Below are 189,348 nucleotides of genomic sequence, written 5' to 3'. Positions count from 1 at the left end.
GCCCCACGCCGCCCATGGCGGAAAGCCGCCCGCCGTGGTCTACTTCAACCAGATCGAAACCGACCAGCAGGCGCAGAGAGTAGCTTAAATCATCCCGGAAACTGTCCAAGGGATCGGGAGTAGCTCAAAGCGCGCGAGAACGGAATAAGGACAGAACGTGAAAGTAGAAAACGCATTATAAAACACTTCCCCACTAGCACACGATATTGCGGCGTGATAAATGGGCCAAGGCCTTGCTATGTATTAAAAAAGCAGGCAGATGCGGGTGTGGCGAAACTGGTAGACGCACCAGATTTAGGTTCTGGCGCCTTTGGCGTGGGGGTTCGAGTCCCTTCACCCGCACCATATTGAAATTATTGATCATTCTCAGATTTCCCCTCTATCTGGTCCCGCGACCCCGGTGAAGTTTCGCAATTTGTTTCGCACTTTCACGATTTGTCGCTGTTCGTTCCCGCTTCTGCTGCGCGGCGTTGTTGCAGAACTCTGGCCGCGAAGAATTCACATCACGAATCCAGTCGGTTAGACGGGCGGCATGAGCAAGCCCGAGCCCGCCCGCTACCGCACAACGAACTGGTCCGCCTATCGAGCCATTGATGCGCCATTGGTCCGAGCACAATGGCGAGGGCCGCCCTGCGCAATCGGGGGTCGTTGCTGATCTGGCTGGATATGGAGATGGCCTGGCACCCGCCGCATGAAGGCTGCCCTGGGCGCCCGCCGGTCTTCTCAGACGCGGCGATCCAGTTTTGCTTGTCGATTAAGGTGTTGTTTAAGTTGCCGCTGCGGCAGAGTGAGCCAGTGAGGCGCCATTGGTCCGAGCCCACTGGCGAACGGGATGGTGGCGAGCCTGCTACGCTTGGCGGGGCTCGACTGGCCTGTTCCGGACTACTCCACGCTGTGTCGCAGGCAAAAGACCCTGACGGTTCAGATCCCGTATCGCCGAGCCGGCGGACCGCTGAACCTGCTGGTGGACATCGAGCCGGTGAAGCGCCACCGGTTCGAGCGAACCGGCGAGGGGGCATCAAGTTCCTTGGCGACGGGGAATGGCAGGCCCGGAAGCATGGTGTTCAGGGACGGCGCCAATGGCGCAAGGTCCATCTGGCCATGGACACCGCCACATCCGACATCCGCGCGGTCGAGTTCACGCCCAGTCGAGAAGGCGATAGCCCTGTCCTGCCGGACCTCCTTGGCCAGATCCCGGACGACGAAGCCATCGGCACCGTTACCACAGACGGGGCCTACGATACCCGCCGCTGCCACGGCGCCATCATCGCACGGGGTGGCACGGCCATCATCCCGATCCGCAAGAATGGCAGACCGTGAAAGGAGGACTGCCCGGCTGCTCGGGCCCGCAACGAAACCTTGCGCGCAACGCGTCACTACGGCCGGGCGCTCTGGAAACGGTGGACGGGAGACCACGTCCGCAGCCGCGCCGAGGCCAAGATGCGCTGCCTAAAGTCCTTCGGTGAGCGCATCGCCGCGAGAGCCCCCGATCGCCAGACCGCCGAAATCCAGATCCGCATCCTTCGCAGGCTCTCTCGGACCGGTGGCGTTCGCCTGCTCAGTCATGAACCGCTTCAACGCCCTCGGAACCGCCGAGATCGTCCGCGTCGCATGACGTCAGCGTCAGTGGGGTATGGGGCAGTCACGCCTCAGGCGCGAGTTCTGCAACAACGCCGAGCAGATCCTTCAGCGCGGTGTTGTCGAGCATCGCTTCGGCAAGCAGACGCTTCAGCTTGCCGTTGTTCGCCCGCTCTCTCGGACCAGTGGCGTTCACGGGCTCACTCTTCGAGGGCCTTCAGACGCTTTGCCTCCGACGGCTCCATGCCGCCGAACTTCGCCTTCCAGGCATAGAACGTGGCGCTACTGATCCCGTGCCTGCGGCAGACCTCTGCAGTCGTTGCCCCGTCGACATACATGTCGACCCTGCTCTCGCAGGATCGCGATGATCTGCTCTTCGGTGAACTTCGATCTCTTCATGTCCGGTCCTCTCATTGGGACGGACCCTAGCATCAGATGGACGAGCTATCGGGGGTCACAGCACTTCCATCCAAGGATGTGTCCATCGCTGCGCCAGAGCCATGGGCCAGACGGATCGTGGTTCTCCCCGTTTCGTCTCCGTTCAGCAGGAAATCCATCGTGCCGTCAGCGAAATCAGGCTGCGGCGCCTGTGCGCTCGGCCTCTTCGACGGCCAGTGCGGCCATCTTCAGGGCTGCCTCACGGCTGCTGGCAACCGCGATGAACCGTCCGTTGTGACAGAACTTTGCACCTTTGACGCCGCTGGCTTCTTCCAAGGCCGCATCGGTCAGGCCAGCCCATGCGGCGGGCAGATCGGCACGTTGCTCAAAGCTGTCACCGCTGATGCGAATACCGCCGATGGACCAGTCAGTGTCACGGGGGGTCACCACGAACAGCAGGTGGTCCGCGCCAGTCGCCTCAATGGCCGAGCGGAAGGGCATGCCCATGGGCAATTCCAGAATGCGCGCGCTGCCCGCATCCTGGATCGCCTTGGTGACAATCGCTTCGGCACGCCGCTTGGCGGCTTTCTTGGTGATCGACGCCTCGACAAACGCCCGCGCGATCGGCAGCGCCGCCGCGAAGGCTTCATCGTCCGCGTCAGAGCTACGATTGTCGAAGACGGGCTTCAGGCTTTCCAACAGGACCGAGAGGGTCAAAGGCGTCAGCGGACCTGCGACCGAAGGGTTCATCGCGCCGTTGTCCATCAGGTCGATGGGCAGGACAAAGCTCTGCTCAAAGCTGGCGTGGATGTCTTCCAGATCGGCCTCGGGGATCTCCAAAGCGCGGAGGTAATCAAGGCCGTAATGCTTCCAGATCAGACCGAGGGAACTGTAGGGCTGTTCGTCCTCACGCACGGGATTGGGGCGCTGGTGGTGGTCAAAGATGCCCGCCTCGGCGTCGTAATCGCGCCCCACATCATAGATGATCTTGCCCTCACCGGGGGTGATCCACGCGGCGTCACGGGTGCGCACCACCTCGGCCTGCGGGAACAGGCGGGTCAGGATGACCGAGGAGAGAAGTTCGTCCGCGTGAAACCCGCCGTTGTGGGTCACGAGGTGGGTAATGATCATGATGAGCACTCTGGCAGGTCTGGAAAGACAACGGGCGACCGGTTGGGTCGCCCTGAGGAAGTCGGCTTCGGGAGGATTTCTGCGGCGCGGCGACGAGCACCAACATGTTGCGCGCCGCATTCACCAAGATCCAAGTCCGGGGCCCCGCGAAATCCTTGCTCCGATTTCGAGACAACCTTGCCCCGATCTACACCCTCAGTGGGTCCAGTTCGCGCGGCGATCGGACGCGAAATTCTCGCCATAGCCGCGGGCGCGGATGTTGGCGGTGCGCTTGTGCGGTTCGGTCACGGCATAGTCGATGCCGTTCTCCTTGGCATAGGCCTCGGCAGCCTCGCGCGTCTCGAACTTCAGGCGCACCTGCGACTGCGTGTCGTCGGAGCTCGTCCAGCCCATCAGCGGGTCGATCTCCCGCGCATCGGCGGGCTCGAAATCGAGGTACCAGACCTTGGTCTTGGCCTGACCGGATTGCATGGCATTGCGGGCCGGCTGATAGATACGCGCGCGCATGGTCTTCCCCTTCTCGGAACTCGCCTTTTTCTAGTCGATCCACGCGAAAGCGCAAGCCTTGACCGCCATCGCGCCCAGCGGCGTGACACAGACAGCCGCACTGCCGGCCGGGTCGCGGGAACGAAGCGTCAAAGGGACTGCCCGGCCGGCAGGCAGACGCGCCCGCGCGAACAATCTGCGAACCTGCGCCGGGAAAAGCAACAGATTTCCGCTCCAGCCATCTGATTTCATTTCTAAAATTGTCATCTCTGAGGCCCTGCCACCTGCCCTGCACCAGCAAGGCCTTGAAAGAGAACGAAAAGAGATCAAGTATGACGGGATTGCCGCGCCCGCGCGAGGAGCCTGCCCATGCCGCACAACAATACCAACCAGCCCAGCGAACGCTTCGACGTGCTGACCCGCCCGAAGCTGGAGGGCGGGCGGCGCTTCGTCATGCACAGCGAATTCGCGCCAGCCGGCGACCAGCCGACCGCCATCGCCGAGCTTTCGGCGGGTGTCGAGGCAGGGGACCATGACCAGGTTCTGCTGGGCGCCACCGGCACCGGCAAGACCTTCACCATGGCGAAGGTGATCGAACAGACGCAGCGCCCGGCGATCATCCTTGCGCCGAACAAGACGCTCGCCGCGCAATTGTATGGCGAATTCAAGGGGTTCTTCCCCGAGAACTCGGTCGAGTATTTCGTGTCCTACTACGATTACTACCAGCCCGAGGCCTATGTCGCGCGCACCGACACCTATATCGAGAAGGAATCGATGATCAACGAGCAGATCGACCGGATGCGCCACGCGGCGACCCGGGCGCTGCTCGAACGCGACGACGTGATCATCGTCGCCTCGGTCAGCTGCATCTACGGCATCGGCTCGGTCGAAACCTATTCGGCGATGACCCAGGACATGGCGGTGGGGCAGCTCTATGATCAGCGCAAGTTCCTGGCAGAGCTGATCGCGCAGCAATACAAGCGCCTCGACGCCGCCTTCCAGCGCGGCGCCTTCCGGGTCAAGGGCGACACCATCGACCTGTGGCCGGCGCACCTCGAAGATCGCGCCTGGCGCTTCAGCTTCTTCGGGGAAGAGCTTGAGGGCATTACGGAATTCGACCCCCTGACCGGGCAGAAGACGGATAGTTTCAAGCAGATCCGGATCTATGCCAACAGCCACTACGTGACGCCGCGCCCGACGCTGCAACAGGCAACGAAGCAGATCCGGGTGGAGCTTGCGCAGCGGCTGAAGCAGTTCCAGGACGAGGGAAAACTCCTCGAGGCACAGCGGCTCGAACAGCGCACGAATTTCGATCTCGAGATGCTCGAGGCGACGGGGATGTGCGCCGGCATCGAGAACTATTCGCGCTATCTGACCGGCCGCGGCCCGGGCGAGCCGCCGCCGACGCTGTTCGAGTTCATCCCCGACAACGCGCTGGTCTTCGCCGACGAATCCCACGTCACCGTGCCGCAGATCGGCGGCATGTACCGAGGCGACTACCGGCGCAAGTTCACCCTGGCCGAGCACGGCTTCCGCCTGCCGTCGTGCATGGACAACCGCCCGCTGAAGTTCGAGGAGTGGGACGCGATGCGGCCGCAGTCGGTCTTCGTCTCGGCCACCCCGGCGAAATGGGAGATGGAACAGGCCGGCGGCGTCTTCGCCGAGCAGGTGATCCGCCCCACGGGCCTTCTCGACCCCGAGATCGAGATCCGCCCGGTCGAGACCCAGGTCGACGACCTGCTCGACGAGATCCGCATCGTCGCGGCGAAGGGGCTGCGGGTGCTGTGCACCACGCTGACCAAGCGCATGGCCGAGGATCTGACCGAATACCTGCACGAACAGGGGATCCGGGTGCGCTACATGCACTCCGACATCGACACGATCGAGCGCATCGAGATCCTGCGCGACCTGCGGCTTGGCGCCTTCGACGTGCTGATCGGCATTAACCTGCTGCGCGAGGGGCTCGACATCCCGGAATGCGGGCTCGTCGCGATCCTCGACGCCGACAAGGAAGGCTTCCTGCGCTCGGAGACCTCGCTGATCCAGACCATCGGCCGCGCCGCGCGCAACGCCGACGGCCGGGTCATCATGTATGCCGACAAGATCACCGGCTCGATGGAACGCGCCATCGGCGAGACCAACCGGCGGCGGGCGAAGCAGACGGCCTATAACCTCGAACACGGGATCACGCCGCAGACGGTGAAGAAAAACGTCGAGGACGTGCTCGCCGGCCTCTATCAGGGCGACACCGACATGGCGCGGGTCACGGCGAAGATCGACGCCCCGAAGGTCGGCGCGAATCTCGAGGCGCATCTGGCCGATCTGCGGTCGCGGATGCGCAAGGCGGCCGAGAACCTCGAATTCGAGGAGGCGGCGCGGCTGCGCGACGAGGTGAAGCGGCTCGAGGCGGTGGAACTGACCATCGCCGACGATCCGCTGGCGCGCCAGGAGGCGGTCGACGAGGCCGTCGAGGCGGCGGTGAAGGTGCGCGGCCGCTCGACCGCCGGGCGGCCGGGCCAGCGCGGTGGGGTCAAGCGGCCGAAGAAGCGCTGAGGGGATCAGCTGCGCGCGAAGAGCACGTCGAGCAGCGCCTCGACCTCGTCATGGGCGGGGCCGCGGCGCACCGCCTCGACCACGCCAAGCCCCTGCCCCAGCGTCTCGGCATAGACCACGCGATGCGCCAGCACCGGCGCGATCAGCTCGCCCTCCAGCTGCTCGGCAGCGGTGCGCACCTCGGCATCCAGACGCGTGCCGCGCTTCACCCGGTTCAGCACCAGCTTCGGCAGCTTGCCCTCGCGCCGGGCCAGGTCGAGCACGCCCTCGGTCGCCCACAAATCGACAAGGCTCGCCGAGATCGGCACCAGCACCATGTCCGCCTCGCGCAGCGCCGGGCGCAGATCGCTGTCAACCTTCGGCGGGGTGTCGATGATCACCACGTCGACCAGCTTCTTCAGCTTCTCGACCTCGTAGCTCACCCCCCAGGCAGAGGAGGTGGAAAACTCGAGCCCGGCCTCGCCCAGCGTCTCGCGCCGGGTCATGAACCAGCGGCCGAGCGAACCCTGCGGGTCAGTGTCGAGCAGCGCGACGCTTGCGCCCCGCTTCAGCAGCGCCACCGCGAGGTTCACCGCGAGCGTGGTCTTGCCGGCGCCCCCCTTCTGTTGCGCGACCGTGATTACCGTGCCTGCCATTCTTCCCCCCGCCTCGCATCCGTGACTTGCCGCACCGCAGCACAAACCCGGACGTCGCGCAAGGCAGGCGGCACCGGTGGCGCGGAGAATACGGGGTTTTCGCTCGGCGCGGTGTCAGAAAACGGCGCCGACCTCGTACATCACCGGCTCGAAGCTGCGGCACAGCGTGGCGATGTGGCGGTTGCGCGTGATCATCTCGGGGGTGCGCAGCATCGCCTGATAGTCGCCGCGCTTTTCCCATTTCGAGTAATTCGCGATCCGCGTCTGCGCGTCGTTCATGTGCAGCCCTGCCCCAAGAAAACCGGGCTGATGGCGGATGCAGTTCTCATAGGCATCCTCGAGCGCAGCCATCAGCTCGGCCGCGGTGGCGGGGGTCATCTCGAACGTGCAGATCACCGTCTGCCCGTCAAAATCCGTCGTGATTTCGGTCATGTGTCGGTCCTCCCTCGGCCATCCTGCCACGGCTGCGACAAAAAATCACGCACGCTGCCGTGCCGGATGACGACGTGACGGCAGGCGGCACCGGAAGATGACAGTCGCGCAACAGATTTGTTGCAACGCGCCCGGAATCGGGCAAGTCTTGCCCCGCTGGTCAAAACTTGACGGCCCGAAGGCGCACGTGTCGCGTGACTGTCACAGAAGGCGCCTAGGTGCATGCTGCAGCCCATCCCGGGCCCAGGCTTCCGACAACGGGGAGAAACCGAATGACGATGAAACCGATGCACTGGCTTGCCGGCGCCGCCGCGCTGCTCGCCACCACCGCGCTCGTCCACGCCGAAGACATGACCGCGCTCGAGGCGGCGGCGAAGGCCGAAGGCATGCTGACCACGATCGCGCTGCCGCATGACTGGTGCGGCTATGGCGCGGTGATCGACGGCTTCAAGGCCAAGTATCCCGACATCAAGGTGAACGAGCTGAACCCCGACGCGGGCTCGGCCGACGAGCTCGAGGCGATCCGCGCCAACAAGGGCAACACCGGCCCGCAGGCCCCCGACGTGATCGACGTCGGTCTGAGCTTCGGCCCGCAGGCCAAGGAAGAAGGGCTGCTCCAGCCCTACAAGGTCTCGGGCTGGGACGAGATCCCGGACAACATCAAGGACGCCGACGGCTACTGGTATGGCGACTATTACGGCGTGATGTCGTTCATGGTGAACAAGGACCTCGTCGACACCGTCCCGACCGACTGGGCCGATCTCGCGAAGCCCGAATATGCCGGCCAGGTGGCGCTGGCAGGTGACCCGCGCGCCTCGAACCAGGCGATTCTCGCAGTGCTCGCCTCGGGCCTGTCCGAGGGCGGCAAGGCCGGCAAGGACGCCGGCGAGAAGGGCCTCGGCTTCTTCAAAAAGCTGAACGACGCGAAGAACTTCGTTCCGGTGATCGGCAAGGCCGGCACCCTCGCGCAGGGCGCGACGCCGATCGTGGTGACCTGGGACTACAACGCGCTGGCCGCGCGTGACACGCTGGCCGGCAACCCGCCGGTCGAAGTCGTGGTGCCGGCTTCGGGCGTGCTCGCCGGTGTCTACGTGCAGGCGATCTCGGCCCATGCGCCGCATCCGAACGCGGCGAAGCTGTGGATGGAATACATCTACTCGGACGAGGGCCAGAACCTCTGGCTGAAGGGCTATTGCCACCCGGCGCGCTTCAACGCGATGGCCGCCGCCGGCAAGGTTCCGCAGGAACTGATCGACGCCCTGCCGCCGGCCGAAGCCTATGCCAAGGCCTATTTCCCCTCGCTCGACGAGCAGGCCGCGAACAAGGAAGCGGTCGTCGCCGGCTGGGACAAGGTCGTCGGCGCGAACGTCCAGTAAACCGGGGCCTCTCGCCCCTCGTGCCGCCCCCGTTATCGGGGGCGGCCTTTGCCTTTCCGAACGGACGGACCCGTGAGCGACACCCCTCCCCCCGTGCGCCGGCGCCTGCCGCTGACCTGGCTCGGCCTGCTGCCTTTCGTGCTGTTCGTCGCGCTGTTCCTGATCGCGCCGACGATGAAGATCGTGCTGGGCGCCTTCCAGCGCGCCGACGGCAGCTTCACCTTCGAGAACATCGCCGGGCTGTTCACCGACTCGATCCTCTCGAGCTACTGGATCTCGATCAAGATCTCGGTCGCCTCGGCGGCGCTTGGCTGTCTGGTGGGCTTCCTGATGGCGGCGGCGATGGTGCTCGGCGGTCTGCCGCGGGCGATCCGCTCGCCGCTGCTGACCTTCTCGGGCGTCGCCTCGAACTTCGCCGGCGTGCCGCTCGCCTTCGCCTTCCTCGCCACGCTCGGGCCGCTGGGCCTGGTGACGCTGGCGCTGAAGACGCATCTGGGCATCAACCTTCGGGTCTATGGCTTCAACATCCTCAGCTTCTGGGGCCTGACCATCACCTATCTGTTCTTCCAGATTCCGCTGATGATCCTGATCATCACCCCCGCGCTTGACGGGCTCAAGCGCGAGTGGCGCGAGGCGGCGCAATGCCTCGGCGCCTCGGGCGCGCAATACTGGCGCATGGTGGCGCTGCCGATCCTCTTCCCCTCGATCCTCGGCACCTTCGCGCTTCTCTTCGCCAATGCCTTCGGCGCGGTGGCGACGGCGATCGCGCTGACCGGCTCGAGCCTGAACATCGTGCCGATCATGCTGTTTGCGCAGATCCGCGGCGACGTGCTCGGCAACCCGCATCTGGGCTATGCCATGGCCTTCGGCATGATCCTGATCACCGGCGTGGCGAACGTGCTCTATATCGTGCTGCGCATGCGTTCCGAGAGGTGGCTGAAATGAAACGTGCTGCCGCCTGGGCGATCCTGCTTCTCGGGATGGCCTATTTCATCCTGCCGCTTCTCGGCATGGTCGAATTCTCGCTGTCGATGAAGCGCGGGGTCTACAGCCTCGAGGCCTATCGCGTCGTGCTCGCCGATCCGCGCTTCCGCGAGACCTTCACCTTCTCGGTGGTGATGGCACTGCTGACCATCGTCGTCGGCATGGCGATCGTCGTGCCCACCGCCTTCTGGGTGCGGCTGAAGATGCCGGGGCTGCGGCCCTATGTCGAGTTCGTCACCCTGCTGCCGCTCGTCATTCCGGCGATCGTCATCGTCTTCGGCTATATCCGGCTTTACAACACCTCGAGCGCGCTGCCGCTGACCGGCACGATCTTCGGCACCAACCTGCTGCTGGTCTTCGGCTATGTCACCCTGTCGCTGCCCTACATGTATCGCGCCGTCGATACCGGGCTGCGCACCATCGACGTCGCCACCCTGACCGAGGCGGCGCAGTCGCTCGGCGCGGGCTGGGCCACGATCCTGGCCCGGGTGATCCTGCCCAACGTGCTCGTCTCCGTCCTCTCGGGCGCCTTCGTGACCTTCGCCATCGTGATGGGCGAGTTCACCATGGCCGCCCTGCTCAACCGGCCGGCCTTCGGCCCCTATCTGCAGCTGATGGGCGCCAACCGCGCCTACGAGCCCTTCGCGCTGGCGACCATCGCCTTCGTCATCACCTGGGCCTGCATGGGGCTGATCCAGCTCGTCACCCGATTCTCGAAACACGACAAGGCTGCGCGATGACCTTCCTCTCCCTCTCTCACCTCGAAAAGAGCTTCGGGCCGACGCGCGTGGTGAAGGACTTCAACCTCTCCGTCGAACAGGGCGAGTTCATCTCGCTGCTGGGCCCCTCGGGCTGCGGCAAGACCACGGTGCTGCGCATGGTCGCAGGCTTCGAGACGCCGACCTCGGGCGCGATCGCGATCGACGGCGCCGACATGGTGCGGCTGCGCCCGAACGCGCGCAACATCGGCATGGTGTTCCAGGCCTATGCGCTGTTTCCGAACCTGACCGTGGCGCAGAACGTGGGCTTCGGCCTGAAGGTGAAGGGCACGCCGGCGAAGGAAATCGCCGGGCGGGTCGAGGAGATGCTCGACCTGATCGGCCTGCCCGATCTGGGCGGGCGCTATCCGTTCCAGCTCTCGGGCGGGCAACAGCAGCGCGTGGCGCTTGCCCGCGCGCTGGCGCCGCGGCCGCGGGTGCTCTTGCTCGACGAGCCGCTCTCGGCGCTGGATGCGAAGATCCGGGTGTCGCTGCGCAACGAGATCCGCGCGATCCAGCGCCGGCTCGGCATCACCACGATCTTCGTGACGCACGATCAGGAAGAGGCGCTGTCGATGTCGGACCGGATCGTCGTCATGCATCAGGGCGTGGCCGATCAGGTCGGCACGCCGTTCGAGATCTACAACACCCCCGCCACCCGCTTCGTCGCGGGCTTCGTCGGCACGCTGAACACGATCGAGGCCGAGGTGAAGGATGGCGCGACCGGGCGCGTGGCGCTGGCCGGCACCGAGGTGGTGCTGCACCGCCCGATGACCGGGGATCGCGTCACGCTGGGGCTGCGCCCCGAGGCGGTGCGCCTGGGTCAGGGGTCGTGCGAGCTGGGTCTGTCGGGCAAGATCACCGAGGTCGATTTCCTCGGCTCGGTGATCCGTCTGCGTGCCGATCTCGGCGGCCAGAGCCTGGCCTTCGACACGTTCAACGCCGCCCATTCGGTGCCGCCGCGGGTCGGCGAAACCGTGGTTCTGGGGCTGAATGCCGCGGATCTGATGGTGATCGGCGCCTGAAGGCGGCGTCAGAAGAGAGGGGGCGCTGCCCCCCTCGGCCCTTCGGGCCTCACCCCCCGGGATATTTGGGGCAATTGGAAGCCAGGAGCCGGCGACACCGGACAGGCAGGCCTGTCTTGGCGGACACACTTCGCGATGTATGGGGGAGAGAGGCGCGAGGCGGGCCACCGGGGGGGCCAAGTCTTTGCGCGAAGGGTCCCCGGCTGTCGTCGGGGAACCGGATTTCACTGGATCGCCGGGCCCCTATGCGGGGCCCGAAGCCGGGGATCAGGCCAGAGCCAGATCGCGCGCCGACTGACGGCCGTCACGGCCGGTCTCGATCTCGAAGGTCACCTTCTGGCCATCGGCCAGGTGCGGGATGCCGGCGCGTTCAACGGCCGAGATGTGCACGAAGATGTCCTTGTCGCCGCTTTCCGGCTGGATGAAGCCGAAACCCTTGGTGGCGTTGAACCATTTCACGGTGCCCTTGGCCATCGTGAGATCTCCTTTAATGTTTGCTGCCCACGGAATTGCGACAGCCCGGCTTGGTCAGATCGAAAAGCAGACTGAAGCCGATGAAGGAGACAGGTGCGGTCGGAACAACGTAGCGATGAAGAACATAAGGCATGATTTTCATGTTGCAAGGGATTTCTTCGCAACTTCCGCGATGCCGCCGCAGATTTCCGGCCTGCCGCCAAAACAGGCAGGGCTCCTGTCATTCGCGCAAAGCGCCGCCCCGCGAGATTGTAACGGACGGTCAAAATCCATCCGCCGTTGACAGCCGCGCGGGCCCGGGCCGAGCCTTGCCCGCAACACAAGAAAAACCAGACCACGACAGGGGATGTGAATGACCGGCAGGCCCATGAGGCGGCAGAGGCGCTGATGCCCGCCGCGCTGATATTCTATGTGCATCTGATCGATGGGCTGACCCGCAGGCTCGGCCGGGTCGCGATGTACATGCTCTATGCGATGATGGCGATCCTTCTGTGGTCGTCCTTCACCAAGATCCTGCACATCCCGGCGATCTGGACGCTCGAGATGGCACAGTTCACCCTCGTCGCCTATTACATGCTGGGCGCGCCTTGGGCACTGCAGACCGATGCCAATGTGCGCATGGACCTGCTCTATTCCCGCTTCTCGACGAAGGGACAGGCGGTCTGGGACGTGTTCACCGTCTTCTGCCTGATGTTCTATCTGGGCGTGATGCTCTGGGGCGCCCTCGACTCGACCGTCTATTCCTTCGAGGTCGGCGAGCGCAACCCGACCGCCTGGCGCCCGGTGCTCTGGCCGATCAAGGTCATCATCAGCCTGTCCTTCGCGCTGATGCTGCTGCAGGCGGTGTCGATCCTGATCCGCGACGTGGCCACCCTGCGCGGGGAGAAGATCTGATGGATCACAACACCATCGCGATCCTGATGTTCTCGACGATGCTCCTGATGATGATCACCGGGCAAAGGGTGTTCGGCGCGATCGGCTTCGTCGCCGTCATCGCGGCGCTGGCGCTGTGGGGGCCGGGCGGCACCGACATGGGCTTTTCCGCGGTGATGAAGCTGATGAAATGGACGCCGCTGCTGACGCTGCCGATGTTCGTCTTCATGGGCTATGTGATGAGCGAGAGCCGGCTTGCCGAAGACCTCTACCGGATGTTCCACGTCTGGTTCGGCCCCCTGCCCGGCGGGCTTGCGATCGGGACGATCCTGCTGATGGTGATGATCTCGGTGATGAACGGGCTGTCGGTCGCGGGCATGGCGATCGGCGCCACCATCGCCCTGCCCGAGCTCGTGCGGCGCGGCTATGATCGGCTGATGATCTCGGGGGTGATTCAGGCGGGCTCGAGCCTCGGCATCCTGATCCCGCCCTCGGTGGTGCTGGTGCTGTTCTCGCTGATCGCACGGCAGCCGGTGTCGAACCTGTGGCTCGCGGGCGCGGTGCCCGGGATGCTAATGGCGGCGCTGTTCGTCCTTTACATTGTTATCCGCTGCAAGCTGAACCCCGCCCTCGCCCCGCCGATGCCGGCCGAGGAGCGTGCGCGCGTCTCCTGGCCCGAGCGGTTCCGGCTGTTGCGCGCGGGGCTCTTGCCGGTCTTCATCTTCGTCGCGATGATGGTGCCGTTCCTCAATGGCTGGGCAAGCCTGACCGAGGCTTCGGTGATCGGCGCGCTCGCCTCGGTGGCCGCCGCACTGGTCAAGGGCCGCTTCACCCGGGCGGTGTTCGAGACCGCGACGCGGCAGACGCTGATGATCACCGTGATGTTCATGATGATCATCACCGCGGCGCTCTCTTTCGGGGCGGTCTTCGACGGGCTGGGCGCGGGCCGCGCGATCAACAACTTCTTCCTGAACAGCCTCGGCCTTGCGCCCTGGCAGGTGCTGGTGCTGATGCAGGCGAGCTTTCTGGTGATGGGGATGTTCCTCGACGACACCGCGATGCTGGTGATCGTGGCGCCGGTCTATGTGAGCCTTGCGAAAAGTCTGGGCTTCGATCTGGTCTGGTATGGCGTGCTCTACACCATCACCTGCCAGATCGCCTATCTGACGCCGCCCTTCGGCTACAACCTGTTCCTGATGAAGGCGATGGCGCCGCCCGAGTTCACCTTGCCGGTGATCTATCGCTCGGTCTTTCCCTTCGTCCTGGTGATGGTGGCCACGCTGGTGCTGGTGATGGTCTTCCCCGACCTCGCCCTGTGGCTGCCGCGCGAGGTGCTGGGCCGCTGAGCCCTTCAATCCCAACGACAATCGCAACGACCCCGGAACGGGGCTTTCGACCAACAAGGAGAGACAGATGACGACGACCAGACGGAAATTCCTGACGACCGGCGCCGCGGGCGCGGCGGCGGCGGGGCTGGCCGCGCCCGCGGTGGCGCAGACGACGCCGATCAAGTGGCGGCTGCAGACCTATGCCGGCCCGGCGCTGGCCGAGGAGGTGGTGAAGCCCGCGATCGAGGCCTTCAACACCATCGCCAATGGCCAGATGGAGATCGAGCTTTACACCTCGGACCAGCTGGTGCCGACCGCCGAGCTGTTCCGCGCGATGCAGAACGGCACGATCGACGCGGTGCAGTCCGACGACGATTCGATGGCCTCGCCCACCGAGGTCACCGTCTTCGGCGGCTATTTCCCCTTCGCGCTGCGCTATTCGCTCGACGTGCCGGCGCTGTTCAACTCTTGGGGGCTGAAGGAGATCTGGGAAGAGGAATATGCCAAGGTCGGCATCAAGCACATCTCGGCCGGCTCGTGGGATCCGTGCAACTTCAACATGAAGGAGCCGATCAACAGCCTCGCAGACCTGAACGGCAAGCGCGTCTTCACCTTCCCGACCGCGGGCCGGTTCCTCGCGCAGTTCGGCGTGGTGCCGGTCACCCTGCCCTGGGAGGATGTCGAGGTCGCGCTGCAAACGGGCGAGCTCGACGGCCTCGCCTGGTCGGGCATCACCGAGGATTACACCTCGGGCTGGTCGAAGGTTGCGCCCTATTTCCTGACGAACAATATCTCGGGCGCCTGGATCGGCCATTTCTTCGCCAACATGGACCGCTGGAACGAGGTGCCCGACCACCTCAAGCAGCTGATGCAGACCTGTTTCGACCAATCGCATTACCATCGGCAATGGTGGTACTGGGCCGGCGAGGCGAAGCTGCGCGTCGAGGGGGCGGACATGAAGCTGACCTCGATCCCGGCCGAGGATTACGCCAAGATGGAAGCGGCCGCGCACACGTTCTGGGACGAGATCGCCGCCGAAAGCCCGCTGAAGGCAAAGGTCGTCGAGATCATCAAGAAATACAACGAGACCATGGTCAAGGCCGGCCAGCCCTACCGCTACGGCTGAGCCCCGGGGACGGGTCCGCAGGCGGGCCCGTCCCGACGGCGCCGGGCGGCGGCGACAGCCGCCCCCTCCCCTCGTTGCCCGCCCGGTTTCCCGCCCGGCCCCTGCCGACAGAGTACGGCAGGCGGAAGCCGCGCCCCGGCGCACCGGCGCCGATAGCGAAAACGTGACAGTCGGATGACGTCGTATCCGCCCCCCTGCCGCGTTATGACCGCGTCGCCACGATGCGGAGCCCATGATGCCGCCAGACCACTTCCCCGGTTTCGATAACCGCCTGACGTTCGGGACCGGGCACAGCCATTACGCCCTCGAGATCGGCGGCAAGCGGATCCTCTATGCCTATATCCGCAAGAATGGCTGCAGCGCCTTCAAGACCGCGATGGGACTTGCTTCCGATGTCTCGATCGGGGCGGCGCGTCGGCTGCGCGCCGGCCCCTTCGGCCGCTATGACGCGCGAATCTTCGTCTGGCGCGACCCCGAGGAGCGGCTGGTCAGCCTCTATCGTAACAAGATCCTCGACCGCAAAAACGCCGAGGACCTGATCCGCCGTTACCGCGAGGTGATGCAGGAGGAGCCCTCGAGCTTCGAGCGCTTCGCGCTGTTCGCGACAACCGGCGCCGACCCGCACCTGATCGCGCAGCGCCACCATCTGCGGCCGATCCGCTACACCCACGCGATCGAGCTCGGCGCGCTGCACGCCACGATGTGCAGCCTTGTCGGGCCCGAGGCCGCCGCACCGTTCCGGGTGCCGGTCAACCCCTCGCGCAAGGCGCCGGTCGAGGTCACCCCCTATGCCCGCGCCCTCCTCCACCGCATCTACGCCTGCGATTTCCAGATGATCGAGACGATCCTCGCGCAGCAAAGCCGGCTGTCCGCACCCCGGGGCTGATACCGACAGAGAATCGCCCGATTTCCCGCGTCCGATCATCGCCTTGCCGCAAGGTGATGCAGCCGCGCCAGAGACGGCAGGGTTTTGCCACCGGCCGAGGCTTTCCTCTCGCCCCCGTAAGAAAAGCCGGTATAACTGGCGCAAAGACGGCGGAGGGAAGCGTGACGGTCTCGAGCATTCAGCGCAAACGCAGACGCAGGGCAAAGGTTGCGGGGGCACTTGGCGCCTTCTCCGTTGCGGCCGGCATTGCCGCTCCGGCGGGCCACGCCGAACCGCTGATCGGGCAGAGCCGCAACACCTTCGGCATGCCCGGCCTGATCGACATGCCCTCGGCCGAGGTGCGCCCCGATGGCGAGCTTGGCCTGTCGCTGATGGGGCTGACCGACGGCACCATGCGCAACACGCTGACCTTCCAGATCGCGCCGCGCCTGACCGGCGCCTTCCGCTATTCGAAGGTGCCCGGGCTGATGCCGAAAGACGACGGCACGGGCCGCTATGAAGCACTCTACGACCGCTCCTTCGACCTGCGTTTCCAGTTCCTCGACGAAGGCAAGTGGGGCTGGACTCCGGCGATGGCGATCGGGTTGCAGGACTTCATCGGCACTGGCGTCTATTCCTCGGAATACATCGTTGCGACGAAAAGCTTCGGGCCGAAGCTGCGGGTCAGCGGCGGCCTCGGCTGGGGCCGGCTCGGCTCCTTCGGCTCGATCGGCTCGACCGGCACCCGCCCCGGGTATGACGTCACCAGCACCGGCGGCAAGTTCAACTCGGGCTCCTGGTTCAAGGGCGATTTCGCGCCGTTCTTCGGCATCTCCTATGCCGCGACCGACCGGCTGACGCTGAAGGCCGAATATTCCTCGGACGCCTATGCCAAGGAAGCCCAGCTCGACGGGTTCGAGCGCAACAGCTCGATCAACTTCGCCGCCGACTATCAGGTGAGCGAGTTCTTCGGCGTGCAGCTCTACTACATGTACGGCGAGAAGGTCGGCTTCCAGTTCGTGCGCAACATCGACCCGCACGAACCGCCCTTCCCTTCGGGTATCGAAAAGGCGCCGCTGCCGGTGCGGCCGCGCCCTGCCCCCGCCGCCGATCCCGAGGGCTGGTCGGGCTCCTGGGCCGCCGACCCCGAGGTGCATCCGGGCATCCAGAAGGCCCTTGCGGCAAGCCTTGCCAAGGATGGGCAGATCCTCGAATCGATGTCGCTCAGCGCAACCCGGGCCGAGCTGCGGGTGCGCAACGAGACCTATGGCGCCGAACCGCAGGCGATCGGCCATGTCGCGCGGATGGCGACGCGCGCCCTGCCGCCCTCGGTCGAGACGATCGTGGTGACGCCGGTGCAGAAGGGCATGGCGCTGTCCTCGGTCACCTTCCGCCGCTCGGATCTCGAGCGGATGGAGAACACCAATTCCTATGACATGCTGCCGCAGGTCGCGATCACCGCGGCGCCGCAGGACGCGCCGGGGCTCGTGCGCAGCGATGCCGTCTATCCGCGGTTCCAGTGGGCGCTGACGCCCTATGCCGAGGCCTCGATCTTCGACCCCGACAACCCGTTCCGCCTCGACGTCGGCGCCGAGCTTTCGGCGCGCTATGAGATGGCGCCGGGGCTCGTGCTGTCGGGCACGGTGCGGCAGAAGGTCGTGGGCAACCTCGACGACAGCACGCGGGTGTCGAACTCGGTGGTGCAGCACGTGCGCTCCGATCTCGCCGAATACCAGAAGAACGGCGATCTCGCGATCCAGCGCCTGACGCTGGCGAAATACGGCCATCTGAGCGAGAACCTCTATACGCGCGTCAGTGCCGGCTATCTCGAGCGGATGTATGCGGGCGTCTCGGGCGAAGTGCTCTGGGCGCCGGTCGACAGCCGCCTCGCCCTCGGGATCGAGGCGAACTGGGCCAAGCAGCGCGACTTCGACCAGCATTTCGGCCTGCAGGACTATTCCACCGTTACCGGCCATGTCTCGGCCTATTACGACATCGGCAAGGGCTATACCGCCGAGCTCGACGTCGGTCGCTACCTGGCCAAGGACTGGGGCGCGACGATCGCCATCGACCGCGAATTCGAGAACGGCTGGAGCGTGGGCGCCTTCGCGACCTTCACCGACATGTCCTCGGATGATTTCGGCGAAGGCTCGTTTGACAAGGGCATCCGCCTGACGATCCCGGTCGCCTGGACCACCGGCCGGCCCTCGGTCAACAAGCTGAAGACCACGATCCGCCCGCTGATGCGCGACGGCGGCGCTCGGCTCGACATCGACGGCCGGCTTTACGAGACCGTGCGCACGGCACATACCGGCGACCTTTACGACAGCTGGGGGAGATTCTGGCGATGACGGGCCTTCGGAGCCGGGCGCTCGCCCTGGCCGCAGTGATCGGTCTGGGCGGGCTCGCCGCCTGCGGGTCGGACACCAACCAGACCGAGAACAGCCGCATGGCCGGCGAGTCGATCAAGCAGATCTTCTCCACCTTCAAGCGCGACAAGACCGCGGCGCCCCCCGTCGATGCCGAGGCGATGGCGCGCTCGTCACTCGAGCTGAACAAGGGCCCGCTGATCCTTCTGTCGCAGGAGACGCCGAAGAACGTCTCGATCCTCGGGATGATCGGCGAAAACGGCACGATGCGCACCTATGCCACACCGACGATGCAGGCGGTGATCCTGCGCGGCGGGATGCTGGCCGGCACGCGCGGGCTCGGCTTCGACATGATGTCGGCCGAGGTCGAGCAGACCGGACGGCTGATCCGCGCCCGCACCCCGGGCACCGGCAAGAAGGTGATCCGCTATCTCGACGGGCTCGGACTCGAACGGCCGATCCCGCTTGACTGCACGGTCAGCGTCGGCGCCGACACGAGCTATCCCTTCGCCGGGCAGACCTGGTCGGGCCGGCAGGTGGTCGAGCATTGCGAGGGGCTGGGGATGACGATGGATGACACCTTCATCGTTTCGGCCGCGGGCCAGATCGTCGCCTCGCGGCAGTGGATCTCGCCGCAGCTCGGCTATATCACGATCCAGACCGTGCGGCCCTGAGCGCTGCACCATTCCCCGAAACGACAAGGGCGCGCCCATGGCGCGCCTTTTGCATGTGGGGCCCTGCCCCCGTCGCGCCGCACCTCTTGCGGGGCGCAAAAATGAACAGGGCCGGAAAGCGATGCTTTCCGGCCCCTTTCGAGATCCCGAAGGATCGTCGAAATTAGTTCGACGACGCGGCGACCGCGATGCCGACGAGCAGCAGCGCCGGGATCAGGATGCCGGCGTTCGACGACGACGACTGTTTCACGACGACCGGTTCGGCCTCGACGACCGGAGCGGTATAGCCGCCGGCGAAAGCGGTCGAAGCCGACAGGCCGAGGGCCAGGGCGATGGTAGCGAGCTTTTTCATAGTAATCTCCGTCATTACTTTTGACAGCCGCCTTGTTTGGCAGCATCGGGGCGAGATTTGCACAGGCAGTGTGACTTGCAAAGAGAGAATTTCGCTCGGGGATGCGCAGTGGGGCCGAACTGTTGCACTTTGGCACGAGTTTCCCCTGCCGTAGTCCTCTGCACCAGGCACACTCGCGTGATCCCCCGGATCTCCTGCGGAAATCCGCGTGATTCCGGGTGTTTGTCCGCCCCCCGGACGCAAGCGATACGACTCAGCTGCGGCGGCGGGCAAGCAGCGAAACGGCGAAGAGCACCGCCGCCGCGGCGACGATCGATGGCCCGGCCGGCGCGTCCCAGCGCAGCGAGGCGGCAAGTCCGGCCAAAACCGAGAGGCTGCCGACTGCCGTCGCGCCGAATGCCATCACCTCGGGCCCGCGCGCGAGCTGCCGCGCCGCGGCCGCAGGCAGGATCAGCAGCGCCGAAATCAGCAATGCGCCGACGATCTTGATCGCCACCGCGACGGTCAGAGCGAGGGCCAGCGTCAGCACCAGCTGTTCGGCGCGCGGGTTCAACCCCGAGGCCTGGGCCAGCTCCTCGTTCACCGTCGCGGTCAGCAACCCCTGCCAGCGCCAGGCAAGCAGCAGCGCGACGAGCGCCGAGCCCGCCCAGATGATGCCGACATCGGCCCGGCTCACCGCGAGGATGTCGCCGAAGAGATAGGCGCTCAGATCGACGCGCAGCCCCGAAATGAAGGAGGCGGCGACAAGGCCGAAGGCAAGCGCGGCATGGGCCAGCACACCGAGCAGCGTGTCCAGCGCATGGCCGCGCCCCGACAGGATCGCCACCGTCACCGCCATGGCGAGCGCCACCGCGAGCGTGCCGACATAGATCGACAGGCCGAAGCCGAAGCTGAGCGCGACGCCGAGGATCGCGGCATGGGCCGTCGCGTCGCCGAAATAGGCCATGCGCCGCCACACCACGAAAGAGCCGAGCGGCCCGGTGGCAAAGGTCAGGCCGATGCCGGCAAGCCCGGCGCGCATCAGGAAATCGTCAAGCATGATCGTGCTCATGGCTGTGGGGATGGGCGCAATGCGGCGCGCTCGGATCGTGGCCGTGGCCCTCGTCCGCCTCGTGGTCGTGATCGTGGACGTGGCGATAGAGCGCGAAGGCTCCGCCGGTGCCGAGCCCGAACAGCGCGCGATATTCCGGCGCCTCGGAGACCACGCGCGGGGTGCCGGCGCAGCAGACATGGCCATTGAGGCAGATGACGCGGTCCGAGGCCGACATCACCACATGCAGATCGTGGCTGACCATCAGCACGGCGCTGCCGGTCTCGCCGCGCACCTCCTCGATCAGCTTGTAGAAGGCCGCGGTGCCGGGCTGGTCGAGGCCCTGCGTCGGCTCGTCAAGGATCAGGATGTCGGGGCGCGCCAGCAGCGCGCGCGCCAGCAGCACACGCTGGAACTGCCCGCCCGACAGCCGCGCGATCTGCCGCCCGCCAAGCCCCGGCACGCCGGTGCGCAGCAGTGCCGCCTCGGCCGAGGCGTCGTCGACCCGCCGCGGCAGCGACAGGAAGCGGCGCACCGTCATCGGCAGGCTCGGGTCGATGTGCAGCTTCTGCGGCACATAGCCGATCACCAGATCCTCGCGCCGGGTGACTGTGCCACTTGCCATCGGCTCGAGCCCGATCAGCGCACGGATGAGCGTCGACTTGCCCGAGCCGTTCGGCCCGACCACGGTGACGATCTCGCCGGGCGCGATGGTGAAATCGACTTGCGACAGCACCTCGGCGTCGCCATGGCGGACGCTGAGCCCCGAGGCGGTGATGAGCGGGATCATGGCGTTTCCTTCGCGGCGCAGACGGGGCACAGGCCGAGCGCCTCGATATTCGCGCGCTCGATGGTGAAGCCAAGCGCCGCCGCGGCCTCGTCGAGGGCCGCGCGCACCGGCGCACCGGGCGCCTCGGCGACGCTGTCGCATTCGCGGCAGATCAGGAACACCGGCGCATGTGCCTCGCCCGGGTGCATGCAGGCGGCAAAGGCGTTGAGCCGCCGCACCCGGTGTGCGAGCCCGTTCTCGACCAGGAACTCGAGCGCGCGATAGGCGACGGGCGGCTGGTTGCCGAAGCCCTCGGCCGCGAGCCGGTCGAGCATCTCATAGGCGCCCATGGCGCGGTGCGACTCGAGCAAGATCTCGAGCGTGCGGCGCCGCACCGGGGTCAGCCGCGCCCCGCGCCGCGCCGCCTCGGCCTCGGCGCGGGCGAGCGTCTCGCCCATGCAAGCGCTGTGATCATGCGTCGCAAATGCTGCGGCGGTCTCGGACTCCGGCTCGGAAGACATGTTACCTTATCACATTTCTCTTGACGCGTTACGATATAACATAAATAACCGAGGCCCCGATCACAAGAGATGAAGAGGTCCCCATGCGCTCTCCCCTGTTGCTTGCCGCCCTGCTGGGGGGCACCGCCCTGCCCGGCCTTGCCCTGGCCGAGGTGCCGAAGGTAGTGACCGACCTGCCCGCGGTGCAGTCGCTTGCGCTGCAGGTGATGGGCGATCTGGGCCCGGTCGACGTGCTGCTCGAACAGGGCGCGAATGCGCACAGCTACCAGATGAAGCCGTCGCAGGCGCGCGCGCTTGAACGAGCGGATCTGGTGCTCTGGGTCGGGGCCGAGATGACCCCCTGGCTCGACCGCGCCATCACCTCGGTCGCGCCCGATGCCCATGTGCTGTCGCTGCTCCATGCCGAGGGCACGCACCGGCAGGACTTCGCCGCGGCCCACGACCACGAAGACGCGCATGGCGCGGACGAACATGCGGCGGATGCGCATAACCACGCCGCTGAGGGCGCGGATACGCATGGCGACGAGGATGAGGACGGCCACGTCCACGCCGGGCTCGACCCCCACGCCTGGCTCGACCCGGCGAATGCCGAGCTCTGGCTTGGCCTGATCGCGGACGAGTTCAGCCGCCTCGACCCCGAGCATGCCGCGACCTATGCCGCCAACGCCGAGGCCGCGAAGGCGAAGATCGCCGCGCTCGACGCGACTCTGACGGCAGAGCTCGCCCCGGTGAAGGATCGTCCCTTCGTCGTCTTTCACGCCGCCTATGGCTATTTCGCCGATCATTACGGGCTGAAGGTCGCGGGCGCGATCGCACTGGGCGATGCGACCGATCCCGGCGCCGCGCATCTGGCCGAGCTGCGCGCCGAGCTGACCGCCGACGGCGTCGTCTGCGCCTTCCCCGAGGCCCAGCACGACACCCGTCCGGCCGAGCGGCTGATCGAGGGCACGGGCGTCCGGCTCGGCGGCGCGCTCGACCCCTCGGGCAGCACGCTGACCTATGGCGCGGACCTCTACGAGCGGCTGATGCAGGGGCTGGCCGGCACGATCTCGGGCTGCCTCGCATCCTGACCCGCGACAGGACGACCGGGCGCAGGGCAGAGGGCGACAAGCCGGCAAAGCCCTGCTAGAACCGGGGGCGAAGGAGACCGCGAATGCCTGCCACCCCGCCCCCGGATCTTGCCCGCCTCTTTGCCGAAGCGGCGCCCCGCTTTGGCCTCAGCCGCCCCGCCGGCGCCTGCTTCGCCGCGATCTGGCGCGCCGCACAGGCGCCCTCGGCCGAGGATCTGGTGACGATCCTCGGTCTGTCGCGTTCCAATGTCTCGGTGGCGCTGAAGGAGCTGCGCGAGCGCGGCCTGATCCAGACGGCGCGCAGCTTCGGCTCGCGCAAGGATTACTTCGTCGCCGATCCGGACCCATGGGCGCTGCTGCGGGCGCTGCTGATCGAGCGCCAGCGCCGCGACCTTGCCCCGCTCGCCGAACGCCTGGCCTCGCTGGCAGAAGGCGCCGACGACCCGCGGCTCGCGCCGCTCGCGCAGATGGTGCAGACGGCGGACGACTGGTTCGCGCGCCTGACCCGCCACGACGCGGCAGAGCTTGCCCAGCTGATGCAGGCGGGCGAGCTGCCGAAGAAGAAGAAAAAGAAGAACCGCGACTGAGCGCCCGGAAGGCGCGGTGCGGTGACGGGCGGGGGTGCCCCCGCCCGGGACCTGTCAGCCCTGCATCTCGACGCCGAGGTGCCGCGCGACGGTGAAGATGTCCTTGTCGCCACGTCCCGAGAGATTGACCACGATGATGTGGTCCTTCGGCAGCGTCGGCGCGATCTTCTTCACATGGGCAAGCGCATGGCTCGGCTCCAGCGCCGGGATGATGCCTTCGGTCCGGCACAGCATCTGGAAGGCGTCGAGCGCCTCCATGTCGGTCACCGAGACATAGTCCGCGCGGCCGATGTCATGCAGCCAGGCGTGCTCCGGCCCGATCCCCGGATAGTCGAGCCCGGCCGAGATCGAATGCCCCTCGAGGATCTGCCCGTCCTCGTCCTGCAGCAGATAGGTGCGGTTGCCGTGCAGCACGCCCGGACGCCCGCCGGTGAGCGAGGCGCAATGCTCCATCCGGTCGTCGACGCCATGGCCGCCGGCCTCGACGCCGATGATCCGCACCGACTTGTCGTCGAGGAAAGGATAGAACAGCCCCATCGCGTTCGAGCCACCGCCGATCGCCGCGATCACCGTGTCGGGCAGACGGCCCTCGCCTTCGAGCTCCTCGAGCTGCCAGCGGGTTTCCTTGCCGATGATCGACTGGAAATCGCGCACCATCGCCGGATAGGGATGCGGGCCCGCCACCGTGCCGATGCAATAGAAGGTGTCGCGCACGTTGGTCACCCAATCGCGCAGCGCGTCGTTCATCGCATCCTTCAGCGTGCCGCGGCCCGAGGTCACCGGGTGCACCTCGGCGCCCAGAAGCCGCATGCGGAACACGTTCGGCGCCTGCCGCTCGACATCGGTCGCGCCCATGTAGACGACGCATTTCAGCCCGAACTTGGCACAGACCGTCGCGGTCGCCACGCCATGCTGGCCGGCGCCGGTCTCGGCGATGATCCGGGTCTTGCCCATCCGCCGCGCCAGCAGGATCTGGCCAAGCACGTTGTTGATCTTGTGCGCGCCGGTGTGGTTCAGCTCCTCGCGCTTGAGATAGATCTTCGCGCCGCCCAGCTCCTCGGTCAGGCGTTCGGCGAAATAGAGCGGCGAGGGCCGGCCGACGTAGTATTTCCACAGATAGTCCATCTCGGCCCAGAATTCCGGGTCGGTCTTGGCGTGTTCGTATTGCGCCTCGAGCTCCAGGATCAGCGGCATCAGCGTCTCGGACACGAAGCGCCCGCCATGGATGCCGAAGCGCCCGTTCTCGTCGGGGCCGGTCATGAAGCTGTTGGGAAGGTCCTCGGCCATCGTCTCACCTCGCGCGTTCAGTCGAGCTTGCGTTTATAGCCAAAGTGGCTGCGGGTAAAGCCAAGCCGCTCGTAGAAGGCGTGGGCCCGGCTGCGCGAGACATGGGTGGTCAATTGCATCACCACGGCCCCCGCAGCCCGGGCGCGCGCCTCGGCATCGGCCATCAGCGCGGCGCCGATCCCTTGCCCGCGCAGCCCGGCCGCGACCCGCACCGCCTCGATCTGCGCGCGCCGGGGCGCGGCAAGCGAAAGCCCGGTGAGGATCGAGAGCTGATAGGTGGCAACCACCTGCCCGGCGTCATCCGTGCCGACGATCAGCCGGGTGACGCCCTGCGCGGCCATCTCGCGCCAGAGCGCCAAGGCCCGTTCGGGCGTCATCGGCTTCGGATCGGCATCGCGACGATCGTCGGAGAGCAGCGCCAGAACCGACGCGAGGTCGGCCTCGCCCGCCTCGCGCCAGCAGATCATCCCTGCGCGGCCGCGACGAAGGCGTGGATCAGCGCCGCGTCCTTCTCGCCCGGCAGGCTCTCGACGCCCGAGCTGACATCGACCTGCGTCGCGCCGGTCAGGCGCACCGCCTCGGCGACGTTCTCGGGGGTCAGGCCACCGGCCAGCATCCACGGCCGTTTCCAGCTGCGCCCGGCGATCAGCTGCCAGTCGAAGGGCAGCCCGTTGCCGCCCGGCAGCGCCGCGCCCGCAGGCGCCTTGGCATCGACGAGGATCTGGTCCGCCACCGCCTCGTAGGCCTCGAGATGCGGCAGGTCCTCGGCGGTCGAGACCCCCACCGCCTTCATCACCGGCAGCCCGGCGCGCGCGCGCACCTCGGCCACCCGCTCGGGGCTCTCATGGCCATGCAGCTGCACCAGATCGAGCGGCACCAGCGCCAGAACCTCGTCAAGGAAGGCATCGCTCGGGTCGACGAACAGCCCGACCTTGGCGACGCCGAAGGGGACCTCGAGCGCAAGGTCGCGCGCCACCTCGGCCGAGACGTTGCGCGGCGATTTCGGGAAGAAGACGAAGCCCACATAGGCCGCGCCCGCCGCCACGGCGTCGGCGACATGGGAGGGCCGGCTGAGCCCGCAGATCTTCACCCGCGTGCCGCCCGGACGGCCCCGATTGACTGCGATCGTCACCATCTCAGCGCGCGGTCTTGTCGAGCAGCGCCAGAACCTCGTCCTTCGGCGCCTCGTGGGTGGTCTTCAGCCGCTCCACCTCGCCCTCGAGCCAGGCGGCGTGGCGTGCCGTCTTCGCCGCGCCCGAACGGATGCGATGCTCGCGCATCCATTCCCAGACGAAGCCCAGCAGCAGCCCGATCAGCAGGCTGGCGAAGATCACCAGGAACAGCGGCAGCTGCACCGCCCAGGAGAAGCCGAGGAACTCCCCGGTCTCGGGCGCCAGCAGCCGCAGCGTCACCGGGGCGCGATTGGCAAGCGCGATGGCCACCAGCAGCACGGCGAGAACGCCGAGCAGCAGGAAGCGCAGGTATTTCATCATCTCAGTCCGCCTCTCCGTTCAGCCGGTCGCGCAGCAGCTTGCCGGTCTTGAAGAAGGGCACATGCTTTTCCTCGACATCGACGGCATCGCCGGTGCGCGGGTTGCGGCCGGTGCGCGCGTCGCGCTTCTTCACCGAGAAGGCGCCGAAGCCGCGCAGCTCGACCCGGTCACCGCGCGCCATGGCCTCGATGATTTCTTCGAAGATCGTGTTGACGATCTTCTCGACGTCGCGCTGGAAGAGATGCGGATTTTCCTCTGAGATCTTCGCGATCAGCTCTGACCGGATCATGCGTGCGTTCCCCCAAGGGTGTCCGGGTGGCAGCCCCGGTACTGGATTCTTCCCGGACTATACGGAGAATTTTTTCCAGCACAAACAGCAAAGGCTTGGAAAGGCGTGGGATTCGGCGCAGTGCGGCGAGGTGCCGCCGTCCCTGCCCGATGCAATGGCGAATGCAGGCGCAGAAAACCGGGGGGGAAACCGGAGGAAAGGCGGTGGCGGCCGGAACCGGAGCGAATCGCCCGGGGGAAGGGGCACGAGCCGCAAGCGCGCCCGTCCGGCACCGCCGGGGACCGCCCCCTCCCCCGCCATCGCTTTCCACAGACCGGATCGGCCCGGGGACCGCACCCGTTCCGAAAGCCGCATGCCGCGTGTGTCTCGCAACGGGTGGCCGGGCACGCTGACCGCGGATGCCCGCACGGAGACCGGCCGCGTCAGCGCCCCGTCCCGGGGGCCGTGGGGCGTGCCTCCGCTTCCAGCCCGGCCAGCCAGACCTTGAGCCCCGCCCCCACCGGCCCGCGCAGCTCGGGCGGCAAAGCCGCCAGCAGCCGGTGCTGGTTGGCGACGTGATCGGTGACGACACGGTCAATCAGCGCCAGCCCCCGCGGCGTAAGCTGCACGATCGAACCGCGCCCGTCGGCCGGGTTCGGCCGCCGCTCGATCAGCCCCTCGGCCTCGAGCCGGTCGATCCGGTTCGTCATCGTCCCCGAGGCGACCATCGTCCAGTCCATCAGCTCCGAGGGGCTGAGCGCATGTGGCGCCCCGGCGCGGCGCAGCGTCGCCAGCACGTCAAAGCTCGCCGCAGTCAGACCATGGGCGCGGAACACCGCGGTCAGCTCCTCGGACAGAAGATCGGTCAGCCGCTTCAGCCGGCCAAACAGCCCCATCGGCCCGGTGTCCAGATCCGGCCGTTCGCGGGCCCATTGCGCAAGGATGTCATCGACGCGGTCCATGCGGCGGATCTAGACAAAAACTATCTTGACGTCAAGATAAATCCCCCGATATGTCTCGACGTCGAGATAAATGAGGGTGCCATGTCCCGAACCACCGACCTGCTGCTGGCCGCCACCGCCCCGATGATCTGGGGCACGACCTATATTGTCACCTCGCAGATGCTGCCGCCGGGCTATCCGCTGACCGCCGCGGCGCTGCGCGCGCTGCCGGCGGGGCTGCTGCTGATGGCGCTCACCCGGCAACTGCCGCCGCCCGCGCTCTGGGGCCGGCTGCTGTGGCTCGGGGCGCTCAATTTCGCGTTCTTCTGGGCGGCGCTCTTCGTCTCGGCCTACCGGCTGCCCGGTGGCGTGGCGGCGACGCTCGGCGCGGTACAGCCGCTGATCGTGCTTGGCCTTGCGCGGCTTCTCCTCGGCACCCGGCTGACGCCGCAACGGGTGCTTGCGGCGCTTGCCGGCATCGGCGGCGTGGCGCTGCTGGTGCTCGGACCGCAGGCGCGGCTCGACGCGGTGGGCGTCGCCGCGGCGCTGATCGGGGCGGTATCAATGGCGGCGGGGGTGGTGCTGACCCGGAAGTGGCGGCCCGAGGTTCCGGCACTGACCTTCACTGCCTGGCAACTGACCGCGGGCGGGCTGCTGCTGGTGCCCTTTGCCGTTGCGGCCGAGCCTCCCTTGCCGCCGCTGAGCGCGGTGAACGTCGCGGGCTTCCTCTGGCTCGGGCTGATCGGCGCGGCGCTGACCTATTTCCTGTGGTTTCGCGGCATCGAGCGGCTCGGCCCGGAACGCGTCACCGGGCTTGGCTTTCTCAGCCCGCTGACCGCGGTCGGGCTGGGCTGGGCGGTGCTCGGGCAGAGCCTGACGCCGATGCAGCTCCTCGGCGCGGCGATTGTGCTTGCCGCGACCTGGTTCAGCAGCCGCCCCGAGCGCCGCGCCTAGGCGCTGCGCCCGGCCCCGGCCGCCGGCTCCCAAACCGCCGCAAGGTCCGGGTAGCGCGCCGAGAGCGGACCGACGAGCAGGAGGTCGAAGCCCAGCCGCGCAGCCCCTGCCCCGTCGGTCGCCGGCGTGTCGCCGATCGCGAGAACCCGCCGCCGCCCCACCGGCAGCCGCGCGAGGGCGTGGTGGTAGAGCCCCGGCTCGGGCTTACCGATCACGGTGTAATCGAGCCCGGGCAGGACGCTTCGGATCGCGGCAAGCAGGCTGCCGGTTTCGGGCACCGGATCCCCGTCGGGGCCCGGATGGCTTTCGTCCGGATTGGCAACGAGCAGCCGCGCTCCGCGCCGCAGCATGCCGACACAGCACCGCAGATCGCCATAGGAAAACCGCTCGTCCCGGGTCAGCAGCACATGGCTCGGCGTCTGCCGGTCGAGCTGCAACCCGAGCGCGAGCGCGTGGCGTTGCAGCGCCGGGCTGCCGTAAAGACACAGCCGCACCTCGCGCTCGCGCGCCAGGGCCTCGAGCGCCGCGGTGCCTGCCAGCACGATCCGCCCAGCCGGCACTGCAAGCCCCATGGCCGCGAGCCGCGCCGACAGGGTCGCGGGGGTATCGGTCGAGTTGTTGCTCAGCACGATCAGCCGCGCCCCCGCCCGGGCGAGCAGCGCCGCGGCGCCGGGCAGCACCCGCGGGCCCGACACCAGACAGCCGTCGAGATCGCACAGGATCGCGTCGTAATCCTCGAGCCGCATCAGAACCGCCCCAGGTCCTGCGGCGTGGCGACGGCGGCGGCCTCGGGGCTTTCGAGATCGAAGACCGGCCCGTCATAGGCGAAGGAACAGTCATGGATCAGCACCTGCCCCCCGGCCACGCTGACCCAGGCCAGATCGGGCGCCTCGGTCGCACCAAGGATCCGGCCGGGCCGGTCGAAGGCGTGATGCACCTGATGCATCAGCGCGCGCTGGACATGGAACGGAATGCCGTGCCAGAGCCCGGCGATCGGGCGATGCACATGGCCCATGAACAGATAATCGGGCCGGCGCCCGGCGCGGTCGAAGGCGGCAAGCTCCGCCTCGGCATCGCGCAGCCGGATCGCATCCATCGGCGGAATCGCCAGATCCATCGGCGGATGATGCTGGAACAGCAGCACCGGCCGGTCCGCAGGCGCCGCGCGCAGCGCCTGCTCGAGGAACTCCAGCCGCGCGGCGCAAAGCCGGCCGTGATGGCCCTCCTCCTCCTCGCACAGGGTGTCGAGGGTGATCAGGCTCGCCTGCGCGAAGACATGAAGCCCCTGCACGAAGCCGCTCGCATCGCGCGGCGCGGCGGGAAAGACCGCACGGAACGGGACGCGGGCGTCGTGATTGCCGAGCATCAGGATCACCGGCACCGGCAGCGCCGCCAGCTCGGCGCGCAGGCTCGCATAGGCGGCCTCCTCGGCGCGGTCGGTCAGATCGCCGGCGATCACCAGGAAATCGACCTGCGGCAGGGAGGTCAGGAACGCGAGGGCGCGACGCAGCACCACGCGCGGATCAAAGCCGTAAAGGCGCTGGCCGGCGGGCACGAAATGCAGATCGGTCAGCACGGCGAAACGGAGGGGAGCGGTCATGCGGAAATCCTTTGCGAAAGGGCGCGGCGGCAGGCCCGCCGCGCCACGGGGCTCAGTACGGCAGGGGGCTCAATGCGGCAGCAGGCCGTTGACCTCCTCGACCATGTCGTCGCGCAGCGCTTCCATGTCCGTGGCATCGCCGGTCAGGATCGCCTCGAGACTGTCCTCGATGAGCTGCGTCACCGCGAGCCCGTTATCGCCCGGATAGGCGAACCATTCCGACAGCAGCGGCAGCTGGTTCGCCGCGGTCAGCTTGTTCGGGTTCTGCGCATAGAAACTGTCCATCAGCAGCGCGTTCGCGGCCTTGTTCGGCGGGATGTAGCCGGTGGTCAGCGCGACCGCCGCCGCCCCCTCGCCCGAGGTGGTGAACTTGATGAATTCCCAGGCGGCCTTGCGCACCTCGGGATCGTCGGAGGCAGAGGTCAGCATCGCCGCGTTGCCGCCCGCGGGCAACGCCTGCGGCGCCCCGCCGATCCCCGGATAGGGGCCGGTGACGAAATCCCAGCTGCCGGTCTTCGAGCGGTCGACGAAGCCCACATAGGCGGTCGAGCTGAAGAACATGCCAAGCTCGCCCGACGCGAACTGCTTCGAAGCATCGGCGCCCGAGAGGTTCTTCATCCCACAGTCGCGGAAGATCGCCTGCGCCGTCTCGAGCGCCTTCAGCCCCTCGGGATTGTCCATGTTGAGCCTGCCGTCCTTGATCATCGGCACACCCTGGCTCCACATCGCCGCCTGCAACAGCCAGTTGCCCGAGATGTTCCAGTGCCAGAACAGCGCATCCTGCCGGCCCGTCGCCCGGATCGCCCGGCAGGCCTCGATCACCTGATCCCAGCTTTGCGGCACGGTCTTGATCCCGGCCGCGCGCAGGATGTCCATGTTGTAAAAGCCGATCGGGGTCGAGACCGAGAACGGCAGGCCATAGACCTTCCCCCCGAAGGTCGAGAGGTCGAGCATCGCCTGGTGATAGCCCGCCGCGTCAAAGCCGGTCTCGGCCGCGATATAGGGATCGAGCGGCTTCGCGATGCCGCGCTCGACCAGGATCGCCTGCCGGTTCAGCGCCTGGAAGGAGACGTCCGGCAGGGTGTTCGCCACCGCCTCGCGCAGAATGGTGTTCGTCGCATCCTCGTAGTCCTCATAGGTAGCGCGGAACGTCACCTCGATGTCGGGATGCGCCGTGGCGAAGGCCTGCATGATCCGCTCGAAGGTCGGATCGAAGACCGAGGAATAGGCATAGGCCACCTCGATCTGGACGGCGCCGGCGCCCTGGGCGGCAAGCGTCGCCGCGAGGGCAAGCGGAAGCAGGTGTTTCATGGCGGGGAGGTCCTTTGCGGAAGGGAGGAAGGGTCATTTCATCCCGCTGAGCGCGATGCCGTCGATGAAGCGGCGCTGCGCCAGCAGGAAGGCCACGACGAGGGGGGTGACGATGACCGTCGCGGTGGCCATCATCGGGCCGTAGAAATCGCCGTCGAGGTCGCCCTTGAACTCGCGCAGGCCGAGCGGCGGGGTGAACAGGCTGCGGTCGCCGGTGAGGACGATGCGCGGCCAGAAATAGTCGTTCCAATGCGCCACACCGAGAAGATCGCGAAGGCCAGGAGCGCCGGGATCGCGACCGGCAGCAGCACCCGCCAGATGATCGCGAACTCGCCCATCCCGTCCATCCGCGCGGCGTCGATCAGCTCGTCGGGCACGGTCAGGAAGAACTGCCGCATCAGGAAGATGCCGAAGGCCGAGACGGTCCAGGGCAGGATCAGCGCGGCATAGCTGTTGGTCAGCCCGAGTTTCGCCAGCAGCACGTAAAGCGGCAGCGCAATCGCATGCACCGGGATCAGCAGGCAGAAGAGCACAAGACCGAAGGCGGCCTCGCGGCCCCAGAAGCGCAGCTTCGCCAGCGCATAGGCCGCCGGCACCGCGATCAGCGTCTGCAAGGCGAAGATCGAGGCGGTGACGATCACCCCGTTGAGCAGATAGCGCCCCAGCGGCGCCTTGGCGAAGGCCTGACGATAATTGTCGATCACCGGGCGGGTCAGGCACGTCTCCGTGCTGCCACCAAGGTTCAGGCAGCTCGCATCGGCAATCGGCGCCTGCGCGCCGAAAAGGCCGCCGGTGCCCGCGGCGATCTCGGCCGGGGATTTGAACGAGGTGGAGACCATCACGTAGAACGGCAGCAGCACGATCACCGCGCCGAGAATCAGCACCAGATGCGCCAGCATCTGGCGGGCGGAAAAGCGGTGGGTCATCGGTCCTGCACCTTGCGTTCGACGAAGCGGCGCTGTGCCGCGCTAATCAGCATCACGAAGCCGAGGAAGACCACGGTGATCGCCGCACCAAGGCCGACGAGGTTCTGCGCGATGCCCTTCTCGTAGATCGCGTAGATCATCACATAGGTCGACTTCGCCGGGCCGCCGTGGGTCAGGGCCTCGACCGTGTCGAAGACCTGAAACGCGCGGATCGTGGTGACGGTGACGACGAAGACGGTGGTCGGCGCCAGCAGCGGCCAGGTGATCAGCCGGAAGCGCTCCGTTGCGCGCCTCACGCCATCGATCTCGGCCGCGGCGTAGAGATCGCGCGGCACCGCGGTCAGCCCGGCGAGGTAAAGCACCATGTTGAAGCCGAAGCTCTGCCAGATGCCGATGAAGGCGAGCGTCGCAAGCGCGTGGTCGCGGTCGCCAAGCCAGAGCGGAAAGCCCCCGGCACAGCCGCGCGCAAACCACGGCCAGAGCTCGAGCGCCGTGCCGCAGCCCAGCGCCAGCGTGCGGTTGACGAGGCCGAGCGTCGGGTGCAGCGCGAATTCCCACACGATCGCCATCGCCAGCAGCGAGGCCATCACCGGCAGGAAATAGACCGTCTTGTAGAAAGTCTGGCCGATCTTCAGCGCGCGGATCAGCAGCGCCGCGCCCAGCCCAAGAAAGACCGAGGCCGGCACCACCAGCACGACATAAAGGACCGTCACGCCGATCATCTTGCGATAGCTCGGGCGGGTCAGAATCTCGGCGTAATTGCCCAGGCCGATCCAGTGCAGATCGGGGCGGCCGAGGGTGTAATCGGTGAAGGAAAGTGTCGCCGCCACCGCCACCGGCAGGATCAGGAGCGCGAGCATCAGCACCAGCGCCGGCGCGAACATCAAAAGGCCGGCGCGGGCCTGGGTGCGCTCGGGCCGGAGTGCGGCACGCGGGGCGGCGAGCGGAAGCGGGGGCGCGTCAGACATCGGCCACAGCCTCCGCCAGACGCGCCACCGGGGCCGCCTTGCCCGCCACGTCGAAGCCGGTGATCCGCGCCGGATCGGCGCGCAACCGCAGCAGGCTGCCCGGCGCCACCGATGGGCGCGCGGCCGGCGTGAGGCGGACGACGACCGGCCGGGCGACGCCCGCCACCTCGAGCTGCACGAAGAGATCGGCGCCGAGGTTCTCGACCAGCCGCACCCGCCCGGCGATCAGCCCGTCCCCGTCGCAGGGGCTCAGTGCCTCGGGCCGGATGCCGAGATGCTCGACCGGCCGGGCAAGGGCACGCAGCCCTGTCGGACGCCCCTCGATGCCGATCCCCCCGTCCGCGCCGGTCTCTGCGGGCAGGATGTTGATCGCCGGCGAGCCGATGAACTGCGCCACGCGCAGCTCGGCGGGGTGGTCGTAGAGCTCGGCGGGCGCCCCCACCTGCAGGATCTCGCCCTCCATCATCACCGCGATCCGGTCCGACATCGTCATCGCCTCGGCCTGATCGTGGGTGACATAGACGAAGGTGGCACCGAGCCGGCGGTTGAGCTGGGCGATCTCGGCGCGCATGTGCACCCGCATCTTCGCGTCGAGGTTCGACAGCGGCTCGTCGAGCAGGAAGGCCGCGGGCTCGCGCACCAGCGCCCGGCCGAGCGCGACGCGCTGGCGCTGCCCGCCGGACAGCTGACCAGGTTTGCGCGCCAGCAGATGGCGGATCTCGAGTATCTCGGCGGTCTCGTGCACGGTCTGCGCGATCGCCGCGCGCCGCGCCCGCGCCCCGGGCAGGAAGCGGCCGACGAGCGGCAGACGCTGCGCCACCGAGAGCCGGCGCATGGTCAGTGGCACGGCGATGTTCCCGGCCACCGTCAGATGCGGGTAAAGCGCATAGCTCTGGAACACCATGGCAAGGTCCCGGTCGGCAGCGCGGCGCCCGTCGACGCAGGCGCCGCCGATGCACACGCGACCGCTCGTCTGCGTCTCGAGCCCGGCGAGGATGCGCAGCAGCGTGGACTTGCCGCACCCCGAAGGCCCGACCAGCGACAGGAACTCGCCGTCGGCGATCTGCAGGCTCACCCCTTTCAGCACCTCGCTGCCGCCGAAGGTCTTGCGGATTTCATCCAGGTCTACGGTCGCCATCGGGGTCTCCTGCGCTCTTTTCCGGGGCGTCATAGGCAGCTTCTGCGACAGTCATGTTACGGTTACAGGCAATGCCTATGAGGGCCGCATGAACTCGTTGTCGCCCAAGGACCTGCTGCCCGCCCTGACGCTGTCACGCCTGCGCGCGCTGAACGCGGTGATGGAGACCGGCAGCTTCTCTGCCGCCGCCCGCCGGCTGGCGGTGTCGCAGGCCACGATCAGCCAGCAGGTGCGGGATCTCGAGCGCGCGCTCGGCCTCGACCTGTTCCGCCGCGTGGCGAATGACATGATGCCGACGCCGCTGTGCCAGCAGATCTACACGCTCTCGCGCGAAATCGAGGCAGCGGGCCAGCGGATCGCCGATCTGCTCGCCCAGCACCGCACGCTCGAACAGGGAGAGCTGCGGATCGGGCTGGGCAATGCGATGCCCGGCATGGCGCGGATCAGGGCGTTCCAGAAGCTCTGCCCCGGGGTGGGCGTGAAGATCGAGATGGGCAGCTGGGGCAAGATCTACGAGGCGGTGATCGAGGGGCGCGTCGATGTCGCCGTGCTGCCCGACGTGCCCGACGAGCCGCGGTTCCGCCGCCGGCAGGTGCAAAGCCAGTCAGTGGTGGCGATCGCCCATCCCGGCCATCCCCTCGCCGGCAGGAGCGAGATCAGCTGCGCGGAACTCGTCTCGGAACGGCTGATCTTCCGCACGCCCGGCTCCTCGACGCAACGCGCCGTCGACGAGGCCTTCCGTACCGCCCGCCTGTCGCCCCATGCGACGATCGTGCTCGATACCCGCGACGGCGTTCTCGACGCGGTTGCCAATGCCCTCGGCATCGGCTTCATGTGGAGCCATGGCACCAGCCGCCGCGACGGCTTCGTGCCGATCCCCTGTCGCGAGATGCGCCGCGAACGCGCCGATTACGTGTTCGCCCTGCGCTCGGCCCGCGGACCGCTGCACGAGGTGTTCTTCGGGCTGGCGGCCCCGGGCGGCTGACCCGCGCCCGTCCCTTCAGGGCAGCGCCGCCCCCGCCGCAAAGCGGGCGCGCAGCCCCGCGGCCCCGCCCTCGTCCGCCAGCCAGCGCAGCACCGCACAGCCCGCCTCGGCGTAAAGCCCAGGGTCACGCGCGGCAAGCGGGGCCCAGTCGAAAGGGGTCTCGGGCAGATCGGCGCGTGGGGTGCGGCGGCAACGTACAGCCCCCTGCCCCGGTCCGAGGTAGCGCCGGTCGTCCGAGATCACCACCGACAGCCCCTCGTCGAACCAGGTCGGCAACCGCCCGCCAAGCTGCCCCCGAAGACCAAGCTGGGCATGGGTCTCGGCATGGGCAAGCTCGTGGGTGAGAACCGTGGCCGACAGCCCGCGCGGCGCAAGCCGCACCACCGAGACGGGCCCGAGCGAATAGGTCACCGCCGCCGCCCCCCGCCCGCCAAGGCGGCGGTCGCAGGCGGCGCTTTCACAGGCGATCAGCCGCAGATGGGCGCGCGGCGCGCCGTAGAAGGCGGCGATGCGGGCGCGCGCAGCGCGGACCTCGGCCGCAAGCGCCACACGGGCATGGGCCGGCATCGAAGCCTCGACCCAGAGCCCGGCGCCCGCGGGGTCGAGCCCAAAGCACCGCGGACAGGCCGCCCCGCGCAATGCCGGCAGAAACGCCAGCAGCGCCGCAAGGCCGAGCCCCGCGCCAAGCGCGAGGGCCAGAAGGGAAATGCGCATCGCCCGCCACATCGGGGCAGGATGGCCGGGCGCGCGCCGGCCCGCAAGCCTCAGTCGCGGCGGCGGATGATCTGCCGCAGCATGCCGTGCAGGATCTGCACATCGGCCCGCGTCAGCCCGAAGCGCGACCACATGTTGCGCAGGTTGCGCTTCATCATCGGGCCCTTGTCGGCCGGGAAGAAGAACCCCGCCTGCTCGAGCACCTCCTCGTAATGATCGCCCAGCTTCTCGACATCGAGGGCGCTTGCCACCTCGGTGCCGGCAAGCCCCGGGGCGACCGGCGCGGCCGAGCTTTCCTGCCGCGACAGCTCATAGGCCATCAGCAGCACCGCCTGCGCGAGGTTGAGCGAGAAGAACACCGGGTTCACCGGCACGGTGATGATCGCATTCGCCCGCGCGATGTCGTCATTCTCGAGCCCGGTGCGCTCGGGCCCGAAGAGCACCGCGATCTTCTGCCCCGCCGCCATCCGCGCCCGCGCCTCGGCCATCGCCGCCTCGGGGGTGTAGATCGGCTTCGTCAGCTCGCGCCCGCGCGCGGTGGTGGCGAAGACGAAATCGCAATCCGCGATCGCCGCCCCGGTGTCGTCGAAGACGCCGGCATGGTCGAGCACCTTCGTCGCCGCACCCGAGGCAGTGGCCACGGCCTTCGGGTTCGGCCAGCCGTCGCGCGGCGCGACCATCCGAAGCGAGGCGAAGGAGAAGTTCAGCATCGCGCGCGCCGCCGCGCCGATGTTCTCGCCCATCTGCGGGCGCACCAGCACGAAAACGGGGTTGCGGATCAGGCTGTCGTCGGGATCGGTCATCGGGGGTCCTTTCGGGGGGCCTTTTCGCGCGCCGTCCTAGCCCCGCAGGCCCCGCGCCGCAACCCCTCTGGCCTCGGCCCCTGCGCTGCGCTAGAAGGCGCGAAACGCGATTTTCAGGAGGCGTCATGGCCGAGGACCGCCCGCAGATCTACCTGCTCACCCCGCCGAGCTTCGATCTCGACATCTTCCCGCAGACGCTGTCGCGGGTGCTCGCTGCGCAGGAGGTGGCCTGCATCCGCCTCGCACTCGCCAGCCGCGACGAAGATGCGGTGATGCGCGCCGCCGATGCCGTGCGGCTTGTGGCGCACGAACATGACGTGGCACTGGTGATCGAGGATCACATCCAGCTGGTCGAGCGGCAGGGCCTTGACGGCGTGCACCTGAGCGACGGCGCGCGTTCGGTCCGCGCCGCGCGCAAGGCGCTTGGCCCCGACGCGATCGTCGGCAGCTTCTGCGGTGCGTCGAAACATGACGGCATGGGCGCGGGCGAGGCCGGCGCCGATTACGTCGTCTTCGGCCCCGTGGGCGAGACCGGGCTGGGCCACGGCACGCGGGCCGAGCGCGACCTCTTCGCCTGGTGGAGCGAGATGATCGAGGTGCCGGTGGTGGCCGAGGGCGCGCTGACCGAGGAGCTGGTGCGCGATCTGGCCCCGGTGACCGATTTCTTCGGCATCGGCGAGGAGATCTGGAGCAGCGACGATCCGGTCGCGGCGCTGGCCCGGCTTGTCGCGGCGATGGGCTGAGCCATGCGCGAGAGCGAGGCGGGCGAGTTCTGGCTGGGCAATTCCGACGGGCCGATGGGCGATGTCGGGGCCTTCATGGCAAGCGAGCTGCGCGCCGACCGCGGCGATCTGGCCGGCCATATCCGCCAGCTTGACGGCGCGCGCAATCTGATCGCGATCGCCGGCGCGCCCGGGGCCGGCAAGTCGCGGCTTGCGACCGAGATCGCGGCCGAGCTGAACGCGCGCGCGCCGGGATCGGCCGCAGTGGTGGCGATGGACGGCTTTCACCTGCCAAACGAAGGGCTGGCCGCGCGCGGGCTTTTGCCCCGCAAGGGCGCGCCCGAGACCTTCGACGTCGCGGCGCTTGCAACGACACTTGCGGCGTTGAAATCGGGCGGCGAAGTCGCCGTGCCGGGCTTCGACCGCGCGGCGGATACGGTGGTGCCGGCGGCCGAGACCGTGCCGGCAGCCGCGCGTTTCGTGCTCGTCGAGGGCAATTACCTGCTGCTGACCCGCCCGGACTGGCGCGAGCTTTACCCGCTCTTCGATCTGACGATCCGGCTCTCGGTGCCCGAGGCCGAGCTGCGACGCCGGCTGCTTCTGCGCTGGCAGGCCCTGCCCGAGGCCGAGGCGCGCCGCCGCGTCGAGGAGAACGACCTGCCGAACGGGCGGATCCTGCGGCAGGAGAACCGGGCCGCCGATCTGGTTGTGGCAGGCTGAGGGGGCGCTGCCCCCTCTTCGGCTGCGCCGAATTCACCCCCGAGGTATTTCGGCCAAGGAGAAAGCCGGGGCCGCGCTGCGCGGGGCCTTGCCGATCGGCGCGATGTCACGCAGCGTCGTGATTGGTGTGGCAGGCTTCGTCCTGATAGGATGCGCCATCCCCCGGAGACGACCATGACCCGCCATACCCTCGCCCATTCCTTTGCCGAACATTTCGCCGATGGCGTGATGCATGTTCTAGGCGTGATCGCCGCCGTCGCCGGGGTGAGCGCGCTGATCGTCTGGGCGGCGCTGACCGCCGAGCCCGGGCGGATCTGGCCGCTTGTCGTCTATGCGGTGGGGTTGCTCGCCTCGTTCGGCTTCTCGGCGGGCTACAACATGACGCTGCATGCGAAGACCCGCGCCGTGCTGCGCCGCTTCGACCATGCCGCGATCTACCTGCTGATCGCCGGCACCTACACGCCGATGGCGCTGATCGGGCTGGGCGGGCAGGCCGGGCTGTGGCTGACCGCGGCGATCTGGGCGCTGGCGGCCCTCGGCATGGTGATGAAGCTCGGGTTCTTCCACCGCTTCGAGCGGGCGGGATTCGTGCTCTACCTCGCCATGGGCTGGCTCGGCATCGTCGCGATCTGGCCGCTTCTTCAGGCGCTGCCGCTCGCCGTCCTGATCCTGCTGGGCGCGGGCGGCCTGATCTACACGCTCGGCACGATCTTCTATCAGCTCGACCGCATCCCGTTTTCGCGCGCGATCTGGCATGGCCATGTGCTCGCGGCCGCGGCGGTGCATTACGCCGCGGTGCTGCTGGTGGCCGCGCACTGACTCAGAGCGGCTCGATGTCGCCCTCGGCACGCAGGGCGTGGAACTCGGCCACGAAGGCCGACAGACGCCCCGCCGCGATCGCGTCGCGCAGGCCCTGCATCAGCTCCTGATAATAGTGCAGGTTGTGCCAGGTCAGCAGCATGCCCGAGATCATCTCGCCGGCGCGGAAGACGTGGTGCAGATAGGCGCGGGAATAATTGCGGCAGGCCGGGCAGCTGCAGTGCTCGTCGAGCGGCCGCGGGTCGTCCATGTGCCGCGCGTTCTTGATGTTCACCTGACCGCGCCGGGTCCAGGCCTGGCCGGTGCGCCCCGAGCGCGAGGGCAGCACGCAATCCATCATGTCGATGCCGCGCTCGACCGCGCCGACGATGTCGTCGGGCTTGCCCACGCCCATCAGATAGCGCGGCCGGTCCTCGGGCAGGAAGCCCGGCGCATAGTCGAGAACGCCGAACATCGCCTCTTGCCCCTCGCCCACGGCAAGGCCGCCGACGGCATAGCCGTCAAAGCCGATTTCCGTGAGTTTCTCGGCACTTTCGGCGCGAAGTTCAGGCGTCACGCCACCTTGCATGATGCCGAAAAGCGCATGCCCCGGCCGGTCGCCGAAGGCGTCGCGCGACCGCTCGGCCCAGCGCATGCTCAGCCGCATGCTCTCGGCCACGCGGGTCTCGTCGGCGGGCAGCGCCGGGCATTCGTCGAAGGCCATCACGATGTCCGAGCCCAGAAGCCGCTGGATCTCCATCGAGCGCTCGGGGCTGAGGAAATGCTTCGAGCCGTCGACATGGCTGGCGAAGGTCACCCCCTCCTCGGTCAGCTTGCGCAGGCCCGAGAGGCTCATCACCTGAAAGCCGCCCGAGTCGGTCAGGATCGGCTTCGGCCAGTTCATGAACCTGTGCAGCCCGCCGAGCCGGTCGATGCGCTCGGCCGTCGGTCGCAGCATCAGGTGATAGGTGTTGCCCAGCAAGATGTCGGCGCCGGTCGCGGCGACGCTTTCGGGCATCATCGCCTTCACCGTACCCGCGGTGCCGACCGGCATGAAGGCCGGGGTGCGGATCTCGCCGCGCGGGGTATGGATCACGCCGGTGCGGGCCTTGCCGTCGGTGGCGTGGAGGGTGAAGCTGAATTTCTCGGTCATCCGGGCGCTCCTTTGCCGGCGGGGTGTAGCGCGAAAGCGCCGCCTTGGAAAGGTGGGCGGCGCGCGGCAAACCCCTTGCCTGACGCAGGGGCAGCGTGCCAGTCTGGCCTTGGGGAGTGAGGCAGATGGCGCGAGACGAGGAGGATCGGCGCACCAGGTTCGATACCGGCGAGCTCGGCGCGGTGGCGCATCTCTACCGCGGCGAGGTCTACCGCTCGACGATCTGGCGCACACGGCTCGACACCACGACGAACTGGTCGGTGGTGACCCTCGGCATTGCGCTGTCGATCTCCTTCGCCTCGCCCGCCGCCTCGCCGCTGCCGCTGATCCTCGTCGGCATCCTGATCGTCTTCTTCCTGATGCTCGAGGCGCGGCGCTATCGCTATTTCAACGTCTGGCGGGCGCGCTGTCGCTGGATGGAGCGGCATTTCTTCGCGCCGCTGCTGACCGATGGCGAGCAGCATCTGGAGACCGGCTGGCAGACCGTTCTGGCCGAGGATTACCGCTTTCCGCGCTATCACGTGCCGATGCGGGTGGCGGTCGGACGGCGGATCCGGCGCAATTACATCTGGATCCTGCTGATCCAGAGCGCCGCCTATGCCGGCAAGCTGATGGTCCACCCCGGGCCGCTGACCTCGGCGCGCGAGCTTTACGAGCGCGCGGCGATCGGTCCGGTCGACGGGCGGATCGTGATCGTCATGGGCTGTCTTTACGTGCTGAGCTGGGCGCTGGCGGCGGTGGCGAGCGCCTGGGACGACCGCCGCCGCGCCGCGGGGCGTGCGGGCGAGAGCGGCATGGGCTAGCTAGCGCTCGGCCTTCTTCTCCCAGCGGCCCGATTCCTCGCTCCAGTATTGTGCGGTGACACTGGCGGCGGTGAGCGCCTTCCACTGCTCGCGCGCCCGCGCCACGGCGCGCTCGTCGCGCCCGTCGAACAGGATCCAGACCCGCTGCACTGATCCGACCTCGGCCGGGGTGACCTCGGCGCCGTCGATCGCCATGATCGCGTCGCGCCCCGCCGGGGCGGGGCTCACCGTCAGCAGCACCGGCTGCAACGCGTCATGCGGCCCGCCCGCCAGCCCGTGCGGAAGGAAACTTTCGTCACCGCCAAGCCAGAGCCGCTGGTCGAGCCAGTCCATCCGTTCGGGATCGGTGCCGCGCAGCTCGACCGTCCAGCCCTGCGCAAGGGCGCGCGGCAACAGGCTTTCCACCACCTCTTCCACCGGCGATTGCGTGACATGGTAGAAGAGCGCGGGCACCTTACGCCTCGAACCGGTCGCGGATCAGCCGGTCGAGCGCCATCACGCCCCAGCCGGTCGGGCCCTTCGGCGCCAGCACCGTCTCCTTCGGCGGCAGAGCGACGCCCGCGATGTCGATGTGGCACCAGGGCGTGCCCTCGGCGATGAACTTCTTCAGGAAGGCCGCCGCGGTGATCGCGCCGCCATGTCGGCCGCCGGTGTTCTTGATGTCGGCAAGGCGCGAGGTGATGAGCGCGTCATAGGCCGGTGCCAGAGGCATCCGCCAGGCGCCCTCGCCCTCGGCCGCCGCCGCCTTCAGCAGATCGTCCGCCAGCCGGTCGTCGTTCGAGAAGACGCCGGCATTCTCGTGGCCGAGCGCGACGATGATCGCGCCCGTGAGCGTCGCAAGGTCGATCACCGCCGAGGGACGGAATTCCTGCTGGGCGTGCCACAGCACATCGGCCAGCACCATCCGCCCCTCGGCATCGGTGTTGATCACCTCGATCGTGTCGCCCTTCATCGATTTCACGATGTCGCCCGGACGCTGTGCGCGACCGTCGGGCATGTTCTCGACCAGGCCCACAAGCCCCACGACATTCACCGGGGCGTTGCGCAGGGCGAGCGTGCGCATCACGCCGGCGACGACCGCCGCTCCGCCCATGTCCATCGTCATCTCCTCCATGCCCGCGCCGGGCTTGAGCGAGATGCCACCGCTGTCGAAGCACACGCCCTTGCCGACAAGGGCGAGCGGCGGCACCTCGAGCGCCTCGCCGTTCTCGTCCTCGGCGGGCTGCAGGCCCGTCCAGCGCATCACCACCACCTTCGAGGGGCTGTCCGAGCCCTGCCCCACGGCCAGCAGCGCCCGCATGCCAAGCGCGGCAAGCTCGTCCTCCTCGAGGATCTGCACGTCGAGGCCGAGCTCCTGCATCGCGGCGAGGCGCGCCGCGAAATCGTCGGTGGTCAGGATATTGGCGGGCTCGTTCACCAGATCGCGGGTGAAGAAGATACCCTCGGCCAGCGCCGCATGCGGTGCCGCCTCGGCCGCCACCGCCTCGGGCTTCGCCACCATCATCTCGACCGCGCCGAAGGGCTTGCGCTCCTCGCTGCGGTAATCGAAGCGATAGGCGCGCAGCGCAAGGCCGAAGGCGATCTCGGCCGCGCGCGGGTGGTTCTCGGCCAGCACCAGCAGATCGGCGCCGCCAAGGGCGCGCCCGATCGCCGCGCCGGCCTTGCGCGCGGTGGCGACCGGCGCGCGGCGGGCAAGCTTCACCAGCTGCAGCGCCTCGCAGGCAAGACCCGAGGGCCAGGCGAGCTCCATCGACTCGCCCGCCTTCAGCTTGTCCCAGGCCTCGGAGGCGAGCGCCCGGCCAAGCGCACCGCGGGTCAGCCGCTCGATCCGCCGCGCGGCGGGCGAGCGCCCCGCCTCGGGCGCGACGACAAGCGCGATGCGCCCCTCCCGCGCGGCCAGCGCGTCGAGATCAGATTCGCTGAAACGGATGGCGACGGGATGGGTCATGGCGGCTCTCTCGAAAGGGTGATCGGCGCAAAGCCTAGCGGCCTCGGCGGAAAATGAAAAGCCGCGGGAGGCGGGGCTTTCGCGCGGCCCGCCGACGGGATAGACAGAGCGAAACTGCCGGGGGTGCGCGTGACGAGACTGGACCGATATCTGCTGTCCCAGCTGATGGCGCTGTTCGGATTCTTCGCGCTGATCCTGGTCTCGGTCTATTGGGTGAACCGGGCCGTGCTGCTGTTCGACAAGCTGATCTCGGACGGCCAGACCGCCTGGGTGGTGCTGGAGTTCACCGCGCTGACCCTGCCGAACGTCATCCGCCTGGTGCTGCCGGTCGCGGCCTTCGCGGCGACGATCTACGCGGTCAACCGGCTCAGCGCCGACAGCGAATTCGTGGTGATGCAGGCCACCGGCGCCTCGCCCTGGCGGCTCTCCCGCCCGGTCGCGGTGTTCGGGCTGATCGTCGCGGCTCTGATGATGGTGCTGGTGCATGTTCTGGTGCCGGTCTCGCGCAGCCAGCTGGCCGCGCGTCAGGCGCAGATCAATGAGAACGTCACCGCCCGCTTCCTGACCGAGGGCAGCTTCCAGCACCCGGTCGACGGGGTGACGATCTACATCCGGCAGATCTCCGACCTCGGCGAGCTGCTCGACCCCTATCTGGTCGACGCCCGCTCGAAGACGCAGCGCACCACCTATACCGCCGACAAGGCGCTGATCGTGCGCTCGGACAGCGGTCCGAAGCTGATCATGTTCGACGGCATGGCGCAGACCCTGCGGCTGAGCGACCACAGCCTCGCCGTCACCCGCTTCTCGGATTTCACCTATGACATCGGCGCGCTGATCGGGGCGCCGGTGAAAGGGGTGACGAGCTGGGACGAGGTGCCGAGCTGGCAGCTGATCGCGCCCTCGGCCGATCTTCTGGCCGAGACCGGCGGCACCGCCGCCGAGGCCTGGCAGATCCTGAACGACCGGATGGCACAGCCGCTGCTGGCGCCGGCGGCGGCGGTGCTCGGTTTTGCCGCGCTGATGCTCGGCGGGTTCTCGCGCTTTGGCATGTGGCGGCAGATCGCGCTCGCCATCGTCGGGCTGATCGTGCTGCAGTTCCTGACCAATGCCGTCGACAGCACGATGCGCGGCCGGCCCGAGCTCTGGGCGCTCGCCTATCTGCCCGCGGGCATCGGCGCGGTGGCCTCGGCGGCGGTCCTGTGGTGGGCCGGACGCCCGCGCAAGCTCTGTCCGCGGCGGGAGACCCAGGCATGACGCTCTCGCTCTACATCGCGCGCCGCTTCCTGCGCGCCTTCGTGATGGTCGCGGCGACCTTCTGGGGCATCCTCTTCCTGATCGAGATGGTCGAGAAGATCCGCTCCTTCAGCGCCGCCAAGGTCGGCCTTGCACAGGCGGCGCTGCTGGCCGGGCTGTCGGTGCCGGCCTCGCTCTACACCATCCTGCCGCTGGTGATGATCCTCGCCGCGGTGACGCTGTTCCTGGGCCTCGCGCGCTCGTCCGAGCTGGTGGTGATCCGCGCCTCGGGCCGTTCGGCGCTGCGCATGCTGGCCGCGCCGGTGGTGGTGGCGCTGCTGCTGGGCGTGCTGATCGTCGCCGTGGGCAACCCGATCGTCTCGGCCACCTCGAAACGCTACGAGGAGCTCGCCGGCCGCTATCGCGCGACCGGGGTGCAGGCGGTGTCGATCGGCCAGGAGGGCGTGTGGATGCGCCAGGGCATGGGCGGCGACAGCGCCGGCGAACAGGCGGTGATCCGCGCTGCACGCGCCAATCTCGATGCGACGCGGCTTTATGACGTGACCTTCCTGATCGTCGACCCCGAGCGCGGCCCGGTGCGCCGGATCGACGCCGAAGAGGCGGTGCTGACCCGCGGCGCATGGGCGCTGACGAAGGTCAAGGACTGGCCGCTCGGCAGTTCGACCAACCCCGAGCGCGACGCGACCCGCGCCGACACGCTCAGCCTGCCCTCGGACCTGACCGCCGAGCGCATCCGCGACAGCTTCGGCACCCCCTCGACGGTGCCGATCTGGCAGCTGCCGGGCTTCATCCGCGGCCTCGAGAACGCCGGCTTCTCGGCGCGCCGCCATCTGGTGTGGTTCGAGATGGAACTTGCCCAGCCGCTGGTGATGGCGGCGATGGTGCTGATCGCGGCGGGGTTCACCATGCGCCACAGCCGGCTCGGCCGCACCGGGGTGATGGTGCTCCTTGCGCTTGCCGCAGGGCTTGGCGTGTTCTTCCTGCGCAATGTGGCGCAGGTTTTGGGAGATAACGGGCAGATCCCGGTGGCGCTGGCCGCCTGGGCGCCGCCGGCAATCGCGCTGATGCTGGCGCTGGCGCTGATCTTGCAGGAGGAAGACGGCTGATGAGGAACGGGCTGATTGCCGCGCTGCTCGCGAGTGCCGCGCTGACCCTGCCACCCGCGGCATGGGCCGAGCCCCCCGCGGGCAGCGCCGATGCGCCCGCCGGCGCGCCGGGCGGCTATGCCGTGGCCGACGCCGATCAGGCGGCGACCCTGCTTGCCGACCGCATCGTCACCACGGCCGACAACCGGCTGCTGGCCGAGGGCGCAGTCGAGATCTACTGGAAGCAGAACCGGCTGACCGCGCACCGCGTCACCTATGACCAGAACACCGAGACCCTGACGATCGAGGGGCCGATCCGGCTGGTCGAGCCCGGGCAGACCGGCTCGGTGATCGTCGCCGATCAGGCCGAGCTGTCGCGCGATCTGCAGAACGGCGTGATGGTCGGCGCGCGGATGGTGATGGCACGCGAGCTGCAGCTCGCCGCGAACCGGATCGACCGCAAGGATGGCCGCATCACCACCCTGACCGAGGTCGTCGCCTCCTCCTGCCGGATCTGCGCCTCGGACCCGACCCCGCTGTGGGAGATCCGGGCGCGCAAGATCACCCATGACAATGAAACCAAGCAGCTGCATTTCGAGGGCGCCCAGTTTCGCGTGATGGGCGTGCCGCTCGTCTGGCTGCCAAATCTGCGCATGCCCGACCCGACGGTGACGCGGATGTCGGGTCTGCTGCGGCCAAGCTTCCGCACCACCTCGAGCCTCGGCGCGGGGCTGAAGCTGCCCTATTTCATTGCCCTCGGACCAAGTGCCGACCTCACCGTCACGCCCTACCTGTCGAGCTCCTACACCCGCACGCTCGGGCTGCGCTACCGTCAGGCCTTCGACAACGGCACGATCAACGCCGAGGGCGCGCTCAGCAGTGACAGCATCCGCAAGGGCGAGAACCGCGGCTATCTCTTTGCCGACGGCACCTTCAAGCTGCCCTCGGATTACACCCTCGGGCTGCAGCTGAAAGTGGTGAGCGACCCGTCCTATCTGCTGAACTACGGCATCACCGAGGACGACCGGCTGTGGTCTGGTGTCACCCTCGAGAAGGTGCACCGCAACGAGATGATCTGGCTGCGCGCCGGCAACACCCATTCGATCCGTTCGGGGGAAAGCAACTCGACCGAGCCGATGCTCTCGGGCGATTTCAGCTGGACGCGGGTGATCCGCCCCGCGGTGATCGGCGGCGAGGCGACGATCGACTGGTCGGTGCATGCGCATCGCCGTGCCTCGGACATGACGGTCGACGGCATCGAGGACAGCGACACCGTCTCGGACGGACGCGACACGCTGCGCACCTCCTTCGTCGCCGGCTGGCGCCGGCAATGGCTGCTCTCGGGGGGGGTGCTCGCCGCAATGCAGACCGAGCTTGCGGGCGACGCGGTGATGGTGCGGCAGGACGAGAACTGGGCCGACCACACGTTGCGCGCCCTGCCCACGGTAGGCGTCGAGCTGCGCTGGCCCTGGGTTGCCACCTCGGGCCGCGCCTCGCAGGTGATCGAGCCCATCGCGCAGCTGGTGTGGAGCCCCGACAACCTGAAACAAGTGGCCAACGAAGACAGTCTGCTGACCGAATTCGACGAGGGCAACCTGTTCTCCTTCTCGCGCTACCCGGGCGGAGATGCACGCGAAGAGGGGCTGCGCGCCAACCTCGGGCTGAGCTGGACCCGGCACGACGCCTCGGGCTGGTCGCTTGGCGTGACCGCAGGGCGCGTGGTGCGGCTGACCGACACCGATCAGTTCCCCACCGGCTCGGGTCTGTCGGGGCGGCGGTCGGACTGGCTCATCGCCGCGCACCTGACCACCGCCGAGGGGCTGACGCTGTCGAACCGGGCGCTGTTCGACAACGACTTCGGCTTTTCCCGCGACGAGCTGCGGCTCGCCTTCGCGGGCGACAAGTACCAGATCGCGGCAGGCTATCTGTGGATGGACGCAAGCGAGACCGAGGGCCGGCTCACCGACACCTCCGAGCTTCTGCTCGAGACCGGCTGGACCTGGGCCGAGGGCTGGCGCTCCACCCTCTCGACGCGCTACGACTTCACCGCCGAGCGGGCCGCCCGCGCCACGGTCGGGCTGGAATATGCCAACGAGTGCATGAGCGTCGATCTTTCCCTCTCGCGTCGCTTCACGTCCTCCTCTACTGTGAAGCCGGAAACCGACTTCGGTCTCTCGGTACAGCTGGCAGGCTTCGGCGCGACCTCGACGGGCCGCAAGACCACCGGCGGCAGCGCGACGCGCGTGTGCCGCTACTGAGCGCGCGAAGACACGCCCCGGCGGGGAGCGACGGGGCAGGAACGGAACGGATGACGGACGAAAGACGGATGAGGATGAGGATGCGACTGACCCCGCTTCTGGGCATGGCGCTCGCGCTCGGGCTGACGGTGACCGACGTGGCCGCGCAGGCAGCCACCACGAACAGCCCCTTCGCGCCGGTGATCCTCGTGAACGGGCTCGGCATCACCGGCTATGAGATCGAGCAGCGGATGCGCTTCATGCAGCTGCTGCGCCAGCCGGGCGACCTGCACAAAGCCGCCGAAAAATCGCTGATCGAGGACCGGCTGCGGGTCTGGGCCGCAAAGCAGGCCGGCATCGTGCTCGACAAGGACGCCGTCGGCAAGGGCATGACCGAGTTTGCCGGCCGTGCCAACCTGACCTCCGAACAGTTCGTCGCCGAGCTGGCGAAAACCGGTGTCGACGAGCCGACCTTCCGCGACTTCGTCACCGCCGGCCTGGTCTGGCGCGAGCTGGTGAAGCAGCGCTTCGGGCCGCGGGTGCGGATCTCGGACAGCGACATCGACCGCGCCATGCTGATGGAATCGGAACGTGGCGGCGGCACCCGGGTGCTGATCTCGGAAATCATCCTGCCGGCCCCGCCCGGTCAGGAGGCCGCAGCCCATGCCGAGGCCGAGAAGATCTCGCAATTGCGCAGCGAAGCCGCCTTCGCCGAGGCGGCGCGGCAGATGTCGGCCGCCTCGACCCGCGATAACGGCGGGCGCCTCGACTGGATGCCGCTGGACAATCTGCCGCCGGCCCTGCGCCCGGTGCTGCTTGGTCTCGCGCCGGGTCAGGCCTCGGCCCCGATCGAGCTGAACGGCGCCGTCGCGATCTTCATGATGCGCAGCATCGACGAGCACGGCCCGGCCGGCACCCGCGCGCAGACGCTTGGCTATGCGACGCTTGCGCTCGGCCCGGCGGGCTCCGAACAGGCGGCGCAACTGGCGCAGAAGGCGGCCGCCGCCAAGCGCTGCGACGACCTCTACACGGTGGTGAAGGGGCTCCCCGTGTCTCCCGTCAGCCGTCCCGACCCGGCCCCGCAGGGGGCGCTGCCGAAGGACATCGCGCTGGCGCTCGCCGGGCTCGATATCGGCGAGACCACGGTGCTGACCCGTGGCGCGGGGCAGGAGCTGGTGATGCTGTGCTCGCGCGAGGCGGCGGTGGACGACACCAAGGGCGAAACCGCGCCGAACCGCGATGCGGTGCGTGCGCGGCTGCAAAACGAGCGGATGGGCAGCTATTCCGACAGCTACCTCGCCGACCTGACCGCCAATGCGGTGATCGTGCGGCCATGAGCATGGCGCGGGAAGACGCGGCGCACCGGCCGGTGATCGTCAGCTGCGGCGACCCGTCGGGCATCGGCCCCGAGATCGCCGCGAAGGCCTGGGAAATCCTCGGCGCGGCGCTGCCCTTCGTCTGGATCGGCGATCCGTCGCATCTGCCGCGCGGCACGAAGATCCGCGAGATCTCCACGCCCGCCGAGGCGATGCTGCATGCGGGCTCGGCGCTGCCGGTGCTGCCGCATGCCTTCCCGGCCGCGGCGCTGCCCGGTCAGCCCGATCCGGAGAATGCCGCCGCGGTGATCGCGGTGATCGCCCGCGCCGTGGAAATCGTGCGCGCGGGCGAGGGCAGCGCGCTGACCACCGCGCCGATCCACAAGAAGGCGCTGCATGACGGCGCGAATTTCGCCTTCCCGGGGCATACCGAATACCTCGCCCATCTGGCGGGGGGCGCGCGGGTGGTGATGATGCTCGCCGCCGAAAGCGCCACGCCGCCGCTGCGCGTGGTGCCGACGACGATCCATATCGCGCTGAGCGCGGTGCCCAAGGCCTTCACCCCCGAGCTGCTGCGCGAGACCGTGCGGATCACCGCCGAGGGGCTGCGCCGCGATTTCGCGATCGAGAACCCGCGCCTGGCCGTCGCCGGTCTGAACCCGCATGCGGGCGAAGGCGGTGCGATGGGGCACGAGGAGCTCGACTGGATGAACGACACCCTCGCCGGGCTGCGCGCCGAGGGCTTTGCCGTCGCCGGTCCGCTGCCCGCCGACACGATGTTCCACGCCGGGGCACGGGCGAAATATGACGCGGCGATCTGCGCCTATCACGATCAGGCACTGATCCCGATCAAGACGCTCGATTTCGACGGCGGGGTGAACGTGACGCTCGGCCTGCCCTTCGTGCGCACCTCGCCCGATCATGGCACCGCCTATGACATCGCGGGGCAAGGTCGCGCCAATCCGGCCAGCCTGATCTCGGCGCTGAAGATGGCGGCGAAGATGGGGGCCGCGCGGGCGCGCTGAGCGTGCTTGCCGTCGCCGCCCGGGGACAGTATGCCCGGGCGCGACGCGGCCGGGGGCCGTGAGACCGGGGGCCAGCCCCCGGACCCCCGAGGTATTTGCGGCAAGATGAAGGAACGGATCATGGCAGCGATCGACGGGCTCCCCCCTCTGCGCGAGGTGATCCGCGACCATGAGCTGGTGGCGAAGAAAAGCCTTGGCCAGAACTTCCTGCTGGATTTGAACCTGACCGCCAAGATCGCGCGCGCGGCGGGCGATCTGAGTGGTTGCGACGTGCTCGAGGTCGGGCCCGGGCCGGGCGGGCTGACCCGCGGGCTCCTTGCCGAGGGTGCGCGCCGGGTACTCGCCGTCGAGAAGGACAGCCGTTGCCTGCCGGCGCTGGCCGAGATCGCCGCACATTACCCCGGCCGGCTGGAGGTCATCAACGGCGACGCGCTGGAGATCGACGTGCGCGCCCATCTGACGCCGCCGATCCGGATCGCCGCGAACCTGCCCTACAACGTCGGCACCGAGCTGCTGATCCGCTGGCTGACGCCGCCCGACTGGCCGCCGTTCTGGGACAGCCTGACGCTGATGTTCCAGAAGGAAGTGGCCGAGCGGATCGTGGCGAAGCCCGGCTCCAACCATTATGGGCGGCTCGCGCTTTTGGCACAATGGCGCTGCGAGGCGAAGATCGTGATGGTGCTGCCGCCCGAGGCCTTCACCCCGGCGCCGAAGGTGCATTCGGCGGTGGTGCATCTGCGCGCCCTGCCCGAGCCGCGGTTCCCGGCCGATCCGAAGGTTTTGGAACGCGTCGTCGCCGTCGCCTTCAACCAGCGCCGCAAGATGCTGCGCGCCGCGCTGAAGGGCGTGCATCCGAATATCGAGGCGCTGCTCGAGGAGGCCGGCATCGCCCCCACCGAGCGGGCCGAGCGCGTCTCGCTCGAGGCGTTCTGCACCCTCGCCCGCCTCGTCGCCCGCGGCTGAGCACAAAAAGGCAAAGGCCCCGCAACGGATTGCAGGGCCTTTCGGAAGTTCTGGAAATCGGGAAGACGCGCCCGGGCCTAGTCGCCCGTGGGCGCCGCCGGGGCCTCGGCCGGGGCGGCATCGCCTTGTCCCTCGGCCTTGTCGCTTTTCTTGCCGCGCGCCGACGGCGACCGGCTGCGCGAGGATGCGGACGAGCGGCTGCGCGACGACTTCTTCGGCGCGGGTTCCGCGCCCGCTTCGGCGGTTTCCGCGACCGGCAGGGCCGGTGCGGCCGGCGCCGGGGCGGCTTCGGCCTGCATCTCGGGCGTCACGACGAGGCCCGGGCCGTCATCCTCGGTCGCAAAGGCCTCGGGCATCGCCGCGCCTTCCTCGGACCGCGGCTCGCGCTCGGGGCGTTCCGCCCGCTCGCGGTTGCCGCTCTGGCCTCCGGGCTGACCATTGTTCTGGCCACCATTGCCGCCCTGCTGCGGGAAGGAGCGTTGCCGCTCCTCCTGCTCGCGCGCCATTTCGCGCTGCGCCTCGCCGAGCATGCGGGTGTAATGCTCGGCGTGCTGCAAGAAGTTCTGCTCGGCAACACGGTCATTGCCAAGCTGCGCATCCCGCGCCAGCGCGAGATACTTTTCGATGATCTGCTGCGGCGTGCCGCGCACCTTGCCCTCGGGGCCGGAGCTGTCGAACACCCGATTGATGATGTTGCCGATCGAGCGCTGACGGTTCGACTTGTTGCGCGAACGGGATTTGGAAGATCTCATGGGCCTTCGTCTGTTGAGCCCCTCGGGGGCGCTGAAGTCCGGGCCGCGATCGGATTGCAGGATCGGGCCCGCCAGGGGTGCGGCCGGTCTGCCCGGGCGATGCCCGTGAACCGTCTGACCCGCAGTGGAGAGCTGAGCCGTGCAGGGGATCGAATTTCCATCCCGCACGGGAATGACTAAGCACTTCATGCGCGCCCGTGCAAGCCGGAAATTGCGGAACGGCGCCGTTTCGCGCAGGAAAAGCGCCGAAACCGACCTCAGGCGCAGCCGCAGCCGCCCTCTTGCGCCGGCTTGCGGCCGATCACCACGCGGTCACGGCCATCGAGGTCACGGCGGATCTCGATCCGTTCGAAGCCCTGCGCGGCGAGCAGCTCCGAGACCGCGGCGCCCTGCGTCGGGCCGATCTCGAACAGCACCCGCCCGCCCGGCAGCAACCGCGCCCCGGCGCCACGCGCCAGCGCGCGATAGGCGTCAAGCCCGTCGCCGCCCGGGGTCAGCGCGCCGTGGGGTTCCCAGTCGCGCACCTCGGGGGCAAGGCCCGCCATCTCCGCCTCGGCGATATAGGGCGGGTTCGAGACGATCAGGTCGAAGACACCATCCACCTGCGCAAACCAGTCCGAGGGGATCAGGCGCAGACGGGAGGTCAACCCGAGCGCCGCGGCATTCTCGCCCGCAACCGCAAGTGCTGCCTCGGAAAGATCGGTGCCGGTGCCGGTGGCGAAGGGCATGTCCGCCAGCAGGCTGAGCAGAATGCAGCCGGTGCCGGTGCCAAGGTCGATCACCCGCGCGAAGGGCTCCTCGAGCGCCGCGGCGACCAGCAGCTCGGTCTCGGGGCGCGGGTCGAGCGTGTCGCGGGTGACGCGGAATTCGTGCCGCCAGAACCGGCGCCGGCCGGTGATCTGTGCGACCGGCTGATGCGCCGCGCGCGCGGCAAGCGCCGCATCGAAGGCCGCCTGCTGATCGGCAGTGATCTCGTCGCCCAAGGCCATCGTCAGCCGCTCGGGCGCGACGCCAAGCGCATGCGCCATCAGCCGGCGCGCATCGCCCGCCGCGCCGTCGATCCCGGCGGCATTGAGCGCCCGGGTGCCAAGCACGAGGGACTCCTGCGCCCTCATCCCTCCATCTCCGCCAGCCGCGCCGCCTGATCGTCGGCAATCAGCGCGTCGATCACCGTGTCGAGATCGCCGTTCAGGATCTGCGTCAGGGAATAGAGCGTCAGGTTGATGCGGTGATCGGTCATCCGCCCCTGCGGGAAGTTGTAGGTGCGGATACGCTCCGACCGGTCGCCCGAGCCGACCTGCGCGCGCCGGTCGGCCGAACGTTCAGAGGCCAGCCGCTCGCGCTCCATCTCGTAAAGCCGCGCGCGCAGCACCGCCATCGCATTGGCGCGGTTCTGGTGCTGTGACTTCTCCGACGACGTGACGACGATGCCGGTGGGCAGGTGGGTGATGCGCACCGCCGAGTCGGTGGTGTTCACATGCTGCCCGCCCGCGCCCGAGCTGCGCATCGTGTCGATGCGGATGTCGCCCGCCGGAATGTCGATGTCGACCTCCTCGGCCTCGGGCAGCACGGCGACGGTCGCGGCCGAGGTGTGGATGCGCCCGCCCGCCTCGGTCTCGGGCACGCGCTGCACCCGGTGCACGCCACTTTCGTATTTCATCCGGGCAAAGACCCCCTCGCCCTCGATCCGCGCCGTGGCTTCCTTGACCCCGCCAAGCTCGGAGGGGGTCAGCTCCATCAGCTCAAAGCGCCAGCCCTTCGTCTCGGCATAGCGCTGATACATGCGCAGAAGGTCGCCCGCGAACAGCGCCGCCTCGTCGCCACCGGTGCCCGGGCGGATCTCGAGGATCGCCGGGCGGGCATCGGCCGCGTCCTTCGGCAGCAGCGCCAGACGCAGTGCCTGCTCCATCTCGGGGATGCGGGCGCGCAGCCGCGGCAGCTCCTCCTCGGCCAGCGCCTTCATCTCGGGGTCGGCAAGCCAGCCTTCGGCCTCGGTCACGTCCTCGAGCGCCTGGCGATAGGCGGCGATTTCCTCGACCACCGGGCGCAGCTCGGAATATTCGCGCGACAGCGCAGCGATCTCGGCAGGCGCGGTGGCGACGTTCAGCTTCGCCCCGACAAAGTCGAAGCGCTGCGTGATCTGGGCAAGTTTCTCGAGCGGGACCATGCCGCGGATGTGACGTTTTCATCTCTCCGGGTCAAGCCCCGCGCTCTTTACCTTTGCCGGGCATTCCCTATATAAACGCTCGACTTTCGCAGATGCGGGTTTGCCATGACCATCGAAGACCAGACGCCCCTCGAGGGCACGCCGCTGATCAAGCCCTCGACCACCGACCATCCGCTGTTCGACGCCGTGGTGGAGGCCTGCCGCACGGTCTTCGACCCTGAAATCCCTGTGAATATCTACGATCTGGGCCTCGTCTACACGATCGAGATCAACGACGCGAACGAGGTCGAGATCGTGATGACCCTGACCGCGCCGGGCTGCCCAGTGGCGGGCGAGATGCCCGAATGGGTGCAGAACGCGGTCGAGTCGGTGCCGGGCGTGCAGGCGGTGAATGTCGAGATGACCTTCCAGCCGCAATGGGGCATGGACATGATGTCGGACGAGGCACGGCTCGAACTCGGCTTCATGTGAGCCGGGGCAGAAATCGGGGCAGAAATTCCGCGCCTCCCCCTTGTCGGCCGCGCCGCGCGCGCCAAAATTGAACTCATTCGTTCACTCTGGCGCGCAGGTCGCGCCGCACAAGGGACAGTCTTTCCGATGACCGACACACTGTTTTCGCCGGGCCAGCTTGGCCAGATCGAGATCGCCAATCGCCTGGTGATGGCGCCGCTCACCCGCAACCGTGCGCCGGATCTGGTGCCGACCGAGCTCACCGTCGAGTATTACCGCCAGCGCGCCAGCGCCGGGCTGATCGTCTCCGAGGGCACGCAGATCTCGCCGATGGGTCAGGGCTATGCCTGGACGCCGGGCATCTATTCCCCCGAACAGGTCGACGGCTGGCGCAAGGTCACCGATGCGGTGCATGCCGCGGGCGGCAAGATCGTCGCGCAGCTGTGGCATGTCGGCCGGATCTCGCATCCCTCGCTGCTGAACGGCGCCCTGCCCGTCGCGCCCTCGGCGCTCTCGGCCCATTCCAAGACCTTCGACGGCACCGGCTTCGTCGAGACGGTGACGCCGCGCGCCCTCGAGGCCGACGAGATCCCCGCGATCTTCGCCGAATACGCCCATGCCGCGCGCTGCGCCGACGAGGCGGGCTTTGACGGGGTCGAGATCCACGCCGCGAACGGCTATCTGATCGACCAGTTCCTGCGCGACACCTCGAACCATCGCACCGACGACTGGGGCGGGCCGATCGCGAACCGTGTGCGCTTCCTCGCGGGCGTGCTCGAGGCGGTGGTGGGCGTGCTCGGCGCCGGCCGCACCGGCATCCGGCTCTCGCCCTGGTCGAATGCGAACAATGTCGGCCTCGACAGCGACACGCCGGCGCTCTTCGCCGCGGTGGCCGAGGTGCTGAACGCCCATCCGCTCGCCTTCGTCCATGTCGTCGAGGGCCAGACCGGCGGGCCGCGCGATTACCCCGAGGCCGAGCTGGCCGCCTTCCGCGCTGCCCTGACCGCCCCCTATATCGCGAACAACGGCTATACGCGGGCAACGGCACTCGCCGCCGTCGCCTCGGGCACGGCCTATGCCGTGGCCTTCGGCCGGCCCTTCATCGCCAACCCCGACCTGCCCGCCCGGCTGGCTGCCGACGCACCGCTGAACCCGCTGCGCCCGGCCCTGCTCTATGGCGGCGGCGCGGAGGGCTACACCGACTATCCCGCCCTCGGCTGATCCACCGCCGCGGGGCGGGTTGTCCGCCCGCCCCGCGCGCCCTATCTTGGGCCCATCACAGGAGCCGTCCCGATGTTCGCCATTCCCGGAAAACCGCCCGTCACCCTCACCCCTGCCGCCGCCGCGCAGATCGCCCGGCTGATGGAGCGTGAACAGGCCGCAGGCTTTCGCATCGGGGTGAAGAAGGGCGGCTGCGCCGGCATGGAATACACCATGGAGATCGCGCAGGAGGCCGGCCCGATGGACATCGTGGTCGAGGACGGCTCTGCCCGCGTGCTGATCGCGCCGATGGCGCAGATGTTCATGATCGGCACCGAGATCGACTACGAGACCGGCCTGCTGGAATCGGGCTTCAAGTTCCGCAACCCGAATGTGGTCGAGACCTGCGGCTGCGGCGAGTCGATCAAGTTCCGCGAGGCGGACGCCGACTGACGTTCCGACTGTTGGCGTTATCATCCGCGGGCGCGGCGCTTTGCGCCTTCCCCAGTCCCGGCCCCTGCCCTAATCTGGCGCAAACATGGAGGGGCGGATGCGCAGAAAACTCGCGGCAGGCAACTGGAAGATGAACGGCGTCACGGCGAGCCTCGCCGAGGTCGAGGCGCTGATCGCGGCCCATCCGACGCCGCGCTCCGAGGTGCTGCTGTGCCCGCCCGCGACGCTGGTCGGGCAGATGGCGGCACTCGCTGTGGGCCGCATCGCGGTCGGCGGGCAGGATTGCCACATGAAGGCCGCGGGCGCGCATACCGGCGACATCGCCGCCGCGATGCTGAAGGACGCGGGCGCGAGCCATGTCATCCTCGGCCATTCCGAGCGCCGCGCCGATCACGCCGAGACGAATGCGATGGTGCGCGCCAAGGCCGCAACCGCGCGCGAGGCGGATCTGGTCGCGGTGATCTGCGTCGGCGAGACCGAGGCCGAACGCGACGCGGGATCGACGCTCGAGGTGATCGGCCGGCAGCTTTACGATTCGACCCCCGACGGCGCCACCGGCGCGAATACGGTGATCGCCTACGAGCCGGTCTGGGCAATCGGCACCGGCCGCACCCCGACACTCGAACAGATCGCCGAGGTGCATGATTTCATGCGCTCGGAGCTTTCCGGCCGCTTCGGCGCCGCCGAGGCCGGCAAGATCCGCCTGCTCTACGGCGGCTCGGTCAAGCCCTCGAACGCGAAGGAGATCTTCGCGACCTCGAACGTCGATGGCGCGCTCGTTGGCGGGGCCAGCCTGAAGGCCGCGGATTTCGGCGCGATCCTCGCCGCCCTCGACGAGGCCTGAAAAGGAAGGGGGCGCTGCCCCCTCTTGGCTGCGCCAATTCACCCCCGAGGTATTTCAGGCAAGGAGAAAGCGCGAAGGGGCGTCCTCCTCCGGTTGCGGCCACTCTCTCGGGGGCAAGCCCGCGCCCCTGTCGCGCTCACAGCGGCAGCAACGTCGTCGACTTGATCTCTTCCATGCTCAGCAGCGCGGTGACATTGTAGATCTTCACCTCGGAGATCAGCGCCTGATAGAAGGCGTCATAGGCGCGCGCGTTCTGCACCCGCACCTTCAGGATGTAATCGATGTCGCCCGCCAGCCGGTGCGCCTCGAGCACCTCGGGGCGCTCGCGCAGGGTGCGCAGGAATTTCTGCTGCCACTCCGCCTCGTGCTCCGAGGTGCGGATCAGCACGAAGAAGCAGGCCTCGAGGCCGAGCGCCTCGGGGTCGAGGATCACCGTCTGCCGGCCGATCACGCCCTGCTCCTTCATCCGCCGAATCCGGTTCCACACCGGCGTCTTCGAGGAGCCGACCTTGCGCGCGATCTCGTCGAGCGACTGGCTTGCGTCCTCCTGCAGCTGGGAGAGGATTTTCCGATCCATCTCGTCGATCCGGACAGCCATTCCGCTTTTCTCCTTCGGTCGGGAAATTGATGCCCCGCGGCGCAGGATGCGGAACAGGTGTCCTTATCTGCGCGGGTGACTGGCAGGATACCGGGAAAATTTCCTATATTCCAGACAGGAAAACACGTCCCCGGAGGCCGCCATGAGCCGCAAGTTCACCCCGAAAGTCGTCACCGCCAATGATCTGCGCATGGGCGACGTGGTCTACATGACCGCGGCAGGCAGCTGGACGCGCGACCATGCCGAGGCCGAGCTGATCGAGGACGAGGCGCATGGCGAGCTGCGGCTGCTGGCGGCGCTCGGCCAGCCCGGTGTCGTCGTCGGCCCCTATCTGGCCGAGGCCCGCGCCGGGGCGAACGGCCCCGAACCCGTCCATTTCCGCGAGGTGTTCCGCACCCGCGGCCCCTCGAACTATCCGCACGGCAAGCAGGAGGCGGCCCATGTATAAGTATTCCGACTTCGACGAAGCCTTCGTGCGCGAACGCGCCGCGCAGTTCCGCGGCCAGGTCGAGCGACGCCTTTCGGGTGCGCTGACCGAGGACGAGTTCCGTCCGCTGCGGCTGATGAACGGGCTCTACCTGCAGCTGCATGCCTACATGCTGCGCGTCGCCATTCCCTATGGCACGCTGCGCGCCGACCAGATGCGCCAGCTCGCCCATATCGCCGAGACCTGGGACAAAGGCTATGGCCATTTCACCACGCGCCAGAACATCCAGTTCAACTGGCCGAAGCTGACCGACGTGCCCGACATCATCGACGCGCTCGCCGATGTGCAGATGCACGCGATCCAGACCTCGGGCAACACCATCCGCAACGTCACGACCGACGCCTTCGCCGGTGCCGCCGCCGACGAGATCGCCGATCCGCGCCCGGTGGCCGAGCTGATCCGGCAATGGTCGACCGACCATGCCGAATTCCAGTTCCTGCCGCGCAAGTTCAAGATCGCGATCACCGGCTCGGCCGATGACCGCGCGGTGATCCGGGCCCATGACGTCGGGCTGCAGATCGTCGAGAAGGATGGCGAGACGGGCTTTCGCGTCTTCGTCGGTGGCGGTCTCGGCCGCACGCCGATGGTGGGCCAGGAGCTGCGCGCTTTCCTGCCGAAGGCTGACCTGCTGCCCTATCTCGAGGCAATCGTCTCGACCTACAACCTGATGGGCCGGCGCGACAACAAGTACAAGGCGCGGATCAAGATCACCGTCTTCGAGAACGGCATCGACGCCTTCCGCGCCGCGACCGAAGAGGAATTCGCCCGGATCCGGCCGAGCTTCGAAGGCGTCGATCAGGCGATGCTGCGCGAGATCGAGGCGCAGTTCGCCCTGCCCGACTTCGAGGCAGCGCCCGTCGAGTTCTACGAGCGTGCGCTCGAGGTCGACCCCCTGTTCCGGTCCTGGGCGAGCCAGAACCTGACCGCGCATCGCCGCGCCGATCATGCGATCGTCACCGTCTCGCTGAAGGCGCATGGCGAGACCCCCGGCGACGCCTCGGCCGAGCAGATGCGGGTTCTGGCCGAGATCGCCGAGCGCTATGGCTATGGCGAGCTGCGCATCAGCCACGAGCAGAACGTCGTGCTGCCGCATCTGCGCAAGGCCGACCTGCCGGCGGTCCATGCGCAGCTGCTGCGCGCCGGGCTCGCCACGGCGAATGTCGGGCTGCTGTCCGACATCATCGCCTGCCCCGGCATGGATTACTGCGCGCTGGCCACCGCCCGCTCGATCCCGGTCGCGCAGGAGCTCGCCACGCATTTCCGCAAGATCGGCCTCGAAGAGGAAATCGGTGCGCTGAAGATCAAGATCTCGGGCTGCATCAACGCCTGCGGCCATCACCACGTCGGCCATATCGGCATTCTCGGCCTCGACCGCGCCGGGGTGGAGAACTACCAGATCACCCTCGGCGGCGACGCCGGCCCCGCGACCACGATCGGCGAGCGGGCAGGCCCCGGCTTTGCCTATGACGAGGTCGTTCCGGCGATCGAGCGGATCCTGCGCGCCTATCTGGCGCTGCGGGCCGACCGCGCCGAAAGCTTCATCGAGGCGTTCCGCCGCCTCGGCCCCGCGCCGTTCAAGGAGGCGCTTTATGGCGAGGCACGAGATGCTGCCTGACATCGCGACACGGGTCGCCGCCCTCAATGACCGCTATCGCCACCACGCGGCGGTCGCGGTCATGGAGAAGGCGCTGAAGGACCCCGACACCGGGGAGGTGGCACTGGTCAGCTCCTTCGGAGCGGAATCGGTGGTGCTTCTGCACATGGTCTCGCTGATCGCCCCGGGCACGCCGGTGATCTTCGTCGACACGCTGATGCTGTTTCGCGAGACGCTCGACTATCAGCGCGAGGTCTCGCGCCAGCTTGGCCTGACCGACGTGCGCACGATCACCGCCGCGCAGGCGATGCTCGATCTCGAGGACCCGGACAACACGCTGCACCAGTTCAACACCGACGCCTGCTGCGCGCTGCGCAAGACGGTGCCTCTTGAAAAGGCACTGTCGGGGTTCGATGCCTGGATTACCGGCCGCAAGCGCTTTCAGGCCGCGACCCGGGCGACGATCGATTTCTTCGAGGTCGAGACCCCCACGCGGATGAAGATCAACCCGCTTGCGCATTGGGGCCGCGAGGATCTCGAGGAATACATGGTGCAGAACCGGCTGCCGCGGCACCCGCTGGTGGCACAGGGCTATCCCTCGATCGGCTGCGCGCCCTGCACCTCGAAGGTCGCCCCGGGCGAGGATCCGCGGGCGGGCCGCTGGCGCGGTTCGCAAAAGACGGAATGCGGCATCCATTTCATCGGCGGCAAGGCCGTGCGCGTCAAGAATGGCATGCAAGAGCCCGACAACAAGGAGAAAGTTGCATGAGCGTGATCGTGCGCGACGACGGCTTCCATGCCGATGACTTCACCGGCGAGGCAGTCGAGATCGCCCCCGACACCCCGTCCGAGGAGCTGATCCAGCGTGCCTCGGGCGCGGCGCTCGTGCGTATCGCCTTCCCGTCCTTTGCCGACGGGCGCGGCTTCACGCTGGCGCGGCGGCTGCGGGCGGCGGGCTATACCGGGCGGCTGCGCGCGGCGGGCCACGTGATCGCCGACCAATATGCGATGGCGCGCCGCTCGGGCTTTGACGAGGTGGAAATCTCCGAGACGCTGGCCGAACGTCAGGGCGCGGAACAATGGCTTGCCCGGGCCGACTGGCGCGCGCATGATTACCGCGCCCGGCTGCAGCGCTGACCCGCGCGGGTTGACAGATCGCCGCAGCCCGGCAATTTGCCTTAGATCAAGGCCGGCCGCAGAGGATTGAGATATCTGCGGTTCATGTTTTTCGCGCCCCGGGTCCTCCTCCCCGGGCCCAACCGAACGAGATGCCAGACGTGACCCAGACTGCGACGATTCCGCCCGTGAAGCACCTGCCCGACGCCCAGACCGTGACCGACGTGAAGCACTGGACCGACCGGCTGTTCTCCTTCCGCGTGACGCGGCCGCAGTCGCTGCGCTTCCGCTCGGGCGAATTCGTGATGATCGGGCTGATGGGCGACAACGGCAAACCGCTGCTGCGCGCCTATTCGATCGCCTCGCCGGCCTGGGACGAGGAGCTTGAATTCTACTCGATCAAGGTGCCGGACGGCCCGCTGACCTCGAAGCTGCAGCACATCGGGGTGGGCGACGAGATTATCTTGCGCCCGAAGCCCGTCGGCACGCTGGTGATCGACGCGCTGCTTCCGGGCAAGCGGGTGTGGTTCCTCGCCACCGGCACCGGCATCGCGCCCTTCGCCTCGCTGATGCGCGAGCCCGAGACCTACGAGAAGTTCGAGGAAGTGGTGATGATGCACACCTGCCGCACCGTCGCCGAACTCGAATATGGCAAGGAGCTGGTCGAAAGCCTGAAGGACGACCCGCTGATCGGCGAGCTCGTCGGCGACAAGCTGAAATACTATCCCACCGCCACCCGCGAAGAGTTCCACCACCGCGGCCGCATCACCGACAACCTGATGAGCGGCAAGGTCTTCGAGGATCTCGGCATCGCGCCGATGGATGCCGAGCATGACCGCGCCATGGTCTGCGGCAGCCTTGCCTTCAACAAGGACGTGATGGCGGTGCTCGAACATTACGGGCTGCGCGAGGGCGCGAATTCCGAGCCGCGCGAATATGTCGTCGAGAAAGCCTTCGTCGGCGACGGCATCTGAGCACGGCCCGGCGGTCCGCGACAGGCCGCGGGTGCGTCCCCCCGCGGCCTGTCCGATTCCGGCTTGTGGCTTCCGCCAATGAAAAACGCCGCCCCTCGGGGCGGCGTTTCGGTTTTGCGGGCTGCGTCGCGGCCTCAGAGGCCAAGCGCGACCTTCACCTGGGCGACGGTCGCCGCAACGAGGGCGGGGTTCGTCTTCGCCGCCTCGACCGCAGCCTTAAGCGTGGTCTTGGTTTCGGCCGAGAGCGACGAGGCGTCGATCATCGCGCCGACCTTGGCGGCATCGAAGCCCTCGACGGTCAGCGCCGAGGCATCGGCACCGGCACCGGCCGCGGCGGCATTGGTCGCGGCGTTTGCCGCATCGCTTACCGCCTGCGCGGCAGCCGAGCTGGCCGCCGCGGCCGACTGCGCCGCCTGGGTGGCGGCATCGCCGGCCGCGCCGGTCACGTCCGAAGCCGCATTCTTGGCGGCATCGGCAGCAGCGCTGGCGGCTTCGGTGGCGGCGGTGGCGGCGTCAGACGCCGCCCCGGCAGCCTGGGTGGCGGCATCGGTGGCCACGTCCTTCGCAGCGTCGACCGCAGCACCCGCAGCCTCGGTCGCGGCCGTTGCGGCATCGCCGGCGGCCTTCGTCGCCTCGGCCGCTGCCTGCGCCGCGGTCTGCGCGGCATCCTGAGCGGCGGTGGCGCTGTCGGAAGCGCCCGACTCGACCGCCCCGGTCACGGCCTGAGCCGCATCCTTGGCGTCGTTCACCGCCTCGGTCGCAGCCTTCTGCCCTTCGGGCGAACGGGTAAAATACCACGCCCCTGCGGCAATCGCGGCGACGACCACGACAAGGCCAAGAACCTTCTTCATGTTTCTCTCCCTTCGGTTCGGAAACGAATTCGACGCCTGCTATATGGACACCCACGACGGCGAGGCAAAGGCTTAAGGGCGCTCTCCTTTCCCCTTACCGGGCCGATCGGGCGGAAAACCGCTGATTCCGGTTGAAAGCCGCGGCCGTGGGTCCTATTTTGCGCGCCATTCGACTTGGCCGCAGAAGGATCACAGCCATAGCCCGCAGACCGCACAATGCCCCGCCGCAAAGAGACACCGGCCCCCGGATCAACGATCGGATCCGAGCGCCCGAGATCCGCCTGATCGGGGCGGACGGCGAGAACGTGGGCGTCGTCACCCCGGCGCGCGCGATGATGATGGCCGAAGAGGCCGGGCTTGATCTGGTCGAGATCTCGCCGACGGCGGTGCCGCCGGTGTGCAAGATCATGGACTACGGCAAGTTCAAGTACGAACAGCAGAAGCGCGAGGCCGAAGCCCGCAAGAAGCAGAAGATCATCGAAATCAAGGAAGTGAAGTTCCGCCCCGGGACCGACACCCATGACTACGAGGTCAAGATGCGTTCGGTAATGCGCTTCCTCGAGGATGGCGACAAGGTGAAGGTCACCCTGCGCTTCCGCGGCCGCGAGATGGCGCACCAGGGCCTTGGCCTCGAGCTGCTGAACCGCGTCGCCGCCGATGTCGGCGAGGCCGGCAAGATCGAGAGCATGCCGAAGCTCGAAGGCCGGCAGATGGTGATGATGATCGGCCCGAAGTGATCCCCCGCGCCCCGGCGCAGGCATCGCGAGCCCTCCCCCCGCGGGAGGGCTTTTTCGTTGAGACCCGCCCGCGGCCAGACTCGCCCTTTCGTGAGGCGGCGTGATTTGCCCCTGCCGGCACGAAATGGGACCATTCGGCAATCAGAATATGAGGACAGGAACAGACATGGCACGGATTATTCTCAGCCGCCGCGCGGCGCTCGCTGCGGGGGCCGCATCGCTTTTCACCCCGGCGCTGGCACGCGCCGGCACGCAGGATATCCCGATGGCCGATCAGCCGGCGATCGTCGCTCCGCAGATGCGCGCGAATATCTCATCCTTCCGCGAGATCGACTGGCGCGACCATTTCGACCGGCTTGACCGGGTGACGCTGATCGCCGACACGGTGTCGAAGGCGCTGCACTACTGGGCCGTCGATGGCGCCGATTACCGGCTATACCCGACCTCGGTGCCGAAAAGCCCCGAGCTGACGAAGACCGGCTATACCGAGATCGTGCGCAAGAAGATCGGGCCGAGCTGGACGCCCACCGCCTCGATGATCGCCGCGGACCCGTCGCTGCATGCGATGCCGCCCGGGCCGGACAATCCGCTCGGCACCCATGCGATGTATCTGAGCTGGCCCGCCTACATCATCCACGGCACCCACGACACCCGCAAGATCGGGCGCAAGAGCTCGTCGGGCTGCATCGGGCTGTTCAACGAGCAGATCGAGGAACTCTACGGCCTGTGCCCGATCGGCACGCAGGTGAAGCTGATCTGACATCCCCTTGGCATCGGCCAAAAAATAAAGCGCTGCGGGAGGGAGGCCCGCAGCGCATTGTTGAACCAGACGAGGGAGAACGTCCTTGGTTCTGTCAGGTTCCGCCGGCTTGCGCCGTGTTTCAGGGAGATCAGGAACCTGATGCCCCTGTTCTACGCGGCAGTGCGGCGGGCAACGTTGATCCAGATCAAGATCGCCGGGGCGCGGGCTGCGACATTTTGACGGCCCACACAGGGATTAGAGCTTTGCGAGCCCCTGCCGGATCGCCCGGTTGTCGCCGCGCTTCAGCACCCATTCGCCCAGCCGCCGCGCCAGCCGCTTGTGCCCCTTCGCCACCGCCCGCTCGAACAACTCGCGCTGATAGCGCGCGAAATCCTTGCGCGCGCGCAGCCGGCGATAGAACGTGGCCTCGGTCAGGGTGCCGTCAAGCGCTCCCAGGATGATCGGGCTCAGGATCCCCATCTGGCTGAGCGAGGAGCCGAGCCGGTGGCCCAGAAGCGGGGCGCGCAGCTTCATCACATTCGCGCCCTGAAACCGCGCGGCATGCTGCGCGTCGAGCGGTTCATAGGGGTCGTAGAGCAGCGCGATGCGCCGCGCGGCCCCGCTCACCTGTGCCGCATCGCCGTATTTGCCGCTGAAATCCGCGCCCCAGACCGTCTTGTAGCGCGTTTCCCAGGGCACAACGGTCTTGTCGACCGTCGATTGCGGCGAGATCGCCACCACATCCGCCCCCGGGCAGGCTCCCGAGAAGGCGCAAGCCGCATAGCCGCCCATCGAGGCGCCGTAGAACACCACCCGGTCGAACTGCGCGAAGAAGCCCTCGGCCGCCAGCCGGTCGAACTCGGTCGCGACCCAGGGGGTGCGATACCAGGTCCAGCCGCCCGCCATCACGCCCAGCATCGACCAGCCCTGCTTCTCGATGAAGGCAAAGCCCCAGGGTCGACGGTCGTCGCGCTTGTTCATCGCGATGTCGAGATTGTCGAAGGTGACGACCAGCACCTTCTTCGAGCGCGGGATATAAAGGAAGCTGTGGCCCTCGTTCTCGCGATAGAACCCGTCGGGGCCCGCAAGCCCCTGCGCGATCGCGGCCCAGCCGTCATCGGCCACGGGCGCCGGCGCGTTCGGCGTGAACACCACCCGCCGCACCGACTTGCCGTCGCGGGGTGACAGCTCGGCCACGATCTCGGTCTCGCCGAAGTCCTTGAGGAACGGGAAGCTGCCGGTGCCGTGGCGGATGTCGAGAACCATCCGGCTGTCGGCATGGAGCGCCGTCTCGAGCACCTCGTTCAGATGCTTGATCTTGTGCCGGTCGCCCCAGCCCGCAAGGTTCAGCAGCAGATCGACGGCGCGCAGCTCGGCGCTGGCCGTGACCACGCGCACCCGGCCCGGGTCCACCCCCGCCGCCTCAAGCGCGGCAAGATAGGGCGCAACCCAGTCCGAGCGCAGCCCGCTCCAGCTGCCATTCGCGCCCATGTCGATCAAGGTGATGTCGCAATCCCAGCGGTCATGCGCCGCGATCACCTGCGCCAGCGCCCCGCCGCCGAGATCGGCGACCGAGGCCACCTGCGTCAGCCCGGTCGCCGCAAACAGCCCGTCCTGTGCCCCGCCCATCGCTCAGTCATCCGCGTCGGTGTCGGCCTCGGGCTTGCCATGGCGGCGCAGCGGCGCGGCGGCCGGGTCGATGCCATGCTTCTTGACGAGCTGCCCGATCAGGCTGCGCGGCTTCGGCACGCCGTCGAACTTGTCCAGGAGCCGCGCCCGCATCCGCCGGCCATAGAAATGGATCGAATAGGTATCGTCCTTGATGTGGCTTTGCCAGTCATAGCCCGGCCGCAGCATCAACGCGCGCTCGCTGTACTCGAAAGGGTACAGCCCCCAGATCGGCATCGCATAACGTGACTCGCCGGTCTTCTTCAGGAAATGGGTCAGCGCATGCGGTCCCCACACGCCCCAGGGCTGCTCGCCCGCATGCACTGGCGTGCCCGCGGCCTTCTTCTCTTCCAGCTCGCGGCGGTAGGCCTCGCCATACCATTCCGGGATCGCATATTCGTCGGTGGTGAATTCGAGCAGCTGGCCAAGCGCCTCGCTGTCGCGCGGCAGGCCAAGCACGCCGCCGTTGATGCCGTCGGCGCTTTCCCAGGAATAGAAATGGCCGTTCGGCGTCTCGAAGGGCTTCACGCAATAGGCGTCGGTATCGGCCCAGATCGTGCGGTCGTTCTGCGCCAGCAAGTGATAGCGGAACAGGTCCGAATGCAGCGCCGGGCTGTTGGTGCGGCCGTGGCGCAGGAAGTTCTCCTGCGACAGCACCTCGTTCGCATCGGCCATCTCGATGCCCTCGGGGGCGTTGTCGATCGGCTCGTAGGAGTAAAGCTTCACGTGCTGGCCGGCATCGACGAAGGATTTCAGACAAAGCTGTTCGAGATAGCTCAGCGACCCTCCGATCCAGAGCGCCGCAACCTGGTAATCTTTTGACATGAATACACTGCCCTTTTGTCTTTTTCCGGCCTTGCCTGCCGGCATAATCGCCAAATCCCCCCGGATTGCCAACGTTAATTCGTTCCGGGGCTGGGTGCGGTTTGCGGGCCCCGGGGGCTGTGCTAGGAAGGGCCAAAGGCAAGAGGTGTGCAGATGAGTGAGGCAGGGGTGATCCGCCGGCAGCTTGGGATCATGGCGCTCGGGGGCCTGACGGTGCTCGATGCGGTGGTCTGGCCCGATCAGCGCGACGGCGCGCCGGTGCGCACCCTGCATCTGTTCCTCGCCACGCCGTCGCATGCCGGGCAGGTGCCGCCCGAGCAGCCCGAGGGCTGCGTCGAGGTGCTCGAACGGCGCGAGATCTCGGGGGGCGTGATGGTGGTGGCGCGCGCCCCGGCCGAAGGGCCGCTGCGCATCGCGCTGAGCCCCGAAGCGCCGCGCCCGGGCCCCGAGGCCGCGGCCCCCGCCGCGCCGGTGATCGTGCACGAGATCGCCGCCGCGGCACCCGATACCCGGCTGTTTGCCGGCCGCGACAGCCTCTTCGGCCAACGCCTCGAGGAAAGCGCCGAGACCGTGGTCGACTGGCTGAGCTGGCATCACGACTATCACGGCGCGACCGGCGCGGTGATCGTGAACCGCGCGCCGCCCGACAGTGCGGCGGGCAGCGCCGAGGACTTCGCTACGGCCCTGCGCCGCGGCCTGAAGGCGCGCGAACTCGAGATGGCAGTGGCGATCGTCGAAAGCGCGATCCCGCTCGGCAAGCCCGATCTCGGCCCGGAAAGCCACCCGTTCCTCGCCCCCGACGCGCCCGGCAAGGACCGCATGGAGGTGCCTGCGGCCGACCCCTGGCGTTCCCCGCTCGGTCAGGCGCTGATCTACGAGATCGCCAAATGGCGCTTCCTTGCCGAGGCGCGGGCGATGCTGACGCTTGACGTCACCGACCTGCTCGCGCCGCGGGCGGCGGGTGCGCCTTCGGCCTTCGACGCCTGCACCACCGCGCGCTCGGGCGTGGTGTTGCTGGTCGGGCGGCGGATCTATCCGTGGCGGGTGCGGCAGGGCGCGCCCACGCGCTTTGCCGACCACATCTGCCGCCAGTTCGATGCCCGCCGCGGCATTGCCCGCTGGGGTGTCGCGCCCGCGCGTGCCGGGCTCGATGCCACCTGGCGCGCGATCCGCGTGGCCTATGCGAAACCCGACCCGAACACCACCTTCCCGTTCTGGCGCGCCATGGGGCTGCGCGTGCCGGGCCGGGCGGCCTCCGAGCTTGCACCCAAGACCTCGCTGATCGAGGACGCGCAGCTGCTGGAGCTTGCCACCCAGGTCTGGGGCCACAAGCCGATCCGGCCGCCGGTGTCGAAGCCGAAAACCGCGCCGAAACGCGCGGTCGAGGGCGGGCGCACCTGCATCGTCACCACGATGAAGAACGAGGGCCCCTTCATCATGGAATGGATCGCCTATCACCGGGCGATCGGGGTCGACGACTTCCTGATCTACACCAACGACTGTAGCGACGGCACCGACGAGATGCTCGACCTGCTCGAGCGCAAGGGGATCTGCGCGCATCGCGACAACCCGTTCCGCACGATGGCTCTGAAACCCCAGCACGCCGCGCTGCAGGCCGCCGAAAGCGAGCCGATGATGCAGAACGCCGGCTGGGCGATCTGCATGGATGTCGACGAGTTCATCGACATCAAGATCGGCGACGGCACGCTGCGCGCGCTCTACACCGCCATGGGCGAGGCGAACATGATCTCGCTGACCTGGCGGCTGTTTGGCAATTGCGACGTGCATGGCTACGAAGACCGCTTCCTGCTCGACCAGTTCACAACCTGCGCCCCCGAGGTGGTGCGCAAGCCGCATCAGGCCTGGGGTTTCAAGACCCTGTTCCGCACCATCGACATCTACAAGAAGCTGGGCGTGCACCGGCCGAAGGGGCTGATCCCCGACCTCTGGGACCAGGTGAAATGGCTCAACGGCTCGGGCCGCCCGATGCCGAAGGAGATGTTCCGCAACGGCTGGCGTTCGACTACCGAGACCTATGGTTACGACTGGGTGCAGCTGAACCATTACGCCGTGCGCTCGGCCGAAAGCTTCCTTGTGAAGCGCGACCGCGGCCGGGTGAACCACGTCGACCGCGACCAGGGGCTCAGCTACTGGTTCCGGATGAACCACAACGCCGTCGAGGACCGCTCGATCCAGCGGATGATCCCGGCGCTTCAGGCGGAATGGGACCGGCTGATGGCCGACCCCGAGATCCGCGCGGCGCATGACTATTCCGTCGGCAAGCACCGCGAGAAGATCGCCGAGCTGCGCGCCACCGAGAATTACGAGAAATTCTATGGCGAGCTGTGCTCGCCGCGCTTCGAGAAATATTCCCGCATCCTGCATGTCTTCGGCTCGAGCGTGTTCAACGCCGGCCCCGGCGTGATCCCGCCCGACCTGCACGAGAAGGACCTGCCGCCCGATTTCCTCTTCACCGTCGAGCATGTGGGGGAGGCCGAGCATTGAGCGCGCGCGCCCTGCCCGACCGGACCTGCGGCGCCCTCAGCAGGGGGCGGCGATGACAGCGTCGTCCCCGTGCGTCGCCGTGGTCACAACGATGAAGAACGAGGGCGCCTTCCTGCTCGAATGGCTCGCCCATTACCGGGTGCTGGGCGCGACGTCCTTCTATGTCGCCCATAACGACTGCGAGGATGGTCAGCCCGAAATGCTCGCCCGTCTGGCCGAGATGGGCCTTGTGCGGGCACATGCGACGCGGGCGACCGAACATGGCGGCATCCAGCGCGCGGCGCTGCGGCAGGCGCGCTGGTATGAGGAGGTGACACAGGCCGAGTGGATCTGGGTTTGCGATGCCGACGAGTTTCTGGTGGTGAAGACGGGCGATGGCAGTTTCGCCGCGCTGATCGAGGCGACGCCCGGCGTCGACGTGATCGGGGTGAACTGGCTGCAGTTTGGCTCGGCCGGGATCACCACCTATGACCCCGCCCCCGTCACCCGGCAATTCACCCGCTGCGAGGCGCCGCCGCGCATGGCCTATGTGAAATCGCTGTTCCGCCGGTTGCCCGAGATGGCGCGGATCGGCGTGCACATGCCGCACCCGCGCGAGGGGGTCGAGCTCACCCGTGCCATCGCCGGCGGCGCGCCCTGGCGCAAGGGCCGCGGCGGGCTGATCCTGCGGGCCGATTATCGCGTCGCGCAGGTCAATCACTATGCGCTGCGGGCGCGCGACAGCTTTCTGGTGAAGCGCGACCGCGGCAGGGTGAACCACGCGGGCGAGGACATGGGCGCCGACTACTGGGCGCGGTTCGAGCGCAACGAGGCCGAGGACCACGCGATTGCCCGCTATGACGCGGCGGTCACTGTGGAACTGGCCGCGCTGCGGGCGGACCCCGAGCTTGCGCGGCTCGAGACCGCCGCGCGCGACTGGCACCGTGCCCGCATCGCCGCGCTGCACGCCCGCCCCGACTGGGCGCAATTCTCGGCGCATCTTGCCGCGGGGGCGATGTGATGCGGGCGCTGGCGATCCTGACGGTGAAGAACGAAGGCGCCTTCCTGCTGGAATGGCTGGCCCATCACCGCGCCATCGGTTTCACCGATTTCCTCGTCTTCTCGAACGATTGCAGCGACGGCACCGATGCGATGCTCGACCGGCTGGCGGCGATGGGGCTTGTGACCCATGTGCCGAACCCAGGGCCCTGGCCCGAGGGGCCGCAATGGGCGGCACTGAAGACCGCCGACCGGCACCCGCTCAAGGCCGCGGCCGATTGGGTGCTGTTCCTCGACATCGACGAATTCGTCAACATCCATGCGGGCGACGGCACCGTTGCGGCGCTGCTGACCGCCCTGCCCGAGGCAACGGCGATCCCGCTGACCTGGCGGCTCTTCGGCAACGCGGGCGTGGTCGATTACACCGACGCGCCGGTCACCGCGCAATTCACCCACGCCGCCCCCGATGCGATGGTCTGGCCCTGGCGCGCTCTGCTGTTCAAGACGCTCTTCCGCAATGACGGCAGCTATCGCAAGCTCGGCGTGCACCGCCCGCGCAGCCCCGATCCAGCGCGGATGGCGGCGCAGCGCTGGTTCGACGGTTCGGGCGTCGAACTGCCGCCGCTCTACCACCGCTCGCGTCTGTTCTCGCCGCCGGGCGAGCCGCACTACGGCCTTGTGCAGCTCAACCACTACGCCCTCGGCGCGATGGAAAGCTATGTGCTGAAATGCGACCGCGGCCGGGCGAATCGCGAGGCCTCGACCTTCGACATGAGCTATTGGGTCGAGCGCAATTTCTCGTCCGAGGAAGACACCAGCATTTCCCGCCACGCCCCGGCACTGGCGGCAGAGATGGCTGAATTGATGGCCGATGCCGCGCTGGCGCGCCTGCATGCCGCCGCGGTCGCCTGGCGGCGCAGGCGGATTGCCGAGCTGCTGCTCGAGGAGCCGTTCCGCGCGCTTTTTGGCCGGCTGCTGCTGACGCCGCCCTCGCGCCCGCTGCCTCCGGCCTTTGCCGCGCGGATGATGGCGCTTGCCCTCCGGGCCCAGAAGGCGCGCGGAGAAACAGTCTGACCGGATTCGGATCATTTCCGCGAAATGGCGGACAGTTCATTGAAATTCCTTAATTTCTCTGATTTTCGCCTGAATTCGGCAATGCTAGGTTAATATTTCGAAGCGCACCTTTCCGAGGACAACGGAGGAGGTCATGGACAGCATTCTGGAACCCCGAAAACCGATGCGGGAAATGAGCGACAGCGAATGGAAGCGGCAGATCGCGGAACTGGGCGAGGAAGAGGGCTATTACGAGCCGCTCGGCCCGGCCCATGGTGCGCTTTTCGCCGATCGCGGGCCGGTGCTGCTGGTCAGTTTCGAGAGCCGTGGCGCGATCCGCAGCCGCGGCGAGGGGCAGATGCCGCTTGGCTATGCCGTGGCCGAGACCGCCGATCATTCGAGCCTCACGCTGATCTCGGACCGCGACACCTGGTTTCGCGACCCGGCGGTCTATGCCTTCTTCGACCGGCTGGTCGATGACGGTTTCTTCGAGGATTTCGACCGCGTCGTCTTCTACGGTGTCGGGCCCTGCGGTTATGCCGCCGCGGCCTTCTCGGTGGTCGCCCCCGGCGCCACGGTGATCGCGATCCAGCCGCAGGCCACGCTCGAGCCGCGGCTGACCGGCTGGGACGACCGGTTCACCGAGATGCGGCGGCTGTGCTTCACCGATCGTTACGGCTTTGCCCCCGACATGCTCGAGGGCGTAGGCCGGGCCTATGTGCTGTTCGATCCGGCGGTGACGCTCGACGCGATGCATGCGGCGCTGATGGCGCGGCCCTGGGTCGAGCTGCTCGCCTGCTTCGGCGCCGGCTCGACGGTCGAGCGCATGCTGACCGATCTCGACGTGCTGGAAACGATGCTGACCCAGGCCTGTGCCGGCAGCTTCGACGCGATGTCATTCTGGCGGCTCTACCGCACACGGCGCACCTCGGGGCGCTACTTGCGCCACCGGCTTGCCCATCTCGAGGGCGCCGGGCGGACCTATCTGGCGGCAATGCTGTGCCGCAACGCGCTGCGGCGAATGAACGCGCCACGTTTCCGCGCGCGTCTCGGCCCGCTTGAGGAGACGCTTGCTGCAAAGGGCACGCCCCTGCCCGGACCGCTGCCCCTGCCCCGCGAGATCTGAGCCCGCGACGCGGGAGATCGGGCGGGCGTGGCCTCAGGCGTTCGAGCCGCGGCCCGCGGGCTCTTCGGGGGCATCGGCGTCGTGGTCATGCGAACCGTGCACATGCACCGAGGCGCGCCGCGCCACGCTGCCATGCGCGACCTGGCCGAGGATCGTCTGCTCCGGCGCGAAAAGCGGCGCGGGGGTGAACGGCTCGGAGGTCATCCGCAATTCGAGGCCGAGCGCGTGCAGCGCCTGCCCCAGTGCCTCGTCCGCCTGCACCAGCAGCCGGTCGCTGTCGATCTGGCACGGCGCACGGAACTGGCCCACGCAGAGCGCAGCAAGCACCAGATCGCCCCGCACCTCGGTCAGCGTCTGCATCGTCGATGTCTCAGGCATCCGGTCCCCTCCTGCGTCGCCCGGCGCGTCCGGCCGGCCCCGGCGACTATCCGCCGCGCGGCGCCGATGCGCAAGGGGGCCTGGGGAGAACGACCGAAGCTGCGGCAAGATGCGCGCCCCGGCCAGGCGCCCGCCCGAGGTCAGTAGCAGAACCGGTCACTCAGCACATGCGAGGCAAGCCCCGACCGGGTCAGCCCCCGGCGCCGAAGCTCGTCATCGCCCAGTGCGGCAAGCGCGTCGATCTCGGCCAGACGCGCCTGTCGTTCGGTGTGGGAGGCAAGCGCCGCCGCAAGCGACGCCAGCAGGGGGTGGGCCTTGGACGCGCGGACGCCGCGCGGACTTGCCGTGAAGACGTATGCCATTGGAAACCTCCTGATCTCGGGTCAGTCTGTTCCTCCCATGACATCAAGGATACGTCAGAATCGCTGCCATAACTATTGCGCAGCGCGCATGGCTGGATGGCAAGCCATGCGCAGGCCCGCCGGGCCCGGTCTCAGCAGGAAAATGCCCGCGCGCTGACCAGATAGACCGCCGCGCCGGGCTCGACCCGGTCGAAGACGACGGTGTTCGCGCCGCTTTCGCGGGCGCTGTCGAGCACCTTGTTGCGGGCGTATTTGATCCCCTGATCGCCCAGCACCGGGCCATAGACCCCGGGCTTCATGGTGATCGTCGAAACGAACCGGCAGCTTCCCACCTCGCTTGCCTCGGCGGTGCGCACGCCCGTGACGCCGCGGAAACCGGGATCGTTGCAGGCGGCCAGCACCAGCAGGGCACCGGCAAGGGCGGAAAGGGTCTTCATTACTGCGCTCCTCGTTGGCCTGAAGGCGGCGCCATGCTGCACCGGCGCGCGCGCCGCGGCAATCCCCCTCCCGGCCCCCGCCGCGTCACATCGGCGCGAAGCTGCCACTGGATTCGGACCCGCACCCGGTGTAGTCGGAAAGCCATGACCCAGATCACGCTCCCCCGCCCCGACGACTGGCACCTGCACCTGCGCGACGGCGCGATGCTGGAGGCCGTTCTGCCCGAGAGCGCGCGCCATTTCGCCCGCGCGATCATCATGCCGAACCTGGTGCCGCCGGTGGTGACCGGCGCGCAGGCCGCGGCCTATCGCGAGCGCATCCTTGCGGCCCTGCCCGCGGGCATGCGCTTCACCCCGCTGATGACGCTCTACCTGACCGAAGAGACCGACCCCGCCGATGTCGCCGCCGCCGCGGCCGCGGGCATCGTCACCGCAGTCAAGCTCTATCCGGCCGGGGCGACCACCAACTCGGCCTCGGGCGTGCGCGACTTCGACAAGGTGCGCGGCGTGCTCGAAAAGATGGCCGAGATCGGCCTGCCGCTGTGCGTGCATGGCGAGGTCACCGACCCGGCCGTCGACATCTTCGACCGCGAGGCGGTGTTCATCGACCGCGTGCTCGACCCGGTGCGCCGCGCCACCCCGGGGCTGCGCGTGGTGATGGAGCACATCACCACGAAGGATGGTGTGGACTATGTGCGCAGCCAGAGCGACGACCTCGGCGCGACGATCACCACGCATCACCTGATCATCAACCGCAACCACATCCTGGTGGGCGGGATCAAGCCGCATTACTATTGCCTGCCGGTCGCCAAGCGCGAGAGCCATCGCCTCGCCCTGGTCGAAGCCGCGACCTCGGGCGAGGCGCGCTTCTTCCTCGGCACCGATTCCGCGCCGCACGCCGACCCGGCCAAGGAAAGCCCCTGCGGCTGCGCCGGCTGCTTCACCGCGACAAACACGATGCCGCTGCTCGCGCATGTCTTCGAGGCCGAGGGCCGGCTTGCCAACCTCGAGGCCTTCGCCGCGCGCAACGGCCCGGCCTTCTACCGGCTGCCGGTGAACGACGAGATGCTGACGCTGGAAAAGACCGACACCGCGGCGCAATGGCCCGCGAAGATCTTCGGCGGCGCCGGCCCCGTCACCGTCTTCGACCCGGGTTTCCCGGTCTACTGGCATGTGAAACCCTGACCTTTCCCTGGAACCGTCCCCCAAGGAGCGCCGGCGGCGCCCGACGGGGGGCAGCCCCGGATGCCCCTTCAGAAGGATTAGCGACATGATCCCCTCCTCCTACCCGACCCAAGACGAAATCGCCCGCCTCACCGCGCGGATGCTGCTCGAGATCAAGGCCGTGCATTTCAATGCCGAGGAGCCCTTCACCCTCGCCTCCGGCCTGCCCAGCCCGACCTATATCGACTGCCGCAAGCTGATCTCCTTCCCGCGCATCCGCTCGACGCTGATGGACTTCCTGTCGGTCACCGTGCTGCGCAACGCGGGCTTCGAGGCCTTCGACAACATCGCCGGCGGCGAGACCGCGGGCATCCCCTTCGCCGCGATGGTGGCCGAGCGGCTCGCGCTGCCGATGACCTATGTGCGCAAGAAGCCCAAGGGCTATGGCCGCAACGCCCGCATCGAGGGCGCGATGAGCGAGGGCCAGCGCGTCCTTCTGGTCGAGGATCTGACCACCGACGGCGGCTCGAAGCTGAGCTTCGTCGATGCGATCCGCGACACCGGCGCGACCTGCGCCCACACCGCGGTGATCTTCTACTACGGCATCTTCCCCGAGACGGTCGGCAAGCTCGCCGATCACGGCGTGGCGCTGCACTACCTGTGCACCTGGTGGGATGTGCTGGCCGAGGCCCGCGCCCAGGGCGCCTTCGATGCGAAGACCCTCGACGAGGTCGAGGCCTTTCTGAAGGCGCCGCGCGCCTGGCAGGACGCCCGCCAGAAGGGCTGAGGCGAAAAACCTGTGGACAGTTTCGGGGGCAGGCTGTGGACAGTCTGCCCCCGACTCGCTTCCCCCTCGCGCGATTCCACCATCCGTGGTAGGCTGCGCAGCAAGATCCACAACAAACGCCGCAAGTGGCCGTTCCCGCGGCCGGTTATCCACAGAGATTTCCAGATGGCGCGGCCCGCCCCCGATCGGCTATGCGACGGGCTCCGGGCCATGAGGCAGAGATGAACGAGACCACCGCGATCCGCAACGACACCGCCGCCCCCGCCGAGGTGCCGGAAGAGGCGCTGCCGCACAACATCGAGGCCGAGCAGCAGCTGCTCGGCGCGATCCTGACCAACAACGACATCTTCGACCGCATCGCCTCGGTGGTGAAGCCCGAGCATTTCTTCGAGCCGGTGCACCGCACGATCTACGAGACCGCGATCGCGCGGATCCAGAAGAACGCGCTCGCCTCGCCGGTGACGATCAAGGCCTATCTCGAGGACGATCAGGGGTTGCAGGCGCTTGGCGGTGCGACCTATCTCGCCCGGCTCGCGGGCGCGGCGATCTCCTCCTATGCCGCGCGCGATTATGCGCAGATGATCCATGACCTCGCGCTGCGCCGCGAGCTGATCCGCCTTGGCAAGGATCTCAGCGCCTCGGCCTCGAAGGTCGACATCGGCATCGAGCCCGACGAGCTGATCGTGAAGACCGAAGGCGCGCTCTACAAGCTGGCCGAGACCGGCACCGCAGAGAAGGGCTTCGTCAGCTTCCTCAAGGCGGTGACCGAGGCCGTGCAATCGGCGAACGCCGCCTATCAGCGCGACGGCGGCCTCGCCGGCGTCTCGACCGGGCTGACCGATCTCGACAAGAAGCTCGGCGGGCTGCACCCCTCCGACCTTCTGATCCTCGCCGGCCGTCCCTCGATGGGCAAGACCTCGCTCGCCACCAACATCGCCTTCAACATCGCCAAGGCCTACAAGCGCGGCCAGCGCCACGACGGCACCGAGGGCGCGGTCGAGGGCGGCGTGGTGGGCTTCTTCTCGCTCGAAATGTCGGCCGAGCAGCTTGCCGCGCGCGTGCTCTCGGAAGCCTCGGAAGTGCCCTCGGAACAGATCCGCCGCGGCGACATGACCGAGGGCGAGTTCCGCCGCTTCGTCGAGGCGGCGAAGGCACTCGAGACCTGCCCGCTCTACATCGACGACACGCCTGCCCTGCCGATCAGCCAGGTCGCGGCGCGCTGCCGGCGACTGAAGCGCACGCACGGGCTCGACGTGGTCTTCGTCGACTACCTGCAACTGCTGCGCGGCACCGGCCGCACCGACAACCGCGTGCAGGAAATCGGCGAGATCTCGATGGGCCTGAAGGCGATCGCGAAGGAGCTGAACATCCCGGTGGTCGCGCTGTCGCAGCTCAGCCGAACCGTCGAAAGCCGCGAGGACAAGCGCCCGCAGCTGAGCGACCTTCGCGAATCCGGCTCGATCGAACAGGACGCCGACGTGGTGATGTTCGTCTATCGCGACGAATATTACCACGAACGCATGAAGCCGCCGGAAGACGACCCGAAATTCGCCGAATGGCTGCAGAAGGCCGAGCGCGTGCACGGCAAGGCCGAAGTCATTCTCGGCAAGCAGCGCCATGGTCCGATCGGCACCGTCGAGGTCGCCTTCGAGAGCCGGTTCACCCGGTTCTCGGACCTTGCGCGGCAATGGCAGGGCGAGGGCGGCGAGGGCTACTGAGCCCCGCCCCGGAAAGCGATCCGTGGGCGTCGAGCGCGAAAAGAGGGGGGCAGCGCCCCCCTGCCGCGCTCAGCCGCAGCAGCCCCCCGCCCCGGAACAGCTTGCCGCGCTCGCCTCGGCCAGCGCCGCCGGATCGCCGGTCACCGGGAAGCCGCGCGCGATCCAGCGCTCGAGCCCCGGCTCCATCACCGCAACGGCCTCGAATCCCTGAAACATCAGGAAATAGGCGGCCTTGCGCGCCTGCGTGCCGCTGTCGTCGACCAGGATCAGCGCCCGGTCGCGCGGGATCTCGGTCCAGCGATCTTCGACCTCGGCAAAGGGGATGGCGCGCAGATCACAGCCGCCGAAGCCGAGTTTCGCCACCGCCTCGGGCACGCGCAGGTCAATCAGCAGCGCGCCCTCGCCGAGCATCCTGTGGCTCGTGGTCGGACAGGCCACGCGCACCTCGGGCAGATCCTTCACCATGGTGTCGCTCATCATCCCCTCCTCAGGCCAGCCAGCCCAGAACCTCGTCCGGCGCGGGCACCGAGCCCTTGTGGACCACCTTCTCGCCCACCACCACGGCGGGGGTGGACATCACCCCATAGCCCGCGATGCGGCGCAGATCCTCGATCTTGACGACCGAGACCTCGCGCCCCGCCTCGCGCGCCACGCGCTCGATCAGCTCGACGGTCGCGCGGCATTTCGCGCAGCCGGTGCCAAGAACCTTGATCTCCATCGAAAACCCCTTTTCAGAACAGAAGGTTGAACAGGAACCCCACAGCCAGGATGCCGCTGCCGACGACGCCGATGAAGACGGCGATCAGCCGCAGCGTCAGGACCTGACGCAGGATGATCATCTCGGGCAGGCTCAGCGCGATCACGCTCATCATGAAGGCAAGCACCGTGCCGAGCGCCGCGCCCTTGCCCAGAAGCGCCTCGACGATCGGGATCACGCCGGCCGCATTGGTGTACATCGGGATGCCCAGCACCACCGCCGCCGGCACGCTCCACCAAGCATCGGCGCCCATGATCCGCACCATCAGATCCTCGGGCACATAGCCGTGGATCAGCGCGCCCATCGCGATGCCGAGCAGGATCCAGAGCCAGACCCGCCCCATGATCTCGCGCAGGGCCTCAACGCCGAGGCGATAGCGCTCGACCATGCTCAGCGGCGCGCCGCCCGCCTCCTCGGGGGCGGAGGCGCCGGTCGCGATGTCGCGCACCCAGTCCTGCAGCCAGCCCTCGAGATGCAGCCGTCCGATCACCCAGCCGGCGAGGATCGCGACGGCGAGGCCGAAGCTGAAATAGGTCAGCGCCACCACCGGCCCGACCAGGCCGAACAGCATCACCAGCGCCACCTCGTTCACCATCGGCGCGGCGATCAGGAAGGAGAAGGTCACGCCGAGCGGCACCCCGGCCGAGACGAGCCCGATGAAGAGCGGCACCGCCGAGCAGGAGCAGAACGGCGTCACCACGCCCAGAAGCGCGGCCAGCACATTGCCCACCCCCTCGCGCCGCCCGGCCAGAAGCGCGCGCGTGCGCTCGGGGCTGAAGAAGCTGCGCACCACTCCCATCGCGAAGACGATGAGCGCGAGCAGCATCAGCACCTTCGGCACGTCGTAGAAGAAGAAGGCAAGCGCCTCGCCGGTGTGGCTGTGCCGTTCGACCGGGATCAGTGCGGTCAGCGCCTCGGAAATCGCCGGCAGCCGGCCGTAAAGCCAGAACCAGGCGGCCACCGCCGCGAGCACCGCCAGATGCGGCCAGGGCGCGGGATGCGACGGGCGGGGGGCTTCGACTTCGGCGCTCATGCGGCGCTCCTTTCTGCGGCCTCGGCCGCCAGAACCGCGTCAAGGAGGACGCGGATCTCGGCCGGCATCTCCGGGTTCAGCCGGTAGCGCACCCATTGCGCATCGCGCCGATCGGTGACGAGGCCCGCCTGTTTCAGGGTCTGCATGTGCCGCGACATCCGGCTTTGCGTGGCATCGAGCCGCGCCATCAGCTCGCACACGCAATGTTCGCCCCCGTCCGCCAGCAGCCGGATCGCGGCAAGGCGGGTGGGTTCGGCAAGGGCGGTGAGAATGGTCAGTGGCATTTCCGGACTCGCGCATATGCGTTATGGCGCATTTATGCGCCCGCGCCGGGCACCGGGCAAGCGTGGCGCAGGGGGTGCGACGGAATGCAGCAGCGCGGCTGTCGCTTGTCCGTCATCGAAACGTCACTTGGCACGCCCAATTGATTCCATTATTCAAGAAATATGGAACAGATTGACGCCCCCCTCGCCTTCACCGCGCTTGGCCACCCCGGCCGGCTCGCCGTCTTCCGCCTGCTGATGCGCCGCGTGCCCCAGGCGACGCGGCCCGGAGAGATCGCCCGCCTCACCGGGGTGAAGCCCAACACCCTCTCGCACCACCTCGCCGATCTCGAGGCGGCGGGGCTGATCCGCTCGGAACGGCAGGGCCGCGCGATCCTCTATTCGGTCGCGCTCGAGAACCTGACCGCACTGGTGGGCTATCTCGTCGCCGATTGCGGCCGTGGCCGGCCCGAGCTGTCGGCCGCGCTGATCGCGCAGGGCGCGCGCCCCGTGCCGCGCAGCCGGCCGCTGAACGTGCTCTTCATCTGCTCGGGCAACTCGGCGCGCTCGATCTTTGCCGAGGCGATCCTGCGCGATCTTGGCGGCGACCGCTTCCGCGCCTTCTCGGCCGGCACCCGGCCCGGATCGGCGCTGAACCCGATCGCGGTCGATCTGCTGCGCCGCAACGGGCTGCCCGTCGAGGGCCTGCGCGCCAAGCATATCGCCGAGTTCGAGCTGCCCGGCGCGCCGCGGATGGATTTCGTCTTCACCGTCTGCGATGCGGCGGCGTCGGAGGAATGCGCCCCCTGGCCCGGCGCGCCGCTCACCGCGCATTGGGGCGTTGCCGACCCGGTGCAGGCCGAGGGTACCGAGGCCGAGCGCGGCCTTGCCTTCGCCCGCGCCTTCAGCGAGCTGCACCGCCGCATCGCCGCCTTCGCCGCCCTGCCCTTCGATACGCTCGACCGCCTCGCGCTGCAGCAACAGCTCGACCGGATCGGCCTTGATGACCTCTGACGGAGCCCTCCGATGACCCGCACCTCCCCGCGCATCGCGCTGAACGGCCTTGGCCGGATCGGCAAGCTTGTCCTGCGCCGCCTGATCGAGACCGGCGCGGCCGAGGGCCTTGTCCTGCTGAACGAGCCCTTGGGCAGCGCCGAGCAGCACGCGCTTTTGCTGGAATTCGACAGCGTGCATGGCCGCTGGCCGGCGCAGATCACTCAGGATGCCGACAGCCTGACGGTGAACGGCCAGCACCTGCGTCTGACCGCGGAGCGCCGGTTTCAGGACCTGCCGCTCGCCGAGATGGGCATCGACATCGTGCTCGACTGTTCGGGCGCCTTCCGCAAGGCCGCCGATTTCGCGCCCTGCTGGGACGCCGGCGTGCGCAAGGTCGTGGTCTCGGCCCCGGTGAAGGGCGGCGACGCGCTGAACCTTGTCTATGGCGTGAACCACGCGGCCTATGAGCCCGCGCGCCACCGCATCGTCACCGCGGCAAGCTGCACCACCAATTGCCTCGCCCCGGTGGTGAAGGTGATCCACGAGGGGCTGGGCATCCGCCATGGCGCGATCACCACGCTGCATGACGTGACCAACACCCAGACCATCGTCGACCGCCCGGCGAAGGACATGCGCCGCGCCCGCTCGGCGCTGACCAACCTGATCCCGACGACCACCGGCTCGGCCAGCGCCATCGGCCTGATCTTCCCGGATCTCGCCGGCCGGCTCGATGGCCACGCGGTGCGGGTGCCCCTGCTCAATGCCTCGCTCACCGATTGCGTCTTCGAGGTCGAGCGGCCGACCACCGTGGCCGAGGTGAACGCGCTTCTCGCCGCCGCGGCCGCGGGGCCGCTTGCCGGTATCCTCGGCTTCGAGACGCGGCCGCTCGTCTCCTCGGATTACGTCAACGACCCGCGCTCGTCGATCGTCGATGCCGGGGCGACGATGGTCACCGGCGGCACGCAGGTGAAGGTCTTCGCCTGGTATGACAACGAATGGGGCTATGCCTGCCGGCTGGCCGATGTGCTGGGCCTTGTCGCGGGGGCGCTGTGATGGACCGCCCCTTGCGCGCCTATGCGGCGGTGACCGCGGCCTATTGGGCCTTCATGCTGTCGGACGGCGCGCTGCGGATGCTGGTGCTGCTGCATTTCAACGCGCTCGGCTTCTCGCCGGTGGCGCTGGCGTGGCTGTTCCTGCTCTACGAGATCGCGGGGATCGTCACCAACCTTGCCGCGGGCTGGATCGCGGCGCGCTTCGGGCTGGCCTCGACCCTCTATGGCGGGCTGGCGCTGCAGATCGCGGCCCTCGTCGCGCTCGCCAATCTCGATCCCGGCTGGAGCCTCACCGCCTCGGTCGTCTTCGTGATGGCGGTGCAGGGCGTGAGCGGCGTCGCCAAGGATCTGGCGAAGATGTCGGCGAAATCGGCGGTGAAGCTGCTCGCCCCCAAGGGCGAGGGCGCGCTCTTCCGCTGGGTCGCGGCGCTCACCGGCTCGAAGAACGCGGTGAAGGGCGTGGGCTTCTTCCTCGGCGCGGCGCTGCTGGCGCTGGCGGGGTTCGGCGCCGCGGTCTGGGGGATGGCGGCGGTGCTGACACTGATCCTGATCGCCGTCGCGGCCTTCCTGCCGCCCGGTCTGCCCGCAGGCAAGAAGGGCACGAAATTCGCCGCCGTCTGGTCGCGCGATCCGCGGGTGAACCGGCTGTCGCTGGCGCGCATGTTCCTCTTCGGCGCGCGCGACGTCTGGTTCGTCGTCGGCATCCCGGTCTATTTCGACGCCGTGCTGTCCGATGGCACGCCCGCGGGCAACCGCGCCGCCTTCTTCCTGATCGGCGGCTTCATGGCGGCCTGGATCATCGGCTATGGCCTGGTGCAGGCGCTGGCGCCGAAGATCCTGCGCGGCGCCGCAGCCGACGGCCCGCGCGCCGCCGCCCGCTGGACCGGCGCGCTGGTGCCGATCCCCTTTGCGCTCGCGGCGGCCGCCCTTGCCGCGGGCAGCCCCGCGCCCTGGCTCACCGTGGTGCTGGTCGCCGGGCTGCTTCTCTTCGGTGTCGTCTTCGCGCTCAACTCCTCGCTCCATTCCTGGCTGATCCTCGCCTTCGCAGGCGCGGGCCGGGTGACGATGGACGTGGGCTTTTACTACAGCGCGAATGCCGCGGGCCGGCTGCTGGGCACGCTGCTCTCTGGGCTCAGCTATCAGGCGGGCGGGCTGCCGCTGTGCCTTGCCACCGCCGGGCTGATGGCGCTGGCGAGCGCCCTTGCGATGCGCCCGCTTGCGCGGATCGACGCCGCCTGAGCGGCCCCGCCGGCCACAGTTCCGTCATCGCGCGGGATGCGGGTGCGATTGCCCTTGACCTTCGCGGCCCATGGTTCAAGAAAACCCCCATGGCTACCGCATCCCTTCGCATCGACCTCGATGCCATCCTTTCGAACTGGCGCGCGATGGACGCGCTCACGGGCACGACGACCGAGACGGGCGCCGTGGTCAAGGCAGACAGCTACGGCCTCGGCGCCGCGCGCATCGCGCGGATGCTGGCGCGGGCGGGATGCCGCAAGTTCTTCGTCGCCTGCACCGAGGAAGGCGCCGCCGTGCGTCAGGCTCTGGGCGAAGGCCCCGAGATCTTCATCTTCTCCGGCCACATGGCGGGCGACACCGAGATGATCGGTGACCTCGGCCTGACGCCGATGCTGAATTCGCTCGATCAGGTGACCCGGCATTTCGAGTCGCTGCCCGGCGCCCCCTTCGGCATCCAGCTTGACACCGGGATGAACCGGCTCGGCTTCGAGCCCGCCGAATGGCAGGCCGTCGCGCCGATCGTGCTCGGCTCGCATCCGAAGCTGATCATGAGCCACCTCGCCTGCTCGGACGAACCCGCGCACGAGATGAACCGCTATCAGCTCGACACCTTCCGCAAGATGACCAACGGCATGAACGTGCCGCGTTCGCTCTCGGCCACCGGTGGCATCCTCCTTGGCCGCGACTATCACTTCGACGTCACCCGCCCGGGCATCGCGCTGTACGGCGGCATGCCCTTCGAGGCGGCGCAGCGCGTCGTCACCCTGTCGCTGCCGGTGATCCAGGTGCGCGACGTGCAGGCCGGCGAGACCGTGGGCTATTCGAACACCTGGACCGCCGAGGAAGACGCGCGCATCGCCACCGTCTCGGGCGGCTATGCCGACGGGCTGATGCGCACGCTCAGCTCGAAGGCGACGCTGTGGCATGGCAACGTGCCCTGCCCGCTCGTCGGCCGGATCTCGATGGACCTGATCACCGTCGACATCAGCCATCTGGGCGAAGTGCCGAAGTCGCTCGACATCCTCGGGCCGCACCAGACCGTCGACGACCTCGCCGACGTCGCCGGCACCATCGGCTACGAGATTCTGACCTCGCTCGGCAACCGCTATACCCGCCATTACGTCGGGGGCTCGGTGTGATCGAGCGCGGACTTGCCTCGCTTGGCCGTGTCGTGCTCGACGGGCTTGCCGGCGCGGGCCGGGTGGCGCTTTACGCGCTGACCGTGGTCTCGCACCTGCTGCGCCCGCCGTTCTATGGCCGCGAATTCCTGCATGCGCTGATGCAGATCGGCTGGCTCTCGCTGCCGGTCGTGGGCATGACCGCACTCTTCACCGGCGCGGCGCTGGCACTGCAGATCTATGCCGGCGGCGCGCGCTTCTCGGCCGAATCCGTCGTGCCCTCGATCACCGCGATCGGCATGGTACGTGAGCTCGGCCCGGTGCTCGGTGGGCTGATGGTGGCGGCCCGCGTCGCCTCCTCGATCGCCGCCGAGATCGGCACGATGAAGGTGACCGAGCAGATCGACGCCCTCGTCACCCTGTCGACCGACCCGCTGAAATACCTGGCCGCACCGCGCGTGCTGGCCGCGACGCTGAGCGTGCCGCTGCTGGTGGGCATCGGCGACGTGATCGGCATCATGGGCGGCTGGATGGTCGGCACCGGCCGGCTCGGCTTCAACTCGGCCACCTACATCAAGAACACCTGGGAATACCTCGAGTTCTGGGACGTCGGCTCGGGCCTTGTGAAGGGCGCGGCCTTCGGCTTCATCGTGGCGCTGATGGGCTGCTTTTACGGCATGAACTCGGGCCGCGGCGCGCAGGGCGTGGGCGCCGCCACGAAATCTGCCGTGGTCGCCGCCTCGATCCTGATCCTCGCCGCCAACTACACGCTGACCGAGGTTTTCTTCTCCGCATGATCGAGATCGAGGGCCTGCGAAAATCCTTTGGCAGCAAGCAGGTGCTGCGCGATGTGAACCTGACCGTGAAGCGCGGCGAAAGCCTTGTGGTGATCGGCGGCTCGGGCACCGGCAAGTCGGTGCTGCTGAAATGCATCCTCGGCCTCGTCCCCCCCGACGCAGGCAAGATCCGGCTCGACGGCCAGCCGGTGACCGAGGCCACGCGCGAGGATTTCCTCGCCCGCTTCGGCATGCTGTTCCAGGGCGCGGCGCTGTTCGACAGCCTCTCGGTCTGGCAGAACGTCGCCTTCCGGCTGCTGCGCGGCCCGGCGAAACGCCCCAAGGCCGAGGCGCGGGCGATCGCCATCGACAAGCTCAAGCGCGTCGGCCTCGGCCCGGAAGTGGCCGACCTCTACCCCGCCGAGCTCTCGGGCGGCATGCAGAAACGCGTGGGCCTCGCCCGCGCCATCGCCGCCGACCCGCAGGTGATCTTCTTCGACGAGCCGACGACCGGGCTCGACCCGATCATGGCCGGCGTGATCAACGACCTGATCCGCTCGATCGTCAGCGAAATGGGCGCCACCGCGATCACCATCACCCATGACATGTCCTCGGTTCGCGCCATCGCCGATAGTGTCGCGATGCTGCACGAAGGGGTTCTGCGCTGGCAGGGCAGCGTCCAGGAAATGGACGATACACCAGACCCTTACGTCCAGCAGTTCATCCACGGCCGGGCCGAGGGCCCGATCACCGCGCTGCGCTGATGCAGCGCGGCCCGCGCGCCCCCGCCCGGCTTGCCCGGCTCGCGAACCTGTTGCTGCTGATCCTCTTCCCCGTCGCCTGGAGCGCGCCGCTTCTGCGCGCCGGGCTGCTGCCCGTCTTCGGGCTTGACGAGATTTCGGTCGTCTCGGGACTTGCCACGCTCGCCAGGAGCGATCCGTTGCTGGCGGCACTCGTCGCCCTCTTTGCCATTGTCGCACCGCTCGCCAAGCTCGCGGGCCGCGCCGCGGTCGATGCCGGCCTTGCGCCGCAGCGCTGGCTCGGGCCGCTGCACGCGCTCGGCCGGCTGGCGATGGCCGACATCTTCCTGATCGCGCTCTATATCGTGGTGGCGAAGGGCGTGGGCGTCGGCCGGATCGAGACCGGCTGGGGGCTTTACCTGCTCACCGGCTGCGTCCTCGCCTCGCTCGCGCTCTCCCATGTTCCGCCGCACCGCGGCTAAGCGTGCGGAGGGGGGCGCCGCCCCCCGGCTTCGCCTCCCCCGGGATATTTGAAGCAATTGGAAGCCAGGGGCCCCTGCTTTTTCCTTGCCTGAAAGACCTCGGGGGTGAGCGGCCCCGGCCGCGAGGGGGCCGCGCCCCCTTCCCCGGCTTGCCGCCGGCGCGCCCCTCTGGCACAAGGGGGGCATGGCCAAGGCATCCCCCCAGTTCACCTGCACCGCCTGCGGCGCCGTCCACAAGAAATGGGCCGGCCGCTGCGAGGCCTGCGGCGCGTGGAACACCATCGCCGAGGAGGCGCCGCTGTCGGCGGGCCCCGCCTCGCGCACGCTGGGCGGCACGAAGGGACGACGGATCGCGCTGAGCACGCTGGCGACCGAAGAGGCGCCGCCGCCGCGCACGCTGAGCGGCATGGCGGAATTCGACCGGGTGCTGGGCGGTGGCCTCGTGCCCGCCTCGGCGATCCTCGTGGGCGGCGATCCGGGCATCGGGAAATCGACGCTGCTTCTGCAAGCGGTCTCGGCCTTTGCCCGCAAGGGGCTGAAATGCCTCTACATCTCGGGCGAAGAGGCGGCGGCGCAGGTGCGGATGCGGGCGCAGCGGCTGGGGCTGGCCGACGCCCCGGTGGACCTTGGCGCCGAGACCAACCTGCGCGACATCCTGACCACGCTCGAGGCCGAGCGTCCCGACCTGGTCATCATCGACTCGATCCAGACGATGTGGGCCGACACGGTCGAGGCGGCGCCCGGCTCGGTCAGTCAGGTGCGTTCGGCCGCGCATGAGCTGGTGACCTTCGCCAAGACCCGCGGCGTCTCGGTGATCCTCGTCGGCCATGTCACCAAGGAAGGCCAGATCGCCGGCCCGCGCGTGGTCGAGCACATGGTCGACACGGTCCTTTATTTCGAGGGCGAGCGCGGGCACCAGTTCCGCATCCTGCGCGCGGTGAAGAACCGCTTCGGCCCGGCCTCGGAGATCGGCGTCTTCGAGATGACCGGCGGCGGCCTCGCCGAGGTCGCGAACCCCTCGGCGCTGTTTCTGAGCGAGCGCGGCCAGCCGGCGCCCGGTTCGGCGGTCTTTGCCGGCATCGAGGGCACGCGCCCGGTGCTGACCGAGATCCAGGCGCTCGTCGCCCCCTCGTCGCTCGCCAGCCCGCGGCGCACGGTGGTGGGCCTCGATTCAGGGCGCGTCTCGACCATCCTTGCGGTGCTCGAAAGCCGCTGCGGCATTCCCTTCACCGGGCTCGACGTGTTCCTGAACGTCGCCGGCGGGATGAAGGTGAGCGAACCCGCCGCGGACCTCGCGCTGGCTGCCGCGCTGCTGAGCGCGCGCGAAGATGTGGCATTGCCGCCAGACCTGGTGATTTTCGGCGAAATCTCTCTTTCGGCAGCGCTGCGCCCCGTGGGTCAGGTGGAAAACAGGTTGAAAGAGGCGGAGAAACTTGGTTTCACACAGGCAATCCTGCCGCAGGGGACCAAGGTCGAGGGCGGCGCGGGGATGCGGGTGCGCAAGCTGCCCGACCTCGTGACATTCGTCGGGGACATGTTCGGCGCCGGCTGAGGCGCTGCAGGCAAATGTGGGGACCATGGAAGGTTTTACCATCGTTGACGCCATCGTGGCGGTCGTCATCATCCTGTCGGCGATCCTCGCCTACAGCCGGGGCTTCGTGCGCGAGGGGCTGGCGATCGTCGGCTGGATCGCCGCCGCGGTCGTGGCCTATATGTTCGCCGATGCGGCGCGGCCGCTGATCGCGCAGCTGCCGGTGATCAACAAGTTCCTCGGCGACAGCTGTGAACTCGCGACGATCGGCGGCTTTGCCGCGGTCTTCGCGCTCGCCCTCGTTGTCTTCTCGATCATCACTCCGCTTTTCGCCTCGGTGGTGCAGCGTTCGGCGATCGGCGGGCTCGACCAGGCGCTCGGCTTCCTCTTCGGCGTCCTGCGCGGCGTGGTGCTGGTGGCCGTGGCCTTCGTCGTCTACGACCGCGTCGTCGCCGAGGAGGCGATCCCGGTCGTCGACGCCTCGCGCTCGGCCAAGGTCTTTGCCCAGCTCAGCGGCAATCTCGACGAGACCATGCCCTCGGATGCGCCGGGCTGGATCGTGGCGCGCTACGAGCAGCTGGTGTCGAAATGCCCCGCGCCCACGGCCGCGCCGGCCGCGACGGAGACCGCTCCCGCCGCAACGGCGAACTGAAACGTCGCAAACGTGACGCGCTGATGACGGATTTCGCAGCGGGAGGGCTTAACACCCCTCCCGTTTCGCATTACATGTCGCCGCGCAAGCCCCCATCGCAAGCCGGACTCGGAGACCCCCCATGACCCAACCGGAACCGCATTTCCTGTCGCACCCGTTTGACGACGACAAGCTGAAGGAGGAATGCGGCATCTTCGGCGTGATCGGCGTGACCGATGCGGCGAACTTCGTCGCCCTTGGTCTGCACGCGCTGCAGCACCGTGGCCAGGAGGCGGGCGGCATCGTCGCCCATGACCCCGAGAAGGGCTTCAACTCGGCGCATCGCTTCGGCTATGTGCGCGACAACTTCACCAAGGCCTCGCTGATGGAGACCCTGCCCGGTCCCCTCGCCATCGGCCATGTGCGCTATTCGACCGCCGGCAAGAAGGCCGCGGTGATCCGCGACATCCAGCCCTTCTTCGGCGAGTTCTCGATGGGCGGCGCGGCGATCGCGCATAACGGCAACCTGACCAATGCCGAGGCCCTGCGCCGCGAGCTGATCGAGCACGGCGCGATCTTCCAGTCGGGCTCGGATTCGGAATGCATCATCCACCTGATGGCGCGCTCGTTCCAGAAGACCCATGCCGACCGCATCGCCGATGCGCTGCGCCGCTGCGAGGGTGCCTTCTCGGTCGTCGCGATGACCCGCACCAAACTGATCGGCGTGCGCGATCCGCTCGGCGTGCGGCCGCTGGTGCTCGGCCGGATCGGCGACAACGGCTATGTGCTGTCGTCCGAGACCTGCGGCCTCGACATCATCGGCGCGCATTTCGTGCGCGAGATCGAGCCGGGCGAGATGGTGGTGATCCAGGACGGCAAGATCGAGAGCGCGCGCCCGTTCCATCAGGCGACGCCGCGCTTTTGCATCTTCGAGCATGTCTATTTCTCGCGCCCCGACAGCATCATCGGCGGCCGCTCGGTCTATGAGACCCGGCGCCAGATCGGGGTGGAGCTTGCCCGTGAGGCGCCGGTCGAGGCCGATCTCGTCTGCCCGGTGCCGGATTCGGGCACGCCCGCGGCGATCGGCTTCAGCCAGGAATCGGGCATCCCCTTCGCCCTGGGCATCACCCGCAACCAGTACATGGGCCGGACCTTCATCGAGCCGACCGAGCAGATCCGCAACATGGGCGTGCGGCTGAAGCTGAACGTCAACAAGTCGCTGGTGAAGGGCAAGCGGGTGATCCTCGTCGACGACTCGGTCGTGCGCGGCACCACCTCGCGCAAGATCAAGGAGATGATCCTCGATGCGGGCGCGGCCGAGGTGCATTTCCGCATCGCCTCGCCGCCGACCGCCTGGCCGTGCTTCTATGGCGTCGACACGCCGGACCGCAACAAGCTGCTCGCCGCGAAGATGACCGAGGACGAGATGCGCGACTGGATCGGCGTCGACAGCCTGAAGTTCATCTCGCTCGACGGGCTGTATCGGGCGGCGGGCGAGGCCAATGGCCGCAACAACGCCTGCCCGCAGTATTGCGACGCCTGCTTCTCGGGTGAGTATCCGGTGGTGCCCTCTGACCAGATCGAGAAGGGCTTCGAGATGAAGACGCAGGAGGCGGCCGAGTAAGGCCGCCCGCCGGCGCGACGCCGCCAAGGAAGGGGGCGTTGCCCCTCGGCCTTCGGGGGCCCACCCCCGGGATGCTTGACGCGATTGGAAGATGAGACGCGGAAGACCGGGGGGCCCGGTCTTCATCGGGCCGGATCGGCGGGAAACGGTGGTCAGTCCTGCGGCAGCGCCGTGCAGCCGTCAAGCAGATCGGTTTCCGACCCGTCGGCCGCGCGCCAGCTCAGCGTGGCCTCCTCGCCCTTCGTGCGCCAGAAATAGCCCGCCCGGCCCTCCGGCGCCTCGGCATAGAAGGCCCCCGAGCCCGAGGGCACGTTGGAAAGCACGACCATCCGCCCTTCGAGCGTCAGGATCGCAAGCGCCGGCATGCCGCCGTTCACATAGACCGCCTCGATCCGCGCGCCGCGGTCGCAGCCATAGTGCATCGGCAGGGCCTCCAGCTCCTGCGCGGCTGCCGGGGCGGCGAGCAGGAGAGCGGCTGCGGCAAGGCGCATCAGGCGTTCTCCTCGATCGCGTCGGCCATCGCCTCGGCCCGCGCCGCAATCTCGGCGAGAGTGTCGAAAACCTCGTGCGGGACCACCGGCACCTCGACCTCGACCGGATGCGCCCGGGCGTCGGCGAGCGCGGCCTCGAGTGCGGCGATCTGGCCCTGCGCGGCCTCGAGCTCGGCCTGCAGCCGGCGCAGACGGTCGCCGGTGCCGGCTGCCTTGTCGGCCACCATCAGCCCCGCCATCAGCAGCATCCGCGTCTCGGGCATCCGCCCGATCTGACCGAGCAGCACTGCCGCCTCGGCATCAAGAAGCGCCGATGCGGCCTGCAGGAAATGTTCCTCGCCCTGGGCGCAGGCGACGGCGAAGTCGCGCTCACCAATGGTGATCTTCAGCTCAGGCATCTTCGCCCTCCCCCGGTTGCGTCTCCTCGGCCGATGTGGCGAAGATCGGTGCGAGCGTGCCGAGGATCTCGGCCAGTTCCGCCGCCTCCCCGGCCCGTGCGGCGCGCAGCGCCTCGAGCTCGGCCTGCATCGCGCGGTTGATCAGATGCGGTGCAGGGTCGTTGCCGGCCTCGATCAGCGCCTGGTTCGCCTCGGCCAGATCGAGGTTCGCGCGCTTGAGCCGGTTCACCTCGGATTGTGCGGTCTCGAGCGCCTTCGTCGCCGTGGCGAGGCGCTTCTCCATCGCCGAGAGCGTGGTTTCCTGCTTTTCACGGATCGCCCGCACACGCTCGGAGAGCTGGGCATTCGCCTCCCGCTCGCTGTCGAGCGCCTCATGCAGGCGGGCAAGCTCTGCCGGGTCGGCGCCGGCCGGCGCCGGGGCTTCCGCGACGGGCTCGGCAACCGGCAGCGCGGCGGGCGCCTCGGTCCCGACATCGGGCTCGGGTTCGGGCACCGGCGGCTCTGCCACCGGCCGCGCCAGCAGGGCCTCGACCCCGCGCCCGATCCGGTCGAGCGCGAAGGAGATCCGGCGTTCGTATTCGGCGATCTCGGTCATCTGTTCCCCTGGGCAGCAACTGGGCGGCAACGACGCGGCACAGCGAATCGCCGCCTGCGCCGCCGCGCGGCCCAGTCTATCCTCTGGACAGGGGCCAGCCCACCCTTTTGCATCAAGCACTTGGGGCTTGCGCTTGAACTTGCCCCGATCCCTGCTATCAGGGGCGCAAGTTAACGCCAACATCGCATCGAAAGGAGAGGCTCTTGGACATCGCCACGCTCCGTGCCACTCACCCCGACCACTGGAAACTTGCGACCGCGATCCGCGCTCTCGCCATGGATGCGGTTCAGGCCGCCAATTCCGGCCACCCCGGCGCGCCGATGGGCCTTGCCGATGTCGCGACGGTGCTTTACAGCAACCACCTGAAGTTCGACGCCAAGGCGCCGGGCTGGGCAGACCGCGACCGCTTCGTGCTCTCGGCCGGGCATGCCTCGATGCTGCTCTATTCGCTGCTCTACCTCACCGGCTATGAACAGGCGACGCTCGATCAGGTGAAGTCGTTCCGGCAGTGGGGCTCGCGCATGGCGGGTCACCCGGAATACGGCCATCTCGAGGGCGTCGAGACCACCACCGGCCCGCTCGGCCAGGGGATCTCGACAGCGGTCGGCATGGCGATCGCCGAGAAGTCGATGGCCGCGCGCTTCGGCAAGAAGGTCGTCGATCACAAGATCTGGGTGATCGCCGGCGACGGCTGCCTGATGGAAGGCATCAGCCAGGAAGCGATCGGCCTTGCCGGCAAGCAGGAACTCGACAACCTGATCGTCCTTTGGGACAACAACAACATCACCATCGACGGCCGCGTGACGGTGTCGGACATCACCGACCAGCACAAGCGCTTCGAGGCCTCGGGCTGGCAGGTGCTTGCCTGCGACGGCCATGACCCGGCCGACATCGACCGCGCGCTGACCGAGGCGAAGAAGGCCAAGCGTCCGGTGCTCGTCGACTGCAAGACGATCATCGGCTTCGGTGCGCCGACCAAGTCGGACAGCTATTCGGTGCATGGCTCGCCGCTGGGCGACAAGGAACTGGCCGCGACCAAGGAGATCTACGGCTGGCCCTATGGCCCGTTCGAGATCCCGGCCGAGATCAAGGCCGAATGGGAAGCGATCGGTGCGAAGGGCGCCACCGCCCGCGCCGAGTGGGAAGAGCGTCTGAATGCGCTCTCGCCCGCGAAGAAGGCCGAGTTCGAGCGGCAGATGAGCCGCGGCGTGTCGAAGAAGCTCGCCTCGGCGATCCGCGCCTTCAAGAAGGCGCAGTCGGAAGCCGCGCCCAAGGTCGCGACCCGCAAGGCCTCGGAAATGGTGCTCGCCGCGGTGAACCCGGTCATTCCGGAAACCATCGGCGGCTCGGCCGACCTCACCGGCTCGAACCTGACGCTGACCCCGGGGCTCGGCGACTTCATGCCCGACAACCGCAAGGGCCGCTACATCCGCTACGGCATCCGCGAACACGGCATGGCGGCGGCGATGAACGGGCTCTACCTGCATGGCGGCGTGCGCCCCTATGGCGGCACCTTCTTCTGCTTCACCGACTATGCCCGCGGCGCGATGCGCCTGTCGGCGCTGATGGGCGTTCCGGCGGTCTATGTGATGACCCATGACAGTATCGGCCTGGGCGAAGACGGCCCGACCCACCAGCCGGTCGAGCATCTGGCGATCTGCCGCGCCACGCCGAACACCTGGACCTTCCGCCCCGCCGACGTGATCGAGACGGCCGAGGCCTGGGAACTGGCGCTCAGCTCGGAAAAGACCCCCTCGGTGCTGGCGCTGAGCCGGCAGAACCTGCCCACCCTGCGCACCAAGCACTCGGGCGCGAACCTGACCGCGAAGGGTGCCTATGTGCTCGAGGAAGCGGCGGGCAAGCGTCAGGCCGTCATCATGGCGACCGGCTCGGAAGTCGAGATCGCGCTGAAGGCCCGCGAGATCCTGCAGGCGCAGGCGATCGGCACCCGCGTCGTGTCGATGCCCTGCATGGAGCTCTTCGCGGCGCAGGACGAGGCCTACCGCCGCAAGATCCTGCCGCCGGGCGCGGTGCGTGTGGCCGTCGAGGCCGCGGTGCGTCAGCCCTGGGACCGCTGGCTCCTGGGCGAGCGCGGTTCGGAAAAGAAGGCGGGCTTCGTCGGCATGACCGGCTTTGGCGCCTCGGCCCCGGCCGATCGGCTTTATCAGGAATTCGGCATCACCGCCGAGGCGGTGGCCGAAAAGGTGAAAAGCCTGCTTTGAGCCCGACCCAGATCCAGACTGAACCGGGGGGGCCGCAAGCGGCCCCCTCTGCCGTTGACCAGGCGGCAGCGGCCCGGCGGCGCGCGGCCGGGCTGGGCGTGCTGTTCCTGCTTGGCTCGCTCGCGACCTTCACGCTGATGGACGCGGTGGCGAAGTATCTCGTCACCCGCTACCATCCGGCGCAGGTGATCTGGGCGCGCTTCGCGATCAATCTCGCACTGGTGGCACTGGTCTATCGCGGCGCGTTCCTTCCGCGCCTGCGCACCCGCCAGCCGCTCGCGCAGGCGGCGCGCGGGGTGATGCAGGTGATTACCATCGTGCTCTTCTTCGTCGCCATCCGTCACATCGGTCTGGCCGAGGCGGATGCGCTCTTCGACATCAACCCGATCCTCATCACGCTCGGCGCGGCGCTGTTCCTGGGCGAGCGGATCGGGCCGCGCCGCATCGCCGGCATCGTCATCGCCTTCCTCGGCGCGCTGGTGATCCTGCGCCCGGGCGTCGGCGCCTTCGAGCCCGCGGCCGCCCTCGCCTTCGCCTCGGCCTTCAGCTATGCCGCGGGCAACCTGCTCACCCGCGTCGTGCGCACCGACCCGCTCGCCACCTCGCTGATCTGGTCGGCGCTGGTCGGCACAGTGCTCAGCTCGATCGCCCTGCCCTTCGTCTGGAAGGAAGTGGCGATGGCCGATTTCCCGATCTTCCTGGCGCTTGGCGTTCTGGGCAGCGCCGGTCAGGCACTCGTCGTGCGTGCCTTCAGCCTGAGCGAGGCCTCGACACTTGCTCCCTTCGGCTATTTCAGCCTGATCTTCGCGAGCCTGTGGGGCTTTGTCTTCTTCGGTCAGCTGCCCGACGCCTGGACGGTGGCCGGTGCGCTTGTGATCGTCGGGGCGGGTCTCTATGTCTGGTATCGCGAACGCAAGTCCGCAGAGTGAGCGATGACCGAGATCCCGCATCCCAGCCTGTCCGACCGCCTGTCCGACACGGTATTCCGTGGCCTGATGGCGCTTGCGCGCAGCCTCCCCTACGAGCGGCGGGTGCCGATGATGGGCTGGGCGGTGACGCATCTGGTGGCGCCGGTCGCGGGCTGGCGCCGGCGGATCCGCGCGAATCTTGCCCTGACCTGCCCCGAGCTGCCGACGGCCGAGGTCGAGCGGCTGGTGCGTGCGGTGCCCGACAATGTCGGCCGCTCGCTCGCCGAGATCTATTCCGGCGAGGAATTCCTCGCCCGGGTGCGCAACCTGCCGCTTGAAGGTCCGGGGGCCGCCGCGCTGCAGGCCGCCCATGACGAGGGCCGGCCGGTGATCGTCGCAGCCGGGCATTTCGGCAATTACGACGCCTGGCGCGGCGCGCTGGCCGGGCGCGGCTACCGCATCGGCGCGATCTACCGGCCGATGGGCAACGCGCTGTTCAACCGCCATTACCTGCGTGCGATCTCGGCCATCGCGACGCCGCTCTTCGCCCGCGACCACGATCTGAAGGCGATGCTGCGCTTCCTGCGCTCGGGCGGCATGGTGGCCTTCGGCTTTGACCAGTTCTTCCGCCAGGGCGCACATCTGACCTTCTTCGGACGTCCGGCGCAAACCCCCACTTCGGCGGCCGAGCTGGCGCTGAAGCTGAAGGCCGACCTGATCCCGATCTATGCGATCCGCCAGCCCGACGGGCTGAGCTTCCGCATCCTGGTCGAGGCGCCGGTGCCGCACAGCGATGCCGAGACGATGACCCAGGCGCTGAACGACGCGCTGGAGCGGCAGATCCGGGCCCATATGGAGCAATGGCTCTGGGTGCACCGGCGCTGGAAGGACCGCCGGCCGAAAACGCCGCAGGCCTGAGCCGACGGCCTGACGCGGCGCGTCCCGAGACGGGCCGGCGATACGGGATCAGTTCAGCCGGGCGGCGGCGAGGATCGGCCCCGGCAGCGGCGCCGACTTGCCGGGCGTCGCGCTTTGCACGATCACCACCGCCGGTTCGTCGCCGTCGATCTTCGCGGTGAGCCGGGTCGGCGTGCGGCCGTCCCAATCGGCCACGGCATGCCAGGCGGTGACGACATTGGCGTAATCGAGCACCATCCCCGCGTTCTCGCCGCGCAGGATTTCGACCCGCGCCTGCGGCGCGAAGCGCACGATCTGCACCACCGCATTCTGGGTCAGCGGCGGATCGGCGCGCAGCTCGATCTGATAATTGCCCTTCGTGCCCGAGACACTGAGCGCCACGGCATCGGGGGCCTCGTATTCGCGCGCGATCATCTGCTCAAGCTCTGTCTCGCTCGGCGCGACGAGCGACTGCTCGCCCTCGACGATCATCTGCGGGGTGAAGATGGTGCGGCTGCGCGCGGCGCGGGCATAGGCCTTTTGCCGGGCGGTGAAGGCGGGCTGGGCGAAGGGGTCCTCCCAGCCGAGGTAATCCCAGTAATCGACGTGCAGCGACAGCGCGATCACATCGGCACGATCGGCAATCTTCGCCAGAAGCTCGTCTGCCGGCGGGCAGGCCGAACAGCCCTGCGAGGTGAAGAGCTCGACCACCACCGGGCCGCGCGCAGGCTCCGCGCCGGCGGTGCGCGCCATCAGCGACATCGCATCGGACACCCCGGCCTTCCCGAGCGCATTCTCGAGCGCCTGGTTCAGATTCTCGATCAGCGACGGGCCGGAAAGCGTGCCGGGGGCGGGTGCCGCGCCGCCGCCACCATTTCCGCCACCATTTCCGCCGCCGTTTCCGGCTGCCGTGCCGGCATCGGCAAGAACCATCGCGGCGGAATCGCCAAGCAGCCCGGCGCCCGGACCGGGACCATGCCCCAGATCCACGCCATCCGCGAAGGCCTGGGCGCCGCAGACCGCGGCGAAGGTCAGTGCCAGCCAGCCTCCGGCGGCGGTGCCGATGATCGCGCGTGCCAGTGCCATGGCGCCCCTTTCCCTTGCAGGTCTCTTCCTAAGCTGAGGGCATGGCCTTTGCCAATCAAGGTTTTGCGATTTCCCCTGCGTCAGCCGGCCACTGGCCACTGATAGCGCGAACGCCCGCGACCGCTGTCGGCGCTCTTCCGCGAGCGGCGTGAAAATCAGTGTGCAATGGTATACAAAAATGCCGCATCCCCCTTGATCGACTCCCCCCGTTGGGGCAGAACGGCCGCAGCGAAACCCTGATCTCAATCCGATCACTGCAAGGGAGGCCAGTCCCCATGACCGTCGTCACCGGCAAAGACACTGCCAAGACGCGCCGCACGCTCGCCGTCGGCGGAACGTCCTATTCCTATTACTCGATCCCGGCCGCGCAAGAGGCGGGGCTCGGCGACTTCTCGAAGCTGCCCGCTTCGCTGAAGGTCGTGCTCGAGAACCTGCTGCGGTTCGAGGACGGCGGCTTCTCGGTCTCGGTCGAGGACATCAAGGCCTTCGGTGACTGGGCGAAGATGGGCGGCAAGAACCCGCGCGAAATCGCCTACCGTCCGGCCCGCGTGCTGATGCAGGACTTCACCGGCGTTCCGGCCGTGGTCGACCTCGCCGCGATGCGCGACGGCATCAAGGGTCTGGGCGGCGACGCGCAGAAGATCAACCCGCTCGTCCCCGTCGACCTGGTCATCGACCACTCGGTGATGATTGACGAGTTCGGCAACCCGCGCGCCTTCCAGCGCAACGTGGAACTGGAATACGAGCGCAACATGGAGCGCTATCAGTTCCTGAAATGGGGCCAGGGCGCGTTCGAGAACTTCCGCGTCGTTCCCCCGGGCACCGGCATCTGCCACCAGGTGAACCTTGAATACCTCGCCCAGACCGTCTGGACCGACACCGACCAGAACGGCGAGCTCGTGGCCTATCCCGACACCCTCGTCGGCACCGACAGCCACACCACGATGGTGAACGGCGCCGCCGTTCTCGGCTGGGGCGTGGGCGGCATCGAGGCCGAGGCCGCGATGCTCGGCCAGCCCGTGTCGATGCTGATCCCGGAAGTCGTCGGCTTCAAGCTGACCGGCGCGATGGTCGAAGGCACCACCGGCACCGACCTCGTGCTGAAGGTCGTGCAGATGCTGCGCAAGCACGGCGTGGTCGGCAAGTTCGTCGAATTCTACGGCGAAGGCCTCGACAAGCTGCCGCTGGCGCAGCGCGCCACCATCGCCAACATGGCGCCCGAATACGGCGCGACCTGCGGCTTCTTCCCGATCGATGCGGAAACCCTGCGCTACCTCAAGCAGACCGGCCGCTCGGAAGAGCGCATCGCCCTGGTCGAGGCCTATGCGAAGGAAAACGGCTTCTGGCGCGGTGCGGATTATGCGCCGGTCTATTCGTCGACCCTCGAGCTCGACATGGGCTCGATCGTCCCGGCGATCTCGGGTCCGAAGCGTCCGCAGGACTACCTGCCGCTGACCGACGCGAAATCGACCTTCTCGAAGGTCGTCGCCTCCTACCGCGGCATCGACGTCTCGGCCGAGGCCGCGGCGATGGCCTCGGAAGGCGACACCACGACGAAGCCGGTCAACGTCTGCAAGTCGGTCGCCGTCGAGGGCAAGGACTACAAGGTCGGTGACGGCTCCGTGGTCATCGCCTCGATCACCTCGTGCACCAACACCTCGAACCCCTATGTGCTGATCGGTGCCGGTCTCGTCGCCCGCAAGGCGCGCGCACTCGGCCTGACCGCGAAGCCCTGGGTGAAGACCTCGCTCGCCCCCGGGTCGCAGGTCGTGCAGGAATACCTGAAGGCCGCCGATCTGCAGGACGATCTTGACGCGCTCGGCTTCAACATCGTCGGCTTCGGCTGCACCACCTGCATCGGCAACTCGGGCCCGCTCGGCGATCCGGCGATCTCGAAGGCGATCAACGACAACGACCTCGTCGCCGCGGCCGTGCTCTCGGGCAACCGCAACTTCGAAGGCCGCATCTCGCCCGACGTGCGCGCGAACTTCCTCGCCTCGCCACCGCTCGTGGTCGCCTATGCGATCGCCGGCGACATGAACATCGACCTGTCGAGCGAGCCGATCGCCACCTCGAAGGACGGCAAGCCGGTCTATCTCAAGGACATCTGGCCGACCGACGCCGAGATCGCCGAACTCGTCGAGAAATGCGTGACCCGCGAGGCCTTCCTTGCGAAATACGCCGACGTGTTCAAGGGCGACACCAACTGGCAGGGCGTGAAGACCACCGAGGGTGAGACCTACGACTGGCCGGCCGAGTCGACCTACATCCAGAACCCGCCCTACTTCCAGGGCATGGCGAAGGAACCGGGCGTGATCTCGAACGTCACCAACGCCCGCGTTCTCGCGGTGCTCGGCGACATGATCACCACCGACCACATCTCGCCCGCGGGCTCGTTCAAGCCGACCACCCCGGCCGGCAAGTACCTGACCGAGCGCGGCGTCGCGCCGAAGGACTTCAACAGCTACGGCTCGCGCCGCGGCAACCACGAAGTCATGATGCGCGGCACCTTCGCCAATATCCGCATCAAGAACGAGATGCTGGATGGCGTCGAGGGCGGCTACACCAAGGGCCCGAACGGCGAACAGACGACGATCTTCGACGCCTCGATGGAATATCAGGCGGCGGGCATCCCGCTGGTGATCTTCGGCGGCATCGAATACGGCGCGGGCTCGTCGCGTGACTGGGCGGCGAAGGGCACCAACCTGCTCGGCGTCAAGGCGGTGATCGCGGAAAGCTTCGAGCGGATCCACCGCTCGAACCTGATCGGCATGGGCGTCATCCCGTTCGAGTTCACCGGCGGCGACACCCGCAAGACGCTCGGCCTGACCGGCGACGAGGTGGTGACGATCGAGGGCCTCGAAGGCGACATCAAGCCGCTCTCGCTGGTGCCCTGCACCATCACCTTCAAGGACGGCTCGGTGAAGACGATCCAGCTCAAGGCCCGGATCGATACCGAGGTCGAGATCGAGTACCTGAAGAACGGCGGCGTGCTGCACTACGTGCTGCGCAACCTCGCCAAGGCCTGATCTTCCGGCTCGGAAACAGGAAAGGCCCCGCACTTGCGGGGCCTTTTTTCATTTCCGCCCGCCCCCGAAACCGCGATCTTATCCGTGCGTTAAGGGCTCGCCGCCACTCTGGCGGCACGCTTCGCCGTCCCATCGTCTGCCACAGGTTCCCGTTCCATGTCCCGCTCCCTGCCCCCGACCCTGCCCACCATCCTTGCTCTTGCGCTTGTTGCGGGCTGTGCCGCGCCGCCCGCCCCGGCGCCCGAGGTCGCGGCAGCCCCCGCCCTGCCCGGCAAGGTGATCTGGACCGACGGACATGGCGATCTTGCCGTTACCACGGCCGGGGCGGCGGCCTGTCCGACGACCAGCACAGCCGAGGTCAGCGCGGCGCTGGCCCGGACAAATGCCGTGCGCCGCGAGGCCGGTCTTGCCCCGCTCACCGCGAACCCGGTGCTTCAGCGCGTGGCGGAAAAACACGCCTGCGACATGGCGCGCCGCGGTCTGATGACCCATGCCGGCACCTCGACGACCGGGCCGCTCGCCCGCGCCAAGCAGGAAGGATACCGGCCGCGGGTGATTTCCGAGAACATCGCCGCCGGCGCCCCGGGACGGTTCACCCTGACGGGCACGCTCGAGCAATGGGCCCTCTCGCCCAAGCATCGGGCGAACATCACCATCGCGCAGATGCAGGACTTCGGCATCGGCCATGCGGTCGCCGCCGATGGCACCGCGACGTTCTGGACGGCCGTCTACGCGACGAAGGGGCACTGACGCGCTGCGCCCTTGCACAGCGCCCACGCCCTCCCCATATCCTCCGCACATGTTACGGAGGTTTACATGACAGACCGCGATCTCTGGATCGAACAGCGCATCGCCAATGACCGCAAATCGGCGGCGGCGGCCTATCTGCTGTGGTTCTTCCTCGGCTTCTTCGGCGCGCACCGCTTCTATCTCGGTCGCTGGGTCTCGGGGCTGTTCATGCTCGCCCTCTTCGGCCTCGGCACGCTGCTGGCGCCGGTGCTGGTGGGCTATCTGCCGCTTGGCCTCGTCGGGCTGTGGTGGCTGCTGGACGCCTTCCTGATCCCGTCGATGATCGCCTCGGACACTGCCGAGATGCGCTGGCGGCTGCGCACCGGGCGCGAGGTCTGATCGAGCCTACTTGCCGATCAGCCCGCGCGGCCCGCCGGCGATCAAGAGCGCGACATCGGCCATCGCCATCATCGGCGACACCCCCACCGGCAGCGCGATGTAGCGCGGCCGCCAGTCGGGCTGGAACTTCTGCTTGAAGGCGCGCAGCCCCTCGAAGTTGTAGAACGCCCCGCCGTGGCGGAACATCAGCGCACCGAAGCGGTGCCACAGCTGCGCCGTGCGCCGGTCCGACAGCCCCGCAAGCGGCGCCATGCCGAGCGAGAATTCCTCGGCCCCGGCGGCGCGGTAATGCTCGATCAGCGCGAGGAAGAGGAACTCGATCATCCCCGAGGCCTCCTCGGGCAGATAGCGCATCAGGTCGACCGCGACGCGCCGGCCGCTGCCCGGGGCGAGGATGCTGGCGAAGGCCAGAACCCGGCCCTCGCGGCGCACCACGGCCACGGCCGTGCGGTCGAGCCAGGCCGGGTCGAAGCGGCCGACGGAGAAGCCCTTCTCGCGCCCGACCTTGTCGCCGAGCCACGCGTCCGAGACGGCGCGCAGCTCCTCGACCAGTGCCGGCGCATGGGGCGGCGCCAGAACCTCGACCGCCAGCCCCTCGCGCAGCCGCTTGTTATAGGCCGCGCGCATGGTCTTGAACTTGGCGCCCGCAAGCGAGAACTCGGGCAGGCGCACGACAGCCTCTTCGCCGACCTTGTGCAGTGCCAGCCCCATCTCGATCATCAGCGGCAGATGGCGTTCGGAGATCTCGTAGAAGACCGGCCGGCAATTCGCCTTCTGCGCCTCCTCGACGAAATCCCAGCCCAGCGTCGGAATCGCCTCCTCGGCCCCCACCGGGTCGCCATAGGCGATCCAGTCGGCGCGGCGCCGGCCATACATGATGAAGGCCCGCCCGTCGGCCGAGAAGCGCAGCTCCTTGTCGCCGGTGAGCGCCAGGCAAGCCTGCGGGTCGTCCTGCGCGCTCACTATGCGCGCAGCATGGTCGATCACGCTTTCGCAGGGCTCGACGCGCGGACGGCGCACCGGCTGCAGCGCCAGGAAGACGGTGTAGAAGAACAGCACCGCCGAGGCAGCAAGTCCCGCCCGCAGCGAACGGGGCGTGTTGGCCGAGCGGGCGAAGTCGATCCAGAGGTCGAGCGAATAGGGCGTCGCCGCGTGCACGAAGAAGAAAAAGGTCGCGGCGGCCAGGATCACCGCGGCGACCAGCCCGAACCAGGCCGGGCCGAGCACCCCCTCGGTGATCTTCGCGCGGCGATAGAACTCGTGCCGGAACGGCAGCAGGACGAGGCCGCCAAGGGCAAGAAGCGCCGCACTCTCGTAATCGAAATCGTTCAGGAGCGAGGCGACGGCGCCCCCCGCGATCGCCGCAAGGGTCAGCCAGAACGCGCCCGAAACGCGCCGGATCAGCCCGTGTGACAGGATCAGCAGCACGATCCCCATCACCGAGGAGGTGAGCGTGCCCCCCTCGAGCAGGATCGCGCCGACAAGGTCGTTGTCATCGACTGCCGAGGCCCGCACCGAGGGGCTGAGCGCCACGGCCAGCATGTAGGCGCCAAGCCCGAAGGCCCAGGCCCCGACCAGCCAGGGCACGATGCCGGCAAGCGCGTTGAAGGCCGGCCGCATCGGCTCGGAGATCTCGCCGAAGAGCCGTACCGCCCAGCCACCGGCAAGCCGCGCCTCGTTCAGCGAGACGATGACGAAGGCGATGGTGAAGGGCAGCAGATAGTAGATGATGCGGAACAGCAGCAGCGCCGCGGCGACATCGCCCGCCGCCGTTCCCGCCGGCATCGCCGCCATCACCACGGTCTCGAACACGCCCACCCCGCCCGGCACGTGGCTCATCACCCCGACCATCGTCGCCGTCGCATAGATCGCGAGGAAGGTGACGTAATCGGGCGCGCCCTCGGGCAGCAGCACGTAAAGCGTGAGCGAGGCCATGCCGGAATCGAACAGCGCGACGATCATCTGCCCGGTCAGGATCCGCGGGCTCGGCATCGCAAGCTCGAAATTGCGGATGCGCAGCGAGCGGCCCGAGAAGGCGAGTGCATAGAGCAGGCCGAGCGTGCCGCCACCGCCCAGAAGGGCGAGCGTTCGGATCGCCGTTTCGGAAAGCGGCAGCAACCCGGTCAGCGCGGCGGGGTGCAGTGCCAGCGCGAAGACGCCCACAAGGCTCAGCCCCGTGCCCATCGCGATCGCGATATAGGAGGCCAGCGCCGCCACCTCGAAGGCGTTGAGCCCGAAGGCGGAATAGATCCGGTAGCGGACCGCGCCGCCGGACAGCACCGAGATGCCGATGGTGTTGCCGAAGGCATAGCCGAGGAAGCCGCCCAGGGCGACCACCCGCAGAGGCAGCTTCTTCTCGAGGTATTTCAGCGCCCAGAAGTCATAGCCGATCAGCGCGCAATAGCCGAGCGTCGTCGCGCCAAGCGCCACCGCCAGCACATGCAGCGGCATCGAGCGCATCTGCGCGATGATGTCGGCGGCATGGATCGGCTGCAGCAGGTGGTGCAGCGCCCAGATTCCAAGCGCGAAAAGGCCAAGCCCGACCAGCACCGGCGCGAGGTGGCGCAGCCGTGCCCGCCGCGCGGATGCCGTCACCGGCTCCGTCATCTCGGCCCCTCGGTCATGCAATCCCCCCGGTCGTCTTCCTGCCCCCTGAGTTGCAGGAATTGCCGCGCAAGACAAGAGCGCATGGGCAGGCAGGGCGTCACGTCGCGCCTCTCAGGCCGCCTCGCGGATCGGGAACTCGGCCAGCAGCGCCGCCTGTTCGGGGCTGAGGGCCGCAGGCTCGACCACATAGGTGTGGATCGAGAAGGAGACGTAGCGGGTTTCAGGCAGACGCACGAGGCCCTGACGCTCGACCCGGATGAAGGGCAGATCGCCCTCGGGGGCGCGGCCCTGCGCCTCGCGGCGCGGGTTGTGCAGGGCGGCGTTCGAGTGATGTGCGGTGCCGCGCATCAGCACCCGGCCCGGCTGCACCCCGTCCATCAGCCGTTGTACCCGCGCGCCGACATCCTCGGTGTATTTCGCGACGGGGCGGTGAATGCCCATCATCGGCCGGCCGAATTTCTCGGCCAGCATCCAGCCGGCCGGGAAACACAGCACGGCACCGGCAAGCACATGTCCATCCGGCCCCTCGCGCATCAGGCACAGATCCTCCTGCACCAGCCGGCCGAGGGTGGCGAGCGGCGCATCGGGATCGAGCGCCACCTCGACCCCGTCGGGCCGGCGCAGCCCGCCCGCGACCGGCACGAAGCCAAGCGCCGGCAGCAGATCAAGCACCATGGCGTAAAGCTCGTCGGCCGCCGCCTGCGCCTCGGGGGCAAGCGCCAGAACGGCCTCTGGACAGCTGGCAATCAACCGCTCCCGCTCGGCCATCTGGGCCCCATAGGCGTCATCGACCTCGAGCCACTCCTCCATGGGGATTGGCAAAATCCCCGGCAGGCGGCGGGTGCGCGCGTCGGCCCAGGGGGCGAAGGGAAGTCGGCTCTGTCGGATCTCGCTCATGACGGCAGAGGAGCGCCGAATCCGCGCCCGCGCAAGGGGGCAGATGTCGAAAGCGGGCTTTCCGCCCCCTCGGCGCATATGCGCCTCACCGCCGAGGATTTTTTCAGCAATTAGAAGCAGGGGGCGGCTGCGAAATCCCGGCGGATCGAAGCGGACAGGCCCTCTCCCGCTTCCAATTGCCGAAAATATCCCGAGGGGTGTCCGCAGGACGGTGGGCAGCCCCCCCCCTTCCGCCCTGCCCGCCTCAGCCGCGCCGGTAGCGCGAGCGCATCACATAGTCCTTGCGCGGCCCCGTCACCCTCCACTCGGCGCGCCAGTCGGGCCAGGCGGCGAAATCGTAGCGCACACGGTAATCGTCGGGGTCGCACCAGTGATGCGCCGCCGGCATCGCCGGGTCGAAGCGGTGGAAGGGCCGGCCGTCGGAGAAGAGCACGACGATCTCCGCCCCCTCCTCGCGCCACAGATACGCGCGTTCGGCCCGCATCGGGGCGGCGCCCGGAAGGGTGAGTGTGCCCGTCTCGTGATAGGCGAGCCCCGTGCCGTCCGGGGTGAAGCACACGCGCCCCTCGAAGCGCGCGAGGCCCGTGCCCGGCTGAGCGATCTCGCGCGCGAGCGTCCATTCCCCTGCAAAATCGCTCAGCCGCAGCCGCATTGCCGTCCCTTTGCCTTGCCCGAAGGTGCCGCGCAGTCTAGAAGCCCGGCAACGCTGCCACAACCGAGAGGCCCGCCATGATCCCGCGTTATTCCCGCAAAGAGATGGTCGACATCTGGGAACCCGCCACCAAGTTCAAGATCTGGTACGAGATCGAGGCGCATGCCTGCGACGCCCAGGCAGAACTCGGCGTGATCCCGAAGGAAAGCGCCGCCGCCGTCTGGAAGGCGAAGGATGTCGAGTTCGACGTCGCCCGCATCGACGAGATCGAAGCCGTCACCAAGCATGACGTGATCGCCTTCCTGACGCATCTGGCCGAACATATCGGCTCGACCGAGGCGCGCTTCGTGCACCAGGGCATGACCTCCTCGGACGTGCTCGACACCACGCTGAACGTGCAGCTGACGCGCGCCGCGGACATCTTGCTGAAGGACATGGACCGCGTCCTGGCCGCGCTGAAGAAGCGCGCCTTCGAGCACAAGGACACCGTCCGCATCGGCCGCTCGCACGGCATCCACGCCGAGCCCACCACGATGGGCCTGACCTTCGCGCGCTTCTACGCCGAGATGGACCGCAACAGGGCCCGTCTGGCGGCGGCGCGCGCGGAAGTGGCCACCGGCGCGATCTCGGGCGCGGTCGGCACCTTCGCCAACATCGACCCGCGCGTCGAGGAACACGTGTGCAAGATGATGGGGCTGCGCCCCGAGCCGATCTCGACCCAGGTGATCCCGCGCGACCGTCACGCGATGTTCTTCGCCACCCTTGGCGTGATCGCCTCCTCGATCGAGAACGTCGCGATCGAGGTCCGCCACATGCAGCGCACCGAGGTGCTCGAGGCCGAGGAATTCTTCTCGAAGGGGCAGAAGGGCTCGTCGGCGATGCCGCACAAGCGCAACCCGGTGCTGAGCGAGAACCTCACCGGCCTTGCCCGCCTTGTCCGCATGGCGGTGGTGCCGGCGATGGAGAACGTCGCGCTCTGGCACGAGCGCGACATCTCGCACAGCTCGGTCGAGCGCGGCATCGGCCCGGACACCACGGTAACGCTCGACTTCGCGCTGAACCGGCTCGCGGGTCTGATCGAGAACCTCGTGATCTACCCCGAGAACATGCTGAACAACCTCAACAAGTTCAAAGGGCTGGTGATGTCGCAGCGGGTGCTTCTGGCGCTGACCCAGGCCGGTGTCAGCCGCGAGGATGCCTATCGTCTGGTGCAGCGCAACGCGATGAAGGTCTGGGAGCATGGCGCCGACTTCAAGACCGAGCTGCTCGCCGACCCCGAGGTCACCGCGGCGCTGAGCCCGGCCGAGATCGAGGAGAAATTCGACCTCGGCTATCACACCAAGCATGTCGACACGATCTTCGCCCGCGTCTTCGGCGACGTCTGACCCGACCTGCCGCCGCGCCTTCGGGGGCGGCGGCTAACCGGCCCTTAACCCTCCCGTGGCAGGTTGCGCCGCAGTGCAACCCGCAACGGAGGCGGATGTGGAACTTGCCCGGATCCCCCCCGGCCCCCAGGCCGGGGCGAAGCCTGTGACCGCAACGGCGGTGGTCGCGCTCTCGCCGCAGCAGAAGGCGGCGATCATCGTCCGGCTGCTGTCGTCGGAGGGGATGCGGTTGCCGCTTGCCGAGCTGAGCGAGGACCAGCAGACCGAGCTGACGGCGCAGATCGGCGCGATGAAGCTTGTCGATCGCGATACGCTGCACGCGGTGGTGGCGGAATTCTGCGAGGCGCTCGAAGCCGTGGGACTGACCTTTCCGAACGGGCTCGACGGCGCGCTGAGCCTGCTGGACGGACAGCTCTCCTCGGCCGCGACCAGCCGGCTGCGGCGCCTGGCGCTTGCCAGTACCGGCGCCGATCCCTGGGAGCGGATCCTCGGCCTCTCGACCGAGACGCTGCTGCCGGTGATGACCGAGGAAAGCGTCGAGGTGGCGGCGGTGCTGCTGTCGAAGCTTGCGGTGCCGAAGGCGGCAGAGCTGCTCGGCCGACTGCCGGGCGAGCGGGCGCGGCGCATCGCCTATGCGGTATCGCTGACCGGCAATGTCGCCCCCGAGACCGTACAGCGGATCGGCGTCGCCCTCGCCCAGCAGCTCGATTCGGTGCCCGCACGCGCCTTCGACACCGGCGCGGTCGAGCGTGTCGGCGCGATCCTGAATCAATCCGCCGCGGCAACGCGCGAAGACGTGCTGATCGGCCTCGAGGAAGAGGACCAGGACTTCGCCGAGAAAGTGCGCAAGGCGATCTTCACCTTCACCAACATCCCGCAACGGATCGACACCCGCGACGTGCCGCGCATCCTGCGCAACGTCGATCAGCCGCAACTGATCGTCGCGCTGGCCGGTGCCACCGGCGAGGACGAGAAGGCAGCCGAGTTCATCCTTGCCAACCTGTCGCAACGCATGGCGGCCTCGCTGCGCGAAGAGATGGGCAGCCTCGGCAAGCTGCGCGCGAAGGATGTCGAGGCGGCGATGGCCGCGGTGGTTGGCGTGATCCGCGAGATGGAGGCGGCGGGCGAGCTGAATCTGCTTGCCGAGGACGACGCGCCGGACCCCGTGCAAAGCTGAGCCGCCCTGCGACTCACCCGGGCCGCGGGCCATCCCCCTCCGCTGTCCGGCCCGCCCTGCGCGCGGGCCGTGCGGCCCGTGCCGCCGGCGGTCTTCCGCCGGTGGTGACGGCTTCGCCGCTACCGTTACCGCAACCACGCGATGTTTCCGCTATCATGCTGAAACGACGGGTTTTCCGGTCTTGCATGCCATGGTATGCGCACGCCGACACTGCATCGAGTCCGCGCGATCGCCCCTCGCATCGCCCAGTCAGGAGAGCGCATATGACCGTCACCATCGGGATCAATGGCTTTGGCCGCATCGGCCGCTGCACGCTGGCCCATATCGCCGAAGCCGCGCGCAACGACGTTCAGGTCGTCAAGATCAACGCCACCGGCCCGATCGAGACCAACGCCCACCTGCTGAAATACGACTCGGTGCACGGCCGCTTCGGCGGTCCGGTGAAGGTCGAGGGCAAGACGCTCGACCTCGGCCAGGGCCCGATCGAGGTGATGTCGACCTACAACCCCGACGAGCTGAACTGGGACGGCGTCGACGTCGTCCTCGAATGCACCGGCAAGTTCAACTCGCGCGAGAAGGCCGCCGTCCACCTCGGCCGCGGCGCGAAACGCGTCCTGGTCTCGGCGCCGGCCACCAATGCCGACAAGACCATCGTCTATGGCGTGAACCACCGCGAACTGCTGCCCGAGCATCTGGTCGTGTCGAACGGCTCGTGCACCACGAACTGCCTTGCGCCGCTCGCCAAGGTGCTGAACGACAGCATCGGCATCGAGTCGGGGATCATGACCACGGTGCACAGCTACACCGGCGACCAGCCGACGCTCGACCGCCGCCACAAGGACCTCTATCGCGCCCGCGCCGCGGCGATGGCGATGATCCCGACCTCGACCGGCGCCGCGAAGGCGATCGGCGAGGTGCTGCCGGAACTGGCCGGCCGCCTCGACGGCACCTCGCTGCGCGTGCCGACGCCGAATGTCTCGGCCGTCGATCTGACCTTCATCGCCGGTAAGTCGGTCACCCGCGACGAGGTGAACGAGATCATGCGCGAGGCCGCCGCCGGCCACATGGGCAAGGTTCTGGCCTATGACCCCGAGCCCAAGGTCTCGATCGACTTCAACCACACGCCCTATTCGTCTATCTTTGCTCCGGACCAGACCAAGGTCACCGGCGGGCGCCTGGTGCGCGTGCTGGCGTGGTACGACAACGAATGGGGCTTCTCCTGCCGCATGGCCGACGTGGCCGGTGCGATCGGACGGCTCCTGCAGTAATCCCGGGGCAGGCCCGGGACGAGGGAGCGGATGAACACCCCCATCTCCATCGGGCTTGCCGCCCTGATCTTTCTGTGTCTGCTGGCGGATGCGCTCTTCAACGGCTGGGGCGCGTCACTTTTTCTCGCCCGAAAATCCGTCGATCTGATCGACTGGGTCGCGTTCTGGCGCTGAGCCCCGCGTTTTGCCATTGACCTTTCGTGGAAATTTCACAGCCTAGACCTAGTCTAGGTTGTGCGGTCTGTCGCGAAGGCAATCGAAGGAGACACGGATGTCGGTCAAGGTGGCAATCAACGGTTTCGGCCGTATCGGGCGCAATGTGCTGCGCGCAATCATCGAATCGGGTCGCACCGACATCGAGGTCGTGGCGATCAATGACCTTGGCCCGGTGGAGACCAACGCGCATCTGCTGCGCTTCGATTCGGTGCATGGCCGGTTTCCGGCAGAGGTGACGACCGGCGAGGACTGGATCGATTGCGGCCGCGGCGCGATGAAGGTGACGGCGCTGCGCAACCCGGCGGAATTGCCCTGGGCGGGCGTCGATGTGGTGCTCGAATGCACCGGCATCTTCACCTCGAAGGAGAAATGTCTGCCGCATCTCGAGAACGGCTCGAAGCGGGTGCTGATCTCGGCTCCGGGCGAAGGCGCGGACAAGACCATCGTCTTCGGCGTGAACGACAAGACCCTGACCAAGGATGACCTGATCGTCTCGAATGCCTCGTGCACGACGAACTGCCTCTCCCCCGTCGCGAAGGTGCTGAACGATGCGATCGGCATCGAGAAGGGCTTCATGACCACGATCCACAGCTATACGGGCGACCAGCCGACGCTCGACACGCTGCACAAGGATCTCTACCGCGCCCGCGCCGCGGCGCTGAGCATGATCCCGACCTCGACCGGCGCGGCGAAGGCCGTGGGCCTCGTGCTGCCCGAACTCAAGGGCAAGCTCGACGGCGTGGCGATCCGGGTGCCGACGCCGAATGTCTCGGTCGTCGATCTGGTCTTCACTGCGAAGCGCGCGACCACCGTCGAGGAAATCAACGCTGCGATCGAGGCCGCCGCGAACGGGCCGCTGAAGGGCATCCTCGGCTACACCAAATACAAGAATGTCTCGATGGACTTCAACCACGACAGCCATTCCTCGGTCTTCCACATGGACCAGACCAAGGTGATGGACGGCACCATGGTGCGCATCCTGTCGTGGTATGACAACGAATGGGGCTTCTCGAACCGGATGTCGGACACCGCCGTTGCCATGGGCAAGCTGATCTGACCGACATCTGGCCTTCCGGTTGCCAGGGGCGCCCCGCCGGGCGCCCCTTTCGCATTGCCCCTGCATCCTGTGCCTCCTTCCCGGGCAAAGCCGCCTGCTGCGCCTGCAAGGCGGGCGGTGCAGGCAGTGCATCGCCAGCGGGCGTGGTTTTCACGCAACGCGCGCGCATGTGATCGGTGCGGCCCCCGGTATCGCGCCCAGGCCCCTTGGCCCCGGGGGCACCCCTCTGCTAGGGTTCGGCAACCCCTTGAAAGGATTGCCCCTTGCTCAGCCCCGCGCAGCTTCTGCAGGAATTCATCACGCTGTGGGTCGTGATCGACCCGATCGGCACGCTGCCGGTGTTCCTGGCTGTCACCGCGGGGATGAGCGCGGGTCAGCGCCGCGCCGTGGCGATCCGCGCGGTGGTCGTGTCCTTCGTGGTGCTGACGCTCTTCATTGTGCTCGGTCAGGTGGTTCTTGATGCCCTCGGCCTTGCGCTGCCCGCCTTCCAGATCGCCGGCGGGATCGTGCTCTTCCTCTTCGCGCTGACGATGATCTTCGGTCATTCGAAGCCCGAGGAAGAGATCGCCGAGGCCGAGCGGGTGCGCCAGACCTCGGTCTTCCCGGTGGCGATCCCCTCGATCGCCTCGCCGGGCGCGATGCTGACGGTGGTGATCCTGACCGACAACGACCGTTTCGCCATCGCCCATCAGGCGGTGACGACGGCGCTGATGGCGCTGGTGCTGGCGGTGACGCTGGGCATCATGCTGGCCGCCTCGCCGCTGTTGCGGGTGATCGGCACCACCGGCGCCGCGGTGATCAGCCGGGTGATGGGGATGCTGCTGGCCGCGGTCGCCGTCGATGCGGTGCTGCGCGCCTTCGTCTCGATCGGCGTGCTGCCCTCATTCAGCGGCTGAGCTCAGCCCTTGCCGAGCTTCGCCAGAAGCCGGGTCTGCACCGCCGGGGTGACGAAGCGCGACACCTCGCCATCGAGCCGGGCGATCTCTTTCACCAGTTTCGAGGCGATCGCCTGACGCCGAGCATCGGCCATCAGGAACACCGTCTCGACACTGGCATCGAGGGCGCGGTTCATGCCCACCATCTGGAACTCGTATTCGAAATCGGCGACGGCGCGCAGCCCGCGGATGATGACATTCGCATTCACATCGCGCGCACAGTGAATCAGCAGATTCTCGAACGGATGCACGACGATCTCGCCGCCACAGCGCGCGGTGATCTCGGCGCATTCGGCCTCGAGCATCTCCACCCGTTCCTCGAGAGTGAACAGCGGCCCCTTGTCGCGGTTGATCGCCACCCCGATCACCAGCCGGTCGACGAGCGGCATCGCGCGCTGGATGATGTCGATATGCCCCAGCGTCACCGGATCGAAAGTTCCGGGGTACAGGCCGATGCGCATGGGCTCCTCCTCAGTGCCGTTCCTCACAGGTCAAGGGCACGCAACAAGATTGCGCGCCCTTTTGCAAGACTTGTGATGCCGCATCGCGGCGTCAGTTGCCCATGATCATCCCGGTCAGGGCTTCCTTTTCGAGGTGCAGCTCGCCCAGTCGAGCGGCGATCACATCGCGGATCGAGATCAGCCCGACCATCTCGCCTTCCTCGATCACCGGCATGTGGCGGAAGCCGCCTGCGCTCATCTGCTCCATCACCTCTTCGGTGGTGTCGGTCCGCGTGCAGCCCACGGCGTTGCGGGTCATCACTTCCTCGACCATCAGGCTCAGTGCCGCGGGGCCGCGCCGGCCGAGCTCGCGCACCACGTCGCGTTCCGAGATGATGCCGTCGACGTGCTTGCCATCGGTCGAGACGATCAAGGCGCCGATCCTGCGGGCCGAGAGCACCCGCGCCACCTCTGCAACCGTGGTGCCCGGCACCACCGTCACCACCCCGTCGTCCCCCTTCGACTTCAGAATCTGCAGAACCTGCATCGCAACCTCCCTTTGCATGCCACATCTCAGCGTCACAACTGCGTGATCGTCTGTCAAGTGACGCGAAGGTCGGGGTCACTGCACCGCCGCCGCGGCCTCGAGCCGCGCGATCTCCGCACGCAGCCCCTGGCCAAGCGCCTCGGCGAGCCGCCCGAGCCGTTCCGAGCGGCGGTCATCGGCATGGCGCAACAGCCAGAAGGTGCGGCGAAGGCCGATCTCGTCGGGCAGCACCCGGCTCACCCCCGGGCAGAAGGGAATGGCGAAGTCATGCACGATGCCGAGCCCCGCCCCCGCCCGCACCATCTGCATCTGCACCGACACGGAATTCGAGGCGAGCCCCACCGCCTCGGCCCCGGTTTCGGCGAGATAGTCGAGTTCCTTGTCGAAGATCATGTCGGGGATATAGCCGATCATCCGGTGCCCGCGCAGATCGGCCCGGCTGGTGATCGGCGGATGCGCCGCCAGATAATCGCGGTCGGCGGCCAGATGGAGCTGATAATCGGCCAGCTTCTGCACCGTCAGCCGCCCCGCCGTCGGCCGCGACACGGCAATCGCCATGTCCGCCTCGCGTTTCGACAGGTTGAACAGCCGCGGCAGGGCGATCAGCTGGATCTCGAGCCCCGGATGCGCATCACAGATCGCCGCGCAGACCTGCGGCAGAAGATAGTTCGCGCAGCCATCTGGCGCCCCGATCCGCAATTGCCCGGTCAGCTGCCCCGCCTCCCCCGACAGCGCCTCCTCGGCCGCCGCCGTCGCCGCCTCGGCGGCCTCGGCATGGGGCAGGAGCCGCGCCCCCGCATCGGTCAGCGCGTAGCCATGCGGCGATTTCAGGAAGAATTTCGCCCCCAGCCCCTCCTCGAGCCGCGCGATCCGCCGCCCGACCGTCGCAGCGTCGCATTTCAGCACCCGCCCCGCGCCCGACAGGCTTTCCGCCCGCGCCACCGCCAGAAACACCCGCAGATCGTCCCAATCCATCGCTCAACCTTTGCAGAAACGCAAAACACCTTTTGCCAGACTTCCTCTTTTACGGTGATTTTCGCAAGGCTAAGGTTTGCCCGACCAATTCACGGGAGGCACTCGATGCAAGAGATCGGACACTGGATCAACGGCAAGCTGGTGGCGGGCACGTCCGGCCGCTTCACCGACGTCTACAACCCGGCGACGGGCGAGGTGCAGACGCGCGTCGCGCTTGCCACCACCGCGGAGCTTGACGCGGCGGTTGCCGCCGCCGCCGCCGCGCAGCCGGTCTGGGCCGCGACCAACCCGCAGCGCCGCGCCCGGGTGATGATGAAATTCGGCGACCTGATCAACGCGCACATGGACGAGCTGGCCGAGCTCGTCTCGCGCGAGCACGGCAAGACCCTGCCAGACGCGCGCGGCGACGTGCAGCGCGGGCTCGAGGTGATCGAGGTCTGCATGGGCGCGCCGGCCCTTCTCAAGGGCGAATACACCGACAGCGCCGGCCCGGGCATCGACCTTTATTCGATGCGTCAGCCGCTTGGCGTCGTCGCCGGCATCGCGCCCTTCAACTTCCCGGCGATGATTCCGCTGTGGAAGATGGGCCCGGCCCTCGTTGCCGGCAACGCGATGATCCTGAAGCCCTCCGAGCGCTGCCCCTCGACCTCGATCCGGCTCGCCCAGCTTGCCCAGGAAGCGGGCCTGCCCGATGGCGTGCTGCAGGTGGTGAACGGCGACAAGGAAGTCGTGGACGCGATCCTCGACAACGAGACCGTGCAGGCCGTGGGCTTCGTCGGCTCGACCCCGATCGCGCAGTACATCTATGGCCGTGCCTGCTCGAACGGCAAGCGTGCGCAGTGCTTCGGCGGCGCGAAGAACCACATGATCATCATGCCCGACGCCGACCTCGACAAGGCGGCCGATGCGCTGGTGGGCGCGGGCTTCGGCGCGGCGGGCGAACGCTGCATGGCGATCTCGGTCGCGGTTCCGGTGGGCAAGGAAACCGCCGACCGTCTGATCGAGAAGCTGGTGCCGAAGATCGAAAAGCTCAAGGTCGGCCCCTATACCGCGGGCAACGACGTCGACTTCGGGCCGGTCATCACCAAGCAGGCGCAGGACCGGATCAACGGGCTGATCGGCTCGGGCGTCGAGCAGGGTGCGACCCTTGTCGTCGACGGCCGCGCGCTGAAGATCCAGGGCTACGAGAACGGCTTCTACGTCGGCCCGACGCTGTTCGACGACGTCACCCCCGAGATGGACATCTACCGCCAGGAGATCTTCGGGCCGGTGCTGTCGACGGTGCGGATGGACAGCTATGAAGACGCGCTGAAGCTGGTGATCGACAACGATTACGGCAACGGCACCGCGATCTTCACCGCCGATGGCGACACCGCGCGCGATTTCGCCAGCCGCGTCAACGTCGGCATGGTCGGCATCAACTTCCCGATCCCGGTGCCGCTGAGCTACTACACCTTCGGCGGCTGGAAGAAGTCGGCCTTCGGCGACCTGAACCAGTATGGCCCCGACGCGCTGCGCTTCTACACCAAGACGAAGACCGTCACCGCGCGCTGGTTCTCGGGCATCAAGGACGGCGCCAGCCTGAACTTCAAGGCGCTCGACTGAGACAACGGCCGCGCCCTTCGGGGCGCGGCTGCCTCCGGCGGGAGTATTTGCGCCAGGAAAAGACCCGCGCGCTTTTCCTGGTCCAAATACTCCGGGGTGAGGCCGAAGGCCGGGGGGCAGCGCCCCTGCCCCCTTGCAAAATCCGCGCGCCGGATGAAAATTGAACGCATATTCATTTCCAGAGTTTCGGGGAGGAAACCATGGATTTCGCGCTGAGCGAGGAGCAGCTGGCCATCTTCGACATGGCCTTCGCCTTCGGACAGGAGAATATCGCGCCCTTCGCCCGGGACTGGGAGGCCGAGGGCACGATCCCGAAGACACTCTGGCCGCAGCTGGCGGAACTCGGCCTTGGCGGGCTTTACGTTTCCGAAGACTACGGCGGCACCGGGCTCAGCCGGCTTGACGCGACACTGGTCTTCGAGGCGCTGGCGATGGCCTGCCCGGCCGTGGGCTCGTTCCTCTCGATCCACAACATGTGCGGCGGGATGATCGACAAGTTCGGCTCGCCCGAGACCAAGGCCCGCTGGCTGCCCGGTCTGTGCAGCATGGAGACGATCTTTTCCTATTGCCTGACCGAGCCCGGTTCGGGCTCGGATGCGGCGGCGCTGCGCACCCGCGCCGAGCGCGCCGAGGGCGGCTGGAAGCTCAACGGCACCAAGGCGTTCATCTCGGGCGGCAGCTATTCCGACGCCTATCTGACGATGGTGCGCAGCGGTGGCGACGGACCGAAGGGCATCTCCTGCATGGTGATCGAGGCGGGCACCCCGGGGCTCAGCTTCGGTGCGCTCGAGGACAAGATGGGCTGGCGTGCGCAGCCGACCGCGCAGGTGCAGTTCGACGATTGCGTGATTCCGGCCGAGAATCTGGTCGGCGAGGAAGGCCGCGGCTTCGCCTATGCCATGGCCGGGCTTGACGGCGGGCGGCTCAATATCGCGGCTTCTGCGCTTGGCGGGGCGCAGGCGGCCTTCGACGCGACGCTCGTTTACATGGGCGAACGCAAGGCCTTCGGCCGCACGCTCGACGGCTTCCAGGCGCTGCAGTTCCGTCTCGCCGAGATGGAGGTGAAGCTGCAATCGGCCCGCACCTTCCTGCGCCAGGCCGCATGGAAGCTTGACGCCGGCGCCCCGGACGCCACGAAATTCTGCGCGATGGCAAAGCTTTACGTCACCGACGCCGCCTTCGAGGTGGCCAACCAGTGCCTGCAGCTGCATGGTGGCTATGGCTACCTTGCCGATTACGGCATCGAGAAGATCGTGCGCGACCTGCGCGTGCACCAGATCCTCGAGGGGACGAATGAAATCATGCGGCTGATCGTCAGCCGCGCAGTGCTGGCGGAGCGGGACTGATGACCGAAGAGGCGACGATGATCGTGCGCAAGGAGGGCCGCGCGGGGCGGCTCACCTTCAACCGGCCGAAGGCGCTCAATGCGCTCGACGCCGAGATGGCCGAGGCGATCGACCGGGCGCTGAGCGACTGGCGCGACGACCCCGAGGTTGCGGTCGTGGTGATCGACGCCGTGGGCGAGCGCGCCTTCTGCGCCGGCGGCGACATCGCCAAGATCTATCACCAGGGCCGCGCCGGCGATTTCAGCACCGGCCCGCGCTTCTGGCGCGAGGAATACCGGATGAATGCCCGGCTCGCGGAATATGGCAAGCCCGTCGTCTCCTTCATGCAGGGCTTCGTGATGGGCGGCGGCGTCGGCGTCGGCGGCCACGCGCATCACCGGGTGGTGGGCGACACGACGCAGATCGCCATGCCCGAAACCGGCATCGGCCTGATCCCCGACGTCGGCGGCACCTTGCTGCTGGCGAAGGCGCCGGGCCGCGTCGGCGAATACCTCGGTGTCACCGGCAGCCGGATCGGCGCGGCGGATGCGATCTATGCGGGCTTTGCCGATCTCTACCTGCCCGAGGCGGAGTGGGAGCCAGTGAAGACGCAGCTGATCGCGACCGGCGATCCCTCGGTTCTGCCGAAAGGCCGCGTGCCGGCCACGAAGGGGCGGCTGGCCGATCTCCGGCCGCAGATCGAGGCTACCTTCGGCGGGCGCGACATCCACGAGATCGTCGCCGCGCTCGAGGCCTCGGGTACGCATTTCGCCACCGAGACGCTGGCCATCCTGCGCCGCAACTCGGCACTCTCCGAGGAGGCGACGCTGCGGCTCGTGCGGATGACCCGCGCCACGCCCACCATCCGCGACGCCCTGTCGAACGAGTTCCGCTTCACCCTGCGCGCCGTCGAGAAGGCCGATTTCCTCGAGGGCGTGCGGGCGCAGATCATCGACAAGGATCGCAGCCCGAACTGGAAATACAGCCTCGAGACCCTGCCGATGGCCGAGGTCGCGGCGCTGCTCGACCCGCTGCCGCGGGACTGGGAGATCGCCTTCGAAACTGCTTGAAGGTTGCGGCACAACACATTGGGAGGAAACATGAAGATCGGTTTCATCGGACTTGGGAACATGGGCGGGCCGATGGCCGCCAACCTGGTGAAGGCAGGGCATGAGGTGACGGGCTTCGACCTCAGCGCACCGATGCCCGAGGGGGTGGCGAAGGCCGCTTCCGCGGCGGCGGCGGCGCAGGGCGCCGAGGTCGTCTTCACCATGCTGCCCAATGGCGCGATCCTGCGCGCCGTGGCGGTCGAGGTGATCCCGGCGATGCCGAAGGGCGCGGTGCTGTGCGACTGCTCGACCGTCGATGTCGAGAGCGCGCGGGCGGTGGCCGAACAGGCGGTGGCGGCCGGGCTTGCGGCGCTTGACGCGCCCGTTTCGGGCGGTGTCGGCGGGGCGACGGCGGGCACGCTGACCTTCATGGTCGGCGGGCCGGATGCAGCCTTCGCCACGGTGCAGCCGCTGTTCGACATCATGGGCCAGAAGGCGGTGCATTGCGGTGCCGCGGGCGCCGGTCAGGCCGCGAAGATCTGCAACAACATGATCCTCGGCGTCACCATGATCGCCACCTGCGAGGCCTTTGCGCTCGCCGACAAGCTCGGCCTCGACCGCTCGAGGATGTTCGACGTCGTTTCGACCTCCTCGGGCTACAGCTGGTCGATGAACGCCTATTGCCCGGCCCCGGGCGTGGGCCCCACCTCGCCCGCCGACAATGACTACAAGCCCGGCTTCGCGGCCGAGCTGATGCTCAAGGATCTGCGGCTGAGCCAGCAGGCGGCCGAGGCGGCGGATGCCGACACCCCGATGGGGCAGCTGGCGGCGGCGCTCTACACCACCTTCGTCGAGGCCGAGGATGGCCGCGGCAAGGACTTCTCGGCGATGCTGCCGCGGCTTGCGGCGCGTCATCGCGGCTGAGGGCGAAAATCCGGCCGGGGGTGCGACGGAATGTCCGCCCCCGGCCGTTTCTCTTTCATGATCACCGTCATGAGGGAGAGCAGTTTCATGCAGATCACCACGCGCAAGACCATCCTGGCCGCCATGATGGCAAGCCTTGCCGTCAGCCTGACCGCGCCGATGGCCTCGGCCCAGGGCAATCCGTCCGCCTGCGTCCTGCTGCCCGACGGCATGCGCAAATGCGACGGCCAGCCGGCGCAGAAGACGCAGTCGCAAAAAGCCCAGCCGTCGCAGAAGTCACAGCCGACCCAGAAGGCCACGGGCCCGAAGACCTCGACCCCGACAAAATCCGCGCCCCCGGCAAAGTCGGCGTCGCAGAAGGTGCCCGCCCCGCATGTGGGTGATTCCGCCCGCAAGGGCGCCCTCTTCCAGCAGGCGAAGAACAGCCGCCTGCCCGCACCGCCCGCGCATCAGCACTACCGCGTCGTCGACAACACTGTCGTGCGGGTCGACGACACCACGCTGAAGGTGGTGGCCGTCGTCGGGCTTCTCAGCACCATCCTGAATTCGAAATAAGCGGCCATCACGCATGGCTGGAACGGGGTGCCCCTACAGGCGCCCCGTTTTCTCATGCCCCGCTTGCGCCGCGCGGTCCGGCGGGCCAAAACCGGCGCATGAGCGACTGGATTTCCGACACCCCCGCCCTTTTCGACCTTGAGCCCTCCGCGCGTTCCGCACTCGCCACGCTTACCCCCGTGACCGTGCCGCGCGGTGCGGTGCTGTTTCGCCCGGGCGAGGCGGTCGCGGGCTTTGCCCTCGTGCTCTCGGGCCGGATCGAGGTGTTCCTCACCGGCGCGAACGGCCGCGAGCTGCTGCTTTACGCGGTCGAGCCCGGCCAGAGCTGCGTGCAGACGACGCTCGGCCTGCTGGGCGAGGCCGCCTATTCGGGCGAGGCCGTCACCACCCGCGACACCCGGCTGGTGATGGTGCCGCGGGCGCTTTTCCTGCAACTGATGGACAGCTCGCCGGGGTTTCGCCGCATGGTCTTCGCCGCCTTCGCCGAACGGATGGAGGGGATGATCCGGCTGATGGAGCGGGTCTCGTTCCAGTCGGTCGATTGCCGGCTGGCGGCCTTCCTGACGGCACAGGCGCAGGGAGGCCACCTCGAGGCGACGCAGCAGGAAATCGCCTGCCAGATCGGCTCGGCGCGCGAGGTGGTGTCGCGCCGGCTCGAAAGCTTCGAGCGGCGGGGATGGGTGCGGCGCGGCCGCGGCCGGGTCGAGATCACCGATGCCGCGGCGCTTGCCCGCCTTGCCCTCGCCGAGGCCTGAAGACCGGCGGCTGAGCTTTTCGCAACCGCAGCGTGATCTGGTCACAGACAGGACGCCCCGGCTGCGCTACCCTGTGCGCATCGGGCCAAAGCGGCCCCTGACACAGGAGCTTGACCATGTTCAAGAAGAACGAAGGAACCGTGGACCGCGTGGCGCGCATCGTCGTCGGGCTGGTGCTGATCGGCATCTACCTCGCCAACCCGGCCGGCGCCTGGAACTGGCTTGGCCTGATCGGGATCATCCCGCTGGTGACCGGGCTGCTCGGCACCTGCCCGCTCTATTCGATCCTCGGCATCAACACCTGCCCGATGAAGAAGTGACCCCTCGGCCCCGGGGGCCTTCGGCGCCTTGCCGCCGATGCCCCGGGGCCGCTGCAGTTCGGGGGAACACGGCGCCGGGATTCGGGTTATCTCCTCGACAGAAGGAGATACGACATGAGTCTTGCGAAGATCGCCCCCGCGCTCGGCCTTGCGCTGAGCCTTGTGATCGTCCCGGTGGCCGGCCTTGCCGGCAATGGTCACGGCCATGACGAGGGCCACGGCCATGATCGCCGCACGGTGATCCATGCCCAGGCCCCCGGCTGCCCGCCCGGCCTCGCCAAGAAGAACAATGGCTGCATGCCCCCGGGCCAGGCGAAGAAATGGCAACGCGGCGATCGGATTGTCGGAGATTACATCGTGATTCACGATCCCGACCGTTACCACCTCGACCGCCGCTATACCTACTGGCGCAGCGGAGACTACATCTACCGGGTCGAACCGCAGACCGGCAAGGTGCTGAACCTGATCGGCGCGGTCTCGGCGCTTCTGAACTGAGATGACGTGCCCGGCGCGCGCCCTGCCCCTGTTGCTCGTCGCGGCGCTGGCCGCGGCGGGTTCTGGGACCAGCGCGAGGGCCGAGCCGGCGCTGCCCGAGGGCGCCTCGGCCTGCAAGGTGATGCAGGGCTCGGGCGTGACCTTCTGCAAATTCGGCAACCGCTGGATCGCCACCACGGCCCGCGCGCCCGATCTTGCCGTCGGCGATCCCTTCCCGATCTACGAACAGTCGATGCTGATGGATCTCGACCGCTACGGCCTGCCGCCGGTCGACGGGCCGTGGCGCTATTACCGGCGCGACGGGGTGATCTACAAGGTCTCGGCGCGCGACGGCCGGGTGATCGAGATCCTCGGCCGCCGCACCAGCCGCTGAGCCCTATTCGGCCGCGGCCTTCATCCCCAGCATCGGTGCGAGATAGCGCCCGGTATGGCTGCGCGGGTTCACCGCGACCTCCTCCGGCGTGCCGGTCGCGACGATCTGGCCACCGCCATCGCCGCCCTCGGGGCCGATGTCGATGAGCCAGTCGGCGGTCTTGATGACATCAAGGTTGTGCTCGATCACCACCACGGTGTTGCCCTGGTTGACCAGCTCGTGCAGCACCTCGAGGAGCTTGCGCACATCCTCGAAATGCAGCCCCGTGGTCGGCTCGTCGAGGATGTAGAGGGTGCGGCCGGTGGCGCGCCGCGCCAGTTCCTTCGACAGCTTCACCCGCTGCGCCTCGCCACCCGACAACGTCGTCGCCTGCTGGCCGACCTTGATGTAGCCCAGGCCCACCTCAACCAGCGCATCCATCTTCTCGCGGATCGAGGGCACCGCCTTGAAGAAGCCCTGCGCATCCTCGACGGTCATGTCGAGCACATCGGCGATCGACTTGCCCTTGAACTGGATCTCCAGCGTCTCGCGATTGTAGCGCTTGCCCTTGCAGGTCTCGCATTCGACATAAACGTCGGGCAGGAAGTGCATCTCGATCTTAATCACGCCGTCGCCCTGACAGGCCTCGCAGCGCCCACCCTTGACGTTGAAGCTGAACCGCCCGGGCTTGTAGCCGCGCGCCTGCGCCTCGGGCAGACCGGCGAACCAGTCGCGGATCGGGGTGAAGGCGCCGGTGTAGGTCGCGGGGTTAGAGCGCGGCGTGCGCCCGATCGGGCGCTGATCGATGTCGATCACCTTGTCGAGATGCTCGAAGCCCTTGATCGTCTCGCAAGGCGCCGGGGTCTCGCGCGCGCCGTTCAAGCGCATCGCCGCGGTCTTGAACAGGGTCTCGATCGTCAGCGTCGACTTGCCGCCGCCCGAGACGCCGGTGACGCAGACGAACTTGCCGAGCGGAAAGTCGACCGTCACCTCCTTCAGGTTGTTGCCCGAGGCCTTGACCACGGTGAGCTTCTTGCCGTTACCCTTGCGCCGCTCGGCCGGCACCTCGATGCAGCGGCTGCCGGACAGATACTGGCCGGTGAGCGAGGCCGGATCGCGGGCGATCTCCTCGGGCGTGCCATGGGCGACGACGCGGCCGCCATGCACCCCCGCCCCCGGTCCGATGTCGAAGACATGGTCGGCCTGGCGGATCATGTCCTCGTCATGCTCGACCACCAGCACGGTGTTGCCCGCGTCGCGCAGGTTCTTCAGCGTGTCGATCAGCCGGTCGTTGTCGCGCTGGTGCAGCCCGATCGAGGGTTCGTCGAGCACGTAGAGCACCCCGGTCAGCCCCGAACCGATCTGCGAGGCGAGCCGGATGCGCTGGCTTTCGCCGCCCGAGAGCGTCCCGGCCGAGCGGCTGAGCGTCAGGTAGTCGAGCCCGACGTTCACCAGGAAGCCAAGCCGCTCGCGAATCTCCTTCAGGATCGGGCGGGCGATCTCGTTGCGCTGCTTGGTCAGCGACGCCGGCACGGTCTCGGCCCAGGCGTGGGCCTCGCGGATCGACATCTCGACCACCTGGCCGACGTGAAGCCCGCCGATCTTCACCGCCAGCGCCTCGGGGCGCAGACGGTAGCCATGGCAGCTGCCGCAGGGGCGGTTGTTCTGATAGCGCTCGAACTCCTCGCGCACCCAGGCGGAGTCAGTCTCGCGATAGCGCCGCTCCATATTCGGGATCACGCCCTCGAAGCTGCGGCTGACCTCGTAGACGCGGCCGGCCTCGTCGAAGCGGAACTTGATCTCGTCCTTGCCCGAGCCATAGAGGAACAGCTTCTGCACCGCTTCGGGCAGGTCCTTCCACGGTTTGCGCTTGTCGAAGCCGTAATGCTTCGCCAGCGCCTCGATGGTCTGGGTGAAATAGGGGCTCTTCGACTTCGCCCAGGGCGCCAGTGCGCCCGCGGGGATGGACAGCGACTGATCGGGCACGACAAGCCGCTCGTCGAAGAACAGCTCCACCCCCAGCCCGTCGCAGACCGGGCAGGCACCGAAGGGCGCGTTGAAGGAGAACAGCCGCGGCTCGATCTCGGGGATGGTGAAACCGCTCACCGGACAGGCGAATTTCTCGGAAAACGTGGTGCGCGCGGGCTCCTTGCCGGCCTCGATGTCGTCGGCACTCAGCGCCTCTTCGAAGATCGCGATGCCGTCGGCCAGATCGAGCGCGGTGCGGAAACTGTCGGCGAGCCGCGTCTCCAGCCCCTCGCGCACCACGATCCGGTCGACCACCACGTCGATGTTGTGGCGGAACTTCTTGTCGAGCACGGGCGGCTCCTCGAGCTCGTAGAAGGCGCCGTCGACCTTCACCCGCTGGAAGCCCGCCTTCTGCCATTCGGCGAATTCCTTGCGGTATTCGCCCTTGCGGTCGCGCACCACCGGCGCGAGCAGATAGCCGCGCGCGCCCTCGGGCATCGCCATCACCCGGTCCACCATGTCCTGCACCTGCTGCGCCTCAATCGGCAGGCCGGTCGCCGGGCTGTAGGGGGTTCCGACGCGGGCAAAGAGAAGGCGCAGGTAATCGTAGATCTCGGTCACCGTGCCGACCGTCGAGCGAGGGTTCTTCGAGGTCGTCTTCTGCTCGATCGAGATCGCCGGGCTCAGCCCCGAGATATGATCGACATCGGGCTTGCCCATCATGTCGAGGAATTGCCGCGCATAGGCCGACAGGCTTTCGACATAGCGCCGCTGCCCCTCGGCATAGATCGTGTCAAAGGCGAGCGAGGACTTGCCCGAGCCCGAGAGCCCGGTGATCACGGTCAGCGCATCGCGCGGAATGTCGAGATCGACATTCTTCAGGTTGTGCTCGCGCGCGCCGCGGATTTCGATGAACTTCTGCTCGGCCATGACCGCCCCCGTTACCACGCCCCCTAGATAGGGTATGGCGCGGGAGTCTCCAATCGAAATATGAGAACGGAAGCGGAACAATCGGCTGCCGATTGCCGGTGCGGCCCGAATTTCGGGCAGCAAGGCCGGGGCCGGCGTAACTCATTCGCTTTCGTGAATACATTTTTCGCCGCGACGCCGCATCCGGTCTTGATCTGGCACGGCGATCTGCCACATCAGAAGGCGACGCGGCCCACGGGGGGCTGCCCTGAACAGGAATGACAGCATGTTCAACTTTCTTCGCCCCGGCGGCGGCGCGCAGGTGCAACGCATCAACCCGAAGGACGCGGTGGCCAAGGCCGCCAAGGGCGAGATCACGCTGATCGACGTGCGCGACATGAACGAGCTGCGCGCCTCGGGCAAGGCGAAGGGCGCGCTGCATGTGCCGCTGAGCGTGGTCAAGATGAAATGCGATCCGTCGAGCCCGGAATGCCTGAAGGCGCTGTCGGTCGAGAAGCCGGTGGTGGTCTACTGCGCCTCGGGCGCGCGCTCGCAGGCGGCGGGGCAGATGCTCGCCCAGATGGGCTATCAGCAGGTGTTCAACCTTGGCGGGCTTTACGACTGGCATGCCGCGGGCGGCCCGATCGAGCGCGCCTGAGGGGCAGCGCACAGCCGTTGAAAAGGGGCGCGGCGCGCCCCTTTTTCATGCCCGCGGTCAGGCCCGGGCGCGGCGGCGCGACAGCCACAGGTGCATCGCGATGCCGCCAAGGCACAGGGGCAACGAAAAGGCCGCGATCGCCTGCGGCCCCATCGCCGCGGTCAGGGCAAGCAGCAGCGGCGTGCCGAGCGTGGTGCCGACATTGCCCAGCTGCGCGATGGCACCGGCCGCCTGCGCCCGGGTGGCGGGGGTGTCGTTGAGCTCGGGGATCGCGGCAAAGCTTGCGCCCTGCACGAAACCAAGCCCCGCCGAGAGCAGGAAGGCCGCGCCGACCTGCGCCACGCCCGAGGTGACGGCCCATCCCGCCGCGGCCAGCGCGCCGACGGCAAAGCCGATCTGGGCGGTGCGCACCGCGCCGATGCGGCGGGTGAACTGCACGCCGAGGCCCAGCGAGCTGGCGATCGACAGGAGCGGCATCACCGCCGCGGTCAGCCCGCGCAGCCGCGGCTCGACCAGCCCCGGCACCAGCGTCAGCGCGGCGACGAAGATCATCGTGTAGAAGACGAAGCCGAGCGCCGGGGCGGCGATGCGCGGGCTGGCATAGATCGCCAGATGGTCGCGCAGCACCGTGCCCGGCTGCAGTGGCGGCGCGGGCAGGATCGTCTCGCGCGGCAGCACCAGCGCCAGCAGCGCCGCCGCGACCAGCATCAGCCCCGCATGCACCGCCCAGAGCGCCGAGGCCCCATGCGCCTGCGCGAAGGGCAGCCCGAAGAAGGCCGTCACCGCGAAGGCAAGGCCGAAGAAGGTCGACCACAGCGTCATTGCCGCGGCCTGATCGCGCGGCGCCGCGCCCCCCGCGATCAGCACCGGCCCGGCCACGACAATGGCGAGATGGGCAAAGCCCTCGGCCACGCGCGAGGCGATCATCAGGCCAAGCGGCAGGCCAAGGCATTGCAGCGCCGAGAGCCCCGCCCCCGCCACCAGCGCGCCGATGATGATCCGCCGCGCGCCGGCGCGGGCCACGATCAACCCCGCCGTAGTGCCGAAGACGATCCCCACCGCCCCGACGACCGAGACCACCAGCCCAAGCCGCGTGCCGGCCTCGGGCCAGATCGCCGCAAGTTCCTGAAAGATCACGCCCACTTTCGCGAACTGACCCGCGGCGCAGAGCCCCGCGAACCACAGCGCGAAAATCGCGCCCCACCGCGTCTGCATCCTGCCCCGCTCCGTCAACTGAAAGGGGCCCCTGCGGGCCCCTTGCGACCCTGTGCCGCGGCGCGACACGAGGTCAAGAGAATTCAGACCGGACGGTCAGAAATCAGAAGTGGATCGCCCGGCCATAGGCATCGAGCACCGCCTCGTGCATCATCTCGCTCAGCGTCGGATGCGGGAAGACGGTCTCGATCAGGTCTTCCTCGGTGGTCTCAAGCTTGCGGCCGATGACATAGCCCTGGATGAGCTCGGTCACTTCGGCGCCGATCATGTGGGCGCCCAGAAGCTCGCCGGTCTTCGCGTCGAAGACCGTCTTCACCAGCCCTTCGGGCTCGCCAAGCGCGATCGCCTTGCCGTTGCCGACGAAGGGGAAGCGACCGACCTTGACCTCATAGCCCGCGGCCTTCGCCTTCTCCTCGGTCAGACCGACCGAGGCGACCTGCGGGTGGCAATAGGTGCAACCGGCAATCGAGCCGGGCTTGATCGGATGGGCGTGCTTGCCGGCGATCAGCTCGGCGACCATCACCCCCTCGTGGGAAGCTTTGTGCGCGAGCCATGGCGCCCCGGCGATGTCGCCGATCGCATACAGCCCCGGCACGCCGGTGCGGCAGAACTCGTCGACGACCACATGGGTGCGGTCGATCTTCACGCCAAGCGCCTCGAGCCCGAGGTTCTCGACATTGCCGACGATGCCGACGGCCGAGATCACCGTGTCGAACTCGGCCGTGGTGGTGCCCTTCGCGTCTTCGAGATGCGCGGTCACACCGACGCCCGGCTTGCGGTCGAGCTTCTTCACCGTGGTCTTCTCGAGGATCTTCATCCCCTGCTTGACGAAGGCCTTCTTGGCGAAGGCCGAGATCTCGGCATCCTCGACCGGCAGCACGCGGTCCATCACCTCGACCACCGTCACATCGGCGCCGAGCGTGTTGAAGAAGCTGGCGAATTCGATGCCGATCGCGCCCGAGCCGATGACCAGGAGCTTTTTCGGCATCCGCTTCGGCACCAGCGCGTGCTTGTAGGACCAGACCAGATCGCCATCCGCCTCGAGCCCCGGCAGGCTGCGCGCACGGGCGCCGGTGGCGAGGATGATGTTCTTCGCGGTCAGCTCTTCCACGCCCTTCTCGGTCTTGACCGAGACGAGGCCGGGCTTGGGCAAGCTGGCCTCGCCCATCACCACGGTGACCTTGTTCTTCTTCAGCAGATGCGCGACGCCGCCCGAAAGCTGCTTCGCCACCCCGCGCGAGCGCGCGACGACCGCGTCGAGGTCATAGCCAAGCCCCTCAGCCTTCAGGCCGAATTCCTTGGCGCGGTGCATCAGGTGGAAGACCTCGGCCGAGCGCAAAAGCGCCTTGGTCGGGATGCAGCCCCAGTTCAGGCAGATGCCGCCCAGATGCTCGCGTTCCACCACCGCGACGTTCAGCCCGAGCTGTGCGCCGCGGATCGCCGCCACATAACCCCCCGGCCCCGCGCCGATCACGATCATGTCGAAGCTTCTGGCAGCCATGTCTCACCCTCCGCTGAAAACTAGTTTGGTATTAAACTATTTCCCAAAGGGCTTCAACGATGGTTTTCGGCGGACTCAGGCCGCGGCGCGCGGCCCCTGCGCCTTCAACGCCCAGTCATAGCCGCCCGCCCAGAGGAAGGCCGCCTCCTCGTCGGAAGAGCGCCGCCCCGCCACCGCGTTGCGCCAGGGGAAGCGGCCGAAGCGGCGGATCACCAGATGCCGGGCGCGGGCGTCGTGGATCGCGCCCTCGGGCATGCGTTCTTCGAACAGCCGCACCCCCTGCTCCTGCGCGCGCAGGTCCTCGGCATGGATGAAGGGCATGTAGAAGAACTGCCGCATCGGCCCGGCGATCTGCGGGTCATGCCCGCTTTCGATGGCACGGCCGGCCACCTCGCGCGCGTGTTCATCGGTCAGCCAGCATTCGCGGTAGCCGCGGAACATCCGGCGCGGAAACTGGTCAAGGACAATGACAAGGGCCAGCGCCCCCTCGGCCGATTGCTCCCAGGGCGCAAGCGTTCCGATCATCGCCTTGCGCCAGAGCCTCTCGAACCGTTTTCGGATCTCGAGATCGAGGGCAGGATCGTGAGCAAACCAGCGTTCCGGCCCGACGACATCGCGCCAGAACGCGATCACGGGAGTGATCTGTTCCATGTCAGCAGCTTTCCAAGTCGAGAGAGTGTGGGGGCAATATGACACGGTTTCGTGATGAAACCATGATTTTCCCGGCGCACGACAGAGTGTCGCAGAACAAAGGCCGGACAGCTGCGGAAGCCGCGCCACCCGCGCCGGCTTTGCGGGCAGATGCCCGCCAGGCAAGCGCGATGTGCGGAAATTCAGGGCGTGGCAGCCGGGCTCAGTGCAGCTGCGGCGGGGGCGCGGAGGGCGACTCATCCTGCGCCGCCTCGAGCGCCTCGCCCACCGCCAGCGCCGTCGCCGCGGGCGAGATCACCGTGAAGGCGCCGGTATCTTCGGGCGCCATCGCCGGGCGCCGGGTCATCCGCCACAACGCATAGGCGGCGAGGAAGGCGGTCAGCAGGCTCAGGAACAGGAAGAAGCCGCCGGTGCCCACGGCCTCCATCAGCCAGCCGGTGACGGGCGGCCCCATCATCGCGCCGATGCCGTTGACGAAGAGCAGCCCGCCCGAGGCCGCGGCCATGTCGCTGTTGTCGAGATAGTCGTTGGTATAGGCGACCAGCAGCGAATAGAGCGGGTTCGCCACGCCGCCGATCACCGCGCCGAGCAGGGTCAGCAGCCAGAACCCCGGCGCCAGCAGGAACGCCGCCAGCATCGCGACCGAGCCCACGGCCGAGACAAAGAAGATCAGCCGGCGCCGATCCATCCGGTCCGAGATCCAGCCGATCGGATATTGCGCAATCAGCCCGCCGATATAGATGCTGGCGATGAAGATCGAGATCTGCGGCACCGAGAGCCCGGCCTGCGTGCCCCAGACCGAGGCCATGCCGAACACCGCCGAGAACACCCCGCCCATCACGAACATGCCGACCACGCCCAGCGGCGAGGCGGCGAAGAGCTTGCGGAAATTGAGCCGCTGCACCTCGGCGAAGGTCGGCGCCGGCGCCACCGAGAGCAGGATCGGGGTGAAGGCCAGCGACACCAGCACCGAGGGGATGACGAACAGCGTCCAGCCCGCCGGGTCGGCGGTGTTCATCAGGACCTGCCCGGCGACGATACCGATCATCTGCACGATCATGTAAGCCGACAGCGCCTGGCCGCGGGTCTCGTTCGTGCTCGAGGCGTTCAGCCAGCTTTCGGCGGTGATGTAGACGCCCGAGAAGCTGAAGCCGATCACCACGCGCAGCGCCGCCCAGGCAAGCCAGTGCGGCACCGCGGCGTAAAGGATCAGCACCGCGGAAATCAGCGAGCCGAGCGCGGCGAAGACCCGCACATGGCCGACCCGGCGGATCATCACCGGCGTCATCTGCGAGCCGAACAGGAAGCCCGCGAAATAGCCCGACATGACGACCGACATCTGATAGGTACCGATGCCCTCGATCGCGCCGCGCACGCCCAGAAGCGTGCCCTGCATGCCGTTGCCGACCATGAACAGAAGCACGCCCAGAAGCAGGGGCCAGGAGGTGCGCAGAACGGTCAGCATCGGGAACTCCGAATTCGGTGAAAGGCCAGATATAGGGCGGTCTCGCCCAAGGATCAGGCAGATTTACGACGTTCCGGTATCAGAAGCGACGCGTCGCCGTAAGAGAAGAAACGATAGCCCGATTTCACCGCGTGGTCATAGATGGCGCGGATGCGATCTTGCCCCATCAAGGCCGAAACCAGCATCAAGAGCGTCGACTTCGGCAGGTGGAAATTGGTCATCAGCGCATCGGTCACCCGGAAGCGATAGCCCGGATAGATGAAGATCTCGGTGGTGCCGCGGAACGGGCGCATCGTGCCGTCCTCGGCCGCCGCGCTCTCGATCAGGCGCAGCGCGGTGGTGCCGACCGGGATGATCCGCCCGCCCGCGGCGCGGGTGGCGTTGATCTCCTCGGCCGCCGCCGCGGTGACCTCGCCCCATTCCGCATGCATCTTGTGCGTCTCGACGTCCTCGACCTTGACCGGCAGGAAGGTGCCGGCGCCCACATGCAGCGTCACCTCGGTGAACGCGACGCCCTTCGCGTGGATCGCCTCGAGCAGTTCTCGGGTGAAATGCAGGCTCGCCGTCGGCGCGGCGACGGCGCCCGAGTGGCGGGCGAAGACGGTCTGGTAATCGGTCTTGTCGGCCTCGTCCGGCGCGCGCAGCGCGGCGATATAGGGCGGCAGCGGCATCGCCCCCGCCGCGGCCAGCGCCGCATCAAAATCGGGGCCCGTCAGGTTGAAGGCCAGCCGCAGCTGCGCCGCGCCGATCGCGCGCACCTCGGCCGAGAGCGCGTCGGAAAAGCGGATCGTCTCGCCCTCCTTCAGCTTGCGCAGCGGTTTCGCCAGCGCCGTCCACTCGCCCGAGGCCTGCGGCTCGAGCAGCGTGATCTCGACCTTTGCCGTCACTTCGCCCTGCCCGGTCATGCGGGTGCGGGTGCCGCTCAGCCGGGCTGGAATCACCTTGGTGTTGTTCAGCACCAGCCGATCGCCCGGGCGGAACAGATCGACCAGATCCGCCACATGCAGATCGCGAATCTCATCCCCCTCCGCCAGCAGCAGCTTCGCCGCCGTGCGCGGCCGCGCCGGGCGCGTCGCAATCAGCCCCTCGGGCAGATCGAAGTCGAAATCTTCAAGTTTCATTCTGTTACCATTGTCGGCGGGGCGCGGCGGAAGATCTCGCGGAACATGCCCGGCGTGAAGATCGACAGCGGGTTGATCACCACCCTCGGCGCCGCCGCCGTGCCCTTGAGCGTGTAAGTGAAGCCGAACAGCCCCTCGCCCGGACGAGACAGGATCTGCCCGATCGCGTTGATGAGATAGAACGGCGACACCACGCCTTCCATGTCGATCTGCCCCGTGCCCGGATAGAAATTGCCGGTCAGGGTCACCGCCATCGAGGCGCCCGTGGCCGCGCCCCTTGTGACGCTGACCCCCTGCGGGGTCAAGCGGAAGGCGGCCTCGACATCGTTGAACAGGATCCCCTCGCCATTGAGCTGTTCGAGCAGGCCGATGATCGAGGCGGCCGACAGCATCGAGGCAAGCGTCGGCGCGTCCTTCACCCGCAGGTTCGAGATCTTCACGTTGCCGTCGTAGCTCGCCTGCCCGATCGGCGAGAGGGTGAGGGACAGCGCGCCGCCCGCAGCCTTGCCGAAGATGCCCGAGGAAGCGAGTGCCGCCCCGGCGTCATCGCCCGAGATCCGCACCGCGGTGCGCCCGGTCTCGGACGGCCCGACAAGGCCCGATACCGGCGCGCCGCCGTTCACCTGCCCCTCGAAGGCACCCGCAAGGCCGTTGCGGGTGGTAAAGCTGCCGTCGAATCCAGTGAGCGCGATGGTGTCGGTGATCGTCAGCCGGTCGAGTTTCGCCTTGATCCGGTTGCCGCCGCCCGCGCCGCCCTGCGCGCCCTTACCAAAGCGCGCGCTGCGCAGGTCGAGCCGGCCCGAGGTGACAGTGACGTCGGGCGCCCGGCCCGCGCCGCGGCCGATCAGTTCGGCCCCGCCCGAGAACCAGCCGCCGACCGCAAGCTTCGAGAACCGCGCCCGCTCGAAGCCCGAAGCGTTCAACGTCAGGCCGCCCTCGGCGCTCAGCCCGGGAGCGGTGATCGCGATCTTCTCGACCGTGGGCGGCGTGCCGAGCGCGCCCGAAAGCGTCAGATCGCCCTTCGCCGGCGCGGCCTTCGACCAGCCGATCTCGGGGATCGCCAGGCTCAGGCCGCGCAGGTCGCTCTCGAAACTGTAGCGCGCCGGAGCGCCCTCGGTCAGCGCCAGTGCCATGCGCCCCCAGCCAGAGCCGGAGACCGCGCCTTTTGGCAGGGAAATGTTCAGGCTTTCAAGAGATTGCGGCGTGACGTTCACATAGCCATCGACGTTCGAAACGCCCTTGTGCTCGGGGCCGAACTGCTGCGACCAGCGCGCGTCGAACGGCACCGCATCGAAGAGGCCGCGCCCGGCGATCGCCATGCCGGCACGGTCGGCGCGCAGCGTCAGCACCGGCGCGGTCAGCACCCGGCCGGGCACCACGGTCTCCGAGCGCACGTCGGTCAGCCGCGCGAAGACGTCGAAATCGACGTCCTCGGGGGTGATTTTCGGCACCATGCGGAAGCGCAGATCGGTGCGCGCCTCGGCCCAGCCGGTGGCGATGTCGGTGCTCTTGCCGGCCTTGGTCAGAAACTCGAAGGGCGGCTGGTCAAGCAGTGACAGCGCCGCCGGGATCGGCGCGCGGGTAATCAGCGTCACCTCGGCGCGGGCGGGCTTCTCGCGGATGTCGGGCACCACCATCACCGAATCCGCCACCTCGATGCGGCCGCCCTGCGGCGCATCGACCGAGCCCTCCTCGACCATCAGCGCGTGCGAATTGTCGTGAATCGTGGCGAAGCCCCGGCCCTCGCGCACTGGCGGCAGGGTGCGCAGAATCGTCACCTCGGCACCGCGGAACTCGTAGCCGAGTTCCATCCGCGGTTCCTTGCCGGGATCGAGGCGCAGCGCGGACCGCACGTTGCGCAGCTCGCCGGTGGCGACGTTCTCCGCAAGCCAGCGCCGCGTCGGCTCGACCAGTGCCGGCGGCCAGAGCGCGAGCAGGTCGCCCTGGCTGATCCGCCCGACGCCCGCGTCAAAGGCGACATGCCAGCCCTCGGGGCCGGCCGAAATCCTGCCCCGCCCGGTGATCCGCCGCTCGCCCTCGACCAGCGAAAGCTGACCGATCTCAACGCGGAACGGAGCGAAGCGCAGGCGGATATCGACCGCGCCCTCGGAAATCCGCGCCGGTTTCTCGAAGATCCCCTCGGGGTCCGCCTCGAGGTCGCTGAGCGCCACCTGGATCAGCGCGCTGCGCGGCAATCCGTTTGCGAAGTCACGCAACAGCGTCTGGCCCGAGGCCTTGAAGCGCAGCGCCTTGCTGGCAAAGCTCGCCTCGCTGAAACGCACCTTCTGGCCGGCGGGTTCATAGCTCAGATGCACCTGCCCGCCCTCGAAGGGCACTGCGCGCAGGCCCTCGGCCGGGCTGATCGCACCGGCGCCGATCTTCAGCGTCGCATCGACCCGCTTCAGCGCGCCGCTTGCGTCGATGCCCGAGCGGAAGGTGCCCGAGATCGGCGCGTCGAGCAGGCCGAGCACCGCAAGCGCCGGCGATTGCATGGCCAGATCGGCGGCGGGCACATCGGTGACGGCGGCGCCGAACTCGGCCTCGGGGCCGGTCTTCGAGGTCGAGGCCGAGAGCGCCACCTGCGCCGGCAGCTCGCCACTCTCGCCGACATCGAAGGCGAGCGTGAGGCCGATCTTCTCGGCGTCCTGGCTCAGCTTGAAGCGGCCGTCCGACACCTGCCAGACCTTGCCGAGCCGCGCGTCGTCGAGCCGGATGCGCACACCGTCGGCGGTGATCTGCTCAAGCCGGGCAAGCGCGGGGGTGGCAAAGGCCGCCTCGATCGCAGTGGTCACCTCGCCGGCATTGGCGAACTGGATGCCCTGCACTCCGCCCGCCCCGCCGAGATCGAGGTCGATGCGCCCGTCGGGCAGCCGGCGCAGCGCCACCGTCGCGCCGCGGATCCGGAACGAGCGCGGCACGATCTTGCCGCGCAGCAGCGGCTCGACCCAGAGCGACATCCGCAGTTCCGGCAACACCGCAATCGGCAGCCCCGAGGGGCGGGCGATCTGCACCATCTTCAACCGCACCCGCGGCACGAAACCATCGTCGATGAAGACATCGGCGCCGCCGGTCAGCGCCACCTTGAGCCGTCCGGCAAGCATCGCGTTCGCCCGGCTCTCGGCCTGCGCGATCACCCAGCCCGGTGCCGCAAGCGGCAGATGGGAGAGCGCAAGGAAGGCGACGAGCGCGGCGACGGCCATGAGCGGCAGGCTGAGCAGCAGCCAGATGCCGAGGCGGCCGCGGCGCCCCGGCCGGCGGCGCAGAACCTCGGGCAGCGCCGCTTCGGCAGCACAGTCGTCGCCGGAAACCTTCTCGGCACCCCCCGCGCCCCCGGCCCTTGCGGTGCCGGGGCCTGCCCGCTCGTCGTCCTCGCTCGTCATGCCTGTTCGTCTGCCATCGGCGGTTTACATTCCGGTCTTGCGATCTAGACCTAGCATCGTCGCACAAGCAAGGAGATGCACATGATCGGCATCGGCGAAATCGCGCCGGACTTCACCCTGCCGCGCACGGGGAATGGCACCGGCGAAACCACACTCACCCTCTCGGCACTGCGCCCGCAGCCGGTGGTGCTCTACTTCTACCCGAAGGACGACACCCCCGGCTGCACCATCGAGGCGCTCGACTTCACCCGCCTCGCAGCCGAATTCGCGGCCGCAGGGGCGGTCGTCATCGGGATCTCGCGCGACACCCTTCCCAAGCATGAGAAGTTCTGCGCCAAGCACGGGCTCGGCATCCCGCTCGTCTCGGACGAGGACGGCGCAACCTGCGTGGCCTACGGCACCTGGGTCGAGAAGACGATGTACGGCCGCACCTCGATGGGGATCCAGCGCGCCACCTTCCTGATCGACGGCAGCGGCACGGTGGCACAGGTCTGGCCGAAGGTCGCGGTCAAGGGCCATGCCGAGGCCGTTCTCGCAGCCGTGAAGGCGCTCGGCTGAAAGCGGCCGGACAGAATCGGCGGGATCTTGCGCATCAGGGGGGAATTCGGCGCTCCCCCGTGGAACCGGGGGCGAAAGCGGTTGCGCCGCAGCGCCCCCGGTTGCTAAGCCGGGCCGTCCGATGCGGGGCGCCTGAGGGCGTCGCCCCGGACCCCCGGGGCCCGGCCCCGTTCTGATGACCACTTCACAGGACCCAAGCGTGCCCAAACGCCTCATTGCCCGCGTGAATTCGAGCCTCGGACGGTTCCTTCCCGAACAGCGGCTCTTCATGAAATCCGACAGCGCCACCCGCTTCGTGCGGCTGCGCCCGATCACCCAGGCCTGGGTGCTGGCCGCAGCGGGGGCGTTCTTCCTCTGGGCGGTGGTGGCAACCTCGCTGCTGTTCATCGCCGGCATCTCCTCGGGCTCGACGCGCGAGCAGGCGGCGATCGCCCAGGCCGCCTTCGAGCAACGCCTCGTCACCCTCGCCAAGGAGCGCGACAGCCGCGCCAGCGAGGCCGTGGCGGCGCAGGAGCGCTTCCAGCTCGCGCTCGCCCAGGTATCGCAGATGCAGTCGCAGCTGCTCGCCTCGGAAGAGCGCCGGCGCGAGCTCGAAACCGGGATCGACGTGATCCAGGGCACGCTGCGCCGCACCATGACCGAGCGTGACACCGCCCGCGCCGCCTTGGCGAAAACCCAGGGCACCGAAGCCGGCAAGGCGAATTCGCTGAGCGCGCGCGCCGATGACATGGCAAGCACCGTCGACATGCTCTCGAGCGTGCTGAACAGCACCGCCGCCGAGCGCGACGCCGCAGCCCGCGATGCCGAGGATGCCCGCGTCGAGACCGACCGGATCGCGCTGGAAAAGCGCCTGCTCGAGGAACGCAACGACGAGATCTTCACCACCCTCGAGGGCGCGGTGAAAGTGTCGATGACGCCGCTCGACCGGATGTTCAAGAACGCCGGCATGAACCCCGACTCGATCCTGAGCCAGATCCGCAAGGGCTATTCCGGCACTGGCGGGCCGCTGATGCCGATCTCCTATTCGACCAAGGGCGAAGACCCGGCGATCGCCCGCGACGCGGCCCGCGCGAACGGCATCCTCGAACGGCTCGACGAGATGAACATGTACCGCATCGCCGTCGACAAGCTGCCCTTCGCGATTCCGATCTACGGCGGCTATCGTTTCACCTCGCCCTTCGGCTATCGCTGGGGCCGACTGCATGCCGGCATCGACCTCGCCGGCCCGGTCGGCATGCAGGTCCACGTCCCGGCCGACGGCATCGTCACCGCCGCCGAATGGGAGAACGGCTATGGCAATGTGGTGAAGGTCCGGCACGAGTTCGGCGTCTCCACGGTCTATGGCCACCTGTCCAGAATCCGCGTGAGGGCCGGGCAAAAAGTGTCGCGCGGAGACGTGATTGGTGATAGTGGCAATACCGGACGGTCCACCGGACCGCATCTGCACTATGAAATCCGGGTGGGGGGCAACCCCATCAACCCGATGACCTTCATCAAGGCGGCGAAAGATGTTTTCTAAGAGCAAAATCCATGATCCGGGCCCGAAGGCCACTCCGGAAGCCGACAAGCCGAAGGCCGAGACCCCGGCGCCCCGCCCGGCGGGTGACCTTGCGCCGGGCACGCCGCGGGCGAAACCGCCGGCCTCGGTGCTGTCCTCGGATCTGACCATTGTCGGTAACATCAAGACCACCGGCGACGTCCAGGTCGAGGGCGTGGTCGAGGGCGACATCCGCGCCCATCTGCTGACCGTGGGCGAAACCGCCACCATCCGCGGCGAGATCGTCGCCGACGACATCGTGGTCAACGGCCGCGTCGTCGGCCGCGTGCGCGGTCTCAAGGTGCGCCTGACCTCGACCGCCCGGGTCGAGGGCGACATCATCCACAAGACCATCGCGATCGAAAGCGGGGCGCATTTCGAGGGCTCGGTGCAGCGTCAGGAAGATCCGCTGCAGGGCGCGCAGGCGCCGAAGCTCGCGCCGCCGGACCCCGCTGCGCCGAAGGCCTGAGGCCACGACGCAGGCAAAGATCTCGGGCGGCCTTCGGGCCGCCCTTTTTCATTCCTGCCGGCGGCCCCGCGTCGTGCCTTACGCGGTCAGGGCGCGGTACATGTGCCAGCTCGCGTGGCCAAGCACCGGCAGCGCGACGAACAGGCCAAGGAACAGCGGCACCATGCCGAGGAACAGCAGCCCTGCGATGACCGCCGCCCAGGCCGCCATCGCGCCGGGATTGGTCAGCACCGCCTGCACCGAGGCGATGATCGCAGTGATGAAATCCACCTCGCGCTCGAGCAGCAGCGGCAGGCCGACGACGGTGAAGCTGAACAGCAACGCGGCGAAGATCGCCCCGATCACGCCCCCGGTCAGCAACATCGCCGGACCATTGCCGGTCAGCAGCACCTCGGGCGAGGAGGAGACATTGGTCAGCGCGCTTGTCCCCAGGAAGAGGGCGAAGGTCGTGTGCGCGACGAAGACCCAGAACATGAACATCAGCAGGATCACCATCGCCATCGACGGCAACTGCCGGTCCTTCTGCGCGAAGACGACGCCCAGCACCGCCGGCCAATAGAGCGGCTCGCCCGCCTCGAGCCGGCGACTGACCTCGTAAAGCCCGATCGCCGCGAAAGGGGCGAGCAGCGGAAAGCCGAGAATGAAGGGCACGAGCCACCATTCCTCGCCGCGCGCCGCAAAGACCTGCCACAGCACGACGCCGCCGAGCACATAGACCGCCGAGAAGAACAGCCCGAAGGCCGGCGCGCGGCGGAAATCGCGCCAGCCCGCCCGCAGCGCCTCGGGGATCGCCGACAGCGGCATTTCCTTCACCTCGGGCAGTTCCGACGGTCCGTCCATCACTTCCACCATGCAACCCTCCCTGAATGCCAGCGGACGGGCCCCTCCCCGGGCCCTCGCCTTCAGGATGCGGCCGGCGGGCGTTTCCGGCAAGGAAATCCCTCGCGGCAGCGCGGCGCGGATGGATGCGGCATTGCGGCGCCAATGCATGGCCGCTATGCCCCCCGGCTTTCCCCCTTGTGCGCCCCCCTCCGGCGCGTAGAACGGCCACGCAAAATACCCCACGCCGGATCCGGCGCGCGGGCCGACTTGCGAAAACGAGTGCGCGGCAGAGCCCCGGCAAAGGGGCCAGATCCGCAGTGACCGGCGCCGCACAGGCCCGGACAGGTAATGATTATGACGGACATGACGTATACGGACCCGATCTATCTGACCGGTGATATGCTGGCTTCGGTTTCCGGCCAGCCGACGAACCAGGGCAATCCGGGAGATGCCAATTTCGGCATGGTGGTGCCGAAGGCGCAGGCGCTTGGCGGTTCGGATACGCTCTACCGGCTGGTCTGGACTGGCAACAGGAACACCACGGCGACCGAATTCGGCAATGGCCAGTTCTGGCAGCTGCAGGCCTACACCCCCTCGGGCGACAATGACGGCGACCCGACGGTGGGGGGCGCCGGCTGGGCCCCGGTGAACGGCTACAGTTCCCTGACGCCGAAACACGATCTGGTCGGCGGGCTTGGCGACGGCGATGATTACATCGTCTTCGAGGGCAACAAGGGCTATCTGCTGCTCGACATCAATGGCGGCCTGCCGTCGCAGCCGACAGACCTGACCTACCTCGCCAGTGAGGAGAACGGCGATCCGACGCTTGGCGACAATGACGGCCATCTCGACTTCTACGACGCCTATCACGCGATCAGTGCGACCTGCTTCTGTGCCGGCACGCTGATCGAGACCGCCACCGGCCCGCGCCCGATCGAGACGCTGCAGGCGGGCGATCTGGTGCGCACCCTCGACCACGGGCTGCAGCCGCTGCGCTGGATCGGCGCGCGCGTGCTTGACGCCGCCGCGCTTGCCGTCGCGCCACAGCTGCGCCCGGTGCGGATCGCGGCCGGCGCGCTCGGCCCCGGCGTGCCGGCCCGCGACCTGCTCGTCTCGCCACAGCACCGCGTGCTGATGCGCTCGCGCATTGCCGAGCGGGTCAGCGGCGCGCGCGAGGTGCTGGTCGCCGCAAAACACCTTGTCGGCGTACCCGGCATCGCAGTGATCGAGACGGCCGAGCCGGTGCAGTATCTGCACCTGCTTTTCGACCGGCATGAGGTGGTCTTTGCGAATGGGGCCGAGGCAGAGTCGCTTTACACTGGTACGCAGGCGCTGCGCAGCCTGACGCGCGCGGCGCGCGCCGAGGTGCTGGCAATCTTCCCCGAGCTGCGCACGGGCCGGCCCGTGGCCCCGGCCGCGCGGACGCTCACCGACGGGCGCACCGGGCGCAAGCTGAGCGCGCGGCACGCGAAGACCGGCAAGCCCCTGGTGATGATGGCGGGCTGAGCCTCAGGCGAGGTTCAGCGCCCGCAGGCGCTGCCAGCATGCCGCCACAAGCTCGGACACCGGCTTCGCCCCCGAAAGCTCCAGCACCGGCTCGGACCGGCCCGCCAGCCAGTCACGGTGCCGGGTCAGCGAGCGGCCAGAGAAATAGGGCTCGTCATAGGAGGCGGCCCATTTCAGGAATTCGGTGTGGTTGTGGTGCATGTCGCCGCCGGGCTTCACCCGGGCGCCGAATTTCTCGGCCTCGCGCCGGCGGATGCGGGCGAGGCGCAGCGGCGTCGGCGTGACGAGGAAGACGATCAGGTCGGCGCCATCGATCACCAGCTCGCCCCAGCCGTCCGCCGCGCCCGACAGCACCCAGCCCCCGTCCGCCCCCTCGCCCAGCTGCGCCGCGGCGATCAGCGCGACGCGCTCCTCGACCGGGCGCCGGACGGTATAGGGCGGGTCGGTCGGCGCCCAGAAGAAGGCATCGGTGTCGAGATGCGGCACGCCGAGGCGGTCGGCCAGGACCCGCCCGAGGGACGAGGTCCCAGACCCTGCGGCGCCGGTGATATAGACCCGCGCCGCCATCGCCTCAGTCCGCCTGTGCGTCGGCGCGGGACTTGCCCTCGACGCCAAGCGCCAGTGTCGCGGCCATGAACCCGTCGAGGTCGCCGTCGAGAACCCCTTGCGTGTCCGACGTCTCGTAGCCGGTGCGCAGGTCCTTCACCATCTGGTAGGGCTGCAGCACATAGGAGCGGATCTGGTTGCCCCAGCCGGCATCGCCCTTCGCCTCGTGCTGGGCGTTGATCGCGGCGTTGCGCTTGTCGAGCTCCATCTGATAGAGCCGCGCCTTCAGCGCGTTCATCGCCGCCTCGCGGTTCTGGTGCTGCGACTTCATCGACGAGGTGGTGACGATACCGGTCGGAAGGTGGGTGATGCGCACCGCCGAGTCGGTGGTGTTCACGTGCTGCCCGCCGGCGCCGGTCGAGCGGTAGGTGTCGATGCGGATGTCGTTCGGGTTCACCACGATGTCGATGTTGTCATCGACCACCGGATAGACCCAGACCGAGCTGAACGAGGTGTGCCGGCGCGCCGCCGAGTCATAGGGCGAGATCCGCACCAGACGGTGCACGCCCGATTCCGACTTCAGCCAGCCATAGGCGTTCTTGCCCGAGATCTTGTAGGCGACCGAGCGGATCCCCGCCTCGTCACCCGCGGTTTCCGAGATCAGCTCGACCGTATAGCCCTTCTTCTCGGCCCAGCGGGTGTACATGCGCGCCAGCATCGAGGCCCAGTCACAGCTTTCCGTGCCGCCCGCACCCGCGTTGATTTCGAGGAAGGTGTCGTTACCGTCCGCCTCGCCGTCGAGCAGCGCCTCGAGCTCCTTGGCATCGGCGAAGGCCTTCAGCTCGCGCAGCGATTTCTCGGCCTCGGTGACGATATCAGGATCGTCCTCCATCTCGCCCAGCTCGATCAGCTCGACGTTGTCGGTCAGCTCGCGCTCGATGCGCTTGTAGGTTTCCATCTGGTCCATCAGCACCTGACGCTCACGCATCAGCTTCTGCGCGCGCGCCGGGTCGGACCACAGGTCGCCATCCTCGATCATCGCGTTGAATTCCTCGAGCCGGTGCGGCGCGGTCTCGAGGTCCATCCGCTGGCCCAGAAGTTTCAGCGATTTGCGGATTGCGTCCACGATGTTCTGCGTCTCGGCGCGCATCGGTCCTGTCCTTCCTGTCTTGTCGTCGCGGTGATACAGGCAAGGCGACGCCCGGGCAAGCACCCGGGCGCCGAAATGCCTGCTTGTGCAGGGGTCTCAGTACAGACCGCCCGAGCTCACGGTGCCGAAATCGGCCTTCTTCGGGATCACCCTGGTCTGGCCGGTCGAGGTGGTGACCGAGCGGTCGCCCTCGTCGGTCTCCCCCTGGGCGAAGAGCGGCAGGTTCTGCCCCATGGCAAAGCCGCCGTCGACGATCGCACCGATGCCGCTCATGCCCTGGCCCTCGCGCAGGTATTCGGCCTGCACGAAATCGCCCGTTGCATCGTCGGCCAGACGCTCGCCGGTGAAGCGGTTGAACTTCGCCCAGTAGCCGCCCGGGGGCACCTTGAAGGCGCTGCCGCCATAGACCTTGACCGCCGCCTGCATGAACTCGTTGAACACCGGCACGCAAAGCGTGCCGCCATAGGCGCCGGGGCCGAGCGTGCGCGGCTGGTCATAGCCCATGTAGCACGAAGCCACGATGTTCGAGGTGAAGCCGGTGAACCACACGTCCTTGGCGTCATTGGTGGTGCCGGTCTTGCCCGCCACCGGCACCGGCAGGTTCACCCCGTGCCCCGAGCCGCGCTGCACCACGCCCTGCATCATCGAGATCATCTGATAGGCGGTGACCGGGTCGATCACCCGCTCGCGGCTCGACACGATCCGCGGGCCAAGCCCCATCGCGATGTTGCGCGTCTTGCAATCCTCGCAGCTGCGCTGGTCGTGGCGATAGATCGTCCGCCCCCAGCGGTCCTGCACGCGGTCGACGAGCGTCGGCTCGACCCGCTCGCCGCCATTGGCGAACATCGCATAGGCCGAGATCAGCTGATACATCGTCGTTTCCTGCGCGCCGAGGGCGTTCGCGAGGAAATGGCTCATCGGATTGTAGACGCCGAATTTCTCGGCATATTGCGCCACCGTGTCCATGCCGATGGTCTGCGCGATGCGGACCGTCATCAGGTTGCGCGACTGCTCGAGCCCGGTGCGCATCGGCGTCGGGCCGTAATACTTGTTCGAGGCGTTCTTCGGCCGCCACAGGCCCTGCGGCGTGTTCACCTCGATCGGCGCGTCGACCACGATAGTCTCGGGCGAGAAGCCCCAGTCGAGGGCGGCGGCATAGACGAAGGGCTTGAAGTTCGAACCGGGCTGGCGCTGTGCCTGGGTCGCGCGGTTGAACACCGAGGACTGATAGGAGAAACCGCCCTGCATCGCGATGACGCGGCCGGTGTTCACGTCCATCGCCATGAACGAGCCCTCGACGCGCGGCACCTGGCGCAGCGACCAGCGCTTGAAGCTGCCGGCGTCGTCGTCGAGCGCGCGCACCAGAACGACATCGCCGGTCTCGACCAGATCGGCCGCCCGCTTCGCCCGGGCGGTAAGCTTGCCGTCCCGCTTCAGCTTGCGCGCCCAGGTCGCATCCTCGTTCGGGATCCAGTGGCCGTCGCCGTCTTCCTCGATCCCCTCGATGCCGATCCGCGCCCCCTTGTCGGTGGTCTCAAGCACCACCGCGGCATGCCAGCCCTCGATGTCGCGCGGCGCCTTGTCGGTCGGCACCGCGGCCAGCGCCGCGCGCCAGCTGCGCTCGTCGCCGAGCTGGTCGGCCGCGATCGTCGCGCCGGTGCCGCGCCAGATGCCGAGGCTGCGGTCGTATTTCTCCAGCGCATGCTGCAGCGCCTTCGCCGCCTGGCGCTGCATGTCGGGGTCGATGGTGGCGCGGATCGTCAGGCCGCCGCCGAAGAATTCCTCCTGACCGAAGGTCTTCGACAGCTGCCGGCGAATCTCGTCGGTGAAATAGTCGCGCGGCGGCAGCGCATCGCGGAACGGCGGGTAATCGCCGTTCTGCACCGTCTTCAGCGGCTTCGCCTGCTCGGCCTCCATCGTCGCCTGATCGATGTGGCCATCCTCATAGAGGCGGCGCAGCACGTAGTTGCGGCGCAGCCGCGCATCCTCGTAGTTGCGTACCGGATGCAGCTCGGCCGGCTTCTTCGGCAGCGCGGCCAGATAGGACGCCTCGCCGACGGTCAGCGCGCTCAGCGGCTTGTTGAAATAGGTCTGCGCCGCGGCCGCGACGCCATAGGAGTTCTGCCCGAGGTAGATCTCGTTCAGGTAAAGCTCGAGGATCCGGTCCTTCGACAGCGCCTGTTCCACGCGCGAGGCGAGAATCAGCTCCTTGATCTTGCGCTCGATCGAGCGCGAGCCGTCGAGCAGGAAGTTCTTCATCACCTGCTGGGTGATCGTCGAGGCGCCGCGCACATCCTTGCCGCCCGAGCGCACCGCCGTCACCATCGCCGCCAGCATGCCGCGGGTGTCATAGCCCTTGTGGGTGTAGAAGTTCTTGTCCTCGGCCGAGATGAAGGCATCCTTGACAATGGCCGGCATGTCGTTGATCGGCACGAAGATGCGCCGTTCCTCGGCGAATTCGTCGATCAGCTGCCCCTCGCCCGAATAGATCCGCGAGATCGTCTTCGGCGTGTATTGCGCCAGCTGCTCATAGCTCGGCAGGTTGCGCGAATACATCCAGAAGATCGCCCCGATCGTCAGCGCCGCGAAGACCAGCGCGGTGACGATCCACGAGAAGATCCCCCCGAAGAAGGACAGAATGAAACGGATCAACGGTCACCCCCATGGGGCAGTCCGCCCCCGATTGGCTGCCCCTATAGCGTGGGGGCGCGCGAGGGTCAAAACAACTTGATGTCACGCGATCGGGAACGTGGCGCCGCTCCGCCGCCCCGCGGCGGGCCGCGAAACGCCCGTTTTTGCCCGGTGCTCCGGCCCCACCCACGCTTGCCCCGCTTGCTCCGTGTGCGCGCCCGCGCTATGAGCGCGCCATGACAAACCGCGCTCCTCTCCCCGCCGAAATCGCCCGCCGCCGGACCTTCGCGATCATCGCGCACCCGGACGCCGGCAAGACCACGCTGACCGAAAAATTCCTGCTGTTCGGGGGCGCCATCCAGATGGCCGGCCAGGTGCGCGCGAAGGGCGAGGCGCGGCGCACGCGCTCGGACTTCATGAAGCTCGAACAGGACCGCGGCATCTCAGTCTCGGCCTCGGCGATGAGCTTCGACTTCAAGCAGTTCCGCTTCAACCTCGTCGACACCCCCGGCCACTCGGACTTCTCCGAGGACACCTATCGCACGCTGACTGCGGTCGACACCGCGGTGATGGTGATCGACGGCGCGAAGGGCGTGGAAAGCCAGACCCGCAAGCTCTTCGAGGTCTGCCGTCTGCGCGACCTGCCGATCGTGACCTTCTGCAACAAGATGGACCGCGAGGCGCGCGACACCTTCGAGATCATCGACGAGATTCAGGAGAACCTGGCGATCGACGTGGCGCCGGCGTCCTGGCCCATTGGTCAGGGCCGCGATTTCCTCGGCTGCTATGACCTGCTGCACGACCGGCTGGAACTGATGGACCGCGCCGACCGCAACCGCGTCGCCGAAAGCCTGAAGATCGAGGGGCTCGACGATCCGAAGCTGGCCGAGCACCTGCCAGCCGACCTGCTCGCCAAGCTGCGCGAGGAGATCGAGATGGCACGCGAGCTGCTTCCGGCCTTCGACCGCGCCCGTTTCCTCGAAGGCACGATGACGCCGATCTGGTTCGGCTCGGCGATCAACTCCTTCGGCGTGAAGGAGCTGATGGACGGCATCGGCGAATACGGCCCCGAGCCGGAACCGCAGAAGGCCGCCGAGCGGATGGTGATGCCCGAGGAAAAGCCGGTCACCGGCTTCGTCTTCAAGGTGCAGGCGAACATGGACCCGAAGCACCGCGACCGCGTCGCCTTCGTCCGCCTCGCCTCGGGCCATTTCGAACGCGGCATGAAACTGCTGCACGTGCGCACGAAGAAACCGATGGCGGTCAGCAGCCCGGTGCTGTTCCTGGCCGCCGACCGCGAGCTTGCCGAGGAGGCCTGGGCGGGCGACATCATCGGCATCCCGAACCACGGCCAGCTGCGCATCGGCGATGCGCTGACCGAGGGCGAGGTGCTGCATTTCACCGGCATCCCCTCCTTCGCGCCGGAACTGCTGCAATCGGTGCGCTCGACCGACCCGATGAAGGCCAAGCACCTCGAGAAGGCGCTGATGCAATTCGCCGAGGAAGGCGCTGCGAAGGTGTTCAAGCCCTCGATCGGCTCGGGCTTCATCGTCGGCGTCGTCGGCGCGCTGCAGTTCGACGTGCTGGCGAGCCGGATCGAGATCGAATACGGCATCCCGGTGCGCTTCGAGCCCTCGCAATTCACCTCGGCCCGCTGGGTGCAGGGGCCGAAGGACGCGGTCGAGAAGCTGGTCAACGCCAACAAGCAGCACATCTCGATCGACCATGACGGCGACGTGGTGTTCCTGACCCGGCTGCAATGGGACATCGACCGGGTGCTGCGCGACTATCCCGAGGTGAAGCTCTCGGCGACGAAGGAGATGATGGCGTGACGCCCCTGCCGCCCGATCTGACCACCCGCCTCGCCGAAGCCGCGAATGCCCCGGAAGGGTTGCACAGCGTCGAGGCGCTGGCCGATCTGTGGCTCGCCGATCACCGCGAGGACCGCGGCGACCCGGACGAGATGGCCTGGTCGGATCTGTGCGTGTTCGAGCTCGACGCCCATCCCGAGGAACTGTTCGCCTTCTGCCTGCGGGCGATCCGCAAGGCCGAGAACCCGTGGCAGGTCGGGCTGATCGCCGCCGGCCCGCTCGAGGAGCTGATCGCCAGCCACGGCGCCGCGATCATCGACCGGCTCGAGGAGGCCGCGCGCCGCTCGGCCCGGATCCGCTTTGCGCTGACCGGGATCTGGCAGGGCGAGACCGCGCCCGAGGTCTGGGCGCGGATCGAGGCGGCCCGCATCGGCGCGATGGAGACGGGCTTCGACGCGGGCGGCCCGCTGCCGCCCGCCTGATCTCATCCGACGATCTCGAGCTCCATCCCCACCTCGCAGGCGAGCACCTTCGAGACCGGGCAGCCCGCCTTCGCGGCCTCGGCCGCCGCACGGATCACCTCGGGCGCGCCCGTGCCCGAGACCCGCACCGTCAGCATCGAGGCGATGATCGCAAACCCCGCCTCCTGCTTTTCCATCTTCACCGTGGCGACGGTGTCGATCACCACATCGCCCACCCCGGCGGCAGCGAGCCCGCCCGAGAGCGCCATCGAGAAGCAGGCGGCATGGGCCGCGGCGATCAGCTCCTCGGGGTTGGTGCCGGGCCGCCCCTCGAACCGCGCGGCAAAGCCATAGGGCTGCGCCGCAAGCGCCCCCGACTGCGTCGAGATGCTGCCGCTGCCTTCGCGGATCGAACCTTCCCAATGTGCGGAACCGGTCTTCAGGATCATCTGTCCTCTCCCATGATGCGCCGAAGCGGCGCCACAGAAGATCAACATACGCCACGCCGCAAAGTTCCGCGCCGGCTTTCTTCACGCCGCAACGCGCCCCTTCCGGCTTTCTCCTTGCCCGAAATACCTCGGGGGTGAATTCGGCGCAGCCGAAGAGGGGGCAGCGCCCCCTCCCTGCCCGCCCGCCGGATCCCCGCTCAGAGGTCGGGGTCGATCAGCCGGTGATATTCCTGGATCGCGAACCGGTCGGTCATGCCCGCGACATAGTCCAGCACGACGCGCGCAAGCTCGGTGCGCCCGTCGTTGCCCTTCGCCTTCGCCGCCGCCACATCGCCCTGCCAGTCCTCTGGCAAGAGCTCGGGCCGGTCGAGGAAGAGCGGGAACAGCCCGTTCACCATCGCCGTCACGCGCTGCCGCTCCGCCACCACGCGGGGCGCGCGATACATGCGCTGGAAGAGGAACATCTTCACCACCTTCAGGCTCTGGTAGAGCGGCTTCGAGAAGCGGATGATCGGCCCGTCCATCGCGCGGATGTCGTCGACCGAGCGCGGTTGCAGACCGGCCAGCCGGTTCTGCGCCACCGCGATCACGTCCTCGACCATCACGCCGAAGACGCGCCGCAGCGCCTCGTGCCGGCGCCGCGTCGCCTCGAGCCCGGGATAGAGCCGGTCGACCTCGGCAAAGCACTCGCCCACCATCGGCAGCTCGCACAGGTCGTCCTCGGTGAAGAGCCCGGCGCGCAGCCCGTCGTGCAGGTCGTGGTGGTTGTAGGCGCAATCGTCCGCCACTGCCGCCACCTGCGCCTCGGCCGAGGCGTTGGTCTCGAGCTCGAGGTTCCATTGCGCGTCGATCTCGGCCAGCGCATAGGGCAGGCTCGCGCGGTCGGGCACCTGATGCGAGCCACCCTTGTCCGAGATCACCGGCCCGTTGTGCTTGGCGATGCCCTCGAGCGTCTCCCAGGTCAGGTTGAGCCCGTCGAAGGTGGCATAGTGCCGCTCGAGCTTGGTCACGATCCGCAGCGCCTGCGCGTTGTGATCGAAGCCGCCGTACTCCTTCATCAGCACCGCCAGCGCATCCTCGCCGGTATGGCCGAAGGGCGGATGGCCGAGGTCATGGGCCAGCGCCACCGCCTCGGCGAGGTCGGTGTTCAGCCCGAGCGCCCCGGCGATGGTGCGCGCGACCTGCGCCACCTCGATCGTGTGCGTCATCCGGGTGCGGTAGTAATCGCCCTCGTGCTCGACGAAGACCTGGGTCTTGTGCTTGAGCCGGCGGAAGGCCGAGGAATGGATGATCCGGTCGCGGTCGCGCTGGAAGGGCGAGCGGAAGGTCGAGATGCTCTCCGGAAACAGCCGCCCGCGGCTGGCCTCGGGATGGCAGGCATAGGGTTGCAGCACGGTTCTCGCCTCGTCTTGCCGGTTCGTCCTTCCCACCCTATATCCGCAAAGTTACGGAAATACAGGCCCCCGGAGGGTTCAGCCATGCTCGTGCCGCCGAAAGTCACCCCGCGCGCCTTCGCGCGCCTCGCCGAGATCAACGGCGCGACCGACGCGCCGCGCGCGCTGCGCATCGCCGTCGAGGGCGGCGGCTGCTCGGGTTTCCAGTATGACATGACGCTGGAAGAGGCCTCGGCGCCGGACGACATCGTGCTCGAAGGCGCGGGCCAGTGCGTGCTGATCGACCCGGTCTCGCTGCCGTTTCTCGAGAACGCCACGATCGACTTCACCGACGAGCTGATCGGCGCCCGCTTCGTGGTGGTGAACCCGAACGCCACCAGCTCCTGCGGCTGCGGGATCAGCTTCTCGATGTGAGGAGCCCGTTCGAACGCCGTGTCGGCACGAAAGGGGGCGGTCATGTCCAGCTCCGGCTCGCCGACGCAGAGGTCGCAACAGTTTTGGCGAGCCTACACGTCGACAAGGCCTTCATGGCGCTGATCACGCAGTATCGGCGGGGGCTCGGCGCCCCGTCCAGCTTTCCGGAAGCAGCCGAGATCGCCTTGCGTCAGCGCATCTTTCCGTTGATCGACACCGAGCTCCGCAAGATCGACCCGAGATATCAGATCTTCGGGCAGGACATCCTCGACCGCCTCTTCGACGACGCCGAGCACTGAGCCTCCTCTCCCTTTCCCTCGTCGCCCCCTTCCCCTACAACTCCCCGAAAGGGAGGCGCCCATGAAGATCGCGACGTTCAACATCAACGGCATCAAGGCGCGCGCCGAGGCGCTCGTCACCTGGCTGCGCGAGGCCGAGCCCGACCTTGTCGCGCTGCAGGAGATCAAGTCGACCGACGAGGCCTTCCCGCACGAGATCTTCGAGGGGCTGGGCTATTTCATCGAGACGCACGGGCAGAAAAGCTTCAACGGCGTCGCGCTGCTCTCGAAGCTGCCGCTCGAGGATGTCGAGCGCGGGTTGCCGGGCGATGACGGCGACGAGCAGGCGCGCTGGATCGAGGCGACGGTGGTCGGCAAGCGCGCGGTGCGCTTCTGCGGGCTCTACCTGCCGAACGGCAACCCAGCGCCGGGGCCGAAATACGACTACAAGCTCGCCTGGATGGAGCGGATGCGCGCCCGCGCGGCCGAGCTTCTGGCGAGCGAGGAGCCGGTGATCCTTGCGGGCGATTACAACGTCATCCCGCAAGACGAGGACGCGGCCAAGCCCGAGGCGTGGCGCGAGGATGCGCTCGCCCTGCCCGACAGCCGCGCGGCCTTCCGCCGGATCGTGAACCTCGGCTATACCGACGCCTTCCGCGCCGAGGTCGAGGGGCCGGGGCATTACACCTTCTGGGATTACCAGGCGGGTGCATGGCAGCGGAACAACGGCATCCGGATCGACCACATGCTGCTCAGCCCGCAAGCCGCCGACCTGCTGCGCGGCGTCACCATCGACAAGGAGATCCGCGGCCGGGACAAGCCCTCGGACCATGTGCCGCTGGTGATCGAGCTTGACGCCTGAAGGCTGACGCAACGTCATTTCCCGTTGCGCCCCTCCCCGCGGCACAGTGCCCGCAGGGAGGACCACAATGACAGACAGACCAATCAGCCGGTTTCCGGTGCCGTCACTGGCATCGCTGCCGCAAGACATCCGCGCGCGGATCGAGGCCGTCGCCGAGAAAGCGGGCTTCGTGCCGAACATCTTTCTCGCCCTCGCGCACCGGCCCGACGAATTCCGCGCCTTCTTCGCCTATCATGACGCGCTGATGGAGCGCGACAGCGGACTGAGCGTGGGCGAGCGCGAGATGATCGTGGTGGCGACGAGTGCGGCGAACGAGTGCCAGTATTGCGTCGTCGCCCATGGCGCGATCGTGCGGATCCGCACGAAGAACCGCATCCTCGCCGATCAGCTCGCCACGAACTGGCGCAAGGCCGACATCACGGCCCGCCAGCGCGCCATGCTGGCCTTCGCGCTGAAGGTCAGCGCGCGGGCGCAGGAGGTCGACGAGGACGATTATGCCGCGCTGCACGCCCATGGCTTCAGCGACGAAGACATTTGGGACATCGGTGCGATCACCGCCTTCTTCGGGCTCTCGAACCGGCTGGTGAACATGGCCTCGATCCGCGCGAACGAGGAATTCTTCGCGATAGGGCGCTGAAGTCCGGCGTTTTCCGGGGTGGGCGGCGCAAGGGGGCGCTGCCCCCTCTTTTGCCATGCGGCAAAATTCACCCCCGAGGTCTTTCGGCCAGGAAGAACGGCCCGGGAAGCGTGGCGCCGGCGCCGCAAAATCCGGCATGAGGGCAAGGGTTTGGCGGTCGCACGTGCTGGCGCATTGACCGGCGCGGGCCGCGGGTGCAGCGTGAGGGCGAGCCCCTTTCGCACTCGCAGCATCGATGACGGAGACCCGCGATGGAGATGATCCTCGGCTTCCTGCAAGGCCTGTCGGGTGTCGCGCTTGGCACCGCGGCGCTGTCGCTTGCCGGCGCGCTCGGCCTGTTGCTCGGCGGGCTGAGCTGGCGCGGCGTCGGGCTGGGCATCGGCGGGGTGCTGTTCGCGGGGATCTTCGTCGGCCATCTCGCCTCAGTCGCGGGACTGAAATTCGACGGCGCGATGATCGAGTTCATCCGCGAATTCGGGCTGATCCTCTTCGTCTTCACCATCGGCATCCAGGTCGGCCCCGGCTTCTTCGCGACGCTGCAGAAATCGGGGCTGCAGCTGAACCTGATCGCCGCGGCGATCGTCGCGCTTGGCGTTGTGGTGACGCTTGGCCTGCATGCGCTGACCGCGGTGCCGGTGCCGGCGCTGGTCGGGCTGATGTCGGGGGCGGTGACGAACACCCCCGGCCTCGGCGCCGCGACGCAGGTGCTCAAGGACATCGGCGCCGATGCCGCGACGCTGTCGCAGCCGGGGCTCGGCTATGCCGTGGCCTACCCATTCGGCATCCTCGGCGTCCTCGCCTCGATGCTTGTGGTGCGGGCGGTGCTGAAGATCCGCATCGAGGCCGAGGAAGCCGCCTTCGACGCCACCCGCGCACGCGGCGCGGCCGAGCTGCCCTCGCTCAACCTGCGGGTGCGCAACCCCAACCTCGACGGGCTGCGGCTTGGCGAGGTGCCAGATCTCTACGATGCGGGCGTGGTGGTGTCGCGGCTGCGCAAGGGCGACGAGCTGCTTCATCCGACGCGCGAGACGGTGCTGAATCTCGGCGACGTGCTGCACCTCGTCGGCCCCGCACCGAAGCTGCACGCGATGGAGCTGATCCTCGGCGAGCGCGCCGAAAGCGCGCTGACCACGACGAAGGGCACACATCTTGCCTGGGAGCGGATCGCGGTGACCGAGAAGAAGGCGCTTGGCCGCCACATCCGCGACTTCGGGCTCGAGGCGCACAATGTCACCATCTCGCGGGTGATGCGCGCGGGCACCGAGGTGCCGGCGGACGGCGCCCTGACGCTGCAATTCGGCGACATCCTGACCGTTGTCGGCGGCAAGGAGGAGATCGCCGCCGCCCGTCCGCTTTTCGGCAATCAGGCGAAGAGCCTCGAGAGCGTGCAGTTCTCGGCGGTGTTCATCGGCATCGTGCTGGGTGTGCTGGTGGGCTCGGTCCCGATCCTCGTGCCCGGGCTGCCGGCGCCGCTGAAACTCGGCCTTGCGGGCGGGCCGCTGGTGGTGGCGATCGTGCTGTCGCGCATCGGCTTCCTCGGCCCCTTCGTGTTCTTCATGCCGCCGGTCGCGAACCACGCGCTGCGCGAGCTCGGCATCGTGCTCTTCCTCGCCGCGGTGGGGCTGAAGGCGGGCGACAGCTTCCTCGCCACGCTCATTCACGGCGACGGGCTGATCTGGATGCTCTATGGCGCGATCATCACGCTGGTGCCACTGCTGATCGTGGGCTTTGCCGCGCGGCTGCTGTGGAAGGTGAATTATCTCAGCCTCGCAGGCGTTCTGGCTGGCTCGATGACCGATCCGCCGGCGCTCGCCTTCGCGAATGCGATGGCGCCGACGGCGGCGGCGCAGTCGATCGCCTATGCCGCGGTCTATCCGCTGGTGATGTGCCTGCGCATCCTCGCACCACAGGTGCTGGTGCTGCTGCTGATGTGAGGCCGGAGGGCGCATTCGACGCCTGCGTCTCAAGGACGGGGGGCAGCGCCCCCTGCCCGGCCAGAGCCGCAGCGCCGCCTGTCAGAGCGCGAGGCCGCGCCGGCCAGCCAGATCGGTGAAGAACTGCCACGCCACGCGCCCCGAGCGCGAGCCGCGGGTGCGATACCATTCCGTCGCCTCGGCGCGCAGCGCCTCGGGCGCGATCTCGACGCCGTAGGCCGCGCAATAGCCCTCGATCATCGCGAAGAACTCGTCCTGATCGCAGGTGTGGAAGCCCAGCCACAGCCCGAAACGGTCGGACAGCGACACCTTCTCCTCGACCGCTTCGGACGGGTTGATCGCGCTCGAGCGTTCGTTCTCGATCATGTCGCGCGGCATCAGGTGGCGCCGGTTCGAGGTGGCGTAGAGGATCACGTTCGCCGGCCGTCCCTCGATGCCGCCATCGAGCACCGCCTTCAGCGACTTGTAATGCTGGTCGTCATGGCTGAAGCTGAGATCGTCGCAGAACAGCACGAAGCGCTGCCCCGAGGCGCGCAGATGCGCCATCAGCCGGTTGACCGAGGGCAGATCCTCGCGCGCGAGCTCGACGAGCTTCAGGGGCAGGCCCTGACGCAGCGCCTCGGCATGGACTGCCTTGACGAGCGAGCTTTTGCCCATGCCCCGCGCGCCCCACAGCAGGGCGTTGTTGGCCGCCGCGCCGCGTGCGAATTGCAGCGTGTTCGCCAGAAGCGTGTCACGCGCCCGGTCGATGCCGCGCAGAAGAGACAGCTCGACCCGGTTCACCTCGGCCACCGGCACCAGCCGGTCGGGCCCGGTCCGCCACACGAAGGCATCGGCGGCGCCGAAATCGGGGGCCGGCGCGGGGGCCGGTGCGAGGCGCTCGAGCGCCTCGGCGATGCGCAGGATCGGATCGGTCATTCGCCCTCTTCCTCGTCCTCTTCCCAAGTGCCGTCGGCGCGCATCTGCGCCTCGCGCCGGCGCTCGATCCGGGCGACGAGCTGGATTGAGATCTCGTAAAGCCCGTAGACCACCGCGAACAGGATCGCCTGGCTGACGACATCGGGGGGCGTGACGATGGCGGCGACGATCAGGATCACCACCACCGCGTATTTGCGCACGCTGGCAAGCCCCGCGGCCGAGATCAGCCCGGCCTTGCCCATCAGCGTCAGCAGCACCGGCAGCTGGAAGCAGATGCCGAAGGCGATCACGAATTTCATCGTCAGCGAGAGATATTCCTCGACCGATCCCTGGAAGCCGATCGCCGCCATCTGGTTCGTCGCGGCGCCCTCGGGCGACATCGGCCCCTGCTGGAAACCGAGGAAGAACGAGAAGGCCATCGGCAGGATCACGTAATAGGCGAAGGCCGCACCGGCAATGAACATCACCGGCGAGGCGACGAGGAACGGCAGGAAGGCCCGCTTCTCGGACTTGTAGAGCCCCGGCGCCACGAAGCGCCACAGCTGATAGCCGATCACCGGGAAGCTGAGCGCGAAGCCGCCAAGGAAGGAGATGTTGATCGCGACGAAGAACCCTTCCTGCAGCTTGATCAGATAGAGCCCGCATTGCTGGCCGCGGGCGGTCAGTGCGTGGCAGATCGGCTGGGTCAGAAAGTTGAAGACCGGCTGCCAGAAGGCATAGCAGATCACCATCGCGACCAGAAAGGCGGCGAGCGCATAGAGGATGCGGGTGCGCAGCTCGGCCAGATGTTCGATCAGGGGCGCGGCGGAGTCGTCGATCTCGTCCTGAGGCGCGGTGCTCATGCCTTCCCCTTCTCTTCGTCACCGGCGGGCGCAGCCGGGGCCGCGGCGGCGGTGTCGGCGGCCGGCGCGGGCGCGTCGCCCGGCTCGTATTCCGCCTCGGCCGCGTCAAGCTCGGCCGCAAGTTCGGGATCTGGCTGCAGCGCGGCGGGCGCCGCGGCAGCCGCGGTCTTGGCCGGGCCCGGCAGCTTCGGATCCCATTTCTCGAATTTCTCGGTGGCGCGCTCGAGCGCCTCGAGACCGAGCGATTTCTTCGAGGCGATGCCCTTCAGGTCCGACGCGACGTCGTTGACGCCGGTCTCCTTCGCGGCATCCTCCATCGCGCGGCTGAACTCGCGCGCCATCTGCCGCGCCTTCGCGGTCAGCCGCCCGAGCGTGTGGAACATCACGGGCAGGTCCTTCGGGCCCACCACGATCAGCGCCACGACGCCAATCAGCAGCAGCTCACTCCAACCGATGTCGAACATGGTGCCTCCGCCCGGGCCGGACGGCTCAGGCCTTGTCCTTGTCCGTGGGAGCCGGCGTCACGTCGCGCGCCTCGTCCACCTTGGCGTCCTCGATCTCCTTGGTGCCGTCGTTCACGCCCTTCTTGAAGGCGGTGATGCCCTTGCCGACCTCGCCCATCAGCGACGAGACCTTGCCCCGGCCGAAAAGCACGAGCACGACGACGGCGATCAGAAGCAGGCCGGGAAGGCCGATGTTGTTGAGCATTTCAGTCTCCAGCCGGTGCGGGAGGGCCGCACCTGTGATTGTCTTTCGCAACATTTACGGGCTGCGTGGGGGCAATCAAAGACCGATTTCACGAAATCACGCAAGTTTTTGCGCGCGCGCCCATGGATCGCCCGAAATCCGCGCGCTACTGTCCGGCCATGAACCCCGCCGAAACCATCACCGCTTTCGTCACCCTCTTCGTGGTCGTCGACCCGATCGGCCTTGCGCCGCTGTTCATCGCGCTCACCCGCGGGATGACGGGGCAGGCGCGGTTGAAGGTGGGGCTTCGGGCGCTGGTCATCGCGACGATCCTGCTCACCCTCTTCGGGCTCTTCGGCGACAAGCTGCTCGCCGGCGTCGGGATCTCGATGCCCGCCTTCCGCATCGCTGGCGGCATGCTCTTATTCCTCACCGCGCTCGACATGCTCTTCGAGCGGCGCACCGAGCGGCGCGAGGGGCAATCGGCCGAACCCCATGCCGACGATCCCTCAGTCTTCCCGCTGGCGACACCGCTGATCGCCGGGCCGGGCGCGATGGCGACGATGATCCTGCTTGCGGGCGCGCCCGGCTCTGACACGGTGCATCTGGTCTTCGTGCATCTGGTGATGCTGGCGGTGCTGGCCTGCGTCTTCGTGATGTTCCTGCTTGCCACGCCGCTCGAGCGGCTTCTGGGCCGCACCGGAACGATGGTGGTGACGCGGCTTCTGGGCATGCTTCTGGCCGCACTGGCGGTGCAGTTCATGCTCGACGGGCTGCGCGGCTCGGGGCTGCTGGGCCCCTTCTTCGGCCGCTGAGGGGGTGACAGCGGCGCCCGCGCCCCCTACATCCCCGGGGCAGGAGGCCCCATGAGCGACATCTCTCCGAACCTCGTCTATCTCGTGCTGCTGCTGGCGGCGCTTGCGGGCTATTTCTTCACCGCCTTCCGCCGCCATCCGGCGCGCAGCCTGCAGCAGATCATGGTCTGGGCGCTGATCGTGCTGGGCCTCGTCGCGGTCTTCGGCATGTGGGGCGACATCCGCAAGAGCTTCGTGCCGCAGCAATCGGTGATGACCGACGGGCGGATCGAGGCGCCCCTCGGCCCCGACGGGCATTACTACCTGACCGCGGAGGTGAACGGCGTGCCTGTGCGCTTCGTCGTCGACACCGGGGCGAGCGACATCGTGCTGACCCGGCGCGACGCGGAGCGCGCGGGCATCGACACAGCGGGGCTTGCCTTCATCGGCAGCGCCAATACCGCGAACGGCACCGTCGCCACCGCCCCGGTGCGGATCGAGACGATGGATCTCGGCCCGATCCACGACCGCAACCTGCGCGCCGTGGTGAACCGCGGCGAGATGGACACCTCGCTGATGGGGATGAGCTATCTCACTCGCTTCGCCAGGGTCGAGTTCGACCGCGACCGGCTGGTGCTGACGCGCTGAGGCGGAAACCCGCCGGAGGCCCGCGCCGGGGCTTGCCTGCGCCGGTGCCGCGCCTATCGTCTGGCCAAGCTGCGAACAGGAGCCACCCCAGATGCGCCGCAAGACCCGCCTTTTTCCCCTCCTCGTCGCCGGCCTCGTGCTGGCCGGCTGCGTCACCGAGACCGAGGCCGGCGGCAGCACCGCGGGCAGCGTGCGGGTCTCGGACAAGGCGCCGATCGTGATCCGCAACGACGACGGCGGCAACGTCACCGGCTATATCGCCCGGCGCGAGCAGCTGGCGAAATCGGGCCGGCGGGTCGAGATCCGCGGCTATTGCGCTTCGGCCTGCACGATGCTGACGACGCTGCCCAATGCCTGCCTCGGGCCGAAACTGGTGATCGCCTTCCACGCGCCGCATTTCATCGGCACCAACATCCCGGCGCCGATGGTAACCGGGCTGATGGGACGCTACTATCGCAACGGCGTGCTGCAGAAATGGAACAGCACCTGGAGCAAGTCGCAGAAGATGACGAAGATCTCGGCGCGCGAGTATGTCCGGCTCGACCCGCAGACCAGGATCTGCCCGCGTTAAAGCCAGTCCTTCCACTTGAAGAACGCCCAGGTGCCAAGCGCCGAGGCAATCATCAACCCGATCGCGAAGGGATAGCCCCAAGGCTTGTCGAGCTCGGGCATGACGGCAAAGTTCATCCCGTACATCGAGGCGATCAGCGTCGGCGGCATGAAGAGCGCGGCGACCACCGAGACGATCCGCACCGTGGTGTTCTGCGCCAGGTTGATCATGCCGAGCGTTGCGTCGACCGACAGCGACACGCGCGAGGACAGGAAGTCGCCATGCACCGCAAGCGAGCCGATGTCGCGGATCTGCCCCTTGATGATCGTGTGCAGGTCCTTGCCCTGCGGATGGGTGGCCAGCGTCTGGTCATAGAACGACAATGCGCGTTCGAGCGTCAGCAGCGCCAGCCGGATCCGGCCCAGCAATTCGCCCTGCCGCCCGACCTCGCCCAGCGCGTGCTGCAGCTCGTCCGGGCTCGCGTCGCCCAGCACATGCACTGAGACCGAATCGAGCCCGCGCCCGATGCCCTCGAGCAGGTCGGCCTGGCGCGCCACGATCTCCTCGATCAGACCGAGGAAGATCCGCTCGGGCGAGGTGCAGCCGGCGGTGGAGCGGTCGGCGCGCTCGGGATATGTCTCGAATGAGCGCGGCGCGTGGTGACGCACCGTCACCAGTCGCGCGGGCGTCAGGATGAAGGTGACCGGGCCCGAGATGTGGCGCCCGTCGGGCGTCTGGCCGGGCACGACGACGGTCATGAAATCCGAGCCGTCCTCGCGGTAGAGCCGGTTCGAGATCTCGATCTCCTCCATGTCGGCGAGCGTCGGCACCTCGATCCCCAGCCCCTCGACCGCGGCGATCTGGCTGTCGAGCGGGCGATAGAGGTCGATCCAGAGCGCATGCGCGATCTGCGAGCCGGGCGCCATCGGCGTCTCCTGGCCCATCCGCGCAAGCCCGCGTGTTCCGGCAGTGAAGGCATGCAGCATGTCGGACCTCTTCGCGTGCTTCGCCCCTTGGGTATCGGCCCGGGCGCGGGAAAATCAACCCCCTGCGCAGGGGCAGGCCGCGAAGCCGCGCGAAAGTCGCCTGCCTGCCCGGATTTTGCCGCATTCCGCCGATAGCCGGAGACCGGGGTGCCGCGCGGAAACGACCCGGCGCCCCGGCATGGCCGGAAACGGAGGATGGAATGAGCTACCTGAGCTTCGACAGCATCGCCCTTCTGGTCATTGTCACGGCCTGCGTGACCGAGCTGCTGCGCCGCCTGCGCCCGGCCCCGCGCGCGCCGAAATCGGCCTGACCCGACCTGTTCCGGCAGCAATCCGCTCACTGCGCAGGCAGTTCTGCCCTGACGCAGCCCGGCTGTGCGCCGTGGCACCGCGACAAAACGCGCCGACCACTCGATTCTCCTGCGCAGCCATGCTAATCCCGTTGCCCAGACGGTCTCTTCGCCAAGCCGGAGCGGCCGTGGCAGCGAAGGAGAACGCAGCGCATCATGGCGGCGGACGGACAAGACATCATCCAGACCGAAGCGACGGCGGCCGACCCGGCCGAGCGCTGCGCACGGCTTGACGCAGACGAGCTGATGAGCCGCGCGCAGGAGGCATCGAACCTGCTCAAGGCGCTCGCGCACGAAGGTCGGCTGATGATCATGTGCCATCTCTCCTCGGGCGAGAAGACGGTGACCGAGCTCGAGAACCTGCTCGAGTCGCGGCAGGCCGCGGTCAGCCAGCAGCTGGCGCGGCTGCGCCTCGAGGGGCTGGTGACCTGCCGGCGCGAGGGCAAGGCGATCTATTATTCGCTGAGCGATCCGAAGGCGATCCGCATCGTCGAAACCGTCTACGAGATGTTCTGCAAGGGCATCTGAGCCCCCCTCCCCGGCAGGAAAAAGCCGCCCCGGTTTCCCGGAGCGGCCCGCCCGTGCCACATGGCCCGGGGGCTCAGTCGGAGCAACTGACCTCATAACCCGTGCTGCCGGGCGTGTTGTTCACCTTGTAGCAATGCTGCACACCACTGTCGTCGACGCATTCCTTCCAGGACGTGCCATCGCCCTGATCCATCCAGTCGGTGCAACTCGGCTCGGCAAACACCCGCACTGGCACAAAACCGGCTGCGACGGCCAGAACCACGACCGACGCTTTCAAGACGCTGTGCATCTCATCCTCCATGCGTCACCCCTGTGACAGATCCAGACTAGCGCCGCGCCGCGCGGGCGGCGATCACATCTGCCGTGCCCGAATGTCGCACCCGTCCCGAAACGCAAACACCCGGCGTCGCCGCCGGGTGTTCTGTCACCGACCTGTCCGGGCCGATCAGGTCTTGAAGATGCGGTAGATCGCCGGGATCACCAGCACCGTCAGCAGCGTCGAGCTGAGCAGGCCGAACAGCAGCGAGATCGCCAGCCCCTGGAAGATCGGGTCGGCAAGGATCACCACCGCACCGATCATCGCCGCGACCGCGGTCAGCAGGATCGGCTTGAAGCGGATCGCCCCGGCCTCGACCAGCACGTCGATGTCCGACTTGCCCTCGTGATTGCCGTGGCGGATGAAGTCCACCAGCAGGATCGAGTTGCGCACGATGATGCCCGCCAGTGCGATGAAGCCGATCATCGAGGTCGCCGAGAATGGCGCGTGGAAGATCAGGTGGCCGAGCATGATGCCGAGGAAGGTCAGCGGGATCGGCGTCAGGATGACGAGCGGCAGCCGGAACGAGCCGAACTGCGCCACCACGAGGATGTAGATCCCCAGAAGCGCCACGCCGAAGGCCGCGCCCATGTCGCGGAAGGTGACCCAGGTCACTTCCCACTCGCCGTCCCACAGCAGCGTCACGTGGCTCTCGTCGTCGGGCTGGCCGTGCAGCGACACCACGGGCTTCTCGCCCGGCGCCCAGTCGATCTTGTCGAGCGCCGCATCGACCGCGATCATGCCATAAAGCGGCGCCTCGAAGGTGCCGGCAAGATCCGCCGTCACCATCTCCGCCTCGCGGCCGTTGTGGCGGAAGATCGGGAAGGAGGATTTCTCCTCGCCCACCGACACCACGTCGCCCAGTTCGACCACGCCGCGCGCACCCGGCAGCACGTTCGCCGGGATCGGCGTCGACAGCGTCGCCTCGTTCATCACCTTGTCGCCCTTCGCCCGCGCCATCACGATCGGCAGCGGCGAGCGCTCGTCGCCGCGGTGCGAATAGCCGACCGTGGTCGAGCCGTTCAGCAACCCGAGCGTGTCGAAGACGTCGCTTTCCTCGACCGAGTAGAACTCGAGATCGTCCGAGTTCACCGTGGCGCGCAGCCGCCGGGTCTGGGTGCCGAAGCTGTCGTCAACGTCGACGATGAAGGGCACACTTTCGAAGGCCATGCGGATCTTCGCGGCCGCGGCGCGCCGGGTCGCGGGATCGGGGCCATAGACCTCGGCCAGCAGCGTCGCCATCACCGGGGGCCCGGGCGGCGGTTCGACCGTCTTCAGGCTGGTGCCCGCGGGCAGGTCGAGCTTGGCGATCCGCTCGCGCACATCGAGCGCGATGTCGTGCGAGCTGCGGTCGCGGTCGGCCTTGTTCGTCAGGTTGATCTGCACATCGCCCTGATAGGGGTATTCGCGCAGATAGTAGTGCCGCACCAGCCCGTTGAAGTTGAAGGGCGCCGCGGCGCCGGCGTGGGTCTGCACCGAGATCACCTCGGGCATCTGCGTCACCACCTCGGCCACCTTCTGCGCCACCGCATCCGTCGCCTCGACCGAGGAGCCCTCGGGCAGGTCGATCACCACGCTCAGCTCCGACTTGTTGTCGAAGGGCAGCAGCTTCACCGTGACGTGCTTGGTGTAAAGCAGCCCGAGCGAGCCGAAGCTGAGCACGATCGCCGCGATCAGGAAGGTCCAGGCGGTGCGCTTGGTGCGCAGAACCGGCCGCGCCACCCGCTCGTAAAGCGCGCCGAGCTTGCCGCCGGCGTGATGGCCCGGCCCCTCGGCATGCGAGGACATGTCGGCGCGGCCCGCGATCTTCACCATCAGCCAGGGCGTGACGATCACCGCGATGAAGAAGGAGAAGATCATCGCCGCCGAGGCGACCGAGGGGATGGGCGACATGTAGGGGCCCATCAGGCCGCTGACGAAGAGCATCGGCAGAAGCGCCGCGACCACGGTCAACGTCGCGACGATGGTCGGGTTGCCGACCTCGGCCACCGCCTCGATCGCCTTGGCGATGCGGGTGCCCGGGGTTTTCATCGCCCAGTGCCGCGCGATGTTCTCGATCACCACGATCGCGTCGTCGACGAGAATGCCGATCGAGAAGATCAGCGCGAAGAGGCTGACGCGGTTCAACGTGAAGCCCATGATGTTCGCGGCAAACAGCGTGAGCAGGATGGTCACCGGAATGACGATCGCGACGACGATCGATTCCCGCCAGCCGATCGCGAAGAGGACAAGCGCGATGATCGACACCGTGGCGAGGCCGAGGTGGAACAAGAGTTCGTTCGCCTTCTCGTTCGCGGTCTCGCCATAGTCGCGGGTGACCTGCACCTCGACATTCGACGGGATCAGCGAGCCCTCGAGCTCGTGCACGCGCTCGAGGATCTTCTCGGCCACGACCACGGCATTCGCCCCGGCGCGCTTGGCGATCGCCACCGTCACCGCCGGGCGGCGGTCGAGCGTGCCGTTCTCGCGGGTGACATTGGCCACGATGTGATCCGAGGTATCGCCGACATAGGAGACCTTCGCCACATCGGCCACATAGACCGGGCGACTGTCGCGGGTGGTGAGCAACAGCCCGGCGATCTCGGCCGGTGCGGTCAGCGTCTTGCCGGCCACGAGGTCGATCTGCTCGCCCTTGTCGCGCAGCTTGCCGGTGTTGAAGGCGCGGTTCGCCTGCTCGACCTTGTTCGACAGCTGCTGCAACGTCACACCATACATCGCGAGCTTCTCGGGATCGGGCTCGATCCGGATCGCCTCGGTCGCCTCGCCGACGATGTAGGTCAGACCGACATTGTCGATCTTCGTCACCTCGGTCTGCAGCTCGCGCGCGATGCGGGTCAGGTCATTTGCGCCGATCTGCTCGCCGGGCTTGCCCGAGAGGGTCAGCGCCACGATCGCCACATCGTCGATGCCGCGGCCGACGATGATCGGCTCGGCGATGCCGGTGGGGATCCGGTCCATGTTCGCCTTGACCTTCTCGTGCACGCGCAGGATCGCCGCGTCCGAGGAGGTACCGACGACGAAGCGCGCCATCACCAGCGCGCTGTCATCCGAGGTCTGCGAATAGACGTGCTCGACCTCGTTGATGCCCTTGATGATGGTTTCCATCGGCTCGGTCACGAGCTTCATCGCATCCTCGGCCTTCAGGCCGGGGGCCTGCAGATGGATGTCGACCATCGGCACCGAGATCTGCGGCTCTTCCTCGCGCGGCAGCGAGATCAGCGCGACAAGGCCGACCGCAAGCGCGGCAAGGATGATGAGCGGCGTCAGCGCCGACTGGATGAAGGCCCGCGTCAGCCGGCCCGCGATGCCGAGGCGATGCTCGGGAATGCCGAGCGGATGCGCCTCTTCGGGGATCTGGTCCTGGCTCATTCCGTCACCACCTCTTCGCCGCCGGTGAGACCGGTGATGATCTCGACCATGTCGGTGCCGTTCTCGTCGCGGTGATCGCCCGGAACGACGGCGCGTTCGACCGTGCCCTCGCCCGCGCGCACCCGCACGAAATCAAGGCCCGAGCGGGTCGAGATCGCCGTCGCCGGCACCAGGATCGCTTCGCGACGGGCCAGCGGCAGCCGCACCAGCACCCGTGCCTGCACGAATTCCGAATCGAGATCGGGCACCTCGACATCGGCATCGACCCGGCCACCCGCGATCAGCGGATAGACCTTGACGAGCTTGCCGTCGATGGCGCCTTTCGCGCCGTCGATATGGATCGCGTCGCCTTCCTTCAGCGTCGCGGTGAAGCGCTCCGGCACCGAGATGCGCAGGAAGAAACCGCCGCCGCCGACGGTGGCCACGGTCTCGCCCGCCATCACCACGGCGCCCTTCGCGACCGGCACCGACAGCACCCGGCCCGAGATCGGCGCCAGCACCTCGCCCTCGGTCGCCTGCTGCTCGGTCACCTTGCGGCTCGCCTGCTGCGCCTCGATCTGGCTCATGTAGACGTTGACCTGGGTGCGCAACGCATCGAGCGCCTGCGTCGTGGTGATGCCGCGCGCGCTCAGCTCCTGACCGCGCTTCAGCTCGGTCTGGGCATTCGCGAGCTGCGCCTGCAGCGCCGCAATCTGCGCGTCGATCGCGCTCAGCTGGAAGGCGATCTTCTCGTCCACCACCTTGCCGATCGGCTGGCCCGCCTGCACGAGGTCCCCCTCGGTCACGCTCAGCTCGGTCAGCGTGCCGCCAAGGCGCGCGCGCGCCGCGATCGAATCCTTCGCTTCGATCTGGCCATAGACCGCCTTCCAGTCGACGACCTCGGTCGGGGTCACGGTAAAGCTCTGCTCGGCACGCAGCCCCTGCGGCACGGCCAGCGCGAGAAGCGCCAGCGGCAAGACGTAAGTTTTCATGTCGGCATCCCTTCCCTACGGCGCCCAGATCCCGGCTCGCGTCCGGGCATTTACATTCTGGTTCTTGAATGTGTGATCCCATACACGATTATGCAATCACCCCGCAAGGGCTTGCGCCATGACCGGGATCAAGGCGCGGCATGCGCGGGGCTTTCATGCCGCATCTTTCCGCGCTAAACGCTTTGGCGCAACCATCAGAGGTGAGCCCCATGCACGACATCCGCGCCATCCGCGAAAACCCCGCCCAGTTCGACGCCGCGCTCGCGCGCCGGGGGCTCTCGCCGCTCGCCTCGGAGATCCTCGCGCTCGACGAGGCGCGCCGGGCCGCGATCCACGCCGCCGAAACCGCTCAGGCCGATCAGAACGCCGCCTCGAAGCTTGTGGGCGCCGCCAAGGCCAACGGCGACGAGGCCGAGTTCGAGCGCCTGCGCGCGCTGGTGGCCGAGAAGAAGTCCGAGGTCGCCGCGATGCAGGCCGAGGCCGGCCGGCTTGACGCCGAGTTGCGCGACAAGCTGCTGTGGGTGCCGAACAGCCCGCTCGACGAGGTGCCGCAGGGCGCCGACGAAAACGACAACGTCGAGGTCCGCCGCTGGGGCACCCCGCGCGCCTATGACTTCGCGCCGAAGGAGCATTACCAGCTCTCGGCGGTCGGCAAGGCGATGGATTTCGAGACCGCGGCGAAGCTTTCCGGCGCGCGTTTCGTGGTGCTGAAGTCGGGCGTCGCCCGCGTGCACCGGGCGCTGGCGCAATTCATGCTCGATCTGCATGTCGACACCCATGGCCTGACCGAGGCGATCACCCCGGTGCTCGTCCGCCCCGAGACCATGCTCGGCACCGGGCAGCTGCCGAAATTCGCCGAGGACAGCTACGAGACCACCAATGGCTGGTGGATGATCCCGACCGCCGAGGTGACGCTCACGAACTTCATCTCGGGCGAGGTCTGGGACGAGGCGGCGCTGCCCGCCCGGATGTGCGCGCATACGAACTGCTTCCGCTCGGAAGCCGGGTCCGCCGGCAAGGATACCGCGGGCATGCTGCGCCAGCACCAGTTCGAGAAGGTCGAGATGGTGACGATCTGCCGCCCCGAGGATGCGATCGCGGAACACGAGGGCATGGTGAAGCGCGCCGAGGCGGTGCTCGAGGCGCTCGGTCTGCCCTATCGCCGGATCGTGCTGTGCACCGGCGACATGGGCTTCGGCGCGCAGAAGACCTATGACCTCGAGGTCTGGCTGCCCGGGCAGAACACCTACCGCGAGATCTCCTCGGTCTCGACCTGCGGCCAGTTCCAGGCGCGGCGGATGAACGGGCGTTACAAGCCCGCCGCGGGCGGCAAGCCCGAATTCGTCGCCACGCTGAACGGTTCGGGCCTCGCCGTCGGGCGCTGCCTGATCGCGGTGCTCGAAAACGGTCAGGAAGCGGATGGCTCCGTCACCCTGCCCGCCGTGCTGCACCGCTATCTGGGCGGCAAGACCCGGCTCGTCGACGGCGTTCTGGTCTGAACGAAAAATCCTGAAGATCGGGGCGCGGCGGGGGAACCTGGCCGCGCCCTTTGCGTTTTGGCGGAAAGCCCCGGGGGAATATCATGCTGCGCCTGAAAGCGATCCTGACCTTCACTGCCGCGCTGGCCTTCGCCGCGGCCTCCTACAGCGCGCGCAACTTCCGCGGCTATGACCCGGCCGCCTTCCCGGTGCCGGTCGTGAACCCGCCGTTCCAGCCCGCGCCCTGGGCCTTCTCGATCTGGGGGCTGATCTTCCTCACGCTGATCGTGCAGGCGGGCTTCGGCCTGATGCGCCGGGCCGAGGACCCGCAGTGGGACGCACCGCGCGGACCGCTGATTCTGTCGATGGCGCTTGGCGCAAGCTGGCTCGCCGTGGCGATGCAGGCGCCGGTGTTCGCCACGGTGCAGATCTGGATCATGGCGGCACTGGCGCTCGCCGCTCTCGCCCGCGTGCCGAAGGGCGCCGAATTCCCCCTGCGCGCCGCGCCGATCGGGCTATACGCGGGCTGGCTCACCGCCGCGACCATGGTCGCCACCGGTACCGTGCTGGTGGGCTATGGGCTGCTGCCGCTCGGCCTCGCAAGCTGGGTCGTGCTGGCGGCGACGGTGATCGTGGGACTTGCCGTCACTGCCCGCCTCGCCCCGGGCGCGGCCTATCCGGCGGGTGTGATCTGGGCACTGATCGGCATCCTCGCCGCGAATACCGCAAACCCGGCGCTGGTCGCCGGCGCGGGGGTCGCGATCCTCGCCCTTGGCGTGACAGCCTGGATGCGCCGCGCGGGCTGAGAGGGCGGATGCCTCCGGCGGGAGTATTTGCACCAGGACAAGACCAAGGCCTTCAACGCCCGGCCACTGGTTTTCCCGGCCCTTGGCTTTTCTTGGCAAAAATACTCACGCGCCCTCTCCGCCCGTGCCCCCGCCGGGCCGTCGGAATGAAAAACCCCGCCGTTTCGTAACGGCGGGGTTTTCTCATTTCTTCGGCGGGCGCTGGCCCTTGGGCTTGGGCTTGTCCGGCCGCATCGTGCCGCCCGGTGCAACGCCGCCCGAAGCGGCCTTGCCCTTGCGCTCGGCCGCCTTGCGCGCCTCGACGTGTTTCGTCAGCCGCGACGGGATCGACTTCTTGCGCTCCTTGTAGGGGTTCTTCGAGCCCTGATCGCGGAAGAAGATGCGGATCGGCGTGCCCGGCATGTCGAAATCGGCGCGCAACCCGTTCACCAGATAGCGGCCATAGCTTTCCGGGATCTTGTCGGTATGGGTCGCCATGATGACGAAGCCCGGCGGCCGGGTCTTGGCCTGCGTCATGTAGCGCAGCTTGATTCGGCGCCCGCCCGGCGCCGGCGGCGGATGCGCCTCGGTCATCGCCTGCAGCCACATGTTCAGCTTCGCGGTCGAGATCCGGCGGTTCCACACCTCATAGGCGCGGATGATCGCATTGTGCAGCCGGTCGAGGCCCTTGCCCGTCTTCGCCGAGACGGTGACCAGCGGTGCACCGCGCAACTGCGGCAGGGACTTCTCGAAATTCTCGCGCAGCTCCTTGAGCTTCTCGGGTTTGTCCTCCTCGAGATCCCACTTGTTCGCGGCGACGATGACAGCGCGGCCCTCGGTCTCGGCGAGGTCAGCGATGCGCAGATCCTGCGTCTCGAACGGAATGTTGACGTCAAGCAGCACCACGACCACCTCGGCGAAGCGCACCGCGCGCAGCCCGTCGGCGACCGACAGCTTCTCGAGCTTGTCGTTGATCTTGCCCTTCTTGCGCATGCCGGCGGTGTCCCAGATCCGCATCGGCGTGCCCATGAACTCGGTGGTGACCGAGATCGCGTCGCGGGTAATCCCCGCCTCCGGCCCGGTCAGCAGCCGGTCCTCGCCGAGGATCTTGTTGATCAGCGTCGACTTGCCGGCATTCGGGCGGCCGATCACGGCAAGCTGCAGCGGCTTCGCCGCCGTCGGCATGCGGAAGACGCCCTCTTCCTCCGAATCCTCCTCGATCTCGACATCGACCTCGGGGGTGTTCGCGGCATGTTTCTCGGCGAACTCGTCGGCCAGCGGGCGCAGCGCGGTATAGAGATCGTCGAGACCCTCGCCGTGCTCGGCCGAGATCCGGATCGGCTCGCCAAGGCCGAGGCCCCAGGCCTCGATCGCGCCGGCATCGCCCGCCGAGCCCTCGGCCTTGTTCGCGGCGACGATGACATGGGCGTTCTTGCGGCGCAGGATGTCGGCGAAGATCTCGTCGGCCGGGGTCACGCCCGCGCGCGCGTCGATCAGGAACAGGCAGATGTCCGCCTCCTCGACCGCGCGCTCGGTCAGGCGCCGCATCCGGCCCTGCAGGCTGTCGTCCTCGGCGAGTTCAAGCCCCGCCGAGTCGATGACGATGAAGCGCAGGTCGCCAAGGCGCGCGTCGCCCTCGCGCAGGTCGCGGGTGACGCCGGGCTGGTCGTCGACGAGGGCGAGACGCCGGCCCACCAGACGGTTGAACAGCGTCGACTTGCCCACGTTGGGGCGGCCCACGATGGCCAGGGTAAAGCTCATGTTCCGCTCCTTGGTGCGACCGAAGTCGCCGCTTTACACGGGTTTTGCCCCGGGCTCAACGGTAGGCGTGCAGAACCCCGTCCCGGCTGACGACATAAAGCGTTCCGCCGGCCACCACCGGGTCGGTCGAGGCGCCGCCGGGGATCTCGGTCTGGCCGATCAGATTGCCGCTGGCCGGGTCGAAGACCCGCAGCAGACCGTCCGACGAGGCGACGAACAGCTTGCCGCCCGCCAGCACCGGGCCGTAATGCACCCAGATCTCGTTCTGCTTCTTGACCTTTTCCTTGACGAAATAGGGCAGATCCTTCGACCAGATGACGTCGCCGTTCGCGGCATCGAGCCGTTCAATCTGCGCCTGATCGTTGACGATGAAGAGCGAGCCGCCCGCCACCTGCACCGGCGAATTCGGTCCCTCGGTCGCGGTCCAGAGCCGCTCGCCGGTGTTCAGATCGAAAGCCGCAAGCTTGCCCGCCGAGGAACCGGCATAAAGCGTGTTGCCCGAGATCACCGGCTCGCCGGTCAGGTCGGAGACCGAGGCATAGCCGCGGCCAAGCCGGGCGCCCGCCACCTGCGCCGACCACAGCGTCATGCCGCGCGTCTTCAGTGCCGCGATGAGTTCCCCCGTCGAGAACGGGAAGACCACCATCCGGTCGTTGACGACCGGCGCCGCGACGCCGCCCATGCCGGCCCCCGCCGGCGTGCTGCCGAGTTGCCACATCACCTTGCCGTCGGCCGCGCGCACCGCCCAGGCCGAACCGTCGCGCACCACGACATAGACCATGCCGGCCGAGACCGTCGGCGCGCCGCCGATGCCGGCGTCGAAGCCCTGCCGCCACAGAACCTTGCCGGTCGCAGCATCAAGCGCGGCAAGCTCGGCATAGCCCGAGGTGACGAAGATCTTGCCGCCGTCATAGGCGAGCCCGGCGCCGCTTGCATCGTCGGCACGGTCGCCCGGCGGGGTGACGTCGGTCTGCCATTGCCGGGCGCCGTTCGTCGCCGTCGCGGTCACATGACCGCGGCTGTCGAGGGTGAAGACGCGGCCCGCGGCCACCACGGGCTCGGCCACCAGCCGATAGCGGCGGCTTTCGCCCTCGCCGATCGGGGCGGACCAGACATGCGTGGTGCCGGCGCCGATCGCCGGATTGGTCAGCAGATGGCCGGGCCCGCCGGCGCGCTGCGGCCAGTCGGCATTCGCCTGCGCCTTCGGCAGCGAGAGCGCGCGCGGCACCTCGGGCGTGGCGATCGCGCTGCCCGGAACCGAGCCCTCGCCCACCACCGCGCGCGGATCAAGCCGCTCGCCCGGCAGGATGACTTCCTTCTCGCAGCCCGCAAGCACCGTCGCGGCCATGCCCAGCACAGCGATTCCCCGGATCAGCTTCACCGCTCTCGTCCCCCTGCCTTCGTTTCCCGTGCCGGTCCTGCGCAGACCGCATACTTACTGCGCGGCGGTCTCGGCCACCGGGTCACCGCCCAGGGCCACAATCAACTCAGTCGCGCGCTGTTGCAAGCCCGGCGTGACCGCGGAATCGGCCAGCACTTCGCGGGCCTTGGCGATCGCCGTGTCGCTGTCGCCGGTCTCGAGCGCGAGCACCGCGAGCTGTTCGAGCGCCATCAGCCGATAGGGCGCGCCGGGCTGGGCCAGCGCCTCGAGCTCGGTGCGGCGCGCCTCGGCCGTCATCGTGTCGCCGGCAACCAGCACCGTCTTCAGACGGGCCAGATCGCGCAGGCTTGCAGGCAGGGATTTGTCCTCGGCCACCGCCCTGAGATCGGCCAGCGCCGCCTCGCTGCGGCCGTCCTGCACCGCCTGCGCGGCCGACATCAGCTTTGCGACACCCGCGCGCGGGCCCTCGGCCTGGATCTCGGACAGCGCCGCGCCCGGGTCGTCGGCCTGCACCGCCGCCAGAAGCGAATCCCCGAAGGCCTGCGCCGCATCGCGGGTGCGGATCTTCTGCCACTCGGTATAGGCCGAGCCGCCGACAATCGCGACGATCGCCACCGCACCGATCCAGCCGTATTTGCGGAAAGCCGCAAACAGCCGGTCGCGACGCACTTCCTCGGTGACTTCCTCGATAAAGCTGTCGGTCTGATCCACGGGCGGACTCCTTGATCTGTCGCGCCTTCTTATACGCAAGCGCGCCCACTTGCCAAGGCCGGCCCGGGCCGGCCGGCAGGGGCGCGCCGGGATGTGATGGGGCCGGCCCGATCAGGCCGCGCTCGCCTCCGTCTCGCCGTCCTCGGCCGACTGGCGCGCCCACATCGCGGCATAGCGCCCGCCATGCGCCAGAAGCGCCTCATGCGTGCCTTCCTCGACGATCTCGCCCTTCTCGAGCACCACGATCCGGTCGGCATCGGCGATGGTCGAGAGCCGGTGCGCGATAGTGATGACGGTGCGGCCCTCGCCCATGGCGTTCAGGCTGTCCTGGATGTCGCGCTCGGTCTGGGTGTCGAGCGCCGAAGTCGCCTCGTCGAGAAGCAGGATCGGCGGGTTCTTCAGCAGCGTGCGGGCGATGCCGACGCGCTGCTTCTCGCCGCCCGACAGCTTCAGCCCGCGCTCGCCCACGGCGGTGTCATAGCCCTCGGGCAGCGACATCACGAAGTCATGGATCTTCGCGGCCTTGGCGGCGGCGACGATCTCGGCCTCGGTGGCATCGGCGCGGCCATAGGCGATGTTGTAACGGATCGTGTCGTTGAACAGCACGGTGTCCTGCGGCACCACGCCGATCGCGTCGTGCAGGCTTTGCTGGGTGACGTCGCGGAGATCCTGCCCGTCGATGCGGATCGCCCCGCCGGTGACGTCATAGAAGCGGAACAGCAGCCGCCCGATCGTCGACTTGCCCGAGCCCGAGGGGCCGACGAGCGCCACGCGCTGCCCCGCCGCCACGGTCAGCGAGATCCCCTTCAGGATCGGCCGGTCCGGGTGATAGGCGAATTTCACCGCATCGAAACAGACCTCGCCGCCGGTGACGGTCAGCGCCGGCGCGCCGGGCTTGTCCTCGATCTCGGCGGGCTGGTGCAGCAGGTCGAACATCTCGCCCATGTCGACGAGCGCCTGACGGATCTCGCGATAGACCGTGCCGAGGAAGCCGAGCGGCATGGTGATCTGGATCATGTAGGCCTGCACCATGACGAAATCGCCGACGGTCAGCTTGCCCGATTTCACCTCGAGCGCCGCCATCACCATCACCGCGACAAGCCCCGCGGTGATGATCAGCGTCTGACCGAAGTTCAGGAAGGCAAGGCTCTGCCCGGTCTTCACCGCGGCCTTCTCATAGCCCGCCATCGAAGCGTCGTAACGCTCCGCCTCGCGGGTCTCGGCGCCGAAATACTTCACCGTCTCGAAGTTCAGCAGGCTGTCGATCGCCTTCTGGTTCGCCGCGGTGTCGGCATCGTTCATCTTGCGCCGGATCGCCACGCGCCATTCGGTCACCTTGAAGGTGAAGGCGACATAGGCCCAGATCGTGACCACCACCACCGCGGCATAGCGCCAGTCGAAGAGCACCGCGAAGAGGATGGTGACGAGGGTGAGTTCGAGGATCAGCGGCCCGACCGAGAACAGCATGAAGCGCAGCAGGAATTCGACGCCCTTCACGCCGCGCTCGATGATCCGGCTCAGCCCGCCGGTCTTGCGGGTGATGTGATAGCGCATCGAGAGCGCGTGGATGTGGCGGAAGGTCTCGAGCGCAAGCTGACGCAACGCCCGCTGCGCCACCCGCACGAAGACCGCGTCGCGCAGCTCGCCAAAGGCCACCGAGCCGAGACGCGCGAGCCCATAGGCCACGGTCAGCGCCACCGCGCCGAGCGGCAGCAACAGCCCCTCGTCGCGCGCGGTGCCGGCAAGGCTGTCGACCGCGCCCTTGTAGAGCACCGGGGTGGCGACCGAGATCACCTTGGCCATCACCAGCAGCACCATCGCGATCAGCACGCGTTTCTTCACCCAGGGGTGGTCGGCGGGCCACAGATAGGGCAGCACCGAGCGCAGCGTGCGCATGTTGCGCGCCCGGTCCTCGGCGCTGAGCTTGCCGGATTGGGTGATCTGGGAGGGCGGCATGGAATCCTCGCTGGCGCGGCGGCGCCTTCTGTCGGTTCGGGTCATCGGAAAAGACGGGCGGAGCATCCCTGCCCGCCCGCGTCCGGACCCTACCTAAGCCGCCGCGCGCCGGAGTCCAGCCCCTTTTGCCTCACTCGGGCAGGGTGAAGACCTGCCCCGGGTAGATCAGATCGGGGTCGCGGATCTGGTCGCGGTTCGCCTCGAAGAGCTTCACGTAAAGATAGGGGTCGCCATAGGTGTCGCGCGCGATCGCCCAGAGCGTGTTGCCCCGCGCGATGGTGACGACGCGCGCCCCGGCCGGGGCACCAGCCCCCGCCCCCGCACCCTTGGCCGAGGCGGCCAGGGTCTCGGGCGCCGTGGCCTCGAAGCTCGTGCCCGCGCGCGCCACCACCTTGCCCGCCGCATCGATCGCGTCGACGCGCAGCTCGTGCGGCCCGGGCGCGGCCTTCGGCAGCTGCATCCGCCAGCCGCCATCGGCGCCGGCCTGCACCAGCCCCGCCTCGGCATTGTCGACATAGGCGCGCAGCACCACACCCGTCGGCGCGCCGCGACCGCTGATCTCGATCGCGCCGCCGGTGCCGAAGGCGAGCGTGTCGATGACGAGCGCCTCCGAGGCACCGGCCAGCACCTCGGCCCCGGCAGCATCGGTGACCAGCGGTTTCGCTGCCAGCGTCTCGGCCGCGGCGACCTGCTCGGCCACCACCTCGGGCGCCGCACCTGCCGCCGTCGCCGCCTGGGCAAGCGCCTCGGGGCTCGGCGCCACGGTCAGGGTCTCGGCCAGATCGCGGGTGACGCCATCGGCGCCGGTGACCTTCACGCTCAGCACCCGCGCCGCGGCCGAGGGCGCGACCGTGGTGGCGAGGAGGACGAAATCGCCATTCGCATCTGCGCTCACGGTGTCGAGCGGCGCACCGTCGAGCAGCACCTCGACCCACGCGCCGGGCGCGGCCTTGCCGGCCAGCGTCAGCCCGCCCTCGGGCGTGACGCGCAGCACGTCGAAGCGCGCGACCTCGGCCGCCTCCGCCGGCTCGGCCGGTGCCGCCGGCTCGGCCGGGGCGGTCGTCTCGCCCGTCACGGCCCCGGTCGCGGCCGCCTCGCCCTGAGCGGGCGCGACGGGTTCGGCCACCCTGGGCGCCGCCGGCTCCGCGCTTTCGGGGGCGGCCCCGGGCACCGGCCCGTTCAGCGCCCACCACCCGGCCAGAACCGCCACGATCGCCACGGCAACCGCCGCCCCGGCCGCCACCCCGCCGAGCCCCGCACGCTTGCCGCCGCCCTCCGCACCATCCGTCATCGCCGTCGTCCTTTTCCCTCTTTCGCCCCGCGGTCTGCGCCGCGGCTTGAGCCCGTTCACTTGAGCCGGTATCACGGCACAAAGCAACTCCCCGCGCGCCCGAACCGCCGGCCGGATGGCCCCCGCTGCCCGCACGGGCCCATCGAAGGATCCGCCATGCCCCTGCCCGTCCATTCCGTCTGCGTCTTCTGCGGTGCCCGCCCCGGCGCCCGCCCGGCCTATGCCGAGGCCGCCCGCGCCACCGGCGCGCTGCTGGCCGCGCGCAACTGGCGCCTTGTCTATGGCGCGGGCGATGTCGGGCTGATGGGCGAGGTCGCGCGCGCCGCGCAGGCCGCCGGCGGCGCCACCTTCGGGGTGATTCCCGCCCATCTCTTCCCGCTCGAGGTGGGCAAGCGCGACCTGACCGCCTTCGTCGTCACCGAGACGATGCACGAGCGCAAGAAGGTGATGTACATGAACTCGGATGCGATCGTCGTGCTGCCGGGTGGCGCGGGCTCGCTCGACGAGTTCTTCGAGGTGCTGACCTGGCGCCAGATCGGGCTGCACACGAAGCCGATCTTCCTGCTCGACACCGAGGGCTACTGGCAGCCGCTGATTGCGCTGGTCGAGAACATCGTGGCCGAGGGCTTTGCCGCGCCGAGCCTGCGCGACTTCGTGGTGACGGTGCCCGATGTCGCGGCGCTCGAGGCTGCACTCGTCACCGCCTTCGGCTGAGGCCGGGCTCAGCGGGCCTGCGCCGCGCCGCGCAGGCTGGCGAAGGAGTAGAGCGCCAGCGCCCCCCAGATCAGCGGGAAGGCGACGAGGTAGGCATGGGTCAGCGGCTCGCCAAAGGCGATGACCGCCACCAGGAATTGCAGCGTCGGATTGAGGTAGAGCATCACCCCCACCGTCGCCAGCCGCACCCGCTGCGCCGCATAGGAGAACAGCATCAGCGGCCCGCCGGTCATCACGCCCGAGAACACGAGCAGCGCGCTCATCGTCCAGTCGCCGCCGAAGCTGCCCGAATGCGGCGCAAAGCCCCAGCCGAAATGCTCGGCGATCAGCAGAGCCAGCGCGAAGGGGGCGAGCAGCACCACCTCGGCACAGACCGAAACTGCCGGCGGCAGGTCGATGCCCTTCTTGATCAGCCCGTAAAGCCCGAAGGTCGCGGCAAGAGTCAGCGCGATCCAGGGCGCCTTGCCCAGCGACCAAGTCAGCCACAGCACCGCGCAGGTGACAATCAGCACCGCAAGCGTCTGCAGCCGCCCCATCCGCTCGCGCAGGAAGATCATGCCAAGCGCCACCGCGACCAGCGGGAAGATGTAATAGCCAAGGCTTGCCTCCATCGCGTGGCCGTTCTGCACCGCCCAGATGAACCCGAACCAGTTAATCGAGATCAGCACCGCCGCAAGCGCCAGCGCCGCTGCCTGTCGCGGATTGCGCAGCGCGGTGACCAGCGCCCCGAGCTGCCCCTGAAAGGCCAGAACCACGGCAAAGAACACCACCGACCACACCGTGCGATGTGCCAGCACCTCGAGCGGCGGCACCGAGGCCAGCAGCTTGTAATAGATGCCCGACAGGCCCCAGATCAGACAGACCGAGATCAGTGCCCAGAACCCCTTGACCGTCTCGCGCATGTCCATCCCCTGCCGTTACGCGCCAGCACTGCACGAAACGGCAAGGAAAGGGAAGACCAGCCGGTCCGGCGCCGCTTCACCGGCCCGTGATCCCGGATGGGGCCCCGGGATCCGGCCCGGCGCCGGGCGCGCGTTCCGTCAGACCGGATCGAGCGCCGCGGCCAGCACCTGCGCCACCTCGGGCAGCGGATGGCCGGTCAGGGTCTTGTCGAGCTCCGCCACGACGCGCTCGGCAAGCGCCTCAGGCAACACGGCGCGCAGCGCAGCCAGCATCCGCGGCGGCGCCACCAGCACGAGCCGCTCGCCGGCATGGGTGCCGAGAAACGCCACGAGATCGCGCGCGAAGCGTTCTTGCCCGACCCGTTCGGGATCGCCCTGCTCGAAGGCGGTGCCATGCCCCGTCGCCCGGTCGCTCTCGCGGCCGGGCTTGTCGGCGAACTCCACCTCCGGGGCCGCCCGGCATTCCGCCACAAGCCGCAGCTCGGGCGTTTTCGTGTCACCGGCATTCTCCAGAAGAAGGGCCCGCGTCTCGTCCGAGACCAGCACCCGCATTCCCTTGGAAAGCAGCATGATATCCTCCTGTCCTCATCCCCCTGCCCCGCAAAGATGGGCCTCGTCATCCCCAATGTCCAGTGCCCCGGACAAAGCGCCGCAGCCCGTCGCCCGGACATGCAAAGGCCCGCCGGAGCGATCCGGCGGGCCCTCGATTCCGGCACGCGCGGCGATTACAGGCGCGAAGCGACGTTTTCCCAGTTCACCAGCTTCTCGAGGAAGTTGGTCAGGTAGGCCGGACGCTTGTTGCGGAAATCGATGTAGTAGGAATGTTCCCACACGTCACAGCCAAGCAGCGCGGTCTGGCCGAAGCACAGCGGGTTCACGCCGTTCTCGGTCTTGGTGACCTTGAGCGACCCGTCGACGTCCTTGACGAGCCAAGCCCAGCCCGAACCGAACTGCGCGGCGCCGGCGGCGGCGAAGTCTTCCTTGAACTTGGCGACCGAGCCGAAGGATTCGACCAGCGCCTTTTCCAGCTCGCCCGGCATCGCCTTGCCGCCCGGGCCCATCATTTCCCAGAACTGGGTGTGGTTCCAGTGCTGCGAGGCGTTGTTGAAGATGCCGTTCTGCGCCACGGCGCCGGCCTGATAGGTGCCCTTGACGATCTCTTCGACCGACTTGCCTTCCCACTCGGTGCCCGCGATGGCCTTGTTGCCGTTGTCGACATAGGCCTTGTGGTGCAGGTCGTGGTGATATTCGAGGGTTTCCTTCGACATGCCCAGATCGGCCAGAGCGTCGTGGGCATAGGGAAGGGCAGGAAGTTCGAAAGCCATGTGTCTCGTCCTCGGTTGCGTTCGATTGGCCCTAATTGAAGGGCGCGAAGCCGCGAGGTCAAGGGCGCATCCGCACAGATCGGGTGCAGCGCGGGCAATGGCCGGGAGAGGGGGCGCTGCCCCCTCTTTCCCTGCGGGAAATTCACCCCCGGGATATCTGGTGCGATTGGAAGACGGCAGGGGGCGGGCACCGGCCGGTGTCCCGCCCCCTGCCCTCATGGCGCTCAGCCCGCCGCGGCGGGCCGCGGAGTTTCCTCGGTCCCGGCCCGGTCGGCGACCGAGAGGCCGAGATCCTCGAGAATGGCGAGAATCGCCGGCGTCACGAACAGCGACAGCAGCGTCGCCGAAGTCAGCCCGAAGGCGAGGCTCGCCACGATCGGGCGCAGGAACTGGGCCTGGGTGCTTTGCTCGAACAGCAGCGGGCCGAGCCCGACGACGGTGGTGAGCGAGGTCAGGAAGATCGCGCGGAAGCGGTCGCGCACCGCCTCGCGCCCGGCCTCGAGCATCGGCATGCCGGCGGCGCGGCGCGCGCCGATGAAGGCGTCGAGCAGGATCGTGTCATTCACCGCGACGCCCGCGAGCGTGGCGAGGCCGACAAGGCTCGGCAGCGAGATCTGCAACCCGAGCGCCATGTGCCCCCAGATCACTCCGACAAGGCCGAGCGGCACCGCGGCGATCACCGCGACCGGGCGGATGAAGCTCGACAGGGTGAAGGCAAGGAGCAGATAGACGCCAACGGCGCCCGCCAGCATGAAGCGCGCGAGCGAGGCGCCGGTGGTCGCGGTGTCCTCCTCCTCGCCCAGCACCACGACCTTCACCCCCGGCCGCTTTTCGGCAAGCCCCGGCAGGTAGTCGGCCCGCATCGCCGCCATCAGCTCGCGCGCATTGGCGATGGCGGGGTCGATCGTGCCCTGCACCGAGACCGCGCGCACCCCGTTCACATGGGTGATGGTGTTGTAACCGCGGGTCTGGGTCACCTCGGCCACCGCCGCAAGCGGCACCAGCGCGCCATTCGCGCCCGGCACGCGCAGCGCCAGCACATCGCCGATGTCGCGCCGCTCGGAGGCCGCAAGGCGGGCCACGATGTCGATCGGGCCGCGGGCATCGGCGAAGGTGACGGCGCTGTCGCCGCGGAAGGCTGAGCGCAGCTCGGTCGCGAGCGCGAGCGGGGTGACGCCCAGAAGCACCGCCGCGGCCGGTTTCATCCGCACCACCAGCTCGGGCTTGCCCGGCTGCAGGTCGAAGGTGACGTCGCGCACCCCGTCGAAGCCGCGGAAGAAGCGGCGCAGCTCGCGCGCGGTGGTGGCAAGCTCGGCCAGATCCTCGCCCTCGACGAGCAGGTCGATCGGCTTGCCGCCGGCGCCGCGCTCCTTGTCGGTGATGCGGAAGGCGGCCATGTCGGGCATCTGGCCGACGCCCTTCTTCCAGCCGTCGAGCACCGCGCCCACCGGCGTGGTGCGGGTGCCCGCGGGCAGCAGCGCGGCGCTGACCGTCGCCATGTTCGGCCCGCTCGACGGGCTGTCGGCATTCACCCCGTAGGTGACGGTGTAGCTTTGCACGAGAGGCTGACCGCCCGGCTGATCGGGGGTCAGATCGGCGTTCAGCGTCTCGAGCGCCTTCACCACCTTCGCAACCCGCGCCTCGGTGCGCGCAAGCGGCGAGCCCTCGGCCAGCAGCAGCCGCGCCTCGACGGTGTCGCTCTCGAGCGTGGGGAAGCTCTGATACTTGATGAAGCCGCCGGTGAAGGGAGCGATGGAAAGCGCCACGAGGAAGATCGCAAGGCCGAGCGTCAGATAGCGGAAGCGCAGCGCCAGCCCCGCAAGCGGCACCACCACCCCGTCGCGCAGCCGGTCGAAGGCGGCGTTCACCGCGCGGCTGACGGCGCCCGGGCGCATGTCGCCCGCCAGCGAATGGCGCATGTGCGCGGGCAGGATCAGGAAGGCCTCGATCAGGCTGACGGTCAGCGTGATCAGCAGCACGATCGGGATGTATTTCAGCAGCGCCCCGATGTTGCCGGACAGGAAGCTGAGCGGGCCGATCACCATCGCGGTGGTCAGGAAGGAGGCGATGACCCCCGGTCCGACCTGTTTCACCCCATTCACCGCAGCCTCGAGCGGCGCCTCGCCCGCCTGCCGCCGGCGCACGATGTTCTCCGAGATCACGATGGCATCGTCCATCAAGAGCCCGGTCGCGACCAGCAGCGCCACCATCGTCATCATGTTGACAGTATAGCCCAGCATCTGCATCGCGAAGATGGCGCCCAGGAAGCTGACCGGCAGGCCCATCGCCACCCAGAACGACATCCGCAGCCCGAAGAAGAGCCACATCGCGACCAGCACAAGCACCAGCCCCTGCACCCCGTTCACCCCGATGATGCGCAGCCGCTCGACGATGTTCGAGGTCGAATCCTGCGAGATCGCAAGGGTGACACCCGCCGGCGCCTCGGCCTTGGCCCGCGCGATCTGGCGATCGAGCGCCGCCTTGACCTTCAGCGCATCCTGAGAGGCGGTCTTCGACACCGCGACGATGGCCGCGCGATGGCCGTTGAACCAGGTCGCCTGCGAGGGATCGGCAAAGCCCGCGCGGATCGTCGCGACATCGCCAAGCCGCACGGTGCCGCCCGAGGCGCTGCTGCGCAACGGGATCCGGGCAAGCTGGGCCGGCGTGCGCTTTTCGCCGAGGAAGCGGATCGCGGTGTCGCCCGCCGCGCCCTCGAGCGTGCCCGCCGGCATATCGAAGCTGTCGCGTGCCAGCGCCGTCGCCACGCCCGCCATGTCGAGCCCGAAGCGTTCGAGCGCGGCGCGGTCGAACTCGACCGCCACCTCGCGGTCGGAAAAGCCCGTGACATCGACCAGCGAGATCGCCGGATCGGCGCGCAGCCGGTCGGCCAAGGTCTGCGCATAGGCGTAGAGCACGGCCGGATCCTCGGGCCCGGTGACGGCGACCGAGGCGACCGAGGCCACGCGCTCGACAATCTGCGTCACCGGGTCCTCGGCCTTGTCGGGAAAGCTGGTGATGCCGTCGACCACATCCTTGATGTCGTTCGAAAAGCGCGTCATGTCCGCGCCCTCGAGGATCTCGGCGGTGATCTGCGCCGCGTTCTCGCGTGCCAGACAGGTCAGCTTGGCGAGGTTCTCGACCTTCATCAGCAGCGGATCGGCAACGGTGCAGATGCCGGTCTCGACCTCGGCGGGTGCCGCGCCCGGATAGGCGATGCGGACCGAGACCTCGGAGGGCGGGGTCGCCGGGAAGGTGTCGCGCTGCAGCATCGGCAGCGCCAGCAGCCCGAGCCCGGCAATTGCCAGCATCAGGATGTTGGCGGCGGTGCGATGGCCGGCAAAGAGGCGGATCATTGGCCGGCCCCCGGGGTCTTGCCGGCGCCACCGCCCTTGCCGCTGCCGGCCCCGCTGCCCATGCCGCTGCCCGGTTTCGCCGCGCCGGGCGACTGACCGAGCGCCTCGGCCGCAATCTCGGCCTTGCGGGTCTCGTCCTCGACCGGCTTCACCGCCATGCCGGGCACGGCAATCGAGGGATCGGTGACGACCAGCCTGTCGCCCGCCGCAAGCCCCTTCGTCACCACCGCGAGGTCACCCGAGACGAAGCCGGTCTCGACCTTGCGCGGCTCGAGCGTGCCCGCCTCCGACACCACCAGCGCGGTGCCGCCCGCCACCGCCTCCGCCGGAACCACGAGGGCCGCGCGCTTCGGCGCGAAAAGCTCGACCTCGACCACCATGTTGCGCCGCAAGGGCGGACGCTCGCCCGCCACGCTCTGCCCCTGCGGATCGTCCACACGCACCACCACCGGCGCGCTTTGCGTCGTGGCGTCGATCGCGTCGCCGACCCGTTCGACCCTGGCCTTCCAGACCACCGCGTGATCGGCCGCGGGCAGCTTTACCCGCGCCCCCAGCCCGGTGACCGTCGCCCCCTCGCCCGCAAGCCGCAGCAAGGGCCCGATCCGGCCGATCGGGAACTGTGCCGAGATGTCGACCGCCTCGACCCCCTCGGCCTCGAGCAGCAGCTGACCGCGGCTGACGTATTGGCCGAGATCGGCGTCGAGCGCCGTCACCCGCAGGGCATAGGGCGCGCGGATCTCGGCGAAGGCGATCGCGCGCTCGAGCGAGCCGCGCTGCGTCGCCAGCACCTCACGCTCGGCCGCGTTCAGCTTCAGCTGGTTCTCGAGGTCGGTGACCTTGGTCTCGGCCACCAGCGCCTGCCGGCGCGAGGTCTCGAGTTCGGCCTGCGTCGCCACGCCCTGGGTGTTCAGCCGCTCCTGCCGCTTCAGGTCCTGCTGCGCGAGCTCGAGATCCTTGCGCGCGAGCCCGAGGCTGATCTCGACGGTCTGGTCCTTCACCCGCGAGGCCGAGACCTGCGCCTCGACATTGGCAAGGTCGAGCTTCAGATCGGTATCGTCGATGCGGAAGAGAAGTGTGTCGGCCGCGACGATGTCGCCTGCTGCCAGCGGCTGCGCGACAGCGGTGATCTCGCCCTCGGCCCGCGCGATGGCGCGCCATTCGCGCACCGGCGCCACCGTGCCATAGCCGCTGATCCGCGGCACGAGATCGGTCGGGGCCAGCGTGATGACCCGCACGAGGGCCGGCGGCCGGTTCGCCGCCACCGGCTCGGGCAGGGTCTTCAGCCGTCCGGCATAGAAGACCGCCGCCACCCCGAGGGCCGCGGGAACCGCCACCATCCCTATCCTTGCGAAAATGCCGCGCTGTCCCGCCATCAGTCCGTCCCGTTGCCACTGTTGTGTGCGGGGACGATGACGCAGGGGAATTTATTCGTCTATACGAATATGTCTGCGGACGGGATTTTTCGGACAGCGAGGAACAGTGCCGTCAGGGCCGACGCATCGAAGCGGGGGCGAGCCGTGGCGTTCAGGGGGCACTGCCCCCGCGCTGACGCGCTCCTCCCGGATTATTTGCGGCAATTGGAAGCGGAACAGAGGCACAGACGGGAGGGGGCGCCAGGACGCTCCCTCCCGGTCGTCAGAAGATCTCGCCGCCGCGACGCGAGGAGACCTCGAGCAGCCCCATCACATAGGTCGCGACCGAGCGGAAGCACACGAGGCTGACCTCATCCGCGCCCGAGCGCCACAGCGCCACCGCCACCTGGGCGGCGCGGGTGCGCCGCATCTCCATCTCCGGCAGGGTCGCGAAGTCGAGCGGGCAGAGCTTCATCATCACCTCGCGGGCCTTCGCCCCCGAGACGGTGAAGCGTGCGCGCATGTCCGAGACATTCACCACCAGCGCGTGGCTGTCGGCAAGCGCAGTGGCGAGCGTGGCGGCCAGCGCCGGCGCCTCGTCATAGCCGCAGACCAGCAGAAGCTCGTCAGGGCTCATCCAGCCCAGCGAGCGGCCGCCGGCCGCCGTGACCTGGCGCAACGCCGGCACGGTCAGGCCGAGCGGGGCGAGCGCCGCGGCAAGCGCCGGGTCGGAAAGGTCGGCCCGGATCGTCACCATGCCGGTGAGCCCCGCCTCGGCCACGGTGGCGAAACCCACGTGGGTCTCGCCCTTCAGCGCGGACATTGCCTCAGACATTGGCCTTCTCCCCTTCCTTGTCGTAGAAGCACGGATCGACGATCTTCACCTTGTGCACCACCCCGCCATCGCCGGGGAAGTCGAGCACCTCGCCCATCCGTTCGGGCCCGTTCACGACCAGCCCCATCGCGATGCCCTTCTTCAGCGTCGGCGACCAGTAGGTCGAGGTCACGCGGCCCTGCGTGTTGCGCTGGCCGTTCGCGTTGTGACCCTCGGCCACGGCATAGACGCCATCGGGCAGCACCGTGCCGTCGATCGTCTCGAGACCGACGAGGCGCCAGCGATCCGGGCGCGCCATCTCGACCCGCGCCTGTGCGCGCTTGCCCAGATAATCGTCCTTCTTCTTCGAGATCGCCCAGCCGAGGTTCAGATCCTGCGGGATCACGGTGCCGTCGGTCTCGTCGCCGATCATGATGAAGCCCTTCTCGGCGCGCATCACATGCAGCGCCTCGGTGCCGTAGGGCATCGCGCCGAACTCGGCACCCGCGGCGTTCAGCGCCTCCCAGAAGGCGAGGCCCATGTTCGCGGGCACCGCGATTTCATAGGAGAGCTCGCCCGAGAAGGAGATCCGGAACACCCGCGCCGGGAAGCCGCCGAGCGTGCCTTCGGCGAGGCTCATGAAGGGCAGCGCCTCTTTCGAGACATCCATGCCGCCGAGCTTTTCGAGCACCATCCGCGCCTTCGGACCGACCACCGCGACCTGCGCATATTGCTCGGTCAGGTTGGCCGTGTAGACCTTCCAGTCCCACCACTCGCACTGCAGCCAGTCTTCCATCCAGGCGTGGATATGCTCGGCCCCGCCCGAGGTGGTGTGGCACAGCCAGCTGTCCTCGCTCAGCCGCACCACGACCCCGTCGTCCATCAGGAAGCCGTTCTCGTTGCACATGATCCCGTAGCGGCACTTGCCGACCGGCAGGGTCGACATCATGCCGGTGTAGAGCATGTCGAGGAAGCGGCCGGCATCGGGCCCCTTCACCACGATCTTGCCCAGCGTCGAGGCATCGAGCAGCCCGACATTGGTGCGGGTGTTGGTGATCTCGCGGTTCACCGCATCGCGGTGGCTTTCGCCCGCGCGCGGGTAGCAATAGGGCCGACGCCACAGGCCCACGGGTTCCCAATGCGCGCCTTTCGCCTCGTGCCAGCCGTGCATCGGGGTGCGGCGCAGCGGCTGGAAGATCTCGCCCTTCGCCTCGGCCGCGACGGCGCCGAAGCTGATCGGGGTGTAGGGCGGGCGGAAGGTGGTGGTGCCGGTCTGCGGGATCGCCTGACCGAGCGCATCCGACAGGATCGCGAGACCGTTGATGTTCGAGAGCTTCCCCTGATCCGAGGCCATGCCGAGCGTGGTATAGCGCTTGGTATGCTCGACCGAGGTATAGCCCTCGCGCGCCGCGAGCTGCACGTCCGAGACCTTCACGTCGTTCTGATAGTCGAGGAAGGCCTTGAACTTGAGCGCTTCCTTCGCCCCCGCGGGCATCACCCAGACCGGCGCGAGCGGCGCCTCGGGCTCGACCTGAGCGGCGAGCCCGGCCTCGGCGCAGAGCGCGTCGAGGGTGAGCGCGCCATTCGCCGCGCCGACCGCCCGGGCCAGCGCCGTGCCGTCGGCCTTGATCGGCGGACGGGTGGCGTCGGGGCGGAACATCGCCCCCGCCTCGTCCCAGATCAGCTTGCCGCCGACATGCGAGAACAGGTGGACCACCGGCGACCAGCCGCCCGACATCGCGACGCAGTCGCAGGCGACGGTCTCGATCACCCCGCCCTCACCCGCCTGGGCGCAGATCTCGACGCCGGTGACGGCCTTGCGGCCGAGCACCTTGGCGATGCCGCGGCCCTCGAGCACACGCACGCCGCGCGCCTTCACCGCCATCGGCAGCGCGCCGGTGACGCTGTCGCGCGCGTCGATCACCACCGGCACGCTGAGCCCGGCATCCAGAACCGCCAGCGCGGTGCGATAGGCGTCGTCGTTGTTGGTCACGATCACCACGCGGTCGCCCGGGCTCACCGCCCAGTTCACCACATAGTCGCGCACCGCCGAGGCCAGCATCACGCCGGGCACGTCGTTGCCGGCAAAGGCGAGCGGGCGTTCGAGCGCCCCGGTCGCGGTGATGACGAGGCCCGCACGGATGCGCCACAGACGGTGACGCGGACGGCCGTCGCCCGGGGTGTGATCGGCCACACGCTGATAGCCGATGACATAGCCGTGGTTGTAGAGCCCCGACACCATGGTGCGAGTGAAAAGCTGGACATTCTCCATCTTTTCAAGTGTTTCGATGGCGTTCCTGACCCATTCGTCGGGGGCCAGCCCGTCGATGATGCCGCCGTCGACCGGCGCACGGCCGCCCCAGAAGGCGGTCTGCTCCATCACCATCACGCGCTTGCCGGCCTTCGCCTCGGCGAGTGCCGCAGCAAGACCCGCCACGCCACCGCCCGCAACCAGAACGTCGCAGAAGGCATAGGTCTGTTCGTAGCGGTCGGGATCGGCCTCCTTCGGCGCGGCGCCAAGGCCAGCAGCCTGACGGATCACCGGCTCGAACAGATGCTTCCACGCCCATTTCGGCGCCATGAAGGTCTTGTAGTAGAAGCCCGCCGGGAAGAGCTTGCCGATCTTGTCGTTGATCTCGCCGATGTCGAAGTCGAGCGAGGGCCAGTGGTTCTGGCTCGACGCCTCGGCGCCCTCGAAAAGCTCTGTGGTGGTGGCGCGCTGATCGGGCTCGAGCCGCGCGTTGCGGCCGAGGTTCACCAGGACGTTCGGCTCCTCGACGCCCGAGGCGACGAGGCCGCGCGGGCGGTGATACTTGAACGACCGGCCGAGCAGCGTCCTGCCCGAGCCGAGCAGCGCCGAGGCGAGCGTGTCGCCCTGGAACCCGCGCAGCGGCGTGCCGTTGAAGGTGAAGTTGAGGGGCTTCGAGCGGTCGAGAAGCCGCCCCCCTTTCGCAAGACGGGTGCTCATTATTTCCAGCCCTCCCAGCCCGGGCGCTTGTTCTTGATGGCGGCGATCAGATCGGCCGGCGGTTCGGTCGTCTGCGCCGGATAGGTGCCGAAGACCTCGAGCGTGTTGGTGTCGCGCGCGGCGAGGAACCACTTGCCACAGCCATAGGCATGGCGCCAGCGCTCGAAATGCACGCCCTTCGGGTTCTTGCGGGTGAACAGATACGCCTCGAACTCGGCGTCCGACGAGCCGGGGCCGAAGCGCTTCAGATGCGCCTCGCCCCCGCCGGTGAGTTCGCTCTCCTCGGCGACAACGCCGCAATAGGGGCAGGTGAATGTCAGCATGTCAGCGGGCCTTCCTGATGGAGAGTGCCAGGGGCGCTGCCCCCGGACCCCCGAGGTATTTCGGGCAAGATGAAAGGGAGGGGGTCAGCATCGGCACACCCATGCGCCGTCGCGCGCGAGCGGCATCTCCTCCGCGCCGGAGGCGACGAAGGCGGCCACGACCTCGGACCAGCCATGCCCGGTTTCCTCGGGCATATCGGGGTAATCGGCGCTCAGATACTCGGCCACATGTGCGGGACCATCGGGCGCAAGGCTGGCCTTGTAGCGCGGATAGTGATCCTGCACCGCGCGCCAGTCGGCGAAGGTGCGCTTCGTCAGCACCATCGCATCCTCGAGAAACACCAGCGTCAGCGCCGGTCCGGAAAGCTGCGCGGACATCAGTGCGCCACCCCGGCCGCGACCGATTCGTCGATGAAGCGGCCTTCGCGGAATCGGTTCAGGCCGAAGCCCTCGGCCAAGGGCGAATGGCCCTTCGCCACCAGTTCCGCCATCGCCCAGCCCGAGCCCGGGATCGCCTTGAAGCCGCCGGTGCCCCAGCCGCAGTCGACGAAGATGCCCTCGACCGGGGCCTTCGAGATGATCGGCGAGTGGTCGCCCGTGATGTCGACGATGCCGCCCCATTGCCGCAGCATCTTGAGGCGCGACACCACCGGATAGGTCTCGACGAGGGCGCGGGTGGTCTCCTCGAGCGTGTACCACGAGCCGCGCTGCGTGAAGTTGTTGCAATGGTCGATGCCGCCGCCCAGCACCAGCTCGCCCTTGTCGGACTGGCTGATGTAGCAATGGACGAGGTTCGCCATGACGACGACGTCGATCACCGGCTTGATCGGTTCGCTGACCCAGGCCTGCAGCGCGACGGATTCGAGCGGCAGCCGGAAGCCCGCCATCTCGGCCAGCACGCCCGAATGGCCGGCGACGACCATCGCGAGCTTGCCGCAGTCGATCGCGCCCTTGGTGGTGTCGATGCCCTGCACCTTGCCGTTCACCGTGCGGATGCCGGTGACCTCGCATTGCTGGATGATGTCCATCCCCATCGCCGAGCAGCCGCGGGCATAGCCCCAGGCGACGGCGTCGTGGCGCGCGGTGCCGCCGCGTTCCTGATAGAGCGCGCCCAGAACCGGATAGCGCGGCCCGTCGAGGTTGATGATCGGCACCAGCTCCTTCACCCGCTCGCGCGAGATCCATTCGGTCTGCACGCCCTGCAGGGCGTTGGCATAGACCGTGCGCTTGTAGCCGCGCATCTCGTGTTCGGACTGCGCCAGCATCAGAAGGCCGCGCGGGCTGAACATGACGTTGTAGTTCAGATCCTGCGACAGGCCCTCGTAAAGCTGCAGCGCCTTCTCGAAGATCGCCGCCGAGGCATCCTGCAGATAGTTCGAGCGGATGATCGTGGTGTTGCGCCCGGTGTTGCCGCCGCCGAGCCAGCCCTTCTCGATCACCGCGACATTGGTGATGCCATGCACCTTGCCGAGGTAATAGGCGGTGGCAAGGCCATGCCCGCCCGCGCCCACGACCACCACGTCATAGCGCTTCTTCGGCTCGGGCGAGCGCCAGGCGCGCTCCCAGCCCGCGTGGTAGCGCAGCGCCTCGCGCGCCACCGCGAACATCGAATACCGTCTCATCGCGTTTCCTTCGCCCGTCGACTGTCCGAAAGCGGCGAGTCACTGCCGCCCTTCCCCACCTTGATGGACCCGCCCCTGTCGCGAAAGCCCCCCTCAAGCGGCATCGCAGGGAAAAAAGCGACATCACCTCCTGCGACACGGCGCCCCCTCACGCGCTTGTCTCTTTCGTGCCCCGGACACATCGCCTAAACGGGGGCGAGGATAGGAGACGCCATGCTGTTCTGGATACTCACCGCCGCCCTCGTGGCGATGATCGCCCTGCTGTTCGGTCTTGCGCTGCTGCGCCGGCATCCGGAGGAGGAGACCTCGACCGCGAGCTATGACGTGCAGGTCTATCGCGACCAGCTCTCCGATCTCGAGAAGGACCGCACCCGCGGCGTGATCTCGCCCGAGGAGGCGGAGCGCACGAAGATCGAGATCTCGCGCCGGATGCTCGAGGCCGACCGGCAGGAACGCGCCGGCAAGGACCTGGGCCGGCGGGCGGGCGAGGCGCCGCGCGGCGCCACCGTCGCCGCCTTCGGCGTGGTGGTGGTGCTTCTGGGCGCGGCCTTCGCGGGCTATGCGGTGCTCGGCGCGCGCGGCTATGGCGACATGCCGATCCGTCAGCGCTTCGCCGAGGCCGACACCTCCTATGCCAGCCGCCCCTCGCAGGACGAGGCCGAGAAGCAGGCGGCGGCAAGCCGTGGCCCGGCCCCCGCGGTCGATCCGAAATTCGCCGAGCTGATGGAAAAGCTGCGTCAGGCCGTGGCCGAGCGGCCGGGCGACCTCGAAGGTCTGACGCTCCTTGCCCGCAACGAAATGGCGATGGGGAACTTCCGCGCCGGCTACGAGGCGCAAAAGCGGCTGATCGCGGCGAAGGGCGATGGCGCGACGGGCGAGGATTACGCCCAGCTCGGCGAGGACATGGTGGTCGCCGCGGGTGGTCTTGTCACCCGCGAGGCCGAGGCGGCCTTTGCCACCGCCCTCGACAAGGAGCCGAAGAACGGGCTCGCGCTCTATTACATCGGGCTGATGATGGGGCAGAACGGCCGGCCCGACCGCGCCTTCCTGCTCTGGGACGGGCTCTTGCGCAACACCCCTGCCGACGCGCCCTGGAACGCGCCGATCCGGGCGAACATCGAGGAGCTCGCCTGGCTTGCCGGCGAACAGAACTATACCCCGCCGGGCACCCGCGGCCCCTCGGCCGCCGACATGGCGAATGCGGCGCAGATGACGCCCGAGGAGCGGATGCAGATGATCCGCGGCATGGTCGAGCAGCTGAACGACCGCCTCGCCTCCGAGGGCGGCCCGGTCGAGGATTGGGCGAAGCTCGTCTCCTCGCTCAGGATGCTGGGCGACACCGGGCGTGCCGATGCGATCGCGACCGAAGCGCGCTCGAAATTCGTCTCCGACAAGGAGGCGCTCGCGAAGATCGACGCAGCGACCCAGGCGCCGGTCGGCGCGGCGATGGGGCCGATGGGCGGCGGCGCCCCGATGGCGGCACCCGGCGCCGGCGCGATGCCGGGGCCGAGCGCCGAGGACGTGCAGAACGCCGCCGAGATGAGCCCCGAGGAGCGCCAGCAGATGATCCGCGGCATGGTCGACGGGCTTGCCGAACGGCTGACCACCGAGGGCGGCTCGGCGCAGGAATGGGCGCGTGCCGTGCGCTCGCTTGCCATGCTCGGCGACAGCGGGCGCGCGAAGGAGATCTACGGCAAGGCGCAGACGGCGCTTGCGGGTGACGCCGCGGCGCTCGCCATGGTGCAGCAGGCGGCCGAAGCCGCGAAGGTGGCGCCGTGATCTGCGACACCATTGAAGAGTTCGCCACCGCCCTGCCCCGCGCCGGCGCCGTCGCCGGGCTCGACCTCGGCACGAAGACGATCGGGGTCGCGGTCTCGGACGGGCTGCGCTCGGTCGCGACGCCGCTGCTGACGATCCGGCGCGAGAAATTCACCCTCGATGCCGAGAAGCTGCTCGAGATCATTACCGGGCGGGCGCTGACCGGCATCGTGCTCGGCCTGCCGCGCAACATGGACGGATCGGAGGGCCCGCGCTGCCAGTCGACCCGCGCCTTCGCGCGCAACCTCGAGAAACTGACGCCGCTGCCGATCAGCTTCTGGGACGAGCGCCTCTCGACCGTCGCGGCCGAACGCGCAATGCTCGAGGCGGATCTGTCGCGGCGCGCGCGCGCCGAGCGCATCGACCATGTCGCCGCGGGCTTCATCCTGCAAGGCGCGCTCGACCGGCTCGGCTATCTCGGCCGCGCCGATGGCTGAGCACGGGGCGATCGAAAGCCCCTGCCGCAAGCTCTGCGCGCTGCACCCCGAGCGGAAAATCTGCACCGGCTGCTTTCGCAGCCTTGCAGAGATCGGCACCTGGGCGCGGATGACGCCCGCGGACCGGCGCCGGGTGATGGCCGAGCTTCCCGCCCGCGCGCGCGCCTCGGACCTCGCGGATCAGGGGGGCGTTGCCCCCCGTCCTGCGGACTCCCCCCGGGATATTTGAGGCAATTGGAAGCGGGAAGGCCCCTGCTTTCATCTTGGCCGAAATACCTCGGGGGTGAGCGGCCATGGCCGCGAGGGGGCAGCGCCCCCTTGCCCCGGTCTCAGCGCGGCACTTCCTGGGCGATGATGCGCGCGATCTGTGCCACATCGGCCTCGCTGAAGGTGAGCGGCAAGCGCAGGTCGAGAAGCGCCGCCACCACCCGGTCGGTGCGCGGCAGGCTCTGCACCGGGGCGTATTTCCAGCTGTCATAGCGCGAGGTGAAGCCCGCGGGCTCGGCCGGGCCGAACCATTTCAGCTCGACCCCGCGCGCGGCGAGCCGCGCGACGAGGGCGGCGATGCGCTCGGGGCCGTGGCCCGGCAGCAGGAACTGGAAGGACGAGCCGACATAGGCCTCGGCCTGCGGACGGGGCACAAGGCGCAGCCCCGCGACGCCCGCAAGCCCCGCCTCCATCACGCGGTAAAGCGCATTCCAGCGCGCCACCCGCTCGGGCAGGGTCGGGATCTGCGGCCGCAGCACCGCGGCGCGCAGATTGTCCATCCGCCCCGAGACATTCGGCGTGTCGTATTTCAGCGCCTCGAAATGCGCGGCGGGCGGCGCGGCGCGGTGGCGCGGGTAGAGCATGTAGCTTCCCGAAAGCAGGATCATCCGCGCCATCAGGTCGGGATCGTCCGAGACGATCAGCCCGCCCTCGCCCGAGTTCATGTGCTTGTAGGTCTGGGTGGAATAGCAGCCGATGGCGCCGTGGCGCCCGGACGGCATCCCCGCCCAGGACGCCCCCATCGTATGGGCGCAATCCTCGATCACCATCAGGTCGTGGGCGCGGGCGATCTCCATCAGCCGGTCCATGTCGCAGATATGGCCGCGCATGTGGCTGAGCATCAAGACCCGCGCCTGATCCGCCTTCGCCGCCAGATCGTCGAGGTCGATCACCAGATCCTCGGTCACCTCGACGAAAACCGGCACCGCGCCAAGCGAGGCGATCGCGCCCGGCACCGGGGCAAGGGTGAAGCCGTTCGTCAGCACCCGATCACCGGGCTTCACCCCCACCGCGCGCAGCGCACAGCCAAGCGCATAGCCGCCCGAGGCGACTGCGAGGCAGTATTTCGACCCGATCGCCGCGGCGAATTCCTCTTCGAGAAGCGCCGCCTCGCCCGCCTCGCCGGGCACGGTGTTGTAGCGATGCAGCCGCCCCGTGCGCAGCACCGCGACCGCGGCCTCGATCGCCGCCTCGGGGATCGGCTCCTGCTGGGTGAAGTTTCCGGTGAAGATCTCGTCCATGTCCGCCTCAGATCCTGTGGCGTCGCATCAGCCCCGCGAACAGCCCGAGCGGCACGACAAGCACCGCCGCCGCGACGAAGAAGGCCGCGTCCGGGCTGCGCCAGGGCGCGGCGCCCGACAGGAAATAGCCGAAGATCCAGGTGAAGAACAGCGTGCCGAGCAGCATCGCGAGGCTCATCAGCGCCGAGATGCCGCCCTGCAGCGCGCCCTGCGCGTCCTCGGGCACGGCGCGCGACATCAGCGCGCTCATCATCGGATGCACGAAGCCCTCGGGCGCATGCAGCAGCAACAGCACCAGCACCATGGCGAGCCCGGTCGAGAGCCCGTAGCCCAAGCAGACGACCGCCGCGACCAGAAGGCCGAAAAGCGCCACCCGCGCCTCGCCCCAGCGCGCGACCGAGGGGCCGACGAGCGTCGCCTGAGCCAGCGCCATCACCCCGCCGAAACCCGCGAGGCTGATGCCCACGGTGAACTCGGACCAGCCGAATTTCGCGATCCCCCAGAACGACCAGATCGCCGGATAGACCGCGGAGCCGAAGAAATAGAGGAAGACCACCGCCGCCATCGGCAAGACGCCGCGATAGCGCGCGAAGACGGTCAGCACGCCGAGCGGGTTCGCCTCGCGCCAGCGAAACGCGCGGCGCTTCTCGGGGGCGAGAGTCTCGGGCAGCGCGATCAGGCCGAAGACGAAATTCGCCAGCGCCAGCCCCGCCGCCGCCCAGAACGGCACCCGCGTGCCGAGCGTGCCGAGCATGCCGCCCAGCCCCGGCCCGAGCACGAAGCCCAGCCCGAAGGCCGCCCCCATCAGGCCGAAGACGCGGGCGCGGTTCTCGGGCGTCGAGACATCGGCAAGGCAGGCATTGGCGATCACGAAGGAGGCACCGCAACCGCCGGCGATGATCCGCCCGACGAACAGCCAGCCGAGGCTCGGCGCCAGCGCATGCAGCACATAGTCAAGCCCGAGCCCGCCCACCGCCAGAAGCAGAAGCGGCCGCCGCCCGATCCGGTCGGAGAGCGCGCCGAGCATCGGCGCCAGCAGGAACTGGGCGAGCGAATAGACGGCAAACAGCGCCCCACCGATGGTGGCGGCATCACCGAGCCCGATATGGCCGACCTCCTCGATCAGCCGCGGCATCACCGGCAGGATCAGGCCGAGACCGACCATGTCGATGAAGACGACGAGCAGAGCGAAGAGGGTGGCACGGCGGGCGGCGGCGGGGGCCGGCGCAGAGGCGGAAACGGCGGTCATCGGAAAACTCGTTCAGACTATCAAACGCGCGCTGAGCGCAGGAAGATCGCGGTAATAGTCAAGGAGCGCCTCGGGCGCAAGCCGGGCGATCCCCGTCCCCTCGGGGCCGAAGGTGACCAGCACGCAGGGCACCCCCGCGGCGCGCGCTGTCTCGCGGTCGGTCGCGGTATCGCCGACAAGAAGCGAGCGCGCCACGCTGCCCCCGGCGCCGGCGACGGCCGCGGCATAGGGCGCGGGGTCGGGCTTGCGCACCGGCAGCGTATCGGCACCGATCAGCGCATCGAAGAGCCCCGCGATGCCCAGATCGGCGACAAGCCGCCGGGCCAGTCCCTCGGGCTTGTTGGTGCAGATCGCGGTGGCGAACCCCGCGCGGCGCAGTGCCTCGACCGCCTCGGCGGCGCCCGGGTAAAGGCGGGTGCTTTCACAGATATTCGCGCCGTAATGGGCCAGAAGCGGCGCATAATCGGCCTCGGTCAGGGCCTCGGCCTCGGGGTGGCCGACCCGGCCATAGCCAAGCCGCAGCATCGCGCGCCCGCCGTGAAAGGCGGTCAGCGCATCGGCGCCCGGATCGAGCAGATCGCCCAGCCCGCGGGCGCGAAAGCAGGCATTCGCCGCGGCGATCAGGTCGGCCGAGGTGTCGGCCAGCGTGCCGTCGAGATCGAAAACCACCGTGCGCATTCCTGCCTCCTTCTCGTAACACCGCGAAAGAGAGCGTGAAGAGCACGGACTTGCGGCGGGGCAAGCTATGGGTAAAACGGGGACGAGCAGAAGAAAAGGCACTCTCATGGCCATTGCGCTGATCGTTCTCGCCGCGGGACAGGGCACCCGCATGAATTCCGACCTGCCAAAGGTGCTGCACCGGCTCGGCGCGGCGCCGCTGGTCGCCCATGCGCTGGCCGCGGGCCGCGCACTCGAACCCGAGCGGGTGATCGTCGTCGCGGGCCATGGCGCCGAGGCGGTGACGAAGGCGGTGGCCAGGCTCGACCCCGAGGCCGAGGTTGTGCTGCAGGAAGAACAGCTGGGCACCGGC

Annotated in this window: 185 protein-coding genes, 1 tRNA gene and 3 pseudogenes (1 of these 189 running past the window's edge); 99 read left to right on the top strand and 90 right to left on the bottom strand. The window is 68.2% G+C overall.

Features of this window, described 5'->3' with window-relative positions; genetic code table 11:
- The first annotated feature begins 261 nt into the window (after positions 1-261).
- Together EOW65_RS01495 and EOW65_RS01490 are read left to right on the top strand one after the other, a co-directional pair.
- A tRNA-Leu gene (locus tag EOW65_RS01495) sits at positions 262-345 on the top strand.
- A 187-nt stretch (positions 346-532) separates the two neighbouring features.
- Positions 533-1,615 (top strand): annotated as a pseudogene (locus EOW65_RS01490) (IS5 family transposase).
- A 57-nt stretch (positions 1,616-1,672) separates the two neighbouring features.
- On the opposite strand, the pseudogene EOW65_RS01485 reads toward EOW65_RS01490, so the two are convergent.
- The 3 genes and pseudogenes from EOW65_RS01485 to EOW65_RS01475 all read right to left on the bottom strand — a co-directional run.
- Positions 1,673-1,977 (bottom strand): annotated as a pseudogene (locus EOW65_RS01485) (transposase); the annotation flags it as partial.
- A 174-nt stretch (positions 1,978-2,151) separates the two neighbouring features.
- Positions 2,152-3,087: an MYG1 family protein gene (locus EOW65_RS01480; RefSeq protein ID WP_128147233.1), complete on the bottom strand. Its 936-nt coding sequence runs from the start codon at positions 3,085-3,087 to the stop codon at positions 2,152-2,154.
- Positions 3,088-3,282: 195 nt separating this feature from the next.
- Entirely contained in the window at positions 3,283-3,594 is a 312-nt protein-coding gene (locus EOW65_RS01475) for an ETC complex I subunit (RefSeq protein ID WP_128147232.1), read from the bottom strand.
- A 348-nt stretch (positions 3,595-3,942) separates the two neighbouring features.
- Here EOW65_RS01475 and uvrB point away from each other — a divergent pair, with 348 nt between their 5' ends.
- Positions 3,943-6,126, top strand: a complete 2,184-nt coding sequence (gene uvrB, locus EOW65_RS01470; RefSeq protein WP_128147231.1) for an excinuclease ABC subunit UvrB — start codon at positions 3,943-3,945, stop codon at positions 6,124-6,126.
- Positions 6,127-6,131: 5 nt separating this feature from the next.
- Here the strand turns inward: uvrB and parA are convergent, their stop codons facing one another.
- Together parA and EOW65_RS01460 are read right to left on the bottom strand one after the other, a co-directional pair.
- Positions 6,132-6,761 (bottom strand): ParA family partition ATPase, encoded by a 630-nt coding sequence (gene parA / locus EOW65_RS01465; protein WP_128147230.1) that lies wholly within the window; start codon positions 6,759-6,761, stop codon positions 6,132-6,134.
- Positions 6,762-6,875: 114 nt separating this feature from the next.
- The gene (locus tag EOW65_RS01460) at positions 6,876-7,193 is read right to left on the bottom strand and encodes an antibiotic biosynthesis monooxygenase (protein WP_113899306.1); all 318 of its coding nucleotides are present in this window, start codon (positions 7,191-7,193) and stop codon (positions 6,876-6,878) included.
- A 272-nt stretch (positions 7,194-7,465) separates the two neighbouring features.
- Between EOW65_RS01460 and EOW65_RS01455 the strand changes: the two genes are divergently transcribed.
- The 4 genes from EOW65_RS01455 (at position 7,466) to EOW65_RS01440 (ending at position 11,336) form a co-directional block, all read left to right on the top strand.
- Entirely contained in the window at positions 7,466-8,569 is a 1,104-nt protein-coding gene (locus tag EOW65_RS01455) for an ABC transporter substrate-binding protein (protein ID WP_128147229.1), read from the top strand.
- Positions 8,570-8,641: 72 nt separating this feature from the next.
- Entirely contained in the window at positions 8,642-9,514 is an 873-nt protein-coding gene (locus tag EOW65_RS01450) for an ABC transporter permease (protein WP_128147228.1), read from the top strand.
- Positions 9,511-10,293, top strand: a complete 783-nt coding sequence (locus tag EOW65_RS01445; RefSeq protein WP_128147227.1) for an ABC transporter permease — start codon at positions 9,511-9,513, stop codon at positions 10,291-10,293. The genes EOW65_RS01450 and EOW65_RS01445 overlap by 4 nt, the downstream gene beginning before the upstream one ends.
- Positions 10,290-11,336, top strand: a complete 1,047-nt coding sequence (locus EOW65_RS01440) for an ABC transporter ATP-binding protein (protein ID WP_128147226.1) — start codon at positions 10,290-10,292, stop codon at positions 11,334-11,336. Before EOW65_RS01445 ends, EOW65_RS01440 begins: the two co-directional genes overlap by 4 nt.
- 267 nt (positions 11,337-11,603) lie before the next feature.
- On the opposite strand, the gene EOW65_RS01435 is transcribed toward EOW65_RS01440, so the two are convergent.
- Positions 11,604-11,810, bottom strand: coding sequence for a cold-shock protein (locus EOW65_RS01435; protein ID WP_121534728.1), 207 nt, complete (start codon positions 11,808-11,810; stop codon positions 11,604-11,606).
- Between the two features lie 387 nt (positions 11,811-12,197).
- Between EOW65_RS01435 and EOW65_RS01430 the strand changes: the two genes are divergently transcribed.
- The 6 genes from EOW65_RS01430 (at position 12,198) to EOW65_RS01405 (ending at position 19,045) form a co-directional block, all read left to right on the top strand.
- On the top strand, positions 12,198-12,704 hold the full coding sequence (locus tag EOW65_RS01430; protein WP_128147253.1) for a TRAP transporter small permease subunit: 507 nt from the start codon (positions 12,198-12,200) through the stop codon (positions 12,702-12,704).
- Positions 12,704-14,029 (top strand): TRAP transporter large permease, encoded by a 1,326-nt coding sequence (locus EOW65_RS01425; RefSeq protein ID WP_128147225.1) that lies wholly within the window; start codon positions 12,704-12,706, stop codon positions 14,027-14,029. The genes EOW65_RS01430 and EOW65_RS01425 overlap by 1 nt, the downstream gene beginning before the upstream one ends.
- Positions 14,030-14,096: 67 nt before the next feature.
- Positions 14,097-15,137 carry a TRAP transporter substrate-binding protein gene (locus EOW65_RS01420; protein ID WP_128147224.1) on the top strand — a complete coding sequence of 347 codons (1,041 nt, stop codon included), beginning with the start codon at positions 14,097-14,099 and terminating at the stop codon, positions 15,135-15,137.
- A gap of 235 nt (positions 15,138-15,372) precedes the next feature.
- Complete coding sequence (locus EOW65_RS01415) at positions 15,373-16,023, top strand: sulfotransferase family 2 domain-containing protein (RefSeq protein WP_164879953.1); 651 nt, start codon at positions 15,373-15,375, stop codon at positions 16,021-16,023.
- Positions 16,024-16,184: 161 nt separating this feature from the next.
- On the top strand, positions 16,185-18,353 hold the full coding sequence (locus EOW65_RS01410) for a YjbH domain-containing protein (protein ID WP_240664433.1): 2,169 nt from the start codon (positions 16,185-16,187) through the stop codon (positions 18,351-18,353).
- Complete coding sequence (locus EOW65_RS01405; protein WP_128147221.1) at positions 18,350-19,045, top strand: YjbF family lipoprotein; 696 nt, start codon at positions 18,350-18,352, stop codon at positions 19,043-19,045. The genes EOW65_RS01410 and EOW65_RS01405 overlap by 4 nt, the downstream gene beginning before the upstream one ends.
- 163 nt (positions 19,046-19,208) lie before the next feature.
- Here EOW65_RS01405 and EOW65_RS01400 read toward each other — a convergent pair whose 3' ends face one another.
- The 4 genes from EOW65_RS01400 to EOW65_RS01385 all read right to left on the bottom strand — a co-directional run bounded on the left by EOW65_RS01400 (position 19,209) and on the right by EOW65_RS01385 (position 21,717).
- Positions 19,209-19,397, bottom strand: coding sequence for a hypothetical protein (locus EOW65_RS01400; protein ID WP_164879952.1), 189 nt, complete (start codon positions 19,395-19,397; stop codon positions 19,209-19,211).
- Positions 19,398-19,650: 253 nt separating this feature from the next.
- Positions 19,651-20,436: a metal ABC transporter permease gene (locus tag EOW65_RS01395; RefSeq protein WP_128147252.1), complete on the bottom strand. Its 786-nt coding sequence runs from the start codon at positions 20,434-20,436 to the stop codon at positions 19,651-19,653.
- A complete protein-coding gene (locus EOW65_RS01390) occupies positions 20,429-21,217 on the bottom strand; it encodes a metal ABC transporter ATP-binding protein (RefSeq protein ID WP_128147220.1) in 789 nt (262 codons plus the stop codon). The genes EOW65_RS01395 and EOW65_RS01390 overlap by 8 nt, the downstream gene beginning before the upstream one ends.
- Positions 21,214-21,717 carry a Fur family transcriptional regulator gene (locus tag EOW65_RS01385; protein WP_128147219.1) on the bottom strand — a complete coding sequence of 168 codons (504 nt, stop codon included), beginning with the start codon at positions 21,715-21,717 and terminating at the stop codon, positions 21,214-21,216. The genes EOW65_RS01390 and EOW65_RS01385 overlap by 4 nt, the downstream gene beginning before the upstream one ends.
- 83 nt (positions 21,718-21,800) lie before the next feature.
- Between EOW65_RS01385 and EOW65_RS01380 the strand changes: the two genes are divergently transcribed.
- Both EOW65_RS01380 and EOW65_RS01375 read left to right on the top strand, forming a co-directional pair.
- The gene (locus tag EOW65_RS01380; RefSeq protein ID WP_128147218.1) at positions 21,801-22,787 is read left to right on the top strand and encodes a zinc ABC transporter substrate-binding protein; all 987 of its coding nucleotides are present in this window, start codon (positions 21,801-21,803) and stop codon (positions 22,785-22,787) included.
- Between the two features lie 83 nt (positions 22,788-22,870).
- Positions 22,871-23,374: a GbsR/MarR family transcriptional regulator gene (locus tag EOW65_RS01375; RefSeq protein WP_128147217.1), complete on the top strand. Its 504-nt coding sequence runs from the start codon at positions 22,871-22,873 to the stop codon at positions 23,372-23,374.
- Positions 23,375-23,428: 54 nt separating this feature from the next.
- On the opposite strand, the gene trpB is transcribed toward EOW65_RS01375, so the two are convergent.
- The 6 genes from trpB to EOW65_RS01345 all read right to left on the bottom strand — a co-directional run bounded on the left by trpB (position 23,429) and on the right by EOW65_RS01345 (position 27,384).
- Positions 23,429-24,661: a tryptophan synthase subunit beta gene (gene trpB / locus EOW65_RS01370; RefSeq protein WP_128147216.1), complete on the bottom strand. Its 1,233-nt coding sequence runs from the start codon at positions 24,659-24,661 to the stop codon at positions 23,429-23,431.
- Between the two features lie 17 nt (positions 24,662-24,678).
- Positions 24,679-25,128 (bottom strand): GNAT family N-acetyltransferase, encoded by a 450-nt coding sequence (locus EOW65_RS01365; RefSeq protein ID WP_128147215.1) that lies wholly within the window; start codon positions 25,126-25,128, stop codon positions 24,679-24,681.
- On the bottom strand, positions 25,125-25,796 hold the full coding sequence (locus tag EOW65_RS01360) for a phosphoribosylanthranilate isomerase (protein ID WP_128147214.1): 672 nt from the start codon (positions 25,794-25,796) through the stop codon (positions 25,125-25,127). The genes EOW65_RS01365 and EOW65_RS01360 overlap by 4 nt, the downstream gene beginning before the upstream one ends.
- Position 25,797: 1 nt before the next feature.
- Positions 25,798-26,154 (bottom strand): LapA family protein, encoded by a 357-nt coding sequence (locus EOW65_RS01355; RefSeq protein ID WP_240664432.1) that lies wholly within the window; start codon positions 26,152-26,154, stop codon positions 25,798-25,800.
- Position 26,155: 1 nt separating this feature from the next.
- The gene (gene ihfB, locus EOW65_RS01350) at positions 26,156-26,443 is read right to left on the bottom strand and encodes an integration host factor subunit beta (RefSeq protein WP_113899323.1); all 288 of its coding nucleotides are present in this window, start codon (positions 26,441-26,443) and stop codon (positions 26,156-26,158) included.
- A gap of 422 nt (positions 26,444-26,865) precedes the next feature.
- Positions 26,866-27,384, bottom strand: coding sequence for a MarR family winged helix-turn-helix transcriptional regulator (locus tag EOW65_RS01345; protein ID WP_128147213.1), 519 nt, complete (start codon positions 27,382-27,384; stop codon positions 26,866-26,868).
- A gap of 81 nt (positions 27,385-27,465) precedes the next feature.
- Between EOW65_RS01345 and EOW65_RS01340 the strand changes: the two genes are divergently transcribed.
- On the top strand, positions 27,466-28,317 hold the full coding sequence (locus EOW65_RS01340; protein ID WP_128147212.1) for an EamA family transporter: 852 nt from the start codon (positions 27,466-27,468) through the stop codon (positions 28,315-28,317).
- On the opposite strand, the gene EOW65_RS01335 is transcribed toward EOW65_RS01340, so the two are convergent.
- The 6 genes and pseudogenes from EOW65_RS01335 to EOW65_RS01310 all read right to left on the bottom strand — a co-directional run bounded on the left by EOW65_RS01335 (position 28,314) and on the right by EOW65_RS01310 (position 34,260).
- The gene (locus EOW65_RS01335; protein ID WP_128147211.1) at positions 28,314-29,063 is read right to left on the bottom strand and encodes an HAD-IIA family hydrolase; all 750 of its coding nucleotides are present in this window, start codon (positions 29,061-29,063) and stop codon (positions 28,314-28,316) included. The two genes, EOW65_RS01340 and EOW65_RS01335, sit on opposite strands and share 4 nt — an antisense overlap.
- On the bottom strand, positions 29,063-29,917 hold the full coding sequence (locus EOW65_RS01330; RefSeq protein ID WP_128147210.1) for a phosphodiesterase: 855 nt from the start codon (positions 29,915-29,917) through the stop codon (positions 29,063-29,065). The genes EOW65_RS01335 and EOW65_RS01330 overlap by 1 nt, the downstream gene beginning before the upstream one ends.
- A gap of 69 nt (positions 29,918-29,986) precedes the next feature.
- The gene (locus EOW65_RS01325) at positions 29,987-31,228 is read right to left on the bottom strand and encodes an ABC transporter substrate-binding protein (protein WP_128147209.1); all 1,242 of its coding nucleotides are present in this window, start codon (positions 31,226-31,228) and stop codon (positions 29,987-29,989) included.
- Between the two features lie 33 nt (positions 31,229-31,261).
- Positions 31,262-32,154: pseudogene (locus tag EOW65_RS01320) on the bottom strand (carbohydrate ABC transporter permease).
- Complete coding sequence (locus tag EOW65_RS01315) at positions 32,151-33,122, bottom strand: carbohydrate ABC transporter permease (RefSeq protein ID WP_128147208.1); 972 nt, start codon at positions 33,120-33,122, stop codon at positions 32,151-32,153. The pseudogene EOW65_RS01320 and the gene EOW65_RS01315 overlap by 4 nt, the downstream one beginning before the upstream one ends.
- Positions 33,115-34,260 carry an ABC transporter ATP-binding protein gene (locus EOW65_RS01310; protein WP_128147207.1) on the bottom strand — a complete coding sequence of 382 codons (1,146 nt, stop codon included), beginning with the start codon at positions 34,258-34,260 and terminating at the stop codon, positions 33,115-33,117. The genes EOW65_RS01315 and EOW65_RS01310 overlap by 8 nt, the downstream gene beginning before the upstream one ends.
- Before the next feature lie 88 nt (positions 34,261-34,348).
- Between EOW65_RS01310 and EOW65_RS01305 the strand changes: the two genes are divergently transcribed.
- Positions 34,349-35,245 carry a LysR substrate-binding domain-containing protein gene (locus EOW65_RS01305; RefSeq protein WP_128147206.1) on the top strand — a complete coding sequence of 299 codons (897 nt, stop codon included), beginning with the start codon at positions 34,349-34,351 and terminating at the stop codon, positions 35,243-35,245.
- Positions 35,246-35,260: 15 nt separating this feature from the next.
- Here EOW65_RS01305 and EOW65_RS01300 read toward each other — a convergent pair whose 3' ends face one another.
- Together EOW65_RS01300 and EOW65_RS01295 are read right to left on the bottom strand one after the other, a co-directional pair.
- On the bottom strand, positions 35,261-35,971 hold the full coding sequence (locus EOW65_RS01300) for a hypothetical protein (RefSeq protein ID WP_164879951.1): 711 nt from the start codon (positions 35,969-35,971) through the stop codon (positions 35,261-35,263).
- Between the two features lie 38 nt (positions 35,972-36,009).
- The gene (locus EOW65_RS01295) at positions 36,010-36,762 is read right to left on the bottom strand and encodes an RNA methyltransferase (protein ID WP_128147204.1); all 753 of its coding nucleotides are present in this window, start codon (positions 36,760-36,762) and stop codon (positions 36,010-36,012) included.
- Between the two features lie 125 nt (positions 36,763-36,887).
- Here EOW65_RS01295 and EOW65_RS01290 point away from each other — a divergent pair, with 125 nt between their 5' ends.
- The 3 genes from EOW65_RS01290 to trhA all read left to right on the top strand — a co-directional run bounded on the left by EOW65_RS01290 (position 36,888) and on the right by trhA (position 39,023).
- Positions 36,888-37,505, top strand: coding sequence for a thiamine phosphate synthase (locus tag EOW65_RS01290; RefSeq protein ID WP_128147203.1), 618 nt, complete (start codon positions 36,888-36,890; stop codon positions 37,503-37,505).
- 3 nt (positions 37,506-37,508) lie between these two features.
- Complete coding sequence (locus tag EOW65_RS01285; protein WP_240664429.1) at positions 37,509-38,204, top strand: nucleoside/nucleotide kinase family protein; 696 nt, start codon at positions 37,509-37,511, stop codon at positions 38,202-38,204.
- Positions 38,205-38,378: 174 nt separating this feature from the next.
- Positions 38,379-39,023: a PAQR family membrane homeostasis protein TrhA gene (trhA, locus tag EOW65_RS01280; RefSeq protein ID WP_128147202.1), complete on the top strand. Its 645-nt coding sequence runs from the start codon at positions 38,379-38,381 to the stop codon at positions 39,021-39,023.
- A gap of 1 nt (position 39,024) precedes the next feature.
- Here trhA and tgt read toward each other — a convergent pair whose 3' ends face one another.
- Complete coding sequence (tgt, locus tag EOW65_RS01275) at positions 39,025-40,155, bottom strand: tRNA guanosine(34) transglycosylase Tgt (RefSeq protein ID WP_128147201.1); 1,131 nt, start codon at positions 40,153-40,155, stop codon at positions 39,025-39,027.
- Positions 40,156-40,280: 125 nt separating this feature from the next.
- Here tgt and EOW65_RS01270 point away from each other — a divergent pair, with 125 nt between their 5' ends.
- Positions 40,281-40,958, top strand: a complete 678-nt coding sequence (locus EOW65_RS01270) for a DUF2270 domain-containing protein (protein WP_128147200.1) — start codon at positions 40,281-40,283, stop codon at positions 40,956-40,958.
- Here EOW65_RS01270 and EOW65_RS01265 read toward each other — a convergent pair whose 3' ends face one another.
- Together EOW65_RS01265 and EOW65_RS01260 are read right to left on the bottom strand one after the other, a co-directional pair.
- Positions 40,959-41,411, bottom strand: a complete 453-nt coding sequence (locus EOW65_RS01265) for a DNA polymerase III subunit chi (RefSeq protein WP_128147199.1) — start codon at positions 41,409-41,411, stop codon at positions 40,959-40,961.
- Between the two features lies 1 nt (position 41,412).
- A complete protein-coding gene (locus EOW65_RS01260; protein ID WP_128147198.1) occupies positions 41,413-42,906 on the bottom strand; it encodes a leucyl aminopeptidase in 1,494 nt (497 codons plus the stop codon).
- A gap of 129 nt (positions 42,907-43,035) precedes the next feature.
- Between EOW65_RS01260 and lptF the strand changes: the two genes are divergently transcribed.
- The 6 genes from lptF (at position 43,036) to rsmA (ending at position 50,786) form a co-directional block, all read left to right on the top strand.
- A complete protein-coding gene (gene lptF, locus EOW65_RS01255) occupies positions 43,036-44,160 on the top strand; it encodes an LPS export ABC transporter permease LptF (protein WP_128147197.1) in 1,125 nt (374 codons plus the stop codon).
- Positions 44,157-45,266, top strand: a complete 1,110-nt coding sequence (gene lptG, locus EOW65_RS01250; protein ID WP_128147196.1) for an LPS export ABC transporter permease LptG — start codon at positions 44,157-44,159, stop codon at positions 45,264-45,266. The genes lptF and lptG overlap by 4 nt, the downstream gene beginning before the upstream one ends.
- On the top strand, positions 45,266-47,503 hold the full coding sequence (locus EOW65_RS01245; protein WP_128147195.1) for an LPS-assembly protein LptD: 2,238 nt from the start codon (positions 45,266-45,268) through the stop codon (positions 47,501-47,503). The genes lptG and EOW65_RS01245 overlap by 1 nt, the downstream gene beginning before the upstream one ends.
- Positions 47,504-47,583: 80 nt before the next feature.
- Positions 47,584-48,819, top strand: a complete 1,236-nt coding sequence (locus EOW65_RS01240; RefSeq protein ID WP_164879950.1) for a peptidylprolyl isomerase — start codon at positions 47,584-47,586, stop codon at positions 48,817-48,819.
- A complete protein-coding gene (gene pdxA, locus EOW65_RS01235; protein WP_128147193.1) occupies positions 48,816-49,823 on the top strand; it encodes a 4-hydroxythreonine-4-phosphate dehydrogenase PdxA in 1,008 nt (335 codons plus the stop codon). The genes EOW65_RS01240 and pdxA overlap by 4 nt, the downstream gene beginning before the upstream one ends.
- A 120-nt stretch (positions 49,824-49,943) precedes the next feature.
- Positions 49,944-50,786 carry a 16S rRNA (adenine(1518)-N(6)/adenine(1519)-N(6))-dimethyltransferase RsmA gene (gene rsmA, locus EOW65_RS01230; protein ID WP_128147249.1) on the top strand — a complete coding sequence of 281 codons (843 nt, stop codon included), beginning with the start codon at positions 49,944-49,946 and terminating at the stop codon, positions 50,784-50,786.
- A gap of 77 nt (positions 50,787-50,863) precedes the next feature.
- Here the strand turns inward: rsmA and EOW65_RS01225 are convergent, their stop codons facing one another.
- The 3 genes from EOW65_RS01225 to prfA form a co-directional block, all read right to left on the bottom strand.
- Positions 50,864-51,538 carry a DUF4167 domain-containing protein gene (locus tag EOW65_RS01225; RefSeq protein ID WP_128147192.1) on the bottom strand — a complete coding sequence of 225 codons (675 nt, stop codon included), beginning with the start codon at positions 51,536-51,538 and terminating at the stop codon, positions 50,864-50,866.
- Positions 51,539-51,795: 257 nt separating this feature from the next.
- Positions 51,796-52,653, bottom strand: coding sequence for a peptide chain release factor N(5)-glutamine methyltransferase (prmC, locus tag EOW65_RS01220; protein WP_128147191.1), 858 nt, complete (start codon positions 52,651-52,653; stop codon positions 51,796-51,798).
- Positions 52,650-53,705 (bottom strand): peptide chain release factor 1, encoded by a 1,056-nt coding sequence (gene prfA / locus EOW65_RS01215; protein WP_128147190.1) that lies wholly within the window; start codon positions 53,703-53,705, stop codon positions 52,650-52,652. The genes prmC and prfA overlap by 4 nt, the downstream gene beginning before the upstream one ends.
- A gap of 105 nt (positions 53,706-53,810) precedes the next feature.
- Here prfA and EOW65_RS01210 point away from each other — a divergent pair, with 105 nt between their 5' ends.
- From EOW65_RS01210 to tpiA, 4 genes are all read left to right on the top strand, one after another.
- Complete coding sequence (locus EOW65_RS01210) at positions 53,811-54,176, top strand: SUF system Fe-S cluster assembly protein (protein ID WP_128147189.1); 366 nt, start codon at positions 53,811-53,813, stop codon at positions 54,174-54,176.
- A gap of 126 nt (positions 54,177-54,302) precedes the next feature.
- Complete coding sequence (locus tag EOW65_RS01205) at positions 54,303-55,376, top strand: alkene reductase (RefSeq protein ID WP_128147188.1); 1,074 nt, start codon at positions 54,303-54,305, stop codon at positions 55,374-55,376.
- Positions 55,377-55,448: 72 nt separating this feature from the next.
- The gene (locus tag EOW65_RS01200; protein ID WP_128147187.1) at positions 55,449-55,808 is read left to right on the top strand and encodes a HesB/IscA family protein; all 360 of its coding nucleotides are present in this window, start codon (positions 55,449-55,451) and stop codon (positions 55,806-55,808) included.
- Between the two features lie 97 nt (positions 55,809-55,905).
- The gene (gene tpiA, locus EOW65_RS01195) at positions 55,906-56,652 is read left to right on the top strand and encodes a triose-phosphate isomerase (RefSeq protein WP_128147186.1); all 747 of its coding nucleotides are present in this window, start codon (positions 55,906-55,908) and stop codon (positions 56,650-56,652) included.
- Between the two features lie 136 nt (positions 56,653-56,788).
- On the opposite strand, the gene EOW65_RS01190 is transcribed toward tpiA, so the two are convergent.
- Positions 56,789-57,250, bottom strand: coding sequence for an Lrp/AsnC family transcriptional regulator (locus tag EOW65_RS01190; protein WP_113899353.1), 462 nt, complete (start codon positions 57,248-57,250; stop codon positions 56,789-56,791).
- 142 nt (positions 57,251-57,392) lie between these two features.
- Here EOW65_RS01190 and EOW65_RS01185 point away from each other — a divergent pair, with 142 nt between their 5' ends.
- The 5 genes from EOW65_RS01185 (at position 57,393) to EOW65_RS01165 (ending at position 61,421) form a co-directional block, all read left to right on the top strand.
- Positions 57,393-57,698 (top strand): DUF2849 domain-containing protein, encoded by a 306-nt coding sequence (locus EOW65_RS01185; protein WP_128147185.1) that lies wholly within the window; start codon positions 57,393-57,395, stop codon positions 57,696-57,698.
- Positions 57,691-59,352 carry a nitrite/sulfite reductase gene (locus EOW65_RS01180; protein WP_128147184.1) on the top strand — a complete coding sequence of 554 codons (1,662 nt, stop codon included), beginning with the start codon at positions 57,691-57,693 and terminating at the stop codon, positions 59,350-59,352. Before EOW65_RS01185 ends, EOW65_RS01180 begins: the two co-directional genes overlap by 8 nt.
- The gene (locus EOW65_RS01175; protein ID WP_128147248.1) at positions 59,342-60,100 is read left to right on the top strand and encodes a phosphoadenylyl-sulfate reductase; all 759 of its coding nucleotides are present in this window, start codon (positions 59,342-59,344) and stop codon (positions 60,098-60,100) included. The genes EOW65_RS01180 and EOW65_RS01175 overlap by 11 nt, the downstream gene beginning before the upstream one ends.
- Positions 60,097-60,468: a DUF934 domain-containing protein gene (locus EOW65_RS01170; protein WP_128147183.1), complete on the top strand. Its 372-nt coding sequence runs from the start codon at positions 60,097-60,099 to the stop codon at positions 60,466-60,468. The genes EOW65_RS01175 and EOW65_RS01170 overlap by 4 nt, the downstream gene beginning before the upstream one ends.
- Positions 60,469-60,599: 131 nt before the next feature.
- On the top strand, positions 60,600-61,421 hold the full coding sequence (locus EOW65_RS01165) for a ferredoxin--NADP reductase (protein ID WP_121531090.1): 822 nt from the start codon (positions 60,600-60,602) through the stop codon (positions 61,419-61,421).
- Positions 61,422-61,555: 134 nt separating this feature from the next.
- On the opposite strand, the gene EOW65_RS01160 is transcribed toward EOW65_RS01165, so the two are convergent.
- Complete coding sequence (locus EOW65_RS01160; protein WP_128147182.1) at positions 61,556-62,272, bottom strand: hypothetical protein; 717 nt, start codon at positions 62,270-62,272, stop codon at positions 61,556-61,558.
- A 146-nt stretch (positions 62,273-62,418) separates the two neighbouring features.
- On the opposite strand from EOW65_RS01160, the gene infC reads away from it, so the two are divergent.
- The gene (infC, locus tag EOW65_RS01155; RefSeq protein WP_240664428.1) at positions 62,419-63,009 is read left to right on the top strand and encodes a translation initiation factor IF-3; all 591 of its coding nucleotides are present in this window, start codon (positions 62,419-62,421) and stop codon (positions 63,007-63,009) included.
- 166 nt (positions 63,010-63,175) lie between these two features.
- Entirely contained in the window at positions 63,176-63,769 is a 594-nt protein-coding gene (locus EOW65_RS01150) for a L,D-transpeptidase (protein ID WP_128147181.1), read from the top strand.
- A gap of 237 nt (positions 63,770-64,006) precedes the next feature.
- Here EOW65_RS01150 and EOW65_RS01145 read toward each other — a convergent pair whose 3' ends face one another.
- Both EOW65_RS01145 and EOW65_RS01140 read right to left on the bottom strand, forming a co-directional pair.
- The gene (locus EOW65_RS01145; RefSeq protein WP_128147180.1) at positions 64,007-65,380 is read right to left on the bottom strand and encodes a hypothetical protein; all 1,374 of its coding nucleotides are present in this window, start codon (positions 65,378-65,380) and stop codon (positions 64,007-64,009) included.
- 3 nt (positions 65,381-65,383) lie between these two features.
- The gene (locus EOW65_RS01140) at positions 65,384-66,244 is read right to left on the bottom strand and encodes a glycosyltransferase family 32 protein (protein WP_128147179.1); all 861 of its coding nucleotides are present in this window, start codon (positions 66,242-66,244) and stop codon (positions 65,384-65,386) included.
- Positions 66,245-66,397: 153 nt separating this feature from the next.
- On the opposite strand from EOW65_RS01140, the gene EOW65_RS01135 reads away from it, so the two are divergent.
- The 4 genes from EOW65_RS01135 (at position 66,398) to EOW65_RS01120 (ending at position 71,906) form a co-directional block, all read left to right on the top strand.
- Positions 66,398-68,749, top strand: a complete 2,352-nt coding sequence (locus EOW65_RS01135) for a glycosyltransferase family 2 protein (protein WP_128147178.1) — start codon at positions 66,398-66,400, stop codon at positions 68,747-68,749.
- 52 nt (positions 68,750-68,801) lie between these two features.
- Positions 68,802-69,749 carry a glycosyltransferase family 2 protein gene (locus EOW65_RS01130; protein ID WP_164879949.1) on the top strand — a complete coding sequence of 316 codons (948 nt, stop codon included), beginning with the start codon at positions 68,802-68,804 and terminating at the stop codon, positions 69,747-69,749.
- Complete coding sequence (locus EOW65_RS01125; RefSeq protein WP_128147176.1) at positions 69,749-70,801, top strand: glycosyltransferase family 2 protein; 1,053 nt, start codon at positions 69,749-69,751, stop codon at positions 70,799-70,801. Before EOW65_RS01130 ends, EOW65_RS01125 begins: the two co-directional genes overlap by 1 nt.
- 133 nt (positions 70,802-70,934) lie before the next feature.
- The gene (locus EOW65_RS01120; RefSeq protein ID WP_128147175.1) at positions 70,935-71,906 is read left to right on the top strand and encodes a phosphoadenosine phosphosulfate reductase; all 972 of its coding nucleotides are present in this window, start codon (positions 70,935-70,937) and stop codon (positions 71,904-71,906) included.
- 33 nt (positions 71,907-71,939) lie between these two features.
- On the opposite strand, the gene EOW65_RS01115 is transcribed toward EOW65_RS01120, so the two are convergent.
- The 3 genes from EOW65_RS01115 to EOW65_RS01105 form a co-directional block, all read right to left on the bottom strand.
- A complete protein-coding gene (locus EOW65_RS01115) occupies positions 71,940-72,284 on the bottom strand; it encodes an urease accessory protein UreE C-terminal domain-containing protein (protein WP_128147174.1) in 345 nt (114 codons plus the stop codon).
- Between the two features lie 140 nt (positions 72,285-72,424).
- Positions 72,425-72,646, bottom strand: a complete 222-nt coding sequence (locus tag EOW65_RS01110) for a hypothetical protein (RefSeq protein ID WP_113899368.1) — start codon at positions 72,644-72,646, stop codon at positions 72,425-72,427.
- A 131-nt stretch (positions 72,647-72,777) separates the two neighbouring features.
- Positions 72,778-73,083 carry a hypothetical protein gene (locus EOW65_RS01105; RefSeq protein ID WP_113899369.1) on the bottom strand — a complete coding sequence of 102 codons (306 nt, stop codon included), beginning with the start codon at positions 73,081-73,083 and terminating at the stop codon, positions 72,778-72,780.
- A gap of 144 nt (positions 73,084-73,227) precedes the next feature.
- On the opposite strand from EOW65_RS01105, the gene pyrC reads away from it, so the two are divergent.
- The 3 genes from pyrC (at position 73,228) to EOW65_RS01090 (ending at position 76,752) form a co-directional block, all read left to right on the top strand.
- Complete coding sequence (gene pyrC, locus EOW65_RS01100; RefSeq protein WP_128147173.1) at positions 73,228-74,268, top strand: dihydroorotase; 1,041 nt, start codon at positions 73,228-73,230, stop codon at positions 74,266-74,268.
- Positions 74,269-74,353: 85 nt separating this feature from the next.
- Positions 74,354-75,034, top strand: coding sequence for an orotate phosphoribosyltransferase (locus EOW65_RS01095; protein ID WP_128147172.1), 681 nt, complete (start codon positions 74,354-74,356; stop codon positions 75,032-75,034).
- 221 nt (positions 75,035-75,255) lie between these two features.
- The gene (locus EOW65_RS01090) at positions 75,256-76,752 is read left to right on the top strand and encodes a replicative DNA helicase (RefSeq protein WP_121531120.1); all 1,497 of its coding nucleotides are present in this window, start codon (positions 75,256-75,258) and stop codon (positions 76,750-76,752) included.
- A gap of 69 nt (positions 76,753-76,821) precedes the next feature.
- On the opposite strand, the gene EOW65_RS01085 is transcribed toward EOW65_RS01090, so the two are convergent.
- Genes EOW65_RS01085 through EOW65_RS01070 form a run of 4 tightly spaced genes read right to left on the bottom strand, consistent with a single transcriptional unit; the run spans position 76,822 to position 78,826 of the window.
- On the bottom strand, positions 76,822-77,229 hold the full coding sequence (locus EOW65_RS01085; protein ID WP_206363997.1) for a rhodanese-like domain-containing protein: 408 nt from the start codon (positions 77,227-77,229) through the stop codon (positions 76,822-76,824).
- A gap of 10 nt (positions 77,230-77,239) precedes the next feature.
- Positions 77,240-77,470, bottom strand: coding sequence for a thioredoxin family protein (locus tag EOW65_RS01080; protein WP_128147171.1), 231 nt, complete (start codon positions 77,468-77,470; stop codon positions 77,240-77,242).
- A gap of 13 nt (positions 77,471-77,483) precedes the next feature.
- Positions 77,484-78,542 carry a permease gene (locus EOW65_RS01075; RefSeq protein WP_128147170.1) on the bottom strand — a complete coding sequence of 353 codons (1,059 nt, stop codon included), beginning with the start codon at positions 78,540-78,542 and terminating at the stop codon, positions 77,484-77,486.
- Positions 78,539-78,826 carry an ArsR/SmtB family transcription factor gene (locus EOW65_RS01070; RefSeq protein ID WP_128147169.1) on the bottom strand — a complete coding sequence of 96 codons (288 nt, stop codon included), beginning with the start codon at positions 78,824-78,826 and terminating at the stop codon, positions 78,539-78,541. Before EOW65_RS01070 ends, EOW65_RS01075 begins: the two co-directional genes overlap by 4 nt.
- Positions 78,827-78,988: 162 nt before the next feature.
- On the opposite strand from EOW65_RS01070, the gene EOW65_RS01065 reads away from it, so the two are divergent.
- The 10 genes from EOW65_RS01065 to purF all read left to right on the top strand — a co-directional run bounded on the left by EOW65_RS01065 (position 78,989) and on the right by purF (position 88,994).
- Positions 78,989-79,819, top strand: coding sequence for a metalloregulator ArsR/SmtB family transcription factor (locus tag EOW65_RS01065; protein WP_128147168.1), 831 nt, complete (start codon positions 78,989-78,991; stop codon positions 79,817-79,819).
- A gap of 12 nt (positions 79,820-79,831) precedes the next feature.
- Positions 79,832-80,854: an ArsJ-associated glyceraldehyde-3-phosphate dehydrogenase gene (locus EOW65_RS01060; protein ID WP_128147167.1), complete on the top strand. Its 1,023-nt coding sequence runs from the start codon at positions 79,832-79,834 to the stop codon at positions 80,852-80,854.
- Positions 80,854-82,092, top strand: a complete 1,239-nt coding sequence (gene arsJ / locus EOW65_RS01055; protein WP_128147166.1) for an organoarsenical effux MFS transporter ArsJ — start codon at positions 80,854-80,856, stop codon at positions 82,090-82,092. Before EOW65_RS01060 ends, arsJ begins: the two co-directional genes overlap by 1 nt.
- An 89-nt stretch (positions 82,093-82,181) precedes the next feature.
- Positions 82,182-83,231, top strand: coding sequence for an alanine racemase (gene alr / locus EOW65_RS01050; protein WP_128147165.1), 1,050 nt, complete (start codon positions 82,182-82,184; stop codon positions 83,229-83,231).
- A complete protein-coding gene (locus EOW65_RS01045) occupies positions 83,228-84,007 on the top strand; it encodes an MlaE family ABC transporter permease (RefSeq protein ID WP_128147164.1) in 780 nt (259 codons plus the stop codon). Before alr ends, EOW65_RS01045 begins: the two co-directional genes overlap by 4 nt.
- On the top strand, positions 84,004-84,750 hold the full coding sequence (locus EOW65_RS01040; protein WP_128147163.1) for an ABC transporter ATP-binding protein: 747 nt from the start codon (positions 84,004-84,006) through the stop codon (positions 84,748-84,750). Before EOW65_RS01045 ends, EOW65_RS01040 begins: the two co-directional genes overlap by 4 nt.
- On the top strand, positions 84,750-85,208 hold the full coding sequence (locus tag EOW65_RS01035) for a paraquat-inducible protein A (protein ID WP_128147162.1): 459 nt from the start codon (positions 84,750-84,752) through the stop codon (positions 85,206-85,208). Before EOW65_RS01040 ends, EOW65_RS01035 begins: the two co-directional genes overlap by 1 nt.
- Before the next feature lie 184 nt (positions 85,209-85,392).
- Entirely contained in the window at positions 85,393-86,760 is a 1,368-nt protein-coding gene (radA, locus tag EOW65_RS01030; protein WP_128147161.1) for a DNA repair protein RadA, read from the top strand.
- Between the two features lie 25 nt (positions 86,761-86,785).
- Positions 86,786-87,391, top strand: coding sequence for a CvpA family protein (locus EOW65_RS01025; RefSeq protein ID WP_128147160.1), 606 nt, complete (start codon positions 86,786-86,788; stop codon positions 87,389-87,391).
- A 121-nt stretch (positions 87,392-87,512) separates the two neighbouring features.
- Entirely contained in the window at positions 87,513-88,994 is a 1,482-nt protein-coding gene (gene purF / locus EOW65_RS01020; protein WP_128147159.1) for an amidophosphoribosyltransferase, read from the top strand.
- A gap of 152 nt (positions 88,995-89,146) precedes the next feature.
- Here purF and EOW65_RS01015 read toward each other — a convergent pair whose 3' ends face one another.
- The 3 genes from EOW65_RS01015 to EOW65_RS01005 are packed head-to-tail and all read right to left on the bottom strand — an operon-like array spanning position 89,147 to position 90,478.
- Positions 89,147-89,485: an MliC family protein gene (locus EOW65_RS01015; protein WP_128147158.1), complete on the bottom strand. Its 339-nt coding sequence runs from the start codon at positions 89,483-89,485 to the stop codon at positions 89,147-89,149.
- Entirely contained in the window at positions 89,485-89,883 is a 399-nt protein-coding gene (locus tag EOW65_RS01010; protein ID WP_128147157.1) for a cell division protein ZapA, read from the bottom strand. The genes EOW65_RS01015 and EOW65_RS01010 overlap by 1 nt, the downstream gene beginning before the upstream one ends.
- A complete protein-coding gene (locus EOW65_RS01005) occupies positions 89,876-90,478 on the bottom strand; it encodes a hypothetical protein (protein WP_128147156.1) in 603 nt (200 codons plus the stop codon). The genes EOW65_RS01010 and EOW65_RS01005 overlap by 8 nt, the downstream gene beginning before the upstream one ends.
- Positions 90,479-90,681: 203 nt before the next feature.
- Between EOW65_RS01005 and tkt the strand changes: the two genes are divergently transcribed.
- From tkt to EOW65_RS00990, 3 genes are read left to right on the top strand one after another with little or no spacing between them, the layout of a single operon-like run.
- A complete protein-coding gene (tkt, locus tag EOW65_RS01000; RefSeq protein ID WP_128147155.1) occupies positions 90,682-92,700 on the top strand; it encodes a transketolase in 2,019 nt (672 codons plus the stop codon).
- Positions 92,697-93,629 carry a DMT family transporter gene (locus tag EOW65_RS00995; RefSeq protein WP_128147154.1) on the top strand — a complete coding sequence of 311 codons (933 nt, stop codon included), beginning with the start codon at positions 92,697-92,699 and terminating at the stop codon, positions 93,627-93,629. The genes tkt and EOW65_RS00995 overlap by 4 nt, the downstream gene beginning before the upstream one ends.
- A gap of 3 nt (positions 93,630-93,632) precedes the next feature.
- A complete protein-coding gene (locus EOW65_RS00990) occupies positions 93,633-94,526 on the top strand; it encodes a lysophospholipid acyltransferase family protein (protein ID WP_128147153.1) in 894 nt (297 codons plus the stop codon).
- Between the two features lie 48 nt (positions 94,527-94,574).
- On the opposite strand, the gene EOW65_RS00985 is transcribed toward EOW65_RS00990, so the two are convergent.
- The gene (locus tag EOW65_RS00985; RefSeq protein ID WP_240664427.1) at positions 94,575-95,591 is read right to left on the bottom strand and encodes a DUF1223 domain-containing protein; all 1,017 of its coding nucleotides are present in this window, start codon (positions 95,589-95,591) and stop codon (positions 94,575-94,577) included.
- Between the two features lie 275 nt (positions 95,592-95,866).
- Here EOW65_RS00985 and acnA point away from each other — a divergent pair, with 275 nt between their 5' ends.
- The 3 genes from acnA (at position 95,867) to EOW65_RS00970 (ending at position 99,748) form a co-directional block, all read left to right on the top strand.
- The gene (gene acnA / locus EOW65_RS00980; RefSeq protein ID WP_128147152.1) at positions 95,867-98,620 is read left to right on the top strand and encodes an aconitate hydratase AcnA; all 2,754 of its coding nucleotides are present in this window, start codon (positions 95,867-95,869) and stop codon (positions 98,618-98,620) included.
- Between the two features lie 156 nt (positions 98,621-98,776).
- Positions 98,777-99,370, top strand: coding sequence for a CAP domain-containing protein (locus tag EOW65_RS00975; protein ID WP_128147151.1), 594 nt, complete (start codon positions 98,777-98,779; stop codon positions 99,368-99,370).
- 66 nt (positions 99,371-99,436) lie between these two features.
- Positions 99,437-99,748, top strand: coding sequence for a TM2 domain-containing protein (locus EOW65_RS00970; protein WP_128147150.1), 312 nt, complete (start codon positions 99,437-99,439; stop codon positions 99,746-99,748).
- 6 nt (positions 99,749-99,754) lie between these two features.
- Here the strand turns inward: EOW65_RS00970 and mprF are convergent, their stop codons facing one another.
- The 3 genes from mprF to EOW65_RS00955 form a co-directional block, all read right to left on the bottom strand.
- A complete protein-coding gene (gene mprF, locus EOW65_RS00965) occupies positions 99,755-102,355 on the bottom strand; it encodes a bifunctional lysylphosphatidylglycerol flippase/synthetase MprF (protein ID WP_128147149.1) in 2,601 nt (866 codons plus the stop codon).
- A 111-nt stretch (positions 102,356-102,466) separates the two neighbouring features.
- Positions 102,467-103,252, bottom strand: a complete 786-nt coding sequence (locus tag EOW65_RS00960) for a heme-dependent oxidative N-demethylase family protein (protein ID WP_128147148.1) — start codon at positions 103,250-103,252, stop codon at positions 102,467-102,469.
- Positions 103,253-103,496: 244 nt separating this feature from the next.
- Complete coding sequence (locus EOW65_RS00955; protein ID WP_128147147.1) at positions 103,497-103,904, bottom strand: DUF6314 family protein; 408 nt, start codon at positions 103,902-103,904, stop codon at positions 103,497-103,499.
- 77 nt (positions 103,905-103,981) lie between these two features.
- Here EOW65_RS00955 and purB point away from each other — a divergent pair, with 77 nt between their 5' ends.
- From purB to EOW65_RS00930, 6 genes are all read left to right on the top strand, one after another.
- On the top strand, positions 103,982-105,289 hold the full coding sequence (gene purB, locus EOW65_RS00950) for an adenylosuccinate lyase (protein WP_128147146.1): 1,308 nt from the start codon (positions 103,982-103,984) through the stop codon (positions 105,287-105,289).
- Positions 105,290-105,434: 145 nt separating this feature from the next.
- Positions 105,435-106,466 carry a flagellar motor switch protein FliG gene (locus tag EOW65_RS00945; RefSeq protein WP_240664426.1) on the top strand — a complete coding sequence of 344 codons (1,032 nt, stop codon included), beginning with the start codon at positions 105,435-105,437 and terminating at the stop codon, positions 106,464-106,466.
- Between the two features lie 263 nt (positions 106,467-106,729).
- A complete protein-coding gene (gene gap / locus EOW65_RS00940; protein ID WP_113899401.1) occupies positions 106,730-107,734 on the top strand; it encodes a type I glyceraldehyde-3-phosphate dehydrogenase in 1,005 nt (334 codons plus the stop codon).
- 30 nt (positions 107,735-107,764) lie between these two features.
- On the top strand, positions 107,765-107,908 hold the full coding sequence (locus EOW65_RS19860) for a hypothetical protein (RefSeq protein ID WP_164879948.1): 144 nt from the start codon (positions 107,765-107,767) through the stop codon (positions 107,906-107,908).
- 97 nt (positions 107,909-108,005) lie between these two features.
- A complete protein-coding gene (gene gap, locus EOW65_RS00935; RefSeq protein ID WP_128147144.1) occupies positions 108,006-109,007 on the top strand; it encodes a type I glyceraldehyde-3-phosphate dehydrogenase in 1,002 nt (333 codons plus the stop codon).
- Between the two features lie 263 nt (positions 109,008-109,270).
- The gene (locus EOW65_RS00930; protein WP_128147143.1) at positions 109,271-109,903 is read left to right on the top strand and encodes a MarC family protein; all 633 of its coding nucleotides are present in this window, start codon (positions 109,271-109,273) and stop codon (positions 109,901-109,903) included.
- A gap of 2 nt (positions 109,904-109,905) precedes the next feature.
- Here the strand turns inward: EOW65_RS00930 and coaD are convergent, their stop codons facing one another.
- The 3 genes from coaD to EOW65_RS00915 all read right to left on the bottom strand — a co-directional run bounded on the left by coaD (position 109,906) and on the right by EOW65_RS00915 (position 111,904).
- Complete coding sequence (coaD, locus tag EOW65_RS00925) at positions 109,906-110,403, bottom strand: pantetheine-phosphate adenylyltransferase (RefSeq protein ID WP_128147142.1); 498 nt, start codon at positions 110,401-110,403, stop codon at positions 109,906-109,908.
- A 91-nt stretch (positions 110,404-110,494) separates the two neighbouring features.
- On the bottom strand, positions 110,495-110,929 hold the full coding sequence (locus EOW65_RS00920) for a CBS domain-containing protein (RefSeq protein WP_128147141.1): 435 nt from the start codon (positions 110,927-110,929) through the stop codon (positions 110,495-110,497).
- Positions 110,930-111,004: 75 nt separating this feature from the next.
- The gene (locus EOW65_RS00915; RefSeq protein WP_128147140.1) at positions 111,005-111,904 is read right to left on the bottom strand and encodes a LysR family transcriptional regulator; all 900 of its coding nucleotides are present in this window, start codon (positions 111,902-111,904) and stop codon (positions 111,005-111,007) included.
- 105 nt (positions 111,905-112,009) lie between these two features.
- Between EOW65_RS00915 and EOW65_RS00910 the strand changes: the two genes are divergently transcribed.
- The 9 genes from EOW65_RS00910 to EOW65_RS00870 all read left to right on the top strand — a co-directional run bounded on the left by EOW65_RS00910 (position 112,010) and on the right by EOW65_RS00870 (position 119,305).
- On the top strand, positions 112,010-113,509 hold the full coding sequence (locus EOW65_RS00910; RefSeq protein ID WP_128147139.1) for a CoA-acylating methylmalonate-semialdehyde dehydrogenase: 1,500 nt from the start codon (positions 112,010-112,012) through the stop codon (positions 113,507-113,509).
- A gap of 200 nt (positions 113,510-113,709) precedes the next feature.
- Positions 113,710-114,855, top strand: a complete 1,146-nt coding sequence (locus tag EOW65_RS00905; RefSeq protein WP_128147138.1) for an acyl-CoA dehydrogenase family protein — start codon at positions 113,710-113,712, stop codon at positions 114,853-114,855.
- Positions 114,855-115,904, top strand: a complete 1,050-nt coding sequence (locus EOW65_RS00900) for a 3-hydroxyisobutyryl-CoA hydrolase (protein ID WP_128147137.1) — start codon at positions 114,855-114,857, stop codon at positions 115,902-115,904. Before EOW65_RS00905 ends, EOW65_RS00900 begins: the two co-directional genes overlap by 1 nt.
- A 30-nt stretch (positions 115,905-115,934) precedes the next feature.
- Positions 115,935-116,807 carry a 3-hydroxyisobutyrate dehydrogenase gene (gene mmsB / locus EOW65_RS00895; RefSeq protein ID WP_128147136.1) on the top strand — a complete coding sequence of 291 codons (873 nt, stop codon included), beginning with the start codon at positions 115,935-115,937 and terminating at the stop codon, positions 116,805-116,807.
- 30 nt (positions 116,808-116,837) lie between these two features.
- Positions 116,838-117,362 carry a hypothetical protein gene (locus EOW65_RS00890; protein WP_128147135.1) on the top strand — a complete coding sequence of 175 codons (525 nt, stop codon included), beginning with the start codon at positions 116,838-116,840 and terminating at the stop codon, positions 117,360-117,362.
- Positions 117,363-117,460: 98 nt separating this feature from the next.
- Positions 117,461-118,117: a Crp/Fnr family transcriptional regulator gene (locus EOW65_RS00885; RefSeq protein ID WP_128147134.1), complete on the top strand. Its 657-nt coding sequence runs from the start codon at positions 117,461-117,463 to the stop codon at positions 118,115-118,117.
- A gap of 116 nt (positions 118,118-118,233) precedes the next feature.
- Positions 118,234-118,437 carry a YgaP family membrane protein gene (locus EOW65_RS00880; RefSeq protein ID WP_113899413.1) on the top strand — a complete coding sequence of 68 codons (204 nt, stop codon included), beginning with the start codon at positions 118,234-118,236 and terminating at the stop codon, positions 118,435-118,437.
- 114 nt (positions 118,438-118,551) lie between these two features.
- Entirely contained in the window at positions 118,552-118,932 is a 381-nt protein-coding gene (locus EOW65_RS00875; protein WP_240664425.1) for a hypothetical protein, read from the top strand.
- A 1-nt stretch (position 118,933) separates the two neighbouring features.
- Entirely contained in the window at positions 118,934-119,305 is a 372-nt protein-coding gene (locus EOW65_RS00870) for a hypothetical protein (RefSeq protein ID WP_128147133.1), read from the top strand.
- Between the two features lie 3 nt (positions 119,306-119,308).
- Here the strand turns inward: EOW65_RS00870 and uvrA are convergent, their stop codons facing one another.
- Complete coding sequence (uvrA, locus tag EOW65_RS00865; protein ID WP_128147132.1) at positions 119,309-122,182, bottom strand: excinuclease ABC subunit UvrA; 2,874 nt, start codon at positions 122,180-122,182, stop codon at positions 119,309-119,311.
- A 265-nt stretch (positions 122,183-122,447) separates the two neighbouring features.
- On the opposite strand from uvrA, the gene EOW65_RS00860 reads away from it, so the two are divergent.
- Positions 122,448-122,819 carry a rhodanese-like domain-containing protein gene (locus EOW65_RS00860; protein WP_128147131.1) on the top strand — a complete coding sequence of 124 codons (372 nt, stop codon included), beginning with the start codon at positions 122,448-122,450 and terminating at the stop codon, positions 122,817-122,819.
- 57 nt (positions 122,820-122,876) lie between these two features.
- Here the strand turns inward: EOW65_RS00860 and EOW65_RS00855 are convergent, their stop codons facing one another.
- The 6 genes from EOW65_RS00855 to EOW65_RS00830 all read right to left on the bottom strand — a co-directional run bounded on the left by EOW65_RS00855 (position 122,877) and on the right by EOW65_RS00830 (position 132,152).
- Entirely contained in the window at positions 122,877-124,034 is a 1,158-nt protein-coding gene (locus EOW65_RS00855; RefSeq protein ID WP_128147130.1) for an MFS transporter, read from the bottom strand.
- A gap of 103 nt (positions 124,035-124,137) precedes the next feature.
- A complete protein-coding gene (gene lpdA, locus EOW65_RS00850; protein WP_128147129.1) occupies positions 124,138-125,535 on the bottom strand; it encodes a dihydrolipoyl dehydrogenase in 1,398 nt (465 codons plus the stop codon).
- 75 nt (positions 125,536-125,610) lie between these two features.
- Positions 125,611-126,186 (bottom strand): DUF924 family protein, encoded by a 576-nt coding sequence (locus EOW65_RS00845; protein ID WP_128147128.1) that lies wholly within the window; start codon positions 126,184-126,186, stop codon positions 125,611-125,613.
- Positions 126,187-126,388: 202 nt separating this feature from the next.
- Positions 126,389-127,651: an MFS transporter gene (locus EOW65_RS00840; protein WP_128147127.1), complete on the bottom strand. Its 1,263-nt coding sequence runs from the start codon at positions 127,649-127,651 to the stop codon at positions 126,389-126,391.
- A 53-nt stretch (positions 127,652-127,704) separates the two neighbouring features.
- Positions 127,705-128,772, bottom strand: a complete 1,068-nt coding sequence (queA, locus tag EOW65_RS00835; RefSeq protein ID WP_128147126.1) for a tRNA preQ1(34) S-adenosylmethionine ribosyltransferase-isomerase QueA — start codon at positions 128,770-128,772, stop codon at positions 127,705-127,707.
- Positions 128,769-132,152 (bottom strand): AsmA-like C-terminal region-containing protein, encoded by a 3,384-nt coding sequence (locus EOW65_RS00830; protein WP_128147125.1) that lies wholly within the window; start codon positions 132,150-132,152, stop codon positions 128,769-128,771. The genes queA and EOW65_RS00830 overlap by 4 nt, the downstream gene beginning before the upstream one ends.
- 81 nt (positions 132,153-132,233) lie before the next feature.
- On the opposite strand from EOW65_RS00830, the gene EOW65_RS00825 reads away from it, so the two are divergent.
- The 3 genes from EOW65_RS00825 (at position 132,234) to EOW65_RS00815 (ending at position 134,716) form a co-directional block, all read left to right on the top strand.
- Positions 132,234-132,710, top strand: a complete 477-nt coding sequence (locus tag EOW65_RS00825) for a peroxiredoxin (protein WP_128147124.1) — start codon at positions 132,234-132,236, stop codon at positions 132,708-132,710.
- A 199-nt stretch (positions 132,711-132,909) separates the two neighbouring features.
- Positions 132,910-134,229, top strand: a complete 1,320-nt coding sequence (locus tag EOW65_RS00820) for a M23 family metallopeptidase (protein ID WP_128147123.1) — start codon at positions 132,910-132,912, stop codon at positions 134,227-134,229.
- Positions 134,219-134,716 (top strand): bactofilin family protein, encoded by a 498-nt coding sequence (locus EOW65_RS00815; RefSeq protein ID WP_128147122.1) that lies wholly within the window; start codon positions 134,219-134,221, stop codon positions 134,714-134,716. The genes EOW65_RS00820 and EOW65_RS00815 overlap by 11 nt, the downstream gene beginning before the upstream one ends.
- A gap of 78 nt (positions 134,717-134,794) precedes the next feature.
- Here EOW65_RS00815 and EOW65_RS00810 read toward each other — a convergent pair whose 3' ends face one another.
- Positions 134,795-135,568, bottom strand: a complete 774-nt coding sequence (locus tag EOW65_RS00810) for a DUF2189 domain-containing protein (protein ID WP_164879947.1) — start codon at positions 135,566-135,568, stop codon at positions 134,795-134,797.
- Between the two features lie 333 nt (positions 135,569-135,901).
- Between EOW65_RS00810 and EOW65_RS00805 the strand changes: the two genes are divergently transcribed.
- A complete protein-coding gene (locus tag EOW65_RS00805; RefSeq protein ID WP_240664424.1) occupies positions 135,902-137,044 on the top strand; it encodes a Hint domain-containing protein in 1,143 nt (380 codons plus the stop codon).
- A 3-nt stretch (positions 137,045-137,047) separates the two neighbouring features.
- Here the strand turns inward: EOW65_RS00805 and EOW65_RS00800 are convergent, their stop codons facing one another.
- The 3 genes from EOW65_RS00800 to EOW65_RS00790 form a co-directional block, all read right to left on the bottom strand.
- Entirely contained in the window at positions 137,048-137,611 is a 564-nt protein-coding gene (locus tag EOW65_RS00800) for a P-loop NTPase family protein (RefSeq protein WP_128147121.1), read from the bottom strand.
- Positions 137,612-137,615: 4 nt separating this feature from the next.
- Positions 137,616-138,740 carry a peptide chain release factor 2 gene (gene prfB / locus EOW65_RS00795; RefSeq protein WP_128147120.1) on the bottom strand — a complete coding sequence of 375 codons (1,125 nt, stop codon included), beginning with the start codon at positions 138,738-138,740 and terminating at the stop codon, positions 137,616-137,618.
- 96 nt (positions 138,741-138,836) lie between these two features.
- Complete coding sequence (locus tag EOW65_RS00790; protein ID WP_128147119.1) at positions 138,837-141,392, bottom strand: penicillin-binding protein 1A; 2,556 nt, start codon at positions 141,390-141,392, stop codon at positions 138,837-138,839.
- 215 nt (positions 141,393-141,607) lie between these two features.
- On the opposite strand from EOW65_RS00790, the gene EOW65_RS00785 reads away from it, so the two are divergent.
- Positions 141,608-143,203: a peptide chain release factor 3 gene (locus EOW65_RS00785; RefSeq protein WP_128147118.1), complete on the top strand. Its 1,596-nt coding sequence runs from the start codon at positions 141,608-141,610 to the stop codon at positions 143,201-143,203.
- Positions 143,200-143,664 carry a DUF6869 domain-containing protein gene (locus EOW65_RS00780; protein ID WP_121531233.1) on the top strand — a complete coding sequence of 155 codons (465 nt, stop codon included), beginning with the start codon at positions 143,200-143,202 and terminating at the stop codon, positions 143,662-143,664. The genes EOW65_RS00785 and EOW65_RS00780 overlap by 4 nt, the downstream gene beginning before the upstream one ends.
- Positions 143,665-143,666: 2 nt before the next feature.
- Here EOW65_RS00780 and EOW65_RS00775 read toward each other — a convergent pair whose 3' ends face one another.
- Positions 143,667-144,092 carry an OsmC family peroxiredoxin gene (locus tag EOW65_RS00775; RefSeq protein WP_128147117.1) on the bottom strand — a complete coding sequence of 142 codons (426 nt, stop codon included), beginning with the start codon at positions 144,090-144,092 and terminating at the stop codon, positions 143,667-143,669.
- Positions 144,093-144,289: 197 nt separating this feature from the next.
- Positions 144,290-145,486 (bottom strand): deoxyguanosinetriphosphate triphosphohydrolase, encoded by a 1,197-nt coding sequence (locus EOW65_RS00770; RefSeq protein WP_128147116.1) that lies wholly within the window; start codon positions 145,484-145,486, stop codon positions 144,290-144,292.
- 84 nt (positions 145,487-145,570) lie between these two features.
- On the opposite strand from EOW65_RS00770, the gene EOW65_RS00765 reads away from it, so the two are divergent.
- The 5 genes from EOW65_RS00765 to EOW65_RS00745 all read left to right on the top strand — a co-directional run bounded on the left by EOW65_RS00765 (position 145,571) and on the right by EOW65_RS00745 (position 149,611).
- Positions 145,571-145,900 (top strand): HesB/IscA family protein, encoded by a 330-nt coding sequence (locus EOW65_RS00765; protein ID WP_128147115.1) that lies wholly within the window; start codon positions 145,571-145,573, stop codon positions 145,898-145,900.
- Positions 145,901-146,013: 113 nt separating this feature from the next.
- Positions 146,014-146,199 (top strand): hypothetical protein, encoded by a 186-nt coding sequence (locus EOW65_RS00760; protein ID WP_128147114.1) that lies wholly within the window; start codon positions 146,014-146,016, stop codon positions 146,197-146,199.
- 61 nt (positions 146,200-146,260) lie between these two features.
- The gene (gene xth, locus EOW65_RS00755) at positions 146,261-147,040 is read left to right on the top strand and encodes an exodeoxyribonuclease III (protein ID WP_128147113.1); all 780 of its coding nucleotides are present in this window, start codon (positions 146,261-146,263) and stop codon (positions 147,038-147,040) included.
- 67 nt (positions 147,041-147,107) lie between these two features.
- On the top strand, positions 147,108-147,677 hold the full coding sequence (locus EOW65_RS00750) for a peroxidase-related enzyme (protein WP_128147112.1): 570 nt from the start codon (positions 147,108-147,110) through the stop codon (positions 147,675-147,677).
- A 251-nt stretch (positions 147,678-147,928) separates the two neighbouring features.
- On the top strand, positions 147,929-149,611 hold the full coding sequence (locus tag EOW65_RS00745) for a putative transporter (protein ID WP_240664421.1): 1,683 nt from the start codon (positions 147,929-147,931) through the stop codon (positions 149,609-149,611).
- Between the two features lie 81 nt (positions 149,612-149,692).
- Here the strand turns inward: EOW65_RS00745 and EOW65_RS00740 are convergent, their stop codons facing one another.
- From EOW65_RS00740 to EOW65_RS00725, 4 genes are read right to left on the bottom strand one after another with little or no spacing between them, the layout of a single operon-like run.
- Positions 149,693-150,529: an ATP-binding protein gene (locus EOW65_RS00740; protein ID WP_128147111.1), complete on the bottom strand. Its 837-nt coding sequence runs from the start codon at positions 150,527-150,529 to the stop codon at positions 149,693-149,695.
- Positions 150,526-151,371: a twin-arginine translocase subunit TatC gene (gene tatC / locus EOW65_RS00735; protein ID WP_128147110.1), complete on the bottom strand. Its 846-nt coding sequence runs from the start codon at positions 151,369-151,371 to the stop codon at positions 150,526-150,528. The genes EOW65_RS00740 and tatC overlap by 4 nt, the downstream gene beginning before the upstream one ends.
- Positions 151,368-151,835 (bottom strand): Sec-independent protein translocase protein TatB, encoded by a 468-nt coding sequence (tatB, locus tag EOW65_RS00730; RefSeq protein WP_128147109.1) that lies wholly within the window; start codon positions 151,833-151,835, stop codon positions 151,368-151,370. The genes tatC and tatB overlap by 4 nt, the downstream gene beginning before the upstream one ends.
- Before the next feature lie 25 nt (positions 151,836-151,860).
- Entirely contained in the window at positions 151,861-152,079 is a 219-nt protein-coding gene (locus tag EOW65_RS00725; RefSeq protein ID WP_128147108.1) for a twin-arginine translocase TatA/TatE family subunit, read from the bottom strand.
- 158 nt (positions 152,080-152,237) lie between these two features.
- Here EOW65_RS00725 and EOW65_RS00720 point away from each other — a divergent pair, with 158 nt between their 5' ends.
- The 3 genes from EOW65_RS00720 to EOW65_RS00710 all read left to right on the top strand — a co-directional run bounded on the left by EOW65_RS00720 (position 152,238) and on the right by EOW65_RS00710 (position 154,071).
- Positions 152,238-152,873, top strand: coding sequence for a MarC family protein (locus EOW65_RS00720; protein WP_128147107.1), 636 nt, complete (start codon positions 152,238-152,240; stop codon positions 152,871-152,873).
- 51 nt (positions 152,874-152,924) lie between these two features.
- Positions 152,925-153,500: a retropepsin-like aspartic protease family protein gene (locus tag EOW65_RS00715; RefSeq protein WP_128147106.1), complete on the top strand. Its 576-nt coding sequence runs from the start codon at positions 152,925-152,927 to the stop codon at positions 153,498-153,500.
- Between the two features lie 91 nt (positions 153,501-153,591).
- Entirely contained in the window at positions 153,592-154,071 is a 480-nt protein-coding gene (locus tag EOW65_RS00710) for a hypothetical protein (protein ID WP_128147105.1), read from the top strand.
- On the opposite strand, the gene EOW65_RS00705 is transcribed toward EOW65_RS00710, so the two are convergent.
- Complete coding sequence (locus tag EOW65_RS00705) at positions 154,068-155,036, bottom strand: magnesium transporter CorA family protein (RefSeq protein WP_128147104.1); 969 nt, start codon at positions 155,034-155,036, stop codon at positions 154,068-154,070. The two genes, EOW65_RS00710 and EOW65_RS00705, sit on opposite strands and share 4 nt — an antisense overlap.
- A 506-nt stretch (positions 155,037-155,542) precedes the next feature.
- On the opposite strand from EOW65_RS00705, the gene EOW65_RS00700 reads away from it, so the two are divergent.
- On the top strand, positions 155,543-155,914 hold the full coding sequence (locus EOW65_RS00700) for an ArsR/SmtB family transcription factor (RefSeq protein ID WP_128147103.1): 372 nt from the start codon (positions 155,543-155,545) through the stop codon (positions 155,912-155,914).
- Between the two features lie 73 nt (positions 155,915-155,987).
- Here the strand turns inward: EOW65_RS00700 and EOW65_RS00695 are convergent, their stop codons facing one another.
- The 3 genes from EOW65_RS00695 to EOW65_RS00685 form a co-directional block, all read right to left on the bottom strand.
- The gene (locus EOW65_RS00695; RefSeq protein WP_128147102.1) at positions 155,988-156,215 is read right to left on the bottom strand and encodes a hypothetical protein; all 228 of its coding nucleotides are present in this window, start codon (positions 156,213-156,215) and stop codon (positions 155,988-155,990) included.
- A 144-nt stretch (positions 156,216-156,359) separates the two neighbouring features.
- A complete protein-coding gene (locus EOW65_RS00690) occupies positions 156,360-159,599 on the bottom strand; it encodes an efflux RND transporter permease subunit (RefSeq protein WP_128147101.1) in 3,240 nt (1,079 codons plus the stop codon).
- Complete coding sequence (locus EOW65_RS00685) at positions 159,596-160,570, bottom strand: efflux RND transporter periplasmic adaptor subunit (RefSeq protein ID WP_128147100.1); 975 nt, start codon at positions 160,568-160,570, stop codon at positions 159,596-159,598. Before EOW65_RS00685 ends, EOW65_RS00690 begins: the two co-directional genes overlap by 4 nt.
- A 209-nt stretch (positions 160,571-160,779) precedes the next feature.
- Between EOW65_RS00685 and serS the strand changes: the two genes are divergently transcribed.
- Positions 160,780-162,069, top strand: coding sequence for a serine--tRNA ligase (gene serS / locus EOW65_RS00680; protein ID WP_128147099.1), 1,290 nt, complete (start codon positions 160,780-160,782; stop codon positions 162,067-162,069).
- Positions 162,070-162,152: 83 nt separating this feature from the next.
- A complete protein-coding gene (locus EOW65_RS00675; protein WP_128147098.1) occupies positions 162,153-162,854 on the top strand; it encodes a tryptophan-rich sensory protein in 702 nt (233 codons plus the stop codon).
- A 183-nt stretch (positions 162,855-163,037) separates the two neighbouring features.
- Here EOW65_RS00675 and der read toward each other — a convergent pair whose 3' ends face one another.
- The 5 genes from der to EOW65_RS00650 form a co-directional block, all read right to left on the bottom strand.
- The gene (gene der, locus EOW65_RS00670; RefSeq protein ID WP_128147097.1) at positions 163,038-164,594 is read right to left on the bottom strand and encodes a ribosome biogenesis GTPase Der; all 1,557 of its coding nucleotides are present in this window, start codon (positions 164,592-164,594) and stop codon (positions 163,038-163,040) included.
- A gap of 55 nt (positions 164,595-164,649) precedes the next feature.
- On the bottom strand, positions 164,650-165,942 hold the full coding sequence (locus EOW65_RS00665; RefSeq protein WP_128147242.1) for an outer membrane protein assembly factor BamB family protein: 1,293 nt from the start codon (positions 165,940-165,942) through the stop codon (positions 164,650-164,652).
- Between the two features lie 87 nt (positions 165,943-166,029).
- Positions 166,030-166,686, bottom strand: a complete 657-nt coding sequence (locus EOW65_RS00660) for a tetratricopeptide repeat protein (protein WP_128147096.1) — start codon at positions 166,684-166,686, stop codon at positions 166,030-166,032.
- A 111-nt stretch (positions 166,687-166,797) separates the two neighbouring features.
- Positions 166,798-168,582, bottom strand: coding sequence for an ABCB family ABC transporter ATP-binding protein/permease (locus tag EOW65_RS00655; RefSeq protein ID WP_240664437.1), 1,785 nt, complete (start codon positions 168,580-168,582; stop codon positions 166,798-166,800).
- A gap of 190 nt (positions 168,583-168,772) precedes the next feature.
- A complete protein-coding gene (locus tag EOW65_RS00650) occupies positions 168,773-169,933 on the bottom strand; it encodes a LysM peptidoglycan-binding domain-containing protein (RefSeq protein ID WP_128147094.1) in 1,161 nt (386 codons plus the stop codon).
- Positions 169,934-170,089: 156 nt separating this feature from the next.
- Here EOW65_RS00650 and EOW65_RS00645 point away from each other — a divergent pair, with 156 nt between their 5' ends.
- Positions 170,090-170,647, top strand: a complete 558-nt coding sequence (locus EOW65_RS00645; RefSeq protein WP_121531280.1) for an LOG family protein — start codon at positions 170,090-170,092, stop codon at positions 170,645-170,647.
- 8 nt (positions 170,648-170,655) lie between these two features.
- Here EOW65_RS00645 and rarD read toward each other — a convergent pair whose 3' ends face one another.
- The 10 genes from rarD to EOW65_RS00595 all read right to left on the bottom strand — a co-directional run bounded on the left by rarD (position 170,656) and on the right by EOW65_RS00595 (position 183,306).
- Positions 170,656-171,549, bottom strand: coding sequence for an EamA family transporter RarD (rarD, locus tag EOW65_RS00640; RefSeq protein ID WP_128147093.1), 894 nt, complete (start codon positions 171,547-171,549; stop codon positions 170,656-170,658).
- Positions 171,550-171,687: 138 nt separating this feature from the next.
- Positions 171,688-172,119 (bottom strand): baeRF12 domain-containing protein, encoded by a 432-nt coding sequence (locus EOW65_RS00635; RefSeq protein ID WP_128147092.1) that lies wholly within the window; start codon positions 172,117-172,119, stop codon positions 171,688-171,690.
- A 155-nt stretch (positions 172,120-172,274) separates the two neighbouring features.
- Positions 172,275-172,874, bottom strand: a complete 600-nt coding sequence (locus EOW65_RS00630) for a superoxide dismutase (protein ID WP_128147091.1) — start codon at positions 172,872-172,874, stop codon at positions 172,275-172,277.
- Between the two features lie 224 nt (positions 172,875-173,098).
- The gene (locus EOW65_RS00625; RefSeq protein WP_128147090.1) at positions 173,099-176,227 is read right to left on the bottom strand and encodes an efflux RND transporter permease subunit; all 3,129 of its coding nucleotides are present in this window, start codon (positions 176,225-176,227) and stop codon (positions 173,099-173,101) included.
- Positions 176,224-177,564 (bottom strand): efflux RND transporter periplasmic adaptor subunit, encoded by a 1,341-nt coding sequence (locus EOW65_RS00620; RefSeq protein WP_164879946.1) that lies wholly within the window; start codon positions 177,562-177,564, stop codon positions 176,224-176,226. The genes EOW65_RS00625 and EOW65_RS00620 overlap by 4 nt, the downstream gene beginning before the upstream one ends.
- A 298-nt stretch (positions 177,565-177,862) precedes the next feature.
- Positions 177,863-178,414, bottom strand: a complete 552-nt coding sequence (locus tag EOW65_RS00615; protein ID WP_128147088.1) for a sarcosine oxidase subunit gamma — start codon at positions 178,412-178,414, stop codon at positions 177,863-177,865.
- Positions 178,407-181,361: a sarcosine oxidase subunit alpha family protein gene (locus tag EOW65_RS00610; protein WP_128147087.1), complete on the bottom strand. Its 2,955-nt coding sequence runs from the start codon at positions 181,359-181,361 to the stop codon at positions 178,407-178,409. The genes EOW65_RS00615 and EOW65_RS00610 overlap by 8 nt, the downstream gene beginning before the upstream one ends.
- Positions 181,361-181,684, bottom strand: coding sequence for a sarcosine oxidase subunit delta (locus tag EOW65_RS00605; RefSeq protein ID WP_128147086.1), 324 nt, complete (start codon positions 181,682-181,684; stop codon positions 181,361-181,363). The genes EOW65_RS00610 and EOW65_RS00605 overlap by 1 nt, the downstream gene beginning before the upstream one ends.
- Before the next feature lie 84 nt (positions 181,685-181,768).
- Positions 181,769-182,062 carry a hypothetical protein gene (locus tag EOW65_RS00600; RefSeq protein ID WP_128147085.1) on the bottom strand — a complete coding sequence of 98 codons (294 nt, stop codon included), beginning with the start codon at positions 182,060-182,062 and terminating at the stop codon, positions 181,769-181,771.
- Complete coding sequence (locus tag EOW65_RS00595) at positions 182,062-183,306, bottom strand: sarcosine oxidase subunit beta family protein (protein ID WP_128147084.1); 1,245 nt, start codon at positions 183,304-183,306, stop codon at positions 182,062-182,064. The genes EOW65_RS00600 and EOW65_RS00595 overlap by 1 nt, the downstream gene beginning before the upstream one ends.
- A gap of 213 nt (positions 183,307-183,519) precedes the next feature.
- Between EOW65_RS00595 and ccmI the strand changes: the two genes are divergently transcribed.
- The 3 genes from ccmI to EOW65_RS00580 are packed head-to-tail and all read left to right on the top strand — an operon-like array spanning position 183,520 to position 185,790.
- Positions 183,520-185,085 (top strand): c-type cytochrome biogenesis protein CcmI, encoded by a 1,566-nt coding sequence (ccmI, locus tag EOW65_RS00590; RefSeq protein ID WP_128147083.1) that lies wholly within the window; start codon positions 183,520-183,522, stop codon positions 185,083-185,085.
- Positions 185,082-185,561, top strand: a complete 480-nt coding sequence (ruvX, locus tag EOW65_RS00585; protein ID WP_128147082.1) for a Holliday junction resolvase RuvX — start codon at positions 185,082-185,084, stop codon at positions 185,559-185,561. Before ccmI ends, ruvX begins: the two co-directional genes overlap by 4 nt.
- A complete protein-coding gene (locus tag EOW65_RS00580; protein ID WP_394342719.1) occupies positions 185,491-185,790 on the top strand; it encodes a DUF1289 domain-containing protein in 300 nt (99 codons plus the stop codon). The genes ruvX and EOW65_RS00580 overlap by 71 nt, the downstream gene beginning before the upstream one ends.
- Before the next feature lie 100 nt (positions 185,791-185,890).
- Here the strand turns inward: EOW65_RS00580 and EOW65_RS00575 are convergent, their stop codons facing one another.
- Genes EOW65_RS00575 through EOW65_RS00565 form a run of 3 tightly spaced genes read right to left on the bottom strand, consistent with a single transcriptional unit; the run spans position 185,891 to position 188,996 of the window.
- Complete coding sequence (locus EOW65_RS00575; RefSeq protein WP_128147080.1) at positions 185,891-187,069, bottom strand: DegT/DnrJ/EryC1/StrS family aminotransferase; 1,179 nt, start codon at positions 187,067-187,069, stop codon at positions 185,891-185,893.
- Between the two features lie 7 nt (positions 187,070-187,076).
- Positions 187,077-188,318, bottom strand: coding sequence for an MFS transporter (locus tag EOW65_RS00570; protein WP_128147079.1), 1,242 nt, complete (start codon positions 188,316-188,318; stop codon positions 187,077-187,079).
- 12 nt (positions 188,319-188,330) lie between these two features.
- Positions 188,331-188,996 carry an HAD-IA family hydrolase gene (locus tag EOW65_RS00565; protein ID WP_128147078.1) on the bottom strand — a complete coding sequence of 222 codons (666 nt, stop codon included), beginning with the start codon at positions 188,994-188,996 and terminating at the stop codon, positions 188,331-188,333.
- 106 nt (positions 188,997-189,102) lie between these two features.
- Between EOW65_RS00565 and glmU the strand changes: the two genes are divergently transcribed.
- Positions 189,103-189,348: the beginning of a bifunctional UDP-N-acetylglucosamine diphosphorylase/glucosamine-1-phosphate N-acetyltransferase GlmU gene (gene glmU / locus EOW65_RS00560; RefSeq protein ID WP_128147077.1), read on the top strand. It continues 1,101 nt past the right edge of the window; only the first 246 of its 1,347 coding nucleotides appear in the window; the start codon lies at positions 189,103-189,105; its stop codon lies beyond the right edge, outside the window.

Origin of the sequence: Paenirhodobacter ferrireducens (assembly GCF_004022265.1) — a bacterium.
Taxonomy (GTDB): Bacteria; Pseudomonadota; Alphaproteobacteria; order Rhodobacterales; family Rhodobacteraceae; genus Rhodobacter; species Rhodobacter ferrireducens.
The sequence above is the reverse complement of the archived record's forward strand: the minus strand, read 5'-3'. Positions and strand labels throughout refer to the sequence as shown.

Bases quoted from the DNA above. Each gene is read 5' to 3' on its own strand.
- EOW65_RS00610 (WP_128147087.1), bottom strand. From the start codon at position 181,361: ATGAGCACCCGTCTTGCGAAAGGGGGGCGGCTTCTCGACCGCTCGAAG.
- EOW65_RS01380 (WP_128147218.1), top strand. From the start codon at position 21,801: ATGCGCTCTCCCCTGTTGCTTGCCGCCCTGCTGGGGGGCACCGCCCTG.
- EOW65_RS01015 (WP_128147158.1), bottom strand. From the start codon at position 89,485: ATGCGCCTTGCCGCAGCCGCTCTCCTGCTCGCCGCCCCGGCAGCCGCG.
- EOW65_RS00990 (WP_128147153.1), top strand. From the start codon at position 93,633: ATGACCGAGATCCCGCATCCCAGCCTGTCCGACCGCCTGTCCGACACG.
- EOW65_RS00910 (WP_128147139.1), top strand. From the start codon at position 112,010: ATGCAAGAGATCGGACACTGGATCAACGGCAAGCTGGTGGCGGGCACG.
- EOW65_RS00845 (WP_128147128.1), bottom strand. From the start codon at position 126,186: ATGGAACAGATCACTCCCGTGATCGCGTTCTGGCGCGATGTCGTCGGG.
- EOW65_RS00775 (WP_128147117.1), bottom strand. From the start codon at position 144,092: ATGATCCTGAAGACCGGTTCCGCACATTGGGAAGGTTCGATCCGCGAA.
- EOW65_RS00645 (WP_121531280.1), top strand. From the start codon at position 170,090: ATGCCCCTGCCCGTCCATTCCGTCTGCGTCTTCTGCGGTGCCCGCCCC.
- EOW65_RS01130 (WP_164879949.1), top strand. From the start codon at position 68,802: ATGACAGCGTCGTCCCCGTGCGTCGCCGTGGTCACAACGATGAAGAAC.
- parA (WP_128147230.1), bottom strand. From the start codon at position 6,761: ATGGCAGGCACGGTAATCACGGTCGCGCAACAGAAGGGGGGCGCCGGC.
- tpiA (WP_128147186.1), top strand. From the start codon at position 55,906: ATGCGCAGAAAACTCGCGGCAGGCAACTGGAAGATGAACGGCGTCACG.
- EOW65_RS01165 (WP_121531090.1), top strand. From the start codon at position 60,600: ATGCCAGACGTGACCCAGACTGCGACGATTCCGCCCGTGAAGCACCTG.
- EOW65_RS01340 (WP_128147212.1), top strand. From the start codon at position 27,466: ATGTCCCGAACCACCGACCTGCTGCTGGCCGCCACCGCCCCGATGATC.
- EOW65_RS01085 (WP_206363997.1), bottom strand. From the start codon at position 77,229: ATGAGCGACACCATGGTGAAGGATCTGCCCGAGGTGCGCGTGGCCTGT.
- der (WP_128147097.1), bottom strand. From the start codon at position 164,594: ATGAGCTTTACCCTGGCCATCGTGGGCCGCCCCAACGTGGGCAAGTCG.
- EOW65_RS01390 (WP_128147220.1), bottom strand. From the start codon at position 21,217: ATGATCCCGCTCATCACCGCCTCGGGGCTCAGCGTCCGCCATGGCGAC.
- EOW65_RS00960 (WP_128147148.1), bottom strand. From the start codon at position 103,252: ATGAGCGAGATCCGACAGAGCCGACTTCCCTTCGCCCCCTGGGCCGAC.
- trhA (WP_128147202.1), top strand. From the start codon at position 38,379: ATGACCCGCCATACCCTCGCCCATTCCTTTGCCGAACATTTCGCCGAT.
- EOW65_RS01405 (WP_128147221.1), top strand. From the start codon at position 18,350: ATGACGGGCCTTCGGAGCCGGGCGCTCGCCCTGGCCGCAGTGATCGGT.
- EOW65_RS01240 (WP_164879950.1), top strand. From the start codon at position 47,584: ATGCGACTGACCCCGCTTCTGGGCATGGCGCTCGCGCTCGGGCTGACG.
- EOW65_RS01080 (WP_128147171.1), bottom strand. From the start codon at position 77,470: ATGGAGATCAAGGTTCTTGGCACCGGCTGCGCGAAATGCCGCGCGACC.
- pyrC (WP_128147173.1), top strand. From the start codon at position 73,228: ATGACCCAGATCACGCTCCCCCGCCCCGACGACTGGCACCTGCACCTG.
- EOW65_RS01205 (WP_128147188.1), top strand. From the start codon at position 54,303: ATGACCGACACACTGTTTTCGCCGGGCCAGCTTGGCCAGATCGAGATC.
- EOW65_RS00695 (WP_128147102.1), bottom strand. From the start codon at position 156,215: ATGGAGGATGAGATGCACAGCGTCTTGAAAGCGTCGGTCGTGGTTCTG.
- EOW65_RS00720 (WP_128147107.1), top strand. From the start codon at position 152,238: ATGAACCCCGCCGAAACCATCACCGCTTTCGTCACCCTCTTCGTGGTC.
- EOW65_RS01480 (WP_128147233.1), bottom strand. From the start codon at position 3,087: ATGATCATTACCCACCTCGTGACCCACAACGGCGGGTTTCACGCGGAC.
- EOW65_RS00690 (WP_128147101.1), bottom strand. From the start codon at position 159,599: ATGAGCCAGGACCAGATCCCCGAAGAGGCGCATCCGCTCGGCATTCCC.
- xth (WP_128147113.1), top strand. From the start codon at position 146,261: ATGAAGATCGCGACGTTCAACATCAACGGCATCAAGGCGCGCGCCGAG.
- EOW65_RS01010 (WP_128147157.1), bottom strand. From the start codon at position 89,883: ATGCCTGAGCTGAAGATCACCATTGGTGAGCGCGACTTCGCCGTCGCC.
- EOW65_RS00915 (WP_128147140.1), bottom strand. From the start codon at position 111,904: ATGGATTGGGACGATCTGCGGGTGTTTCTGGCGGTGGCGCGGGCGGAA.
- EOW65_RS01445 (WP_128147227.1), top strand. From the start codon at position 9,511: ATGAAACGTGCTGCCGCCTGGGCGATCCTGCTTCTCGGGATGGCCTAT.
- EOW65_RS01400 (WP_164879952.1), bottom strand. From the start codon at position 19,397: ATGAAAAAGCTCGCTACCATCGCCCTGGCCCTCGGCCTGTCGGCTTCG.
- EOW65_RS00725 (WP_128147108.1), bottom strand. From the start codon at position 152,079: ATGCTCAACAACATCGGCCTTCCCGGCCTGCTTCTGATCGCCGTCGTC.
- EOW65_RS01430 (WP_128147253.1), top strand. From the start codon at position 12,198: ATGCCCGCCGCGCTGATATTCTATGTGCATCTGATCGATGGGCTGACC.
- EOW65_RS00880 (WP_113899413.1), top strand. From the start codon at position 118,234: ATGTTCAAGAAGAACGAAGGAACCGTGGACCGCGTGGCGCGCATCGTC.
- EOW65_RS00605 (WP_128147086.1), bottom strand. From the start codon at position 181,684: ATGCTGACATTCACCTGCCCCTATTGCGGCGTTGTCGCCGAGGAGAGC.
- EOW65_RS00900 (WP_128147137.1), top strand. From the start codon at position 114,855: ATGACCGAAGAGGCGACGATGATCGTGCGCAAGGAGGGCCGCGCGGGG.
- EOW65_RS01365 (WP_128147215.1), bottom strand. From the start codon at position 25,128: ATGATCTGCTGGCGCGAGGCGGGCGAGGCCGACCTCGCGTCGGTTCTG.
- ccmI (WP_128147083.1), top strand. From the start codon at position 183,520: ATGCTGTTCTGGATACTCACCGCCGCCCTCGTGGCGATGATCGCCCTG.
- tgt (WP_128147201.1), bottom strand. From the start codon at position 40,155: ATGACCGAGAAATTCAGCTTCACCCTCCACGCCACCGACGGCAAGGCC.
- EOW65_RS01185 (WP_128147185.1), top strand. From the start codon at position 57,393: ATGAGCCGCAAGTTCACCCCGAAAGTCGTCACCGCCAATGATCTGCGC.
- EOW65_RS00860 (WP_128147131.1), top strand. From the start codon at position 122,448: ATGTTCAACTTTCTTCGCCCCGGCGGCGGCGCGCAGGTGCAACGCATC.
- uvrB (WP_128147231.1), top strand. From the start codon at position 3,943: ATGCCGCACAACAATACCAACCAGCCCAGCGAACGCTTCGACGTGCTG.
- EOW65_RS01065 (WP_128147168.1), top strand. From the start codon at position 78,989: ATGGAACAGATTGACGCCCCCCTCGCCTTCACCGCGCTTGGCCACCCC.
- EOW65_RS01285 (WP_240664429.1), top strand. From the start codon at position 37,509: ATGCGCGAGAGCGAGGCGGGCGAGTTCTGGCTGGGCAATTCCGACGGG.
- EOW65_RS01115 (WP_128147174.1), bottom strand. From the start codon at position 72,284: ATGCCTGAGACATCGACGATGCAGACGCTGACCGAGGTGCGGGGCGAT.
- EOW65_RS01060 (WP_128147167.1), top strand. From the start codon at position 79,832: ATGACCCGCACCTCCCCGCGCATCGCGCTGAACGGCCTTGGCCGGATC.
- EOW65_RS01305 (WP_128147206.1), top strand. From the start codon at position 34,349: ATGAACTCGTTGTCGCCCAAGGACCTGCTGCCCGCCCTGACGCTGTCA.
- uvrA (WP_128147132.1), bottom strand. From the start codon at position 122,182: ATGGCCGAGCAGAAGTTCATCGAAATCCGCGGCGCGCGCGAGCACAAC.
- EOW65_RS00665 (WP_128147242.1), bottom strand. From the start codon at position 165,942: ATGGCCGCGACGGTGCTTGCGGGCTGCGAGAAGGAAGTCATCCTGCCG.
- EOW65_RS00855 (WP_128147130.1), bottom strand. From the start codon at position 124,034: ATGCAGACGCGGTGGGGCGCGATTTTCGCGCTGTGGTTCGCGGGGCTC.
- EOW65_RS01360 (WP_128147214.1), bottom strand. From the start codon at position 25,796: ATGGTGACGATCGCAGTCAATCGGGGCCGTCCGGGCGGCACGCGGGTG.
- EOW65_RS19860 (WP_164879948.1), top strand. From the start codon at position 107,765: ATGAACACCCCCATCTCCATCGGGCTTGCCGCCCTGATCTTTCTGTGT.
- EOW65_RS00800 (WP_128147121.1), bottom strand. From the start codon at position 137,611: ATGGCGGCGCGGGTCTATATCACCGGCGCCGCAGGGTCTGGGACCTCG.
- prfB (WP_128147120.1), bottom strand. From the start codon at position 138,740: ATGCGCGCCGAGACGCAGAACATCGTGGACGCAATCCGCAAATCGCTG.
- EOW65_RS00625 (WP_128147090.1), bottom strand. From the start codon at position 176,227: ATGATCCGCCTCTTTGCCGGCCATCGCACCGCCGCCAACATCCTGATG.
- EOW65_RS01260 (WP_128147198.1), bottom strand. From the start codon at position 42,906: ATGACCCATCCCGTCGCCATCCGTTTCAGCGAATCTGATCTCGACGCG.
- EOW65_RS01225 (WP_128147192.1), bottom strand. From the start codon at position 51,538: ATGAGATCTTCCAAATCCCGTTCGCGCAACAAGTCGAACCGTCAGCGC.
- EOW65_RS01150 (WP_128147181.1), top strand. From the start codon at position 63,176: ATGGCACGGATTATTCTCAGCCGCCGCGCGGCGCTCGCTGCGGGGGCC.
- EOW65_RS01125 (WP_128147176.1), top strand. From the start codon at position 69,749: ATGCGGGCGCTGGCGATCCTGACGGTGAAGAACGAAGGCGCCTTCCTG.
- mprF (WP_128147149.1), bottom strand. From the start codon at position 102,355: ATGACGGAGCCGGTGACGGCATCCGCGCGGCGGGCACGGCTGCGCCAC.
- EOW65_RS01005 (WP_128147156.1), bottom strand. From the start codon at position 90,478: ATGACCGAGATCGCCGAATACGAACGCCGGATCTCCTTCGCGCTCGAC.
- EOW65_RS00785 (WP_128147118.1), top strand. From the start codon at position 141,608: ATGACAAACCGCGCTCCTCTCCCCGCCGAAATCGCCCGCCGCCGGACC.
- EOW65_RS01095 (WP_128147172.1), top strand. From the start codon at position 74,354: ATGATCCCCTCCTCCTACCCGACCCAAGACGAAATCGCCCGCCTCACC.
- EOW65_RS01310 (WP_128147207.1), bottom strand. From the start codon at position 34,260: ATGGCGACCGTAGACCTGGATGAAATCCGCAAGACCTTCGGCGGCAGC.
- EOW65_RS01145 (WP_128147180.1), bottom strand. From the start codon at position 65,380: ATGGGCGGGGCACAGGACGGGCTGTTTGCGGCGACCGGGCTGACGCAG.
- EOW65_RS01105 (WP_113899369.1), bottom strand. From the start codon at position 73,083: ATGAAGACCCTTTCCGCCCTTGCCGGTGCCCTGCTGGTGCTGGCCGCC.
- EOW65_RS01180 (WP_128147184.1), top strand. From the start codon at position 57,691: ATGTATAAGTATTCCGACTTCGACGAAGCCTTCGTGCGCGAACGCGCC.
- EOW65_RS00575 (WP_128147080.1), bottom strand. From the start codon at position 187,069: ATGGACGAGATCTTCACCGGAAACTTCACCCAGCAGGAGCCGATCCCC.
- EOW65_RS00685 (WP_128147100.1), bottom strand. From the start codon at position 160,570: ATGAAAACTTACGTCTTGCCGCTGGCGCTTCTCGCGCTGGCCGTGCCG.
- purF (WP_128147159.1), top strand. From the start codon at position 87,513: ATGACCCAACCGGAACCGCATTTCCTGTCGCACCCGTTTGACGACGAC.
- tatB (WP_128147109.1), bottom strand. From the start codon at position 151,835: ATGTTCGACATCGGTTGGAGTGAGCTGCTGCTGATTGGCGTCGTGGCG.
- trpB (WP_128147216.1), bottom strand. From the start codon at position 24,661: ATGGCCGAGGACCTTCCCAACAGCTTCATGACCGGCCCCGACGAGAAC.
- EOW65_RS00750 (WP_128147112.1), top strand. From the start codon at position 147,108: ATGACAGACAGACCAATCAGCCGGTTTCCGGTGCCGTCACTGGCATCG.
- EOW65_RS01135 (WP_128147178.1), top strand. From the start codon at position 66,398: ATGAGTGAGGCAGGGGTGATCCGCCGGCAGCTTGGGATCATGGCGCTC.
- EOW65_RS00805 (WP_240664424.1), top strand. From the start codon at position 135,902: ATGACGTATACGGACCCGATCTATCTGACCGGTGATATGCTGGCTTCG.
- coaD (WP_128147142.1), bottom strand. From the start codon at position 110,403: ATGCGCATCGGCCTGTACCCCGGAACTTTCGATCCGGTGACGCTGGGG.
- EOW65_RS01300 (WP_164879951.1), bottom strand. From the start codon at position 35,971: ATGTGGCGGGCGATGCGCATTTCCCTTCTGGCCCTCGCGCTTGGCGCG.
- EOW65_RS01455 (WP_128147229.1), top strand. From the start codon at position 7,466: ATGACGATGAAACCGATGCACTGGCTTGCCGGCGCCGCCGCGCTGCTC.
- EOW65_RS00675 (WP_128147098.1), top strand. From the start codon at position 162,153: ATGCTGCGCCTGAAAGCGATCCTGACCTTCACTGCCGCGCTGGCCTTC.
- EOW65_RS01395 (WP_128147252.1), bottom strand. From the start codon at position 20,436: ATGCTTGACGATTTCCTGATGCGCGCCGGGCTTGCCGGCATCGGCCTG.
- EOW65_RS00885 (WP_128147134.1), top strand. From the start codon at position 117,461: ATGAGCGACTGGATTTCCGACACCCCCGCCCTTTTCGACCTTGAGCCC.
- ihfB (WP_113899323.1), bottom strand. From the start codon at position 26,443: ATGATCCGGTCAGAGCTGATCGCGAAGATCTCAGAGGAAAATCCGCAT.
- gap (WP_128147144.1), top strand. From the start codon at position 108,006: ATGTCGGTCAAGGTGGCAATCAACGGTTTCGGCCGTATCGGGCGCAAT.
- EOW65_RS00760 (WP_128147114.1), top strand. From the start codon at position 146,014: ATGGCGCTGATCACGCAGTATCGGCGGGGGCTCGGCGCCCCGTCCAGC.
- rsmA (WP_128147249.1), top strand. From the start codon at position 49,944: ATGGCAGCGATCGACGGGCTCCCCCCTCTGCGCGAGGTGATCCGCGAC.
- EOW65_RS01425 (WP_128147225.1), top strand. From the start codon at position 12,704: ATGGATCACAACACCATCGCGATCCTGATGTTCTCGACGATGCTCCTG.
- EOW65_RS01435 (WP_121534728.1), bottom strand. From the start codon at position 11,810: ATGGCCAAGGGCACCGTGAAATGGTTCAACGCCACCAAGGGTTTCGGC.
- EOW65_RS01120 (WP_128147175.1), top strand. From the start codon at position 70,935: ATGGACAGCATTCTGGAACCCCGAAAACCGATGCGGGAAATGAGCGAC.
- arsJ (WP_128147166.1), top strand. From the start codon at position 80,854: ATGGACCGCCCCTTGCGCGCCTATGCGGCGGTGACCGCGGCCTATTGG.
- radA (WP_128147161.1), top strand. From the start codon at position 85,393: ATGGCCAAGGCATCCCCCCAGTTCACCTGCACCGCCTGCGGCGCCGTC.
- EOW65_RS01170 (WP_128147183.1), top strand. From the start codon at position 60,097: ATGAGCGTGATCGTGCGCGACGACGGCTTCCATGCCGATGACTTCACC.
- EOW65_RS01315 (WP_128147208.1), bottom strand. From the start codon at position 33,122: ATGTCTGACGCGCCCCCGCTTCCGCTCGCCGCCCCGCGTGCCGCACTC.
- EOW65_RS01440 (WP_128147226.1), top strand. From the start codon at position 10,290: ATGACCTTCCTCTCCCTCTCTCACCTCGAAAAGAGCTTCGGGCCGACG.
- EOW65_RS00955 (WP_128147147.1), bottom strand. From the start codon at position 103,904: ATGCGGCTGCGGCTGAGCGATTTTGCAGGGGAATGGACGCTCGCGCGC.
- EOW65_RS00905 (WP_128147138.1), top strand. From the start codon at position 113,710: ATGGATTTCGCGCTGAGCGAGGAGCAGCTGGCCATCTTCGACATGGCC.
- EOW65_RS01040 (WP_128147163.1), top strand. From the start codon at position 84,004: ATGATCGAGATCGAGGGCCTGCGAAAATCCTTTGGCAGCAAGCAGGTG.
- purB (WP_128147146.1), top strand. From the start codon at position 103,982: ATGATCCCGCGTTATTCCCGCAAAGAGATGGTCGACATCTGGGAACCC.
- EOW65_RS00920 (WP_128147141.1), bottom strand. From the start codon at position 110,929: ATGCAGGTTCTGCAGATTCTGAAGTCGAAGGGGGACGACGGGGTGGTG.
- EOW65_RS01420 (WP_128147224.1), top strand. From the start codon at position 14,097: ATGACGACGACCAGACGGAAATTCCTGACGACCGGCGCCGCGGGCGCG.
- EOW65_RS00875 (WP_240664425.1), top strand. From the start codon at position 118,552: ATGAGTCTTGCGAAGATCGCCCCCGCGCTCGGCCTTGCGCTGAGCCTT.
- EOW65_RS01325 (WP_128147209.1), bottom strand. From the start codon at position 31,228: ATGAAACACCTGCTTCCGCTTGCCCTCGCGGCGACGCTTGCCGCCCAG.
- EOW65_RS00970 (WP_128147150.1), top strand. From the start codon at position 99,437: ATGACAGACCGCGATCTCTGGATCGAACAGCGCATCGCCAATGACCGC.
- pdxA (WP_128147193.1), top strand. From the start codon at position 48,816: ATGAGCATGGCGCGGGAAGACGCGGCGCACCGGCCGGTGATCGTCAGC.
- EOW65_RS01415 (WP_164879953.1), top strand. From the start codon at position 15,373: ATGCCGCCAGACCACTTCCCCGGTTTCGATAACCGCCTGACGTTCGGG.
- EOW65_RS00570 (WP_128147079.1), bottom strand. From the start codon at position 188,318: ATGACCGCCGTTTCCGCCTCTGCGCCGGCCCCCGCCGCCGCCCGCCGT.
- EOW65_RS00655 (WP_240664437.1), bottom strand. From the start codon at position 168,582: ATGCGCACGCTGCGCTCGGTGCTGCCCTATCTGTGGCCCGCCGACCAC.
- EOW65_RS00580 (WP_394342719.1), top strand. From the start codon at position 185,491: ATGTCGCCGCGGGCTTCATCCTGCAAGGCGCGCTCGACCGGCTCGGCT.
- serS (WP_128147099.1), top strand. From the start codon at position 160,780: ATGCACGACATCCGCGCCATCCGCGAAAACCCCGCCCAGTTCGACGCC.
- gap (WP_113899401.1), top strand. From the start codon at position 106,730: ATGACCGTCACCATCGGGATCAATGGCTTTGGCCGCATCGGCCGCTGC.
- EOW65_RS01025 (WP_128147160.1), top strand. From the start codon at position 86,786: ATGGAAGGTTTTACCATCGTTGACGCCATCGTGGCGGTCGTCATCATC.
- EOW65_RS00985 (WP_240664427.1), bottom strand. From the start codon at position 95,591: ATGGCACTGGCACGCGCGATCATCGGCACCGCCGCCGGAGGCTGGCTG.
- EOW65_RS01355 (WP_240664432.1), bottom strand. From the start codon at position 26,154: ATGATGAAATACCTGCGCTTCCTGCTGCTCGGCGTTCTCGCCGTGCTG.
- EOW65_RS01460 (WP_113899306.1), bottom strand. From the start codon at position 7,193: ATGACCGAAATCACGACGGATTTTGACGGGCAGACGGTGATCTGCACG.
- EOW65_RS01385 (WP_128147219.1), bottom strand. From the start codon at position 21,717: ATGTCTTCCGAGCCGGAGTCCGAGACCGCCGCAGCATTTGCGACGCAT.
- EOW65_RS01175 (WP_128147248.1), top strand. From the start codon at position 59,342: ATGCTGCCTGACATCGCGACACGGGTCGCCGCCCTCAATGACCGCTAT.
- EOW65_RS01070 (WP_128147169.1), bottom strand. From the start codon at position 78,826: ATGCCACTGACCATTCTCACCGCCCTTGCCGAACCCACCCGCCTTGCC.
- queA (WP_128147126.1), bottom strand. From the start codon at position 128,772: ATGAAACTTGAAGATTTCGACTTCGATCTGCCCGAGGGGCTGATTGCG.
- EOW65_RS00890 (WP_128147135.1), top strand. From the start codon at position 116,838: ATGTCCGCCCCCGGCCGTTTCTCTTTCATGATCACCGTCATGAGGGAG.
- EOW65_RS00715 (WP_128147106.1), top strand. From the start codon at position 152,925: ATGAGCGACATCTCTCCGAACCTCGTCTATCTCGTGCTGCTGCTGGCG.
- EOW65_RS00710 (WP_128147105.1), top strand. From the start codon at position 153,592: ATGCGCCGCAAGACCCGCCTTTTTCCCCTCCTCGTCGCCGGCCTCGTG.
- EOW65_RS01110 (WP_113899368.1), bottom strand. From the start codon at position 72,646: ATGGCATACGTCTTCACGGCAAGTCCGCGCGGCGTCCGCGCGTCCAAG.
- prfA (WP_128147190.1), bottom strand. From the start codon at position 53,705: ATGGTCCCGCTCGAGAAACTTGCCCAGATCACGCAGCGCTTCGACTTT.
- prmC (WP_128147191.1), bottom strand. From the start codon at position 52,653: ATGAGGGCGCAGGAGTCCCTCGTGCTTGGCACCCGGGCGCTCAATGCC.
- EOW65_RS01190 (WP_113899353.1), bottom strand. From the start codon at position 57,250: ATGGCTGTCCGGATCGACGAGATGGATCGGAAAATCCTCTCCCAGCTG.
- EOW65_RS00745 (WP_240664421.1), top strand. From the start codon at position 147,929: ATGGAGATGATCCTCGGCTTCCTGCAAGGCCTGTCGGGTGTCGCGCTT.
- EOW65_RS00615 (WP_128147088.1), bottom strand. From the start codon at position 178,414: ATGTCTGAGGCAATGTCCGCGCTGAAGGGCGAGACCCACGTGGGTTTC.
- EOW65_RS00840 (WP_128147127.1), bottom strand. From the start codon at position 127,651: ATGCTGACCGTTCTGCGCACCTCCTGGCCCCTGCTTCTGGGCGTGCTT.
- EOW65_RS01295 (WP_128147204.1), bottom strand. From the start codon at position 36,762: ATGACCGATCCCGACGACAGCCTGATCCGCAACCCCGTTTTCGTGCTG.
- EOW65_RS00600 (WP_128147085.1), bottom strand. From the start codon at position 182,062: ATGTCCGCGCAGCTTTCCGGACCGGCGCTGACGCTGGTGTTTCTCGAG.
- EOW65_RS00825 (WP_128147124.1), top strand. From the start codon at position 132,234: ATGATCGGCATCGGCGAAATCGCGCCGGACTTCACCCTGCCGCGCACG.
- tatC (WP_128147110.1), bottom strand. From the start codon at position 151,371: ATGAGCACCGCGCCTCAGGACGAGATCGACGACTCCGCCGCGCCCCTG.
- EOW65_RS00810 (WP_164879947.1), bottom strand. From the start codon at position 135,568: ATGGTGGAAGTGATGGACGGACCGTCGGAACTGCCCGAGGTGAAGGAA.
- EOW65_RS00815 (WP_128147122.1), top strand. From the start codon at position 134,219: ATGTTTTCTAAGAGCAAAATCCATGATCCGGGCCCGAAGGCCACTCCG.
- lpdA (WP_128147129.1), bottom strand. From the start codon at position 125,535: ATGGCTGCCAGAAGCTTCGACATGATCGTGATCGGCGCGGGGCCGGGG.
- EOW65_RS00740 (WP_128147111.1), bottom strand. From the start codon at position 150,529: ATGACCGATCCGATCCTGCGCATCGCCGAGGCGCTCGAGCGCCTCGCA.
- EOW65_RS00705 (WP_128147104.1), bottom strand. From the start codon at position 155,036: ATGCTGCATGCCTTCACTGCCGGAACACGCGGGCTTGCGCGGATGGGC.
- EOW65_RS01270 (WP_128147200.1), top strand. From the start codon at position 40,281: ATGGCGCGAGACGAGGAGGATCGGCGCACCAGGTTCGATACCGGCGAG.
- EOW65_RS01290 (WP_128147203.1), top strand. From the start codon at position 36,888: ATGGCCGAGGACCGCCCGCAGATCTACCTGCTCACCCCGCCGAGCTTC.
- EOW65_RS00975 (WP_128147151.1), top strand. From the start codon at position 98,777: ATGTCCCGCTCCCTGCCCCCGACCCTGCCCACCATCCTTGCTCTTGCG.
- rarD (WP_128147093.1), bottom strand. From the start codon at position 171,549: ATGCGCGAGACGGTCAAGGGGTTCTGGGCACTGATCTCGGTCTGTCTG.
- EOW65_RS01475 (WP_128147232.1), bottom strand. From the start codon at position 3,594: ATGCGCGCGCGTATCTATCAGCCGGCCCGCAATGCCATGCAATCCGGT.
- EOW65_RS00620 (WP_164879946.1), bottom strand. From the start codon at position 177,564: ATGGTGGCGGTTCCCGCGGCCCTCGGGGTGGCGGCGGTCTTCTATGCC.
- EOW65_RS00630 (WP_128147091.1), bottom strand. From the start codon at position 172,874: ATGGCTTTCGAACTTCCTGCCCTTCCCTATGCCCACGACGCTCTGGCC.
- EOW65_RS01375 (WP_128147217.1), top strand. From the start codon at position 22,871: ATGCCTGCCACCCCGCCCCCGGATCTTGCCCGCCTCTTTGCCGAAGCG.
- acnA (WP_128147152.1), top strand. From the start codon at position 95,867: ATGACCGTCGTCACCGGCAAAGACACTGCCAAGACGCGCCGCACGCTC.
- EOW65_RS00765 (WP_128147115.1), top strand. From the start codon at position 145,571: ATGCTCGTGCCGCCGAAAGTCACCCCGCGCGCCTTCGCGCGCCTCGCC.
- EOW65_RS00635 (WP_128147092.1), bottom strand. From the start codon at position 172,119: ATGCTGCTTTCCAAGGGAATGCGGGTGCTGGTCTCGGACGAGACGCGG.
- EOW65_RS01210 (WP_128147189.1), top strand. From the start codon at position 53,811: ATGACCATCGAAGACCAGACGCCCCTCGAGGGCACGCCGCTGATCAAG.
- EOW65_RS01200 (WP_128147187.1), top strand. From the start codon at position 55,449: ATGTTCGCCATTCCCGGAAAACCGCCCGTCACCCTCACCCCTGCCGCC.
- EOW65_RS01035 (WP_128147162.1), top strand. From the start codon at position 84,750: ATGCAGCGCGGCCCGCGCGCCCCCGCCCGGCTTGCCCGGCTCGCGAAC.
- EOW65_RS00870 (WP_128147133.1), top strand. From the start codon at position 118,934: ATGACGTGCCCGGCGCGCGCCCTGCCCCTGTTGCTCGTCGCGGCGCTG.
- EOW65_RS00565 (WP_128147078.1), bottom strand. From the start codon at position 188,996: ATGCGCACGGTGGTTTTCGATCTCGACGGCACGCTGGCCGACACCTCG.
- EOW65_RS00700 (WP_128147103.1), top strand. From the start codon at position 155,543: ATGGCGGCGGACGGACAAGACATCATCCAGACCGAAGCGACGGCGGCC.
- EOW65_RS01330 (WP_128147210.1), bottom strand. From the start codon at position 29,917: ATGACCGCTCCCCTCCGTTTCGCCGTGCTGACCGATCTGCATTTCGTG.
- mmsB (WP_128147136.1), top strand. From the start codon at position 115,935: ATGAAGATCGGTTTCATCGGACTTGGGAACATGGGCGGGCCGATGGCC.
- EOW65_RS00830 (WP_128147125.1), bottom strand. From the start codon at position 132,152: ATGACGAGCGAGGACGACGAGCGGGCAGGCCCCGGCACCGCAAGGGCC.
- EOW65_RS01345 (WP_128147213.1), bottom strand. From the start codon at position 27,384: ATGGACCGCGTCGATGACATCCTTGCGCAATGGGCCCGCGAACGGCCG.
- EOW65_RS01335 (WP_128147211.1), bottom strand. From the start codon at position 29,063: ATGCGGCTCGAGGATTACGACGCGATCCTGTGCGATCTCGACGGCTGT.
- EOW65_RS01075 (WP_128147170.1), bottom strand. From the start codon at position 78,542: ATGAGCGCCGAAGTCGAAGCCCCCCGCCCGTCGCATCCCGCGCCCTGG.
- alr (WP_128147165.1), top strand. From the start codon at position 82,182: ATGGCTACCGCATCCCTTCGCATCGACCTCGATGCCATCCTTTCGAAC.
- EOW65_RS01140 (WP_128147179.1), bottom strand. From the start codon at position 66,244: ATGTCAAAAGATTACCAGGTTGCGGCGCTCTGGATCGGAGGGTCGCTG.
- EOW65_RS01090 (WP_121531120.1), top strand. From the start codon at position 75,256: ATGAACGAGACCACCGCGATCCGCAACGACACCGCCGCCCCCGCCGAG.
- EOW65_RS01160 (WP_128147182.1), bottom strand. From the start codon at position 62,272: ATGAAGAAGGTTCTTGGCCTTGTCGTGGTCGTCGCCGCGATTGCCGCA.
- lptG (WP_128147196.1), top strand. From the start codon at position 44,157: ATGACGCTCTCGCTCTACATCGCGCGCCGCTTCCTGCGCGCCTTCGTG.
- EOW65_RS00650 (WP_128147094.1), bottom strand. From the start codon at position 169,933: ATGACGGATGGTGCGGAGGGCGGCGGCAAGCGTGCGGGGCTCGGCGGG.
- EOW65_RS01245 (WP_128147195.1), top strand. From the start codon at position 45,266: ATGAGGAACGGGCTGATTGCCGCGCTGCTCGCGAGTGCCGCGCTGACC.
- EOW65_RS00595 (WP_128147084.1), bottom strand. From the start codon at position 183,306: ATGAGACGGTATTCGATGTTCGCGGTGGCGCGCGAGGCGCTGCGCTAC.